At 37.9% G+C, this 230,686-nt stretch carries 195 protein-coding genes and 1 riboswitch (1 of these 196 cut by a window edge); of the genes, 114 read left to right on the top strand and 81 right to left on the bottom strand.

Translation table 11 applies throughout. From position 1 onward, the window contains the following. From LIV57_RS04030 to LIV57_RS03945, 18 genes are all read left to right on the top strand, one after another. Positions 1-1,397 carry the 3' portion of a glycoside hydrolase 43 family protein gene (locus LIV57_RS04030; RefSeq protein ID WP_227941523.1) on the top strand. The gene continues 211 nt to the left of window position 1, outside the view, so 1,397 of the gene's 1,608 nt are visible here — the last part of the coding sequence; its start codon lies beyond the left edge, outside the window; its stop codon occupies positions 1,395-1,397. A gap of 344 nt (positions 1,398-1,741) precedes the next feature. Then, complete coding sequence (locus tag LIV57_RS04025) at positions 1,742-3,667, top strand: alpha/beta hydrolase-fold protein (protein WP_227941522.1); 1,926 nt, start codon at positions 1,742-1,744, stop codon at positions 3,665-3,667. Positions 3,668-3,900: 233 nt separating this feature from the next. Further along, positions 3,901-6,348, top strand: a complete 2,448-nt coding sequence (locus LIV57_RS04020; protein WP_227941521.1) for a TIM-barrel domain-containing protein — start codon at positions 3,901-3,903, stop codon at positions 6,346-6,348. A 16-nt stretch (positions 6,349-6,364) separates the two neighbouring features. Then, the gene (locus LIV57_RS04015; RefSeq protein WP_227941520.1) at positions 6,365-7,738 is read left to right on the top strand and encodes a glycoside hydrolase family 43 protein; all 1,374 of its coding nucleotides are present in this window, start codon (positions 6,365-6,367) and stop codon (positions 7,736-7,738) included. A gap of 128 nt (positions 7,739-7,866) precedes the next feature. Beyond that, complete coding sequence (locus LIV57_RS04010) at positions 7,867-9,885, top strand: NPCBM/NEW2 domain-containing protein (protein ID WP_227941519.1); 2,019 nt, start codon at positions 7,867-7,869, stop codon at positions 9,883-9,885. 13 nt (positions 9,886-9,898) lie between these two features. Next, the gene (locus tag LIV57_RS04005; RefSeq protein ID WP_227941518.1) at positions 9,899-11,305 is read left to right on the top strand and encodes a glycoside hydrolase family 43 protein; all 1,407 of its coding nucleotides are present in this window, start codon (positions 9,899-9,901) and stop codon (positions 11,303-11,305) included. 168 nt (positions 11,306-11,473) lie between these two features. Beyond that, positions 11,474-12,850: a glycoside hydrolase family 43 protein gene (locus LIV57_RS04000; RefSeq protein WP_227941517.1), complete on the top strand. Its 1,377-nt coding sequence runs from the start codon at positions 11,474-11,476 to the stop codon at positions 12,848-12,850. A gap of 2 nt (positions 12,851-12,852) precedes the next feature. Then, positions 12,853-14,790, top strand: coding sequence for a glycoside hydrolase family 97 protein (locus LIV57_RS03995; RefSeq protein WP_227941516.1), 1,938 nt, complete (start codon positions 12,853-12,855; stop codon positions 14,788-14,790). 26 nt (positions 14,791-14,816) lie between these two features. Further along, a complete protein-coding gene (locus LIV57_RS03990; protein ID WP_227941515.1) occupies positions 14,817-16,037 on the top strand; it encodes an SGNH/GDSL hydrolase family protein in 1,221 nt (406 codons plus the stop codon). A gap of 16 nt (positions 16,038-16,053) precedes the next feature. After that, a complete protein-coding gene (locus LIV57_RS03985; RefSeq protein ID WP_227941514.1) occupies positions 16,054-18,576 on the top strand; it encodes a glycosyl hydrolase 115 family protein in 2,523 nt (840 codons plus the stop codon). A 269-nt stretch (positions 18,577-18,845) separates the two neighbouring features. After that, positions 18,846-21,584 carry a T9SS type A sorting domain-containing protein gene (locus LIV57_RS03980; RefSeq protein WP_227941513.1) on the top strand — a complete coding sequence of 913 codons (2,739 nt, stop codon included), beginning with the start codon at positions 18,846-18,848 and terminating at the stop codon, positions 21,582-21,584. 401 nt (positions 21,585-21,985) lie between these two features. Next, positions 21,986-24,619, top strand: coding sequence for a beta-glucosidase (locus LIV57_RS03975; protein WP_227941512.1), 2,634 nt, complete (start codon positions 21,986-21,988; stop codon positions 24,617-24,619). A 52-nt stretch (positions 24,620-24,671) separates the two neighbouring features. Next, positions 24,672-26,660 (top strand): alpha-L-arabinofuranosidase C-terminal domain-containing protein, encoded by a 1,989-nt coding sequence (locus LIV57_RS03970; protein WP_227941511.1) that lies wholly within the window; start codon positions 24,672-24,674, stop codon positions 26,658-26,660. Positions 26,661-26,788: 128 nt separating this feature from the next. Then, positions 26,789-28,489, top strand: coding sequence for a ribulokinase (locus tag LIV57_RS03965; RefSeq protein ID WP_227941510.1), 1,701 nt, complete (start codon positions 26,789-26,791; stop codon positions 28,487-28,489). Between the two features lie 33 nt (positions 28,490-28,522). Beyond that, on the top strand, positions 28,523-29,233 hold the full coding sequence (locus LIV57_RS03960) for an L-ribulose-5-phosphate 4-epimerase (RefSeq protein ID WP_227941509.1): 711 nt from the start codon (positions 28,523-28,525) through the stop codon (positions 29,231-29,233). A 39-nt stretch (positions 29,234-29,272) separates the two neighbouring features. Then, the gene (gene araA, locus LIV57_RS03955; RefSeq protein WP_227941508.1) at positions 29,273-30,769 is read left to right on the top strand and encodes an L-arabinose isomerase; all 1,497 of its coding nucleotides are present in this window, start codon (positions 29,273-29,275) and stop codon (positions 30,767-30,769) included. A 27-nt stretch (positions 30,770-30,796) separates the two neighbouring features. Beyond that, positions 30,797-31,954 carry an aldose epimerase family protein gene (locus LIV57_RS03950; RefSeq protein WP_227941507.1) on the top strand — a complete coding sequence of 386 codons (1,158 nt, stop codon included), beginning with the start codon at positions 30,797-30,799 and terminating at the stop codon, positions 31,952-31,954. Positions 31,955-31,957: 3 nt separating this feature from the next. Beyond that, the gene (locus tag LIV57_RS03945) at positions 31,958-33,685 is read left to right on the top strand and encodes a sodium:solute symporter family transporter (RefSeq protein WP_227941506.1); all 1,728 of its coding nucleotides are present in this window, start codon (positions 31,958-31,960) and stop codon (positions 33,683-33,685) included. A gap of 497 nt (positions 33,686-34,182) precedes the next feature. Here LIV57_RS03945 and LIV57_RS03940 read toward each other — a convergent pair whose 3' ends face one another. Next, positions 34,183-35,904, bottom strand: a complete 1,722-nt coding sequence (locus LIV57_RS03940; RefSeq protein ID WP_227941505.1) for an RICIN domain-containing protein — start codon at positions 35,902-35,904, stop codon at positions 34,183-34,185. 650 nt (positions 35,905-36,554) lie between these two features. Next, a complete protein-coding gene (locus LIV57_RS03935; RefSeq protein ID WP_047422617.1) occupies positions 36,555-37,241 on the bottom strand; it encodes an NUDIX hydrolase in 687 nt (228 codons plus the stop codon). A gap of 514 nt (positions 37,242-37,755) precedes the next feature. Here LIV57_RS03935 and LIV57_RS03930 point away from each other — a divergent pair. The 6 genes from LIV57_RS03930 to LIV57_RS03905 are packed head-to-tail and all read left to right on the top strand — an operon-like array spanning position 37,756 to position 47,720. Then, complete coding sequence (locus LIV57_RS03930; RefSeq protein ID WP_227941504.1) at positions 37,756-40,131, top strand: glycoside hydrolase family 127 protein; 2,376 nt, start codon at positions 37,756-37,758, stop codon at positions 40,129-40,131. Between the two features lie 32 nt (positions 40,132-40,163). Next, the gene (locus LIV57_RS03925; protein ID WP_227941503.1) at positions 40,164-42,068 is read left to right on the top strand and encodes a sialate O-acetylesterase; all 1,905 of its coding nucleotides are present in this window, start codon (positions 40,164-40,166) and stop codon (positions 42,066-42,068) included. 28 nt (positions 42,069-42,096) lie between these two features. Further along, the gene (locus LIV57_RS03920) at positions 42,097-43,542 is read left to right on the top strand and encodes an MFS transporter (protein WP_227941502.1); all 1,446 of its coding nucleotides are present in this window, start codon (positions 42,097-42,099) and stop codon (positions 43,540-43,542) included. Positions 43,543-43,552: 10 nt separating this feature from the next. Beyond that, the gene (locus tag LIV57_RS03915) at positions 43,553-44,662 is read left to right on the top strand and encodes an endo-1,4-beta-xylanase (RefSeq protein ID WP_227941501.1); all 1,110 of its coding nucleotides are present in this window, start codon (positions 43,553-43,555) and stop codon (positions 44,660-44,662) included. Positions 44,663-44,683: 21 nt separating this feature from the next. After that, positions 44,684-45,658 (top strand): glycoside hydrolase family 43 protein, encoded by a 975-nt coding sequence (locus LIV57_RS03910; RefSeq protein WP_227941500.1) that lies wholly within the window; start codon positions 44,684-44,686, stop codon positions 45,656-45,658. 28 nt (positions 45,659-45,686) lie between these two features. Next, positions 45,687-47,720: an alpha-glucuronidase gene (locus LIV57_RS03905; protein ID WP_227941499.1), complete on the top strand. Its 2,034-nt coding sequence runs from the start codon at positions 45,687-45,689 to the stop codon at positions 47,718-47,720. A 128-nt stretch (positions 47,721-47,848) separates the two neighbouring features. On the opposite strand, the gene LIV57_RS03900 is transcribed toward LIV57_RS03905, so the two are convergent. Further along, positions 47,849-48,445 carry a hypothetical protein gene (locus LIV57_RS03900; protein ID WP_115956348.1) on the bottom strand — a complete coding sequence of 199 codons (597 nt, stop codon included), beginning with the start codon at positions 48,443-48,445 and terminating at the stop codon, positions 47,849-47,851. A 156-nt stretch (positions 48,446-48,601) separates the two neighbouring features. Between LIV57_RS03900 and LIV57_RS03895 the strand changes: the two genes are divergently transcribed. From LIV57_RS03895 to LIV57_RS03815, 17 genes are all read left to right on the top strand, one after another. Beyond that, positions 48,602-49,474, top strand: a complete 873-nt coding sequence (locus tag LIV57_RS03895; RefSeq protein WP_227941498.1) for an AraC family transcriptional regulator — start codon at positions 48,602-48,604, stop codon at positions 49,472-49,474. A gap of 164 nt (positions 49,475-49,638) precedes the next feature. Next, on the top strand, positions 49,639-50,823 hold the full coding sequence (galK, locus tag LIV57_RS03890) for a galactokinase (RefSeq protein ID WP_227941497.1): 1,185 nt from the start codon (positions 49,639-49,641) through the stop codon (positions 50,821-50,823). Continuing rightward, positions 50,807-51,856, top strand: coding sequence for a UDP-glucose--hexose-1-phosphate uridylyltransferase (locus LIV57_RS03885; RefSeq protein WP_227941496.1), 1,050 nt, complete (start codon positions 50,807-50,809; stop codon positions 51,854-51,856). The genes galK and LIV57_RS03885 overlap by 17 nt, the downstream gene beginning before the upstream one ends. 75 nt (positions 51,857-51,931) lie before the next feature. After that, a complete protein-coding gene (locus LIV57_RS03880) occupies positions 51,932-52,732 on the top strand; it encodes a Cof-type HAD-IIB family hydrolase (RefSeq protein ID WP_227941495.1) in 801 nt (266 codons plus the stop codon). Positions 52,733-52,764: 32 nt separating this feature from the next. Beyond that, positions 52,765-52,971 carry an ArsR family transcriptional regulator gene (locus LIV57_RS03875; protein WP_227941494.1) on the top strand — a complete coding sequence of 69 codons (207 nt, stop codon included), beginning with the start codon at positions 52,765-52,767 and terminating at the stop codon, positions 52,969-52,971. Between the two features lie 308 nt (positions 52,972-53,279). Further along, entirely contained in the window at positions 53,280-54,101 is an 822-nt protein-coding gene (locus tag LIV57_RS03870) for an alpha/beta fold hydrolase (RefSeq protein WP_227941493.1), read from the top strand. 16 nt (positions 54,102-54,117) lie between these two features. Further along, on the top strand, positions 54,118-54,429 hold the full coding sequence (locus LIV57_RS03865) for a phosphoribosylpyrophosphate synthetase (RefSeq protein WP_227941492.1): 312 nt from the start codon (positions 54,118-54,120) through the stop codon (positions 54,427-54,429). A 32-nt stretch (positions 54,430-54,461) separates the two neighbouring features. Beyond that, a complete protein-coding gene (locus tag LIV57_RS03860) occupies positions 54,462-55,094 on the top strand; it encodes a hydrolase (protein ID WP_227941491.1) in 633 nt (210 codons plus the stop codon). Positions 55,095-55,158: 64 nt separating this feature from the next. Then, complete coding sequence (locus LIV57_RS03855; RefSeq protein ID WP_227941490.1) at positions 55,159-56,502, top strand: alginate export family protein; 1,344 nt, start codon at positions 55,159-55,161, stop codon at positions 56,500-56,502. 20 nt (positions 56,503-56,522) lie between these two features. Further along, a complete protein-coding gene (locus LIV57_RS03850; RefSeq protein ID WP_227941489.1) occupies positions 56,523-57,266 on the top strand; it encodes a M17 family peptidase N-terminal domain-containing protein in 744 nt (247 codons plus the stop codon). Positions 57,267-57,272: 6 nt separating this feature from the next. Further along, positions 57,273-59,162: an amidohydrolase gene (locus LIV57_RS03845; protein ID WP_227941488.1), complete on the top strand. Its 1,890-nt coding sequence runs from the start codon at positions 57,273-57,275 to the stop codon at positions 59,160-59,162. A 12-nt stretch (positions 59,163-59,174) separates the two neighbouring features. Then, entirely contained in the window at positions 59,175-59,600 is a 426-nt protein-coding gene (locus tag LIV57_RS03840; protein WP_227941487.1) for a DoxX family protein, read from the top strand. A gap of 1 nt (position 59,601) precedes the next feature. Next, the gene (locus LIV57_RS03835; RefSeq protein ID WP_110011826.1) at positions 59,602-60,075 is read left to right on the top strand and encodes a Dps family protein; all 474 of its coding nucleotides are present in this window, start codon (positions 59,602-59,604) and stop codon (positions 60,073-60,075) included. 4 nt (positions 60,076-60,079) lie between these two features. Beyond that, positions 60,080-60,745 (top strand): YoaK family protein, encoded by a 666-nt coding sequence (locus LIV57_RS03830; RefSeq protein ID WP_227941486.1) that lies wholly within the window; start codon positions 60,080-60,082, stop codon positions 60,743-60,745. Between the two features lie 45 nt (positions 60,746-60,790). Further along, entirely contained in the window at positions 60,791-63,058 is a 2,268-nt protein-coding gene (locus tag LIV57_RS03825) for a histidine kinase dimerization/phosphoacceptor domain -containing protein (protein ID WP_227941485.1), read from the top strand. A 12-nt stretch (positions 63,059-63,070) separates the two neighbouring features. Next, on the top strand, positions 63,071-64,423 hold the full coding sequence (locus tag LIV57_RS03820) for a sigma-54-dependent transcriptional regulator (RefSeq protein ID WP_227941484.1): 1,353 nt from the start codon (positions 63,071-63,073) through the stop codon (positions 64,421-64,423). A gap of 122 nt (positions 64,424-64,545) precedes the next feature. Then, complete coding sequence (locus LIV57_RS03815) at positions 64,546-65,187, top strand: TMEM175 family protein (RefSeq protein WP_227941483.1); 642 nt, start codon at positions 64,546-64,548, stop codon at positions 65,185-65,187. Here LIV57_RS03815 and LIV57_RS03810 read toward each other — a convergent pair. The 17 genes from LIV57_RS03810 to LIV57_RS03730 form a co-directional block, all read right to left on the bottom strand. Beyond that, positions 65,166-66,725, bottom strand: a complete 1,560-nt coding sequence (locus tag LIV57_RS03810) for a sigma-54 interaction domain-containing protein (protein WP_227941482.1) — start codon at positions 66,723-66,725, stop codon at positions 65,166-65,168. The genes LIV57_RS03815 and LIV57_RS03810 overlap by 22 nt on opposite strands. 134 nt (positions 66,726-66,859) lie before the next feature. Then, on the bottom strand, positions 66,860-67,681 hold the full coding sequence (locus LIV57_RS03805) for an alpha/beta fold hydrolase (RefSeq protein ID WP_227941481.1): 822 nt from the start codon (positions 67,679-67,681) through the stop codon (positions 66,860-66,862). 51 nt (positions 67,682-67,732) lie between these two features. Then, complete coding sequence (locus LIV57_RS03800; RefSeq protein ID WP_227941480.1) at positions 67,733-68,251, bottom strand: DsbA family protein; 519 nt, start codon at positions 68,249-68,251, stop codon at positions 67,733-67,735. Between the two features lie 2 nt (positions 68,252-68,253). Then, positions 68,254-68,715, bottom strand: a complete 462-nt coding sequence (locus LIV57_RS03795) for a redoxin domain-containing protein (protein ID WP_110011604.1) — start codon at positions 68,713-68,715, stop codon at positions 68,254-68,256. A 4-nt stretch (positions 68,716-68,719) separates the two neighbouring features. Continuing rightward, a complete protein-coding gene (locus tag LIV57_RS03790; protein WP_227941479.1) occupies positions 68,720-69,412 on the bottom strand; it encodes a YoaK family protein in 693 nt (230 codons plus the stop codon). A gap of 5 nt (positions 69,413-69,417) precedes the next feature. Next, entirely contained in the window at positions 69,418-70,464 is a 1,047-nt protein-coding gene (locus tag LIV57_RS03785) for a cupin domain-containing protein (protein ID WP_227941478.1), read from the bottom strand. A gap of 134 nt (positions 70,465-70,598) precedes the next feature. Next, complete coding sequence (locus LIV57_RS03780) at positions 70,599-71,156, bottom strand: hypothetical protein (protein ID WP_227941477.1); 558 nt, start codon at positions 71,154-71,156, stop codon at positions 70,599-70,601. 201 nt (positions 71,157-71,357) lie between these two features. Continuing rightward, complete coding sequence (locus LIV57_RS03775; protein ID WP_227941476.1) at positions 71,358-71,909, bottom strand: antibiotic biosynthesis monooxygenase; 552 nt, start codon at positions 71,907-71,909, stop codon at positions 71,358-71,360. Between the two features lie 22 nt (positions 71,910-71,931). Continuing rightward, positions 71,932-72,990 carry an NADH:flavin oxidoreductase/NADH oxidase gene (locus tag LIV57_RS03770; RefSeq protein WP_227941475.1) on the bottom strand — a complete coding sequence of 353 codons (1,059 nt, stop codon included), beginning with the start codon at positions 72,988-72,990 and terminating at the stop codon, positions 71,932-71,934. Between the two features lie 12 nt (positions 72,991-73,002). Further along, positions 73,003-75,210, bottom strand: coding sequence for a hybrid sensor histidine kinase/response regulator (locus tag LIV57_RS03765; RefSeq protein ID WP_227941474.1), 2,208 nt, complete (start codon positions 75,208-75,210; stop codon positions 73,003-73,005). A gap of 113 nt (positions 75,211-75,323) precedes the next feature. Continuing rightward, positions 75,324-76,019 carry a LytR/AlgR family response regulator transcription factor gene (locus tag LIV57_RS03760; RefSeq protein WP_002978774.1) on the bottom strand — a complete coding sequence of 232 codons (696 nt, stop codon included), beginning with the start codon at positions 76,017-76,019 and terminating at the stop codon, positions 75,324-75,326. 54 nt (positions 76,020-76,073) lie between these two features. Beyond that, positions 76,074-76,547: a Dps family protein gene (locus LIV57_RS03755; RefSeq protein ID WP_227941473.1), complete on the bottom strand. Its 474-nt coding sequence runs from the start codon at positions 76,545-76,547 to the stop codon at positions 76,074-76,076. 164 nt (positions 76,548-76,711) lie between these two features. Further along, the gene (locus LIV57_RS03750; RefSeq protein WP_227941472.1) at positions 76,712-77,554 is read right to left on the bottom strand and encodes a sugar phosphate isomerase/epimerase family protein; all 843 of its coding nucleotides are present in this window, start codon (positions 77,552-77,554) and stop codon (positions 76,712-76,714) included. 19 nt (positions 77,555-77,573) lie between these two features. Then, complete coding sequence (locus LIV57_RS03745; RefSeq protein WP_227941471.1) at positions 77,574-78,983, bottom strand: carbohydrate porin; 1,410 nt, start codon at positions 78,981-78,983, stop codon at positions 77,574-77,576. Positions 78,984-78,988: 5 nt separating this feature from the next. Next, positions 78,989-80,233: a sugar MFS transporter gene (locus LIV57_RS03740; RefSeq protein ID WP_227941470.1), complete on the bottom strand. Its 1,245-nt coding sequence runs from the start codon at positions 80,231-80,233 to the stop codon at positions 78,989-78,991. A gap of 11 nt (positions 80,234-80,244) precedes the next feature. Next, positions 80,245-81,159 carry a carbohydrate kinase family protein gene (locus tag LIV57_RS03735; protein ID WP_227941469.1) on the bottom strand — a complete coding sequence of 305 codons (915 nt, stop codon included), beginning with the start codon at positions 81,157-81,159 and terminating at the stop codon, positions 80,245-80,247. Between the two features lie 54 nt (positions 81,160-81,213). Further along, a complete protein-coding gene (locus LIV57_RS03730) occupies positions 81,214-82,221 on the bottom strand; it encodes a LacI family DNA-binding transcriptional regulator (protein ID WP_227941468.1) in 1,008 nt (335 codons plus the stop codon). A gap of 693 nt (positions 82,222-82,914) precedes the next feature. On the opposite strand from LIV57_RS03730, the gene LIV57_RS03725 reads away from it, so the two are divergent. The 4 genes from LIV57_RS03725 to gwsS all read left to right on the top strand — a co-directional run bounded on the left by LIV57_RS03725 (position 82,915) and on the right by gwsS (position 86,486). Then, complete coding sequence (locus LIV57_RS03725) at positions 82,915-83,154, top strand: hypothetical protein (RefSeq protein ID WP_227941467.1); 240 nt, start codon at positions 82,915-82,917, stop codon at positions 83,152-83,154. Between the two features lie 127 nt (positions 83,155-83,281). Further along, entirely contained in the window at positions 83,282-84,325 is a 1,044-nt protein-coding gene (locus tag LIV57_RS03720; protein WP_227941466.1) for a hypothetical protein, read from the top strand. After that, positions 84,309-85,235, top strand: coding sequence for a hypothetical protein (locus tag LIV57_RS03715; protein WP_227941465.1), 927 nt, complete (start codon positions 84,309-84,311; stop codon positions 85,233-85,235). The genes LIV57_RS03720 and LIV57_RS03715 overlap by 17 nt, the downstream gene beginning before the upstream one ends. 108 nt (positions 85,236-85,343) lie before the next feature. Beyond that, positions 85,344-86,486, top strand: a complete 1,143-nt coding sequence (gene gwsS / locus LIV57_RS03710) for a grasp-with-spasm system SPASM domain peptide maturase (RefSeq protein ID WP_227941464.1) — start codon at positions 85,344-85,346, stop codon at positions 86,484-86,486. 117 nt (positions 86,487-86,603) lie between these two features. On the opposite strand, the gene LIV57_RS03705 is transcribed toward gwsS, so the two are convergent. Then, positions 86,604-86,750 carry a bacteriocin-like protein gene (locus LIV57_RS03705; protein WP_227941463.1) on the bottom strand — a complete coding sequence of 49 codons (147 nt, stop codon included), beginning with the start codon at positions 86,748-86,750 and terminating at the stop codon, positions 86,604-86,606. Between the two features lie 27 nt (positions 86,751-86,777). Then, positions 86,778-86,921, bottom strand: a complete 144-nt coding sequence (locus LIV57_RS22960) for a bacteriocin-like protein (RefSeq protein WP_330746119.1) — start codon at positions 86,919-86,921, stop codon at positions 86,778-86,780. A 270-nt stretch (positions 86,922-87,191) separates the two neighbouring features. Between LIV57_RS22960 and LIV57_RS03700 the strand changes: the two genes are divergently transcribed. From LIV57_RS03700 to LIV57_RS03690, 3 genes are all read left to right on the top strand, one after another. Continuing rightward, the gene (locus LIV57_RS03700; RefSeq protein ID WP_227941462.1) at positions 87,192-88,052 is read left to right on the top strand and encodes an alpha/beta fold hydrolase; all 861 of its coding nucleotides are present in this window, start codon (positions 87,192-87,194) and stop codon (positions 88,050-88,052) included. Positions 88,053-88,104: 52 nt separating this feature from the next. Further along, positions 88,105-88,473 carry a VOC family protein gene (locus LIV57_RS03695; protein WP_227941461.1) on the top strand — a complete coding sequence of 123 codons (369 nt, stop codon included), beginning with the start codon at positions 88,105-88,107 and terminating at the stop codon, positions 88,471-88,473. 100 nt (positions 88,474-88,573) lie between these two features. Further along, on the top strand, positions 88,574-89,116 hold the full coding sequence (locus LIV57_RS03690) for a hypothetical protein (RefSeq protein ID WP_227941460.1): 543 nt from the start codon (positions 88,574-88,576) through the stop codon (positions 89,114-89,116). A gap of 85 nt (positions 89,117-89,201) precedes the next feature. Here LIV57_RS03690 and LIV57_RS03685 read toward each other — a convergent pair whose 3' ends face one another. Then, entirely contained in the window at positions 89,202-89,663 is a 462-nt protein-coding gene (locus LIV57_RS03685) for an Lrp/AsnC family transcriptional regulator (protein ID WP_227941459.1), read from the bottom strand. A gap of 195 nt (positions 89,664-89,858) precedes the next feature. After that, a riboswitch (cobalamin riboswitch) is annotated at positions 89,859-90,045 on the top strand. A 172-nt stretch (positions 90,046-90,217) separates the two neighbouring features. Here LIV57_RS03685 and metE point away from each other — a divergent pair. Then, the gene (metE, locus tag LIV57_RS03680; RefSeq protein ID WP_227941458.1) at positions 90,218-92,521 is read left to right on the top strand and encodes a 5-methyltetrahydropteroyltriglutamate--homocysteine S-methyltransferase; all 2,304 of its coding nucleotides are present in this window, start codon (positions 90,218-90,220) and stop codon (positions 92,519-92,521) included. A 146-nt stretch (positions 92,522-92,667) separates the two neighbouring features. On the opposite strand, the gene LIV57_RS03675 is transcribed toward metE, so the two are convergent. Both LIV57_RS03675 and LIV57_RS03670 read right to left on the bottom strand, forming a co-directional pair. After that, complete coding sequence (locus LIV57_RS03675; RefSeq protein ID WP_227941457.1) at positions 92,668-93,465, bottom strand: helix-turn-helix domain-containing protein; 798 nt, start codon at positions 93,463-93,465, stop codon at positions 92,668-92,670. Positions 93,466-93,580: 115 nt separating this feature from the next. Beyond that, complete coding sequence (locus LIV57_RS03670) at positions 93,581-94,996, bottom strand: aldehyde dehydrogenase family protein (protein ID WP_227941456.1); 1,416 nt, start codon at positions 94,994-94,996, stop codon at positions 93,581-93,583. A 496-nt stretch (positions 94,997-95,492) separates the two neighbouring features. On the opposite strand from LIV57_RS03670, the gene LIV57_RS03665 reads away from it, so the two are divergent. Beyond that, positions 95,493-96,128 carry a DUF1062 domain-containing protein gene (locus LIV57_RS03665; protein WP_227941455.1) on the top strand — a complete coding sequence of 212 codons (636 nt, stop codon included), beginning with the start codon at positions 95,493-95,495 and terminating at the stop codon, positions 96,126-96,128. A 79-nt stretch (positions 96,129-96,207) separates the two neighbouring features. Here the strand turns inward: LIV57_RS03665 and LIV57_RS03660 are convergent, their stop codons facing one another. From LIV57_RS03660 to LIV57_RS03635, 6 genes are all read right to left on the bottom strand, one after another. After that, a complete protein-coding gene (locus LIV57_RS03660; RefSeq protein WP_227941454.1) occupies positions 96,208-96,609 on the bottom strand; it encodes a DoxX family protein in 402 nt (133 codons plus the stop codon). Between the two features lie 14 nt (positions 96,610-96,623). Further along, the gene (locus tag LIV57_RS03655) at positions 96,624-97,244 is read right to left on the bottom strand and encodes a hypothetical protein (protein WP_227941453.1); all 621 of its coding nucleotides are present in this window, start codon (positions 97,242-97,244) and stop codon (positions 96,624-96,626) included. Positions 97,245-97,309: 65 nt separating this feature from the next. Then, positions 97,310-97,909 carry a Crp/Fnr family transcriptional regulator gene (locus LIV57_RS03650; protein ID WP_227941777.1) on the bottom strand — a complete coding sequence of 200 codons (600 nt, stop codon included), beginning with the start codon at positions 97,907-97,909 and terminating at the stop codon, positions 97,310-97,312. A gap of 131 nt (positions 97,910-98,040) precedes the next feature. After that, complete coding sequence (locus tag LIV57_RS03645; RefSeq protein WP_227941452.1) at positions 98,041-98,454, bottom strand: hypothetical protein; 414 nt, start codon at positions 98,452-98,454, stop codon at positions 98,041-98,043. A 198-nt stretch (positions 98,455-98,652) separates the two neighbouring features. Beyond that, complete coding sequence (locus LIV57_RS03640) at positions 98,653-99,855, bottom strand: MFS transporter (RefSeq protein ID WP_227941451.1); 1,203 nt, start codon at positions 99,853-99,855, stop codon at positions 98,653-98,655. Positions 99,856-99,969: 114 nt separating this feature from the next. After that, a complete protein-coding gene (locus LIV57_RS03635) occupies positions 99,970-100,926 on the bottom strand; it encodes a helix-turn-helix domain-containing protein (RefSeq protein ID WP_227941450.1) in 957 nt (318 codons plus the stop codon). A gap of 271 nt (positions 100,927-101,197) precedes the next feature. Between LIV57_RS03635 and LIV57_RS03630 the strand changes: the two genes are divergently transcribed. Next, on the top strand, positions 101,198-102,043 hold the full coding sequence (locus LIV57_RS03630) for a hypothetical protein (RefSeq protein ID WP_227941449.1): 846 nt from the start codon (positions 101,198-101,200) through the stop codon (positions 102,041-102,043). 132 nt (positions 102,044-102,175) lie between these two features. Here the strand turns inward: LIV57_RS03630 and LIV57_RS03625 are convergent, their stop codons facing one another. From LIV57_RS03625 to LIV57_RS03615, 3 genes are all read right to left on the bottom strand, one after another. Then, complete coding sequence (locus LIV57_RS03625; protein ID WP_227941448.1) at positions 102,176-102,787, bottom strand: response regulator; 612 nt, start codon at positions 102,785-102,787, stop codon at positions 102,176-102,178. A gap of 5 nt (positions 102,788-102,792) precedes the next feature. Beyond that, positions 102,793-105,783: an ATP-binding protein gene (locus tag LIV57_RS03620; RefSeq protein WP_227941447.1), complete on the bottom strand. Its 2,991-nt coding sequence runs from the start codon at positions 105,781-105,783 to the stop codon at positions 102,793-102,795. Between the two features lie 950 nt (positions 105,784-106,733). Continuing rightward, on the bottom strand, positions 106,734-107,381 hold the full coding sequence (locus tag LIV57_RS03615) for a DUF1349 domain-containing protein (protein ID WP_227941446.1): 648 nt from the start codon (positions 107,379-107,381) through the stop codon (positions 106,734-106,736). Between the two features lie 89 nt (positions 107,382-107,470). Here LIV57_RS03615 and LIV57_RS03610 point away from each other — a divergent pair, with 89 nt between their 5' ends. The 9 genes from LIV57_RS03610 (at position 107,471) to LIV57_RS03570 (ending at position 116,385) form a co-directional block, all read left to right on the top strand. Continuing rightward, a complete protein-coding gene (locus tag LIV57_RS03610) occupies positions 107,471-108,208 on the top strand; it encodes a response regulator transcription factor (RefSeq protein WP_227941445.1) in 738 nt (245 codons plus the stop codon). 91 nt (positions 108,209-108,299) lie between these two features. Continuing rightward, positions 108,300-108,656, top strand: coding sequence for a helix-turn-helix domain-containing protein (locus tag LIV57_RS03605; RefSeq protein WP_227941444.1), 357 nt, complete (start codon positions 108,300-108,302; stop codon positions 108,654-108,656). A gap of 434 nt (positions 108,657-109,090) precedes the next feature. Beyond that, positions 109,091-110,347 (top strand): aminotransferase class I/II-fold pyridoxal phosphate-dependent enzyme, encoded by a 1,257-nt coding sequence (locus tag LIV57_RS03600; protein ID WP_110011634.1) that lies wholly within the window; start codon positions 109,091-109,093, stop codon positions 110,345-110,347. 5 nt (positions 110,348-110,352) lie between these two features. Next, on the top strand, positions 110,353-110,985 hold the full coding sequence (locus LIV57_RS03595) for a TetR/AcrR family transcriptional regulator (RefSeq protein WP_047375406.1): 633 nt from the start codon (positions 110,353-110,355) through the stop codon (positions 110,983-110,985). Positions 110,986-111,082: 97 nt separating this feature from the next. Beyond that, positions 111,083-112,168, top strand: coding sequence for a DNA polymerase III subunit gamma/tau (gene dnaX, locus LIV57_RS03590; protein WP_202842770.1), 1,086 nt, complete (start codon positions 111,083-111,085; stop codon positions 112,166-112,168). 38 nt (positions 112,169-112,206) lie between these two features. Continuing rightward, the gene (locus LIV57_RS03585) at positions 112,207-112,782 is read left to right on the top strand and encodes a hypothetical protein (protein ID WP_227941443.1); all 576 of its coding nucleotides are present in this window, start codon (positions 112,207-112,209) and stop codon (positions 112,780-112,782) included. A gap of 400 nt (positions 112,783-113,182) precedes the next feature. Next, positions 113,183-114,262 carry a chorismate mutase gene (locus LIV57_RS03580; protein WP_047431451.1) on the top strand — a complete coding sequence of 360 codons (1,080 nt, stop codon included), beginning with the start codon at positions 113,183-113,185 and terminating at the stop codon, positions 114,260-114,262. A 161-nt stretch (positions 114,263-114,423) separates the two neighbouring features. Then, complete coding sequence (gene rsgA / locus LIV57_RS03575; protein WP_062670366.1) at positions 114,424-115,350, top strand: ribosome small subunit-dependent GTPase A; 927 nt, start codon at positions 114,424-114,426, stop codon at positions 115,348-115,350. 618 nt (positions 115,351-115,968) lie between these two features. Beyond that, the gene (locus LIV57_RS03570; protein WP_034722935.1) at positions 115,969-116,385 is read left to right on the top strand and encodes a nucleoside-diphosphate kinase; all 417 of its coding nucleotides are present in this window, start codon (positions 115,969-115,971) and stop codon (positions 116,383-116,385) included. A gap of 65 nt (positions 116,386-116,450) precedes the next feature. Here the strand turns inward: LIV57_RS03570 and LIV57_RS03565 are convergent, their stop codons facing one another. Continuing rightward, on the bottom strand, positions 116,451-118,298 hold the full coding sequence (locus tag LIV57_RS03565) for an alpha-L-fucosidase (protein WP_227941442.1): 1,848 nt from the start codon (positions 118,296-118,298) through the stop codon (positions 116,451-116,453). A gap of 153 nt (positions 118,299-118,451) precedes the next feature. Here LIV57_RS03565 and LIV57_RS03560 point away from each other — a divergent pair, with 153 nt between their 5' ends. Genes LIV57_RS03560 through LIV57_RS03550 form a run of 3 tightly spaced genes read left to right on the top strand, consistent with a single transcriptional unit; the run spans position 118,452 to position 120,298 of the window. After that, positions 118,452-118,673 carry a hypothetical protein gene (locus LIV57_RS03560; protein ID WP_110011638.1) on the top strand — a complete coding sequence of 74 codons (222 nt, stop codon included), beginning with the start codon at positions 118,452-118,454 and terminating at the stop codon, positions 118,671-118,673. A gap of 3 nt (positions 118,674-118,676) precedes the next feature. Continuing rightward, the gene (locus tag LIV57_RS03555; protein ID WP_227941441.1) at positions 118,677-119,774 is read left to right on the top strand and encodes a DUF692 family multinuclear iron-containing protein; all 1,098 of its coding nucleotides are present in this window, start codon (positions 118,677-118,679) and stop codon (positions 119,772-119,774) included. Positions 119,775-119,812: 38 nt separating this feature from the next. Next, positions 119,813-120,298, top strand: a complete 486-nt coding sequence (locus tag LIV57_RS03550) for a DUF1772 domain-containing protein (protein ID WP_227941440.1) — start codon at positions 119,813-119,815, stop codon at positions 120,296-120,298. 205 nt (positions 120,299-120,503) lie between these two features. On the opposite strand, the gene rpe is transcribed toward LIV57_RS03550, so the two are convergent. Further along, positions 120,504-121,154 carry a ribulose-phosphate 3-epimerase gene (rpe, locus tag LIV57_RS03545; protein WP_034698534.1) on the bottom strand — a complete coding sequence of 217 codons (651 nt, stop codon included), beginning with the start codon at positions 121,152-121,154 and terminating at the stop codon, positions 120,504-120,506. A gap of 331 nt (positions 121,155-121,485) precedes the next feature. Continuing rightward, on the bottom strand, positions 121,486-122,559 hold the full coding sequence (locus LIV57_RS03540; RefSeq protein WP_227941439.1) for a M42 family peptidase: 1,074 nt from the start codon (positions 122,557-122,559) through the stop codon (positions 121,486-121,488). A gap of 51 nt (positions 122,560-122,610) precedes the next feature. Between LIV57_RS03540 and LIV57_RS03535 the strand changes: the two genes are divergently transcribed. Next, positions 122,611-123,315, top strand: a complete 705-nt coding sequence (locus LIV57_RS03535; protein WP_227941438.1) for a DUF4294 domain-containing protein — start codon at positions 122,611-122,613, stop codon at positions 123,313-123,315. 21 nt (positions 123,316-123,336) lie between these two features. On the opposite strand, the gene LIV57_RS03530 is transcribed toward LIV57_RS03535, so the two are convergent. After that, complete coding sequence (locus LIV57_RS03530; RefSeq protein ID WP_110011642.1) at positions 123,337-123,753, bottom strand: NUDIX domain-containing protein; 417 nt, start codon at positions 123,751-123,753, stop codon at positions 123,337-123,339. Between the two features lie 201 nt (positions 123,754-123,954). After that, on the bottom strand, positions 123,955-124,629 hold the full coding sequence (gene mnmD, locus LIV57_RS03525; RefSeq protein ID WP_062670352.1) for a tRNA (5-methylaminomethyl-2-thiouridine)(34)-methyltransferase MnmD: 675 nt from the start codon (positions 124,627-124,629) through the stop codon (positions 123,955-123,957). An 85-nt stretch (positions 124,630-124,714) separates the two neighbouring features. Here mnmD and LIV57_RS03520 point away from each other — a divergent pair, with 85 nt between their 5' ends. The 4 genes from LIV57_RS03520 (at position 124,715) to LIV57_RS03505 (ending at position 128,334) form a co-directional block, all read left to right on the top strand. Beyond that, on the top strand, positions 124,715-125,785 hold the full coding sequence (locus LIV57_RS03520; RefSeq protein ID WP_202842759.1) for a branched-chain amino acid aminotransferase: 1,071 nt from the start codon (positions 124,715-124,717) through the stop codon (positions 125,783-125,785). Positions 125,786-125,957: 172 nt separating this feature from the next. Next, the gene (locus tag LIV57_RS03515; RefSeq protein WP_227941437.1) at positions 125,958-126,470 is read left to right on the top strand and encodes an FKBP-type peptidyl-prolyl cis-trans isomerase; all 513 of its coding nucleotides are present in this window, start codon (positions 125,958-125,960) and stop codon (positions 126,468-126,470) included. A gap of 82 nt (positions 126,471-126,552) precedes the next feature. Next, on the top strand, positions 126,553-127,590 hold the full coding sequence (locus LIV57_RS03510) for a peptidylprolyl isomerase (RefSeq protein WP_227941776.1): 1,038 nt from the start codon (positions 126,553-126,555) through the stop codon (positions 127,588-127,590). 168 nt (positions 127,591-127,758) lie between these two features. Further along, positions 127,759-128,334 (top strand): hypothetical protein, encoded by a 576-nt coding sequence (locus LIV57_RS03505; RefSeq protein ID WP_227941436.1) that lies wholly within the window; start codon positions 127,759-127,761, stop codon positions 128,332-128,334. Between the two features lie 273 nt (positions 128,335-128,607). Here LIV57_RS03505 and LIV57_RS03500 read toward each other — a convergent pair whose 3' ends face one another. Beyond that, entirely contained in the window at positions 128,608-130,356 is a 1,749-nt protein-coding gene (locus LIV57_RS03500; protein WP_227941435.1) for a beta strand repeat-containing protein, read from the bottom strand. Positions 130,357-130,762: 406 nt separating this feature from the next. Here LIV57_RS03500 and LIV57_RS03495 point away from each other — a divergent pair, with 406 nt between their 5' ends. Then, positions 130,763-130,981, top strand: a complete 219-nt coding sequence (locus LIV57_RS03495; RefSeq protein WP_227941434.1) for a hypothetical protein — start codon at positions 130,763-130,765, stop codon at positions 130,979-130,981. Positions 130,982-131,156: 175 nt separating this feature from the next. Here LIV57_RS03495 and LIV57_RS03490 read toward each other — a convergent pair whose 3' ends face one another. The 8 genes from LIV57_RS03490 to LIV57_RS03455 form a co-directional block, all read right to left on the bottom strand. Continuing rightward, a complete protein-coding gene (locus LIV57_RS03490; protein WP_202842742.1) occupies positions 131,157-131,387 on the bottom strand; it encodes a hypothetical protein in 231 nt (76 codons plus the stop codon). Positions 131,388-132,634: 1,247 nt separating this feature from the next. After that, a complete protein-coding gene (locus LIV57_RS03485; RefSeq protein WP_227941433.1) occupies positions 132,635-133,993 on the bottom strand; it encodes a M20/M25/M40 family metallo-hydrolase in 1,359 nt (452 codons plus the stop codon). A gap of 3 nt (positions 133,994-133,996) precedes the next feature. Then, positions 133,997-135,355: a M20/M25/M40 family metallo-hydrolase gene (locus LIV57_RS03480; RefSeq protein WP_227941432.1), complete on the bottom strand. Its 1,359-nt coding sequence runs from the start codon at positions 135,353-135,355 to the stop codon at positions 133,997-133,999. A 2-nt stretch (positions 135,356-135,357) separates the two neighbouring features. Further along, positions 135,358-136,761: a M28 family peptidase gene (locus LIV57_RS03475; protein ID WP_227941431.1), complete on the bottom strand. Its 1,404-nt coding sequence runs from the start codon at positions 136,759-136,761 to the stop codon at positions 135,358-135,360. 54 nt (positions 136,762-136,815) lie between these two features. After that, positions 136,816-138,060 carry a DUF1015 domain-containing protein gene (locus LIV57_RS03470; protein ID WP_137903953.1) on the bottom strand — a complete coding sequence of 415 codons (1,245 nt, stop codon included), beginning with the start codon at positions 138,058-138,060 and terminating at the stop codon, positions 136,816-136,818. A 2-nt stretch (positions 138,061-138,062) separates the two neighbouring features. Further along, complete coding sequence (locus LIV57_RS03465; RefSeq protein ID WP_227941430.1) at positions 138,063-139,028, bottom strand: D-2-hydroxyacid dehydrogenase; 966 nt, start codon at positions 139,026-139,028, stop codon at positions 138,063-138,065. Between the two features lie 123 nt (positions 139,029-139,151). Beyond that, positions 139,152-140,216, bottom strand: a complete 1,065-nt coding sequence (gene serC, locus LIV57_RS03460) for a 3-phosphoserine/phosphohydroxythreonine transaminase (RefSeq protein WP_110008633.1) — start codon at positions 140,214-140,216, stop codon at positions 139,152-139,154. A gap of 106 nt (positions 140,217-140,322) precedes the next feature. Then, positions 140,323-140,673 (bottom strand): 4Fe-4S binding protein, encoded by a 351-nt coding sequence (locus tag LIV57_RS03455; RefSeq protein ID WP_002980006.1) that lies wholly within the window; start codon positions 140,671-140,673, stop codon positions 140,323-140,325. Positions 140,674-140,732: 59 nt separating this feature from the next. Here LIV57_RS03455 and LIV57_RS03450 point away from each other — a divergent pair, with 59 nt between their 5' ends. Genes LIV57_RS03450 through LIV57_RS03440 form a run of 3 tightly spaced genes read left to right on the top strand, consistent with a single transcriptional unit; the run spans position 140,733 to position 142,976 of the window. Beyond that, positions 140,733-141,767 carry an acyl-CoA reductase gene (locus LIV57_RS03450; protein WP_227941429.1) on the top strand — a complete coding sequence of 345 codons (1,035 nt, stop codon included), beginning with the start codon at positions 140,733-140,735 and terminating at the stop codon, positions 141,765-141,767. Positions 141,768-141,814: 47 nt separating this feature from the next. Further along, positions 141,815-142,249 (top strand): peptidylprolyl isomerase, encoded by a 435-nt coding sequence (locus LIV57_RS03445; RefSeq protein ID WP_227941428.1) that lies wholly within the window; start codon positions 141,815-141,817, stop codon positions 142,247-142,249. A gap of 37 nt (positions 142,250-142,286) precedes the next feature. Then, a complete protein-coding gene (locus LIV57_RS03440) occupies positions 142,287-142,976 on the top strand; it encodes a Bax inhibitor-1 family protein (RefSeq protein ID WP_110008636.1) in 690 nt (229 codons plus the stop codon). Positions 142,977-143,750: 774 nt separating this feature from the next. Here the strand turns inward: LIV57_RS03440 and LIV57_RS03435 are convergent. The 5 genes from LIV57_RS03435 to LIV57_RS03415 all read right to left on the bottom strand — a co-directional run bounded on the left by LIV57_RS03435 (position 143,751) and on the right by LIV57_RS03415 (position 149,382). Continuing rightward, positions 143,751-143,999 carry a DUF6952 family protein gene (locus LIV57_RS03435; protein WP_002980002.1) on the bottom strand — a complete coding sequence of 83 codons (249 nt, stop codon included), beginning with the start codon at positions 143,997-143,999 and terminating at the stop codon, positions 143,751-143,753. Beyond that, the gene (locus LIV57_RS03430; RefSeq protein ID WP_227941427.1) at positions 143,999-144,307 is read right to left on the bottom strand and encodes a thioredoxin family protein; all 309 of its coding nucleotides are present in this window, start codon (positions 144,305-144,307) and stop codon (positions 143,999-144,001) included. Before LIV57_RS03430 ends, LIV57_RS03435 begins: the two co-directional genes overlap by 1 nt. A gap of 126 nt (positions 144,308-144,433) precedes the next feature. Next, the gene (locus LIV57_RS03425; protein WP_002980000.1) at positions 144,434-145,066 is read right to left on the bottom strand and encodes a peroxiredoxin; all 633 of its coding nucleotides are present in this window, start codon (positions 145,064-145,066) and stop codon (positions 144,434-144,436) included. A 149-nt stretch (positions 145,067-145,215) separates the two neighbouring features. Continuing rightward, positions 145,216-148,155, bottom strand: coding sequence for a M16 family metallopeptidase (locus tag LIV57_RS03420; protein WP_227941426.1), 2,940 nt, complete (start codon positions 148,153-148,155; stop codon positions 145,216-145,218). Between the two features lie 33 nt (positions 148,156-148,188). After that, a complete protein-coding gene (locus LIV57_RS03415) occupies positions 148,189-149,382 on the bottom strand; it encodes a pyridoxal phosphate-dependent aminotransferase (protein WP_227941425.1) in 1,194 nt (397 codons plus the stop codon). 246 nt (positions 149,383-149,628) lie between these two features. On the opposite strand from LIV57_RS03415, the gene LIV57_RS03410 reads away from it, so the two are divergent. From LIV57_RS03410 to LIV57_RS03385, 6 genes are all read left to right on the top strand, one after another. After that, positions 149,629-150,966, top strand: a complete 1,338-nt coding sequence (locus LIV57_RS03410) for a M20/M25/M40 family metallo-hydrolase (protein WP_227941424.1) — start codon at positions 149,629-149,631, stop codon at positions 150,964-150,966. Positions 150,967-151,064: 98 nt separating this feature from the next. Further along, a complete protein-coding gene (rsmG, locus tag LIV57_RS03405) occupies positions 151,065-151,700 on the top strand; it encodes a 16S rRNA (guanine(527)-N(7))-methyltransferase RsmG (protein WP_227941423.1) in 636 nt (211 codons plus the stop codon). A gap of 62 nt (positions 151,701-151,762) precedes the next feature. Next, on the top strand, positions 151,763-152,167 hold the full coding sequence (locus LIV57_RS03400; protein ID WP_227941422.1) for a hypothetical protein: 405 nt from the start codon (positions 151,763-151,765) through the stop codon (positions 152,165-152,167). Next, on the top strand, positions 152,167-152,703 hold the full coding sequence (locus LIV57_RS03395) for a DUF922 domain-containing protein (RefSeq protein WP_137903962.1): 537 nt from the start codon (positions 152,167-152,169) through the stop codon (positions 152,701-152,703). Before LIV57_RS03400 ends, LIV57_RS03395 begins: the two co-directional genes overlap by 1 nt. After that, entirely contained in the window at positions 152,700-155,387 is a 2,688-nt protein-coding gene (locus LIV57_RS03390) for a PD-(D/E)XK nuclease family protein (RefSeq protein WP_227941421.1), read from the top strand. Before LIV57_RS03395 ends, LIV57_RS03390 begins: the two co-directional genes overlap by 4 nt. A gap of 167 nt (positions 155,388-155,554) precedes the next feature. Continuing rightward, on the top strand, positions 155,555-157,918 hold the full coding sequence (locus tag LIV57_RS03385) for a patatin-like phospholipase family protein (protein ID WP_227941420.1): 2,364 nt from the start codon (positions 155,555-155,557) through the stop codon (positions 157,916-157,918). A gap of 106 nt (positions 157,919-158,024) precedes the next feature. On the opposite strand, the gene LIV57_RS03380 is transcribed toward LIV57_RS03385, so the two are convergent. The 4 genes from LIV57_RS03380 to LIV57_RS03365 form a co-directional block, all read right to left on the bottom strand. Beyond that, positions 158,025-159,980 carry a T9SS type A sorting domain-containing protein gene (locus tag LIV57_RS03380; RefSeq protein ID WP_227941419.1) on the bottom strand — a complete coding sequence of 652 codons (1,956 nt, stop codon included), beginning with the start codon at positions 159,978-159,980 and terminating at the stop codon, positions 158,025-158,027. 162 nt (positions 159,981-160,142) lie between these two features. Further along, positions 160,143-161,321, bottom strand: a complete 1,179-nt coding sequence (locus LIV57_RS03375; protein WP_227941418.1) for an acyl-CoA dehydrogenase family protein — start codon at positions 161,319-161,321, stop codon at positions 160,143-160,145. A 128-nt stretch (positions 161,322-161,449) separates the two neighbouring features. Beyond that, positions 161,450-162,238, bottom strand: coding sequence for an NUDIX hydrolase (locus LIV57_RS03370; RefSeq protein WP_110008647.1), 789 nt, complete (start codon positions 162,236-162,238; stop codon positions 161,450-161,452). 16 nt (positions 162,239-162,254) lie between these two features. After that, the gene (locus LIV57_RS03365; protein WP_227941417.1) at positions 162,255-163,439 is read right to left on the bottom strand and encodes an MFS transporter; all 1,185 of its coding nucleotides are present in this window, start codon (positions 163,437-163,439) and stop codon (positions 162,255-162,257) included. Positions 163,440-163,615: 176 nt separating this feature from the next. On the opposite strand from LIV57_RS03365, the gene LIV57_RS03360 reads away from it, so the two are divergent. From LIV57_RS03360 to LIV57_RS03335, 6 genes are all read left to right on the top strand, one after another. Next, entirely contained in the window at positions 163,616-166,537 is a 2,922-nt protein-coding gene (locus LIV57_RS03360; protein WP_227941416.1) for a SusC/RagA family TonB-linked outer membrane protein, read from the top strand. 11 nt (positions 166,538-166,548) lie between these two features. Next, positions 166,549-168,108, top strand: coding sequence for a RagB/SusD family nutrient uptake outer membrane protein (locus LIV57_RS03355; RefSeq protein WP_227941415.1), 1,560 nt, complete (start codon positions 166,549-166,551; stop codon positions 168,106-168,108). A 3-nt stretch (positions 168,109-168,111) separates the two neighbouring features. Then, on the top strand, positions 168,112-169,536 hold the full coding sequence (locus LIV57_RS03350) for a glycoside hydrolase family 30 protein (protein WP_227941414.1): 1,425 nt from the start codon (positions 168,112-168,114) through the stop codon (positions 169,534-169,536). Between the two features lie 9 nt (positions 169,537-169,545). Then, positions 169,546-171,768 carry a beta-glucosidase BglX gene (bglX, locus tag LIV57_RS03345; RefSeq protein ID WP_227941413.1) on the top strand — a complete coding sequence of 741 codons (2,223 nt, stop codon included), beginning with the start codon at positions 169,546-169,548 and terminating at the stop codon, positions 171,766-171,768. Positions 171,769-171,849: 81 nt separating this feature from the next. Beyond that, positions 171,850-172,659 (top strand): family 16 glycosylhydrolase, encoded by an 810-nt coding sequence (locus tag LIV57_RS03340; protein WP_227941412.1) that lies wholly within the window; start codon positions 171,850-171,852, stop codon positions 172,657-172,659. A gap of 40 nt (positions 172,660-172,699) precedes the next feature. After that, positions 172,700-174,139, top strand: coding sequence for a glycoside hydrolase family 30 protein (locus LIV57_RS03335; RefSeq protein WP_227941411.1), 1,440 nt, complete (start codon positions 172,700-172,702; stop codon positions 174,137-174,139). A gap of 144 nt (positions 174,140-174,283) precedes the next feature. On the opposite strand, the gene LIV57_RS03330 is transcribed toward LIV57_RS03335, so the two are convergent. Both LIV57_RS03330 and LIV57_RS03325 read right to left on the bottom strand, forming a co-directional pair. Continuing rightward, the gene (locus LIV57_RS03330) at positions 174,284-175,096 is read right to left on the bottom strand and encodes an enoyl-ACP reductase (RefSeq protein WP_227941410.1); all 813 of its coding nucleotides are present in this window, start codon (positions 175,094-175,096) and stop codon (positions 174,284-174,286) included. Positions 175,097-175,216: 120 nt separating this feature from the next. Then, positions 175,217-175,516: a hypothetical protein gene (locus LIV57_RS03325; RefSeq protein ID WP_114821904.1), complete on the bottom strand. Its 300-nt coding sequence runs from the start codon at positions 175,514-175,516 to the stop codon at positions 175,217-175,219. Between the two features lie 139 nt (positions 175,517-175,655). Here LIV57_RS03325 and LIV57_RS03320 point away from each other — a divergent pair, with 139 nt between their 5' ends. Both LIV57_RS03320 and LIV57_RS03315 read left to right on the top strand, forming a co-directional pair. Further along, the gene (locus tag LIV57_RS03320; RefSeq protein WP_227941409.1) at positions 175,656-176,213 is read left to right on the top strand and encodes a DNA-3-methyladenine glycosylase I; all 558 of its coding nucleotides are present in this window, start codon (positions 175,656-175,658) and stop codon (positions 176,211-176,213) included. Positions 176,214-176,265: 52 nt separating this feature from the next. Further along, entirely contained in the window at positions 176,266-177,027 is a 762-nt protein-coding gene (locus LIV57_RS03315) for an NAD-binding protein (protein ID WP_227941408.1), read from the top strand. Between the two features lie 314 nt (positions 177,028-177,341). Here LIV57_RS03315 and LIV57_RS03310 read toward each other — a convergent pair whose 3' ends face one another. Both LIV57_RS03310 and LIV57_RS03305 read right to left on the bottom strand, forming a co-directional pair. Further along, positions 177,342-178,196 (bottom strand): nucleoside phosphorylase, encoded by an 855-nt coding sequence (locus LIV57_RS03310; protein WP_034696753.1) that lies wholly within the window; start codon positions 178,194-178,196, stop codon positions 177,342-177,344. Between the two features lie 23 nt (positions 178,197-178,219). Next, complete coding sequence (locus tag LIV57_RS03305) at positions 178,220-178,705, bottom strand: hypothetical protein (protein ID WP_227941407.1); 486 nt, start codon at positions 178,703-178,705, stop codon at positions 178,220-178,222. Positions 178,706-178,935: 230 nt separating this feature from the next. Here LIV57_RS03305 and LIV57_RS03300 point away from each other — a divergent pair, with 230 nt between their 5' ends. Beyond that, positions 178,936-180,765: a cytochrome-c peroxidase gene (locus LIV57_RS03300; RefSeq protein WP_227941406.1), complete on the top strand. Its 1,830-nt coding sequence runs from the start codon at positions 178,936-178,938 to the stop codon at positions 180,763-180,765. Between the two features lie 215 nt (positions 180,766-180,980). On the opposite strand, the gene LIV57_RS03295 is transcribed toward LIV57_RS03300, so the two are convergent. After that, entirely contained in the window at positions 180,981-181,376 is a 396-nt protein-coding gene (locus tag LIV57_RS03295; RefSeq protein WP_410673186.1) for an XRE family transcriptional regulator, read from the bottom strand. A 452-nt stretch (positions 181,377-181,828) separates the two neighbouring features. Here LIV57_RS03295 and LIV57_RS03290 point away from each other — a divergent pair, with 452 nt between their 5' ends. Together LIV57_RS03290 and LIV57_RS03285 are read left to right on the top strand one after the other, a co-directional pair. Then, positions 181,829-183,982: an alkaline phosphatase PhoX gene (locus LIV57_RS03290; protein ID WP_227941404.1), complete on the top strand. Its 2,154-nt coding sequence runs from the start codon at positions 181,829-181,831 to the stop codon at positions 183,980-183,982. Positions 183,983-184,040: 58 nt separating this feature from the next. Further along, a complete protein-coding gene (locus LIV57_RS03285; protein WP_227941403.1) occupies positions 184,041-184,940 on the top strand; it encodes a leucine-rich repeat domain-containing protein in 900 nt (299 codons plus the stop codon). A gap of 2 nt (positions 184,941-184,942) precedes the next feature. Here LIV57_RS03285 and LIV57_RS03280 read toward each other — a convergent pair whose 3' ends face one another. Continuing rightward, positions 184,943-185,266, bottom strand: a complete 324-nt coding sequence (locus LIV57_RS03280) for a translation initiation factor (protein ID WP_227941402.1) — start codon at positions 185,264-185,266, stop codon at positions 184,943-184,945. 160 nt (positions 185,267-185,426) lie between these two features. Between LIV57_RS03280 and LIV57_RS03275 the strand changes: the two genes are divergently transcribed. The 6 genes from LIV57_RS03275 to LIV57_RS22860 all read left to right on the top strand — a co-directional run bounded on the left by LIV57_RS03275 (position 185,427) and on the right by LIV57_RS22860 (position 191,475). Further along, positions 185,427-186,356: a DUF2268 domain-containing putative Zn-dependent protease gene (locus LIV57_RS03275; protein ID WP_227941401.1), complete on the top strand. Its 930-nt coding sequence runs from the start codon at positions 185,427-185,429 to the stop codon at positions 186,354-186,356. A gap of 183 nt (positions 186,357-186,539) precedes the next feature. Next, the gene (gene gpmI / locus LIV57_RS03270; protein ID WP_227941400.1) at positions 186,540-188,081 is read left to right on the top strand and encodes a 2,3-bisphosphoglycerate-independent phosphoglycerate mutase; all 1,542 of its coding nucleotides are present in this window, start codon (positions 186,540-186,542) and stop codon (positions 188,079-188,081) included. A gap of 150 nt (positions 188,082-188,231) precedes the next feature. Beyond that, the gene (locus tag LIV57_RS03265; protein ID WP_110008663.1) at positions 188,232-189,209 is read left to right on the top strand and encodes an acyl-ACP desaturase; all 978 of its coding nucleotides are present in this window, start codon (positions 188,232-188,234) and stop codon (positions 189,207-189,209) included. Between the two features lie 97 nt (positions 189,210-189,306). Then, positions 189,307-189,738, top strand: coding sequence for a BT0820 family HAD-type phosphatase (locus LIV57_RS03260; RefSeq protein WP_062670258.1), 432 nt, complete (start codon positions 189,307-189,309; stop codon positions 189,736-189,738). Between the two features lie 160 nt (positions 189,739-189,898). After that, positions 189,899-190,708 carry a type I methionyl aminopeptidase gene (map, locus tag LIV57_RS03255; RefSeq protein WP_110366009.1) on the top strand — a complete coding sequence of 270 codons (810 nt, stop codon included), beginning with the start codon at positions 189,899-189,901 and terminating at the stop codon, positions 190,706-190,708. Then, on the top strand, positions 190,708-191,475 hold the full coding sequence (locus tag LIV57_RS22860; RefSeq protein WP_262908293.1) for a class I SAM-dependent methyltransferase: 768 nt from the start codon (positions 190,708-190,710) through the stop codon (positions 191,473-191,475). Before map ends, LIV57_RS22860 begins: the two co-directional genes overlap by 1 nt. Before the next feature lie 50 nt (positions 191,476-191,525). Here the strand turns inward: LIV57_RS22860 and LIV57_RS03240 are convergent, their stop codons facing one another. The 3 genes from LIV57_RS03240 to LIV57_RS03230 form a co-directional block, all read right to left on the bottom strand. Then, positions 191,526-192,239, bottom strand: a complete 714-nt coding sequence (locus tag LIV57_RS03240) for a T9SS type A sorting domain-containing protein (protein ID WP_227941399.1) — start codon at positions 192,237-192,239, stop codon at positions 191,526-191,528. Positions 192,240-192,390: 151 nt separating this feature from the next. After that, positions 192,391-192,723, bottom strand: a complete 333-nt coding sequence (locus tag LIV57_RS03235; RefSeq protein ID WP_089691156.1) for a DMT family transporter — start codon at positions 192,721-192,723, stop codon at positions 192,391-192,393. A 246-nt stretch (positions 192,724-192,969) separates the two neighbouring features. Next, positions 192,970-193,533: a Crp/Fnr family transcriptional regulator gene (locus tag LIV57_RS03230; RefSeq protein WP_227941398.1), complete on the bottom strand. Its 564-nt coding sequence runs from the start codon at positions 193,531-193,533 to the stop codon at positions 192,970-192,972. Positions 193,534-193,835: 302 nt separating this feature from the next. Between LIV57_RS03230 and era the strand changes: the two genes are divergently transcribed. From era to LIV57_RS03215, 3 genes are all read left to right on the top strand, one after another. Continuing rightward, positions 193,836-194,711: a GTPase Era gene (gene era / locus LIV57_RS03225; RefSeq protein ID WP_227941397.1), complete on the top strand. Its 876-nt coding sequence runs from the start codon at positions 193,836-193,838 to the stop codon at positions 194,709-194,711. A 66-nt stretch (positions 194,712-194,777) separates the two neighbouring features. Then, on the top strand, positions 194,778-195,206 hold the full coding sequence (locus LIV57_RS03220; RefSeq protein WP_110008670.1) for a DoxX family protein: 429 nt from the start codon (positions 194,778-194,780) through the stop codon (positions 195,204-195,206). A 135-nt stretch (positions 195,207-195,341) separates the two neighbouring features. Next, positions 195,342-197,744, top strand: a complete 2,403-nt coding sequence (locus tag LIV57_RS03215) for an alpha/beta hydrolase family protein (protein WP_227941396.1) — start codon at positions 195,342-195,344, stop codon at positions 197,742-197,744. Between the two features lie 124 nt (positions 197,745-197,868). Here the strand turns inward: LIV57_RS03215 and LIV57_RS03210 are convergent, their stop codons facing one another. Further along, positions 197,869-198,564: an HAD family hydrolase gene (locus LIV57_RS03210; protein ID WP_227941395.1), complete on the bottom strand. Its 696-nt coding sequence runs from the start codon at positions 198,562-198,564 to the stop codon at positions 197,869-197,871. Between the two features lie 76 nt (positions 198,565-198,640). Here LIV57_RS03210 and LIV57_RS03205 point away from each other — a divergent pair, with 76 nt between their 5' ends. Both LIV57_RS03205 and LIV57_RS03200 read left to right on the top strand, forming a co-directional pair. Beyond that, on the top strand, positions 198,641-199,204 hold the full coding sequence (locus LIV57_RS03205) for a Crp/Fnr family transcriptional regulator (RefSeq protein ID WP_227941394.1): 564 nt from the start codon (positions 198,641-198,643) through the stop codon (positions 199,202-199,204). A gap of 180 nt (positions 199,205-199,384) precedes the next feature. Further along, on the top strand, positions 199,385-199,888 hold the full coding sequence (locus LIV57_RS03200; RefSeq protein WP_227941393.1) for a GNAT family N-acetyltransferase: 504 nt from the start codon (positions 199,385-199,387) through the stop codon (positions 199,886-199,888). 154 nt (positions 199,889-200,042) lie between these two features. Here the strand turns inward: LIV57_RS03200 and LIV57_RS03195 are convergent, their stop codons facing one another. The 9 genes from LIV57_RS03195 to LIV57_RS03155 all read right to left on the bottom strand — a co-directional run bounded on the left by LIV57_RS03195 (position 200,043) and on the right by LIV57_RS03155 (position 209,878). Continuing rightward, on the bottom strand, positions 200,043-201,404 hold the full coding sequence (locus tag LIV57_RS03195) for an MATE family efflux transporter (protein ID WP_227941392.1): 1,362 nt from the start codon (positions 201,402-201,404) through the stop codon (positions 200,043-200,045). A 100-nt stretch (positions 201,405-201,504) separates the two neighbouring features. Further along, positions 201,505-202,689 carry a sigma-54-dependent transcriptional regulator gene (locus tag LIV57_RS03190; protein ID WP_110008675.1) on the bottom strand — a complete coding sequence of 395 codons (1,185 nt, stop codon included), beginning with the start codon at positions 202,687-202,689 and terminating at the stop codon, positions 201,505-201,507. Between the two features lie 56 nt (positions 202,690-202,745). Then, positions 202,746-203,405 carry a YggS family pyridoxal phosphate-dependent enzyme gene (locus LIV57_RS03185; RefSeq protein WP_227941391.1) on the bottom strand — a complete coding sequence of 220 codons (660 nt, stop codon included), beginning with the start codon at positions 203,403-203,405 and terminating at the stop codon, positions 202,746-202,748. Positions 203,406-203,469: 64 nt separating this feature from the next. Further along, on the bottom strand, positions 203,470-204,336 hold the full coding sequence (locus tag LIV57_RS03180) for a polysaccharide deacetylase family protein (RefSeq protein WP_227941390.1): 867 nt from the start codon (positions 204,334-204,336) through the stop codon (positions 203,470-203,472). Between the two features lie 295 nt (positions 204,337-204,631). Then, a complete protein-coding gene (locus LIV57_RS03175; RefSeq protein WP_227941389.1) occupies positions 204,632-205,360 on the bottom strand; it encodes a DUF72 domain-containing protein in 729 nt (242 codons plus the stop codon). A 4-nt stretch (positions 205,361-205,364) separates the two neighbouring features. Then, a complete protein-coding gene (locus LIV57_RS03170) occupies positions 205,365-208,232 on the bottom strand; it encodes a heavy metal translocating P-type ATPase (protein ID WP_227941388.1) in 2,868 nt (955 codons plus the stop codon). A gap of 182 nt (positions 208,233-208,414) precedes the next feature. Beyond that, on the bottom strand, positions 208,415-208,975 hold the full coding sequence (locus LIV57_RS03165) for a helix-turn-helix domain-containing protein (protein ID WP_227941387.1): 561 nt from the start codon (positions 208,973-208,975) through the stop codon (positions 208,415-208,417). Beyond that, on the bottom strand, positions 208,972-209,367 hold the full coding sequence (locus LIV57_RS03160; RefSeq protein WP_137903989.1) for an acyl-CoA thioesterase: 396 nt from the start codon (positions 209,365-209,367) through the stop codon (positions 208,972-208,974). The genes LIV57_RS03165 and LIV57_RS03160 overlap by 4 nt, the downstream gene beginning before the upstream one ends. Before the next feature lie 97 nt (positions 209,368-209,464). Continuing rightward, positions 209,465-209,878 (bottom strand): DUF6157 family protein, encoded by a 414-nt coding sequence (locus LIV57_RS03155; RefSeq protein ID WP_227941386.1) that lies wholly within the window; start codon positions 209,876-209,878, stop codon positions 209,465-209,467. A gap of 346 nt (positions 209,879-210,224) precedes the next feature. On the opposite strand from LIV57_RS03155, the gene LIV57_RS03150 reads away from it, so the two are divergent. Continuing rightward, the gene (locus LIV57_RS03150) at positions 210,225-210,575 is read left to right on the top strand and encodes an RNA recognition motif domain-containing protein (RefSeq protein ID WP_034696719.1); all 351 of its coding nucleotides are present in this window, start codon (positions 210,225-210,227) and stop codon (positions 210,573-210,575) included. Positions 210,576-210,715: 140 nt separating this feature from the next. Beyond that, entirely contained in the window at positions 210,716-211,474 is a 759-nt protein-coding gene (locus LIV57_RS03145; protein ID WP_227941385.1) for a hypothetical protein, read from the top strand. A gap of 64 nt (positions 211,475-211,538) precedes the next feature. Here the strand turns inward: LIV57_RS03145 and LIV57_RS03140 are convergent, their stop codons facing one another. Genes LIV57_RS03140 through LIV57_RS03130 form a run of 3 tightly spaced genes read right to left on the bottom strand, consistent with a single transcriptional unit; the run spans position 211,539 to position 214,437 of the window. Continuing rightward, positions 211,539-213,311: a DUF4153 domain-containing protein gene (locus tag LIV57_RS03140; protein WP_227941384.1), complete on the bottom strand. Its 1,773-nt coding sequence runs from the start codon at positions 213,309-213,311 to the stop codon at positions 211,539-211,541. A 23-nt stretch (positions 213,312-213,334) separates the two neighbouring features. After that, entirely contained in the window at positions 213,335-213,826 is a 492-nt protein-coding gene (locus LIV57_RS03135) for a BlaI/MecI/CopY family transcriptional regulator (RefSeq protein ID WP_227941383.1), read from the bottom strand. An 8-nt stretch (positions 213,827-213,834) separates the two neighbouring features. After that, a complete protein-coding gene (locus tag LIV57_RS03130; protein WP_110008686.1) occupies positions 213,835-214,437 on the bottom strand; it encodes a phosphatase PAP2 family protein in 603 nt (200 codons plus the stop codon). A 200-nt stretch (positions 214,438-214,637) separates the two neighbouring features. Here LIV57_RS03130 and LIV57_RS03125 point away from each other — a divergent pair, with 200 nt between their 5' ends. From LIV57_RS03125 to LIV57_RS03075, 11 genes are all read left to right on the top strand, one after another. Further along, a complete protein-coding gene (locus LIV57_RS03125) occupies positions 214,638-215,066 on the top strand; it encodes an NIPSNAP family protein (RefSeq protein WP_227941382.1) in 429 nt (142 codons plus the stop codon). A gap of 317 nt (positions 215,067-215,383) precedes the next feature. Further along, positions 215,384-216,385: a pyruvate dehydrogenase (acetyl-transferring) E1 component subunit alpha gene (gene pdhA / locus LIV57_RS03120; RefSeq protein ID WP_110008687.1), complete on the top strand. Its 1,002-nt coding sequence runs from the start codon at positions 215,384-215,386 to the stop codon at positions 216,383-216,385. Between the two features lie 84 nt (positions 216,386-216,469). Further along, positions 216,470-218,065, top strand: a complete 1,596-nt coding sequence (locus LIV57_RS03115) for a 2-oxo acid dehydrogenase subunit E2 (RefSeq protein ID WP_227941381.1) — start codon at positions 216,470-216,472, stop codon at positions 218,063-218,065. A 289-nt stretch (positions 218,066-218,354) separates the two neighbouring features. Further along, on the top strand, positions 218,355-219,023 hold the full coding sequence (locus tag LIV57_RS03110) for an ABC transporter ATP-binding protein (RefSeq protein WP_002979895.1): 669 nt from the start codon (positions 218,355-218,357) through the stop codon (positions 219,021-219,023). An 18-nt stretch (positions 219,024-219,041) separates the two neighbouring features. Continuing rightward, positions 219,042-219,617 (top strand): murein L,D-transpeptidase catalytic domain-containing protein, encoded by a 576-nt coding sequence (locus tag LIV57_RS03105; protein ID WP_227941380.1) that lies wholly within the window; start codon positions 219,042-219,044, stop codon positions 219,615-219,617. A gap of 17 nt (positions 219,618-219,634) precedes the next feature. Beyond that, entirely contained in the window at positions 219,635-220,312 is a 678-nt protein-coding gene (radC, locus tag LIV57_RS03100) for a RadC family protein (RefSeq protein ID WP_227941379.1), read from the top strand. Beyond that, positions 220,309-221,223: a hypothetical protein gene (locus tag LIV57_RS03095; RefSeq protein WP_227941378.1), complete on the top strand. Its 915-nt coding sequence runs from the start codon at positions 220,309-220,311 to the stop codon at positions 221,221-221,223. Before radC ends, LIV57_RS03095 begins: the two co-directional genes overlap by 4 nt. A gap of 73 nt (positions 221,224-221,296) precedes the next feature. Further along, positions 221,297-222,229: a phytanoyl-CoA dioxygenase family protein gene (locus LIV57_RS03090; RefSeq protein WP_227941377.1), complete on the top strand. Its 933-nt coding sequence runs from the start codon at positions 221,297-221,299 to the stop codon at positions 222,227-222,229. Positions 222,230-222,359: 130 nt separating this feature from the next. Further along, the gene (locus LIV57_RS03085; protein ID WP_227941376.1) at positions 222,360-223,481 is read left to right on the top strand and encodes a hypothetical protein; all 1,122 of its coding nucleotides are present in this window, start codon (positions 222,360-222,362) and stop codon (positions 223,479-223,481) included. A gap of 24 nt (positions 223,482-223,505) precedes the next feature. Further along, on the top strand, positions 223,506-224,018 hold the full coding sequence (locus tag LIV57_RS03080; RefSeq protein WP_137903997.1) for a hypothetical protein: 513 nt from the start codon (positions 223,506-223,508) through the stop codon (positions 224,016-224,018). 17 nt (positions 224,019-224,035) lie between these two features. Then, positions 224,036-224,647 (top strand): inorganic pyrophosphatase, encoded by a 612-nt coding sequence (locus LIV57_RS03075; RefSeq protein WP_047495607.1) that lies wholly within the window; start codon positions 224,036-224,038, stop codon positions 224,645-224,647. A gap of 82 nt (positions 224,648-224,729) precedes the next feature. Here LIV57_RS03075 and LIV57_RS03070 read toward each other — a convergent pair whose 3' ends face one another. Next, positions 224,730-226,451: an amidohydrolase gene (locus LIV57_RS03070; protein ID WP_227941375.1), complete on the bottom strand. Its 1,722-nt coding sequence runs from the start codon at positions 226,449-226,451 to the stop codon at positions 224,730-224,732. 135 nt (positions 226,452-226,586) lie between these two features. Here LIV57_RS03070 and LIV57_RS03065 point away from each other — a divergent pair, with 135 nt between their 5' ends. Next, a complete protein-coding gene (locus tag LIV57_RS03065) occupies positions 226,587-229,319 on the top strand; it encodes a sodium-translocating pyrophosphatase (protein ID WP_227941374.1) in 2,733 nt (910 codons plus the stop codon). Between the two features lie 133 nt (positions 229,320-229,452). Here LIV57_RS03065 and LIV57_RS03060 read toward each other — a convergent pair whose 3' ends face one another. Continuing rightward, the gene (locus tag LIV57_RS03060; protein WP_227941373.1) at positions 229,453-230,592 is read right to left on the bottom strand and encodes an aminotransferase class I/II-fold pyridoxal phosphate-dependent enzyme; all 1,140 of its coding nucleotides are present in this window, start codon (positions 230,590-230,592) and stop codon (positions 229,453-229,455) included. Positions 230,593-230,686: the final 94 nt, after the last annotated feature.

Below are 230,686 nucleotides of genomic sequence, written 5' to 3'. Positions count from 1 at the left end.
TGCATTCCAGGGATCTGGTACATTGGGAAATGTCCGGCTATGTTTTCGATACTTTGAATGACAACTCGAAATATGATTTATTGAACGGAACTGTTTACGGCAGAGGCCAATGGGCTTCTTCAATCCGCTATCATAAAGGGAAATATTACGTTTTATTCTCTCCGAATGATGAACCTTTCAAATCCTATTTCTATATGACTGATGATCCCGAAAAAGGAAAATGGAAACTCATCACCAGAACACGGCATTTTCATGATGCTTCACTGTTTTTTAATGATGATGAAAAAGTATATGTTTTCACTTCCAACAAAGTTTTTGAACTGAGTCCTGATTTTAAAGAAGTGATCGGAAATCCGGATGGAACTGAGGTATTTCAGAAAGATGCTTCGGAAACCGGACTTCTGGAAGGTAATCAGATCATCAAAAGAAACGGAAAATATTATATGATGATGATATCCTGGCCAAGAAACGGGAAACGCCGCCAGGTCGTCTACAGGGCAGATAAAGTGACAGGCCCTTACGAAAAAAAAGTAATCCTGGAAGATAATTTCTTAGGATTTTCCTATGCAGGACAAGGCGCTTTGATTGATGACAAAAACGGAAACTGGTATTCCCTTATTTTCCAGGACAGAAACGGGGTAGGACGTGTTCCGCTGCTGTTGCCTGTTCAATGGGAAAATGACTGGCCGGTACTGGGGGATAACGGAAAAGTTCCTTTGAAAGGAGAAGTTCCGCTTCCGCTATTCAAACCCAAAAATCATCTGGTGGAAAGCGATGAGTTCTCTGACAAAAAAATGAAAATTCAATGGCAATGGAATCATAATCCGGTGAATGAAGCCTGGTCTTTATCAGAAAGAAAAGGCTTTCTGAGACTGAAAACCAGCAGGGTAGTAGACAATCTGTACGCGGCACCCAATACCTTGACCCAGAGAATGGAAGGTCCAACCTCTTCAGCGGTTGTCGCAATAGACCTTAAAGGAATGAAAGAGGGTGATGTTGCTGGGTTCAGTGCCTTCAACGGAGACTCCGGAATCTTGTCAGTAGTGAAGGAAGGCAAAGAAAAATTCATTGTTTTTTCAACCAATGAAGTGAGCCTGGACAATAAGACAAAAGCCATTACAGCGGTAAAAAAAGAAGAGAAAAAACGGATTCCTCTCAATTCGGATAAGGTTTTTCTCCGTATTGATGCTGATTTTAACCTCGGGAAAGATCTTGCAGACTTTTATTACAGTACTGATCAAAAGAACTGGACGGAAATGGCAAAAGATTACAAAATGATCTTTGATTACCGTAGATTTTTTATGGGTTCGAAATTCGCAGTTTTTAATTATGCCACTAAAAATACCGGAGGATTTGTAGATGTGGACTTTTTCAGAGTCAGTGAAGCTGGAAAATAAAATCAGAACAGATAAAAGTCTGCTGTAAATAGATAGAATTAATGTTAGGTTGTTTAAACTTTATTTAACCACAAAAGTCACAAAGGGTTTCATTCTAAAACACTTGAGTTCACTTAAGTAAGTTTAAAGTGATATCGCAGAAAAGTTCACATAAGATGAAAATCAAAGATTTTCACAAAACTTAGGTGTACTTATTACACATGAAGTTTGGCTCTGAAAAGATTAAAGTGTTTAAAACTTTTGTGCCTTTTGCGGTTAAAAATAATCAATTATAAAACTTTAAAACAGCCTTGCTATTATTTTTTTATCTGGAATAATAAGTGTAAAAAATACAAATAAAAATCATGAATAAATCAGTTATATTGGCTTTAGGACTTGTTTTGTCGGGAATATTTGTTTCCGCACAAACTCTTGATCAGCAGGCGCCGCAGGGTTTCGATGTGGAAAATGCTGCTATTTCCCACGGGAAAATTGACACAATTCAATATTCGTCAAAAACTGTTGGAACAACAAGAAAAGCTTTGGTTTACACACCGCCGGGATTCAAAAAAGGTGAAAAATATCCCGTTCTTTATCTTCTTCACGGAATTGGCGGGGATGAAAAAGAGTGGTTCAACCAGGGAAAACCCAATATTATTCTGGATAATCTGTATGCACAGGGAAAACTGCAGCCGATGATTGTAGTACTTCCCAATGGCCGTGCGATGAAGGATGACAGAGCGACAGGAAATATAATGGCTCAGGATAAAGTGGAAGCTTTTGCAACTTTTGAAAAAGATCTGCTGAATGATCTGATTCCGTTTGTAGAGAAAAAATATCCGGTTAAAAAAGACCGTGAAAACCGTGCTTTGGCAGGTTTGTCAATGGGAGGCGGACAGACACAGAATTTTGCTTTCGGAAACATCGGTAAGTTTGCCTGGCTGGGCGCATTTTCTTCTGCACCCAATACAAAAGAACCCAATAAGCTTTTACCCAATCCACAGGATGCGTTAAAACTGAAGCTGATCTTTATTTCCTGCGGTGATGCAGACGGGCTGATGCCTTTCAGCAAGAGAACCAGCGATTATCTGAGAAAAAATAAAATCCCTCATATCTTTTATATAGAACCGGGCGGCCACGATTTTAAGGTTTGGAAAAATGATTTATACATCTTTTCACAGCTGCTGTTTAAGCCCGTTGACAAAACTAAGTTTGAAGGATTTACCGTTTTGGGAACTCCTGCAGCAACCAATATAAGAAATGCCCAGTATCCTCAAATCCTTCCGGACGGAAGAGTGATGTTCAAAGTGAAGGCACCGGAAGCACAAAAAGTTCAGATTGATTTAGGGAAAAAATATGACCTGAAAAAAGATGCTGACGGCTTTTGGACAGGTATAACTGATCCGCAAAGCGGAAGCTTTCATTATTATTCCCTGCTGATTGATGGGGTTGCGGTTGCTGACCCGTCCAGCAAAACATTCTACGGAATGGGAAGGTATGCCAGTGGAATAGATATTCCTTTCGAAGGAGATGATTTCTATGCATTAAAAGACGTCCCTCATGGAGATATCCGGATTAAAAATTTCTATTCCAAAGTCACCAATTCGTGGAGAAGAGTTTTTATTTACACGCCACCGGGTTACGACCAGAACCCTGCTGAATCTTATCCTGCACTGTATATTTTACATGGTGGAGGTGAAGATGAAAGCGGCTGGGCCAACCAGGGCAAAACCAATCTGATTCTGGATAATCTCATCGCAGAAGGAAAAGCAAAAAAAATGGTCATCATTATGCCGGACGCCAATATCGGACAGGGCGGAATCCGGAACTTTGGAGAGCGCAATCTTCAGATGTTTGAAAAAGAGCTGAAGGAATCCATCATTCCGTTTGCAGAATCCAATTACAGGATAAAAAAAGGTAAAGAAAACCGTGCATTGGCAGGACTTTCCATGGGTGGAATTTATACGCTGTATGCCGGAATTCAGAATTCAGATATGTTTTCTGGTTTGGGAGTTTTCAGCTCAGGATATATGTTGCCGATGCTTCAGGATGTTGCCGATAAACAGTACAAATTTTTAAATGAAAATAAATCTGCTTTTTCATCCAACATCAGAAATTTCTGGATTTCAATGGGTGGAAAAGATGATATTGCTTATGAAAACGGTCAGAAAATGTTGAAAGAACTGGATAAAATAGGAATTAAATATTCTTACACCGATTATCCGGGAGGTCACACATGGCCGGTTTGGAGAAATAGTCTGCATCAGTTTGCCCAGGTACTTTTTAAATAATAAAGTGGCTTAACTTTATAAAACCACAAAAGTCACAAAAGCTTTTATTTAAAGCCACTTGAGTGCGCTTAAGTAAGTTTAAAATGAAACTGCAGAAAAGTTCATATAAGAAGGAATCAAAAAACTTAAGTTTAAAACTTTTGTGTCTTTTGCGGTTAAAAATAATGAATATAAAAGTTGCAACAGCTTCAATGTTTTAAGGTAATGATATAATAATTCAAATTTAAAATAAAATGAGCTTTACAAAGATGAACATCAAAACTTCCATTATTACGATCATCATGTTTTCCGGAATGGTAAATGTCAGTGCACAGTCTTATCAGAAAACAGATTCAGGATTGAAGTTTTCTGCTGATCATATGAATGTTGAAGTGAAATTTTATGGAGAAAATACGATCAGGATTATTAAATATCCCGCAGGCAGATTATTTGTCAAAAATAGTTTGTCGGTCATTAAGCAGGAGCAGAAAATCAAATTCTCAGTTTCAGAAAAAAATAATGTTATTTCATTAAAAACAAATGACCTCCTGCTTTCTATTAATACTAAAAATGGAGTGATCACTTATACATTACCATCCGGAAAGGAGCTTTTGAAAGAAACCGCAAATGACTTCAAGCCATTCAATGATGCCGGAACGCAGACCTATTCCGTAAGACAGGATTTTCAGCTTGAAAAAGACGAACCTGTTTACGGTCTGGGAATTCTGCAAAATGAAAAAATGTCCCAGCGGAATACCGATGTAAAAATGATTCAGAATAACACCTGGGATTTTGTGCCTTTTTTCCAGTCTGTAAAAGGATATGGTGTTTTTTGGGATAACTATTCACCAACTCAATTTACCGATACACCTCAGAAAACCTCTTTCTCATCTGAAGTGGGAGATGGTATAGATTATTATTTTATCTATGGAAAAAATGCCGATGGAGTAGTGGCCGGAATGCGTGACCTTACAGGAAATGTACCCATGCTTCCTTTATGGACATATGGCTACTGGCAAAGCAAAGAACGTTATAAAAGCCAGAATGAACTGACAGAGGTGGTTAAAAAATACCGTGATCTGAAAGTTCCTTTAGACGGAATCATACAGGATTGGCAATACTGGGGAAATAATTACCAATGGAACGCGATGGATTTCATAAGCCCTGATTTTCCGGATGCTAAAAAAATGGTACAGGAGATCCATGATATGAATGCCCATCTTTCGGTTTCCATCTGGTCATCATTCGGGCCAATGACCAAACAGTACCGTGAAATGGATCCAAAGGGTATGCTTTTCAACATCAGTACCTGGCCGGAATCAGGCCGTGATGTCTGGCCTCCGGATATGAATTATCCTTCCGGTGTCCGTGTTTATGATGCGTACAACCCTGAAGCCAGAAATATATATTGGAAATACCTGAACAAAGGCGTTTTCAGCCTGGGAGTGGATTCCTGGTGGATGGACTCAACAGAACCCGATCATCTCAGCCAGAAAGCGGAAGATCTGGACACTAAAACCTATCTTGGCTCATTCAGAAAAGTAAGAAACGCCTATCCGCTGATGACGGTAGGCGGTGTTTATGACCATCAGCGTGAAGCTACTAGTGATAAAAGGGTTTTTATCTTAACAAGATCAGCGTTTGCAGGCCAGCAGCGATATGCAGCCAATACCTGGTCCGGCGATGTCAATTCTTCCTGGGAAACATTACGCAAACAGGTACCGGCAGGATTGAATTTCAGCCTTACCGGAAATCCGAATTTCAATTCCGATATCGGAGGTTTCTTTGCTGGTGTGTATAAAAGAAATGGAGGTCCAAAAAATCCAATGTTCCAGGAACTGTATGTCCGATGGCTGCAGTATGGAACCTTTACCCCGATGATGCGTTCGCATGGAACTGATGTTGCGAGAGAAATTTATCAGTTTGGGAATAAAGGAGACGTTGTTTATGATGCCATAGAAAAATTCATCAGACTGCGTTACAGTATGTTACCGTATATCTATTCTGTTTCCCATAATGTTTCAAAAAACGGGTCCAGCTTTATGAGAGCTCTTTCCATGGATTTTCCTTCAGACAAAAAAACATGGGATATGAATAATGAATATCTTTTTGGAAAATCATTGTTGGTGGCGCCGGTTCTCAATGCCCAATATACTCCTGAAAAGACAGTTAAAACCGATGAAAATGAAGGCTGGAATAAAACCGACGGCAATAAGGATAATTCAGTTACCAACATAGATTTTAGCCAAAATAAAACCGTTAAAGTTTATCTCCCGGAAGGAACGGATTGGTTCGACTTCTGGACCAATGAAAAACAGAGCGGAGGAAAGGAAATTCAGAAATCTGTTAATCTTCAGAGTATTCCTTTGTATGCAAAAGCAGGAACTATCATTCCGTTGGGGCCTGATGTACAATATGCCACTGAAAAAAAATGGGATCATCTTACCATAAAAGTTTATCCGGGAAGCGATACTGATTTTATTTTATACGAAGACGAATTCGATAACTATAATTATGAAAAAGGAGCCTATACGGAAATACCTTTTCACTGGAACGAAAAATCAAAAACACTGACAATAGATTCCCGAAAGGGGAAGTACCAAGGAATGATTGAGACAAGAAGTTTTACTCTGATTCTTCCTGATGGCCGACAGAAAACGGTAAATTATTCAGGGCAAAAAACAGATATTCATTTTAAATAAACTTAAAATATTGAATATGAAAAATTTAAGTTTAATAATAGCATTAGGGTTTTTCCAGGTTTATTTTGGCCAAAATCCGATTATCCAAACCAAATATACTGCCGACCCGGCACCGATGGTTTATAAGGATACGGTTTATCTTTATACGAGCCATGATGAGGACGATGCTTTCGGATTCAAAATGAAAGACTGGTTACTATACACTTCCACAGATATGGTCAATTGGACAGACCACGGTGTAGTGGCTTCGCTCAAAGATTTTAAATGGGTAAATACCGACAATGGTGCCTGGGCACCACAGGTTGTAGAAAGAAAAGGAAAATTCTATATGTATTGTCCAATGCCGAACAATATGGGGATCGGGGTTTTAGTGGCCGACAGTCCGTATGGTCCATTCAAAGATCCCATAGGAAAGCCTTTGGTGAAAAATTCAGGTGATGATATAGATCCAACCGTTCTGATTGACGACGACGGACAGGCGTATCTTTATTGGGGGAACCCTAATCTTTGGTACGTTAAGCTGAACGAAGATATGATTTCCGTAAATGGAGATATCATAAAAGATCCTTCAATAGCTAAAGTGAAAGGTTCTCCGGATCCGTTTCATTACCAGGAAGGACCTTGGGTCTGGAAGAAAAAGAACAATTATTATCTGGCTTATGCATCAACCTGCTGTCCTGAAGGAATCGGCTACGCAATGGGAAAATCTTCAACCGGACCCTGGGAATTCAAAGGAATGATTATGGACAGTGACAAACGTTCCAACGGAAACCATCCGGGAATTATTGATTATAAAGGGAAAACTTATGTTTTCGGATTCAATTATAATATCGGGAAACAGACGATGAGCAAACATTACGAACGCCGTTCGGTTTGTGTAAGCGAAATGAAATACAATGCTGACGGGACTATCCGGAAATTACCTTTCTGGGACCCTGAGGGCGTGCAAAGAATTGCTACCCTCAATCCCTACAATAAAGTAGAAGCAGAAACTATCGCATTTAGTGAAGGTTTGAAAACCGAGAAAATGACCGAGTGGGAAAGAAATAATCCTTATGATACGGGCAAAAAAATCACCGATAGAATGGTGGTTTCATCCATCAATAATGGAGATTATCTAAAGGTTCAGGGTGTGGATTTTTCTAAAGGAGCTCAATCGATAGAAGTTTCAGTAGCAGCATTGTATGGAGGAAATATAGAAATTCATGCTGATGCGGTCGACGGGCCGGTTTTAGGAATTGTAAAAGTAACAGAAAAAGCAGAAGGCGACATTTTCAAAACCATTAAAACACCTGTTAAAACTTTTACAGGTATTCATGATCTGTACTTCGTATTCAGAGGAGATAGAGATCTTTTCTATTTCGATTGGTGGAAGTTTAATGAAAATTAAAGCTGGATTCAGGAATATCAATAGGAATGGGCTTTAGCCCATTTTATAAAGAAAGAATACGATTGGCTTTAGCCAAAACTTAAGTCATTGTTATGAGTTATATTAATATATCAGTTACAATTTTAAAAATGTTCAGATTTAAAGTCTTTATTTTCAGTTTTTTAATTGCCGGATACTGTTTAAATGCACAGTCAACCGTTTGGCTGGATAAGTTAGATTTGAGTGTGGCCACTCAGGGGCACGGAAAGCCGGGAGTTAATACTTCTGTAGACGGAAAAAAACTGACCATTGCCGGAGAAACATTTGACAGAGGTTTTGGAACACACGCTGAAAGTTCCTTACTGATTAAATTAGATGGTAAAGTCAAAAAATTCTCAGCCTTGGTAGGAATAGATGATGAAATCAAAGGACAGAATCCTGCTGTGGAATTTGAAATTTACGGAGACCATAAAAAGCTCTGGTCCAGCGGCGTTATGCACCTGGGAGACAAGGCAAAGCCGGTTTCTGTTTCATTGGTGGGGATTAAGCAATTGGAACTCGTAGTTACCGATGGCGGAAACGGTCCTTATTATGATCATGCCGACTGGGTCAATGCCAAATTTGAACCAACGGGAGCTTCTACCTTACAGACATTTAATCCTGTTGCTTCGGAACCTTACATTTTAACACCTGCACCTGCAGCTTTTCCCCGTATCAATTCCCCTGGAGTTTATGGAGTCCGCCCCGGTTCGCCATTGCTGTTCAGGATTCCGGCAACAGGGGAAAGACCGATGACTTTCTCAGCAAAAAATCTTCCCGACGGTTTAAAAATCGATGCTCAAACCGGAATTATTACCGGAAAAATAGAAACAAAAGGCAATTATGAAGTTGTATTGACTGCCGAGAATGCAAAAGGTTCAGCTTCAAAAAAATTAAAAATAGAATGTGGAGACAGAATAGCCCTCACGCCTACAATGGGCTGGAATAGCTGGAACTGCTTCGGTCATGAAGTTTCTGCCGACAAAGTGAAGCGTGCTGCAGATGCCCTTATAAAGTCAGGACTGATCAATCACGGATGGAATTATATCAATATCGATGATTCCTGGCAGTATAACAGGGATGGAAAAGACCCTTCATTCCAGGGAAAAATGCGTGATGAAAATGGTTATATCCTGACCAATTCCAAATTTCCGGATATGAAAGGCCTTGCAGACTACATGCATAACAATGGCTTGAAAATGGGAATTTATTCTTCCCCCGGTCCATGGACCTGTGGCGGATGTGCCGGAAGCTACGGTTACGAAAAACAGGATGCTGAAAGCTATACCAAATGGGGCGTTGATTACCTGAAATACGACTGGTGTAGCTATGGCGGAGTAATTGACGGGCTGCCGGATAATGATCCCGATAAAATTCCTTCTCTTGCTTTTCAAGGAGGCGGAGATTTGGATAAAGGCGTGAAACCATTCAGACTGATGGGAAGCCTTTTGAAGCAGCAGCCGAGAGACATCGTGTACAACCTCTGCCAATATGGAATGGGTGATGTGTGGAAGTGGGGTGATGAGGTCAATGCACAATCCTGGCGTACCACCAACGATATTACAGATACCTGGTCAAGCGTAAAGAATATTGCCCTTGCTCAGGACAAGGCAGCTCCTTTTGCGAAACCCGGAAACCGGAACGATCCGGATATGCTGGTTGTTGGCGTTGTCGGTTGGGGAAATCCACATCAGAGCCGGTTGAAGCCTGATGAACAGTATCTTCATATGAGTCTGTGGAGCATTTTTTCAGCCCCGTTGCTGATTGGCTGTGACCTTGAGAAACTGGATGATTTTACCTTAAACCTTCTGACGAATGATGAGGTTATCGCGGTCAATCAGGATGCTTTGGGAAAACAGGGCGTTTGCTTGCAGACCATCGGCGAACTCAGAATTTATGTCAAAGAACTGGAAGACGGAAGCAAAGCGGTAGCTTTTGCCAATTTCGGAAGAGAAAAAGTAAAGCTGTCATATCAAGATTTCAAAAAATTAGGAATTTCCGGAGTTCAGACGGTGCGAGACCTTTGGAGACAGAAGAATATTGCAGAAATCAACACAGACAAAAAAAGTCTTCCATTGGATATTCCGGCGCATGGTGTTGCTTATTATAAATTCATTTCACTCAAATAATTAAGATTAAGATATGAATCAACGAAACTTAAAATATATCACACTTTCTTTTCTGTTGGCAGGGATTGGTATTTCTGCGCAGAATCCGGTTATTCAGACTCATTTTACACCAGATCCGGCTCCCATGGTCTATAAAGGGAAAATGTATGTTTATACAGGGGATGATCAGCCGGGATTTGATTTTTATACAATGACCAAATGGCGGGTGTATTCCACGGAAGATATGGTCAATTATACAGACCATGGTTCGCCTATTTCTTTAGAGTCTTTCAGCTGGGCGCGGGACAGAGCCTGGGCAGCACAGTGTATTGAAAGAAACGGTAAATTCTACTGGTATATCTGTGTACAGACCGTTGACAACAATATGGCTATTGGGGTTGCGGTGTCTGACAGTCCTACAGGGCCTTTCAGAGATGCTTTGGGAAAACCTCTGATTTCAACCGGAACCTGGGATAATATTGACCCGACGGTTTTTATAGATGATGACGGACAGGCTTATCTGTATTGGGGAAACAGTAAATTATTTTATGTGAAACTCAATAAAGATATGACTTCCTACCAGGGGAAAATCACAGAAATTCCACAATCAGTGGAAGCTTTCGGCGGGCTGAGACGTCCCGGGAAAAGTGATGAGGTTCTGCAAAAGCAGGAAAAATTTGATGATGTATATGTAGAAGGACCATGGCTTTACAAGCGAAACAATCAATATTATATGATGTACGCCGGAATGACCGGAAGAACAGAATGTTTATCCTATTCAACCAGCCCATCGCCAACCGGGCCGTGGAAATATCAGGGAAAAATAATGACCGACCAGCCGACCAACAGCTTTACCAACCATGGCGGAATTATTGATTTCAAAGGAAAGTCCTACCTGTTTTACCATACCGGATTATTGCCGGCCGGAGGAAGCTATGGACGTTCAACTGCTGTAGAAGAATTCAGATATAATGCTGACGGGACTATTCCGAAGATTATAATGACCAAAGAAGGTGTAGCTCCGGCTGGAACCTTAAATCCATATCAGAGAACCGAAGCCGAAACTATGGCATGGTCGGAAAAATGCAGCACTTCCGAAAACAAAAAAACCGGAGTGTATGTCTCTGATGCCAGAACCGGAGGCTATATCAAAGTACGTTCGGTGGATTTTGAAAAAGGGGCTTCTGCATTTTCAGCTTCCGTTGCAGCAGGAATCGATGGTGGTATTCTGGAAGTTCATCTGGATGATGTTAAAGGACCGAAAATAGCCCAGATTGAGATTCCGAGAACCGGTGGCTGGGAAGAGTTCAAAACCCTGACCTCAAAAATTTCAGAATCCGTTTCTGGTGTTCACAATGTATATTTTGTGTTCCAGGGGAAAAATATTACGGCAGGAAGAAAGTTATTTAATTTCGATTACTGGAGCTTCCAGAAAAAATAAGATAAAAATTCCCCTCCTTTGGAGGGGTGGCAAAAAATCAAAGATTTTTTGACGGGGTGGTTAAAATGGCTATAGCAATATGAGAAACCAAATTTCGAAAACCTTAATAATTCAACCATTTAGCTTCTACAGGCGATAGCAGCCTTAGTGCTCAAATAAAAGTTAAATATGAAAAAAACAATAAAGGCAATACTTAATCTCTGTTTAACAGGATATTCGGGAATATTATTTTCTCAGAACCCTATTATTCAGACCAATTATACTGCAGATCCGGCACCCATGGTGTACAATGACAGGCTGTATGTGTATACCACACACGATGAGGATGATTCCACCTGGTTTACCATGAACGACTGGAAAGTGTATTCCACCAACGATATGGTGAACTGGACAGATTACGGAACAATTCTCTCGTATAAAGATTTCGACTGGGCGAAACGCGATGCTTGGGCCGCACAATGTGTAGAAAGAAACGGAAAGTTTTTTTTATACGTTCCGATGTGGTCCAAAACCAATAACAAAGGCGCTATAGGGGTTGCTGTTGGCGACAGTCCGTTGGGGCCTTTTCATGATCCGCTGGGAAAACCTCTTGTTCAGAGCGAATGGGGAGATATTGATCCAACCGTTTTTGTGGATGATGACGGACAGGCCCATATGTACTGGGGAAATCCTAAGCTTAAATACGTAAAGCTGAATGAAGATATGATCTCCTATTCCGGGAATATTACAGAAGTTCCGATGACCGAAGAATCATTTGGAAAAAGGGATGGCAAACCTAACCCGGAAAGACCTACAAAATACGAAGAAGGCCCATGGCTGTACAAAAGAAAAAACCTGTATTATCTTTTCTGGCCGGGCGGTCCGCTTCCTGAATTCATAGGATATTCTACAGGTAAAACAGCACAGGGCCCCTGGAAATATGGAGGAATTGTGATGCCTACAGAAGGGAAGTCATTCACCAATCATCCCGGTGTTATTGATTTCCGCGGGAAAACGTATTTCTTTTATCACAATGGGGCATTGCCGGGCGGAAGCGGGTTTACAAGATCGGTAAGTCTGGAAGAGCTTACATTCAATAAAGACGGTTCTATTTCGCCATTTAAAATGACTAATGGAATTACAAAAGCTATCGCAGCAGTTAATCCTTATTCATTCAATCAGGCAGAAATGATTGCTTGGTCGGAAAATGTAAAATCATATCAGAATAAAGAGGCTGGTGTTTTCATCAAAGCAAAGAAAAATGGAGCGTATACCAGTGTAAAGAATGTGGATTTCCGGAAAAAAGGAGCTAGTGCTTTCTCTGCAAGAGTAGGAACTACCCATAACAGTGAAGTAACAATGACCATTCATCTGGATGCTGTGAACGGACCGGTTGCCGCAACGGTAAAGGTTCCGATGACTGGTGGAGATGACCGCTGGGAAACCGTAAAAGTTCAGATGGCTGAAAAAATTACCGGTATTCATGATCTGTACTTTGTATTCAATGGAAAAGCCTCAACAGATATTATGTATTTCGATTACTGGACCTTTCTTGAAAATAATTAATTATGAGAAAAAAAGTTTTATATATCGTATTCAGCCTGTTTCTGATCAGCAAAAGCTTTGCGCAGGTAGCAGAGATTTCAAGTCCGGATGGACACCTGAAGCTTCAGGTTTTTTCAGAAGAGGGAAAAGCCTTGTATAATGTTATCCTTCAGGGAAAAACAATGCTTGAAAAATCCCCGCTGGGTTTGGTAACCAATGAGTCCGATTTTTCAAAGAATCTGAAATTTACCGACAGCAAAAAAGATATCATTTCTAAGAAATATACGAACGAAAAAATCAAAAAATCTGAGATTGATTACAAAGCCAATACTTTATCGGTTAATTTCATCAATACAGATCAGCATGAAATAGGCATTGAATTTCAGGTGAGCAACAACAATATTGCTTTCCGCTATAATATTCCACCGATGAAAGAGCGGCTGAGTGTTGTGGTACAGTCAGAAACCACAGGGTACAGATTCCCGTCACAGACGACTACTTTTCTTTCACCTATGATGAAGCCGATGACGGGATTTGCCCGCACAGCGCCAAGTTATGAAAGTGGTTATAAAGCTGATGCTGAGCTGGGAATACCATCCGATTACGGATACGTTTTCCCTGGTCTTTTCCATATCGGAAATGAAGGCTGGGTATTACTTTCCGAGACTGGAGTGAACAGTTCGTATTGTGCTTCACACCTTGAAACCACAGCAGAAAAAAGCCTTTACAAAGTAGCATATCCGAATATTGCTGAAAATAACGGCTTCGGAAGTACCGGAGCAGCTGTTTCACTTCCCGGAAAAACACCGTGGAGAACGATTACAGTGGGGAATTCTTTGAAACCTATTGTGGAGACCACGATTCCTTTTGATGTCGTAGAGCCGTTGTATGAGCCATCACAGAAGTATCAGTTTGGAAAATCTACCTGGAGCTGGATTCTGTGGCAGGATAACAGTATGAATTATGATGATCAGGTGAAATTCATAGACCTTGCTGCTGCGCTGAAATATCAGTTTATTCTTATGGATGCGCTTTGGGATAAAAATATAGGTAAAGATCGCATGAAAGAGCTTATTCAATATGCAAAATCGAAAAATGTCGGCGTATTACTCTGGTATAATTCCAACGGTGCTGCGAATGATGCACCCATGGGACCTAGAAATAAAATGAGCTCATCCATTGAACGGAAAAAGGAAATGAAATGGCTGAAAGAAGCAGGCGTAAAAGGACTGAAAGTGGATTTCTTCGGAGGAGACAAACAGGAAACCATGCGTCTTTACGAAGATATTCTGTCAGATGCCAATAATTTTGGACTAACCATTATTTTCCATGGAGCTACTTTACCGAGAGGCTGGGAAGTAATGTACCCGAATTATGCAGGAAGCGAAGCCGTTCTTGCCTCAGAAATGCTCTATTTCTCAGAAGATGTACGCAGGCAGGAAGCTTTTTTTGCCACGCTTCATCCTTTCATCAGAAATACAGTGGGAAGCATGGAGTTTGGCGGAACTTTCCTCAACAAATATTTAACAAAATCCAACAGGGATAAAAATAAAAGGCATACTACTGACGGCTTTCAGCTGGCTACGGCAGTATTGTTTCAGAATCCCGTTCAGATGTTTGGCATCATGCCGAATAATCTGACCGATGCTCCGGAATTTCAGCTCAGCTTTATGAAAGAAGTTCCAACACTTTGGGATGAAACAGTTTTCATAGACGGCTATCCCGGGAAATATGCCGTGGTTGCGAGAAGACATGAGGATCAATGGTATGTTGCTGGTGTAAATGCTGAAAAACAATCCCAAAAACTGAAAATAAAGCTTCCGATGTTTGCAGGGAAAACAGTTAGATTCATTAATGATGATGCGCAGGGAAATTCGTCAGAAAAAGAACTAAAAATGAATGCAAAAGGTGATTTTACTATTGAAATTCAGCCGAACGGAGGATTTGTAGTAAGAAATTAGAGATTAATAAAATAAAAAAAGGAAAAATGCGCTTCAAAAACTTATACCTCTTCATCATTTCGGGATTTTTGATTTCCTGCTCTTCCTCACAGAGTCTGGAAAAGCAGTCTTCCAAAGACGGCTGGCTTACCACTTGGGTAACAGCTCCCCAATTGGTGGAACCCAAAAACCTTCCGCCGGAACCGGGACTTTCGGGGAACACCCTGCGTCAGATTGTGCGTGTATCTGTAGGTGGGAAAAAACTGCGGTTACGTTTCTCCAACAAATATTCTGTAGACAGCCTTGCAGTAAAAACAGTTTCTATTGCCGTGCCATCCGATAGCAGCAATGTGGATGCAGCCACTATCAGGACATTAACGTTTGAGAAGAAAAACAATTTTAAAATTGCTCCCGGATCTGATATTTATTCTGATGAAGTGAACTTTAATCTGAAGCCTAATTCGTTGCTGGCCATTACCATTTCCTATGGAAAAGTAACCCAATCTGTCACCGGACATCCGGGTTCAAGAACAACCTCTTTTATTGTAAAAGGTGAGCAGGCCAATGCTTCAGTATTTAAAAATCCTGTAAAAACAGATCATTGGTATTCACTTTTTAACATTGATGTAAAGACCGGTGAACCTTCGTATGCGGTGGCTATTATGGGAAATTCCATTACCGACGGAAGAGGATCGGGAACCAACAGACAGAATCGCTGGCCGGATATTTTTTCTCAGCAATTACTGGCAAATCCTTCTACCAGGAATGTAAGTGTCCTTAATTTCGGAATTGGTGGAAATTGCGTAGTGCGTGGCGGTTTGGGTCCTACAGCATTAGACCGTTTCGATTATAACATCCTCAATCAGCAGGGCGTAAAATGGCTGATCATTCTGGAAGGAGTGAATGATCTGGGAGGAACAAGAGATCCTGATGACGCTTCCAAAAGAACAGAAGAACTGATTGCCGCTTACCAGGTGATGATCGATAAGGCACATGCTAATGGGATCAAAGTGTACGGAGCAACGATTCTTCCTTTCGGAAAGTCATTCTACGACAAACCTTTCCGTATCGAGGCCTGGAAAAAAGTAAACGATTGGATCAGGAACAGCGGGAAGTTTGATGCCGTCATAGATTTTGCAAAACAAATGCAAAGTGAAAATCCGGAAGTCATCTTAAACGATATGCACGACCATGATTTTCTTCATCCCAATGAGGCTGGCTACAGAAGAATGGGAGAATTTGTGGATCTGAACTTATTTAAAAATTAAATCAAAAAGATATAGTATGAATTTTACAAAAAACATTTCGTTGTTTCTTACGTTGTTGTTTATATTTTTTGTAAAAGCAACCGAACCATTTATTTCTTTTGCTAAGACAGAAAATTCGATGGTATTGAAAGAGCGCAATTCAGGTTTGATGCTTTTTTCAGACAGTGATTCGGATAAAGGAATTTTGCGCGCTGTTGCGAATCTTCAATCTGATTTTCAAAAAGTAACCGGTGTCCAGCCTGAGCTTATTTCACAAAATTCCGGTATGAACGGAATGGTCATCATTATTGGTGAAGCAGGTAAAAGCAAAACCATTGATGTTTTGATCAGACAAAAAAAGCTGGATGGAAAAGCATTAACAGGGAAAAGAGAAAAATATATCATTCAGAATGTCAGTAATCCTTTTCCGGGTGTTTCTGAAGCCATTGTGATTGCAGGAAGTGATAAAAGGGGAACGATTTACGGAATTTATGAAATATCTCAGCAGATAGGTGTTTCACCATGGCATTATTGGGCAGATGTTCCGGTTGAGAAAAAAGAAAATGTATACTTTAAAAAAGGAATTTACACAGACGGAGAGCCTGCTGTAGAATATCGTGGTATTTTCCTTAACGATGAAGAGCCTTCGTTGGGAGGATGGGCCAGAGCAACATTTGGCGGAGTAAACAGTAAGTTTTATGAGAAAGTTTTTGAGTTGATCCTGCGTCTTAAAGGAAATTACATCTGGCCGGCAATGTGGGGAAAAGCATTTTATGACGATGATCCTCTGAGCGGGCCGTTAGCGAACGAAATGGGTATTGTCATGGGAACTTCCCACCATGAGCCTATGGCTTTGGCACAAACTGACTGGCACAGGTATATTAAAAAAAATAACCTCCCGAATGTCTGGGATTATGCTAAAAATGCAGAAGTTTTACAAAAATTCTGGAGATCCGGACTCGAAAGAAGCAAGAACTGGGAAAAGCTTGTTACAGTGGGAATGCGCGGTGATGGTGATGAAGCGATGGGAGAGGGAACCAATATTTCCCTGCTAGAGAAAATTGTAAAAGACCAGCGCAAAATCATCACTGAGGTTACCGGGAAAAAGGCTGAGAAAACGCCTCAGGTCTGGGCATTGTATAAAGAAGTTCAGGACTATTATGATAAAGGAATGAGGGTTCCGGATGACGTGATCCTGCTGTTCTGTGATGATAACTGGGGAAATGTAAGAAAGCTCCCTGATCTTTCAAAACCTTTGCATAAAGGCGGCTATGGAATTTATTATCACTTCGATTATGTAGGCGGCCCGAGAAATTCCAAATGGATCAACATAAGCCCCATCCAGAGAGTATGGGAACAGATGAATCTTTCTTATGAACATAAAGTAGATAAGCTTTGGGTAGTGAATGTGGGAGATTTAAAACCCATGGAGTTTCCAATCAGCTTTTTCCTGGAAATGGCCTGGAATCCAAAGCAGTTTAATGCCAAAAACCTTTTGGAATATACTGAGAAATGGGCTGCTCAGCAGTTTGGTGAAAAACACGCAAAAGAAATTGCCAGGATGATTAACCTGTATGCCAAATACAACAGAAGAGTAACCCCTGAAACGCTTGACAGCAGAACGTACAGCCTTCAGAATTACCATGAATTTGAAACGGTTTTAAATGATTACAGAGCATTGGCTGTAGAAGCTTTACGGTTAAAAGAACAGATTCCGACACAATATCAGGATACGTATTATCAGTTGGTTTTATACCCGATTGATGCGTGCAGCAATTTATACGAAATGTATTATGCGCTGGCAAAAAACAGGGAACTGGCAGCAAAAAAAGATCCTGAAGCCAATTTCTATGCAGATAAAGCGAAGGCATGTTTTGAAAGAAATGCTTATCTGGATAATCAATACAACAATGTGATAGCCGGCGGGAAATGGAAACATATGATGGATCAGATGAGGATAGGATATATAAGCTGGGCAGACGGAAAAGAAAATATAATGCCTGAAGTGACCTATATTTCTGACGCTGAGGTTCCCAAAGAAAAGGTATTTCAGGAGAAAAACGGCTATGTTTCCATTGAAGCAGAAAATTTTGCAAGAATGAGCAATTCTGACCGAATCCATTGGGAAGTGATTCCTGATTTTGGAAAAACAAAGTCGGGAGTGACAACCTTTCCGCAGAATGCATATCCTAAAAGCGATGAAAATATCTGGCTGGAATATGATATCAATTTTGAATCAAAAGGTGAGTTTGAAGTCCAGCTATTATTAGCCCCGACTTTAAATTTTAATCATAATAAAGGACTTCGCTATGAAATTTCTTTTGACAATGAAACTCCGCAAATTGTCAACTTCAATGGCCATTACAAAGGAGAATTGGGAAGATGGCAGTCAGAACATATTATTAAATCCGTTACAAAACATTCGGTTCAGCAGGCTGGAAAACATACATTACGTTTCAGAGTGCTGGAACCCGGCATTGTCCTTGAAAAGATACTGATCAACACCGGAGGCTTAAAATCCTCTTACCTGGGCGCTCCCGAAAGCGAAATGCTTGACTGATTGGCCCAATACTCATCACAAACAACACTTTAATTATGAAACACTAATCTTAATTCACATTCCAATCTGAAATACAGTTCCCTCACAGAGAATGAAGAGAAAGAACAGCGAATGATTTTGTAAGCAACTTTATTTAACAGATCGCTGCCTGATATCATTCAGGGTATTTTCCTGACGGTTTTTGAAAATGAACCGTCTTGATGGGGAATCTATTGCCCTTACTTTAATTGTTTACGATCAAAATCACAAATATCTAAAACTAAACCATTATGAAAAAACTTTTAAATCTTCTCAGCATTCATTCTATATGTTTGTTTTTCAGCTGTCTGGCGTATGGGCAGCTTACAACTGTAAAAATTGATAAGAACATATCTTATCAGAAAATAAAAGGGTTCGGAGGATTTGTCTGCAGTCCCCAGTTTGCCTATAATCATATGTCTACCTCAGAAATTCAGACGCTTTGGGGAGCTTCCAGTGAAGGCGGATATAACATTATGAGATTGTATATCCCTGAAAACAGCAGCAACTGGAGTTCTGTACTGGCTACAGCACAGCTCGCCAAATCAATGGGACTTACCATTTTTGCCTCACCATGGACAATGCCTGCAGCCTGGAAAACCAATAACCATGTGAATGCTGTGTATACTGATGCCAATGGTGTACAGCAGATAGGATATCTGAAAACCGAAAATTACCAGGATTATGCCCTTTATCTCAACAGTTTTGTAACCTATCTTCAGAACAACGGAGTAGAGCTTGATTATATCTCCATTCAAAATGAGCCGGATGAAATGGCTCAGTATCAGGGATGTATCTGGACTCCTGCACAAATTACCACTTTCATCAAGAACTATGGGCAGCTCATCAACTGTAAAGTGATTGCCCCGGAAAGTGTGGGATTTACGGATAACTTTGCCAGTGCTTTGCTGGATCCTGCGGCAATGGCTAATTTTGAAGTTTATGGAGGGCATCAATACGGGCTTATGCAGTCTACCTACAAACAATTCCAGAATTATAATAAAGAAATCTGGCAGACAGAATATCTGATCAACTGGAACTCTTCATCCACTCAGCCGGCAAGAGATTTCAGCTGGAACATAGATGCTTTTACTTTCGCCGGCAGCGTCAACAATGCATTATTAGGTAATGTCAATGCATGGATTCATTATTCTGCCAAACGGTATTACGGATTGATGGGGGACGGAACTTATGGAACTTCTGCAGGTGTAATGACCAAAAGGGGTTATATCCTTTCACATTATGCCAAGTACACAACAGGAAAGACGAGAATAGATGCAAAATGGGATGACAAAACCGGAGTATTACAAGGCTCTTCCTATATTTCCCAGGATGGTAATCAGGTCGTTCTTATGGTCATTAATCCTTCTCAGAATGCCTATAGCCTGAAGGTTGACCTGCCTTTTTATACTATTTCGGGAACAAAGATATTGACCAATACACAATCCAATATGGTGAGTACACCTATTTCTTTGAGTACGGCAACATTCCGACCCACTGCTGATATTGCCCCTTCCAGTGTCATGACTTTTGTTTTTAATAAAAGTGGGGACAGACCTGCTTCTCTCATGACAGGCGGTGATATTCATTATAATAAAATTGAAACCCAGACTACTACCAGTACAGCTTTTGGGACAGGATTCAATATCAGCAATACAACGGTGACGTTCTCCAATCCAAGCCCTCTTATCAGTAATAATATGACTGCTGCTAACGGATATCTTCAGCTTAATGACCGGTACAATAAACTGATCCTGCATGTAAACAGCTATACAACAGCGGGACAAAGCTATTCAGACAATACGACTTTATATTACATCAACAGCCAGGGCGTAACGAAATCATATAATTACGGCAAGATTAATTTTCCGCAGGGAGGAAACTTCGATATCACATTAGATATTTCAAGACAGGTGCTTACAGACGGATGCAAAGGAATTTTAGGACTGAGAAATTCCAATTACAGCTCCGTACTTACGCTTAATCTCGGAGATGTTTATTTCAATGTAGGTAATGAAATTGCTTCTAAATTCGGAGGAACCTACTCCGCAAGCGACAGCTATCTGATGGATGCACTGGAAAACGGCTATTATACTTCTGTAGACTTCAGAAATGCATCAGGAGTTACATCCTCCAACAACTGGCAGCCTATGAGTGCCAACACTAACAGCATTTATTATGTAAATTCAAACGTAAGTTCATCTGCCAATAATGTGATCTCCGGTACTACATGTTCAAATCTTGTCCTTTCCGGTCAGGGCAAGGATTTTCAGGTGCCGTTTAACTTCACAGCGAATACAGCTTCTTACAGCCGTGCCTTTAATGGTTATGACGTGCTGATCTTGCCATTCCAGGCTAATATACCTTCCGGAGTTACTGCTTATCTGATGTCTCCGAATGCCAATAATATCAGCTGTACTGCAATTTCAAACGGGATCATTCCTGCAAACACTCCGGTACTCATCAATGCGACAGGGAATATTACTTTCAATGGTTCAGGAAATGTTTCCACACCCAAAGCAATCACGGTCAATCAGATGAACGGAGTATATCAGAGTATCAAAGTTCCGGCGAATGCCTATGTGCTGAAAACAGAAAACGGAGTAACAGGCTTTTATAAAGTAACTGCCGGAAGCGAGCCTGCAATAGGATCTTTCAAAGCATATCTTACAGAAGAAAATGCCTATTCAGCTAATGTTCTTCCTTTAAATTTCGGATCGTTAAGTGCCAGAAACATTTTTGTTGAAGCTAAAAAAGAGGGGATAAAAATATATCCTAATCCGGTAAAAGCAGATCTTTTCATTGATTCTGATCTGTCAGAAGCAGCTGCCATCATTTTTGATGCTAGAGGAAGCGTTATCAGAACCGGGTTGAAAATAAATTCAGGGAAAAACCAAATTAATGTGGGGAATTTCCCGGCTGGTATTTACTTTATTGAGGTTACTCAAAAAAATAATACAGTCGTAAAACAAAAATTAATCAAAGAATAAATTGAATCCTAAGCCATCATGAGCATTGCTTATGGTGGCTTTATTTCCACAATTTGGTAGATGAAAACCAAAAGTAAGTAGGATTTACTATTAATTTAAGTGTATTATTTACATTTATTTAAAATAGAACGTTATATTTGTTTTTCATTGCATTGTTGCTGAATAATACTGGCAATTTGTATAAAATAAGAATGAAAACATAATTATCCGTAAAAATCTGTAAAATCAGTGGGTTGAAAATCATTAATCACAAAATCAACAGCCATTTTTCGGACTTTGCTAACCCCATTCTTATAAAGAATTATGCGCAGTCATCTGTGAAAATCCGTGAAATCTGTGGTTAGAAAATCATTAATTACAGAATCCACAAAGTCTTAGGACTTTATTGAAACCACATACCTATGAAAAGAATTGTAATAATCCTATGTGCAACCCTTGCAGCACCTTTATTTTTTGCCCAGAGCCATTATACATATCCATTCAGAAACCCGGATCTTCCGGTTAATGAAAGAATAGAGAACCTTCTTACTTTACTGACAACAGAAGAAAAGATAGGAATGATGATGGATAATTCCCAGGCAGTTCCACGTCTGGAAATTCCAGCCTACGGATGGTGGAATGAAGCACTTCACGGAGTGGCCAGAGCAGGAACAGTTACTGTCTTCCCTCAGGCGATCGGGATGGCGGCCACATGGGATGTTCCGGAGCATTTGAAAACTTTTGAAATGATCTCTGATGAAGCACGGGCAAAATACAACAGGTCTTTTGATGAAGCTCTAAAAACAGGACGCTATGAAGGACTTACCTTCTGGACACCCAATATCAATATTTTCCGTGACCCAAGATGGGGAAGAGGCCAGGAAACCTATGGTGAAGACCCTTATCTGACCTCTGCTCTGGGTGTTGCTGCAGTAAAAGGTCTGCAGGGAAACGACCCGAAATATTTTAAAACCCACGCCTGTGCCAAACATTTTGCAGTACACAGCGGACCGGAATGGAACCGCCATTCCTACAATGCAGAAATTTCAAAAAGAGATCTGTATGAGACCTATCTGCCGGCTTTTAAAGCATTGGTTCAGGAAGGGAATGTAAGAGAAGTAATGTGTGCTTACAATGCTTTTGACGGGCAGCCATGTTGTGCAAACAATACTTTACTTACAGAAATTCTCCGTGGAAAATGGAAGTATGATGGAATGGTAGTCTCAGACTGCTGGGCACTGGCCGATTTCTATCAGAAAAAATACCACGGCACCCATCCTGACGAAAAAACAACCGCAGCAGATGCTCTGAAACATTCCACGGATCTGGAATGCGGAGATACCTATAACAATCTAAACAAATCTCTGGCCAGCGGACTGATTACCGAAAAAGATATCGATGAGTCGATGCGCAGAATCCTGAAAGGCTGGTTGGAGCTGGGAATGCTTGATCCGAAATCTTCCGTTCACTGGAATACCATTCCATATTCTGTTGTCGATTCTGAAGAACATAAAAAGCAGGCACTGAAAATGGCACAAAAATCAATTGTGCTGATGAAAAACGAAAAGAATATCCTGCCTCTCAGAAGAAATATTAAAAAAATTGCCATTGTAGGACCAAACGCTGATGACGGATTGATGCAGTTAGGAAACTATAACGGAACCCCTTCTTCCATTGTAACGATTTTAGACGGAATCAAAACCAAATTCCCGAATGCTGAAATTATCTACGAAAAAGGAAGCGAAGTAACAGATCCTTCTTCCAGAACATCACTCTATCAAAATTTTATCAGTCAGAAAAACGGTGCGAAAGGAATGAAAGTAGCGTTTTTCAATAACAATGAATTCAAAGGGCAGCCGGCCAATGTTTCCGTAAATTCAACCGCCATCAGCTATAACAGTTTTGGAGGAACCCGACTTGCGCCCAATGTAGGAAGAGAAAATACATCAGCGATCATTTCAGGCATTTTCAAAAGTACCTATACAGGAGAGGTCGTGTTTTCTGCTTCCACTTCCGATATCTATACACTTTTCGTGGACGGAAAAGAAATCGCAACAAGAAAAGGGCCTGATGCAAGACATCCTTCAGAGTTTCCTGTAAAAATGGAAAAAGGAAAAGAATACAAGATAGAACTGCGTCATACACAAAAAGGAAAATATGTGAGCATCAGCTTTGAAGTCTACAGAAAAGACCCTGTTAATTTTGCTTCTGTAAGGGAAAAGGTGAAAAATGCAGACGTCATTGTCTTTGCAGGCGGGCTTTCCCCAAGTCTGGAAGGTGAAGAGATGATGGTGAATGCAGAAGGCTTCAAAGGCGGTGACAAAACTTCGATTGCCCTTCCTAAAGTCCAGAGGGACCTGTTGGCGGAGCTTAGAAAAACCGGCAAACCTGTTGTTTTTGTTCTTTGTACCGGAAGTGCTCTGGGATTGGAACAGGATGAAAAAAATTATGATGCCCTGTTAAACGCCTGGTATGGCGGACAATCAGGAGGAACTGCTGTGGCAGATGTTTTGGCAGGGGATTATAACCCTTCCGGAAAATTACCCATTACCTTTTACAAAAACCTTGAACAGCTGGACAACGCCCTTTCAAAAACAAGCAAGCACGAAGGATTTGAAAATTATGATATGCAGGGAAGAACCTACCGTTATATGACGGAAAAGCCACTTTATCCATTCGGGCACGGTCTGAGCTATTCAAAATTTGTTTATGGAGATTCAAAACTGAGCAAAAATACGATCAGTACCAACGAAAATGTGACGATCACAATTCCGGTAGCCAATGTTTCAGAAAGGGATGGTGAAGAAGTGGTTCAGGTCTATATCAAAAGAAATAACGATTCCCAGGCTCCTGTAAAAACGTTAAGGGCTTTTGAAAGAACTTTGATTAAATCTAAAGAAACAAAAAATATTCAGCTGATCCTTTCCAAAGAATCATTTGCATTCTACGATGAAAAAGCAGATGATCTGGTTTCAAAACCCGGCGACTATACCATTTTTTATGGCGGAACTTCTGATGATGCGGGGTTAAAAAGTATTCCGCTAAAAGTAAAATAAAAATTGATTCAGGACAAATTGAGATTTGCTTTAGCTTCAAAATATACGATCTATGACAACAAAAAACAAAATATTTTCCATCGCAATTTCCCTCAGTGCTGCTTTTTTTTCGGCTCAGAATAATACAGTCCGTACTTTTAATCTGGATCTGAAAGAAACCTCTGCACCTGTTAAAATACAACCCACCATGTACGGAATTTTCTTTGAAGACATCAATTTTGCAGCTGATGGCGGATTGTATGCGGAACTGATTAAAAACCGCAGCTTTGAATTTGATGAACCTTTTACAGGATGGAAACAGCCCAACACAAAAACACTTTCTCCTAATCTGGATTCCGGATTTCTGACCATTTATTCCGATCCTGCCAAAACCAATAAAAATTATGCACGAATTACTGTTCTGAATGATAAAAATTATCTTCTGGAGAATGAAGGATTCAGAGGAATAGGGCTTCATCAGGGAGAACAATATGATTTCAGTTTTGATCTGGAGAATGTTTCAGGAAATGTTGCTGCGGTAAATGCAAGTCTTGTTGATGAAAATGGGAAGGAAATTTCTTCAGTTTCCACACTTATAAAGAGAAACGGATGGCAGAGATATACAGCTGTTTTTAAATCACCACAAACTGTAGAAAAAGCAAAACTGCGGATTACATTTACCGGAAACGGTATTGTCAACATGGATATGATCTCACTCTTCCCGCAGGATACCTGGAAAGGCAGAAAAGGTGGATTACGAAAAGATCTAGTTCAGAAACTATACGATTTGCAGCCCGGATTTTTGAGGTTTCCGGGAGGCTGTATTGTAGAGGGAAGAACTTTGGCAGAACGCTATCAGTGGAAAAAAACAATAGGAAATATAGCAGACCGTGAATATCTTATCAATAAATGGAGTACAGGATTTCCACATCGTCTTACACCGGATTACGGACAGTCTTTCGGGCTGGGATTTTACGAATATTTCCAGCTTTCCGCAGATCTGGGCGCAGAACCTGTTCCTATTCTGAGCTGTGGTATGGCATGCCAGTTCAATACCGCAGAACTGGTGAAAATGGAAGACCTGGATCCTTATGTTCAGGATGCCCTTGACCTGATTGAATTTGCCAACGGGGATTCCGGAACAAAATGGGGAAGAATCCGTACTGAAATGGGACATCCAAAGCCTTTTAACCTAAAATTTATCGGAGTAGGAAATGAACAGTGGGGAGCAGATTATATTGAACGTTATAAAGTATTTGAAAAAGCCATTCACACAAAATATCCTGACATTAAGATCATTTCCGGAAGCGGACCATCACCCGACGGCGAATTCTTTGAATATGGCTGGAAAGAGCTGAAGCAGCTTAACGCACAGATTGTTGATGAACATTATTACAACTCACCCGACTGGTTTATGAAAAATGCTGGAAGATATGACCATTATGATCGTTCCGGGCCAAAAGTCTTTGCCGGAGAATATGCAGCCCAGTCTGTAGGTGTGGTAAAACCTGATAATAAGAACAACTGGCTGACGGCCCTTTCAGAAGCCGCTTTTATGACCGGTCTTGAAAGAAATGCAGATGTGGTGTATATGACTTCCTATGCACCGCTTTTTGCCCATGCTGACGGCTGGCAGTGGACGCCCGATCTCATCTGGTTCAATAATCTGAAATCTTACGCGACACCGAATTATTATGTTCAGAAATTATTCTCCAACAATAAAGGAACGGATGTACTGAAAATAGAAAGCAACGGAAAAGCAGTATCTGGCCAGGAAAAATTATACGCTACAGCAGTAAAAGACGCGAAAACTCACGAGATTATTATTAAAATCGTCAATACTGATACTCAGGCTAAAACAGTAAATATCAACCCCGGAACTCTGAAAATCGGTAAAAAAGTAACCAAAATTCTTCTGTCTGCCCCGCAGCTTTCTAGTGAAAATAATTTCGATGCTGAACCTGTGAAACCCAAAGAGGAGAATTCAGAAGCTAAAAAAGGTGAAATTTCAACAGAAATTCCGGCCAATTCTTTGGTTGTTTTAAAGGTTAAAATAATTTAATAGATTGTTTTGTAGTATGTTATAAAAAATAAGTGTGTTTTTTACATTTATTTAAAATAGAATCTTATATTTGTTTTTATCTCATCAGGAGAATTTAAAATCTCAATAATCAAAAACGTTTCACCACCATGAAAAAATATGTTATCGGGCTGGACTACGGTACAGATTCCGTACGGGCCGTCCTTATTGATACTGAAAACGGTTCCGAAATAACTTCTTCAGTCAGCTACTACCAGAGATGGAAGGAAGGCCGATTTTGTAATCCTTCAGCCAACAGTTTCAGACAGCATCCTTCAGATCATATTGAAGGTCTGGAAAAAACGATTTCAGAAATAGTAAAAGAAAGCGGGATACCGGCAGAGCAGATCGTCAGTATTTGTATTGATACTACAGGCTCTTCACCGTTACCAGTAACAAGTGATGGAACTGCTCTGGCGCTGGTTCCGGGATTTGAAGAGAATCCCAATGCCATGATGGTTTTATGGAAAGACCATACTGCCATTCGTGAAGCCGAAGAAATCAATACCCTTGCGAGAAACTGGGGTGGTGAAGATTATACAAAATATGAAGGCGGTATTTACTCTTCAGAATGGTTCTGGGCCAAAATACTGCACATCAGTAGAGAAGATGCAAAAGTAAAAAATGCTGCGTACACCTGGATGGAGCACTGTGATTATCTGACCTATCTTTTATCAGATCATAAAGACCTGGCCACGTTCAAAAGAAGCCGTTGTGCTGCCGGTCACAAAGCCATGTGGCATGAATCATGGGACGGTCTGCCTTCCGAAGAATTCCTCAACAGGCTTGATCCTTCTCTCGGAACCCTCAGAGGAAGATTATACAGGGAAACCTATACTTCAGATGAAGTTGCCGGCTATCTGAATGAAGAATGGGCCGCAAAAACAGGTCTTACCACCAAAACCATTATTACGGTAGGAACTTTTGATGCCCATTCAGGCGCAGTGGGAGCAAAGGTGGAAGAAAATACACTGATCAGGATCATGGGAACTTCCACCTGTGACATTATGGTGGCCTCACAAGAAGCTATTGGAGATACAACCGTAAAAGGAATCTGCGGTCAGGTTGATGGCTCCGTAATTCCCGGATTGATAGGACTTGAAGCAGGGCAGTCCGCGTTTGGAGATGTTCTGGCATGGTATAAAGATATTCTGATGTGGCCGGTTCACCAGGTGATGATACATTCCGAAAGTATTTCAGAGGAGCAGAAGACAAAGCTCGCTGAAGAAATGGAGGCCGGACTTATCAGAAAATTAACCCTTGAAGCAGAAAAAATTCCTCTTTCCGATGCCTTTCCGGTTGCCTTGGACTGGGTAAACGGAAGAAGAACACCGGATGCAGATCAGGAACTTAAGGCAGCGATCAGCCAGCTTTCTCTGGGAACAAAAGCACCCCATATTTTCAAAGCTTTAGTCAATGCTATTTGTTTCGGAGCTAAGAAGATCGTTGACCGTTTTGAGGAGGAAGGTGTGAAAATCAATAAAGTGATCGGAATTGGAGGAGTGGCAAGGAAATCACCATTTATTATGCAGACACTCGCTAATGTTCTGGATATGCCTATTGCAGTAGCTGCTTCAGACCAGACTCCTGCTTTGGGAGCCGCAGTTTATGCAGCTGTATCAGCAGGAATTTATCCGACTGTACAGGAAGCCAGTATGAAAATGGGCTCCGGATTTGAAGCGGAATACCAGCCGAAAGCCGAAGAAGTGCAGCACTACAGAGAACTAATGCAGCAATACCAGAAGCTTGCTGATTTTGTAGAATATAATACCAGACTGAAAAACAACAGGAAAGAACTTCAGAACTCCTGATTTTCCATTTTAACCTTTTGAATAATACTCAAAATGAATACCTATAAAGAACTCCAAAGAGAATGTTATGAAGCGAATATGCAGCTGGATGCCCTGAAGCTGGTGGTCTATACCTTCGGAAATGTAAGCGCTGTAGACCGCGATAAGGGGATTTTTGCCATTAAACCAAGCGGTGTACCTTATGATATTTTAAAGCCGGAAGATATGGTGATTTTAGATTTTGATGCCAATGTCATTGAAGGCAGGCTCAGACCTTCTTCCGATACCAAGACCCATGCTTACCTGTACAAAAACTGGGAAAATATCGGTGGAATTTCCCACACGCATGCCATCTATTCCGTGGCGTGGGCACAGGCACAAATGGATATCCCTGTTTTCGGAACCACCCATGCAGACCATCTTACGGCAGATATTCCCTGCGCTCCACCGATGCGGGATGAGCTGATCGAAGGAAACTACGAATACAACACAGGAATACAGATTCTGGAATGCTTTAAAGAAAAACAGCTCTCTCCGGAAGAAGTGGAAATGGTTCTTATTGGCAATCACGGTCCGTTTACCTGGGGAAAAAATGCAGAGAAGGCAGTTTACAACAGTAAAGTACTGGAGACCATTGCTGAAATGGCTTATATCACCAGACAGATCAATCCTGATGCGGAACGTCTGAAAGACTCACTTATCAAAAAACATTATGAACGTAAACACGGCAAGAATGCCTACTACGGACAGGAATTTAAACACTAAACACTTTAAGATAAACAACTATTAACGATCAACAAAACTATGTTAACACCTCTCAATACCAAAGAAGTCTGGTTCATCACAGGAAGTCAGCATTTATACGGACCAGAAACACTGGCGCAGGTAGCAGACCACTCAAAAAAAATTGGGGAAGAACTTGAAAAATCTTCTTTCATTCCGGTAAAAATTATTGTAAAGCCAACGGTAAAAACTACCGAAGAGATATTTGAAACCATTGCAGCAGCCAATCATGCAGAAAACTGTATAGGAGTAATTACGTGGATGCATACTTTTTCACCCGCTAAAATGTGGATCAGAGGATTAAAAATTTTACAGAAACCTCTTCTGCATCTGCATACCCAATTCAACAGAGATATTCCGTGGTCTACCATGGATATGGATTTTATGAATCTCAACCAGGCAGCTCATGGAGACCGTGAATTTGGTTTTATGGTAAGCAGACTCCGAAAGAACAGAAAAGTCGTGGTAGGACACTGGTCAGAAGAAAGAGTTCAGAAGCAGATCGGTGACTGGAGCCGCGTTGCTGGAGGCTGGGACGACTGGCAGGGAGCTAAATTTGCACGCTTTGGAGATAATATGAGATTTGTAGCCGTTACAGACGGTGACAAAGTGGAAGCTGAAACCCGGTTCGGTTTTTCAGTCAATACCTGGGGTATCGGTGATCTTGTAGGCGTTATCAATTCTGTAAGTGAGGGGGAAATAAAAAGCCTTATGGAAGAATATGAATCTTCTTATCACATGGCAGCCTCCCTTTTGGAAGGAGGAGCCAACAGAAGTTCGCTGCACACCGCTGCAAAAATTGAATTGGGCCTTGAGAAGTTTTTAAAAGACGGAGGATTTAAAGGATTTTCAGATACCTTTGAAGACCTTCACGGGCTGGAACAGCTGCCGGGAATTGCCGTACAGCGCCTGATGCAGAAAGGATACGGATTTGCAGGCGAAGGAGACTGGAAAACAGCGGCACTGGTACGTGCCATGAAAACAATGGGGCAGGGCCTTGAAGGAGGAAATGCTTTTATGGAAGATTATACCTATCATCTTGATCCTTCTAACCCTTCTATTTTAGGCTCCCACATGCTGGAAGTAGATCCTGTGTTGGCAGCCGGGAAACCATCATGTGAGATTCATCCGTTGGGAATCGGAGGGAAAGCAGATCCCGTTCGTCTTGTTTTTAACTCCAGAGGAAATATTGATTCCCTGAACGCTGCCCTGATGGACTTTGGAAACCATTTCAGACTGCTGATCAACAAAACCAGAGCATTGGAAATTACAGAAGAGCTGCCAAAACTTCCGGTAGCAAGAGTTTTATGGAAACCTCTTCCTGATTTATACACAGCCGCAGAAGCCTGGATACTGGCCGGAGGGGCACACCATACATGTTACAGTGAAAATATTTCGGCAGAACAGCTGGAAGATTTTGCTGAAATAGCAGGAATTGAATCATTAGTCATTGATGAAGATACCAGAATGCGTGATTTTAAAAATACACTTCGTTGGAATGAAATGTATTATCGTTAATTAATTGTAAAAAATATGTAAATAATTATGAAAAAAACAACATTTAACGGCATTTTTATTTTATTATTTTTAATTATTTTCGGCTGCAGAAAAGAAAATAACAAACAGGATATTTCAGGAAAAATGGAGAATGTTCAAACTTCAGACTATGGAGTGACGCCCAAAGGCGATTCTATTAAAAAATACACATTAAGCAATAAAAACGGGATGAAAGTTGAGGTCATCAACTTCGGCGGGATTATCACTTCTTTAACTGCTCCTGATAAGAACGGGAAATATGAAGACGTGGTTCTGGGTTTTACAAAACCTGAAGGATATTTCGATGGAAACCCTTATTATTTCGGGGCTTTGATCGGAAGATACGGCAACAGAATTGCCAATGCAAAATTTACACTCGATGGCAAAACCTATGAAATCAACAAAAATGATGGCCCCAACAGCCTTCACGGAGGAAAGGAGGGATTTCATAACAGATTCTGGAATATTGAGGTAGTAAAAGATGCAAAATTTCCGACATTGAAATTATCCTATACCAGTGCAGACGGTGAGGAAGGATATCCGGGGAAATTAACAACAACTGTTTTTTACACGCTTACAGACGACAATGCATTGGAAATTTCCTATGAAGCTGAAACTGATAAACCAACAGTGGTAAATCTTACCCAACATTCCTATTTTAACCTGTCAGGAAATTTTACAAAAACGATTACCGATCATGAACTGCAGATTAATTCGGATCATTTTCTTCCGGTGAATGAAACTTTAATTCCTACAGGTGAACAAAAAGCCGTAAAAGGAACTCCTTTTGATTTTACGGTTTCAAAGCCTATCGGAAAAGATATCAGTGCAGACGATGATCAGCTGAAAAAAGGAAAAGGATATGACCACAACTGGATTTTGAATGGAAAAGGTTTGAGAAGTATCGCCAAAGTGTATCACCAGGGAACAGGAAGATTAATGGAAGTCTTCACAGATGAACCCGGTGTGCAGTTTTATTCCGGAAATTTTCTTGACGGAAAGTTTGATACCAAAACCGGTGGTAAAAATGAATTCAGAACAGGGTTCTGCTTAGAGACGCAGCATTTCCCGGATTCACCGAATCAGCCTTCTTTTCCTTCCACAGAACTGAAGCCCGGACAGAAATACCACTCGAAAACCATCTATAAATTCTCCGTAAAAAAGTAAACTATGGGAAAATTAGCAACTATTGATATCATCATATTCCTGATCTATTTTGTAGTGGTAGCTTCTTACGGATTATGGATCTATAAAAAGAAAAAATCTGAATCTACAGGAAGTAAGGACTATTTCCTTGCGGAAGGATCTTTGACCTGGTGGGCGATCGGAGCCAGCTTAATTGCTTCCAATATCTCTGCTGAACAGTTTATCGGAATGAGCGGTGAAGGTTTCTTTGTCGGAATCGCTGTTGCCGCTTACGAATGGATTGCTGCCGTTGCACTGATCATTATCGCAGTCTGGTTTATTCCGATCTATCTTAAAAATAAGATTTATACCATGCCCCAGTTTCTGGAAAGAAGGTATAACAAATCTGTTTCGCTCATCATGGCCGTATTCTGGCTGTTTCTGTATGTTATCGTGAATCTTACTTCCATTCTTTACCTTGGTGCTCTTGCCATCGATACTTTGCTGGGAGGAGAGCATCTTCACGGTATTATGATCGCTCTTTTGCTTATGGCCCTTCTGATCGGTCTCGGAGGAATGAAAGTAATTGGATATACAGACGTTATACAGGTGGCTGTCCTTATTATCGGAGGTTTTGCAACGGTGTATATGGCGTTGCAGATCGTGGATCAGAGAATCAACGGAGCCGCTGTAGGAAATGCGCTGGCAGGATTCAATACCCTGATCAATGAGGCTCCGCAGCACTTTAAGCTGATTCTTCAAAAACCAACAACTACGACTACTACTTTGGCAATGCCTCAGAACCTTGAGGTACAGAAATATGTAGTGTTACCGGGTCTGGCCATGTATTTTGCCGGGCAGTGGATTGTTAACCTGAACTATTGGGGATGCAATCAGTATATTACACAGAGAGCTTTGGGAGCAGATCTGAAAACGGCAAGAACAGGAATTTTATTTGCAGGTTTTCTTAAATTATTCATGCCTGTAATTGTAATGCTTCCGGGAATCGCTGCTTATGTTTTATATTCCAAAGGACACCTTCCGGGATTCAACGGAGTGAAAGACGGTGCCTACTCTGCAATATTAGGATTTTTACCTGTTGGACTTAAAGGATTGGCGATTGCAGCATTGACAGCAGCAATTGTAGCCTCACTGGCAGGAAAAGTGAACAGTATCTCAACCATTTTTACCCTGGATATCTATAAGAAATACCTTAAAACAGATGCCACCGAAATTCAGATGGTGAGAACAGGCCGCTGGGTCATTATTATCGCCATGATGGCAGCACTGGCCTTTACCTGGACAGATGTTTTAGGAATTGGTGGTGAAGGCGGTTTCACATTTATCCAGAAATATACGGGCTTTATCAGTCCGGGAGTTTTTGCCATGTTCCTTCTGGGAATGTTCTGGAAAAGAACGACTGGCACAGCTGCTTTGGTAGGAGTGATTTTAGGATTTGTCCTGGCGATCTTCTTCAACAGCTTTGCCGTTGAAATTTTCGGGAAAGAGACGTGGATGTATACAGCATTCACTTATGAAAAGCTGGAAAATGGGGTGGTTCATACCATTACCGAAATTCCTTTCCTGATCAATATGGGATGGTCGTTTTTTATCACCATAATCGCCATGATCCTGATCAGTCTTGCAGGTCCGAAAATTAATCCTAAAGCCTTTGCCATTGATGTAGCAATGTTTAAAGTAGACAACAGGACATTAGTTTTGATTGTGATGACACTGCTTTTACTGACCGCCTTGTATGTAAGATTTTGGTAAACGTAGAAATATGTTATAAGTGAATAGTCAATAGTGAATTCGTTTCACTGTCAATTTTAAAAAATTCACCATTGACTGCGAAGCAAATTGACTTTTTAAAAGTGAATAGTCAATAGTGAATTCGTTTCACTGTCAATTTTAAAAATTCACCATTGACTTGCGAAGCAAAATTGACTTTTACAATGCTAAAAGTGAATAGTCAATAGTGAATTCGTTTTACTTGTTAATTTTAGAAACTCATCATTGACTGCGAAGCAAATTGATTATTTAAAAGTGAATGGTCAATAGTGAATTCGTTTTACTTGTTAATTTTAGAAACTCATTATTGACTGCGAAGCAAATTGATTATTTAAAAGTGAATAGTCAATAGTGAATTCGTTTCACTGTTAATTTTAGAAACTCATTATTGACTGCGAAGCAAAATTGACTTTTCACATCAATAAAAAAACCAGGATGCTTAAAAAGCATCCTGGTTTTTTTATTATATCTTCTGACAATTAATTCATTCCAATATATTTGAACTTGAACAATTGACATGACGTGCCGTAATAATCCCAAAGGTGTAAGTTTGAATTGCCATCCATGGTACAGTTGGGAATATCCCAGCCACGTGTAGGGTCCACCTTGGACAGGATTTTATAATAACCATTGGAGACAGCAACTACCTGCCAGGCTTGTGCATCATTACCATAGTTCTGCCAAAGCCTGATCGAGGTTCCCAGTGTATTGCTGTTACTGGCTAAGTCAATGCAGCGATTGGTTGCACTCGCTTTGGATACAAAACGCCAGTAACCATTGCCGGCGTCAATGGCAACCCAGCGTTGTGCGGCAGCACCATTCCTTGTCCATGGTCTTAACACTGCGCCATTGGCATCCTCTCCGGATTTTAGATCAACTACTTTATTGGCATCGGTCTGAAACTCGATCTCGTAAATACCATTATTAACCAGGCTGCTGGTTGTATTACAGTTTCCAACAGGATAATTGGAGGATGCATATTGCTGGAACCACTGTTTAACTGGTGCGGCGCAGGCTTCCCAATCATTGTTGTAGGCTGTTCCTGCATTAGGATCGCCTTTGTGGAGGAGGTTATCCGGGGCAAGAACATTCCAGCTTACATTGCCTGACTGATCCACGATATATTTTAAATTGGCGCCAAATCCGCTTCCGCCTGCCGTACCTGTTGTACCGATGCCGAAGGTACCATATCCCTGAGGTGCCCAGTCGGTCTCGGTAATTGCAATCGGTGCAATGTCTGCGATTGGTTTAACATTGATATTCCATGCATTCTGAAAGGCTTGATAGTTGTTGACACCACCCCAGTAACCCGGATAGATATGAACAGCATAACCAATATTACCACCTGTAATCTGGTTATTGACATAACCCTGATAATGCGATTGCCAGCCTGTACCCGGTATCCAGCAAACATTATTGGCTCCATTGTTGCGAATGATGTTGACTAATGGCTGGAAGAAGTTTTTAAGTGCTGCAAAGTGCTCGTTTCCTGTCGATCCCCATGTGCCATTTGTACCCAGAATCTCAACAGGTTCGTTGGCTAATTCGAACATCACGTTGTCAGCATTCTTCAATCCGGGATGTTGAGAAAGGAAAGTCCATACCGTCTTAAGATAGCTATGGTACGCATCATTCACTGCAATACGGCTCGGACATACACCTGGCGGACGTAGGATGACATACATTCCCAGGCTGCGGGCATGGTTGATCAGTGGGATTATTACCTGATCTGTATAAGTTACCAGGCGGTTATAATTGAATCTTGAGATATCGTTCTCAGGGATAGCCGGTCCGGGATCATTGGTCCAATACGGATCAATATGAAGGCGGATGTAATTGAGATACCAGCCATCAGCAGCGCTGCTGAGCTTGTTCATGACAGCTTTATTATAGTTCAGTGCGCCCTGTACATTGTAATTATCCCAGGTACAGTAGCCGGAATTGGCGCCATACTGACAGCCATTGAACCAGGGGCTTGGAGTTATGGCGACACCATGTAAGACAACATTATTGTTACAGGGGTCTTTAAGGTATTTGCCTCCGACATGCAGCATTGGTGTTGCGGCCAATGCTCTTGCACTACTGCTGGTACTTAAGTTGGTGTCAGGGTCTTCTAGTAAATTTTTTTCATCCATCGTAGAACAGCTGGAAAGAATAATTAACAGAAAGGCCAAAAAAAGCCACATTTTGTTTGTTCTCATAATTTGATATATTTAAAGTTTGGTCTTATTTTTTAGCCGTCAATATTTTGATTCTCCATCCCGCGCAGGAGTATTGCGCAGATAAGTAAAACTTCTTAATTTTTATTAACGGTGGATTTGAATAAGGATTGATTTTCAGATTACTAAACCGTTTAACCTGTTTGTCTCCATATCTCCTTACCTAAATACCGGTTTTAGGTAGAATACTGGAATCATTTCTATTCAGTTTGCAATTTGAAAATCTTTTTCTCTCTTTTTCTGGTTCCCACGAAGTTAAGTTCGGGGTTTGTGAAAATTTGAGTTGTTATTAAATATGGTTATTAGTTTTGTATAAAAATACACATAATATTAAATATAAATCAATATTTTATCAAAAATTAACAAAAAATTACATATCATAAATAAGATTATAAACCATATAATTATAATGCCTTGTGTGGTAGGAGAAAAGAAAAAACCTTATCATAAATTTTTATTACGATCATTCTGAAAAAAGACAAAATAACTGTTTGTCCTGCTGGAAATTTCCGCCAGGAACACAAAAAAAATCTCACAAATGTGAGATTTTTATAAGAGTATGCTGAATTTTGTATCATTCTAAATTGTTAATTTTCTGGAATACTTTTTCCAAAATTAAACAGGCTGGTCTATCAGATTTTAAACATAAATCCCCGCGAGATTTTTTTATTGTATTTTTTTTCATCAAAACGATAAAGAAAAGACCCTTTTCTGGATGACGTCATATCCTTTTTATTCGTATTCACAAGGATATCCATACTGTTGATCTTGCTGGTAAAATTCCGCTTGTCAAATTTTTCATCAAAAATAGCTTCATAAAGATTCTGAAGATCTTTCATTGTGAACTTTTCAGGAAGAAGCTCAAATCCTATAGGTCCTGTGGAAGCTCTTCTCCTCAGCCTGGCTACAGCATCCTTTACCATTTCGTTATGATCGAAAATAAGGTCAGGAGCTTTCTGAAGTTCCACCCATTTTGCACTGTACTGCTCATTGATCTGGATATCTTTCTCAATATTGATCAGTGCATAATAGGAGATAGACATGATTCTGGCCGTCGGCTCACGGTTAATTTCCGTATAACATTTCAGCTGTTCAAGATATATATTTTCAAGACCGGTCAATGTACACAGAACTCTGTTAGCCGCCTCATCAGAAGTTTCCTCACTGCCAACGAAGCCACCCATCAATGACCATTCGCCCATTTGAGGTTCAAAATTTCTTTTTACCAAAAGGATTTTAAGATTTTCGCCGTCAAAACCGAAAATGATACAGTCAACGGCAACAAGGTGTTTGGGATATTGGGAGTAATCCTCAGTCATCTTTTATATTTTACTACAAAGGTAAAGCTTTTATGAATATGATATTATATAAATGTGATTCATACACTTTTTAATCTGAATGATTTATTTCATTAAAATTATTCCTAACGGATATTTTGGGAGGTAAAACCTGTATCAAAACCGGAAAATATCACTGAAATCAGGTTAATCATACATGAATTGAATGTTAAAATTGTGTTAAAATTAAAAAGAAGATTGATAATAGTCAAGAAAAGGGACTTAACGTTAAAAATACGATAAGGTATTTGCTATATCTTTGAAATTTTTGCCAAAACATATCCTGAATTCATTTTCATAGGGAATTATATGGTTGTAAGGTTTTGTTTTACTGTAAATTAATTATCTTATTTTTTATGATAAGGTAGTGTGTTTTTTGTTGTTTTCAGGGCTTTATTGAAAGTTTTAAATGAAAAAATAAGTCAAACAGACTCAGGAAATGTTTCGTATATAGATTCTTTCTGTTATTTTAGAAATGTTGAATTAACATTTATCCATGACCCCAAAACTTTCGGTTATTTTATTGTGTTTTGCTTCATTTGCCTCAGCGCAGATGAATAAGAAAATTCATTATTTCCCTTTGGAAACTGTAAAGTTATCAGAGAGTGTTTTCAATAAAGCTATGATAGCAGACCGTCAATATCTCATGGCTATGGAACCTGACAGGCTGCTGGCTCCTTATCTTAAAGAAGCCGGGCTGAAACCCAAGGCAGATAATTATCCTAATTGGGAAAATACAGGATTGGATGGTCACATAGGAGGACATTATATTTCCGCATTATCCCTGATGTATGCTTCTACAGGAGATACCGCAATACAACAGAGAATTGATTATATGATCAGTGAGCTGGAACGTTGCCAGAAAGCCTCTCCGGACGGATACATTTCAGGGATTCCCGACGGGAAAAAGATATGGAAAGAAATAAAACAGGGAAATATTCGCGCTTCAGGCTTCGGTTTGAACGACAGGTGGGTACCTTTATATAATATTCACAAACTATACTCAGGACTGCGAGATGCGTATTGGTATGCCAGAAATGAAAAAGCAAAGGCAATGCTTATAAAGCTTACAGATTGGATGGCAAATGAAGTTTCAGACCTTTCTGATGAACAGATACAGGATATGCTGCGCAGTGAACATGGAGGGCTCAACGAAGTTTTTGCAGATGTTTACGAGATCACTCATGACCGGAAATATCTCAAACTGGCTCACCGTTTTTCCCATCAGGCTATTCTTACACCGCTTTTATCAGGAGAAGATAAACTTACAGGACTGCATGCCAATACACAGATTCCAAAAGTAATCGGCTATAAACGTATTGCCGATCTTGAGAATAATACGTCCTGGAGTAATGCCGCTGATTTTTTCTGGCATAACGTTACAGAGAAAAGATCTTCAGTTATTGGTGGTAACAGTGTCAGTGAGCATTTTAACCCTGTCAATGATTTCAGCAGCATGATAAAAAGTATTGAAGGTCCGGAAACCTGCAATACCTACAATATGCTCAAGCTTACTAAAGAGCTTTATGCAACGCAGCCCGAATCATATTATATAGATTATTACGAAAAAGCATTATACAATCATATTCTTTCCACAGAAAATCATGATCAGGGAGGCTTTGTTTACTTTACGCCAATGCGTCCCGGACATTACCGTGTGTATTCACAGCCTCAGACCAGCTTCTGGTGCTGTGTGGGATCCGGAATGGAAAATCATGCCAAATATGGGGAAATGATTTATGCCCGGTCGGATAAGGATTTATTTGTAAACCTGTTTATTCCTTCCACATTGACATGGAAACAGCAAAAAGTAGTGCTCCGCCAGGTTAATAACTTCCCGGAAGTTCCTGAAACAACATTGATCTTTGATGCCGCGGGAAAATCAGAATTTGATGTAAAACTGAGATGTCCGGAATGGACGACACCTTCAGAAGTAAAAATTCTGATCAACGGAAAACAGCAGAAAGCACAGCGTGGTTCTGACGGCTATTTTACACTGACCAAAAAATGGAAAAAAGGAGATGTCGTGAAAATGATTTTACCAATGCATCTTTCCGCAGAACAGCTGCCTGACCGCTCCAGTTATTATGCATTTAAATACGGACCTGTGGTGCTTGCCGCAAAATACGGGACCGAAAACCAACAGGGACTCCTTGCGGACGATAGCAGAGGAGGCCATATTGCTCATGGTCCGCAGATCCCTTTAAACGAAATTCCCGTTATCCTCGGAAATTCTTCAGAAGTTGTCAGTCATATCGCGCCTTCGAACAATAAACCGCTCAACTTTACCGTTACAGGTCTTTATCCGTCTGAAAAATTTGGGAAAGGTTTAGATCTTGTACCGTTTTACAGTATTCAGGCAGAAAGATATATTTTATACTGGCCTCAGGCTGACAAAAACGGAATAGAAAATATTTTGAAGCAAAGGGCAAAAGAAGAAGCAGAAACCAGAAAACTGGATATGATCACCACAGATAAGATCCAGCTGGGAGAACAGCAGCCGGAATCAGATCACTTTATAGAAAGCAAAGACTCTGGTACAGGATATATGGAAGACCGCCATTTCCGTGATGCCAAAGGCTGGTTCAGTTACCAGATGAAAAATACCAGAAAAAATGCTTCATATCTTTACCTGCTGTACTTTGATGCGAATACCAGCCGTACGCTGAATATTGAGATCAACGGTAAAAAAATCATTACCCAAAATCTGGAAGGAAAGTCCGGAAGTTTACCCCAATATCTGATTGTTCCGATTCCGGATTCAGAAAAAAATAAAGAAAATTTTACGGTGAAATTCCTTGCAGATGAAAAACTCATGACCGCTAAAGTCATTGAAGTCCGTTTACTGACAGAAAATTACGAAAAGAAATAAAGCTGAACCAACATTAAAAACAGATTTTTTCCATGAAGAACAGAACTCTATATTTATTATTTTTTCTTGCAGCTATTTGCAGTTTTCATGCAAAGGTAAGGCTTCCCGCATTGGTTTCAGACGGAATGATCCTTCAGAGAAATCAGGATCTTAAAATCTGGGGATATGCCGATGCAGGAGAAAAAATTACAATTAAGTTTATCAATAAAACGTATAATGCCACAGCAGACCAAAGGGGAAACTGGTCTCTTATGCTTCCAAAGCTTAATGCCGGAGGTCCATATACCATGATGATTAATGAGATCACCCTTAAAGATATTCTTATTGGTGACGTGTGGGTAGCCTCAGGACAATCCAATATGGAACTTCCGATGCGCAGGCTGACACCTTTATATGAAAATGAAATTAAGAACGCCAATAATCAGAATATTAGATTCTTTACAGTCCCGCAGAAATATAATTTTAAAGCTCCGCAAAATGATCTTGACGGCGGGAAGTGGGAAAGTACCAATCCTCAGACTATTCTTGATTTTTCAGGCGTTGCTTATTTCTTTGCCAAAGAATTGAATGAAAAAAATAAAGTTCCGGTAGGAATTATTCATACCAGCTTGGGAGGCTCTCCGGTTCAGGCCTGGATGGATGAAAAATCACTGAAAAAATACCCGGAATACCTGGCTGAAGCAGAAAAATGGAAAAACGATGACCTGATACAATCTACAGAATCCCAGGAAAGATCATTAAGCAAAGCCTGGTATGCAGAGCTGGATCAGAGTGATATTGGTTTCAACCAACACTGGGAAAAAGATAACGGGAATGATTCCGGGTGGAAAACCATGATGGTACCGGGATCATGGGAAGATCAGGAAGCTCCGTTTGACGGTTCGGTATGGTTCCGTAAAGAAATTATTCTGCCCAAAGGAGTGGATCAGAAAACAGCATTTCTCAATCTGGGAAGGATAAAAGATGCTGATATTACTTACATTAATGGGATTAAAGTAGGAAATGTAACCTATGAATATCCGCCGAGATGGTATGACATTCCGAAAGGTGTTTTAAAAGAAGGAAAGAATATCATTACCGTAAGAGTCATCAATGGCAGCGGAAAAGGACAGTTTATCGCTGATAAGCCGTATTATCTGGAAATTGACGGACAAAAAACAGACCTTAAAGGCGAGTGGAAATATAAAATAGGAGCAAAAATGGAAAAAATGGCTCCCGGACAAACATTTATCCGCTGGAAACCGGTAGGTCTTTACAATGCGATGATTAATCCGCTGATCAATTATAAAATCAAAGGATTTATCTGGTACCAGGGTGAAAGCAATACCGGGAAACCAAAAGAATATGGAGATTTATTGTCAACAATGATTTCAGACTGGCGTTCAAAATGGAATAAGAAAGACCTGCCGTTCTTCATTGTGCAGCTGGCCAATTTCATGGAAAAAAAAGATGAACCGATTGAAAGCAACTGGGCTGAGCTGAGAGAACAGCAGAGACAGGTTTCTCTTAATGTTCCTTATTCAGGACTTGCGGTAACGATTGATGTGGGAGAATGGAATGATATTCATCCGCTCAATAAAAAAGCAGTAGGTGACAGGCTGGCTTTACAGGCCCTGAAAATTGGGGAAGGCAAAAAGATCATAGCTGACGGCCCCGTTTATCAGTCGATGAAGACAGAAGGCAATACCATTATTTTATCCTTTAAAACCGGAACAGATGATCTGGTACAGGGAAGCCTTAAAGGTTTTGCCATACAGCAGAAAGACGGCAGCTACCAATGGGCAAAAGCAGAAGCAAAAGGTAATAAAGTTAGGGTATGGAATGATCAGGTCACCAGTCCTGTTAATGTACGTTACGACTGGGCAGACAACCCGGACGGCAATCTTAAAAACAAAAGCAGGCTTCCTGCTTCACCTTTTACAACAGAAAAAAATTAATTTAACATAGAAAATCTCATTAAAATCAATGGATCATCAGCCACAAAAAATATCGGTAATAGAAAAAGTAGGGTATAGCCTGGGAGATCTGGCAGCTAACCTTGTTTTTCAGACCTTAGTAACCTACCTGACCTATTTTTATACAGATATTTACGGACTCAAGGCAGAGGATGCTTCTGTTATCACCCTTACGGTAGGATTAATTGCCGGATTTGGTTTTAACCCGCTTATCGGAGCGCTGGCAGACCGTACAAGCTCACGATGGGGGAAATTCCGTCCATGGATTTTATTTACCGCTGTACCGCTTGGTATTGCAGCACTATTAGCTTTCAGTACGCCTCACTTTTCCTATCAAGGTAAAATGATCTATGCTGCGGTTACCTATTCATTATTATTGTTATTATATGCTTCCAATAATTTGCCATATGCTGCATTGAGCGGTGTTATTACAGGAGATATGGGAGAAAGAAACAGTATTTCTTCATACCGTTTTGTAGCAGTAATGTTTGCGCAGTTTTTTGTACAGGTATTTATGCTTCCTATCATTTTATATGTAGGACATGGAGACAAAGCACAGGGAATTGAGACCGTTATGACATGGCTGGCTGTGATCGGATCCATCATGCTTTTGATTACCTTCTTTACCACCAAAGAAAGAATCATTCCCAAACCGGAGCAGAAATCAAGTCTGAAAGAAGATTTAAAAGATTTATTCCAGAACAGACCCTGGATTATTATGCTTACCGTGACCGCATTTATATTTATCACACTGGCCATGAAAGGAGGATCGTATGTATACTATTTCAACAACTATGTGGATGAAAATGCACTCAAAAGTTTTATCTCACCCATTACAGCATTTTTTAATTCTGCAGGGATGAATTTCTTTGGAGAAGACCCGAAATCTGCAGGATTCGGATTGTTTAATGCAGGAGGAATTGTGATGATGATTGTCGGCATTACCTTCTCTAAAAAACTGGCAGACAGATTTGGAAAAAGAGATACTTTTATCGCTTCATTATTCATTTCTACACTGTTTATCCTGTTCTTTATATTTTATCCTCCAAAAGCAGTGGGGGTTATGTTCCTGTCACAGATTTTACACGGATTCTTTTATGGAATCAGCACACCGCTTTTGTGGGCGATGATTGCTGATGTGGCCGACTATTCGGAATGGAAGAACAACCGCAGGGCAACGGCTATTATCTTTTCTGCCATGATGGTAGGATTGAAAGTAGGTCTAAGCATTGGAAGCTCTCTGGTAGCTTTGATTATTGGAAAATACGGATACATTTCAGTACACGGGAGCGAGCAGGTGATTCAGCCTGAAACAGTGGCAGCAGGAGCGAAGATGCTCGTGAGTATATTCCCGTCCATTCCGTTTTTCATTGCCTGCGGACTGCTTTTATTTTACAAAATCAATAAAAAAATGGAAGTTCAGATTGAAAAAGATCTGGCTGAAAGAAGAAAATAAAAAAATTACTATGAAACGTATTTTAATTGGTTTGGCGGCTCTTACCGCTTCCGGGCTGTCGGCGCAGAAGTCTGACGGTACTTTAAAAAAAGCATTTCAGGATAAATTCTATATAGGAACTGCCATGAGCCTTCCCCAGATTGACGGGACAGATCAGAAGGCCGCAGCGATTATCAAAAAACAATTCAGCTCTGTTGTTGCGGAAAACTGTATGAAATCTATGTTCCTGCAGCCTCAGGAAGGAAAGTTCTTCTTTGATGACGCCGATAAATTTGTTGATTTCGGGATGAAAAATAAGATGTTCATCATCGGGCATACGTTAATCTGGCATTCCCAGCTTCCAAAATGGTTTTTTACAGATAAAAATGGAAAAGATGTTTCTCCGGAAGTATTGAAACAGCGCATGAAAAACCATGTTACAACGGTAGTTTCCCGTTACAAAGGGAAAGTAAAAGGATGGGATGTGGTGAATGAAGCCATTCTTGAAGACGGAACCTACAGGAAAAGTAAGTTTTACGAAATCCTGGGTGAAGATTTTATTCCTTTGGCATTTCAGTATGCACAGGAGGCCGATCCCAACGCAGAATTATATTACAACGATTATAATGAATGGTATCCTGAAAAGGTAAAAACAGTCATTGCAATGGTTGAAAAACTTAAATCAAGAGGAATCCGTATTGATGGAGTAGGAATGCAGGCCCATGTCGGAATGGATAACCCTTCTATCGATGAATATGGAAAAGCAATTCTGGCCTATTCAAATGCGGGAGTTAAAGTTAATATTACGGAACTGGAAATTAGCGCACTGCCTTCTCCATGGGGCAGTTCTGCCAATGTTTCAGATACCGTTGCCTATCAGAAAGAAGTGAATCCTTACACCAAAGGACTTCCCAGGGAAGTAGAAATGAAGTGGGAAAAGCGTTACCTTGATTTCTTTGGCTTGTTCTTGCAACATAAAGATAAAATAAGAAGGGTGACCTTATGGGGAGTTACCGATAAGCAGTCCTGGAAAAACGATTTTCCGGTAAAAGGAAGAACAGATTACCCGTTGCTGTTTGACAGGAAAGACCAGGAGAAACCTGTGGTACAAAAAATAATAAAATTGGCAGAGAAAAATTAAAATCAATAGAATTTTTACTTAATGAAAAAATCAAAATATTTATTCCCGGAAGATTATATGGCAGATCCTTCCGTTCACGTTTTTGAAGATAAAATCTATATTTATCCTTCTCACGACCGCGAAAGCGGAATTGAAGAAAACGATAACGGAGACCATTTTGACATGAATGATTACCATGTTTTCTCAATGGATAATGTGGACAGCGGAGAGATTAAAGATCATGGCGTAGTGCTTTCGGTAAAAGATATTCCATGGGCGGGAAGACAGCTTTGGGATTGCGATGTTGCTTTCAAAGACGGGAAGTATTATATGTACTTTCCCCTGAAAGACCAAAATGATATCTTCAGAATTGGTGTTGCAGTGAGTGATAAACCTTACGGACCTTTCATCCCTGAAAAACATCCGATGATGGGAAGTTACAGCATCGATCCCTGCATTTTTGAAGATAAAGGAAAATATTATATGTATTTCGGAGGGATCTGGGGCGGACAATTGCAGCGTTACAGAGATAATAAGGCACTTGAATCTGCTATAATTCCAGAAAATGATGAACCCGCAATCCATTCAAAAGTGGCTCTGCTGAGCGATGATATGCTTGAATTTGCGGAAGCTCCTAAAGACGTTGTCATCATTGATGAAAACGGAAAACCGCTGCTTCATGGGGATAAGCACCGTTTTTTTGAAGCATCATGGATGCATCAGTACAACGGTAAATATTATTTTTCTTATTCTACAGGAGACACCCACCTGATTTGCTATGCAACCGGGGATAATCCTTACGGACCGTTTACTTTTCAGGGTGAAATTCTTACTCCGGTGGTAGGATGGACAACCCATCACAGCATCGTGGAGTTCAAAGGGAAATGGTATCTGTTTTTCCATGATTCTGTTCCGAGTGGTGGTAAAACATGGCTGAGAAGTATGAAGGTTGTTGAACTGGAATATGATCACGAAGGTAAAATCAAAACGATTGAAGGTCTTGATGACCAGTCATAGCCATCTTTAATTAATTTAAAATTTTTCAATGCGATATCTGAGACTCAACATTCTATTTTTTCTGATATTTCCTTTACTGGTTTTCGCGGAGGACGGAAGTCAGCTCTGGCTTCGGTTTCCTGCAAAAAACGGAATATCGGAAGATAAAATTATTTCAAAAGGGAACAGTCCCACGCTGAACATTGCCAGAAAAGAGCTGAGCGGCTACTGGCAGGGGCAGGCGGTGGAACTTCGTACAGAAAACAAAGAGAAAAACCTGAAAGACGGTTACAGGATTGTTTCCACGCCTGAAAAAATTGTTATTTCTGCAGGTAAAGAAATAGGACTGTTGTATGGAGTCTATCATATCTTACGATTGCAGCAGACAAAAGTCGATCTGTCTCATTTAAATACGATAGAAAAACCCTCATACGATGTAAGGGTTCTGGATCATTGGGATAATCTGGATGGAAGTATTGAAAGAGGCTATGCCGGAAGATCACTTTGGAAATGGGAAGATCTGCCTGGAAAAATTTCTCCGCGCTATGAAGAATATGCAAGAGCGAACGCTTCAGTAGGAATCAATTCCGTTGTTTTGAATAATGTGAATGCATCGCCCAATATGCTTAGGGAAGATTATCTTAAAAAAGTAAGGGTTCTGGCTGATATTTTCAGACCTTACGGCATCAAGGTATATCTTTCCGTGAACTTTGCTTCGCCAAAAGTACTGGGCGGATTACAAAATTCAGATCCGTTGAATAAAGACGTACAAAAATGGTGGAAAGATAAAGCGGCTGAAATTTACAAGTTGATTCCCGATTTCGGCGGATTTTTGGTGAAAGCCAATTCCGAAGGGCAACCGGGACCTCAGGATTATGGGAGAACCCATGCGGACGGAGCCAATATGATGGCCGATGCCCTGAAACCTTACCATGGAATCGTGATGTGGAGGGCCTTTGTCTACAGCCCGAGCAAAGACGACAGAGCCAAACAGGCTTATCTGGAGTTTGTCCCTCTGGACGGTAAATTCAGAGATAATGTGATTATTCAGATCAAAAACGGTCCGGTTGATTTCCAGCCGCGCGAAGCGTTCAATCCACTCTTCGGAGCTTTGAGGAAAACCTCAGAAATGGTAGAGTTTCAGATCACCCAGGAATATCTGGGCTTTTCAAACCATCTCGTTTTCCTTGCTCCATTATTCAAGGAAACACTGGACAGCGATACTTATTCTGACGGACAGGGATCCACGATTGCTAAAATTACAGACGGCACCTTAAGACCTGCAAAATTGACAGCCATTTCAGCCGTTGCCAATATCGGGGAAGACACGAACTGGACCGGACATCATTTTGCACAGGCCAACTGGTATGCATTCGGCAGATTAGCATGGAATCACGAGCTGAGCTCAGAGCAGATTGCTGATGAATGGATTAAAATGACCTTTACAGACGATCAGAATTTTCTGAATCCGGTAAAGGAAATCATGCTTTCTTCCAGAGAAACTGCTGTGGATTATATGATGCCTTTAGGACTTCATCATATCTTTGCAGGAGGTCATCACTACGGCCCTGAACCGTGGGGAGATTATAAAGGCGGAAGACCGGACTGGTCCCCTGTCTATTACCATCAGGCTGATGCTAAAGGAGTAGGTTTTGACAGGACAAAAACAGGAAGTAATGCTGTTTCACAGTATTTTCCGCCACTGAATGAAAGGTATGGAAATATCTCAACCTGCCCGGAGAATCTTATTCTTTGGTTTCATCATGTTCCGTGGGATTATACAATGAAAGATGGAAAATCTTTGTGGGATGAGCTGTGCTATACGTATGATTCAGGAGTAAAAAAAGTAAGGGATTATCAGAAAATCTGGGATAGAATGGAACCGTATATTGATGAACAGAGATTTGCCGATGTTCAGTCAAAACTCAGAATTCAATCTAAAGATGCGGTATGGTGGAAAGATGCCTGCCTGCTGTATTTCCAAACTTTTTCCAAAAAGCCAATTCCTTATGACATTGAACGGCCTGTTCACGAACTGGAAGATCTGAAAAAGATTAAACTGAACATGGGTCATCACAATTAAAATTAAAAAATGAGGCAGCTCTTTTTCTGTTAGGAAATGGAGCTGCCTCAAAACAATAAACTGTAAGTAAAATTTTAATCCAAAATAATTGGAATGATCGATAGGTCAATCTATCTGTATATTCTGTTTTATCGGAGAGAAATTATCTTATTAAAAACATTTCCGTTTTCTTCAACCTGGATGATATACTGATCTGCTGTTTTAGGATCAAGATCAAAAGTGATATCCACCTTGCCGTCAGCATATTTTTTATTCGAAGTATAATATGTTGTATTGGAAAGGTCATACACTGAAATGCTTACAGGCCCTTTTACATCAGACATGTGAAGCTTGGCCATATGACCGGAAATCGTATATTCAGGCTTATGCACAGCGCTTACAGGTGTTTTTTCCACCTCCATTACATTTTCAGCATTAATTTTTATCTTGTATTTTTCAATCTTTGCTTCTGATTCTGCTACCAGATAATACGTTCCGGGTGTAAAACTCTGGAAGTCATAAGTCTTGATCACATGATCTCCATCTGCAAGATTTTCGGAAAATAGTTCGTCATGTGCAGTGTTATAAACAAATACAGAAACACTTTTAGCATTTGAAAGCTCAAAATTCAAGGTTTTGTCTTGTATGTTTCCAAAGGAAAGGGAAAAATCTCTGTCCTTACTCATTACATTTGCTGAAACCAATAAGGCTCCTGCAAAAAATACGGCTTTTAATAATGTGCTCATGGGTTAAGGCTTTTAGGATTAATACTGCAAAGCTATGGCAGCAATAGTTCTCAGGCTATAATTAAATTTTCATATTAATGTACTATATTAACCTTGTTTGATGATATTAGTGTATTATTTGTTAATTTTGCATATGAAATTATTTGTATTTGGCCTATGAAACATGTAAATCCTTCTTTTGAGGCGGTAAGACCTACTATAGGAAGCAGTTTTACCAGCCTTAAATTTCTGACTAATGAGAATATAAAATCACATGTCTGGCATTACCATCCTGAAATTGAGTTGATTTTTGTATGCAAAGGTTCCGGGAAGAGACAGATCGGAAGCAGTATCACTTATTTTTCAGAAGGAGATCTTGTACTGATAGGAAGCAATCTTCCGCATTGCGGACTGACCAATGAAAGTACGCATAATGAGTATGAAATGGTGATCCAGTTTAAGCCTGATTTTTTAGGAGAACCTATCTGGAATATTCCGGAGATGCAAAGGATTTCTGCGCTGCTGGAAAAATCAAAAGCAGGAATCGTATTCGGGGAAGAGGTGAAGAAAACAATCGGGAAAGAGATTACGGAGATGCATGATGCTTCCTCCCTCGACAAGCTGTGCAGATTTCTGAAAATTTTGGATGAACTGTCTTTTACCCAGGATTACAGGATCTTAAATGCAGGAAAATATTACCTTCAGACACAGGTTGAAGACAATGAAAGAATCAATCTTATATTCAATTACGTTAAAGACCATTTCAAAGAAGCCATAACCCTTGAAGAAATGGCTGATCTTGCCAATATGAAAGTGCCGTCTTTTTGCCGTTACTTTAAAAAAATTACCAATAAAACCTTTACACAGTTTGTCAACGAATACAGAATTACCCATGCTCTTAAGCTTCTGGCAGAACAGCCATTGAGTATCACAGAAGTTTGCTTTGAATCAGGGTTTAATAATTTCAGTTATTTTAACAGGACTTTTAAAGAATATATCCAAAAAAGCCCCTCACAATACCGTAAAGAATTTAATTATTTCATGGAGTAATTCATAGGCAGATATAAAAATTCAGTGTATAGCTATGTTTTTTTGAAATATAAATGTATATTTAACACTTATAAGTGAAATTCATAAAAGTATGATTCTGTGTTATAAACTCAGTAGTTTTATCCGTAAGACCACCAGGATCTGTTTTGTCAGATAAGATTAATATGCATGAACAATTAATTAAACCAACCCTACAAAAGTTTAAGGCCGAATTTAAAGCAGACCCTGAACATATTTTCCTTTCTCCCGGAAGAATTAATATTATTGGTGAGCATGTAGACTATAGCGACGGATTTGTATTGCCTGCTGCCATAGATAAATACATCTGTTTTGCTGTCCGAAAGTTGCCACAGACCAATTTGTGCAGAATCATAGCCAAAGATCTTGGAGAAGAATATACATTTGATGTTACAAAGGAGATAAAGCCGGTCCAGCAGATGTGGATGAATTATATTCTGGGCGTTTTCAGCCAGCTGCAGCAAAAGGAAAACCCGTTTTGCGGAATGGATATTGTTTTCAGCAGCACCATCCCGATGGGATCAGGGCTTTCTTCATCAGCTGCTCTTGAATGCGGTTTTGCGTATATCCTTAATGAACTTTTTGATCTCCGGCTGTCAAAAAAAGAGATTGCCGTGATCGGACAAAAATCCGAACATACTTTTGCAGGGGTTCAGTGCGGAATTATGGACCAGTTTTCATCCGTTTTCGGAAAAGAAGATAAAGTGATTATGCTCGACTGTCATTCCCTGGAACATCAGTATTTTGATGCAGACCTCAAGGGATACAGTCTTTTGCTTTTCGACAGCTGCGTGAAGCATACTCATTTGACATCCGGCTATAACGAAAGACGCAAAGATGTCGAACATGGTAAAAAAGTCTTATGGAAAAATTTTCCTGACATCAAAAAATTCAGGGATTTTACGCTGGAGATGCTTGATCATGCAAAAGAAGAAATGGGAAGTATTTCATATAAAAGATGTCTCTATATTCTGAAAGAAATCCAAAGAGTGGAAATGGCGGCAAAAGCTATTTCAGAAGGGAATATTGAATATCTGGGAACACTTCTTACGGACACCCACGCCGGGCTGTCCACTGAATTTGAGGTCAGCTGTGAAGAACTTGATTTTTTGGTTGAAAACACATTGCAGCAGGAAGGTGTGCTGGGAGCAAGAATGATGGGAGGAGGCTTTGGTGGCTGCAGCATCAACCTGATTCAGGAAGATAAAGCTGAAGAAGTGATTAAAAATATCAGTAAAAAATATCTGGAAAGTTTTAATATCCAAATGAAAGTTTACCAGGTTAAAATTTCAGACGGGATAAAAGAATACACCAATGAATACATTATTTGACCCTAAAAAACATCCTCACAGAAGATACAATCCTCTTTTGGACGAATGGATACTGGTTTCCCCACAGCGGGCAAACCGTCCATGGCAGGGACAGAGAGAAGAAACAACAGAAGAAAACCGTCCTGAATATGATCCAGACTGCTATCTCTGTTCAGGAAATATTCGTGCTAACGGAGACCGAAACCCTGAATATAAAGGAACTTATGTCTTTAACAATGACTTTGGAGCATTGCTGAATGAAGAAGTTGAATTTGCCAATGAAGATTCCGGATTTTTTACTCTTCTTCCCGAACGCGGTATCAACAGGGTGATTTGTTTTTCTGAAAATCACAGCCTTACCTTACCGGAAATGCCTGTGGAACACATCAAAAATGTAGTGGATGTATGGCAGGAACAGTACAATGAGCTGGCCGCTCTCGACCATATCAATTATGTTCAGATTTTTGAAAATAAAGGAAGCATTATGGGTTGCAGCAACCCTCATCCGCATGGTCAGATATGGGCGCAGTCGTCCATTCCGGCTATGGTTCAGAAAACCCAGGATCAGCTGAAATCGTATTTTGAAAAGAATAAAAGAACATTGCTGGAAGATTATCTTGAGCAGGAAATCGCAGCTGGCGAACGCATCGTCACAGAAAATGAACACTTTGCCGCATTGGTGCCGTTTTGGGCGTCTTGGCCTTACGAAACAATGATTGTCAGCAAACAGAAAAGAGAAAATATTGCGGCATTTTCTGAAGCGGAAAAAGAATCTTTTGCATCAGTACTCAAGGATCTGACCACAATATATGATAACCTTTTTGAAACGTCATTTCCTTATTCTGCAGGAATTCATCAATCTCCAACAGACGGAAAAGAACATCCGGAATGGCATTTTCATATGCACTTTTATCCGCCGTTGCTCAGAAGTGCGGAAGTTAAAAAATTTATGGTAGGATATGAAATGCTTGCAGAGCCTCAGCGGGACATTACCCCCGAACAAAGTGCCGCAATATTAAGAAACCTTTCCACCATTCATTACAAGAAAAAATAATAAATCAATATCTTTGAAAAGAATAAGCAAATTATGATTCTGCTACGTACAGAATTTCGCTTTTCCCAATAAATTATGGAACAGATTAAATTAATTGTGACGGACATGGATGGGACGTTTCTTAACTCCAGCCATGAAATGAGCCCTGAGTTTTCAGAAGTTTATAAAGAACTGAAAAAGAGAAACATTGTATTTGTCCCGGCAAGCGGAAGACAGATGCCGGGAATTACCCACTATTTCGGAGAAATAGAAAGTGAGATCGGTTTTATTGCTGAAAACGGAGGCTATGTCATCTATAAAGATCAGGAGCTTTTCGCTGATACGCTGGAATACAAATATATTGTTGACATCATTAAAGCGGTCCGTGAAATACCCGGTGCCAAAGCCGTATTATCAGCCAAAAAGATGGCATATTACGAAACCGAAGATCAGCAGTTTGTGGATTTTTTCTCAAAATATTACACCGAAAATATGAAAAAGGATGATCTTACCGAAAGAATTGATGATACCGCCTTCAAAATAGCGGTATACCATCCGGATGGCTCTGAAAAATATCTGTATCCGGCCCTTAAAAAGTTTGAGGAATTCGGTCTGGAAGTAGTGGTTTCAGGAGCGCATTGGCTGGATGTTATGAATAAGGACATCAATAAAGGAAATGCTCTGAAAATCCTTCAGAAATCGCTGGGCATTTCTCCTGAAAATACGATGGCTTTTGGGGATTATATGAACGATATAGAAATGCTGAAGAATGCCAAATATTCTTATGCTATGCAAAATGCCCATCCGAATGTAAAACAGGTAGCTAATTTTGAAGCATGCACCAATGACAGCTTCGGAGTTCTGAAAACCATTAAAGATTATCTGCATCTGAATTAATACATTAATATAACACCAATTAAACTAATAATATGAATACATCAACCGGCAGAAAGCCAGCCAAAACATGCTATGAGCATATCGGCGGAAAACTGGGACAGCTTCTTTTAGAACAATTCGTTGAGAAAGGCTGGATTGCCAAAGAAAATCCTGCAGACCGTAACTATTATATTACAGAGAAAGGACAGGAAGAATTTACAAAACTGGGGCTTGATCTGTCACAAATAAAGGCAGAATAACGGCTCATCATAACTTTCCGGTATTACAAATAGTATATATTTAAAAAATCAGACTCAGTCTGATTTTTTTGTTTTTAATCGTATGTAAGAATGAATTTTAGATTTGTACCGCATGTTTTTGGATGTTTTCTATGCTTACATTTTATATGTTTTTATATAAATACAGATAGCTGAATCATAAAACTACGGTATTTCGTAGTGTAATTTATTATCTGTTTTTATTAATGTGTTGAAAATCAATCTTTTTATTGTTTTGGGTTATTTTTTGGCATTATGCTCATAAGTTTAATTCAAAAAATACTACAACAATGAGCACATTAACATTAAAAGACGGAACAGAAATTTTTTACAAAGATCAGGGGCAAGGGCCTGTATTAATGTTTCACCACGGATGGCCTTTATCATCTGATGACTGGGATGCGCAGGTGATTTTCTTTTTACAGAAAGGCTACAGAGTGGTTACCCACGACAGAAGAGGCCACGGGCGTTCCAGCCAGAATATCTACAATCACACTATTGAACAGTATGCTTCTGATGCCGCAGAACTGGCTGAATTTTTAGATCTGAAAGATGTTGTACACATCGGACACTCAACAGGTGGTGGTGAAGTAATCCGTTATGTTAACAAATATGCAAACGGAAGAGCTAAAAAAGCGGTTCTGATCAGCGCCATTCCGCCGGTAATGGTTAAGAGTGAGAATAATCCTGATGGTGTTCCTATGGAAGTTTTCGACAATATCAGGGAACAGACGATGAACAACAGAAACCAGTTTTATTATGATCTTACTTTCCCTTTCTATGGCTACAACAGAGAAGGTGCTGATGTAAAAGACGGCGTACAGAGAAACTGGTGGAGACAGGGACTGATGGGAGGAATTGTTGCTCATTATGATGGGATCAAAGCCTTTTCTGAAACAGATTTAACTGAAGATTTAAAAGCAGTTGATATTCCGGTATTGGTTCTTCACGGTGAGGATGACCAGATTGTACCGATTGAAAATTCAGCGATAAAATCAGCCAAATTATTGAAGAACGGAAAACTGATCACATATCCTGGCTTCCCTCACGGTATGCCGACTACAGAGCATCAGACCATCAACAAAGATATTTTAGCTTTTATTACAGAATAATCAGCATTCTTTACCAATGAATACGATACAGCCAGCTTTTGATACGTTGACTGAGGCCGTTCAGTGGCTTAATCAAAACGGATATACAGAAGATTTTAACCTTAAAAATGATTGCATCAGGCTCAATAATTTTCTTGATGTTTCTCCGGACGACTTTAAAATACGATATACATTCCGCTTTGAAGGAGATACCGATCAGGGAGATGAAGAAGTAGTCTACGGCATCGCTTCCGACAAGTATTCTGTAAAAGGCATCCTGACGAGCGCTTATGGAATCTATGCCGATACTTTAAGTACAGAACTCATCAGAAAACTATCATCCAATTAACGTAACCCCAATTATTTAATAAAATAAACTTTATGAAACCATCATCAAAACTCCTTTCTCCTGAAAACCATGCATTGGTATTAATTGATTTTGAAGGACAAATGGCATTTGCCACCAAAAGTATCTCTATGAATGAGCTGCGCAATAACGTTGCAGTACTGTGTGGAGCATCCAAAATATTCAATGTTCCGACCATCGTTACCACGGTTGCAGAACAAAGCTTTTCAGGTCCTGTTTTCCCGGAAATTGAGGAAGCATATCCTATGGCAACCTCAGGCTATATCGACAGAACTACGATGAATACATGGGAAGATGAAGCTGCTTATAAAGCAATCGTAGGAACACAAAAACAAAAGTTGGTTTTCGCAGGATTATGGACAGGCGTTTGCATTGTGGGGCCGGCATTATCTGCACTTGAGGAAGGTTATGACGTGTATGTCATTACCGATGCCTGCGGAGATGTAAGCGATGAGGCACACGAAAGAGCCGTACAGAGAATGATCCATTCAGGAGTAAAGCCCATGACTTCCATTCAGTATATCCTGGAACTTCAGAGAGACTGGGCACGTCAGGAAACCTATGGTCCTGTAACTGACCTTATGAAAAAATATGGTGCTTCTTACGGATTGGGAATCCATTATGCTCACCACATGCTGAATCACTAAAATCTATATACCATTTTCAATGTTGAAATCTGCACCTTCAATACTGTTTTTAAAAGCTTTTATCATGACAGTTCTTTTATGTTCTGAAACGTTCTCGTCCCAGAGCTTTAAACTTCTGAGGTATGATGAAAATTATGAATACCTGAAAGACTCCACCAAAAGCTTTTATGATAACATTAAATATCTCCCTCTCAATGAAAAGAAAGATATCTATCTCTCATTGGGTGGTGAGGCAAGGTATGAATATGTGGATTTCAACAACGAAGATTGGGGAAGGCTTAACATAGGACACAACGACTTTTTTCTCCAACGCTATGATCTTCATGCAGACTGGCATTTCGGGAAAAATTTCAGAATATTTTCACAGATCAGAAGTGCTTTGCAAAACGGAAGAAAAAACGGTTCAAGAGCCATTGATGAAGACCAGCTGAGTATTCAGAATCTCTTTCTGGATGCAGGTTTGGTGAATAAGGAAGATCAGAAGCTGACAGTAAGACTGGGAAGACAGGAGCTGGACTACGGTTCCGGAAGATTAATTTCTGTAAGGGAAGGGCCGAATGCAAGGTTGTCTTTTACAGGAGCCAAAATCATGTATTCCTATAAAAATATTTCCGTAGATGCTTTTACGATGATGGCAGACTCTATCAAGACCGGCGTTTTTGATAATACCATTTCAAAGCAGCTTAACCTTTGGGGACTTTATTCCAAAATTATTATTCCTGAAGCCGGAAATCTGGATCTATATTACCTCGGAATCCGTAGAGATGAATCTGTTTTTGAAGCCGGAACAGCAAGAGAAAAACGTCACACAGTTGGTGGAAGACTCTGGAAATATGGCGGCGGATTTATCTATAACCTGGAAGCGGCCTATCAGTTCGGACGCTTTGGAAACGAAAAGATCAGTGCCTGGACAGGCTCTGTAGATATCGGTTATGTCTTTGAAAACTTCACATTAAAGCCAAGCATCAATCTGAGAAACGATTATATATCAGGAGATCATTCTAAAAACGATGGAAAGCTCAATACATTTAATCCTTTATATCCGAAAGGAGGGTATTTTGGTTTCAGTCCACAGGTGGGACCTGTCAATTTAATTGATATTCATCCGTATATGACCCTTGATCTGACTTCCAGACTCAAAATGCAGATGGATGTTGTCTTCAACTGGCGATATTCCCTGAACGACGGAGTTTACCGGCCAAGCGGAGCATTGAACCGTCCCGGAAGCAGCTCAGATAAAAGGTATATTGGAACGGCTTATTTAACCAGCTTTACCTATAATTTCAACAAACATTTTTCTTTGGTGAGCGGACTTCAGTATTTCCACAAAGGACCTTTTATTGAAGATATCATTCAGGATGCAAAAAGCGGTGTTTTCTGGAATATCAGGCTGGGATTCAAATTTTAATCATTACTAAATCATTTATTATGCAAAATTCAATTTCAAAATACATCAATTGGTCAAAAGCAATCTTTACAGCATTAGTGTTGGCAACTGCGGGAACCAACTTCGCTTCAGCACAGGCTGTTGCAGAAAAAACAGCTATTGGAACCTCAAAAACATGGGGAACTGTTGACGGAATTTCCGTTGTAGGACTGGTGCAGGGACCTTCAGCTGCCAAAGCAGATTTACAGATCGCCTGTGTTTTCGAGTATACGGAAGGAGATATTTTCAATCCGCCGGCGCTTCCCAAAGAGCTGAACGGCATGGTTCATCTGGATGAAGCATTAAAAGGAATTATTACAGAAGTGCGTAAAAAAGGACAGTTCAAAGGACACGCTTTGGAAACCTTATTAATTAATCCTCCAAAAGGAAGCCTTGCCTCCGGAAAACTGCTGTTGATCGGCCTGGGGAACAGAAACTCTTTCGATGCCGGACTCATGAAAGAAGTAGGAAGTGTTGCCATGAGAGAAGCTTTGAAACTGCAGGTACATACTGCATCATTTGCCAGCGATATCAAAGATGCAGGAATCGATTCTCCGACAGCTCTGGTGGCAGAAAATGTGGTCTTGGGTGCCTTTGACGCCTATCGTGCCCAGTCTTATTTAAATACTCAGCATTTATCCGATAAAATGAAATTAAAAAAACTGTTTCTATTGGCCGGGCCATCTTTTTTCACTGTTGCCGGAGGAGGAATTCAGGAGGCGATTTCAAAGTTGAACACCAAATAATTAAAGATGAAAGCAGACCTTATCGTATACAACGGAAAAATCCACACTTTCAATAAAGAAACTCCGGAAGTTTCTGCAGTGGCCATTAAAGACGGGAAAATTATTGCAGTTGGAAATGACGGACTGGCAGATCAGTTCGCAGATGAATCCACAGAACTGATTGATCTTAAAAAGAAAAGAGTGGTGCCGGGAATCAATGATTCTCATATTCACCTGATCCGTGGCGGATTGAATTACAACCTGGAATTAAGATGGGATGGCGTTCCCTCACTGGCCGATGCGCTCAGAATGTTAAAAGACCAGGTAGACCGTACGCCTTCTCCACAATGGGTTCGTGTCGTGGGAGGATGGTCCGAATTCCAGTTTGCAGAAAGAAGGATGCCTACTTTGGAGGAAATTAATGCTATTGCTCCGGAAACACCTGTTTTTATTCTGCATTTGTACGACAGGGCTTTAATGAACAGGGCAGCATTGAAGGCAGTAGGATTTACCAAAGACACCCCGGCTCCGGCAGGCGGACATATTGAAAGAGATGCTAATGGTGAACCCACAGGGCTGATTATTGCGACACCCAATGCCATGATCTTATATTCAACACTGGCAAAAGGCCCGAAGCTTTCCTACGACCACCAGCTGAATTCTACCAGACATTTTATGACAGAACTGAACCGTTTCGGAATTACCAGCGTCATTGATGCCGGCGGAGGATTCCAGAACTTCCCGGATGATTATCAGGTAGTGAACGAACTGAATGAGAAAAAACAGCTTACCGTAAGGATCGCCTATAATCTTTTTACCCAGAAACCAAAGCATGAATTTGAAGATTTCAGCGATTGGATTGATACTGTAAAATTATACCAGGGCGATGAAATGTACCGCCACAACGGGGCAGGAGAGATGCTGGTATTTTCGGCAGCCGATTTTGAAGATTTTCTTCAGCCAAGACCGGATCTGCCTGAAAACATGGAAGCAGATCTTGAAAAAGTAGTCCGTTTACTGGTAGAAAACCGCTGGCCTTTCAGACTTCACGCCACCTATAATGAAAGCATCACCCGTTTTTTAAATGTCTTTGAAAAAGTAAACCGCGATATTCCCTTTAATGGTCTTCCATGGATTTTTGATCATGCAGAAACCATTGATGAAAAGAATATTGAAAGGGTGAAAATGCTTGGCGGCGGAATCGCTATCCAGAGCAGAATGGCTTACCAGGGAGAATATTTTGCAGACCGTTATGGTTCTGGTGCCGCAGAAAGTACACCACCCGTAAAAAAAATGCTGGAAATGGGAGTTCCTGTAGGCGGAGGTTCGGATGCTACAAGAGTAAGCAGCTACAATCCGTGGGTTTCCATGTATTGGCTGACCGCAGGAAAAACTGTTGGCGGACTTCAATTATACCACGAAACAAAGCTGGATAGAGCAACTGCATTGGAGCTCTATACAAAAGGCAGCGCATGGTTTTCTCAGGAACAGCAGAAAAAAGGCGATATCAGAGTAGGAATGTTTGCTGATCTGGCAGTTCTTGATCAGGATTATTTCACGATTGATGATGAAGAGATCAAAAATATTGAAGCGGAAATGACCATTGTAGACGGGAAAATAGTATATGCCAAAGGAACATTCTCATCCTATGCACCACCATCTATTCCTGTGCTTCCGGACTGGTCTCCCACCAATCTTTATAACGGATATTACCCTGCAGGAGGACATTTTCAGAAAGAAATCGAAAAAAATGCGAAACAGGATTTAAAAGCTCCGTTAGCTTCGCAAATTCACAGCTGTGCAGGAAGCTGCGATATCCATCATCATAACCATAACCAGGCAAGAATGAGCAATGTGCCTGTTAATAATTACCACACATTCTGGGGAGCTTTAGGCTGTTCGTGCTTTGCTTTTTAACTATCAAAACATATGGAAATTTTAAAACAGATCCTTTCATCAGATTTAGGTTCACCATTCAATGATGCTTCATTTCTGGTTTTCCGGGTACTCCTTGCCATTCAGCTGTTCAGAGTCCATGGTTTAAAGAAATTCAGGTTGGAAAACGGACAGAGGGAAGTGATTCCAAATCCTCTGGGATTACCTGATAAACTCAATGCCATAGTCGCTTCATTTGCTGATCTGGTGGTTCCGTTTCTGATTATTTCAGGACTGGGAACCAGGCTTGCCGTTTTACCGACCATCGGCGTAACGGCTATCGGATATTTTGTGGTTCACAGAAAAGATTCACTGGAAGTACGGGATGTTCCTTTTATGTACACGCTGTCCCTGTTACTGATTCTTGCCTTGGGAGCAGGAAGATATTCACTTGATTATTACTTATTAAACATTTTATAAAATGAAAACTTCAATCGGAATTAAAAACGAAAATTTAGCAAAAGTTGCTGAAGTACTGGTTACCACTTTAGCAGATGAATTTGTATTGTATACCAAAACAAGAAAAGCACATTGGAATGTCGAAGGTCACGACTTTTATAATAAACATCTGTTTTTCGAGTCACAGTATGAAGAACTGGACGAAATCATTGACCGTTTAGCGGAGAGAATCAGAATGTTAGGACATTATGCTCCGGCCACTTTAAGGGAATATCTGGCATTAACGCATCTGTCCGAACATCATCTTGAATCGAATGACAGCCTGGCTTACATCAGAGAGCTTCTTTCCGACCACGAAAGTATCATCATTCATCTTCGTGAAAATATTGAAAACTTCGCTGTTGAATTCCGTGATTCAGGGACAAGCGACTATATCACAGGATTACTGGAAACCCATGAGAAAATGGCCTGGATGCTCCGTTCACATTTAAAATAGAAACATGGAAGTAAAACATAGTATCGGCTTTGTCACCTTATTGTTAACCATGATTGCCGGATATTGCGATACCGTGACTTTTGTATCGGCAGATGCCCTTTTTTCGGCGCATGTTACGGGAAACTTTATTGTCTTTGCCTATCAGTTTGTGAAGGGATCGGATATTCATGCCTGGGTAAAGCTGCTTACGTTCCCGGTCTTTATTCTTGCGGTTATGGCAGGAGGGAGGATTGCAGGGAAAGTCATCAATCATTATACACTGTTATTCTGGGAAGGAGCATTGCTTTTGTCGGCCGGAATTATTGTTGCCGTTTTCAGTTACTACGGAATGTTTTCAGAAGTCGTGATGTATACTGTGGCTATGATTACCGTTTTTGCAATGGGACTTCAGAATGCTTTCGGAAAACTTTATGCAAAAGAAACCCATGGCCCGACTACCATGATGACAGGAAATGTAACCCAGGCTTCCCTGGATTTCGGAACACTTCTGTCAAGCGGCTTTCACCACCCTGAAGCATGGGCAAGCCTGAAGAAACAGCTGATTACCATCCTTGGATTTCTGGTAGGCTGTTTTTTAGGAGCTTATGCAGGGAAACAGTTCGGACTGGTAACATTGATTTTACCCGGACTGGCAATGATCATCTGCTATTTTTACCACCGTAAAAACTAGCAGGGGACTATGGCAGATTACAGGATAATAGATTACCTTTAAAAAATGAATTTCAGCCTTTATTTTTTATCTAAAAATCTACTAAAGATAGTATGTTTTTCATTGGTTTTGATGTTTTCATGCAGTATAAAAGCGCAGACCCAGGAAAACCCTGCACTGTTGAGAAAACAGATTTCCTCTTCCACCAATACTGCTCAGAAAACTGCTTTATTATTGCGGCTGAGTAATTATTACATTACTAAAAAAGGAGAGTTGAAAGCTGATCTCGACAGTGCCGCTATTCTGAACAGACAGGCAAAAGCACTCAATATGAAATCCGGGGATCCGATGTCTGCCGGAAAACTCATATTTCTGGAGGCTAAAATAGATAAAGAAAGAGGCAGTAAAAATATTGCTTTTTCCAGAATGAAAGAGGCTCTTTCTTATTTTGAAAAACATCAATTTAAGGAGCAGGCCGGAGAAGCATACAACGAACTATCGTATATGTATGACAATAAACCTGAGTATTTTGATACTAAAATTAAACTTAAAGAAAAAGCGTTGGAACTTTTTAAAAATTCAGGATCAAAGCTGAATCAGGCAGGCATTTTAAAAGATCTTGGTGAGCTTTATTATATCAAAGAAAATTCTGATAAGGCACTGGGCTTGCTCAGGCAATCCCTTTCTGTCTATCAGTCTGTGAAATTCAGAGAATTACAGAGTGTTTATAACCTTATTTCCCAGGTTGAAATTCAGAAGGCAGATTATGAGGAAGCACTCCGATATGGTCTTCTGGCAGAAAAAACAGCCGAAAGTGTGAATGATTATTCTTTGCAGATGTGCTCTATTTACAGCAATATCGGAATGGTGTATTATTATCTCCGTAAAAATGATGATGCCATGAAGTATTGGGAAAAATCACTGGCCACAGCAAAGAAAAACAAAGATAACACCTACATCAGAACGGTGGCCAATAATATTTCTACAATGCTGATCAGGCAGAAAAAGTTTAAGCAGGCCATTACCATGATACAAGAGTACAGAGAACGTTACCCCATAGTAGACAAGGATTTTGAAATGTCAGAAAACTATATCCTGTTCAGCACCTATACTATTTTAAAGCAGTTTAATGAAGCTGAAGCCTACTACAAAAAACTGGTGGCCTATTATGGTGAAAATGCAGAAAAAAATAATCAGCAGGCCTCATTGCTGCGAAGCTTTGTTTTCTATCATTACCAGACCCGGAACTTTGATAAAATGTATCGTGAAGCCAGACTTTTTGATTCGATAGCCAAAAATAACGGAAATGATATGCTTCGTTCGGAAAACCATTTAATGTGGTTCAAAGCAGATTCCATACAGGGAAAATACCTTGATGCCATACAGCATTATCAGCTGTACAAGAAACTTTCCGATTCTGTTTTTAACGGTGAAAAAAGCAAGCAGATCAACAGCCTTAAAATTCAGTTTGAGACAGAACAGAAAGATAAAAATATTCAGCTGCTTACCCAGAAAGCAAAACTGCAGGATATTAAGATTGCCAATGATACCTTTATCAGATATGTCTTTATCGGAAGTATTCTGGCGCTGATCCTTTTTGCTGCTTTGCTGTATAACCGCTCAAGATTAAAAAGCAATGCCAATAAAAACCTGGAACTGAAACGTAAGCAGATTGATGAACAGAACGAACAGCTGAAGAAATTACTTTCCGAGAAAGAATGGCTCTTAAAGGAAATCCATCACAGGGTTAAAAATAACCTGCAGATTGTGATCAGCCTGCTGAATACGCAGTCGGCTTATCTGGATAATGAAGATGCCCTGATGGCCATCCAGAACAGCCAGCACAGAATGCATGCCATGTCTCTTATCCATCAGAAACTTTATCAGTCTGATAATCTTTCAATGATTGACATGTCCTGGTATATTTATGAGCTGATTACCTATATCAAAGAATGTTATTCATCTGACAGGAAAATTAATTTTACAGTGGATACCGATAAAGTATTTCTTGATGTTGCACAGGCGGTTCCTATGGGATTGATCGTTAACGAAGCAGTCAACAATACCGTAAAATATGCATTTCCGGATGACCGGAAAGGGGAAGTTTTCGTTTCATTTAAAAATATTGGTGATGACCTTTGTGAACTGATGATTTCAGATAATGGAGTAGGGCTTCCGGAAGATTTCAATATTGAAGAAACAGAATCTTTGGGAATGAATCTGATGCGCGGGCTTACCGATCAGCTGGACGGAACCTTCAATCTCGAAAACAAAGGGGGCTTAAAAGTGACGATTACCTTCAGAAAAAATACAGAAATAACACCTTCAAATTAAAGGCTGATTATTATGAAAGAAAAAATATTAATTGTAGAAGATGAATTTATTGTAGCCAATGATCTGAAACTGATGCTGATGAAAGCCGGTTATCAGGTTACAGGTATTGCATCTTCAGTGGTTCAGGCCAGGAAACTGATTGCAGATAATAAGCCGGATTGGGTGCTTCTTGATATCATCTTAAAAGGTGACCTCACAGGAATCGATCTTGCCTGGGAACTGCGTGAAATGAATCTTCCTTTTCTTTATATTTCAGCCAATACCAACCAGTCTACCCTGGAAGCCGTGAAGGAGACACAGCCCTACGGATTTATGGTAAAACCCTTCCGGGAGCGTGATATGATTGTTATGCTTGACATTGCCAGATACCGTTATGACATGGAAAGAGGCTGTGAATTGTGTACTGATACCGGAAATCATGAAGTCATTGAAGGAATTATCGGGAAAAGCAAGGTTCTTCAGGATGTCGTTGAAAAAATAAGGGTAGTAGCTCCTACAGATACGTCTGTTCTGGTAGTCGGGGAAAGCGGAACGGGTAAGGAAAAAGTGGCTCATTCCGTTCATCAGCTTTCAGACCGCAGCGCTCATCCTATTGTTGTAGTCAATTGTGCCGCACTGCCGCATGCGCTTATCGAATCCGAGCTTTTCGGGCATGAAAAAGGAAGCTTTACCGGAGCCAATACATTGAGGATCGGAAAATTTGAACAGGCCAACGGAGGAACAGTCTTCCTGGATGAAATAGGAGAGTTGCCACTGGATTCACAGGTTAAATTACTGAGAGTTTTACAGGAAAAAGAAATCGAACGGCTTGGAGGAAATAATACAGTTAAAGTGAACGTAAGAATTGTGGCAGCGACCAACCGTTCTCTGGAAAAAGAAGTGGCGGAAGGAAGGTTCAGGCTGGATTTGTATTACCGTTTGAATGTTTTCCCTATTGAACTGCCTCCGCTGAGAGAAAGAAAGGAAGATATCGTATTGCTGGCCCATTTTTTCCTGAATAAATATGCCGCTGCTTCGAGAAGAAACATCACTTCTATCAGTGAAAAAGCACTGGAACAGCTGCTGAATTATCACTGGCCCGGCAATATCCGTGAGCTGGAGCATTTGATCGAACGAAGTGTTCTTTTAACCAAAACCACAGAAATAGAAAGTTTTGATCTGCCTAAAATCGTTGAAAAACCTTTTGAAATGCAGGGTCAGCTAAAATCATTGGAAGATATGGAAAGAGATCATATTATGACTGCACTTCAGTCTTCAGGTGGAAAAGTTTCCGGGCCGGGCGGTGCTGCAGAGCTGTTGAAAATACAGCCACAGACTTTATATTCCAAAATGAAGAAGTTAGGAATTGACAAAGGGTATAAATAATCTGGAGCTGCTTTGAGAAAAAACGTAAGCTAATTTTTTATTTCAATTTTTTAATAATCACTCTTCAAATAGTTTGAGGATAAAATTATTATGCCTTACAATAATAAATCAATCAGGTAATTATGGAAAAAGAAACACTCAGAATAGAAGGATTCAGTGATGGTGTTTTTGCAATAGCCGTTACACTTTTGGTACTGGATCTTCACTTTCCTGAAGAAAATTCAATACAAAACGGGAATGATCTTCTGGTCTTTCTGAAGAATCAATGGCCGGCATTTCTGGCATTTATCCTTTCATTTTTCAGCATTTTCATCATGTGGGTAAACCATCATAAGATCTTCAAACAGATCTACAGCCGGAATTCGGCGATTATGTTTGCGAATGGGCTTATCCTTTTTCTGGTTTCAGCAGTTTCTTATCCTACCGCTTTGCTGGCAAGGTATTTTGACGGTGAAGCCTCTTCTGTTGTCGTGGCACTTTATACCGGTATTTTTGTCCTGATCAATCTTGCTTACAATTTATTATGGTTTCTGGCCACCCGTAACAAAAAGCTTTTGCGCCCGGGTATTACTGATGCGGCTATAAAAAAGATCCACAACAACTACGTGTATGGACTTCCTATTTATGTTATGGCATTAATCCTGTCGTTCTGGATCCCGGCCTTGTCGCTGCTGATCATTTTAGGACTTTGGATTTTCTGGGCATTGTCTTCTGGGAAAATAGAAATGGGGCTTGACAAACATTATTCAGATTCCCTGAAATAGTGCTTTTTCTCTATTCCAAGTTTCTGCATTTTGGATATCAGCGTGGTTGGAGGTAATCCCAGCAGTTTCGCCGCACCTGTTTCCCCGAAAATACGGCCGTTACATTTTTTGATTATTTTTAAAATATATTCCTTTTCAAATTCCTGTAACGTTTTAACCTGAAAATCCTGATCCGTGTTTTGAGCGTTCATAACTTTCGGAAAATCCATTTCCCTGATCATATCTCCTTTTGCTGTCAGCATGCTTCTTTCAACCATGTTTTCCAGCTCGCGGATATTACCCAGCCATGGATTGGTAATCATCATTTTTATGACGTTCTGAGAAAAACCATTAATCTTTTTGCCAGTTTTCGGGTATAATTTCTTTAGGAAATAGTCTGCCAGTAAAGGAATATCCTCTTTTCTTTCCCGCAAGGCAGGAAGTTGGATAGGAAAAACATTCAATCTGTAAAAAAGATCACTTCTGAACCGGCCTTCCGCCACTTCTTTTTCAAGATTTCTGTTGGTGGCCGTAATGATCCTTACATTCACCTTAATCCTTTTGTTTCCGCCGATTCTTTCAATTTCTTTTTCCTGAAGAACCCTCAGAAGCCTGGCTTGTAATTCCAGGGGAAGTTCACCAATTTCATCCAGAAAAATAGTGCTGTTATGGGCCTGTTCAAACTTCCCTTTCCGCTGCTCAGTCGCTCCCGTGAAGCTTCCTTTTTCATGCCCGAAAAGCTCAGATTCTATTAAGTTGGCAGGAATAGCCGCACAGTTTATCCTGATCATCTTCTTTCCCGAAAATTCCGAAAGTTCATGAACCGCCTGTGCTATAAGCTCTTTTCCCGTGCCCGTTTCTCCAAAGATAATCACATTGGATTGTGAAGGTGCTGCCTGTGAGATCTTTTCAAAAATGAGCTGCATGGCTTCACTTTGCCCCACAATTCCATGAAAGCCGTGTCTGCTTTCCTTTTCTTCTTCAGTTTCTTTCGGAAAATTCTGGATATTTCCCTGAAATGTTTTCAGTTGTTCCTGAGCATCCATATTATGGAGGGTAATGGAAAGCTGGGTAGAAATGCCATTTAAAATTCTTTCCGGAATTGTATTTCTTGAAATAAAGCTTTTGTAGAAAAGAAAGAGTACATTTTTACTTTCACTGACAGCCGGCAGTCCCAATCCGACAGCCATCCGCATTCCCGAATTTTTAGCTTCGGTAAAACAGGAAGGAAGGGGTGACAGTTCTTTAAGATCAAAAAGAAGAGGCTCCGCAGAATCAAGACAGTTTTTTACATACCTGTCAAGCTGTTGGTCTGTGGTATGGTTCTGATTTTCAATCTGGCCGCTGAATATTTCAATATTTCCTTTTACATCCCTGATCATCATACAATCATTGAATCCCAGTTCAGTTTTGAAAGATTTATGGATAACAAGCTGAAGCTGTTTCTTATCTAAAATGGTAGACAACTCTTTCGTTAAACGGGAAATCATAAGCTGTTCTTTCTGCATTTCCTGCAGGCGTTTCATCATTTCTGCATTGGGATCAGAAGGCTTACTCATAGAAAATTCTTACTTGAAAGTTTAAAGATAGGAAAAATTGAAAAAGATCTGCATGTGAATGGTTACAATACCTGAAATAAAAAAAGATGAACCATTAAAGTTCATCTTCAATATATTGAAAAAGAGATCGTTTTTTAAGATCTGATAAATTCCAAAAGGTCTTTGTTGATCGTCTCATGCTCTGTAGTCGGCATACCATGAGGGAATCCCGGATATGTGATCAGTTTTCCGTTCTTTAATAATTTAATTGATTTTAATGCAGCATTAGCAATAGGAACGATCTGGTCATCTTCACCATGCATCACCAAAACAGGAATGTCAACTGCTTTTAAATCTTCAGTTAAATCTGTTTCTGAAAAGGCTTTAATCCCATCATAATGAGCGACAATTCCTCCCATCAGCCCCTGTCTCCACCAGTTTCTCTGTACTCCGTCCTTTACATTCGCACCTTCTCTGTTGTAGCCGTAGAAAGGGAAAGTCAGATCATAATAAAACTGGTTTCTGTTGTTCATCGTCTGTTCCCTGATATTGTCGAAAACTTCCATAGGAACACCGTCAGGATTATTCTCACTCTTAACCATTACCGGTGGAATGGCGCTGATCAGAACCGCTTTCTTAGCTCTTCCATTGGAATATTTATTCACATAGCGGATTACTTCACCACCGCCTGTTGAGTGCCCGATGTGTACAACATCTTTCAGATCTAAAAATTCAACCAGTTCTGCAGCATCAGAAGCATATTGTTCAATAGTATGATTGTAGATATTCTGGCTGGAACGCCCGTGGCCTCTTCTGTCGTGGGTAACCACCCTGTAGCCTTTCTGTAAAAAGAAAATCACCTGTGCATCCCAGTCGTCTGATGATAAAGGCCATCCGTGGTGAAACATTAATACAGGTCCTTCTCCCTGGTCTTTATAAAAAATTTCTGTTCCGTCTTTTAATGTTAATGTGCTCATTGTTGTTTATTTTTAATGTTATAAATTGATTGTATTTAAATATTTTTCTGATTAATAGGCTGTGTTTTCACGTACCAACTGGAAAAGGTCTTCGGCACCGCCATTGAATTTATTTCCGTTAATGAAAAATGAAGGTGTTCCGTTCACTCCGCTGATGATGCCGCTTTCAAAGTCCGAGTCTACCTTTTCTGCTAATTCCTTCTTATGAATATCGGCTTTGAATTGGGGAATATTTAATCCCAGTTTTTCTGCAAGCTTTAACGGAAGATCAGCATTCAGGTATTCCTGGTTTTCATAAATGGCATCATGCATTTCCCAGAATTTTCCCTGCAAAGCTGCCGCTTCTACCGCCAGCGCTGCCGTTCTTGCATACTGATGCATTTCTGACAGAGGAAAATTTCTGAATACAAATCTGATCTGATCTCCGAATTCTTTCATTAATTCTTTAAGAATCGGATAGGCTGCTCCGCAGTAAGGACACTGATAATCCCCGTATTCTACAATGACTAAGCTGGCATCTGAGTTGCCCTGAGTGTGGTCAGCATTGCTGACTGATGGTTTAAGTGACATAATTATTTCGTGTTAAGGTTTTCTAATGCTTCTAAAATTCCGTCCGCGCCAGGATTGATGGCGGTGGGAGAGAGATAGCTCCATTCGATGAGGCCGTCTTTATTGATGACAAAAAGGGCTCTGTTGCATTCTCCTTCTTCGTCATTGTAAACACCATATTTCCTGGCTGTTTCTCCTTTGGCTTCAAAGTCTGCAAGCAGTGGAAAGTGCAGGTTTCTGGATTGTGAAAATGCCAGGTGGCACCATTTGCTGTCTACGGAAATTCCGAAAATCTCTGCATCATATTTTTTGAAATACTTCAGCATTTCGTTGTATAATGCCATCTGGTCACTGCACACAGGGCTCCAGTCTGCCGGGTAAAATGCAAGAATGACATTTCGTCCTCTGAATTCGGATAAGGTAATTTTCTGATCCGGGGTTGCAAATAATGTAAAATCAGGGGCAACCGTATTTTTTTCTAGCATAGGATTAGTTTTTAATCGTTGTAATTGGTATTGTGAATGCACAGATGAGCAGTAAGGCTGCCGGAAACATCAACGTCCAGTTTCCTGAATAAGAGAGCAGGAAAGGAGCTGCTGAAGCACCGGAGAGAAAGCCCATCCATAAGAATAACAAATGAAAGATATTTACTTTGTATTCCTTCCGCTCCTCTGCCTGATCACTCATGACAAAAAGAGCAGCTGTTCTTGCCAGGCTGTTTAAAGTTCCTGTCACAAAATCGGTGTTGATCTTTTGGTTACCCACCGATGTGACAATGGTATTCATAAGACCCATAGAGAAACCGATAACAGCTATAGACACTTCATTGGCAATATGCTCATAGTAATCAGTGATACTGTAAAGGATCATGATGCCGGAAACCGTGTAGAAGATCATCTTTGTGCTTCTGAGCTTCTTTGATAATGATAGACACGTTCCTGTATAAATCCCCGCCAGAAAAAAGCTGATTACAATGGCAGAACTGATGATAACACCATATTTTTCACTGAAAATTGCTGCACCTAACTGGGTCGTATTGCCACTCATAAAAGAAACATAGGTTTTCCATTGTATCAGCCCTGTAGCATCTGTATATCCTGCGATAAAAGCCAGGAATACTGCCAGCTTCTCCTGTATTCTGACGGTTCTGTCAGGGAGCAGGATTTTTGTTTCCGGTAGCACAGGCGCTATTTTCCAGGTTTGATGAATATTTTCTTTTCGGGAAATTCTTCTATTTCTCCTTCTTTCAGTCCGAAATTGGTGATGACCACATCTTTAGGGTTTCCTGCCAGCCATTCGCTGATATCAATGGATTCGTAGGTACCGTTATTAAATCCGATCAATACTTTACAGACGGTATCTCCTGTATTTTTGATATAATGTCCGGCTCCCATAGGCACATAGCCTACATCACCTGCATTGAACTGTTCTGTAACAGAAACTCCTTCTGCCAGGAATACCGACATTTCTGCCTGTCCGGATATAAAATACTGCCATTCGTCTGCATTCGGATGCCAGTGCATTTCTCTTAAAGCACCGGGCTGCAGCTCCAGTACAGAACCGGCCATTGTGGTGCTGATCGGAAATTCCTTACTCGTAACCAATCTCTGAAGACCACCACCGGGAATGATTCTTGGCTGTTGGGAATGCAGAGGATAGCGGTGAAGGCTTGTCAGCTCAATATCTGATTCCTCAGGACGGGCTGCGGCATTCACCGAGAGTTCGTCCGGAACAACTCCTGCCGCAAAGTAAACTTCTTTCTGAGGGAGTTCTGCTACCTCTTCAAGGCTCAGCCCTAAATTTTGTGCAACGATTTCAGGAGGCATACTTGAAACAAAGTCTGTAACGCTGAAGGTATGGTCTTCCGAAAAATTGCCGTTGTCAAAAATCAGGATAAAATGACATTCCTCTGTTCCGGTAGCCTGGATGGAATGTCCGTAGCCTTTCGGGAAATACCATACGTCACCGGGTTCAAAATTATCGGTATAACTCCGTCCGTCCGGATGGATAATCGTTGTACGTACCGTTCCTGAAATCACATACGCCCATTCTGCGGCATTGGCATGCCAGTGCAGTTCTCTCATGCTTCCGGGCTCTAATCTCATGGAAACTCCGGCAATACCTACAGAAGCAGGGAATTCTTTTACGGAAGCACCTCTTGTTGTACCACCGTCACTGGTACGCGGTTCTTTTTTTTCTAATTCGTATCTGAAACTTAATGATGATGGATTCATAGTATTATTTTTTTTGTGATTAATTCTCTTTGTTTTTGTTATTGTAAAGCTACTTCTGAATTTTACTTTTTCTTGATGTCATTCGGTGAAAAGGCAAAATGAGTCGTTGAGGATATAGAGGGGTTGCTACTTTTTTAAAAAGGCTGGTTGTATTGCCCTGTCAGTGCTTTATTTTCAATGCTTTTTGCAAAATTCGGGGTTTCCTCATGATTGTGGGCATCAGAAGCGGCCTGTCTGGATGCAGCGGCATCTGCAAGGTTGATTCCGTGTTCTTTCAGATATTTAAACATTTCGGGAGTGGCTGTCGCATGAATTTCATTGGTATAAAGACAGGTCTTTTCATCAATCTTTGTTACTTTCAGCTCCCATAAGACCTGAACTTTTGTGCGCCCGTTTTTGGTAATTGAATCCGAGATGGAAAGCATGCGGCAGTAATCGGGACGGTGAACATCTGCAACATAATGCTGAACCATCAGTGCATCTCCGATCGTTTCTACATTTAAAGACACTGGTTTGCCGTCAAAAGTAACTGAAATAGCAGCTCCGATATGCTGGGTAGAGCAGCGTTGGTATTCCGCATCCGGCAGATTAAGCAGCCAGTCTGCGATATTCACTTTTTCAATGGGTGCATTAATGATGACACTTACGCTTGAGTGAGATAGTGCGTTTTCGGGAGTTTGTAAGATTTCCATAGTTGTTGATTTTGATTGTGATGTTATTGATGATGTAAAGCTACAAACCGGTCATTTTAATTTTGCCTGCCGTTCGCTCAACAGGCGGAAAGTATCGTTGAATAAGCTGGTGGTGTTCAAATGGTAAAAGGACGAGGTTCCTGAAAACAAAAAAATCACTGTGGTTTACAGTGATTGATGAAGGATAATTTTTAAATAGGGTTATTTATACAGCCATTTTTTGATCAGCCTGGTATAATTGGGCATCACGGCAAACACCATCAGAAAAACAATGATTCCGGAATTGATAAATCCATCAGAATAATGATTGGGTGGAATATGTAAAAACCGTAAAAAAGGAATGATCAAAGCAGGAATAAGAACCGACAGCGGATAAATGGCAGACCAGGTTGCCAGAAACTGTTTCCAGCGTACCGGAACTTTATTCCCTTCATTTTCTGTCGTAAAAAGAAAATCAAGCCCGGATCTGATCTGGTAATGATCGTTTTTCCTGAACAGTGGATTCGCTTTCTCAATAAGCTTTTTCCGGTTATCCGACTCCATCCAGCTTTTAAGGTTGTTAATCGTATCAAAACGGATAATGACAGTGTACACAAAAGTCAGATCAGGAATCGGACGAATAATCTGCAGATCAATAAAGCCTTCGGAATGTTTAGTAACAGGAACAATTTCGTCCAGCCATTTTTCATACTGTGATTGTTTTCCATCCAGAATATGATGGGTAATCACTACGGAGGCACCCTGATTTTCCATAACTGATTTTTTATTGGTTAATTTAATATGCCCTTTTATATTGCCACGGAATTTCTGTTTCAACACCTAATGCTCTGGCTGAATGAATGGCAAAATAAGGATCTCTAAGATGCTCCCGGGCGATAATCACCAGATCTGCATCTCCATTGGCAATGATATCATTGGCCTGTTCTGCTTCCGTAATCATTCCCACAGCTCCTGTTAAAATCCCGGTCTGTTCTTTAATCGCTTTTGCAAAAGGAACCTGATATCCTGGAAATACTTTATCCTTGCTTACATTGGTAAATCCTCCGCCGGATGCTGTAATGAAATCTACACCGTTTTCTTTTAGGATTTCCGAAAGTCTGATACTGTCTTCCAGAGTCCAGGCTTCATCCGATTCTATATAATCAACTGCAGAAATTCTTACGAACAGAGGCATTTCAGCAGGAATAACTTTCCTGATTTCCTGAACGGTTTCTACAAGAAAACGGATTCTGTTCTCAAAGCTTCCGCCATATTCATCCTGTCTTTTATTGATGACTGCGGAATAAAACTGATGGAATAAATAACCATGGCCTGCGTGAAGTTCAATGGTATCAAAACCTGCTTCAACGGCACGAAGGGCTGCTTTAACAAATTTAGTCTTCAGTTCCTGGATCTCATCAATGGTGAGTTCTTCTGCAAAAACTCCGTTGAACTCGTGAGCTGAGGAGGATTTTACCGTCCAGGCACCTTCTTCCGGAGTTAGGGGTTTCATTCTTTCATTGGGATGTTTCAGGCTTCCTTTTCCTCCGGCGTGCCAGAGTTGAATTCCTATTTTGGCATTCTGCTCATGTACAAAATTCACGATGTTTTCCCAGGCGTTTTTCTGCTCATCATTCCAGATTCCTACATCAGATAATGTAGCCAGACCTTCTTCTGAAACAGCTGTACATTCGGTAAGAATTAATCCTGCACCGCCAACAGCACGACTTCCGAGATGGACAAGGTGCCAGTTGCCGGGAATTCCGTTTTCAGCACTGTATTGCTGCATTGGAGATAATACAATTCTGTTCTTTAGGGTAAGATTGCGAATGTGTATGGGTGAAAATAAATTCATTTTTTCTTTTTTTTAAATTGTTTTTGAAAATGCTTCAGCTTCTGAAACTGCTTCTGTCAAAACTTTCTGTACTTCTGCCAGTATTTTTTGCAGATCAGGGTTTCCTTCTGATGCTGTTTCAAGAATATCAAGTTTTTCTTTTAAAAGAGGATGTAAACCCATAATGGCAATGCTTGATTTCAGATCGTGAGCCCAAAGTTTCACCTCCTGAAAATCTTTGTTTTCGTAAGCCTCTATCAGTTTCTGTAGATGATTGGGAATGTTCTCAATAAACTGTTGCGAGACCATTTTTTCGAAACTTTTGTCGCCGCCGCTCACCGTCTGCATATAAGAGAGATCAATATACTGATAGTCAGATGATGGATTTTCGGTTTTCTTTTCGTTTTTATTATTTTCTTTAAACCCGAGTTTCGAAATTAGCATAAACAACTCTTCTTCATTGACAGGCTTAGGAATATATTCGTTCATCCCACGGCTCAGGCATCTTTCTCTTTCCCCTGCCAGCGCATGGGCGGTCATTGCGATGATCGGAATATCCAGTTTGAGTTCTTCCCGTATTTTTTGGGTGGCAGCATATCCATCCATCTGCGGCATCTGTATATCCATTAAAACCAGATCGCATGCATTGCTTTTGAGATAGCTTACTCCTTCAAGACCATTCGATGCAATATGAAAATCAATATTCCACTGGGAGAGCAAATGTTTCATCAGGCTTTGATTGATCACATTATCATCAACCACCAGTACTTTCAGGGGCGTATTGGACTTATCTTTAAAATAGTGGGGATCAACAGTTGGAATGACAGTAAGCTGTTCCTCAGCAATTCCGTAAGGAATATAGAAATGAAAGGTAGTTCCTTTGCCCTGTTCACTGCTTACTTCGATGTTTCCGTTTTGCAGTACAATCAGGCTTTTCACGATGGATAAGCCTAATCCTGTTCCGCCGTAATTTCTTGTCGTTGAATCTTCTCCCTGGTTGAATCTTTCGAAGATTTCTGTAAGCTTTTCTTTGTCAATTCCAATTCCCGTATCTGAAATTTTAAATCCCAGAATAGCTTCCTTCTCTGTTTGCTGTTTACTGTAGATTTCAACAGAAATATTTCCCTGATGGGTAAATTTTATGGCATTTCCGATGAGGTTCACTAGAATCTGGGTCAGTCTTGTGGCATCTCCCACCAATGTGTCAGGAATGGAAGGATCAATCGTACTGGAAATGGTAAGTCCTTTTTCTTTGGCCCTTTCTGTAAAAAATGTTTCCACGGAATTAACCAGACCGTTGATGCTGAAAATTCCCGGGGTAATGCGCATCATTCCTGCTTCTATTTTGGATAAATCAAGAATGTCATTAATGATGGCCATCAGGTTTTCTCCGGAACGCTGTATTGAAGAAACAAATTCTGCTGAGGTTTCGTCCAGTGGACGTTTTTGTAGCAGATTGGTAAACCCGAGAATTCCGCTTAAAGGAGTTCTGATTTCATGGCTCATATTGGCAAGGAAATTTTCTTTGGTCTGTGCTGCTACCAACGCTTTTTTCTCGGCAATATCAAGTTCGCTTATAAGTAATCTCTGGCGTTTGAACTGACGAAGAATGTGATATCCAACAACAGACCCGCCCAAAATCAGTAAGATCAGTATTGAGATGTCGTAGAATCTTGCTTTCTGCCCCATTTCCTCACTTTTCTGGCTGAGTTCAACCATATTCAGCTTTCTGCTTTCATATATTTTAGCCGTGATGCTGGTGATTTCATTAGAAATTTTTCTTGCACGCGGATTGGCAATGGAGGTATTATCGTCCATGTTTCCAACAGAAAGATAACGGTGCAGGAGTTTATCTTTGGTTGTTTTCTTTTCCATGGCAAGAACGCTTAACCTGTGGATCAGCTTTTCTTCTTCGGCGTTTACATTGTCTTTGGAAAGAGAATCCAGGAAATTTTCAATCTGACTGATTTTTTGGTCGATGCCTTCAAGATGGGTGGTATCATTCGTTGCAATGGAAGCTCTGATTCTGCTTTCCACCCCCAGAATATCACGGTCAATCTCCCGTAAATGATTGCTTGAACGCAATTCGCTCAGCAAGGTATTGTTATTCTGAATCAGCGCCTTGGTATTTCCTGCAGAATTGAGCTGAACAGCTATCAATAGAAGTGAGCCCGCAATAAAAGTCAGGATAATAAAATAGCTGAATCGTTTGTTATCCATTACTGAAGATATATTTTTCATAAATAACGGTCTGATTTTAAGATAAAAAATTCCGGTGAAGAGTCGGAGGTACTCCGGATCCATTCACAAATAGAGATCAAAAGATGGACAAACATGCCAGATGTCTGTCAATGCTAAAAGACATTCATTCTTGTATTGAGAGCCTTACGGTACGCATCCGCTACGGGAATGAATTTACCATTGATCATAATACCGCCGTCCTGAAGGGTGTCAATTTTGCCTACAGAAACAATATAGGAACGGTGGACTCTTATAAAATGATCCTTGGGAAGACGTTCTTCGGCAGTTTTCATTTTACCGTGAATGGCAAACATCTTTTCCTTGGTGTAAAACTTTACATAATCACCCATGGCTTCTGCGTAGAAAATATCATCCAGCTTTAAGCGTCTTGTAATATTGGAATCCCTTACAAAAAGAAACTCATCTCTTGTGATTTCCACATTTTCTTTTCTGCTTTCAAGAATCGTCTGTGCCTTGCTTACAGCCTGCAGAAATCTTACCGGCATAATGGGCTTCAGAAGGTAATCTGCAATATTAAGCTCAAAGGCTTCCAGCGCATATTCTTTTTTTGAGGTCGTGAAAATGATGATGGTCTCTTTACCAGAAAGGGTTTTCGTGAGTTCAATCCCTGTCATTTCCGGCATTTCTATATCAAGGAATATCAGATCGACGGAATTGGACTGAAGGTAATGATAAGCTTCTATGGCATTGGAAAACTCGCTGACAATGGAAAGATCCGGAACCTGTTTGGCGAGATGGGCTAATGTTGTTCTTGCAATATCATTATCATCCACGATTAAGGCTTTCATAGGTATAGTTGTTTATGATTCACACAAAGATAATTATAACTTTTTTATTTTATGTTATCTGAAATAGGAGCGGATCATCCAGGCCATTTCTTCATGGGTCTCCATCAAACCTGTAATGAAATCACTGGTACCATAATCTTTGTACTTTTCTGCAAATGGAGTGATGTTTCCGCGGAGAAATTCAATGATGCTTTCATGGTCACTTAATAAATCTTTCATGTATCCGAAGCCATCGTTTGTTCTTTCACTGTATTCCGTTAAATGAGTCAGTTCCAGATAGGTTTTCATAGTCGCCGGTGCATAATGTCCGATTTTACGCATCCGTTCTGCAACGCTGTCAATCAGTTCATCCAGTTGTTTGTACTGTTCTTCAAAGAAAATGTGATTGGCATGGAAGTTATCTCCGGTTACGTTCCAGTGGGCATTTCTTGTTTTGATGTAAAGCAGTGTTTCATCTGCTAATAGTTTTGCTAATTGTTCTGCAACAGCTTCTGTGTTTTTTTCTGTAATTCCGATTTTTGTTTTCATAATAATAAGATTTTAGTTGAGCATTATTGCCTTTTTCTGATGTAAAGGTCAGTCATAATCCTGGAAAACAATCTGTATTTTCGGCGAACGGGCAGAATCAGTCGGTGAAAAGCGGACAATTTCCACTTTCCATAAGTTTCAAAATAATATAGCACATAATTTTATCAACTGCAGAGATGCTTCCTTAAAAAATCAAGACTGCCTTCAGCCAGCTCCCGGGCATCATGAGGTGATTTCTGCCACAAAGAAACCTGTTCCTGCATTCCGGCAATTGAAGAAGAGAAATTTTCAAGAACGAGATTCCCTTCAAAATTGATCTTTTTCAATGCCGAGAAAAACTCTTCCCAATTGATGGTCCCTTCTCCCAGCATGCCCCGGTGAGATTCTGTAACATGAATATGCTTCAGCATTTTTCCGGAATTGATAATCGGATCATAAAAATTATTTTCCTCAATATTCATATGAAAAGTATCAAGGTGGAGGAAAAGATTATTTTTGCCTGTTTTCTTTATAAGTTCCAGGACATTTTCTGCCGTATTGCAGACATAGGATTCATAGCGGTTAATAGGCTCTATGGCAATATCGATACTTTTGGTTTGGGCGTAATCCGCCACATTAGACCATACATCAGCAATGATTTCTTTTTCGTTTTCTGTGAGTGGTTTTCCGGTAAAAACACCGATTCCGCCATGCAGGACACCAGCCAGAAGATGGGTTTCCAACTCATATACTTTATCGATGGCTTTTTTGATAAGCTTTTCCGCTGCTTTGGGATAAAACGCAATGTGAGCATCTTTGGGTAGGTTCAGTGAGCATACTGCTTCCAGATGGTTGTCTTTCAGTTGTTTTTTTACGGTTTTGGCATCAAAATCCATTGATCCGGGCAGCAGAATTTCGATCAGATCAAAGCCAGCCTGAGCCGTTTTTTCTATCGCATATTTCCCTGATTCCGCATTCCATAACGGAGTGATCCAGGAGAGTAGGGAAGCCCCTAATTTTATATTCATTATTTTTTTTTTATTTAATTTAAAAAATCCACCATTCTGTTCGTATTCCGAAATAAGTCCCATATCTTTTGGCTCCTGACTGCTGTAAAAACGGTGAGTAAAGACTTTTCATGGCCTCATCATTATATCTTGATACTTCTGCAATAAAACGGATGTGGGGTCTTGCCCAGACGCTTCTTTCAGCGGTAGGTACGATGGTAGGAGCTAAAACCAGCTTCATCATTGATGCTGCATCCTGGGTTCCGTTTTTACGGGTTGCATAGTGAAACTCGGAGAGAATATGAAACCAGTTGTTGTAATAATAAGTGGCTCTGATTCCCGTATTAAACTCTGTTTTTTTGTTGAAAATTTCACGGTTATAATAGTCCATCGCTTTATCAGTACTGGTTGATCCTCCTTTGCTTTTGGTGAAAACCGCATAGGGATTAAGTGACCAGCGGTTTGAGATATTCCAGAGGAAATGTTCAACAACCGTAAAAGAGTAAGCCCCTTTATATGTTTTTGTGGTCTCATCAGGAGCTCCGTAGGTTCGCCAGGTCTGTGTATTACCATTATCACCTCCATTGGCAATTCCTGTCCCGTACCTTACAGAAAGCTGATTGAATGAACCCGGAATTGTTGTTGGAATATCTGAATTTAATTTAGCTCCAAAAACCCAGCCCTGATCCGATGGATATTGCTCTACAGAATTTTCCCCTGATTTTTCTACATGATGAAATTCTGCCAGTAATTTCAGCTTGTGCTTTGTATTTTTAAATGGAAGGGTCTGCTCAAGGACAAAAACCTCCCTTTGCCTGTAGATCAGGTTTTTTGATCCGCTGATCACATTGGTGTAAGAATAAGGAGTGGAGTTGCTGGCTGCAGTATCAATAGCTGCCGGGAAAAACATTGAAAACCTTGTATTTTTATGTCTTAGTCCCCAACCGGTTGCGGAATGGTCATCAAAATAAAAGTAATCTGCAATGTGAATGTCATCATATCTCAGCCATCTTGATCCCGCCCAGACATCCCAGTCACTTCCCATAATGTTTCTTGCTTCAACAAAGGCTTCCGGCAAGGCAACAATCATTCCCTGATTAGATTTTGAGTCTACATTTCCCAGAAAAGTCCCTCCTGAATAAAAGCTCAGTCTTGCCTGCATATCGATCTTTGTACTTTTTGTACTGTCACCGTTCACCACCGGGCTAAAATGGAAGGCTGGTAAGAAATCTACATAATCTCCCTGATCCATTCTGCCTCCTAAAGATCCCTGGTTGTTCAGATTCAGCTGTCTTCCTGTTTTTCCATCGGCATTCGGAGAATAACCGGCTCCGATTCTTCCGGTTGTTCCGAAGGAAAATTTTTTATTGGTTATCGTGATCTGGGCATTAATTTCCCTGCCAGCACATGTAAGTAACATGAGCCAGGCTAATAAAAGCTTTGTTTTCATAGGGATTATTTAAGTGTTTTAGGCTTGTAGTACTTTAATGCAAATAATAAAATAACAACATAGCAAAGAATAGGAAGCAGATATGCATGAGCAATATCTTTTTCAGCAATTCTTCCCATGATCGGTGGAAAAACAGCTCCTCCAAACATTGCCATAACCAGGAATGAGGAAGCCTGCTGAACTTTAGATCCTAATCTTTTAAGCCCAAGACTGAATATGGTAGGATACATCACACTGAGGAAAAGGTTGAGCAAAATAAGGCTTACAAATGATATCCATCCGAAACTTTGGGAAATAATCAGGCACAGAACGATATTACATGCGGTAAAAATAGCCAGCAGTTTGTTGGGAGCGATAAATCTCATCAGGAAAGTTCCGATAAATCTTCCGATCATCATCATGGCCATACTTAAAGAAAAGTAATAGGAAGCCTGTATTTCCGGAAGGTGCATTTTTTCGACACCGTAATTGATAAAATAAGCCCAGGTTCCGCCCTGTGCGGCAATATTAAAAAACTGGGCAATAACTGCAAATATAAAATGTCTCTGTTTGTAAAGTGGCGCATGTGGATCTGATACGGAAACATCTTCTCCTTTTTCATTGTCTGAAATGATGATATCTTCCGCATGAGGGTCTTTCAGATCAGGAACTCTGATAAAGCTGAAAATAATGGTAATCGCGAGAATGACAATCCCAATCCAGGTATAAAGATTTTTTACCGAATCCAGCGAGCCTGATCCTGAATCAGGAGTTCCGAAAATAAAATATCCGCCTAAAAGAGGACCGATAATAGCTCCCAGACCATTAAAAGACTGGGCAAAATTAACCCTCTGATCACTCGTCCTTTCATCCCCCAAAGCGGCTACAAAAGGATGGGCTACCGTTTCAAGGGTTGCCATTCCCATCGCAAGAACAAAAAGAGCCAGTCTGAAAAAGTTAAAAGAAGATGTATTGGCTGCCGGAATAAACAAAAAAGATCCCAGTGCAAACAATGAAAGTCCCAGGATGACCCCTAATTTATAACCGAACTTTTTCATAAACAGGCCTGCCGGAACGCCCATCAATGCATATGCCCCAAAAATGGAAAGCTGTACCAGCCCTGATTTGGACTTCGAAATGTGAAGAACGTTTTGGAAATGCTTATTCAGAACATCACCCATGGTAAGGGCAATAGCCCAGAAAAAGAATAAGGAGGTAACAAAGGACAGGATGATATAGTATTTCTTATCTGTAAATTTTGGAGTATTCATATCGTATGTTTTTAAGAGGTTTTACAGCTGTTTTTTTCTCTGAATGCCTTGAATTCTTCATAGGTATAATCCGGACATGCTCCTGATTTCGAAGTGATAAAGGCTCCCAGTGAAGTTGCCTGTTTTATGATCTCTTCCGGCGATTTTCCCTGAATTCTTTTAGACAGGAAGCCGGCCAGAAAAGAATCGCCACTACCTACCGTATCTGCAATTTCAATATGGACAGCAGGAAAATTATAGGCAGTATCCCCCACAAAATATCTTGCGCCTTTACTTCCTTTGGTAAGGACAATTTCATTCAGGTTGAAATAAGCCTGAAGATGTTTAATACTGGTATCTTCATCAATATAGTCTTCACCGAGATATTCAAGAATGGTTCTGAGCTCTGCCTTATTCATTTTAACAAGATCAGATTTGTGCAATAATTTTTTAATGAATTCAAAATCGATGAAAGGAGGGCGGAAATTAACATCAAAAACCCTGAACTTTGAATATTCCAAAAGTTGCAATAGTGTATTTTGGGAAGCTTCACTTCTTGTGATCAGACTTCCAAAAACAAATGCTTCTGAATTTTGAATCAGTTCTTTGTGTTCCGGCAGAGGTTGGATATAGTCCCAGGCAACCTCCTGTACAATATCATATACAGCTTCACCATGCTCATCAAAATCAGCAATTACAGTTCCTGTAGCCTTTTCCTGGTCTACCTGAATGAAATCTGTTGTTATTCCCCAATTCTGAATTTGGTTAAGAAGGCGGTGCCCTAATTCATCATTTCCTATACGGCTTAGCATTTTGGTGTCGATTCCCATTTTAAAAAGATTGTAGGCAACATTAAATGGCGCACCACCAGCTCTGGATCCGGAAGGGAAGATGTCCCACAGAACCTCTCCGAAACATACCACGTGATTTAATTTATTTTTTATCATAATAGGTTAAACGTTTAAGTTGTTATTTAAAAAAAATGATTGATATAGATTTGATTATTTTAAAGATGCTTTGGCAACCAGTTTGGCGGATAATGTTATTCTTTTTCCTGTTGCTGCATAATGGTTAATTTGCCCGTCCAGAAGCTTGATAGCCTCTTCAGCCATTTCTTCAATCGGCTGCTGGATGTAAGTAATCTCCGTAGGGAAGAGGTCATAGGCATCCGTTTCATCAAATGCCAATACTGAGACCTGTTCCGGGACTTTTATATTGTTTTTAACGAGATAGGAAAGCCCTGCTACCGCAAGTTTATTACTGGAAAAATATAACGCAGTATTTTCAGGAGTTTTCCCCAACGTATTTTCAAGCTTAGAATGTACTTCCTGCACTATATTTTCCAATCCTACAAGAAGGTATTGAATTTCAACTGTTTTGCTGGAAGAGCTTACCGCTTTCTCAAAGCCATGCTGGCGGTCCAGAAGGTGTGGAAGATCAGTTTCATAGCCAACGTAGATCATTTTGTCAAAGTTCTTATTAAGAAGCAGGCTGGCTGTACTTTCTGCAATCTCCTGGTTATCAATGGTAATTCCGGGAACAGAAACCCCTTTAAGATATCTGTCAATCGTTACAACAGGATATTTAATATGAATAAGGTTTTCAAGTGTCTTTTCTGATCCTGCTACGGGAGCAACGATCATTCCGTCTACCTGCTGCTGTGAAAAGAGTTCGGTAAGTTTTTTAAATTTTTCTGCATTTTCATCAGAACTGCCGATGATCAGGGTATAACCCAACTTTAAAGCTTTATCTTCAAGGTTTCTTGCCATATGGGAATAGAAGTCATTGGAGATATCCGCCACAATTAATCCAAGAAGCTTTGTTTTATTGGTTTTCAAACTTTTTGCAATCTTATTGGGAGTATAGTTAATCGTTTCAGCAATTTCGAAAATTTTTTCCCGGGTCTCCTCACTGATACGCTGCCCTTCCTTTCTGTTAAGAACATAAGATACGGTGGCTACGGAAACTCCTGCCAGTTTAGCAATATCTTTTATGGAAGACCTTTTCATTTTGTTTTTTTAATGCACAAAAATATTTCAGAAAATAGTAAAAAAACAATAGCAGTTTTTTTTGGTGGTTTCCGAAAAATATGTAATTTCGCACTTTTTTTAAAAATAATCAACATCTTCATTATCAGCGTCTTACTTTATTGTTGTCTTTTTTTTAATATGAATAAATTGTTAACTTATTGAATGCAGAGATTAAATTTAGGTTAAACGTTTATCCAATAAATTTAATTTTTAAATTTAAACAGCTGGAAACTAAGTTTTATATCCTAGTAGTTAATAAGAAATTTTGCGGGGCTAATGGCAGTTGTTACTTTAATAGATGAAAATGGATGGAATTAGGGTATGGTAATTATCAATATTACTTATTAACAAACGAAAAAGTCTCAACATTCTTTTGAAATCTCAAAAAACTATTGTTTTTAAATCTTAAAAATTTCAATAAAAACAAGTTTGGAAGTTTATAAACAATTAACAACACTCATCGTATTATGAAATTTTAGTGAATTTAATTGTTTTTTTATTAATACTTGTGTTGTTTTGTAATGTTAGAGTTGTTGTTAAAAACCAAATTTATTTGGTTTTATTATATTAAATTTGTTTATTTGCTATTAAATTCACTTTGAAGCATTTAATATATAGAAAATATAATAAAATAATATTAACCGTTTTATTAACCATTTTAAAATTTATTTGATGAAAACAAAATCATTACAAAAATTAGGAAGTTTTAAACTTCAAAATGAAAAATTATCAACAGTTTTAGGAGGACAAGGAGGTCCTGCTTTGCCTTCTTATGACTTGGGTTTTCAGGCAACTGGTGCGGGAGAAATGTGTTATAATGGACAGTGTCTGTCTTATTCAAGTGATGCTTTTTATCCTGATGGAAGCTATAAGTATGTCAATGTTAATGATGTCCCTGACAAATCGTGTTAAAAACATTTCTAAGAGGCTGTCCAAAATGGTCAGCCTTTTTAGTTTTAGCAATTTAATATGTACTGAGAGTCTCGATTAGTAGATTCCAACAACATTATAAAGGCTTTTTCAAATTCTTTTTTTAATTATGAAACAATCAATATCGTACATCTTTCTATTCATATCTATTTTATGTAATTCTCAAGCTTTAGAGTTAAAAGATAAAAACCTTGTTAGATATTATGAGTTAATAAATGAAGCAGAAAATAAAATTGTTAATAATGAATTGCTTAAAGCAAATAGTTTATACAAGGAGGCATTTCGTGAATTTAAATATCCACATGCTAAAGATTTGCATAATAGTATGAGAGCTGCTTTAAAGACAAATGATTTAGAAGCTGCCTATGCACATTACCAAACTTTAAAATGTCTAGGAAAGAAATTTGATGATGATTTTTTAATAAATAATTTTAAAAACATTGAAAACTATAAAACAATACTTTGTCAAGATAAGATAGACTTGAATTATAAGAAAAGTTTAGATTCTTTAGTTAATATAGACCAGCATTATAGGAAGTTATCAAGAGGAAATTATCAAGCATACAAGGATGATCTTACTAAAATTGATAGTATAGCTTCTGTTAACCTATTGAAACTTATCCGAAAAAAAGGGTTCCCTAATGAATATAATATAGGATTAGAAATGAAAAGTTGGGTATATTTTCATGACTTCTACCTTATCATTTGGCATCAGCTAGCGAGCAATTTATATAGCCCTCAAAGAGTAAATTTTTCCGATGAAATAATGAAGGCTTTAAATAAAGGTAAAATCAGACCTGATATTGCAGGCTTTCTACTTGACTTAAATAATAACACTAAAAATTATTCTTACTTTAAAATTTCTCAATTTGTTGCAAACGATGGGAAAATTGATTGCTGTTATGTTAGTAAAGATTTTTTACCAGAAAATAGGACAGAAGTATCTCTAAAGAAAATAAGAGAGGTTAATGAGAAAAGGAAGCAAATAGGCTTGTCATCAACGGAAGATGAAGTTCGTAAAAGTATTTTCTATTTGAATAATAAAGATTATGTTTTCTCAAACAATGTTATTGAAGGATGGAATTTTAACAATAGTAATGATATTGAAGTGTTTAAAAAGAACTTAATTAAGTTGGATGATACTACTCATTAGTTTAGATAATGATACTATGACCGATGAAATTTGTACTTGGTTATCGTATCAAAATAAAGAGTTTGTTCGTTTAAGTGAGAACCAGCATATTAATAAAGTTTTTTTTGATTTTGATAGTAATGTTTTCAGAATTTCTATTGGAGAAATTGAGTATAAATTAGAAGACTTCAAATCAGTATTTTATCGAAATGGGGGAATTTATTATGATACAATAACAGGTGAAATAGATAATAATTTAGTTGATTTTTATAATTCTGAACTCAAATCTATATCGGAGTTTATTTACAATTATTTTAAAGTAAGTAGGGTTCGTGTCTTTGGAAACCTCTTTACCAAGGAAGTTAATAAGTTAGAAGTTTTATTTTTGGCAAAATCTCTTGGTTTAAAAATCCCCGATACTTATATTTTATCAAGATTAAATGACTTGGTACTGATTGATAGGTCTCACGTTTATATTACAAAGGCAGTTTCTGAAATGAAACCTATTATCGTTGAAAATGACTTGTATCTGAATTATACACATGAAGTAGACCTAAATAATATTCATGATAAAAAAGAAAATATTATACCTTCATTGATCCAAAGAAAGATTGATTGTGTTTATGAAATAAGGGTATTTTTTTTTGAAAAGCAGATTTGGGCAATTGCTACATTTGATTTTTCAAATAATGTCGATATTAGAAACATAAGAGAGAAGGACAAAAGATATCTTCCTCTTGAGCTTCCATCAGAATTGAAAAGGAAAATTTTAAAATTAGCAAAGAAACTGAACTTAAAATGTGGAACGGTGGATTTGCTGAAGTCTCATGATGACTATTATTTTTTGGAAGTTAATCCATTAGGACAATTTCACCAAGTCAGTTACTATGGAAACTATCAAATAGAAAAGCATATTGCAGATTTATTATGAAGGGAAAAAAAGAATTACAACTAAAAGGAATCGAATTTTCTCTACAAAAATGGAAGAGAAGTAACAGTGTATCTAAGGTTAAATATTCTGAAAATAAAGATAAAAAAAGTGGAAAAACAAAGATTTTCCGTTCACAAAAACATTATTCCCTTTTGTATTAGTATGTTTTTAAAGTTATTTGACTCGGTTAAAATTGTCAGAGGAGCTAAAAATGCTATTATTTTTGATGCAAGTACCGGGTTTTTGCAATTCATCCCTATTGCATTTTTTGATTTACTATCAAATGAACATCAAAACTACTTTATATTAAAAAAACAATTGGATAACGACAGCTTGGAAGTTTTAGAGGAGTATATTAATTTTATTATAGACAATAAGTTAGGAGTTATTCTGAATACTAAGAAAGAATTATCAACTTTTCAGAATACATCAGAATTTAAAGAAACTCCTACTTTTGTTGATTATTTAATTTTGGATATCAACAGTTCAGATGTCCTAGATGATGTGCTGTTACAACAAATTTGTGATTTGAGAATTAAATATCTACAAATCAGATTTTCAGAACTGGAATTAAACGATATAATAAAAGTAATTAGAAAATTAAGCTTGCTTAATGATTCAAGTATTAATGAACTTTCACTTGTTGCAAATTATGACTTACAATTGGTTACATTTATCAAAGAGAATCAGTATAGCATTTCTAATAAATTCCTCCATTTTATATTGCATTCATCCAATGAACAGGGTTCTCAAACTTTAGAACATGTTCAACTAAGTATCATTAAAAATAGAATTAATATCCCTCTAAGTTGTGGATTGGTTGATTTAAAAAATATTAATTTTAATCGTAACTTTTATCTTGAAGCCAAACAGTACAACAGCTGTCTTAACAAAAAAATATCAATTGATGTAAATGGGAACATTAAAAATTGCCCCTCCATGCCTCAAAGTTTTGGAAACATTAAGGATACAACATTAGAAAATTCTTTAAATCATCCTGAATTTAAAAAATATTGGAACTTAACCAAAGATAACATTGAAGTCTGCAAAGATTGTGAATTTCGGTACATTTGCACTGATTGCAGAGCTTACACCGAACAAACAAGTTTTAACAAAGAAGGACTTGATACTTCCAAACCCTTAAAATGTGGCTACAATCCTTATACTGGTGAATGGGAAGAATGGAGTACAAACCCTCTGAAACAAAAAGCAATTGAGTCTTACGGAATGCAGGTTTTTCTCAAAAAATAAAAATTACCATTATTGTTCTGCAAATTAAACATTCAACAATATTAAATGCTATTGCTGATAAATAAAAACCCTGCAACTCATATGAATTACAGGGCTTATTTTTGAGAATACAGTCTTTTAACTTAAAATATCACATGGCGCAACACAGATCACCCATGGACATCTTTTGATTCCCGGAGGTGGGCAGCATGCTTCAGAGCAGCTTGTCGCTCCGCCATTAATATTCCTCAACTGGTCTCTTGAAATTTTTTTTAAATTTTTCATAGTCAAGTAATTGCATTAAACCTAAAACTAAGGCTGGTTTCCACCACCACATCCGTCGTAAGGCATGCACTGCCACTTACCATCGATTAAGCATAGCTGACCGCCTCTGCAGTCAATTCCTCCCTTAATTGTTTTCAATTCTTTTCTTTCGATTTTCTTTAAATTTTTCATAATAAATTGTACGTTTAGTTCAATTCGAAATTAATAAAATTTTATCAACTATGGTAGAATTATTGTAAAGTTTTTATTTTTTAGTTGCTTAATCGTAGAATGATTGAAGTTTATTTTATGTAATGAAGTAAAATGTTTTTTGGGGATAAGTTTAAACCAATCCTTAAACTATTCCTCCCATTTCCATAAAATCTTGTCCTGTGACAAGTCCGTTTTCCGATCGGGTTGGTACCTTTGACTTAAAATTAATCCACCAAATCTGATAATATTATGAAAAGTTTATTCAAATTCTCTGCAGTATTGCTCTTTATTATTATCCTTGCCACCTCTCCGGTATATGGACAAAAAATAAAACCTTCTGAAAGCGGTTATGCGCCTGCCAACGGAATCAAAGTGTACTATGAAGTTTATGGTAAAGGAAAGCCTGTTGTGCTGTTACATGGCGCTTTCATGACGATTGATTTGAACTGGGGTGAATTGATCCCGGAATTGTCCAAAAACAGAAAAGTAATAGCCATCGAATTACAGGGACACGGACACACGCCTTTTTCAGAAAGGAAATTATCACATGCTATTTTAGCCAGTGATGTTACAAAGGTAATGGACTATCTGAAAATTGACAAAGCAGATGTGGCAGGCTACAGCTTTGGAGGTGAAGTGGCCTATAAGCTGGCTATTCAAAGTCCGGAAAGACTGAACAAACTGGTTATCATTTCATCAACCTATAAAACTAACGGGTGGCTGCCCGAAGTAAATAAAGCTCTTGAAGGAATGAAACCTGAACTCTTTACAAACAGCCCTATGCATACTGCCTATAATGCTGTAGCACCTGATAAAACAAAATGGAAACCATTTCTGGAGCAGATGATGGCTTCTGCCGGGCAGCCTTTTGACCTGGGTGATGATAATATCTCTAAAATTCCTGTGCCTGTCTTAATCATAGCTGGTGATAATGACGGATTGGATAAAACAGAACTTTCAAAAACCTATAAATTATTGGGAGGTGATGTTTTTGCAGATATGGGCGAATTACCAAAATCCCAGCTGGCTATCGCTCCGGGACAAACTCATGTGAGCCTGATGATGCAGACGGCAATGATTCTGAATTATCTTAATGGTTTTTTGAAATAATAGAATGCCATCAAAGAATTGAAATCTGTTTATAAAGTTCAAAATCTATACTATGAATACAAAATTTGAGGCAGGAATTAATATCGCTATCAAAATTCCCAAAAATAAATATGAAAAAACAGTTGCCTTCTACAGAGAAATTCTAAAATTAGAAGTGGAGGAAAGGTCCATTAATAATCCTACTGTTTCCAGGACTCACGAAGTAAAATTCGGGAATAATATTATTTGGCTGGATTGTGTTGATAACTATACCCATTCTGAAACATGGCTGCAGCTTACCGTTCCCGATGTAGAAGCTGCTACACAATATCTGCTGTCAAACGGTGTGGAAACCTGTGACGAAATAGAAGAGCTTCCTGAAAATATGCACTGGATTACCGATCCTGCCGGTATCGTGTTCAATTTACAGGAAAGAAAATAGCCAAAAACAGAAATACAATGTAAAAAATTGCTTAAAAGGGGGCTTTAACCAAAATTTTAATACCTTTAGCCATCAAATCATTACAATTTAAAATATTTTTATGCAGACGAGACCATTTCATTTCATTGTCACCATCTTTTTTCTGGTATTAAGTGCAACTGCATTTTCACAGAAAACAGCCGCGTTAGGTTCTTTACTGGACAAAAACTCAGAATTCATATTCCCACAGACTCCGGATAAAATTTCAAAAGCATTGAACGTAAAAACTGGTTTTTATGAAGATGCCAACGAAGAAAAATATGCAAAATGGCCCATGAAAACAGGATTGGAGCTTTATTGCAGCCTGGGAAAAGACAATAGTATCAATGAGATGTTTTTTGTGACTTCAGACAATAAACCTGTCATCGTGGAAGGACTTCCTTTTGGTCTTGTTCTGAATAAAAGTACATTACAGGACAGTAAAACGAAGTTCGGTAAGTACAATGCCAAAATACAAAAATCGGGAGCAGACAGTGAATTTCCTGGAGGTTCAAAACTGGTTTTTAAAAAAGGGAAACATTATACAACATTGCTTTTCGACAGTAAGAACCTGTTAAAATCAATAGGTTTAACAACAGAACTAATGGATCCCGCAGCCAATTGAGTACTGAAAAAATTATATAATTATAGTATCCGTCATTATTGACGGATTTTTTTATCCTCAGACGGCGTTAACTTTAAAAGAAAATCTATATCGTCAGTCCATGGTTATTTTTTACCTCAGCCATCACAAACGTACTGTGCGTGCTGCCGATAGAATCTACGGATCCCAGCTTGTTAAATACAAAATCCTGATAATGCTTCATATCCCGAACCTGAACTTTCAGAAGGAAATCAAAATCTCCGGAAATATTATAGCATTCGGCAACTTCTTCAATTTCTAAAATTTCTTTTACAAAATCATACCCCACGGACCGGTCGTGAATTTTAAGTTTGATCTGGCAGAACACCGTAAATCCGCGGTTCAGTTTTTCAGCATCAAGAACTGCTGCATATCTTTTAACAAAACCTTCCTGTTCAAGCCTTTTTACCCTTTCAAAAACCGGTGAAGTAGAAAGGTTCACTTCTTTAGCAAGTTCTTTAACGGTGAGTTTGGCGTTGTTCTGAAGCAGCCTGAGCAGCTGTACATCCTTATCATCGAGTTGTTCCACAGAATATTATTCTTTTAAATGATTAAAACAGTCAAATATAAAGAATTATATGCTTTTATTTTTACTTTATGAAGTTTAATTTGCTTAATTATTTGTTTTCAATTGTGGTTTTATTCTGTATTACTAATTTTACACAAAATTAAAAACTTTTACTGACAACCTTTGTTAAAGGTAAAAGTACAGTTCTTTACAGATACTTCATCAAACAGGAAAGGTTTTACTTAACGTAGATTAATAGGGAATCGTGTGCAAATCACGAGCTGTCGCGCAACTGTAAGTAACCCACCAAAAGTTTCTGTCCTTGCAGATCCACTGCCAAAAGCGGGAAGGATGACAGAAACTGTTACAAGTCAGGAGACCTGCCTTTACTGAATTGACAATGCTTTCGCGGGCTGAAGCTTTGGGTCATACAGATGGTATATCAAATTTTGTATTTTCTTCTGAAGGGAAATACACTGTCTGCTATGTCACTATTTTCCTGAAACTTTTTCCGCAAAACATAACGAAGCATTTTAAAGGACTTCCCAATAAGTTTAATTAAAAAGTTTAAAAAAATGCAAACTCACATTCTTGGCTATCCGCGTATTGGTAGCAAAAGAGAACTCAAAAAAGCCTGCGAGCAGTACTGGTCAGGTAAAATCCTTTTGGAAGAACTTCTGAACACCGGAAGAACTCTCTGCAGTCAAAACTGGAATATCCAGAAAGAAGCAGGAATAGATCTTATCCCATGTAATGATTTTTCATATTATGATCAGGTATTGGATATGAGTCTTGTCGTAGGTGCCATTCCAACACGGTACCATGAAGTGGTGCTTAAAAAAAACAATACTGAATTGGACCTTTATTTTGCCATGGCAAGAGGCTATCAGAAAGACGGATTGGATATCACTGCCATGGAAATGACCAAGTGGTTCGATACCAACTATCACTACATCGTTCCGGAATTTTATAAAAATCAACAGTTTAAGCTCAGTTCAGATAAGATTTTCAATGAATTTGCAGGAGCAAAACAAGCTGGAATCAATGCGAAACCGGTGATTATCGGGCTGGTTTCTTATCTGTTATTAGGAAAAGAAAAAGAAGAAGGATTTGATAAACTGGATCTGGCCGGAAGTCTTCTTCCTGTTTATATAGAGATTTTAGCCAAACTTCAGGAACAGGGTGCAGAATGGATTCAGTTTGATGAACCTTTCCTGGCATTGGATTTAACAGAGAAAGCCAAAGAAACTTACCGTTATGTGTATGCCGAAATCAGAAAACGTTTCCCGAAACTGAAATTTATTGTGGCTTCCTATTTTGACGGGTTAAAAGACAATACTTCACTTGCCGTTTCACTTCCTGTCAATACATTGCATGTTGATCTGGTTAGAAATCCTGAACAGCTGGATGGTATTCTGAATAGCATTCCTGAAGGTGTAAGCCTTTCGTTAGGACTGGTTGACGGTAGAAATATCTGGAAAAATGATTACGAAAAGTCGCTGTCTTTTATTAGTAAAGCTGTTGAAAAATTAGGATCTGAAAGGATTTTCATTGCACCATCATGTTCATTGCTTCATTCACCTTGTGACCTGGATTTTGAAACCAGTCTTAACCCGGAAATTAAAAACTGGCTGGCTTTTGCCAAACAAAAAGTGGCAGAAGTTGTAACGCTTAAAGAACTGGCTTCCGGAACGGAAAATGAACAGATTTTTGAAGCATTTGAAGAAAATAAAAAAGCAATTGAGAGTAGAAGAACTTCTTCTCTTATCCATAATGATCAGGTAAAACAAAGAGCCAGTGCTGTTACTGAAAAAGATGCTCAGAGAATAAACACCTTCAAAATCCGTAAAAAAGAGCAACAGGAAGTATTGCAGCTTCCTTTGTTCCCAACCACTACGATCGGATCATTCCCGCAAACCGCAGAAGTGAGAAGCTGGAGAGCAAAATTTAAAAAAGGAGAACTGACAGCAGAACAATATGATACCTTACTGAAAGAGGAAACGCAAAGAACAATCCGCTGGCAGGAAGACATCGGAATTGATGTATTGGTTCACGGAGAATTTGAGCGAAATGACATGGTGGAATATTTCGGAGAACAGCTGGAAGGATTTGTATTCACTAAAAACGGTTGGGTACAAAGCTACGGAAGCCGTTGTGTGAAACCTCCTGTGATCTTCGGTGATGTTTCCCGTCCAACACCGATGACGGTGTACTGGTCTCAATATGCCCAATCTCAGACTGAAAAATGGGTAAAAGGAATGTTAACAGGTCCGGTTACCATTTTACAGTGGTCTTTTGTACGTGATGATCAGCCTCGTTCAGAAACGTGTAAGCAGATTGCCTTAGCTATTCGTGACGAGGTTGTGGACCTGGAAAAAGCAGGAATCAGAATTATTCAGATTGATGAGCCTGCCATCAGAGAAGGTCTTCCATTAAGAAAAGCAGATTGGCAGAACTATTTGAAATGGGCCGTAGAAGCTTTCAGAATTTCAGCAAGCGGAGTAGAAGATGCTACCCAGATCCATACACATATGTGCTATTCCGAATTCAATGATATTATTGAAAATATTGCCGATATGGATGCCGATGTGATTACGATAGAATGTTCCCGTTCTCAGATGGAGCTGCTGAATGCTTTTGCAGATTTCAAATATCCAAATGAAATTGGTCCGGGAGTATATGATATCCATTCTCCAAGAGTACCATCGAAAGAAGAAATGACTGAACTGCTGAGAAAGGCTCAGAATGTCATTCCTGCTAATCAGCTTTGGGTAAATCCTGATTGCGGACTGAAGACAAGACACTGGGAAGAAACCGAAAAAGCTTTAATTGCAATGGTGGCTGCTGCCAAAGAAGCTTCAGTAGAATATGCACTTTAGAAAACTTTTACAATAATTAGATTCAATAATTCAGATCGTGTTATGATTTTCATGGCACGATCTGTTATTTTTAAACTATTAAAATTTTTGAAGAATAAAGTAGTTGAAAATCGTTCTGATAGGATCTTAATGGTTCAAAATCTAAGTTATTTTGCCTGTAAAGCACTTGGCGGATAGCCGAATTGTTTTTTAAAGGCAAATGAGAAATGGGATAAATTTTCAAATCCAAGATCTAAATAAATATCAGAAACGGACTTTCCTTTTTGGCTTAGCAGAAAATGGGCTTCCTTTAATCTTCGAAGCTGAAGCCATTGTCTTGGCGGAATTCCGAATATCTTTTGAAAATCCCTTTTAAATGCAGACAGACTTCTCCCCGTTAAATAAGCAAAACGTTCTACATTGACATTGAAGTGAAAGTTTTTATTCATAAAAGCTTCAATATCTATTTTATAAGGCTCGGAAAAATCAAACAAAATATCCTTAAGACCGGGATCGTAATTCAACAGTAAGAGGAGAGCTTCTTTTTGTTTAAGTCTCAGTATTTCTTCAGAAGCAGGAAGATCTTCATACGCTAATAATGAGTACATAAAAGAATGTAATGCCTTTTGCTCCGGTTTTATATAGGCCTGGACATTGTCCTTTTTTTCTGCCTGATATCCATATTCTCGGCTGAAATCATGAAGCATGGCATCGTCAAAATAGATGGATATGGTTCTGATTTCCCCGTTTTTGGGTGGATATTTTGCAAATTTTAATAAATGGTTTTTTCTGGCAGAATAGAGTTCTCCTTCTTTAAATATCGTTTTTGTGATGCCGTCATTAAGTTCCATTTCCCCGGAAAGTACCAGGCCGAGGCTGTGAATTCGTGCAAATTGTTCTCCTTCCCTGAATTCTGAAAAATGACAGGAATAATTGATGGGAAAAGGAATATTATTTTCGCTCATAGCTCAGAAAGTTGTTTCTTGATCAATTCTTATTCAAACTTACAAAACTTTTCAGGATCATAGAATCTCCACAGCAAAGTAATCCTGAGAATATTTTGCTGTGAAGAAGATCCTACTAGGCCAGAATCGTTTTGGGTTCCAGGTAAGCTTCCAGTCCGAATACACCATATTCACGCCCGATACCGCTTTGTTTGAAACCTCCGAAAGGTGCATAAGGATCGTGGGCAAACCCATTAATGCAGATTCTTCCGGCATCAATCTGTGCAGCTACACGTTCCGCATGTTCATGATTATCAGAACTGATATAAGCAGCAAGACCATAAGTGGTGTCATTGGCAATGGCAATTGCTTCTTCCTCATCAGCATAAGGAATAATAGACAATACAGGTCCGAAAATTTCCTCTTGCGCAATACGCATATCATTACGGACATTGGTAAAGATGGTCGCTTTTACAAAATTACCGCTTTCAAGACCTTCCGGTTTTCCTTCACCACCTGCAAGCAGAACGGCTCCTTCTTCCTGTCCCAGACGGATATAACTTTGTACTCTTTCAAATTGTTTTGTACTCACCATAGGCCCTACAAGAGTATCTTCTTCAGCAGGATTTCCTACTTTTACCTGACCGGCTGCTTTTTTAGCAAGTTCATTTACCTCCTCCAGTCTGTTTTGCGGAACCAATAATCGGGTAGGGGCGATGCAGGCCTGACCATTATTCATATAAGCCCCGAAAACAGCCATAGGAATTGCTTTTTCAAAATCGGCATCTTCAAGAATAATATTAGGAGACTTTCCTCCAAGTTCCAGGGTTACCCTTTTCATGGTGTCTACAGCTCCTTTGGCAATTGCTTTTCCTGTAAGTGTAGATCCGGTGAAAGAGATTTTTGCGATATCTGGATGATGTGTAATTTCATTTCCAACTACATTTCCTAATCCGTTAACAATATTGAAAATTCCTTCCGGAAGGCCGGCTTCGTGGAAACATTCAGTAAGCAGTTGGGTTTGTACTGCACTCATTTCACTGGGTTTGATGACGGCTGTACATCCGGCAGCAATGGCTGTAGCAAGTTTATTACAGATAAAGCTGTTGCTGGCATTCCATGGGGTGATGATTCCAACTACACCTAAAGATTCAAAACGTACTTTGGAATGTCCCACCGTTCTTTCGAAATCATAAGATTCTAAAGTATTGATCGTAGCTGTAAAGGCAGAGATTGCATTTTGGACACTCATTTTGCTGAACTGTAAAGTTCCTCCATATTCATTCACCATAACAGCAACCAACTCATCTTCTCTTTTGCTTACAGCTTCATGCAGTTTTCTGAGAAAATGGATTCTTTCTTCTTTTGTTGTTTTTGAAAAAGTTGTAAAAGCTTTCTTTGCTGCTGCAATGGCCATTCTGGTATCTTCTTCATTTCCCAAAACCACTTCTCCGGTTTTTTGGTTGGTAACGGGATTGATAAGATCAAAAGTTTCTGTTCCTCTTGGCGTAACAAATTCGCCGTTGATGTAAATTTTATTAATCTGATTCATTTTTGATGATTTTAATACCACTAAGTTCGGCAGAAAGGAAAAAGAGAGGTTTGTTGTAAAGTTCAATTTTTCTTTGTTGTATGGTCCATTCTAAAGCTTGTTCATTTTATTTTTGAATTTATCCGTAAAAAGTTCCGTTCTCCAATAAAATTGACTACTTTTATCATAACCAAGTAAATAAAAACGTTTTGAGAACAACTCTTAAACTTATTTTCGCTTAGTATCAGTCTCAGTAACCACAGGCTGATCGTTCTTTCGTTTGGGTAATTCTGCCCGAACAGGTTTTTATTTCATCATATTATTTATCGTATTCACTGTTAAAGGTGACTTTATCTCTGCTATTCCGGCTTTGACCAATGCTATTGATCAAAACTTTACTACATAGAGAAACTATAGCTTACCTGATCTTTGAATTATACTACAGAGGTATACCTTTCTGTAATGCGTGAATAATATGGAAAAAATCCAAAAAGAATATTAAGCACGATTATAAGTAATGAATACCCAATATATCTGGGAGGTAAAAGCGAAAAATACTCCCTTACTCAAAAAGAAATGCAATCAATGTAACAGCGACAGATTTCAATGCAGTGATAAATTCAGACTGAATGCCCAGAAAAAGAATATTGATATATGGCTGATTTACCGGTGTGTAAAATGCAGCAATACCTATAATATGACCGTATTTTCAAGAATCAGAACAGAATCAATCAGTAAAGAAATATTCCGTAAATTCTCAGAAAACCATGCCGAAACTGCCTGGCAATACGCTTTCTCACAGGAAATAAGAAGAAAAAATAATGTGGAAGCCGACTGGGAAAGTGTGGAATATGAAATTCTATACTCAAATCTTCCTGTAGAAGATCTTATGAATAGGGAAGATGAGCTCATTTCTTTTCAAATACAGTCTTCTTTTGATTTTAATATGAGAGTCTCAACAGTAATCCGGACATGTTTAGGGCTTTCATCATCTAAACTGAACCTCTTGCTTGCTTCAGGTAAGGTTTACTTTAATGAGAAGCCTCTTCAAAAGAAATATAAGTTCAAGAATGGAGATATTGTTGATATCAACAGGCAGGAGCTGATCAATATTTATCTTATCGGAAAAGAGAATTTTTTCTCAACACAGTAAATGATCAATCATTATAAAAGCCTTCCGGTTGTTGATCGGGAGGCTTTTTATTGAGTTCACTTTATGTATTTCATTTGGATTAATCCCATTTATTTTGGGTTGAAACTGCATATTTTCCTGCGCCGGTAAAGAAAAAGCTTAAGCTTACAAGCATATAGATGACAAGCAGTTCCAAAGCCCAGCCTCCGAATTCATTAAGTTTGAAAATATTGGCTGTTTGTGCAAGAATCGTAGCCGTGAAGCAATTGGCAGCAAAGATCAGGCCTGCCAGACGAGCCCGAAATCCTATAATCAGCATGAGAGGTGCAATAATTTCTCCTGCAAACACGCCATACGCAAAGAATGACGGTAAGCTATGCATGCTCATCATATCTTCAATAAAACCAACTCCATGGATCACTTTACTGATTCCATAAACCGACATTGGAAATGCAATTGCTATTCTGGTGATAAGTAATCCTGAATCAATGTTCTTTTTCATTTCTTATAATTATTTTAAAAGTTATATTTTACAAATGCCCCGATATTTTCCAGGGTCTTTTTTCCGTTATTAAACTGGTCGAAATTGGAAGCCAGCCCGTACATCATTTTATTCTGTTTTACTCCTAATCTGACAAACTGTAACCCTCTGGGGTATCCGCTGTCATCGAGGTTTCCAATAGCGAGCACACTGAAATATCCCTTTACATTTTCTGTCAGATAAGGGGTGTATTCAAATGATACAGACTGTTCCAGAGAAAACCCTTTCTGATACGTAGTTCCTATAGAGTAGGAAAGTGAATAGGAGGACTGAATGATTTTATATTGCAGATAAATACTGAAAAATGCACCGGGATTTTTCATTCCAAATGCCGCATTGGCACTCAATCTTTTGGTAAGATTATACGAGAGGGTATTTCTGATGAAGAATATGTTTTCTTTATCTTTGGTGTATTCTGTATCAAATAGGGTAAGATTGTTCAGTTTCAGCCGTTCATTCAGCTGATAATTGATATTGTGCATATAAGTATAGGAGCGATGCCCTAAAACAAGATCCGGGATATAGGAAAGTTTCTGTGCATTCAGATTTAGAAAAGCTGATGCAAGAACTGTTACAGCGATAATTTTTGCCTTCATATTTCACTCATTAAATTTCTGTGAGCAAAATTATTCGGGCTGGAGGGGAATAAACTTAAGAAATCTTAAGAAACGTCAGACAGGTGTTTTTTTCTCAGATAGCTCAGATATTCTACGGTGATTCCAAGGTAGGAAGCGATCATGTATTGAGGAAAACGCTGTTCGATATTACGGTAAGTAGTGATAAATGTGCGGTATTTGGTATAAGCATCAACACGGGAATGTTCAAAGGTTCTTTCCTGTAACATAACATAGGCACTCTGCATCTTCAGACGCCAGAACTCTGAGACAGCCGGAACTTCTTTGTACAATGATTCCAGATTATTTTTACTGATCTGTATGATGGTGGTATCTTCATTAGCCTGAATAAACATTCTTGACGGCAGTTCGCTAAGATAGCTGTAAAGATCATTTACCCACCAGTTTTCAATGCCTAGCTGGGTAGTATTTTCTTTTCCTTTTTCATCAATATGGTACGCATAGAGGCTGCCCTGTGCAATGAAACGCATATGTCTGGAAACCTGTCCTTCGCGAAGCAGATAATTTTTCTTTTTAAGTTGTATAATCTCTAATTTGGAAGTAATGCAGTCAATATCTTTATCTTCTAAAAAAACGATTTCTCGAAAGTGTTCTATAAGTTGTAAAACTATTGTATCTGTATCCATCATTAGATTTTGTACTATAGACACAAATTTACGTAAATATTAAATTACGGGATTAAGATGAAACAATTATACATAAGAAGACCACAATTTATTGTGTAAATTGTGGTCTTCTACAACTAAGAACTATTTAACTACGATTCTGTTTTCAAATAACCATAATGCAAAGCTGTTTCTTTTCCGAATAGACTTGAGAAAATATTCTGAAACTCATGGATATACTTACATTTTATAGCATTCCCATATATTTTAAGTCCTTCCATTATTTTTCTGGAACTCAGGTCTATATCATATTTTATAAAAGGTTCCGGTCTTTCATACCGTATACTCTGATCTGAACTGTCCGTTCGTGAAAAGCCGAGCTTTTCAAGCCATTCCTCCGTTATTTTAATCGGTTTAATGGATGCTGCCGGGACCGAAATACTTTGAATATCATTTTCAATTTTAACAAAATAAGCCTGTTCGACATTTTGAAAGATCTCTGTAATGGTATAAATCTGATTTTTATACTCAACCAAGTTCTTGATTTTTAGATCTGCTACGTTCATAATATTTTGATTTTAAATGGTGATATGGTAACAAGTAAAATAGCAAATAGTATGCCCGACATCGCATTGTTAAGCCCCGTTTTACAAAAAGGGTAGGTTAAATTTTTGCTATAAAAAATTAATAATACGTTAAAATAGTACACTTATGCGCAAATTATCACATAATCATGAAATAAAGCATGTGGTATCTATGTGGTATTAGTTTTTTATTCCCGCTTTTGGATTGGTATTAAAAGTGGTAAGAAGAAGAGCGGTTATAACACTTATCATAAGAACTGCTATGAAAACATTCCAGGAATAAGCATGAAGCAGATAGCCGGTACCACTTCCCAGAATACTTGAACCAAAATAATAAAAAAGCCAGTAAATAGAAGTGGCTGAAGATTTTCCCCGCCTTGCATACAATGCAGTCATCTGGCTGGCCATAGTATGAGCAGCGAAGAATGAAAGGGTGAAAAGCCCGAGCCCGAAAATAAGGATATAAATATTTTCAGATAACAGAAGGGCAGCTCCGGTAAGCATGCACAAGATAGAAGCTTTCAGAATGCTATTCATTGGAAACCTTCTGGAAAGACGGCCTACGATCATCGTTCCGAAGACTCCAAAAATATACATCAGAAAGATAAAGGCTATAATAAAATGGCTTAACGAAAAAGGTTTTGCTTCCAGTCTGAATGTTAGGTAATTATAAACACTCACGAAAACTCCCATCAGCAGTGCGGCAGTACAATATAACCGAAGCATATAAGGGTTGGTAAGGAAAAATTTCATCTGTTTTACCTTAAGATGATAATCTGTTTTCTGTGGATTGAAGAACTTTGATTCCGGAAACAGTTTCCAGAATACGGCGCCGAGGATGAAACTTTCTATGCCAATCAGAAGAACGGCATTACGCCATCCGAATTCCCCCGCAAACAAAGTAGCCATTATTCTTCCGCTCATTCCTCCAATGGTATTACCGCTGAGATACATACTGATGGCTGCTGGTACTGCCAGAGCATCCACTTCTTCTGTAAGATAGGCCAGGGCAACTGCAGAAACCCCGGAAACAACAAAACCTTTCAATACTCCAACGGCAATCAGGAGTGTTAAATTCGGGATCCAGGTAGAAATAACAGTAAGGCTTGCAGATGAAATCAAAGAAAAAACCATGAGGCTTTTTCTGGAATAACTGTCAGCTTTAAAGGCAAAAAATAATAAACCCAATGCCATACCTATCGTGGAGGAAGATACCAGCAGGGAAGTATCACCTACGGAAACCCCAAACTGTTCCGCAGCCATAGGCAGCATCGGCTGGAAAAGATAAAGCTGTGCAAAAACCGAAAGTCCTGAAAAAAAAATACAAAGTTTTATATATCGGAAACGTAAGCTTCCCTGAATGGCTTTTTCAGATGAATTCATGATTTTTTTGCAATTACAATGCAGTGGTTCTACAGAAAATTTGTCTTGTAAATTTCCTGATTATTTTCCGAACTTAAAAATGATTATCTCAATAATATGGATTGGTGATACAAATCAATGAAACTGAAGGCTGCTGATATACTCGGAAGGAGTAATATTTTCCATCTGCTTGAAAACCCTGTTGAAGGTAGACTGGTTAGAGAATCCGGCCTCAGTATAGATATACATGAGAGTTACCTTTTCAAGGTCATTTTCATTAAGCAGTTTTTTTACACATTCAATCCTGTGAATATTCAGGTAATTATTGAAGTTGGGATATCCTTTTGCACGAATTGATTTTGAGATATAACTACTGTTGATTTCCATTTCTGTGGAAAGCTTTGAAATATTGAAGTTAACATCTTTATACAGCTGTTTTTCTCTCATCACAGATTCAATTTTGTCAAACAGTTCATCCGCAAAAGGAGCTTTGTCTGCTGTAGGAGCCGGCTGTATTGCTGTACTCTGGGCTTTCTCCTCAATTTCATGGTAAATTTCAACCCGTTTTATTTTATCCTTAAAATAGAGCAGGAGTGCAATGACTGCTACATTGGAAATCATAAGGATGGTATCGGTAATTCTCACATCTTCTGGTTGGTGTATCGGGAATTTAAAGCTGAAAGACTTAGAAATAAGGTATCCCGCTATAATATTCAGCAAAACATATATGCTGTAAATAAAAACATACTTTCTTTGAAAGAAAACATAGGCTGCCAGCGGAATCGGAATAAGCCAGACAAAACTCGCTATAGAATTGTTCCAGAAGGCAAGCATGATGTAAAAATTATACAGAGTGGCAATGATAATATAAGAATGCACCATGACATTCACCGAGTAAGTTTTGCGCACAATCAGGTACGTATACACCATTAAAAAAAGTCCTCCGAAAAGATACCAGGCCATTATTTGATCGGGAATAATAAAAGTAAATATTAAACCAAATAGGGCAAGAATAACAGACATCAGAATATTATAATAATACACCAGTTGTCTTTTGTACTGTTCAATTTTTATGTCTTTTTCGGTGGTCATTTGTGGCAGAAGGTAATTTTAAATCATTCCAATATTTTCTCTTAACAGTCAGATTTCAGAAAATGACTGGTTTAACTTTCTGGTTATTAGTGATTTGTGTTTTGTGAGCTGTTTCCTGTTTTTCATTGATTATTGATGGATTTGATTTATCAGCGCGGATAACTTTGCATCAGCTAGCTCAACAAAGGCTGATTGATGATCTTTCAATTAACCCTAAACGATTTATTCAATTTTTAAATAAATCAAATAATTTTTAAACAAATATACTAAAATGAAAAAAATAAAATTACCTCTTGCCAGCATTATGATGTGTTTTTCAATAGCGACATTTTCCCAGGTTGGGATCAATACAGATTCCCCAAAAGTAACATTGCATGTAGAAGGAAAGCCCGATGTGGCTACTGCGGCTGATGGAGTGATGGCTCCCCGAATGACAGGAGACCAGTTAAGAGCCAAAGATAATGTTTATCTGGCAGCTCAGACCGGAGCTTTGGTCTATGTAACCCAGGCGGTAACTGTTCCTTCTGTAAAAACTGCAAAAGTAGATAAAGCCGGCTATTATATGTTCAACGGAACTACCTGGAAATTTGCTTTTGGAGGACAGGATAATGATATTCCCATTGGAGATTTAATCTATTATCACGGGAGCATTCCTGCAGGTACTTCAGGAGCCAGTACATTGGCCAGTACTTATCTTACCGATCTTCCGGTTTTGGGAGGTTTCCTGAGACTTGATGCCCAGTTTAACAGCAGTTCAGCAGGTACGGGAGCGGCTACTACTTTTAATCCAAGACTTTACAATGTAGGAACTTCAGATGTGAAAATCTGGGTTTCGGAAATGTCTACCCATACCGGTGATTCTGATAATGGAAATATTAAATTATCACCGGGAGCTTACAGACAATTTGATGATGGTGTTTATCTTACCCAGACCCATAATGAGACGGTAACATTTGATATTACAGTACAGGAACCAGAGCCTAGATGGTACAGAGTGTATTATGCATTCCGTGTAGATAATAAATCTACAACAGGAAGCAGCGATGCTACAACCACAGATTCCAATACTTCTGATAATACAAGGGAGTTATTTCTCTCTGTACAGAGACTGTATTAATACGCCGACAGATGATTCTAAAAATACAATGATAAAAAAATAACGCATACAATATCAGTGGGTTAGCTATTAAAATCTCATGAGATTTGTGTTTTTTCGGGGCAGGAATACTTTAAATTCCGGCCCCGTTTCTTAATGCATCATTTCATAGACTTTAATCAGCTCTGCAATATTTCCGACATTAAGCTTTTGAAAGATTCTTTTTTTATAAGTACTTACCGTAGACATCTGAATATTGAGCCTGTTGGCAATTTCCAGATTACCGTTGCCGTCCGCCAGAAGTTTAAAAATTTCGTATTCCCTTGATGATAACTTTTCGACAGGATTGTTCCTTTTGTTCTGAATAATCAGGCCAATCAGCTCCGCAGGGTAGAAATATCCCTTTTCAATGACCGTTTTTACGGCATTCTTAATTTCCTCTTCACTGCTTTGTTTATTCAGATAGCCTTCAGCTCCTTCTCTGATATACTGGATCGCAACATCCTTGTCATATCCTGAGAAAATGAGAATCTTTAGGTCATTCTGAATATCTTTAAGCTCCGGAATCATCTTTTTATACTGGGTTCCCGGCATATCAATATCTAAAATAAGAAGATCATACCGTTGATCTCCCAGCTTTTCTTTCACCTGGTCATAATTTTCAGCAAAATCTATATTCAGACCCGGATAAGCAGTTTCAAGAACCAGACAGGTTCCTGCCCTTACTACATAATGATCATCAGCAATTAAAATTTTTTCATTCATAAAGATTAGTTTTTTTTGAGTGTTACTTCCACAACAGTTCCCTGAGGATGGTTTTGCCTGAAATTCATTTCTGCGTTGATCTTTTTTACCAGATGGATAACCATATGCAGGCCAAGCCCTTTTCCTTTAAAACTGGGAGTTTCCAGTTTAGGATTTCTGAACAGGTTCATATAAACAGCAATCTGTTCTTCAGACATTCCTGTTCCTGTGTCACTAATTATTATTGTGGATTTTTGTGGATTTTCGGTAATCATAAGGGTGATATTTCCCTGGGAGGTATTCTTCACAGCATTATCAAGGAGGTTATGAATGATGGCTGTTAAAATACTTTCATTTACCCTGGAATAGATGACACCCTCAGTAAGATTGGTAATCGTAGTTCCTTTTTCTTTAGCAATTTCACAGAACAGCTTGTTCTTGGTCTCCAGGATTCTGTTGATGGGATATTCCTTTTCTTCAAAAATATTTTCTGCCTTATAAAGTTCGGTATACTCTTTCAGATTCAGCGTAAACTGGTAAAGCTGCTCTGATGATTTATAGATACTGTCAAAGTACTTTTTCTGAAGTTCCACATCATCAGACTCATGAAGTTTCTGGGAAAGCATGGCTATAAATCTGATAGGAGTGGTAATGTCGTGGCTGATAGTTTCCACCAGTTTTTTCTGGTATTCCGTTTCTTTCTGAAGGTTATTTTTTACGACTTCCAGGTGAAGAGAGGTTTCCTTCAGTTCAGAGTTTTTATTATGGACAATCTGTTTTAAAGCTTTATTTTTTATCCTAAGAAAATTCGTGGTTAACTGAACGATAACGATGATGATAATAAGGATAATGATGGAGGCGGACACTCTGAACAGTAATGTCTGATAAAAAAGAGGCTGGATTTTGAAACGTACTGTTTTTTCTTCATATTTCCCGTCAGCAGATATCAATACCCTTACCCTCAGGGTGTAATCTCCCGGAGAAAGATTGCTGATAGTGTATTTTAATTCTTTCCCTGTTGCAATCTTTTCCCATCCGGTATTTTCTTTTCCGGATATTTTAGCTTCAATATAAAGATTTTCAGGATTGGAAAAATAAGGAATATCAATAAAGACATCCGCTGTTTTGTAATCATTTTTCAAATCAAGGATCTGATGGAAATACTGAGGCTCAGAATTACCGATTTTTACCCTTTCTATATAAATGTTATTTCTTCCCGGATAATACGTCTGAATATTTTCCGGATTGAAAAACACAAAACCATCCATTGAAGGGAATACAAAATCCCCATTCTCAAGAGCATAGGCGTTAGGTTCTGAACTTCCATTAAATTCATTGGTCAGAAAACCATCTTTTTTGGTGAAACGATAATAGAAAACCGGAGTGTTTTTATGGTCTGCATAGCGCAGCAATTGTTTTTTGGAAACTTTAAAAATCCCGTTGTTTGAAGAAATCCAGTAATATCCCTTTTTATCTTCAAGAATATAATGAGCTGACTGAAGATAATCGTTGATGTCATTCGGCATCTTGATAAGCTTATGATTCCTGAAAAGATAAAAGCCGCTTTTCTCCGTCGTAATCCATATCAGATTATCTTTTGTCCTGATAATGCTTTTGACATGGATATTTTTGATCAAAGGTGTTATGGTATTGCTTCGCAGTGCTATGGAATAAAGACCGTCGCTGTTTCCGGTCAGAATTTCATTCTCATTGTATTGATGAAAAATATTGACAAAACTCTTAAAAGTATAGGTGTAATCCGGCTGGCTGAATATATCCTTTTTGTATAAATGAAACTGAGTGCCTGAAAGATCTGTGAAAGTAGTGCCGTAAAGAGTTCCGCTTTTCATAAATGTTTCAAGCCCCTTTTTAACAAAAGTGGAATCCTTCCTTTTATAGCCTGAATTTTTATAAAACCTTACGATATGATTTCTCTTTTTGATCAGAATATTTCCGGAATTGTCATACATCATCAGATAATTGTCATTGTTTCCGAAAAGGTGGCTGTTTACAATTCCGTTTCTTCCGAATTCTGTTCCGTCCTCAGCAATGATTGTACTTTGGCTGAAAGGAAGAGATGCGAAATATACATTGCTGGAAAAGTCAGCTTCTTTTCTCGATACATAGAAATTGGAAAGCTGAAGAACATTCAGTCCGTTATTAAGCGTTCCCAGGTACAATTTGTTGAACGCTTTATCATAGAACATCGAACAGTAGGAATGATTTCCGATTTCTTCAAAATTGACAAGAAATTTTAAACGGAGATCCTTTTCGTTGCCTTCTAAAAGGTAAATATTGTCGTGGTTGATAATAAAAGTCTGATTGGTAATCTGCTGCCAGTATATTTTCGTATCAGGGTGGTTGAAAAGTGTTGGTTGATCAGAAACAGAAAGATGTCCCTTGTAGATAGAGTAGGTTTTTCTTTTTTTCAGATCATTGATGAAAAGATGGTTATTCAGTACAAAAATGTAATTCAGGTCTTTATTGGTAAAAGGCAGTGTAATTTTTATTTCCTTTTTTCCTTCCTTATAAATGATGGCATTCTTTTCGGTAAAATGATAAACAGAATTTTTAAGCTGAATAAAATACTGAACATCATTATAGAAATCTGATGTAATAATATTATTGGCAATACGGTACAGGATATCGGTACCATTGCAATAGGTCATTTTATCACGGGCAGTGAGTCTTGCAATTTTTGGGAACCTGTTTTTAATAATGATTTTATTTTCCTGCAAATTATTAAGAACCGTTATACTGTCAAGACAGGGATCTCCTATAAATTCACCAAAATGCAGATTATTTACCCTGAAATTACTGAAGGTAATAAAAGAACTGCCGTCATATCTTACCAGCCCGTTTTCGGTAGAAATCCAGATAAAGCCATATTTGTCTTTGACAATGGCCTTTGCACTGCTTTGTGGAAGCCCATTGTCTATGTTGTACCACATAGAGGTATAGTGCTGCCCGGAAATGTTTAGATAGATGCAAGCAAAAATAAATGCCCAAACTCTCATATATGTGCAAAACTTATCTATATCTGCTGCTAATGCAATAGATGGTTAATAATGGTATTTGTACAAGTCAAAGTTTTTTTAAAGGGCAGGAACGATTGAGAATAAATTTTTATCATTGAAGTTTTCTGGTCTTTTGTGTTTTATATTTTTTGATCGTGTAAAAATAGTGAAATTATGGCGATAAATTAGTATTACATATTTTGTTTTCTCTAAGTTTTATCATGTTTTGCAGACAATACGTCATTCCGGTTTTTTATAAACATTATCGTATTTCAATAATAAGTGATAAATTAATGTAAGATTTATTTTAAATTCTCGCCCATAGATCTCAGTATTATGCTGGATTTGTGTTTATTTTTAGAATTTTATAAATGGTAAATAATCTTGCTTTTGGAAATTTTTAATATTTTTTTAATTAATGGCTGAATATTTTGTTTTTTGTTTTTTTTGTAGTAATAGTTTGACAAAAAATACAGGTTTATTCTACATGATAACTTTGCCGTTGCCTATGGATATTCATATTTTTGCAAAATATTCTCATAACTATTAAAGAAGATTTATTGCCAAAATAATGATTCTAAGAACACAAACGGTTTTTATCTCAAGAAAACAAAAGAGGCTGTACTTAAAGTAAACAGTCTCTTTTTATTACCAGCAATCAGAATACACAGAGTTAAATAAATGATAGATGTAGTCTTCTGTTATTTAAGTTTCGGCTGAAGCCAAATGAAAAACGTCTTATTTTAGACCGGGCTTCCTTCGTCTACGCTCTGGATTATAGCCCGGACCTATTGAATTTCCAATATTGAAGATAAAACATAGAAAGTATCGGCTTTTTTATGGTAATTATTTTGTTATTTTTTCGCAGATAACCTTTTCTAAACAAAAAACCTCCCGGAAATGATGGGAGGTAAATAAAATTGACTGTATATTGAAGTGTAATTCAATCGTTATTGATGAGTTTCAAGCCACTTCAGCCTGCGCTGGTCTGGCAGATGTTTTACTTTAAAGTTTTCAAAAACAGCATTGAATCCTTCTCCGTCAGGACAGGCTGCCATTAAGCCAACCATTACAGGAGTGTTGTCCTGAAGAGGAGCATTCCGCATCATGATATAATTTTTATCATCAAAAGAATAAAATATCTCCACAGCATCCAGCCTTCTCACTGCTTTTATCCATAGGGCAGGAGGTGTTTTTTCCAATGTAATGACACTCCAGTCACTTTTGTTGTGGGTTACCACAGTGCTGAGATTGTATTTGCCGTCTACAAATTCTACTCCGGCTTTGATATAATGTTCCTGATCTGTTCTCAGCATAAGGCCCATCTGATCAAATCTTGCTTTATAACTGCCTGTTATTTTTACTTTTGCTTCAAATTCACCACCATAGGTAGCATAATAGAAAGGAGCATCATCCACCGTGAATCCATAATGTGAAACCCTCCAGTAATCACTTTGTGGGGTTACGAACATGGAAAGACTGTTGTTTTTGATTTCCCATTTTTCAGGTTCGTTAAACCAGGTCATTTTTTCCAGGCTCTGGGCGGAAAACTTTTGAATCAGGAATAAGGCGCAAAAGCCGAAAATCATTTTCTTCATTCTCTTTGGGATAAGTTATAAGCGTAAATTATTATTTTAGCAAAAGTATTATTAAACCTTATTTGCGTCAATACTGATAAATAACCATTATGGAAATCCGTAAACAGCTTAGTGATCAATTACTGGACAACACCCCGAAAAAATGCAGGCTTGACATCGGGGTCTATAAACAGCAGGCGTTGGCATATTCTCAGATGGAAGGTGCAATATGTGTACTGAGTGATATGCAGGAGAATAAAAGCTTTATTTATAAATCTGCGGCCGCATATGAACTTGGACTTAAGATGGAGGAAAATCCTACAGAAATAAACTCCATCTGGGAAGAAGAGATGTTGAAAAAAATACATCCCGACGACCGCCTGAAAAAGTACATTCATGAACTCCGTTTCTTTAAATTACTGGATGCTATGCAGATGGAACAGCGCGCAGCATACAGTGTTGTATCAAAAATAAGAATGAAGGATAAAAATGAGAACTACAGATGGGTAAAACACCGCATGTTTTATGTTTATTCTCCTGATAACGGACGGTTGAGGCTGGCTCTTTGCCTTTATAATATGGCTCTGACTCCATCTAATGCTTCCGGTTTTATGATTGTGAATACCGAAAAAGGGGAGGTGGTTGTAAAAGATAAGCTTGATTATAGAAATATTTTAAGCCCAAGGGAACTGGAAGTTTTAAAATTTATAGGGGAAGGGTATGCAAGCAAAGAAATTGCAGATCTTCTTTCTATAAGCATCAATACCGTAAACAGACACCGTCAGAATATACTGGAAAAGTTAAAAGTAAAAAATTCTACACAAGCCTTTAAGGATAGTTTTTATTAAACATTCATCCTGGAATATCCGAAAAGTTCACCATGTTATTTTGTATCTTATGATTAATTTTATAACTTGAATACAGATTAGCAAGACCCATATGATGAAAAGAAGTGAAGAAATTACCCGTCAGTATTTTACCTTTTTAGATGAGCATATCCAGAAGGTGATTTCCGGAACTGTACCTGAATTTATGGAACTGAATGAAATTGCCAGAGAACTTGCTGTCTCTCATAAACATCTTACTGATACCATTAAAAAGGAAACCGGACAGCATCCCTGTTTTTATTATGATGAAAAAATTATTGAACAGGCCAAAAAGATGCTCATTGTTACGGATAAATCTGTAGCAGAAATTGCCCGTATTTTTACTTACGACCCTTCCAATTTTTCAAAATTTTTTAAAAAAATGACCGGTTTTACTCCCGGAAAATTCAGAGATTCCCATTCCGTTTAAAACTGACTGTTTTTATTCTTTAAAATTCCTGTTACAGGAGTTTCAGGGCATTTTTCGTCTCCGGGTAGGGATTTAATCCTAATGAATTCCTGCTGTAAAAGACAATTTAGTGAATTATAATGTTAAAATTTATAGAAAATAATCTTTTATAAATGAGATGGTTGTAAAAAATAACGGTCATTTTTTATTATTTATCTATTAATATTTCTTTATTATTTAGTTTTTTTATTAAATTTAGGTAAGAAAAAACTAATTAATTCAATACACATAAATGTTAAAAAGAAACCGGTATATGGTATTAAGTTTGGTTTCCAGGGGATAAGAATAAATTATTGTGTCTTTAATAATATTTAATCTTAATATGGGAGCTTAAGCCCTTCAAATAGTTATATATTTGTTTTTTTTTAAACCACACACAACAAACAAGATTAAGGATGAGCATCAATTTCACAACAGCAACCATTAAAGACTTTGAGAATATACCAGACAATGATATGGCTCAAAGGGCTGAAATTTTTTATGAATATTTAGACTTTGTAAAGTCTAATGGCCACATGAACTACAGACTGAAGAATACTTCAGGAACCAATGCAGTACTGAATGTTAATATTGCAGATCACAACAGAGAATTTGTTAGTTTTGTATCAAGTGATTATTTAGGATTTACGCAGCACCCAAAAGTAAAACAGGCTGCCATTGAAGGAATCGAAAAATATGGTACAGGAACAGGAGCTACTCCTCTTATCGGAGGATATTTTGATTACCACAATGCATTAGAAAAAAAAATCTCAGGTTTTTTTAAAAGAACAGAAGATGAAGCTGTCGTATTTACTACGGGTTATACAGCTAATAGTGCTTCTTTACAATGCCTGATGCAGAAAGAAGACCTGGCTATTTTAGATATGGCTGTACATGCCAGTGTGCACGAAGGATGTGCTTTTACCAATAAAAAAACATTTCCGCACAATAATTTGGAATCTTTGGAACACATTTTGAAGGTATCTGAAAATCTGTACCGTACGAAACTCGTTATTGTGGATGGAGTGTATTCCCAGGATGGTGATACCTCCCGTATTAATGAGATCTATGACCTTGTGAAGAAGTATAATGCCTTTCTGATGGTAGACGACGTACATGGTGTCGGTATCCTTGGAGAATCCGGAAGAGGTACTTTGGAACAGGCCGGGTTATTGGATAAAGTAGACCTTATTACAGGTACATTCAGCAAAACATTTGGAAATCTGGGAGGATATGTCATTGCAGATAAAAAAATAGCGGCATTCATCAGATTCCATTCCCGTCAGCAGATTTTCTCAGCGACAGCTCCACCATCATCAGCAGGAATAGTTAAAGCCATTGATTTAATTGACGAAGAACCTATCTGGAGACAAAAACTCTGGGATAACATCAATTATTTTAAAAAAGGGCTTGACGACTTAGGGTTGGATACAGGTGTTACCTGCTCTGCAATTATCCCTGTAAAAATCGGAGACCCCTATGTAACAGGAGAAGCCGGAAAACTACTAATAGAAAAAGGAATCTATACCAATCCGATTCTGTACCCGGCTGTACCCCGAAAAGATGCGCGTATCAGGATGAGTGTGACGGCAAGACACGAAAAAGAACATCTCGATAAAACGCTTAATGCGTTTGATGATATTAATAAAAAATTGCATATTGCGAAAAAATAATAATTATGCCTAGAAAAGTAGTGCAGGGCCCCATTAGGGACAAAGAAAAAACAAAGCAGAAACTGCTTGCTGCAGTTGGTAAAATTTTAAGAGTAAAAGGATATTCCGGATTAAAAGTAAGCAAAATAGCTGCCGTAGCCGGATTTGATAAAAAATTGATCTATGAGTACTTTGGAAGTACTGATAAGCTGATCGATGAGTATATCAAGTCTCAGGATTACTGGAGCCAGGTCAACCAGGATGTTGATATGGATTTCTCGGACGGTGGACACGAGCTTACCAAAATGGTTGTCTTGAACCAGTTCGAAAACCTGAAGAAAAATAAAGAACTTCAGAAGATTATCCTTTGGGAGCTTTCAGAAAGCAAGCCTATTCTTAAGAAATTAGTTGAACAACGTGAAGAAGTTGGAGAAGTTTTATTTGGAAACATCTCAGATCCTTACTTTGGTGAAGGAGTAGCAACAAGACACAGAGCAATTATGGCTCTGATTGTTTCCGGAGCTTACTATCTTAACCTTTATACGGGGTACAACGCCAATAAGTTTTGCGGTATTGACCTGAAAACTGAAGAAGGGCGAAAAGAGATTGAAGGCGCTATTGTTGAGTTGATTGACTTTGCATACAGCAAAAAGAAATAGAGGGTAAAAGTTTTCCGATTTGAACAGAAATATGTTTTTGTTGATATTTGAAAACTTTTAATTTTCAAATTAAAACTATATTTCTTATTTTTGACCAATGGAAAATTTTATAGTATCTGCAAGAAAATATCGTCCTCAGGAGTTTGATACGGTTGTAGGACAATCCCATATTACGGATACTTTAGAACATGCAATTGAAGAAAGTCAATTAGCTCAGGCATTACTTTTTTGCGGTCCTCGTGGTGTGGGTAAAACTACTTGTGCCAGAATTCTGGCAAGAAAGATCAATGAGAAAGATGGCTCGGTTTCAGAAGATGGCTTTGCTTACAATATCTATGAATTGGATGCTGCATCCAATAACTCTGTTGATGATATCAGAGAACTTATAGATCAGGTACGCTTTGCACCTCAGGTGGGTAAATACAAAGTATATATCATTGATGAGGTTCATATGCTGTCTTCTGCCGCTTTCAATGCATTCCTTAAAACGCTGGAAGAGCCGCCTGCGCATGCTATTTTTATTTTGGCTACCACGGAGAAACATAAAATTATTCCAACAATTTTATCCCGTTGTCAGATCTATGACTTCAAAAGAATCGTCATCGAAGACATACAGAGCCATCTGAGAAACATTGCCCAGAAAGAAAATATCCAGTATGAAGATGATGCCCTGTACCTGATTGCTCAGAAGGCAGACGGTGCATTAAGAGATGCACTTTCTATCTTCGACAGACTTTCTACTTTCTCCCAGAAAAATATTACACTGGCAAAAGCCGCCGAAGTACTCAATATTCTGGATTACGATCAATATCTGAATATCGTGGATCTTGCCAGGGAAAACAAAATTCCTGAAGTGCTTTTCGCATTTAATGAGATTGTAAAGAAAGGTTTTGATCCTCATATTTTCATTGCCGGATTAGGAAATCATTTCAGAGACCTGATGATGGCACAGAATGCTTCCACTATGGAACTCATTGAAGTAGGAGAGAAGACCAAGGCCAGATTTGTAGAGCAGGGACAGAAATGGGCCGCCCAGCAGCTTATTGATGGTATTGAAATCTGCAACCATGCAGATATTAATTATAAGAATTCCAAAAACCCTAGACTTACGGTTGAAATTGCATTAATGCAGCTGGCTTCACTGACAGCTAATTTAGGCGATACTAAAAAAAAAAATTCCTGATACTGGCTCCGTTTCTCAGTGAGAAACAGGAAGTGAAAATGCCGGAAAAAACTCCGGAGAAAAAAGAAATTAAAACAGAACAGCTGTCTGTTGCTACTCAGATGGTTCAGGAAGTTTCTGTGACCAAAACTACCAAGCCTTTGTCAAGACCGGGAATATCCTCAGGTTTCAGCATCAATTCCTTTTTGAATAAAGAAGATAAAGTGGAAACAGCAGAAGATGTTGTGGTGAGAACTGAAAATCTTCCTCAAAACCATTTTACAGATACGGATCTGCAGACGGAATGGAAAATTATGCTTAAACAGCTTCAGGTAAAAAATAACTTTGTATTTAATGCGGTAAAAACCTTTAAACTGGTAAAAGCTGAAGAGCATAAAATCAAAGTTTTGTTCCCGTCAGACTCTGCAAAAGTGGAATTTGATAAAATAAGTGGAGAATTTTTTAATCATTTTAAAAGAAAAATTCAGAATCATATTATTGAGGTAGAATACGTCAGAGACGTTGAAAATCTAAAGATTGAGGTGGTGACGAAGAGAAAATTATTTGAAAAGTTTATAGAAAAAAATCCACTTTTGAAAGATCTTGATGATTTAATGAAGTTTGATTTGACATAATTTTTATATATTTGTCAAATATTTCTGTCAGGAATAAGTTTCTGACAAAAACAAATTACAAACAGAAACGCTAAAACAAGACATTTCCAGAATACAATGGAAAAATTGATTAACACATATCAGTCTTTTTTTGCACCCGCTAATTACTTTTTTAGCGGTTATTTTAGTTTTTCTGCTTCTTATTTTAGAAATTTCAGAACGTATTACCGATTTTATTGGTACTGTTAACTGAATTTCTTTCCAAAAAATACAGGAGAAGTAGAGCCCTATTATTTTCCTGATTCCTTTAAACAATTTTGAACGGCATTTTTTGAAAAGAATTATAAATTAAATTTTATAATCCAAAGGGCTATTGCTGTCAATGAATAAATAATATAAAAAAACAATAAAATTTAGAATAATGAATTTAAATGATTTAAAAAATGAGTGGATCGATGGGCTTACACAGCCACTAATGATTGCAGGACCATGTAGTGCGGAAAGTGAAGCTCAAATGCTTGAAACGGCCAGGAGAATTAAGGAATCCAATGCCAATGTATCCGTTTTCCGTGCCGGAATCTGGAAACCCCGTACCAAACCCAACGGGTTTGAAGGAGTAGGAGTGATCGGTTTGAACTGGCTGAAAAAAGTAAAAGAAGAATACGGTTTTAAAACAGCAACTGAGGTAGCCAATGCACACCACGTATTTGCAGCTTTAGAAGCAGACGTAGATGTTCTTTGGATCGGAGCGCGTTCTACAGTGAATCCATTTACAGTACAGGAAATTGCAATGGCTTTAAGAGGAACTGATAAACCGGTATTTGTGAAAAATCCTGTAAATCCGGATCTTGCTTTATGGATCGGAGCTTTGGAAAGACTTTTAGGACAGGACATTAAAAACCTGGGAGTTATTCACAGAGGATTTTCAACCTACCAGAAAACAAAATACAGAAACAATCCAAACTGGCAGATTGCCCTTGATTTCAAGAGCCAGTTTCCAAATATTCCAATGTTAATCGACCCTTCTCACATCTGCGGAAACAGAACAGGTCTTGCAGATATTACACAGGAGGCACTTAACGTAGGATACCAGGGAGCAATCATTGAATCTCACTGTAATCCTGATGAAGCATGGAGCGATGCTTCCCAGCAGATCACTCCTGAAGTCCTTGCAGATCTTATCGGAAATCTGAAAGTGAGAAGCTCTAATCTTGCCGGTTTTGAAGGAGAAATGGGAAGACACAGAACTTTAATCTCCGATCTTGACTTCCAGTTAATTGAACTTCTTTCTCAAAGAATGAAAATTTCTGAAAAGATCGGTAAGCTTAAAAAAGAAAATGACATCGCGATCTTCCAGCCTGAACGTTGGAAAGTAATTACAGAATACGCTACCCAAAAGGCAAAAGAAACAGGAATGTCTCAGGAGTTTATTGAAAAAGTATTCAAAGCGATTCACGAAGAATCTATTGAAGTTCAGAATAATATTATGATCGAGAGATAAATTGCGGATAATAGTAAGAGTAGTATAATTTTTACTATATATTCAATAAAAAAATAAATCAGGGCTTGGCCATCAGTATTTAGGAGAATTGAAACATGTGTTTTTAACCCTATTTTCTGAATGCTAAGCCCTAATTGCGTATATTTGCATCAGCATTATCTATGAAAGGAAAAATCATTAAATCTACAGGCAGTTGGTACCAGGTTTTGGAATTGGAAACAAATAAAATTTTCGAGGCCAGAATCAGGGGGAAATTCAAATTAATAAAAACCAGACTTACCAATCCACTTGCTGTAGGAGATTTTGTTGAGTTCCAACTGGAACAGGATGACATTGCCTGGATCACGAAAATTGAACCCCGCTCTAATTATCTGATCAGAAAATCCGTAAATCTTTCCAAAGAAGCTCATATTATAGCTTCCAATATTGATTTGGCATGCTTTATCTTTACCCTGAAACATCCTGAAACGTCATTAGGATTTCTGGACAGGTTCCTGGCATGCTGCGAAGCTTATAATATTACCCCGCTGATTCTTTTTAATAAGATCGATGTTTTACACGAAGAGGAAATTGAAATTGTAAAAGATATTGAATTCCTATATCAGGAGATAGGATATGATACCCTGGAAATTTCTTCCTATTCAAAATTAAATCTTGACCAGCTTCAGGAAATTCTTAAAGATAAAACTTCCGTCTTCTTTGGCCACTCAGGTTGTGGAAAATCTACCTTAGTGAATGCTTTGCAGCCAGGATTGAATTTAAAAACTTCTGAAATTTCAGATACCCACCTGAAAGGTAAGCATACAACAACTTTTGCCCAGATGCATTTCTGGGATTTTGGAGGAAACGTTATCGATACTCCCGGGGTTCGTGAATTTGCAATGATTGATATTGAAAAAGAAGAAGTACAGCATTACTTTCCTGAAATTTTCAAAAAGAGAGAAGAATGTAAATTTCACAACTGCCTTCACATCAATGAACCTAAATGTGCTGTTATCGATGCTCTTGAAACAGGAGAAATTCAGCATTCGCGCTATGCTACTTACATTAAACTGATGGACGAGGCAGAAGAGGCTTCTCAGAAATAATCAATACAATCTTTATGTAACAGGACAAATTTTGTTAGAAATAATATAGAGACTATCATTGGATGGTCTCTTTTTTCTGTTTTAAACTATTTGTCGAAAGTGTTAAAGAATATTATTTACTGTTATTATTTTTTTTAAGATCAATTTAATGTATTCTGGACATTTTGTTTTTTGTAATTTATTTTTTTTGATTTTTACATGAAAAAATATTCATTTTTAAATAACTCTACTTTTCAACTTTACAATTTTGGCAGATAACTCCACTTTTGTCATATTTCTGACCACCATGAGATTGGATTTCCAAAAAATAAAATTATTTCACAAATTGCAATTAAAAGAACAAAATCGTTAAATATGATTAAATATTAATTAAAAAATTACATAATTAATAAAAAATGCCTTTGTTTTTTGCAAATAAAAAACCCAGCCGAAGCTGGGTAAAAACTAATAACCATGAAAACTCAAATTAAACATGAGAATCGCAATAGATTAAACAATTACTGTGCCAAAGTTTGTGTTACAATTTCTTAATAAAAGTTATTTTTATGTTAAAAAAAAATTAAAATAAAAATCAAAGATATTTTTTGTAATTTTGCGCCATTAAAAAAATATACATTTATGTCTAACATTACATTCACTATGATTAAGCCTGATGCAGTTGCTGACGGACATATCGGTGCTATATTGGGTAAGATTGCTGAAGGAGGTTTTAAGATCAAAGCTTTAAAATTAACTCAGCTTACAGTTGCTGATGCAAAAAAATTCTATGAAGTACATGCTGAGAGACCATTTTATGGAGAATTAGTAGAATTCATGAGCTCTGGTCCTATCGTTGCAGCAGTTTTAGAAAAAGACAATGCAGTTGAAGACTTCAGAACATTAATCGGTTCTACTAACCCTGCAGAAGCTGCAGAAGGTACAATCAGAAAAATGTTTGCAAGAAGCATCGGAGAAAATGCTGTTCACGGTTCAGATTCTGACGAGAATGCATTAATCGAAGCTCAATTCCATTTTTCAGGAAGAGAGATTTTCTAAGAAAATCATCTTACAAAATAAAAAATCCGGAGAATTTTCTCCGGATTTTGTTTTTTATAGGATTTTTAAAGATTATTTTCAATGGCTCCCACTTTTTCTCTGTACAGCTCAACAGGTTTATTAAGCAAAACTGCTATCACCGTCAGTTGTTTATCCAGTCTTTCTTTAGGGACATCAATATAAATAATTCCCGGACGGTCACTCCAGTAAAGCTTATTATAGATCGTATGATTGAGCATACTGCCTTCTCCTACGATTCTTATTCTGGCAATGTCATTTTTTATTCCTTTCAGAGCAATAGGTCCCGTAGGAACTCCTTCCACAAAAAGATATAGAGTCTGTTTGTCTTTTGATAAAGCGCTCATTCCTGGGTAGTGACCAGCCGGAAGTCCTTTTCCGGTCTCAAAAAACGCTTCTGCATGCTTACTTATCCATTGCAGTGTTTCCGGGTTTGTTGAAGGTGTTTTTTGTATTTTCATATCAAGGCCATCGGAGGTTAAGCCTTCATTGTTAAGTAGATTATTTCCGTTATACAATACATTGCTCATATCATAGACTGCTTCCTGAGTATTTTTGTTGTTCAGTATTTTGGAAAGAGAAAGTTCACTTTTCTTAAAATCTTTTAAAAATACCGGAGGAGTGTCAAAAGTAAGTTCTGCCACCGTGACATCTTTGTCAAATTTTACTTTGGAGAAATTCAAATTCAGTGTTTTCTCGGCATTATAATCCATCGTAACAACAGCAGATGGATCTCCAATGATTTTTACAGAAAGGGGTTTTGTAGCCAGTCCATAGATTTTTGTAAGTTTTTTAGCTTCTTCAAGATAAAGAAACAAAGATTTTTTCGAGGTTGAAAACGCTGATTTTCCTTTATAGTTGTCAAAAGAAATTCCACGTGTTGTTTCATAGATGGCATGTTCATTTTTGGATGTCCATCTCCCCAGGTTTTTCAGGATCTCAACTTGCTCTTCAGGAATGGTACCGTCGGATTTCGGGCCCATATCAAGAAGGAGATTTCCTCCCATGCTGATCACATCTGCCAAAGTCCTTACAATCATATTGGGTGTCTTATAACTTTTGTCAAAAGGCTGATACCCCCAGGAATCATTCATGGTATAACAAAGTTCCCAATATTGATTTTGGGGCGGAACTACCGGAATACCCTGCTCGGGTGTATCGTAATCACCATGATTATTGAGTCTTGAGTTAATAATGATATTGGATTTGTATTTCCTGAGTAAATCCAGGGTTTGAGAAGCTTTCCATTCTTCGGAAGTATGTTCCCAGTCTCCATCAAACCAGAGAAGGTCAGGTGAATATTGGGTAGAAAGTTCATTAAGCTGACCCTGATAATAGCTGATAAAATTCTGCCAGCGTGCCGGATCACTTTTGATTTCGTAACGCTTTTTTGTACGGGTATTGATATCATAATACGGATGGCTCCAATCCGGTAGAGAGAAATAAAGTCCTGTTTTTAATCCTGACTTTTTCAGCGCGGAAACAAAAGGAGTTAACACATCTTTTCCGGCCAGAGAATTTTTAGGGATGGTAGTTGCTTTTTCTGCCTTTGAATTCCACAATGAAACTCCGTCATGATGTTTTGTTGTAATGACAGCATACTTTGCTCCGGATTCTTTTATCAGATCTACCCATTGTTCCGGCTGGTATTTTGAAGCTGAAAAACCATTCAGCTGTTTCATATAGTTTTCGTGATTGATATAATTATTGAAGAATGACCATGATTCCGAGATTCCATTAACTGAATAGATTCCCCAATGAATAAAAATTCCCAGTTTGGCATTTTTAAACCATTCCATTTTTTTGCTGTTGTCAACTGTCTGAACCTGTGCGTCGATACTATGTGCAGATAATATCAATCCAAGGAAAACAGCTTTAATCAGACTGTTTTTCATATATGTTTTATTTTAACATTAAATATAGATAAAGAAAACATTATAGTGTAGAATAGTTTGTGATATTTAATGATAATTGTTGTCAAAACGTTTCTTATTATTGTATTTTTATAAATGGAACGTTTATTGTAAAATTTACCCGAAAAAGCAATTATGAAAATTCCAGCAATATTAATGGCGAGTTTATTAGCGGTAAGTGTTTCTGCACAGACCACTAAACCAGAAACTAAAACAAAAAAGCCTGTCAAAAAAATAAAGAAAGCCACTTCCGCGGATACCGTTGAAAAGAAAAAACCGGGAACCCCTAAGCCGGTAGTTAAAAAAGATACCCTTGTACTCCGCGAATATGGTTGTCCGGCCTGTGGAATGGGATAGAAGATGAGAAAGCCGATGTTAGGAGTATCAATGATGGCAGAAGCGGATTTTGTTTCTGCTGTTTTGCCATTGTTGCAGAATAATTCCATCGAAGTGATGGAATGGTCTTTTGATACCCTTTATCACACCAATGAGCCGGATTGGCTTCGGGATCTATTGAATTTTTATGCAGAAAATAACCGTTTAATAGGGCATGGAGTATATTATTCTTTATTTGATGCAAGATGGACAGCAAGGCAGGAAGAATGGCTGAAAAAATTGAAAGAAGAAGTCAGCCTGCGGAAATACAATCATATCACGGAACATTTTGGTTTCATGAATACTGAGAATTTTCATCAGGGAGTACCATTACCGGTATCTTTACATTCCAAAATTTTACAAATAGGAAAAGACAGATTATACAGACTTCAGGATGCTGTAAATATTCCTGTAGGGATAGAAAATCTGGCATTTTCATTTTCTATTGAAGATGTTAAAGAACAAGGCGTTTTTCTTGACAAACTCACGGAAGATACCAATGGTTTTCTGATCCTCGATCTGCATAATATTTACTGCCAGTCCTGTAATTTCGAAGTAGGTCTTCAGGAAATAATAAACTTATATCCACTCCATAAAATAAAAGAAATTCATCTTTCAGGCGGAAGCTGGCAGGAGAGTGCGTATGGAAAGAAGCAGGTGAGGAGAGATACTCATGATGATGTTATTCCTGAAGAAATTCTCTCTGTTTTACCCTCGGTTCTTACACAATGTCCAAATCTGGAATACATTATTATTGAAAGATTGGGGCATACCTTGAAAACCGAAGAAGAAAGAAATGATTTTCTGGCTGATTTTAATAAAGTCAGAACAATAATTGAAACTTCAGACCTGAAATTCAAAGAAAAAAACCGTTGGTGTAAAAAGGAAGTGAAACTTTCCGAAAAACCTTTGGAAGACCCGCTTTTGTATGAAGAACAGTCGAAACTCACAAGGCTTCTTTATGATAACTCAGATGTGAAGGCTATTCAAGATCTGGACTTTCATTATTTTAAAACACAACACTGGGACGCTGAAATGATTCTTACAGCACAGAATATCATTAAAAAATGGAATCCTTATTAACTATTCTATCCTGATAACCAAAATCAAATTATATGAAAATGACAACATTAGTATTGATCATTACCGCTGTCCTCACTGCTTTGATAGGAGGACTTTTCTATGCGTATTCATGCTCAGTTGTTCTCGGCCTAGGAAAACTTTCTGATACAGAATACCTGAAAGCTATGCAGAATATCAACAGGGAAATCCTGAACCCTGTATTCTTTATGAGTTTTATGGGAACAGTGATTCTTCTTCCCTTATCTACATTTTTGCTCCGCGGACAGCAGCCTGTTTTTATTTTTCTTCTTCTTGCTACACTGGCTTATCTGATTGGAGTTTTTGGGGTAACGGTCGCCGGAAATGTTCCGATGAATGATACTTTGGATAAATTTGATATCTCCGGTTCTACAGCAGAAGCGATCAGACAGATGCGGGAAAATTTTGAAAACAGATGGAATTTTCTCAATAATATAAGAACTGTTTTTTCCGTCATTACCATCCTTTTTGTAGTCTGTGCCTGTGTCTGGAATAAAGAATTATAAAGGATTAAGTGAAAATACCTACTATTAAATTACGTATTTCTACCGATGTGTACGTCTTGTTTTATTCGGATCTTTGTGTTGTTAGCAAGATAGTTTTAAACATTTTCAAATAAGTTGAAAAAAAGATTATAACCAAGACGACTTAAATTTCCAAACAAGAGAAAAGGCAGCCAATGGCTGCCTTTTGTTTATTATTTTGATCCTTTTATATCTTTAAAAGTTCAATGGTTCTTTCCGGACTTTCCGCTGAGAAAACAGCATTTCCTGCCACAAGAACATCAGCTCCGGCTTCAAATAATTTAGAAGCGTTGTCAAGATTTACTCCTCCGTCTACCTCGATAAGTGCTGTAGAGTTGTTGCTTAAGATCAGATCCTTGGTTTCAGCAATCTTTTTGTAAGTATTTTCGATGAACTTCTGTCCTCCAAATCCTGGATTTACACTCATCAGCAATACAAGATCTACATCTGCAATAATATCTTCAAGCATTAATACCGGAGTAGAAGGATTTAAAACAACACCTGCTTTTGCTCCTTTGCTTTGAATATGGTGAATGGTTCTGTGAAGGTGGGTACATGCTTCATAATGAACAGAAACAAGATCAGCACCATGATTGATGAATTCATCAACATATTTTTCAGGTTCCACGATCATCAGGTGAACATCCACAAATTTTTTAGCATGCTGCTGAACGGTTTTCATTACCGGAAAACCAAAAGAAATGTTAGGAACAAATCTTCCGTCCATGACATCAATGTGGAACCAGTCGGCCTGAGAATTATTCAGCATTTCAATGTCTCTTTGCAGATTCCCAAAGTCTGCTGATAAAAGGGATGGAGCAATAAGCTTCGTTTTCATTTTTACTTTTTATACTTTTACTTTTATTATCCTATTGAAAATGAATGGTCATGGGTGAAGTAATAATTGGCTAGATATCCTGTTATTAAAATCACTTCTATGACAGATAACTTTTTATTGTTAATATTTATGAGTAGAAATCTGTCGATTACAAGCAGTCCAAACAGTAATAAAAAGAAAATTATTTCTATTGTAATTCCTAGGCTTCCACTGGGATCGGGTGTAAATAATTGATAGACAATTAAAGGAATTCCTAGCCCTACAAGTGTAATAAATACAATAGAGATAAAGGTTGGTCTTTTTATTAAATCAGAAATAACCTTCATTTTAATTAATGATACTTCAGTTTCATTTCCGGCTTGATCTTAAGAACTGTTTCATAGATAAGTTTGATGACATTACCTACATCTTCCTTAGATACCATTTCTACCGTAGTATGCATATAACGCAAAGGTAAGGAAATTAAAGCACTTGGTACGCCGCCGTTAGAGTGGGCGAAGGCATCTGTGTCAGTTCCGGTTGCTCTGCTGGCTGCAGCTCTCTGGAATGGTATTTTCTTGGTCTTTGCGGTGTCAATAATTAATTCTCTGATGGTGTGGTGAACACTTGGTGCGAAGAATACTACCGGCCCGGCACCACATTTCTGATCTCCTTCTTTTTTCTTTTCAATCATTGGAGTGGTAGTATCATGGGTAACGTCAGTAACGATAGCAATATTAGGTTTGATGGTGTCAGCAATCATGTCTGCTCCGTATAAACCTACTTCTTCCTGTACAGAATTGGTAATATAAAGCCCGAACGGTATAGATTTTTTATTTTCTTTTAGCAGCCTGGCCACTTCAGCAATCATGAAACCGCCGATTCTGTTGTCCAGAGCTCTGCAGACAAAATATCTGTCGTTCATTTCAAAGAATTCATCCGGGTAGGTGATCATACAACCTACAAAAATTCCCATTTCTTCCACTTCTTTTTTAGAAGTCGCACCACAGTCGATGAAGATATTTTCAATTTTAGGCGTAGGCTCGTTCTGATTGGTTCTTGTATGAATAGCCGGCCATCCGAATACTCCTTTTACAATACCGTTTTCACCATGGATATGCACAACTTTTGAAGGAGCAACCGTCTGATCAGAACCTCCGTTTCGGATAACGTAAATCAGTCCATCATCTGTAATATAATTGACATACCATGAAATTTCATCAGCATGAGCTTCAATTACTACTTTAAATTCAGCTTCCGGATTGATGATTCCGTAGCAGGTTCCATAATGATCTACTTCAATTTTATCTACGTAAGGTCTGATGTAGTCCATCCAGACTTCCTGTCCTTTATGTTCGTAACCGGTTGGTGATGAAGTGTTTAAATATTTTTCTAAAAATTTCAAAGATTTCTTTTCAAATTTCATAAAAAGGAATGATTTTTGCGTTCAATTTTTGTTCTTATAAGTGTAAAAATAATGAATTTTAGTAAGATTATCTGCCTTTTTATTCTCTTTTTTGGAGTAAGTGTTTTCGGTCAGAAGGATGGGATAGTGGCAAAACCACTCAATCAGTACCCGCCTGAATCTCTGAAAGTGGATGAATTTGGTAATAAATATTATTATGACGAACAGCAGAAGATTAAGGTGTATGAAATCAATGGAGAGCCTGTAGTTGTATTGGATGAGTTGGTTTTAGTGAATAAACCGAGATTTAATAATCAGCTGGATAAGAATTACTATTATTTTCTGAATAAAAAGCTGTACAGGGTGTATCCGTTATTTGTGACCGCATTGCAGCAGTACAGGGATATCCAGAAAGATATGACTGATCTGGACAGCAAAGCCAAAAGGAAGTTTGTAAGAGAAAGACAGAATATACTAGCTGACCAATATGAAAAGCAATTGAGAGATCTTACGACTACCGAAGGACAGGTTTTTGCAAAGCTGATGAACAGGGCAACCGGAAAAAATGTATTTGAGATTATCAAAGAATTAAGAGGCGGATGGAGTGCCTTCTGGTGGAATGTAAAAGGCAAAATGGCTGATATTGATTTGAAAGAACGCTATGATCCGCACACCAACAGAAGTGATGAATTCATAGAGTCATTACTGCAGTCCAACTGGAACTCAGGTTACCTGCAGCCTTATCCCGGAGCTAATGATTTTAAAGTAAAGAAATAATATAAATTCCTGTAAGCATTCTTACAGGAATTTTTCTTTTAATTTATCAAATACAATTTTATCTATGGGAAGAGGAAAAGGATTGTCCGGTCTGTCGATATCAATCCATTCTGTTTTTTCGATACAGGGATCCAGAATAATAAAGTCTTCCTCGTTAACGATATCTACTATATAATATATGGTAAGAAGCTGTTCGTTTTCTCTGAAACGGGAGACCAGAAAATTTTCCTGAGTATAGAAATGTTCCAGCACATTGATTTTTACATTCAGTTCTTCATCAAACTCACGGTGCAGACATTCAAGAACTCCTTCACCGTATTCCAATCCGCCGCCCGGAAATTTCATTAAAGGTTCGCCGGCATATTCTTCAAATAAGGTTAAAACTTGTTTATCTTTTACCGCACAGGCATACACTCTAATGTTGATCTTGTCTATCATATATATAATGTATAATATTTTGTATAGCTAATGTAAGGAATTTTGTTGGAAAAAGCCGGAAGTTGGAAGCGTGAAGCTGGAAGTTTAATACTATCTGTTTCTAATAATATTGAATCAACGTATCTTATATATTGATTATTATTTTTAAAATAAAAAAATCAAAATTAATTAAGCACCCGGCTGTAAACATCCAGCTTCCTTCTACAACTTAATTGCATTTATCATCTCTCTTTTTCCCGGAGGTCCTTGTTTTTTCTCCACCTTGAAATTCAGTTCCTGAAGAATTCTTCTTACGCTGCCTTTAGAAGAGTAGGTGGTTAATAATCCGTTAATGGCCATTTTGTCAGCTACGAGTTCAAACAATGGCTTTTCCCAAAGGTCTGGCTGTACTCTGGCTCCAAAACAGTCAAAGTAAACAAGATTAATTTTAGGCAGATCAATGTCTTTCAGGTCGAAAAAATCACATTCTATCTTTTTTAAATTGAATCCACTAATAATTTCTACTGACTTTTCCCAATCTGCCAGATGAATTTTCTGATAAATATTTTTAAACTCTGGGTTATCAAAAAGTTCAAAGTAAGCCAAATCCTTAACTTCGGATTCATTTATGGGGTATTTTTCGAGCGAAAAATAATTGATGACATGATTTTTGTCAGTTTTTAAATATTCATTAATTGTTACCAAAACATTCAAACCTGTTCCAAAACCGAGTTCTAAAATATTAATTTCGCAATCATTTATTAAATTTAGTCCATTTTTGATAAACACGTGTTCGGCTTCCTGTAAGGCTCCGTGATGAGAATGGTAGTTTTCATTTAAATCATTGATAAACAATGTTTTACTTCCGTCGTTCGTGGTCTTAATTTCTCTTTTCAAGCTAATTTTTTGTCAAATTTACTCTAAAATTTTTATATTTAGAAAATTATGTTAAATTTGTAGAACATCGTAAAAATTTTAAAAAATGATAATTCAAAAAACTGAAAACTCCAGAATTTCTACATTTGACCCTAACAATTTTTCATTTGGTAGTACTTTCATCGATCATATGATCATTTGTGAGTATGAAAACGGAAAATGGGGTGATGTAAAATTAGTTCCTTACGGTCCGATTCCATTTACGCCTGCCATGATGGGAGTAAACTACGGACAAGCTTGTTTTGAAGGTATGAAAGCCTATAAAGACAAAGACGGGCAGGTTTTCCTTTTCAGGCCTGAAAAGAATTTTGAACGTATCAACAAGTCAGCGAAACGTCTTGCTATGCCGGAAGTGACTGAAGAAATGTTTTTAGACGGATTGAAAGCTTTGGTAGATATTGACAGAGAGTGGATTCCACAGGGGGAAGGAATGTCGCTTTATATCAGACCTTTGATTTTTGCTACAGAGGAAGCTTTGAAAGCAAGAGTTGCTAATAAATATATGTTTGCCATCGTTGCAACACCGGCACAGAGTTATTATTCAGAACCGGTATCTGTAAAGATCTCTGATCACTATTCAAGAGCGGCAAACGGAGGGGTAGGTTCTGCAAAGGCTGCAGGTAACTATGCGGCTTCTTTCTATCCGACACAATTGGCCATTGAAGAAGGGTATGAGCAAATCATCTGGACGGATGATGCTACACACGAATATTTCGAAGAGAGTGGTACAATGAACGTATTTGTCAGAATCAACGATACGATCTATACGCCGCCAACATCTGAGAAAATCCTTGACGGAGTAACGAGAGACAGCTTCATTCAGTTAGCGAAGAAAAGAGGTATCGAAGTGAAAATTGAACCGATTGCGGTAAAAACTGTAATTGAAGCTTTAAAGAACGGTGAACTTAAAGAAGTATGGGGAGTAGGTACAGCAGTAGTAACCACTCAATTCCAGGCTTTAGGATATCAGGGAGAAAAACTTGCGCTTCCGAGATTATCTGATGAAGAAAGCTATGCGGCTATCCTTAAGAAAGATCTGGTAGACTTACAAACCAATTTGTCTGAAGATCCGTTCGGATGGAGAGTGATGGTAGGTCACGTATTGGAAACAGTATAATACTATTGATATAACGATATGAAAGCCGGGTTTTTCCCGGCTTTTTCGTACCTGTGTATTCAAGTAAAATGCACGAAGACTTTTTGGCTGGGATCAATGCGTTACAACATTCACATATTTCTGTGTCAAGTTTTGTAATTGATTCGCGAAATGTGTATTTTCGCAAAAGTTTATGAAAAAAATACTCTTCATATCAGCCATAAGCCTGTTGAGCTGCAACAGAAATACACAGACGGTGCATCCCCCTGTAGGCGGGGTTTTGAGCCAGAAAGATCTGGATGTTTCTAAAAACAGGATGAAAAATTTAAATGGTATAGAACGTGGCCAGATTCAGGACTGGATCAGTGGCCAGTCTGTAAAATACTATCCTACGCAGCTTAATTATTGGGTAACCGTGGAAGGCTATGATCAGAGAGAAAGAAGGAAAGATGAAACAACCATTTCCTATTCTTATGATCTGTATGATTTTGACCAGACTAAAATCTATGATCAACCTTTTGAAAGAAGAGATGCCAGATTCGGACACTTTGATGAACTGAGAGCAGTGGAGAACGCTTTGCGTTTTATACATGATGGAGAGGAAGTAACACTTTTGGTACCGTCTTCTTTGGCCTACGGAACTTACGGAGACGAAAAGAAAATAGACAACGACATTCCATTAATCATAAAATTAAAAGCTTTATAAATACATGAAATTGTTTAACAAGAATATAATTCTGGCAGCGGCAAGTATTTCGCTGATGAGTTGTACCCCAATTTATAAAAAAATGAACGTAGACAAAGAAACTTACGAAGGTCTTAATGACGGACTTTATGCCAATCTTCAAACTACAAAAGGTAACATGATTGTGAAGTTTGAGGACAAGAAAGCACCAGTAACTGTAGCCAACTTTATCGGTCTTGCAGAAGGGAAAATCGATAACAAAGCTAAGGCTAAAGGAGTTCCTTACTATGACGGAACTATTTTCCACAGAGTAATCAAAGATTTCATGATCCAGGGAGGTGATCCTCAGGGAACAGGAATGGGAGATCCCGGATATAAATTCGAGGATGAAAAGAACGATCTTAAACATACAGGAAAAGGGATTCTTTCTATGGCTAACTCTGGGCCTAACACCAACGGTTCTCAGTTCTTCATCACTGAAGTTGCTACACCTTGGTTAGACGGAAGACACACGATCTTCGGAAAAGTGGTAAAAGGAAATGAGGTAATTGATGCGATTGCTAACGTTGAAAAAGGAGCTCAGGACAAACCTAAAACGGATATCGTTTTAGAAAAAGTTTCTGTTTTCAGCAAAGGTGACGAATACAAGCACTACGATGCGGCTAAAACTTTCAATGAAGGAAAGGCTAAAATCGCAGAAAACAATAAAGCTTTCATCGCTAAAGAAGAAGCTGAAAAGAAAAAAAGAGAAGAAGAATTCAAAGCTAACCAGGAGAAATTGGTTGAAAACCTAAAAGCTGGTATGCAAAAAACTGAATCAGGTCTTTACTATAAAATTACAAAAACAGCTGACGGAAAAGCTCCAAAGGCTGGTGACAACGTATCTGTTCACTATGCAGGTAAACTGGTAGACGGAACTGAATTCGATTCTTCATTCAAGAGAAACGAACCTATCGAAATTCCAATCGGAATGGGAAGAGTAATCAAAGGATGGGATGAAGGTATCCTGTTATTGAAAGAAGGTGAAACTGCTACATTATTGATCCCGCCTGCAATGGCTTACGGAGAAAGAGGAGCAGGAGGAGTGATCCCGCCAAACTCATGGTTGGTTTTCGATGTTGAGCTTGTAAAAGTAAAATAATTGAATTTCACAATAGTATCAAAGCCGTCCGTAAGGATGGCTTTTTTTATTCTGCTCTCAGAAATATTCTGTAACGATCTGTGTAAATGGTACGACCCATTTTATATCCGGAAAGGCTCACTGTTTTTCTGATACGAATTATTTTAAACTGTAACAATAATAAAGAAAATGAAAACCAAATCACTTCTGTTTCTGTTCATTATGCTGTCGTTGATGGCTTTTTCCCAGACTAAAGCAAATCCTGACGATGCAGCGATAAAGAAATCACTTACCTATTTTGTCAACAGTATTCAAGCTAAACAAATGAATCAGGCAGTAAACGGTATATACCCAAAATTCTTTACCATAGTTTCAAAAGAGCAGATGACACAGATTTTGAATATGACTTACAATAATCCATTCATGAAAATTGAAGTACAGGATCTGAAGTTCGGAAATATTGAAAAACCTGAGCTCATAACCGGTGAGTATTTTTCTGTTACCCCTTATTTTCTGAAGCTGAAATGCAATGTCAGTTCATTAAACGATGATATGAAAAAGAGAATGAGCGGTGCTTTGACAGCCAAATACGGTGCAAATAATGTGAAATATGTCGCCAGCGAAGGCTCATATCTCATCAACGCCGTTATGAAAGCCTGTGCGGTTTCAAAAGATAAAAAGACATGGAAATTTGTTATTCTTGAAAAAGAATATAAAAAAGAACTGGTGAAGATCTTGCCGAAGAAAATTCTGGATAGGTTTTAAAGTGGTAAGCATTAACTTTTATATTAAAAAACATAGAAACAAAGATTTCAGTAAGGCTTTATCACTTCTGTCTTATAATTAATAAAAGAGCAAAATAAAAGAATATATTTAACCTGGCTTACGACCAGATAAAGTGCATAAAAAATCCGAAGAAACTCGATACTTCTCCGGATTTTTTATTGTCTGGCTATTTATGTCGGCTTATTTTAAAACGACTCATGTGTTATAATAAAGTGTACAACTAATTTATTATAATTTGTTTGATCACAGGCTCTATAGCGATGTATAAATAATGTGTAAAAAAGAAACACCCTGAGTATAGCTGGTTGGTCCTCCTGAACTTGTTACACAGCTTATTACTTCTCCCGCATTCAGTAATTTTACAAAGGTTCCCCCAAAAGACCTTTTATTTCCTGTTAGTTTGGTGCCGGAAAATGCCCAGTTATCTTGGCCTGCGTTAATATATAAACTGACCGCAGCATTTGGATCTACATTTTCAAGCTTTACACCTGCTACAATCTGGTATACACCTGTTTTTGCCACAGTATATGTGTTGTTTGATGCATTCCAGGTACCGGTTCCTGAAGCGTTAATGTTGATCAATCCAAATTTTACATTATTCATTGCCCCATTTCCTGCCAGGTAAGTGGAGATGGATGATCTCTGTTCTGCATTAAAAATATTATTGGGAATCTTTAGTGAATTGATAAAATTCGTGGAATTGATTTGTGTGATAGCACCTCCGCCATCAGAAAGTACAATTCCTGAATTAAGAGCCGTATTGACAAAATCTATTTTGCGGATTCTTACATTCCCATTCACGTCCAATGTGCGATCAGGGTTACTGTGATTAAGACCTACATTTCCGTTTGAAGTTATTGTTACTTTAGGCGTGTTGTTGGTTGTCAGATTAAGATTATTGGCGGTTGTCGTTCCTACATAGGCAGCTCCTCCTCCAATGTAGGTTTTCAGATTGATGGTTCCATTACTGTGGTTGATCCCGAAACTATTATCTGGTGTTTGTACGGTCAGTTTGGTATCCGGTATGTTTGTTGCTATACCTACATTTCCGTTTGAAGTTACTGTTACTTTTGACGTATTGTTAGTGGTCAGGTTAAGGTCATTGGCAGTTGTGGTTCCTACATAGGCAGCACCTCCTCCAATGTAGGTTTTTAGATTAATGCTTCCATTACTGTGGTTGATCCCGAAACTATTATCTGGTGTTTGTACAGTCAGTTTTGTGTCCGGTTTATTTGTTGCTATACCTACATTTCCGTTTGAAGTTACTGTTACTTTTGATGTGTTGTTAGTGGTCAGGTTAAGGTCATTGGCAGTTGTTGTTCCTACAAAAGCAGCACCTCCTCCAATGTAGGTTTTCAGATTGATAGCCCCATTACTGTGGTTGATCCCAAAACTATTATCTGGTGTTTGTACGGTTAATCTGGTGTCAGGATTGGTTGTTCCTACACCAAGAAGGTGATTGGCTGCGTCTACAGAAACAGTATTTCCATCTATAGAAAAAGCATTGACCCTGTTACCTGTGAATGCTAGAGTATTTGAACCCTGTGTTACAGTTCTGTTTCCTGTAAGACTACCGTCTGTTGTATAAATATTAGATGGAGAAGTTGTGTTTTCGCTACCTGCTGTAGCTCTCCATGATGAATTAGTGAAAACAAATTCTTTTATTTTATTATTACTAACAGTCGTTCCATTCAATATAGCATCAAATCCACCTGTTGTATTATTATATACAATCAGACGCTGACCCGGATTAGGTGCTGCCGGCGCTGTAATAGTTATTGTTGCAGTAGCTGATCCCGTAAGTTGTACCTGGCTCACATTGCTTGGGATGGTGGCTGTATTACCACTCACGGGTAAGGTTGTTTCACGGGTGGTAATAGCTCCATTAATATCCAGTGTTGTTCCTGGGTTGGGTGTATTAATACCTACATTGCCTTTCTGAGCATAGAGTGACAGGTTCACAAATAGTAAACCGACTAATAGTTTTTTAGAAATCATCATTTGTGTTTTAAGTTTATTATTTACCCGGTATGGGTGTTCTTTTTTTTAGTCGGCAAATTTGCTTAAATTTTCTTGTTTTTATAGAAAACACGCATACATCAAATGTACACCATTCATTTGTGTACTATTTAAGAAGGGGTTATGTTGGTTAATTTGCTGTTTTTTACTCGATGTTAATGTTGAAATGCATTTTAGTGCATGAGTTGAAGGTGTTATTTTTTTTCGAAAATTGAAAGTGATTTCATGTTCTGTGAATAAAATCCAAATTTCATTTCAGGTATTAAAATAATACCGTCCCGAAAAAGACGGTTTTTTGTTTCCTGAAAATACCGTAGAAATACGGATTTCGGTATGAATTTATTACTTCTATCTTTATCAAGCACTTAAAAGAACAAAATAAAAAAATATGTTTGACCTGAATTACGACCAGATAAAGAAAATAGAATCTGAAGTATGCAAAGAACACAGTAGGCATCCGGAATTTGTAAAAACAGATGAAGGTTTTGGAATAAAAGCCTGCTGTGAACCTTTCAAAGAAGAACTGGTTGAAAAGTCAGGGAAAATGATTGAAGAAGAAACAAAGAAGATCCTTGAAGAAATGACGAAGGATCTGTTTAAAGAATAAGTTTTTACGATGTTAAGATAACTTTGTTATCGGAAGCTGCTCCGGATGGGGTGGCTTTTTTTGTGGCTACTACTGAATAAAATTATTAATATTAATAGAGTAGGATTATAAACAAAAACCGCCCCCAAACAGGGCGGTTTTCTCAGTAAAATAAATTGAAAAGTTATATGTTCTATTATCTTTTCTTCATACGCGTTCCGGCCAGGGAACTGATGAATACAAGGCCAAACCCGATATAAGCGGCAAATGCCGTCAGGTATATAATTAAGCTGTTAAAGCTAGGTTTTAAGGCGTATACCAACACTGAAAATGCAGCAAAACTTAACACCATCAATAGGCTCCATATATGCAATTTTGCAGCATCTTCATTTCTCTTAAAAATCATTTCAAAAAAGGCTCTCATCATTACTAACATTTTAAGGGTTATACATTAATTTATAGCATAAAGGCGCACTCATCACGGTAAAAAGAAGATATTCCTTTACTGGGCTAAGGTTCACGATGACTTTGCCATTTATTTATATCCCAATACCGGGCTGAAAGTCCGGGATATTTTTGTTTTTTTTGAATCAATCAATGATTCCTGGTTATTGTGATACCAGTCAGATACGGGTGCAAAACTGCTGTGAAAAACTAACGGGGGTTAATTAATCACGAGCCCGTATCTTTTACGGCATCGTAGAAAAAAAAGGATTCATATACTAGATATGAACTTGAATCAGTGGAAAAACTGAAAATCCACAGAAAACCTTTTTTCTCATCCTTAGTGTTTTTTTAATTTTTTCTCAAGAATTTATATGCCAATATCATGCCAAAATTCTGTTTGTTCGATTAACACTTTGTTTCACGGGATTGATGAAAGCAGTGGTGAAGCGTTTTTTCTTCTGTTATTTCCTTAAACATAGAAAAATTTTCTGTTTTTTAAAGCTAATGATAATGAGCAAAGAAAATATTACGGACGAGAAGTATTTTTATGTATTTAAAATAAACCACTAATAACTCAAATGTTCCTGCACAAATTTCACAAATACAACAGACAGTTAAAAAAAATTTGGCTAAGATCATTCGCATCCCATAATATCAACTATTCAATTCGTGTTATTCGTGAAAACATTTGTGACATTTGTGTTTAATTTTAAAAACCACAAGTAACACAAATATTCTTTCACAAATAACACAGATAAATATAGGTAAGATCCGTGTCAATCTGTGGAATCAGTGGGATCTAAAGCCGTTTTAAAGATATCCATAAAATATAAAACAGGCTTCCTTCGTCCACGCTCTGGATTGCTGCCCATTCCTATTGATATTAGTGAATTCGTGTTATTCGTGAAATCATTCGTGTCATTTGTGTTTAATTGTAAGAACCACAAGTAACACAAATATTCCTTCACAAATAACACAAATAAATTACACGCAATCATCCGTGTCAATCTGTGAAATCAGTGGTTATAAAAATCTTAAGTTTAGGTTAAGCCCCATTCCTTTTGAATTTGTGTTATTTGTGAAATCATTCGTGTCATTTGTGTTTAATTGTAAGAATCACAAACACCACCAATATTTTTCACAAATTTCACTAATGGAATACTGTGAAATTTATTATGCATTACTATTAAAATAAAAAAACCGCCTTTAGAAAGACGGTTTCATATTTTACCAGTTTTTATCAATCATATAAATAATCTGAGTCAAAGCGGTGGCTCCTAATAAAAGCTCTCTTCGGTTCACCTTTTCAAAAGTATCTTCTTCTGTGTGGTGAATATCGAAATATCGCTGTGAATCCGGCATCAGCTCAGCAGCTGGAATTCCCATGTCGTGAAGCGGATAAAGGTCTGTTCCTGAAAACCGCTCTTCAAAATTATAAACTCCGTAAGGAAGGAATAAATTCGACCAGCTTTTAATCTGATTTCTTTTCGCATCATCCATATCCAGAGCAATGCCTCTTGGGGCAAAGCCTCCGGCATCTGTTTCAATAGCAAAAAGATGCTTTTCGTTTTTCTCTTTTACCGTTTTACCATACTGTATTCCGCCTTTTACTCCGTTTTCTTCATTGGCGAAACAAACAACCCTGATGGTGTGGTTATTCTGAATACCCAGCTTTTTAAAGGTTCTTAAAACCTCAATGCTTTGTACAATTCCGGCTCCGTCATCGTGGGCTCCTTCACCTACATCCCAGGAATCAAGGTGTCCGCCGACAACAATAACACTCTGGTCTTTTTTACCTGTGATTTCCCCAATAACAGAGTGGGAGAGCTTTTCTCCTTTCATTCCGCAGTTGGAGTTAAGTTTTGCATTAACTTTCTGTTTTTTCAGTAAAGCTTCCAGTTCATCTGCTGTCGTGCTTCCAATGGCTACCGCAGGGATTTTGGAAACTTTGTCTTCATAACGCATTGCTCCGGTGTGAGGCACATCATCAAAAGCAGAGGACAGAGATCTTACGATGGCAAATTTGCCTCCTTTTTTAGCGGTTAAAGAAGCTGCAGTTGTTCTGTATTTTGCAGCATCACCATAGGCTTTGAAAGTCTCTACAAATGACTGGCTGAAAGGGTAGTTGAAGAACACGATTTTATCTTTCACTTTTTCAGCAGGAAGTCTGTCATATTCTTCCATCGATTTTACCATGATGATTTCTCCCGAAACATCTTTTCCTCCTGTTCCTTCAGAATTCCCAAGGGAAAGCATTTTAAGGGTTTTCCATTTTCCGTTGGGAGTCTGGATGTGCAGAGATTCTTTTCCTCTTTCCCAGACAGGAATCATCACTTCCTGAAGCCATACTTTATCAGCTCCGGCATCACGAAGTTTCTGTTCTGCCCATTTTACAGACTTTTCATAGGCTTCGGATCCGCTTAAGCGGTGGCCTATATTTTTTGTAAGCTCTCTAAGCTCTGTATATCCTTTTCCGTTGTTCAAGATTTCTGTAGAGATTTTTCTGAACTGGACTGAATCTTCTTTAGACTGGCCAAATGCAGCCATTCCAAAAAGTAATAATGAAGTTCCTACTATCTTTTTCATTGTTTACCAATTTTTGTCAATCATATAAATAAGTTGTGTCATCACCGTAGAACCTAATAATAATTCTCTCCGGTTGATTTTTTCAAAAGTGTCTTCTTCGGTATGGTGAATATCAAAATAACGTTGCGGATCAGGAACGAGTTCAGCTGTAGGAACTCCCATTTCATGAAGCGGGGCAATATCCGACCCTGAATATTTTCCTTCAAAGTTGTAAACGCCATAAGGCAAAAACAGATTCACCCAGCTTTTGATCTGGTTTCTTTGAGGTTCATCCATTTCGAGGGAAATTCCGCGTGGTGAAAAACCTCCTGCATCAGATTCAATGGCGAAAATATGTTTCTCGTTATTTTCCTTGACCATCTTACCATATTGTTTTCCGCCTTTTGTTCCATTTTCTTCGTTGGCAAAACAAACGGCGCGGATCGTATGATTATTCTGAATCCCTAATTTTTTAAAGGTTCTTAATACTTCAATGCTCTGCACAATTCCTGCTCCGTCATCATGGGCTCCTTCGCCGACATCCCAGGAATCAAGATGTCCGCCCACAACAATAACACTTTGATCTTTTTTACCTGTAATTTCACCAATAACAGAGTGGGAAAGCTTTTCTCCTTTCATTCCGCAATTGGAATTAAGCTTTGCGGTGACTTTTTGATTTTTTAATACTGCTTCAAGTTCATCAGCTGATGTATTTCCGATTGTTATGGCTGGTATTTTGGAAATATTTTCGTCATAACGCATGTTTCCTGTGTGCGGAACATCATCGAAAGCAGAGGAAAGAGACCTGACGATGGCAAATTTTCCTCCTTTTTTAGCCGTTAATGAAGCGGCAGTTCTTCTGTAGGGGTTTGCATCACGATAAGAAATGAATGTCTGTACATTTTCCTGACTAAAAGAATAGTTGAAAAACACAATTTTATCTTTCACTTTTTCAGCAGGAAGCTGATCATATTCTTCCAGTGATTTTACCATGATGATTTCTCCGGAAACATCTTTTCCTCCGGTTCCTTCAGAATTTCCAAGGGAAAGCATTTTTACACTGTTCCATTTTCCATTAGAAGTTTTAATCTGTAATGATTCTTTTCCTCTTACCCAAACCGGAATCATCACTTCCTGTAGCCATACTTTGTCAGCTCCGGCATCACGAAGTTTCTGTGCTGCCCACTGAACTGATTTTTCATACGCTTCTGACCCGCTGAGGCGGTTTCCTATAGCTTTGGTAAGTTCTCTCAGTTCATTGTATCCTTTTCCGTTGTTCAGAATTTCTGTAGAGATTTTTCTGAACTGGACAGAATCTTCTTTAGACTGACCAAATGCTGCCATTCCAAAAAGAAGTAATAAAGTTCCTGTTATCTTTTTCATTGTTACCAGTTTTTATCAACCATAAAAATCATCTGTGTGAGGGCGACAGCTCCAAGAAGAAGCTCTCTTTTATTTACTTTGTCAAAAGTATCCTGTTCGGAGTGGTGATAATCAAAATATCTCTGGGTGTCTACGACAAGTTCTGCCAAGGGAATATCCAGTTTTTTCAAAGGTGAAATATCCTGAATGGCTTCTGTCTGGTCAAAATCATAAACGCCATAAGGCAGAAAATATTCTTTCCAGGGATAAACCAGTCTTCTTCTCTGCGGGGACATATCTAATGAAAATCCACGGGGAGAATAACCTCCGGCATCGGTTCCTAAGGCAAATACATGTTTTTCGTCTTTCTTTTTTACATAAGCAGCATACATCTCACGGCCTTGCCCGCCATTTTCACTGTTGGCATACAAAACAACGCGGATCGTATGGTTGTTTTCATATCCAAGCGCTTTCAGCGTTCTTAGCACTTCAATACACTGCACAACGCCTGTTCCGTCATCCACGGCACCTTCGCCAATATCCCATGAATCAAGCTGAGCGCCTAAAACAATTACTTTAGAGTCTTTTTTACCCTGAATTTCAGCAATGATATTAGGATTCGTAGTATCACCTTTTGATTCTGCGGTCATATTGATTTTCGCAGTCACTTTCTGTTTTTTCAATGTTTTTTCCAGCTCATCTGCAGATCTTACGCCAATTGATAAAGCCGGAATTTTAATTTTATCATCTGGTTCGTAGTAGATCATTTTGGCATGAGGAGTATCATCATTGGCGGTGGTCAGTGACCTTATAATTAAGGCTTTTGCACCTGTCTTGGCAATTACCGAAGCGGAAATTAATTTTGATTTTGCTGCCTGTAAATAAGAATCGCTTGTATTGATAACCCTCGGGTCCATAGGCACATTTACAAAAACTATTTTGTCTTTTAACTGTCCCAGCGACATGGCATTAAGTTCTGATGTGGAATTGATTAAAACAACTTCACCTGTCAGATCTTTTCCTCCAGTTCCTTCAGAGTTTCCGAAAGAAAGCATTCTGATGTTTTTCCAATCTCCATTTCCGGATTTGATCTGTAAAGATTCTTTTCCTCTGATCCAGACCGGCGCTTTAGCTTCCTGCCTCCAGATCATATTAATACCAATTTCCTTAAACTTTTTTTCAGCCCATTCTACAGCTTTTGCATAACCGGGAGTGGCGCTGAAGCGGGGACCGATTCTTTTGGTAAGTTCCCCGAGATTATCATAAGCGGTGCCGTTGGTCATAATTTCATCTGAAATTTTTCTGAACTCATCGTGATAATTAAATCTGGCAACAGTACCTTTTTTTGCCGGGCCTTTTTGTGGTTTTTTTTGAGAAAATAAAAATCCACTCAAAAAGAGTGGAAGTATAATGAATATTTTTTTCATTTATTATTTACTTATCTTTTCCATTGATAAAAGTAGGAAAAAAATAGTAATTTATTAAGGTTTCATGTCGTACATTAACAAGGCTGTAATTAATTTTGGCTCAATAAATGTACATTTTGGAGGCATGCTTAATTTCAGGTCTGAAATTTTAATCATATCATTAAAACTTACAGGATAAATTCCAAAGCCAACTTTACCTTCACCATTGTCTACTTTTTCTTTCAAAAGATTGATTCCGTTGATGTTGGAAGTTCCTTTTACATAAGAAATAAGTTCAGAGCTGTCCGGATCTTCAATTTTCAGGATATTTTTGAAAATATATTTGTCTAAAAGGTGGTGATCCAGGTTATCCAGAGACATTTCTTTCGAACGGAGATCGTGCTTTACGTGAAGAGAGTAGAACTTCCCATCCATATACATGGAGATATGGAATTTCTGAGAAGGGTAGTACGATGTTTCTCCTTTTTCGTGAATCAGGAAATATTTTTCAAGTTCTTTCAGGAAATCTTCCGGAGAAATACCATTCAGATCGTGTAAGATTCTGTTGTAGTCATGAATCTTTATTGACTGGTTGGAAACAATGAAACTATACACAAAGTTGTAAAGCTCTGTACCGTTATGTTTTTTGTTTTTCTCCTTATGGTATTTGGCATTCATTGCTGTGGAACCAATTCTGTGATGCCCGTCAGCAATATAAAATGAATCTATCTGATCAATCACTTCTTTAAACTGCTGAAGCTTCAGACGATTGTCTATTCTCCAGATTTTATGTCTGATACCCATAGAATCCACATGGTTGAAGATAGGAACATTTTTTTCTTCATGGTTCATCAGCAATTCAATTTTTGAATTGGCAGGGTAGGTAAGAAGTACAGGTTCTGCCTGCAGATTTACTTTTTCAAGGTAGTGAGCCAGTTTCTCCTTTTTCTGCGGGATGGTACTTTCATGTCTCTTGATTTTTCCATTCCAGAAATCTTCAATACTTGCCAATCCCAGAAGTCCTCTGAACATCTGTTTGTTGGGATAGATCTGCTCATAAAGATAGTAAGACGAATTGTCCTGGACCAATTTCTTTTCTTCCAGAAGTTCTTCAAAGGTAGAACGGATCTTTCGCAGGTTCCGGTCAATATCTTTAGATTTACTTACAACATAGGGTTTAATCATATTGATGTAAGTATTTTCAACTTGAGCTTTCTCCGCAATCTCTTCCTGGGTGAAATTATCCAGTGGATGGGTAGGGAAAGTACTCTCAAAGTCTCTATGAGGTCTTATTCCACGGAAAGGTTTAAAAACAGGCATATTTATCTTATAGTTTCTTTTTGTAGCTTAATAATTTGTTCTGCAAGTTCGACACCGATTTTCTCTTGCGCATCCACTGTATTGCCTCCTACATGAGGGGAAAGTGATAATGCGGGATTCATCAGTAAAGGCAGTTCCGGATTGGGTTCGTTTTCAAAAACGTCCAGTGCTGCTCCGGCTACTTTTCCCGACTCAATAAAATCGATAAGTGCCACTTCATTGATGACACCGCCTCTTGCAGTATTTACAATATAAACTCCATCTTTCATTTTTTCAAACTGAGGGGTGTCTATAATATACTCATTCGTTTTCGGCGTATTGATACTGATGAAGTCTGCATCTTTAAGGAATGCAGCCATATCATTGGTGGAAGTGATTTCAAAGTTCACAGACTGTCCGTTGAAGAAGTTCAGCGTAAGAACTTCTGTTTTCGGGCTTCTGGTCAGAACAGTTACTTTCATTCCTAAAGCGATTCCTATTTTTACAACTTCCTGGCCAATACTTCCAAAGCCGATTACTCCTAATGTTTTTCCTGAAAGTTCATACGCATTACTGAATGACTTTTTCATGGCGTTGAAATGAGTTTCTCCTTCCAGAGGCATCAGTCTGTTGGATTCGTGAAGGAATCTTGCCAGTGAAATAAAGTGGCCAAAAACCAGTTCTGCCACTGATTTTGAGGATGCTGTGGGAGTATTGATTACTTTAATACCTTTACTTCTGGCATATTCCACATCAATATTATCCATTCCGATGCCGCCTCTTCCAATGATTTTAAGGCCGGGGCACGCATCAATCAGATCCTGTCTCACTTTCGTTGCACTTCTTACCAGAAGAACATCCACATTATTATCGTTGATAAAATTAATAACGTGATCCTGAGCCACTCTATTGTCCAGAATATCAATTCCGGCTTCTTTTAAAGTGTTTTCTCCTGCTTTTGAAATTCCGTCGTTTGCTAAAACTTTCATGAATTATTTGATTTAAAGATTGAAAGAATTACCATTTCAACATTTTAAAACTGGGGCGCAAATTAATAAATTTTAATGAACTGCCCTTAATTCTTTCAATCTTTGAATTTTTTACTATTTAATTTATTTGAAAGACTTCATTACATCTACCAAAACCTGTACGCTTTCAATAGGCAGAGCGTTGTATAAACTTGCTCTGTAACCGCCAAGACTTCTGTGTCCGTTTAAGCCGCTGATCCCTGCTGCTTTCCATGCATTGTCAAATTCTTCTTTCTTGCTTTCGTCTGTAATTTTGAAAGAAACATTCATTAACGAACGGTCTTCTTTTACGCAGAAAGTTTCAAATAACGGGTTGCTGTCGATTTCATCATATAAAAGCTTAGCTTTAGCTTCATTTCTTTGTTCTGCAGCAGCAATTCCTCCGTTTCTTTCAAGATACTGAAGGGTAAGTAAAGAAGCATATACAGGAAATACCGGAGGCGTATTGTACATGGATTCTTTAGCAATGTGCTGGGAATAATCCAGAATAGAAAACATATTTTCTCTTCCTGTTTTACCAAGAATTTCTTTTTTAATAACCACTAAAGTAACTCCTGCAGGTCCCATATTCTTTTGAGCACCGGCATAGATCAGATCAAATTTTGAAAAATCCAGCTGTCTTGAGAAAATATCAGAACTCATATCACATACCATCAGCGTATCCACTTCAGGGAAAGATTTCATTTGAGTTCCGTAGATGGTATTGTTGGAAGTACAGTGAAAATAATCGTATTCTGAACCAACAGTATAGTCTTTAGGAATAAAAGAATAATTTTCTTCTTTTGAAGAACCTACCACATCTACCGTTCCTACTTTTTTAGCTTCTTTGATGGCTCCTGCTGCCCATGTTCCTGTATCCAGGTAAGCGGCTTTTCCACCTACTTTCATCAGGTTGTAAGGAACCATTGCAAACTGCAGGCTGGCTCCGCCTCCTAAATAAAGTACCTCATAATCATCACCAAGATTCATCAATCTTTTTACAATGGCACGCGCTTCGTCCATTACCGCAACGAAATCCTTGCTTCTGTGAGAAATTTCAAGAAGAGACAATCCGATGCCGTTAAAGTCAAGGATAGCCTGTGCTGATTTTTCAAATACTTCCTGTGGTAAAATACATGGTCCTGCGCTGAAGTTGTGCTTTTTGTTCATATTTTTATTTTTTGGGTGCTTTGGGATTTCAATATCCTTCAGCTTTATTTTGATTTATTGGATTTTGGGTCAAAAAAACCGCCTCACGGAAATGAGACGGAATTTTTTATTCGCCGTGTAAGAATGCTTTTTTATTAAGAAGAGCTTCTTCAGATTCTACATGATCTTCGTCTGGCACACAGCAGTCTACCGGACATACAGCTGCACACTGAGGTTCTTCGTGGAATCCTTTACATTCTGTACATTTATCTGTTACAATGAAATAGACATCATCACTTACAGGTTCCTGTGGTGCATTGGCATCTACAGTAAGTCCCGACGGCAGAGTAATTGTACCTTGAAGAGCCGTACCGTCAGAAGCTTTCCAATCTACAGCTCCTTCATATATTGCATTGTTTGGGCATTCAGGTTCACAAGCCCCACAGTTAATGCATTCATCAGTTATTTTAATAGCCATCGCTAATTTTTTTTAAATTTGCACAAAATTACAAAATTTTACCCAATTTTACAGTAATTATGAATACCGAAAATCAAGTTTTAGGACTTATTAAATTAAGTGATTATATAAAAGCGTTTTTAGCGAAGAAACCGGAAGATCACAATGAAGATGATTCTGATATTGAATTATTGTTGAAAAGGTCAGAAATAGAGAATCCGTGGTTTACTATTGATAATCAGAAATTTGCTTTACAGCAATGGACAGATCTTCTGACTGAAGAAAACATCAAAAACTGGCTTGGAAATTATTCAATCTCTAAAATTTCAAAGAGAGTTGGACTTATTTTAGCAGGAAATATCCCTTTAGTAGGGTTTCATGATGTGATTTCTGTTGTTTTAAGCAATCATGTTCCTGTCATTAAGCTGTCTTCAAAAGATAAGTATATGATTCCGTTTTTATTGAAGAAATGGAATGAGTTTTCCAATGGGAATGTAGTTTTTGAATTTGTTGAAAAATTAGAAAATTTTGATGCCGTTATTGCAACAGGAAGTAATAATACGGCAAGATATCTGGAATATTATTTTAAAAATCACTTAAATATTATCCGTAAGAACAGAACTTCTGTGGCGGTGTTGAAGGGAGACGAAACGGATGAAGAACTGCAGCTTTTAGCAAAAGATATTTTCCAGTATTTCGGATTGGGATGCAGAAATGTAACGAGAATTTTTATTCCGCAGGATTTTGTGATTGACAGGCTGTTTGAGAACTTCTTAGGATTCCAGGATATTATCAATCATAACAAATATGCCAACAATTATGATTATAACAGAGCAGTTTATCTTTTAAATCAGGATAAATTCTGGGATAATAATTTTGTGATGCTGAAAGAGGATGATAAGCTGTTCAGTCCGCTTTCTGTAATCAACTTCAGCAGATATGAATCCTTGGATGATGTGAAAAGCTTTATTGCAGAAAATGAAGAAAATATTCAGTGCGTTGTGGCAAAAGAAGAATTGGAAATGAATGCGATTCCGTTTGGAGAAGCACAAAATCCGGGACTTGATACCTATGCAGATAATGTAGATACAATGAAATTTTTAGAACTGGTCTGATTTTCGTATCTTCCATCACTTATTTCACCAGAACAAAAATGAATACTATGAAAAAATTATTGCTGGGACTGGCTCTTGTGGGCGCACAGTTGATTTTTGCACAGAAAGTAACCGGTGCAAAGGTTGAAAACAGTCCCAAAAAAGAACAGCAGGCCAGTATAAGCAAGGAGAAGGTTAATTTGTATAATGATAACTTTCTTAAGTTTGTTGAGGCCTTACAGGCTTCTGACCGTAAGACTATTGATGGTTTGCTTTCTGAGAAAGTAAAGGAAATTGTGACGGATGATGTACTTAAGAAAGTCAAAGATGGCATTGATCCCAATAAAAAGCTTGAAATTTTAAAGGCAGGATATTATAAAACAATGGATGGCATCAATCATCCAAGTATTAAATATAAATACGCAGGAGAATCTTCCAAAGAAGCGATTACAGCGGTATTTGAAGATGACGGTAAGATTTTGGGGGTTTTACCTGCGAAATAGAAGGAATTTATTTTCGATTAACAAAAAAATATTAACTATGATGACAGATGTTTTAGTCGCCCATTCTTCAGATGTGGAGAAGGCGAATTTTTACAAGAAGACGTATTTGCATGTTGCTTTATCGATTCTTGCATTTATTGGAGTGGAAACGATATTATTAAAAACGGTTCCGGTAGAATTGATTGCGATGATGTTTGGTCAGAGATATATCTGGCTATTGATTATCGGGGTTTTCTGGCTGGCTTCTGTTTTGGCTTCTAAATGGTCGCTTTCACAAAGCAAATCTACCCAATATTTAGGATTAGGATTTTACATTCTGCTGGAAGCCATTATCTTTATGCCTCTGCTATTTATTGCAACAAATATTGAAGGTGGAGCAAATGTGATCTTCCAGGCTGCGACGTTAACTGTTGCTATGTTTGCAGGTATTTCTGCAGTAGCATTCACTTCTAAAAGAGATTTTTCTTTCTTAAGAAATATCATTGTAATCGGTGGATTTATTTCCATTGGACTGATTGTAGGAGGGATGATCTTTGGCTTTAACCTTGGACTGTGGTTTTCGGTAGGAATGGTAATTTTAGCTTCAGCTACTATTCTATATCAGACAAGCAAATTAAAAGATTCATTTGGAACTAACCAATACGTAGGAGCAGCATTACAGCTTTTTGCTTCGATTATGCTTTTATTCTGGTATATTCTGAGTATTCTGATGAGCAGAAGAAACTAATTGATAAGTTGTCTTAGCTTTAAAAATATAGTCCCGGTGATTTTTCATCGGGATTTCTTTTTTATTTAAACACAAAGTTCACAAATGTTTTCACGAATAAACACAATTTAATAAGATCAATAGGAAAGGGCTATAATCCAGAGCGTAGACGAAGGAAGCCCGCTTACTTAAAAATCCATTATCCATTGGCTTAGCCGAAAACTTATAATAATATTTAAATATATTTTTGCCCACAGATCCCACAGATTAACACGGATGCTTGCGTGTATTTATTTGTGTTATTTGAGGTTTTTAAAAATTAAACACAAATGTCTCAAATATTTTCACAAATAAACACAAATTAATAAGATCAATAGGAACGGGCTATAATCCAGAGCGTAGACGAAGGAAGCCCGCTTACTTAAAAATCCATTATCCATTGGCTTTAGCCGAAATTTATAAGTATCCACAGATTCTACATTGACACCGGTGCTTGCATATAAATGAATTATAATATTGGTGAAATTTGTGAAAAATATTTGTGCTATTTGTGTTGTAAACCAAAAACCCAAAAAATCCTGATGAAAAATATCACCGGGATTTTAATTGGTTATTCTTTACAATTTTTCATACAACTTCCAGCTTCATGTGACCGGTTAAAGTCCTTTGAAGTACATTTTACAGTTGAAAATAAAGATTCTAAAGAATAGAAAAAAGTATAGTAATGAGGAAAACCTCAGGTATTGTATATTGTGTTTTTTTTATCATCTTTTGATTGGAAATAATCGCAAGATGTTATTTGTCGATTGATCCTAAAACCTTCTGAGCAAAAGAGTTTAATGCATCTTTCTCGCTCATTCCGTTTTGTACGTTGGCGTGAACTTCCAGAGCTCCGCAGATGTTGGTAATCAATTCTCCTGCAACATTCAGATCTTCTTCACTTGTTCCTCTGAACTCGCAGAAACTTTCCAGTACTTCTAATGTTTTTTCAAGGTTTTCAGGAGTCTGATTCTGATAAAACTGTCTGATTACGGGTAATTTCATTATGCTAATTCATTAAAAAGGTTAATTAAACTTTCTGCCTGGTTAGACTGAACCTGGTTAACCAGTTTTCCGTTTTTAAAAATCGCGAAGGTAGGTAAGTTGTCTACTTTTGCTAATTTTCTGCTTTCAGGCAGTTTTTCTGCATCTACATATAAAAATGGAATAGAATCATTTTCAGAGGCTAATTTTTTGAATTTCGGCTTCATGATTCTGCAGTTTCCGCACCATGTCGCGCCATACTGAACAACTACCTTTTCATTGTCGTTCACTATATTTTGTAATGTATCTTCGGTTAATTCTGTGTACATGATCGTAATTTGAAAATTTGTTAATTTGAAAATGTGTCAATGTTTTGTAAAGAAGAAAATGAGATAACTTTTAATAATCATGAGATTAACTTTCAAATTATCTCATTTTCAAATTAACACATTATATTAGTTCTTAGCTAAGTATTCTGCAGTAGAAGTTCTGTCAGCTTTCATTGCTTCTTTTCCTTCTTCCCAGTTTGCAGGGCATACTTCACCGTGTTTCTGTACGTGAGTGTAAGCGTCGATTAATCTTAAGAATTCTTTTACGTTTCTTCCCAAAGGCATATCGTTTACCGCTTCGTGGAAAATTTTTCCGGTTTCGTCGATAAGGTAAGTTGCTCTGTAAGTTACGTTAGAACCTGTGAAAACTTCGTTTCCATCTTCATCATATTCAAAATCCTGATCAACAATTCCTAATGTGTTAGCCAATTGTCTGTGAGTATCAGCTAAAAGCGGGTAAGTTACTCCTTCAATTCCTCCGTTATCTTTTGGAGTGTTCAACCAAGCGAAGTGTACTTCGTTAGTATCACAAGATGCACCGATTACTTTAGTGTTTCTTTTTTCGAACTCACCTAAAGCCTCCTGGAAAGCGTGAAGCTCAGTAGGGCATACGAAAGTGAAATCTTTAGGGTACCAGAATAAAAGAACTTTTTGCTGGTTGTTTACTGCTTCATCAAGGATGTTGATTCTTAAATCGTCACCCATCTCAGACATTGCGTCAATTGTTAAGTTTGGGAATTTTTTTCCTACTAAAGACATAATTTTTCTGTTTTTATATTTAAATTTCTTATGCAAATATATAAAAGATTCATCTATCGAACAAACTTAAATCGATAAATAAAATCTATAATTGTTTTTAGCATGTTGTTAAATAAAAAAGCCCTGTTTAACAGGACTTTTTGTTTATTTTAATAACCAAATATTTCAGTTAAATTAAGTTTTTTTACTTCGCCTAATTTCTGCATATCGGCCTCATTCACTTTGTCCTGAGAAGCGACAAGGCAGTAGGTGTAGTTTTTATTCTTCATCTCTTTATCGTGGAAAGAATTGATATCTGTGAAAGACAGTTTTGGAGCCTGTTCATACACATTCTTTCTCATATCAAAGTTGTTTCCAAGCTTTTGAGATTTCAGATAAGAGAAGATGATTCCGTCCTGTGTGATTCTTTCAGAGGCAATAGATTTTTTCAATCCGCTTTTCGCTGTTTCGAATAACTGCTCAGATTTCGGAAGGGTAGTCAGAAGCTCATTCATGGCTGTTGTAGACTCATTGAATTTGTCTGCCTGTGTTCCTACGTACGCCATGATCATATCCTTATCTGTTTTCTTGCTTGGAAGGGCAAAGTAAGAATACGTGGAGTAGGCAAGCGCCTTAGATTCTCTGATGGTCTGGAAAACAATGGATCCCATTCCTCCCCCGAAATAGTTGTTGAATAAACTTACCGTTGGAGTAGTGGATGCATTGTACGGATCAGAATTTCTTACCCAGAATACCTCTGCCTGCACCATGTCATAATGAGCAAATAATACTTTGTTCTTGTCTGTCGGGATCTGCGCAAAAGTTTTAGACTTAGGCAGATCTTTCAGGGCTGCAGGAAGTTTGTGGACAGGTTTCAAAGCTGCAACTACTTCATTTCCTGATTTGGGTCCATAGTACAATACTTTGTGTTTGAAATTGAACAGATCATGAAGAACATTAATTAAGTCTTCTGCTTTCAATGCGTCAAGCTCAGCATCGCTCAGTACATTGTTGAAAGGGTTTTGAGGACCGTATTGGGCATAACTTCTCAATCCGGCCATAATTACTCCTTTATTCTGTTTTGCATTGGCTCTGGCTTTCTTCAGTCTTGTTTTGTAAGCATCAAGAGCAGCCTGATCTGCCTGACAGTTTTTAATCAAATCCTCAAATAAGGAAATGGTTTTATCAAAGTTTTCATTCAGACCTTCCAGTGATACGTAAGTTTCCTCGTTTCCTGCACTCACATTGAAGCTTGAGGCAAGTTTGTAGAACTCCTTACTGATGATCTCCGAAGATTTGTCTTTCGTTCCCAGATACTGAAGATATTCTGCTGCCAATGGAAGAATTTTATTGTTCCATTTTCCTGAATCAAAGTGGTAATACATTCTGAACAGCGCGTTGTCAGTGTTTTTTACAGAAAGTACATCCACATCAGCTAATTTGTTTTTAGCGATGTCTTTGTCATAATTCAACCATACCGGAGCGATAGGGTTTTCAGGCATCCCGTCGATTTTTTTAAGGAAAGGAGACTGATCTTCTCTGTTAACGGAAACCGGAGTAATCGTTGGTTTGTCAACTTTTACAATGCTCTTATCTTCGCCTTTTCTTTTGTAAACTGCAACGTAGTTATTGTTCTGAAGATACTTGGATACGAAATCCATGATATCTTTTTTCGTCAGTTTTGAAATTTCGTCCACATATTCCAGCGATGTTTTGTGGTCAACGTCCGAAGTGAATTCATCCATCAGAATACTTGCTCTGGTTGAGTATTTTTCATCTTTTTGAATGATCCCTTTCTTTTCGTTGTTAACGATAGACTGAATCAGGTCGTCAGAAAATTCGCCCTTTCTCAGTTTGTCAATTTCCTGAAGAAGAAGATTCTTTACTTCATCCAGAGATTGCCCTTCAGTGGGTTTACCCTGTAAAAGTAAAACGGAATAATCTTTCAATGCATAAGAACCAGCGTATGCACCCAGTAATTTCTGTTTTTTTACCAGATCAAGATCGATCAGCCCTGCCTGTCCGTTGGTAAGCATATTTCCAACAAGATTCAGCATTCTGGCGTCTTTTGTAGAAGCTCCCGGAAATCTGAAACCAAGCATTACGTTTTCAGGATTAGGTCCTACCACTTCTTTTACAACCGGAGCAGTGATCGGTTTTTCCTGTCCAACTTTATATTCAGGGATTGCTTTAGGCTTCATATAAGAGAAAGCCCTGTCAATTTTTGCAATCACTTCATCCGGATTAAAATCTCCGGACATGATGATTCCCATGTTATTAGGAACATAATAATTGTTATAATATTCTCTGATGGCATGCAGAGAAGGGTTTTTCAGGTGCTCAATGGTTCCGATGGTGGTTTGTTTTCCGTAATTGTTGTTAGGGAAAAGGTTGGCAAACATCGTATCAAAAACCTTATCACCATCATCATCAAGAGATCTGTTTTTTTCTTCGTATACAGCCTCAAGCTCTGTGTGGAAAAGCCTCAGAACCGGTTCCCTGAATCGTTCAGCCTGTACTGCAAGGAATTTGTCAAGAACATTCGCAGGTACATCTTCCGTGTACACCGTTTGTTCAAAAGAAGTGAAGGCATTGGTGCCATCAGCTCCCATACCGGCCATCATTTTATCATATTCATTGGCGATTGCAAATTTTGCAGCCTCTCCTGAAACTCTGTCAATTTCTTTGTAGATTTCTTTTCTTTTGGCTTCGTCCTTAGTCTGGTTATACTTTTCGTAAAGAGCATCAATCTGATCTAAAAGAGGCTTTTCTTTTGCCCAGTCTTTAGATCCGAACTGATTTGTTCCTTTGAAAAGCATATGCTCCAGATAATGGGCAAGGCCGGTGTGGTCAGCAGGATCTGTTTTACTTCCTGCTTTTGTGGCGATATACGTCTGGATTCTCGGATCCTTGTTGGTCGGACTTAAAATAACTGTTAATCCGTTATTCAAAGTGTAATACCTTGCAGAAGTAGGGTCATTGGTTACGTACCTGTACTTGTAGCCGTTCGAAGTAGCTTCTTTCCACTGGAAATCCTGGCCAAAAGCATATCCGGCAAAACTTGCAGCGGCAATACTTGTAGCGATGGTTAGTTTTTTTAACAGATTCATTGCTGTCGTTTTATTTGGGTTATTAGTTTTTTGTTAATTGAATTTCTCCAACAAGTCTTTAATCCGTTTCATAGCCTCTCTTAAATCTTCTTCAGAAGCAGCATAAGAGAATCTGATACATTCCGGACTTCCGAAAGAGAATCCGCCTACACATCCAACATGAGCATTTTCCAGAAGGAACATGGCAAAGTCGTCAGAATTTTTAATTTCTGTTCCATCTAGGGTTTTTCCGATATAGTACGAAATATCAGGGAAGAAATAGAAGGCTGCCTTTGGAAGCACCACTTTGAATCCCGGGATTTCTTTGATCAGTTCATAGACAAGATCTCTTCTTTTTTTGAAGGCATCAATCATGTATCTGTATTCGGAAGGGTCTGCTTTCAGAGCAACGATAGACGCTCTCTGTGCTACCGTATTGGCCCCGCTGGTCATCTGTCCCTGTACTTTTTCACAAGCTTTTGCCAGCCATTCAGGACATGCGGAATACCCGATTCTCCATCCTGTCATAGCGAAAGCCTTTGACATTCCGTTGATTACGGCTGTCTGTTCATAGACTTCAGGAAACTGGGCAATCGAAGTGGTATTCGTTTCGTAATTGATGTATTCATAAATCTCATCAGAAATGATCGTTATCTGAGGGTATTTGGCAATTACTTTGGCGATCGATTTCAATTCATCATAAGTGTAGTATCCTCCTGACGGATTACATGGCGAGCTGAAAAGTACCGCTTTGGTTTTCTCTGTAATAGCTTCTTCAAGCTGTTCGGCAGTCACTTTGAAATCGGTAACATACGAGGTAGGAAGTATTACGGAAGTTCCGCCCATCATTTTTACCATCTCATCATAACTTACCCAGTAAGGTGCTGGAAGAAGAACTTCATCGCCATCATTGATAATAGCTGCCAGAACATTGATAATAGCCTGTTTGGCTCCGTTGGAAACACAGATCTGGGAAGGTTTGTATTCCAGATTATTATCCCTTTTTAATTTATAAGCAATAGCCTCACGCAATTCCAGAAATCCCGGAACCGGAGAATAGTGGCTGTAATTTTGATTGATGGCATCGAATGCTGCCTGTTTGATATTGTCCGGAACATCGAAATCCGGCTCGCCAAGAGTTAAACTGATCACATCTATTCCGTTGGCTTTCATTTCTCTGGCTTTGTTTGACATAACAAATGTCTGTGAGTATCCTAATCTTTTTACTCTATCTGAAAGTTTATCCATTGTATTTTTTTGAATTTTAACAAATATATAATAAAAACGTGGTGTGGAGGTAATAAAAATAGGGGTGTTTTAAAGATTTTTATCAGGTTTTTGTCAAATTGTCTTTGGATGATAAAAATATTTTATTTTGAAGTAGGAGTTTGAATTAATCTTATTTAGTTAAAAATTGAATTCAAAATAAATTATTGTAAGAAATCATTTTGCGGCTTAGTGTTTTGTATCTTTAAACAATCTAAGACCGCTTCTATGAAATATTCTGTTTTTTTATTGCTCGTTTCATGTTCTTTGTTCTCTCAAAAACATTCAAAAGATGATGAAGTGAAAAAATATGTCTCGCAGGTGAATGAAGATTCATTAAAATCATATATCGGGAAGTTGGTAAGCTTTGAAACCCGGCATACCTTAAGTTCAACAGATGACCCAAAGCGTGGAATAGGTGCGGCAAGGAACTGGGTGATCAGAAAATTCAATGATTATGCTAAAAATTCGGGTGGAAGAATGGAAGTGTATCTGCAGCAGGAAGATATTCAGCCGGATGGAAAACGAATTGACAAAGCAGTAAACCTTGGGAATGCTGTTGCTTTTCTGAAAGGAACAGATCCAAATGACAAAAGAATTTTCCTGATCGGAGGACATCTTGACTCAAGAGTAACTGATGTGATGAACAGAACTTCCGCAGCACCGGGAGCTAATGATGACGGCAGCGGAGTAAGTGCTGTCATAGAATCGGCCAGAATATTGAGCAGATCTTCATTTCCTGCTTCAATTATTTTTGTAGCATTTTCCGGTGAAGAACAGTCATTGTTGGGATCTAAACAGTTGGCTGAAAAAATGAAAAGAGAAAATCTGCAGCTGGAAGCGGTTCTTAATAATGATATGATCGGTAATCCCAAAGCAGGAGAAACAGGAGAGATCAACACCCGTATACTTCGTGTATTCAGCGAAGGCCTGCCTTACAAAGATCTGGATAAAAAAGCGATGATGATTAGGAATCTTGGTTTTGAAAACGATAGTGAATCCAGACAGCTGGCCCGTTATATCAAAGAAGTTACGGAAGAATATGTGAAAGGGCTGGAGATCAAACTGATCTACAGAAATGACAGATTTCTGCGCGGAGGAGATCACACCAGCTTTGTGAATAACGGATTTCCTTCTGTAAGACTGACCGAGTATTATGAAAATTACGACCATCAGCATCAGGATATAAGAACAGAAAACAATAAGCAGTACGGCGATCTTCCTGAATTTATCGATTTTAAATATCTGAAAAAGAATGTTGCGGCCAATGTTGCTGTCCTTGCCAATCTTGCAAAATCTCCTTCAAAACCGGAGAAAGTTGAAATGGATGTAAAGGAGCTGACAAATTCCACTACTTTACATTGGGAAAAATCAAAATCCGGAATCCCTGCAGGATATTATGTGCTGGCAAGAGAAACAGACAGTGCGGTGTGGCAGAAAAAGATCTTCACGACAGGATTTTCTATGAAAGTTCCACTTTCTAAAGACAATTATATTTTCGCTGTACAGAGCGTGAGCCCGTCAGGAAATCTGAGCGTGCCTGTTATACCAGGAATTGCAAAGTGACGGATTGTGCTGAAAACCAGAATTTACATCAGGATCAGGAAAAGTTGATTTGAATACAAGAGAAATAAAACTTATTTTTGCGGTTTATAATAATTCACATGTCTGCATCGTTACTATTAAAATATTTCCCGGATCTTACTGAAAAACAGATAGAACAGTTCTCCAAATTGGAAAATCTGTACAATGAATGGAATGAAAAGATCAATGTAATTTCCAGAAAAGATATGGAATCACTGTATGAAAAGCACATTCTGCACTCTTTGGGAATTGCAAAAGTGATGGAATTTGCACCGGGAACCAAAGTTTTGGATATCGGAACCGGAGGTGGTTTTCCGGGGATTCCTCTGGCGATTCTTTTTCCTGAAGTAGAATTTACCCTGATTGATTCTATTGGGAAGAAAATCAGTGTGGTACAGGCTGTGGCAGACGGAGTTGGATTAACCAATGTTACCGCTATTCATGGAAGAGCAGAGAAGCTGAAAGAAAAATTCCATTTTGTAGTCAGCAGAGCAGTAACCCAGATGCCGGAATTTTTAAGATGGCTGAAAGGGAAATTTGAAAAAGAACAGTTTAATCCTAAACACAACGGAATTTTATATTTAAAAGGCGGTGATCTTGCTGAAGAACTTGCCGGAATTAAATGTGAAATATTCAATCTTAAACACTATTTTGATGAAGAATTTTTTGATACCAAGAAAGTAGTTTATGTATCAAAAGGTAATTTTAATTCCTGATTTTTATGTAAATAAGGAATAATTTTTGCTAATATTTGTTAATAATCAGAAAAGTAAAGGTTATGAAAAAACTTTTAAATATTGGATCTTCAGTATTCCTGTTGGGCGTGCTTCTGGTTTCGTGTAATGATGATGATTACCATACCATCGAATCTATTGATAAAATCAAGATAGACAGCGTAAAAATTGTTAATGATACCATGGACGTTTACGCGATACAGAGCATAAAAACGTATTCCACCTATCCGTCTCACTGTGAAGGCTTTTACGGATATGATTATGTTTACAATAATAACCTGGAAAGAACAGTTACTTCCTATAAATATATTACCAACGGCCCTTGTACACAAGGGAAATATGTGGGAGCAAATCAGATTAACTTCAGCCCGCAAAGCAAAGGAACCTATACTTTTAAATTCTGGAATGGAGGAAACAGCTGGATTACAAAAACCATTGTAGTAGAATAATGAGATTGACTTTTGTATTGTGTTTACTGGCAGCGCAGGTGGTGTACGGGCAGAAAATTTTCTGGGAGGAAGGCAAAAAGCTAACCTGGGATAACTTTAAAAGTCCGGTTAACAAAAAAAAGAATCCTGATGTGGCAGCATACACCCATTGTGGATGGGAATTTTATGCTGAAAAATCTTCCGATCCCAAAGCACCGGTTGCCATTACTATTAAAACACTGTTTCATGAAGATAAATCATGGAAAGATGCCAAAAGAATGAATGATTATATTCTCCTTCATGAGCAGAAGCATTTTGATATTGCAGAATTGTTTGTAAGAAAATTCAGAAAAGCAGTTGCTGAAAAAATCAAAAATTCAGGAGACTACAACAAATATTTTAGAGCAATTTACGACGGAATATCCGTTGATTATAAGAATTTCCAGATGGCCTACGACAGAGAAACCCGTCATGGACTTGATAAAGAAAAACAAACCGAATATAATCAGTCGATTTCTGAACAACTCGACAACTTAAAAAGCTACCAAGCCCTTTGAAATTCCTCAATAAGATCATCCACGAACTGTTAGCACAAAACCCGGATCTTTCTGCGTTTAATATCATTCTGCCCGGAAAACGTCCCATTGTGTTTATCAGACAGATTCTGGAAGAAAATAATTACTCAGGATTTCTTCCGAACTTTTTTACAATAGAGGAACTCATCAATAAAATTGCCGATCAACAGACGATTCAGGGAATTCCGCTGTGGCTTTTCTCTTTTGATGTGTACCGAAGCCTGAATCTTATCCCAAGAGATGATTTTTCCGATTTTCTGAAATGGTTTCCCACCTTACAGAAAGACTGGGATGATATCCTGAAATTCTCAGATAGCGACCAGGCAGTTCTGCAGTATATGTTTGATGAAGAAAGAATCAAAGAATGGGCTCAGGACCTTGGTGAGGATGACGATGTTCCAAGAAAGAAGTTTCTTAATTTCTGGCAGAATATGAATGTTTTTCTCCCGGTTTTAAAGGAGAGACTGCAGGAGAGAAACTGGGCTACTTCCGGAATGATTCATGAGGCGGCTAAAGCCAGAATTGCTGATTTTGCGAAAAATACCAAAGAAGAATTTGTTTTTTGTGGGTTCAATGCCTTTACTCCGGTAGAAGAAAAGCTGGTAAGAAGCCTTTTACACTGGAATAAAGCGCAGTGTTTCTTTCAGGCAGACCGTTATTATTTTAATGATGAAAGACAGGAAGCCGGAAAATTCCTTAGAAATCATAAAACATGGAAAGAATTTGATGATAACAGAGCTTTTCAATGGATAGAAGACGATTTTAATCAACCTAAAAAAATTAAGGTATACGAAGTGTCCGGGAATGTAACCCAGACCAAAGTACTGCCTGAGATCTTTAAAGAGATCAATAATAAAACCTACTCCAATACGGCAGTTGTACTCCTGGATGAAAACCTTCTTCCAGCCAGTCTTGATGTGATGCATGGTGTTGATAATTTGAATATTACAATGGGATTTCCGTTGAAAAATTTGTCTTTCTCCAATGCAGTGAAACGTCTTTTCTACCTGCAGAAGCAATTGGAAAAAAACAAACTGTCTTATTATTACAGAGATGTCTTTCCTATTTTGGAAGAACTGCCGAAATCTCTAGAAGATGAACAGATTATCAATGAGTTTAAAGCTAAAGTAGAAGAGCGGAATATCGTTTATATTTCCAGAAAACTTTTACATGAACTGCTGGGCGGCCTGTCTTATTATGGCCTTCTTCAGAAAGCAACAGGAACCAACGGTTATCTGGATATGCTTATTGAGTTCTGCCAGCAGGTAAAATGGCTTGAAATAGATGATATTCAGTATGAGAATGTCTCTCACTTTGAAAACGCCTTCAGAATCATTAAAAACCAGCTGACTCCTTACAATATTGAGATCAAAATGGAAACGCTGGAAATCCTGATCAATCAGCATATCAATTCTGAAAGTATCGATTTTCAGGGAGAACCATTACGAGGACTTCAGATTATGGGATTACTGGAAACGCGTCTCCTGAACTTTGAAAACGTTATTCTGCTTTCTGTCAACGAAGGAAAACTCCCGCTTGGAAACTCACAGAATACCTATATTCCTTTTGATATCCGAAGGTTCTTTGACCTGCATACCTTCCTTGAAAATGACAGTATTTACGCTTATCACTTTTACAGGCTGATTCAGGATGCGAAGAATGTCCATTTGCTGTATAACGCTTTAAGCTCCGGAGTGAATACCGGAGAGAAGAGCCGCTTTATTACGCAGCTCGAAATGGAGAGTACTCATGATATTGAACATGTCATTATTGAAAATTCTTCAGAACCTATTGCCACCAAACCGATAGAAATTTCCAAGACACAAATCGTACAGGAACGTCTTCAGAAATGGAAGGAAAAAGTCTCTGCTTCCCACCTGACGAGTTATCTTTACAATCCGATTGATTTCTACCTTTCCAAGATTTTAAACACTTCGGAAACAGATGAAATTGAAGAAGAACTGTCGATAAAAAATTACGGAAATCTGGTTCATTATTCACTTCAAGAAGTGTATGAGGTATTGAAAGGTAAGGTTTTAAAAGAAAGCGATTTAAAAAATTCAGTTAAAGCAGTAGATGAATATATAAATATCGCTATTGAAAAGCTGAAACACCAGCCGGAATTCTACGAAAAAGGAATGAATTATATCCATAAAGCCATTGCTAAAAAGGTCATTGAAAATGTGTTGAATCATGATCTTGAACTCATAAAGCAAGGCAATAAACTGGAGATTATTGATATTGAAAGAAGGTTCGAAAATATAGATTTTCCTCTTGAGGGAAATGATAAAATTTCTTTCTTCGGATTCATTGACAGGATTGATAAACTGAATGGTACTCTGAGAATTATTGATTATAAAACCGCCAGGACTAAAAATCTTACTGTAAAGATCGATCAGGATAACGTAGATGAATATTTCCATAACAGCGACAGGAAGCAGGCTCTTCAGCTTTGTATTTATCATTACGTAGTACAGCACCTTCCTGAGTTTTGGGGTTTCCCGATTGAAACCGGAATCTGGAGTTTTGCAGATGCCAGAAAGGGAATGGTTGCCCTGCAGTTTGATAAAGGAAATATTGATGATGCCATGAAATCTGTGAAAAGCCTTATCCTTGAAATCCTGAATCCGGATATCAATTTCGTGGAAACGATAAAAACATATTAAAAATTTTAGTCTTAGTATATTTTTTCTCTCTGTTTATTCTTAATAAATAAGCTGGCTTAGAATCGTTTACTTCACGAAATGTTGTGATAAAGCAGGTAACTTTTTGTGTATCTTTACTACTTATTAAAAACTTATAAAGTTTAAATCAGATACATTAAGCACCATCAATGAAAAAGATCCTGATATTTTTAGCTATAGCTTTTTCTCTTATTATCAAATCTCAGCAAAAAAATGATTCCCTGAATATTGCGCTTCAAAATGTAACCAAAGATACTAAGTTTGGTCTTGCACTCAGTGGCGGCGGGGCAAAGGGATTTGCACACATCGGGATTTTAAAAATGATCGATTCATTGGGAATCAAAGTCGATTATATCACAGGAACCAGTATGGGAGGGATTCTGGGAGGCTTATATGCAATGGGATATAATGCTGACCAGATGAAGCATACCATTTATAAAATGGACTGGAACAGAATTCTGAGTAATAAAATTCCTTATAACAAAGTCAATATCAGTGAAAAAGATGAATACGACAAATATATCCTTGAATTTCCGGTAGTCAAAGGGTTTCCAACTCTTCCAAGCTCTTATATTGAAGGGCAGTACATGGGAGAAGTTCTTAATACGCTTACTTTCAACGCAAAGCATATCAACGATTTCAGTAAACTGAGGATTCCTGTGCAGCTTACATCTTCCGATATTGAAAACGGCGGTCTGGTGATGCAGAAAGAAGGATCATTACCGTTGGCTATTCGCTCTACGCTAGCTATTCCTGCCGCTTTTGCTCCTGTTTATATTGATGGAAAGCTTTTGGTTGATGGCGGTCTGGACCGTAATTATCCGGCCAATGAAGTTCGTGAGATGGGCGCCGATTTTGTGATCGGAGGCTATACCGGATTCAGACTTTTTACTAAAAAAGAGATTGAAAATCCGATGAAGATGATCTATCAGACTCATGCTATCCGCTCTGTAGAAGATTTTAAACATCAGAAAGAATTATCAAATATTCTGGTCGACTTTGTAGATCCACTGGGAGAAATTACAACGAAAGATTTTGCCAGATTCAGAAGGATCATAAAAATAGGAGAGATGGAGGCGAGAAAGCATCTTCCTGAGTTTGTAGCCCTGGCAGAAGCTCAGCGAAAAGCCGGAATTACGTATGAGCATACGATGATTGAAGAAGTGAAGCTGCCTACCACTAAATTTACTTTTAACGAAGAAGACGGAACACCCATTACAGATGCTGCAGAAATTGAAGTGCTGAAAAAGCAGATGGGGCTTAAGGAAGGGAAGTATTACGATGTAAAAACCGTTAATGAAGCCATAGACAGGGTCTTCGGAATGCGGCAGTATGTAAAGGTGTATTATACCTACACAAATGTAAACGACAGTCTTGTGATGAATGTTTTTGTGAAAAGAGCGAAAAAAGGAGCGTTTAAACTGGCGTTGCACTATGATACGGAACAGTCCGTAGGAATTATTGTCAATTATACGTACAGAAACATTCTCCTGAACAGATCCAGGTTTCTGGCAACAGTAGATATTTCCGAACGTTTTAAAGCTAAAGTTGCTTACCAGCAGTTCTTAGACAGTGGTGAACGTTTATGGCTGGATCTGGAAGCTAAAATGGTTCATCTTAAAAGTAATGACCTGAACTTCAGGCTGTATGATATAAGTGAAGATGGCGGCGACCGTTTTCCGAACCATATGTACCGTAACATAACCGGAAAAATTGCACTGAATTATAATATCAATCCCAATTCTTACCTGTCTCTTGGAACGGAATTCAGTACGGAAAGAATGTACAGTTTACTGGATAAAGTAGATCAGTCAAAAGTAGATAATTACAGCAAAAAGCTGTATAACCACAGTAATTTCAATACTTTTCTGAAATTTGAACAGAATAATCTTAATAAAAGGTATTTTACAACCAAGGGGAATCATCTTCAGGTGAGCACAAGATTTTACTATGGAGATCAGTATGAGCTTTATGACCTGAACGTGGTACAGCCTCTTCTTTATCAGATTCTTAATCCGAAAGACTCTTACTATTATGAGCCTAAAAATCTCGTTTCATTTACACTGAATGAGAACTTTTTCTACCCGATTACAAGAAGACTGACCGTAAAAGCAAATGTGTTTCTCGGTACGAGCTTTGGTGCCAAGAAAGAAGATCAGGTTCCGTATCTGTTCCTGAACCAAAAGTATAATCTTGGAGGCAGTGAGTATAATTACGACCTGCTAAGCCCGGAATTCAATGGACTTCGTCAGAAAGAGCTTCCGATGACTTCAGTTGCTAAGGCGGCCATCTCATTTCAGTACAGAATTATGAAAAAGCTCTATCTTACCCCATCATTCAGTTATGGAAAGGTAAGTGAAGAGTTTTCTCCTTTCAATGACAGTTTTGATATGTTCGGCTACGGAGTAAATCTTGGCTATGAATCGCTTATAGGGCCTATTGGTTTGAATATTTCCAGAAACAGCCAGCTTGATTTTTCAAGAATATATTTTAGTGTCGGATTTAAGTTTTAAGGATATGCTCCATTTATAATGCTTTTAAATTATCGACGCAAAAAGGCACTTCATTGCTGAAGTGCCAAAAATTAACTTGAAATAAAGATATAGAGGAGTGATTGATTTATAGTTTTACTTTTTTATTGATAATTTTTCCATTAGAAAGAGTGATCTGCACCAGATATATTCCCGGTTCCAGGTTTCTTGACTCAAACACAGGTTTATTAACGTCCTGTTGAACGATCAGAGAGCCAGATATACTGTAGATGCTGATGTTCTTAATATCATTCACGGATTTAGCCACAATCTGTTGTCTCTGGGTGTAAATATCAGTACTGTTTTCTGATGATAATATGCCGCCAGCCGATTTACTGAACTGAAGGTTATAGTATGGAGTAACAACTTCAAACGTATAGTTTTTGTTTTCAAGATTCTGAATATTGATTCCTCCGGCCTCCCGATATTGTTTTGAGGAAATACTTTTGATCAGCGTTTTATTTTCATCAAAAATATTCACAGCAGTAAGTTCATCCTGATCTACTTTCAATTGCAATATTGATGCATTGGCAGATTGTATAATTTCATTTTCGGTAACTTCCTTAGGCGTGTTTTTGACGTATGGAATGATTTTATCTTCATTGTTTTCCGATACTTTCAATAAATAAACACCGTCTTTTAAATCAGATAAATTTTGGTTACCGGCTGTTCTGCTCTGTGCTTTTTCTTTATTGAAATCTGTAATTTCAACCAGCTGCATACTGCCCAGGTCCGGTTTTATCTGTGAAGAAAGAAGGGAAGGTTTTTCAGAAGTTTTCTCCGGTTGCTTACCGAAAATTGAACCTGCAATCGCCCATTCATTAAGAAGGCCGCCGCTTCTCAGGGTATTGAATTTCGCATTGGAAGCTAAAGTGAAGGGCAGAATTCCCCCTACATGTCCTAATGGACCCCAATAAAAGGAATCCAGTTTATACTTGTTCAGATCCCACCATGGATAATAGCCACGCTGAACATCGATGGTTTTAGAAGTATTTTCAGGCGGGATAGCTAAATCTATGGTAGAATGTCCCAATGTCATAGGCGTTTTATTATACCAGTCGTATACATCCTTAGGTTTCATGCATAGCCTTAGCTTGTTATTGGGATTGTTGGTAACATCATTGACGAAACTGGTGGTAAAGAGCTTTCTCCATATAACAGGCCCCCACAAAAGTCCGCCGTTATCCTGAACGACATGATAGTTGTATTTGTCCAGATATTCTGCAGAAATAACTTCTGAAATGTCATTATTATAGGTTTTATATCCCGTATTGTTGCAGGTATGAAGGACATTCGCCAGGAATGAGGTGAAAGGATAAATATCTTTTTCAAGGACTCCTTTATTTAAAGTTACTCCTGAAAAATCATAAGGGCCGTCGCCCATGTAAGCATATTTGAATTTGATATTATCAGGATTTGAAATGCTTAATCTTTTTAAGGTAGACATTGCAGCATGTGCGCCCTGAGAATATCCGGCCAGGAAATATTCATCATAACGTTTGATGTTCAGTTGTGCCAGTACTTTATTGGCAGCGGTAATGAAATCTATGGTAGCTCCGGCTTCTGTGGCATAATCTACATATGGGTGAGTTCCGTCCCCGGTTCCCATCCCTACGTAATCAGGGGCCATCAGAATATACCCGTTGAGTACATAGGATAATTCGACCACAAATCCAGCGGTTAAAGCCCCTTTGAAATTAGACGGAACATTGTGCCTGTTGTCTGTAGTTCCATGGTCAGATACCACTGTTGAGAGTTTAAAAGGTACATTAGGATACATGAGTAATCCGGTAGCTTTTACAAGAACATTGTTCTCATTTTTGGTGTAATAAGTGATTTTGTATCCTTTCAGCCCGATATTGAAACTGTTTAGGTAGTTGGCAAACTCAGGAGCATTCTGATCACCAAGATTATTGGCTATAAAATTGATGACTCCCTGTGGTGTTAAATCCAGTTTCTGTTCGGCACTTACAACATCACCCGCCTGCTGTGCAAAGTAAAATGGAGCTGTAAGACTTAGTAAAAAAGTTGTGATTTTTTTCATATTGTTTGTTTTTGTGTGGTATTAAAGTAATAAATTTAATAAAACAATAAAAACTTTAGAAGATCAATAATTATTCATTGAATATAAAATCCCTGCAAAGTGAGTAAACAAAAGAGTCCGACCATTGGCCAGACTCTTTATCATTTATAATTGGTATATTTTTTAGAAAGCGTTAATTCCTGTGATGTCCAATCCGGTAATCAGTAAATGAACGTCATGTGTTCCTTCATAAGTAATTACAGATTCCAGGTTTGCGGCATGTCTCATCATCGGGAATTCACCCATAATTCCCATACCTCCTAGGATTTGTCTTGATTCTCTTGCAATGTCAATCGCCATTTTCACGTTGTTACGTTTAGCCATTGAAATCTGGGCCGGAGTTGCCTTATGGGCATTTTTAAGGTTTCCTAGCTGAAGACACAGTAACTGAGCTTTTGTAATCTCTGTTAAGAATTCAGCTAATTTTTTCTGCTGAAGCTGGTAAGAACCGATTGGTTTTCCAAACTGTTTTCTTTCTTTGGAATACTGAACGGCAGTACAGTAACAGTCAATAGCAGCACCTATTACTCCCCAGGAAATTCCATATCTTGCAGAATTCAGACAAGATAAAGGTCCTTTCAGTCCTGTTACTCCCGGAAGCAGGTTTTCTTTCGGAACTTTTACGTTGTTAAATACCAGTTCTCCGGTTTTGGAAGCTCTTAAGCTCCATTTATTGTGAGTTTCAGGAGTGGTGAAACCTTCCATACCTCTTTCAACAATCAATCCCTGTACTTTTCCTTCCTCATTTTTTGCCCATACTACAGCGATGTCGCATAAAGGAGAGTTGGTGATCCACATTTTTGCCCCATTTAAAAGATAATGATCTCCCATATCTTTAAAATAAGTTTCCATAGAACCAGGATCAGAACCGTGGTTAGGTTCAGTCAATCCAAAAGATCCGATCATTTCTCCGGCAGCAAGCTTAGGAAGATATTTCTTTTTCTGCTCCTCAGAACCGAATTCGTTAATAGGGAACATCACCAATGAACTTTGTACCGAAGCAGCAGAACGTACCGCAGAATCTCCTCTTTCCAGCTCCTGCATAATCAGACCATAAGAAATCTGATCTAATCCTGAACCGCCATACTCAACCGGGATATAAGGCCCCAATGCTCCGATTTTCCCCAATTCTCTCATAAGATTAGGAAGATCTGTATGATTTTGAGCGGCCTGATCTATCTGCGGCATTACAAAACTTTCAACCCAGTCTCTCACAGATTGGCGGATTAGTTTATGTTCTTCAGTAAGTAAAGCATCAATTCCATAATAATCAGGGATGCTTGTAAGAGGATAATATGACATGATTTTTTGATTTGGTTAAAAGTAACATTTTTCGTGATGTTCTGAAAATTTTTTTAAAAACTTGTTTTACTATTGATTTTCAGAGGGCTACTGCTACTTTGTTGATGATTTGAGTTAAATTTATATTTTTATGACTCCTCATCATTAGAGATGGGATACTGATTGGTAGAATTATGAACTTTAGTTTTAAATTTATAAAGATAAGGGGCTTTATTAGCTGAGCCGTCATACAGTTTTTCCATTCTGTCCAGAATATTTAAACTTAAAATTTTTCGCTGAAAATTATTTCTTCTGAATTTTTGTCCTAAAATAGTTTCATACAGAGCCTGAAGATCTTTCATGGTAAATTTTTCAGGAAGCAGGTTACTTGCTGCAACCTCTGTATTGATATTCATTCTCAGGTATTCAAGGCCTGTCTCTATAATTCTGTCGTGGTCGAATGCCATTTTAGGCAGGTTGTTGACTTCAAACCATTCACAGCTTTCATTGAAAGCATCAGGGAAAGTATCAGCCAGCGAAAAATCAATGAGGCTGCAGTAACCTACGGTAACAAAACGCTGGAATATCCAGTGATCTTCAGGAACGGTTATTCCTTTATTTTTAAGAAGGATCTGATGTACATTGTTCTCCGTACGGTCTATTCTTCCAAAGGTGTGAAACTGTTTCAAAAATAATCCTTTAAGATGGGTTCTTTCAAACAAAACCCTTTCAGCAGCTTCTCTCAGGTCTTCATCATTGAAAACAAAACCACCCGGAAGTGACCATAGATCCAGATCGTGATATTTTAAAAGCAAAACTTTCAGAATATTATTATGAAAGCCGAATATGGTGCAGTCAACGGAAATATGCGCTACGAAATCTTTCGTGTCAATGAGTTCCTGTAGCGTTTCTTTACTTTTTGTGTCTTTAATTTTCATGGCAGTAAAAATAAAACTATTTTCTATTTGTGACAGTAAAATATATAAAACTAATCACAAAAAGCAGAATTACAGAAGATAAGATGTATAATGGATAATAATTCAACAGCTGTTTTTCAAATAAAACAGCCATAATGATAGAGCTTACAGAGCTGCCCAGAGAAGAAAAAATAACAATAAGCGAGGTGAAAAGATTAATCTTGTCTTTATCCACCTGTGCAATCATTTTTGAGTTGATCACAGGGTAGAGGGGGGAAAGAAACAAACCAATAACCGGAAATAAAAAAAGTAAATAGCCGGAATCCTCCGAGTCAAAATACTGTATCCCCAGTATAATAATCAGTAAGGTGATGATAAGAACCATACATGTAATATAATATCTGGGCAGTGAAAACCTTTTGATAATATTGGCAGTAACCGTTCGTCCGGCATAAGAAAAGACGGATAGAAAAGAAGTGGCCTGAAGCGCAAAAAAAGAATTGACCTTCAAATGGTTTTTGTAAAAAGAAGGAAGCCATGAATTGAATCCCTGCTCTACAAAGACGATAAAAAAGATCACTCCTAAAAATAAAGCTACTGCAGGTGTGGTAAACCCGGAAAGTTCTGAGAGAATGCTTTTGTTTTCCATAGGCCTGGAATCTGCTACTTCTATCTTCGAGAGCAGAAAAATGGTAAATGCTGATAATAAAGCAATCATCAGGAAACCAAACTTCCAGAATTCCGAGTACTGGCTGGAAATTATCCACCCAAAACCGGTATTAACCACGAAAATTCCGATCATAAAAGAGGCTTCTACATTATTCATGGTCTTTGCCAGGGATTTTTCATCCGAAATATTATTCCTGATAATTCCAAAAACACAGATTTTACCAATAGCGAAACAGGCTCCTATAATCGCAAACCACAATTTATAAAACCAGAAGACCTTTACAAAAGGAAGAAGACAGGAGCAGACTCCTACAATAGCCAGGGCCAGAATCAATGCTTTCTTTGGACCGGTTTTGTTGATGAAGCTCACTGCAAAAAGCGAGATAAAAGCAATGGGCAGATCTTTAAAAGATTCTAAAAGCCCCAGTTCTCCGTAGGTAATTTTCTCTTCAGACAGCTGCAAAATCACCAATCCCATACAGTTTAAAACCATTGAAAAAATGAGAAAGGTAAGTTTTAAGGGAAGAGAAATTTTGGATGGCTTGGTGATCATTTTGGGAGATGAATTTATTAATTTTTTATGATATTTTATGAAATATTGATGCGAAGATAGGGCTTCTAACCCTGAAAAATAAAAGAAAAATTAAAATTTTTATGAATAGAATGTTAATTAATTGAAAAAAAATATATTTTTATTGTCTCAATTTGAGAATTAAACAATAACTGTATATGAATGTAAGAATATCAAGAAGCGTAGGAGTGGTTGCCGTCCTCTATTTTACGGCCAACTTCAGTGCCCAGACCACCAAGGCGAAGGACACAATTGCGAAAGAAAACAAAATAGACGAAGTGGTAGTCATCGGTTACGGTACTCAGAAAAAGAGTAATGTAACGGGAGCTATTGCGAGTATTAAAGCCAGCGACATTGAAAACATACCGGCAGGTAAGCCTGAACAGGTATTACAGGGTAGAGCTGCCGGTGTTTCTGTGGTTACCAATTCCGGACAGCCTGGTGCTGCTGCTACTGTACGTGTAAGAGGGATTACCAGTTTTGGAGCTGGAAGCAACAGCCCTTTGTGGGTAGTAGATGGTATTGTGGTAGACAATATCGGATGGCTTAACCAATCGGATATAGAAAGTATAGAAGTGCTAAAGGACGGAGCATCATCTGCAATCTATGGAGTCTCTGCAGCAAAAGGAGTAATCCTGGTGACAACCAAAAAAGGGAAGAGAGGAAAACTTAGTCTTTCTTATAACGGGTTTTATGGTTTCTCAAATGCATCCAAAAAACTGGATCTCCTAGATGCTACACAATATGCTAAAGTTATTAATGAAGGTTTTGTTAATGACGGAAAGGCACCCAGATTTTCTAATCCTGAATCATTTGGGAAAGGTACCAACTGGCAGGATGCTATTTTCGGAACCGGTGAAAAATCTTCTCACGAAGTAAGCATTACAGGTGGTAATGAAAAATCCACCTACTATACCTCGTTTGGATATTTTGATCAGACTGGTATTGTAATGAGTGATATTTCTTATTACAAAAGAATCAATGCAAGATTCAATTCAACCCATAAAGTGACAGATTATCTGACCATAGGGCAAACCTTTGCGTACACACACGTGAAATCTCAGGGAGTAAGTGCAAACGAAGAATTTGGCGGACCATTGGCATCAGCAGTAAACCTGGATCCTACGACTCCGGTTGTGGTGACAGATTGGTCAATGGTTGACCCAAGCGGTTATACCAATCCTTATATCATACGTGATTCTGAGGGACATCCTTACGGAATTTCCCCATATGTAAATAATGAAATGACCAATCCACAGGCTTTCCGTCACATACAGCAAGGCAATTATAACTGGTCTGATGATTTTGTGGGGAATGTTTTTGCAGAGCTTAAGTTTCTTGATCACTTTACATTTAAAACAAGTTTAAATGGTAAGAAATCTTATTGGGGAAGCCGCTCTTTTACACCGAAATATTATTTAAGTCCAAATTTTAATAATACCGGTTTTAACAGTCTGAATAAAGTGGACGAAAATAAGTTCGAATGGAGCATGGAAAATACATTGACCTATCAGAACAAGTTTGGTGATCACAACATCAATATCATGGTTGGGCAGGGTGTTTACCGATACAACATTGCGGGCGGTGCCAGTTTGACTTACAGTAACCTTCCTATTGATAACTGGCAGGATGCTTCCTTCAATTTTGATATTCCCAGGGAAAATATCACAGCAAAAGGATGGGACGGAATCGAGACCCGTAAAGCATCTTATTTTGGTAGAATCATTTATGATTATGCAGATAAATACTTATTTACAGGAACAATCCGTAGAGATGGTTCTTCAAAATTTGCTACCAACCAGCACTGGGGAACTTTCCCATCTATGTCACTGGGATGGAACGTTCATAAAGAAAACTTCTGGCCGGAGAACAAAGTTGTTAATAATTTAAAATTAAGAGGAGGTTACGGAGTGTTAGGGAATGACGAAATGGATAACTTCAGATTTGCAAGTTTCATGGTTTCCGGTAGTAATTATACCAACTCCAGTAATAATATTATCATTGGTTATGCGAAAAGTACTTTGGAAAACCCTAATTTGAAGTGGGAACAGACCAGCCAGCTGAATATTGCTGCAGATCTGAAATTATTCAACAACTTTACCTTAACAGCAGATTGGTACAAAAAGAAGACTACTGATATTCTCAGACAAATCAATATCCCAGGTTATGTAGGAGTTCCTGTTTCACCTTGGGCAAATGTAGGAGATATGGAAAACTCAGGTGTTGAACTTGAATTAGGCTACAAGAAAAATTGGGAAGATTTCAGCATTTCGGTTAATGGTAACTTCGCAACCATAAAAAATAAAGTTCTTAGACTAGAGGATGATATTGAATACTTCAACCTGGCTTCTTTCCAGACCATGGGAGCGGTATCCAGAGTAGCAGTAGGGCAGCCCTACGGATCATTTTACGGACAAACATATAGTGGGGTTTTCCAGAATCAGGCACAAATTGACAATTATGTAAATGCCAATGGTGTAAAATTATTACCCGATGCAAAACCTGGGGACTTTATCTGGCAGGATAATAATGGAGATGGTAAAATTGATGACAATGATAAAGTAAACTTAGGAAGCTCTATCCCAAAATATACTTTCGGACTTACCGTGAATATGAGCTATAAGAATTTTGATCTGATGATGTTTGCGCAAGGACAGGCTGGTAACAAGATTTTCCAGGGGTTAAGAAGATTGGATTTGCCTGATGCCAACTACCAGACAAGAATCTTAGACAGATGGACAGGTGAGGGATCTACCAATGATAATCCGAGACTTACCCGCACTGATTCTAACCACAACTATTCATGGATGTCTAACTATTACCTTCAGAAAGGAGATTATGTGCGTCTGAAAATTGTTCAGCTAGGATATACTATTCCTCAGGATGTTACCCAACGTTTTGGAATGAGCAAGGTAAGACTGTATATCACAGGAGAGAACCTGGTTACTTTTACAAAATATACAGGATATGACCCTGAAATTGCGGGAAGAAATAATTCTGAGCAGGATATTATCGGTGTAGACAGAGCTTACTATCCACAAGCCAGAACATTCCTTATAGGAGCTAATATTCAATTTTAATGACCAACAAAATGAAAAATAAGAATTTAATATATAAAGGACTTGCCGTAGCGTTTCTGACAGGTCTGAGTTTTACCAATATCGGTTGTAGTGATTCCTATCTGGATGATGTAAAGAATTCAGGATCTTTTAATACAGATTTATATTTTCAGAATGAGCAGCAGTCTTTCAGTGCATTGATCTCCGTATATGATCCTTTAAGAAAGTATTCGGCTGGATTTGAAAATACCGTAACATTCTTTAATGCAGGATCTGATGATTTTTATTCCGGTGGGGGAAATTCCAATGACGGAGCGGGTATTCAGGGAATGAATAACTATATGATCAACGCCAATACAATGCCAGCCAGCTATTGGAGAGATTACTATCAGGGAGTTGCCCGTGCTAATCTTTTAATAGAAAGAGTTCCGGGGGCAAATATGAATGAGGATCTTAAAAAAAGATATATTGCAGAAGCTAAAGTCCTTCGTTCTTTATATTATTTTGAATTACTAAGAATGTTTGGAAATATTCCTTTGATTCTTAATACCATAAAGTTCGATGATAATTATTGGAACGTTCCACAGGCCAAGCCAAGTGATGTTTATGCACAGATAGAAAGCGATATTGTTGCTGCTATTCCAGACCTTATGATGACGCCGATTATCAGTGATAAGGGGAGAATCACGCAGGGAACGGCCAGAGCTATTTTAGGTAAAATTTATCTTTATGATAAAAAAATGCCTCAGGCAGCCGCTCAATTTGCTGAAGTAAATGGTACGCCTGGAGGAACCAGTCAGTATGGCTACAAACTTGTGGCAAATTATGCAGATTTATTTAAAGTTGCATTGGAAACTGACCAGGATCCAAACAAATACAAATTCCCATCAGAATCAATTCTTGAAGTAATGCATACCAATAAAGGAAGCTCTGACTGGGGATTCTGGGGACAGGGAAAAGACGAAGGAAACTCTATCAATGTGATGGTAGGTCCCCGCTCTTATTCATTAAAAGATATCCCGAATAACAATGCTCCGGATATCTATTCCGGTTGGGCATTTAATACCGTAACAGAGAACTTTGTCACTTTTATGCAGGGAGATCCAAGACTGGACGTTACCGTTTTCAATGCAAAAAAACTGGTGACAGAGGGTAAGGTTACTTATGCGCCTGCTTTTGCAGATACCGGATACTTTCTCAACAAGTATTTACCTACAAACGCTTTAAAAACATCACTTCCAGGGCCTCCTGAGCTTAATTTCAGACAAAATTATATTGCCATCAGATTGGCGGATACTTATTTAATGGAGGCTGAAGCATTAGGTGCAACCGGAGCAAGAGCACAGGCATTATTAGATGCAGTAAGAGCAAGGGTCGGTTTAGCATCGGTTCCGGTTTCTTTACAGGCTATTAAAGATGAAAGAAGAAGAGAGCTTGCCGGAGAAGGGCACAGATGGTTTGACCTTGTAAGATGGGGAGATGCTCCATCAGTACTTGCATTCAAAGGATTTAAAGCCAATAAAAATGAAATTCTTCCCATTCCTTTCAATGAATTGCCGAATACAGCTTTAAAACAAAATCCTGGTTACTAAAATATGAAGTTTCACAACTTATATAGTTTCTTTAGAGGTGCCGCACTGCTTAGTGGTGTGGCCCTTTTTTCTTTATCTTGTACCTCAGTGGCTTCCAATAAAGAAAATGAAGTGCAGTACTGGCTTACAAAAGGGGATGAAAGTGTAAAATTACAACAGCAGACTTCCGTTAAATTTGCAAATATTACCAACAGCTTTCAGAATATTGAAATTGATGATACTCAAAAGTTTCAATATATTGATGGCTTTGGCTATACATTAACAGGAGGAAGTGTTGAGGTAATCAACCGGTTGTCGCCTTCCAAAAGAAAAGCACTGCTTAACGAACTTTTTGGAAATGATAAAAATTCAATATCCATCAGCTATTTAAGACTGAGTATTGGCGCTTCCGATCTTGATGGAGAAGTATTCTCGTACGATGATCTGCCTGAAGGACAGACTGATCCTTCTCTTTCAAAATTCAATCTGGCAAAAGACAAGGCTTTGATTGGGATGTTGAAGGAAATTTTAGCAATTAATCCTTCCATTAAAATCATTGCTGCCCCGTGGTCTCCTCCGGTTTGGATGAAAGACAACGGTAAATCAAAAGGAGGAAGTTTAAAACCTGAATTCTATGGAACGTATGCTCAATATTTTGTAAAATACATCCAGGGAATGAAAAAAGAAGGGATCACCATTGATGCTGTAACTCCTCAGAATGAACCTCTACATCCCGGAAATAATCCAAGTTTGTATATGCCGTCTGAGCAGCAGGGAGATTTTATTAAGAACCATCTTGGTCCGGTTTTTAAAGCCAACGGAATCACTACTAAAATTGTTGTGTATGATCACAATTGCAACAAACCTGAATATGCTCTTGATATTTTAAAAGATTCTGAAGCCGGCAAATATATAGACGGATCTGCTTTTCATCTGTACGAAGGCGATATTTCTGCATTAAGTACGGTACATAATGCTTTTCCGGGTAAGAATTTATACTTTACTGAACAATGGACAGGTTCAAAAGGCACTTTTACCGAAGACCTGAACTGGCATACGAAAAATGTAATCATAGGCTCTATGAGAAACTGGAGCAAAACAGCTTTGGAATGGAATCTTGCCAACGATCCAAAATTTGCCCCTCATACAGATGGTGGATGTACGGAGTGTAAAGGAGCCATAACGGTTTCCGACAGTGAGAATTTCACCAGAAATGTGTCCTATTATATCATTGCACACGCTTCAAAATTTATTCCGGCAGGATCTCAGCGTATCGCTTCCACTCAGACTGATAAGCTTTCAACGGCTGCCTTTAAGACTCAATTTGGGAAAATAGTTTTAATTGTGCAGAACGATAATCAGGCAGATGAAAATTTTAATATTAAATTTGCCGGGAAAACCGCTGCTGTAACAATTTCGGGACGTTCTACAGCAACCTATATTTTTTAATTTGATACTATGAAAAGAGTTTATTTCTTACTGGCATTTTCTGCATTGGGATTGAATGCTTACGGACAGAAGACCATTGATCAGAAAGTAGCAGAGCTGCTGTCTAAAATGACCCTGGAAGAAAAGGTAGGGCAAATGGTGCAATATAGTGGTTTTGAATATGCTACAGGACCCCAGCAATCCAATTCCGCGGCTGTTTTGGAAGAAATCAGGAAGGGAAAAGTAGGTTCTATGCTGAATGTTGCAGGATCAGAGGAAACCAGAGCTTTTCAGAAACTGGCGATGCAGTCAAGGCTGAAAATTCCTTTACTGTTCGGGCAGGACGTTATTCATGGTTATCGTACCACATTCCCTGTCAATCTCGGACAGGCGGCAAGTTGGGATCTGGCCATGATTGAAAAGTCAGAAAGAATTGCTGCTACAGAAGCTGCCGCTTACGGTATTCACTGGACGTTTGCTCCGATGGTGGATATTGCCAGAGATCCGAGATGGGGAAGAGTAATGGAAGGTTCAGGAGAAGACACCTACCTGGGAACAAAAATAGGACTGGCAAGGATTAAAGGATTTCAGGGTAGAGGTCTGGGAAGTCTTGATGCAGTGATGGCCTGTGCCAAACACTTTGCAGCCTACGGAGCCGCTGTAGGCGGAAGAGATTACAATTCTGTAGATATGAGTCTCAGACAATTGAATGAAACTTATCTTCCTCCTTTCAAAGCCGCTGCGGAGGCAGGAGTAGCCACTTTTATGAACTCCTTCAATGATATTAACGGAATTCCCGCAACGGCCAACCAATATATACAGAGAAACCTCTTAAAAGGAAAATGGAATTATAAAGGTTTTGTGGTGTCAGACTGGGGAAGCATCGGAGAAATGGTTCCTCATGGTTATGCTAAAGATGGTGCTGAGGCTGCTGAAAGAGCAATACAGGGTGGAAGTGATATGGATATGGAAAGCCGTGTGTATATGGCAGAGCTTCCAAAACTGGTGAAAGAAGGAAAAGTAGATGCAAAACTGGTAGATGATGCAGCGGGTAGAATTTTAACCAAGAAATTCGAAATGGGACTTTTCGATGATCCTTACAGATTCAGCAATGAAAAAAGACAAAAAGAACAGACCGATAATCAGGAAAACAGAAAATTCGGAAGAGAATTCGGATCTAAAAGTATTGTTCTTCTTAAAAACCAGGGAAATATTCTTCCGCTTTCGAAAAGTGTAAAAACAGTTGCGCTGATTGGCCCTTTCGGGAAAGAAACGGTAGCGAATCACGGTTTCTGGTCTGTTGCTTTCAAAGATGATAATCAAAGAATCGTTTCTCAATTTGACGGAATTAAAAACCAGCTGGATAAAAACGCTACTTTATTATATGCAAAAGGCTGCAATGTTGACGATCAGGATAAAAGCCAGTTTGCCGAAGCAGTAGAAACAGCGAAAAAAGCAGATGTTGTCATCATGACGCTGGGAGAAGGCCATGCGATGAGTGGAGAAGCAAAAAGCAGAAGTAATATTGGTTTTACAGGTGTTCAGGAAGATTTATTGAAAGAAATTGCCAAAACAGGTAAGCCCATCATTCTGATGATCAATGCCGGAAGGCCTCTGATTTTCAACTGGGCATCAGACAATATTCCTGCCATTATGTATACATGGTGGCTGGGAACAGAAGCAGGAAACTCTATTGCAGATGTTTTGTTCGGGACAGTGAATCCCGGTGGAAAGCTTCCAATGACTTTCCCAAGAACAGAAGGGCAGATTCCTGTGTACTACAATCATTACAATACAGGAAGACCTGCAAAAAATAATACAGACAGAAACTATGTTTCAGCGTATATAGATCTTGATAATGATCCCAAATACCCATTTGGATATGGTTTAAGCTATACGGATTTCAAATATTCTGATATGGTTTTAAATTCCACAAACCTGACAGGAAATCAGACTCTGAATATCAGCGTTACGGTTTCCAACACAGGAAAATATGACGGAGAAGAAGTGGTACAGCTTTATATCAGGGATCTTTTCGGAAAAGTAGTCAGACCGGTAAAAGAATTGAAAGGCTTCCAGAAAGTATTCATCAAAAAAGGAGAAAGCAAAAAGATCGATTTTAAACTGACTCCCGAAGATCTGAAATTCTTTGATGATAACTTGAATTTTGATTGGGAAGGCGGGGAATTTGACATTATGGTCGGGACGGATTCTCAACATGTTCAGACCAAAAGAATCACCTGGACCAAATAAATTCAACAGGAGTGGGCTTTAGCCCGCTTAATCAAAAGTCAGAAAAAAATGGCTTTAGCCAAAACTTAAATCTACTTATGCATGAATCTCAAAGCTAAAAATATCATCAAAATATGCGCAGCAGGAATTTTTTTCCTTACTGTTTTGAATTGCGCTTCGCAAAAACCTGATGCCCGCAGAACGCTGATCTGGAGTGATGAGTTTAACGGTAAAGGGCTTCCGGATTCATTAAAATGGAATTATGATACCGGGGGAAGCGGTTTTGGAAATGAAGAAGCTCAGTTTTATACCAAAAACCGACCTGAGAATGCCAGAATGGAAAAAGGAAATCTGATCATTGAGGCCAGAAATGAAAATTGGGAAAATAATAAATACACTTCTGCCAGGCTTTTAACCAAAGGAAAATTCGCCTTTCAGTATGGAACAGTAGAAGTAAGAGCAAAGCTTCCCAAAGGACGTGGAACCTGGCCTGCCATCTGGATGATGAGTGAAAATATGAAGAAATGGCCGGATGACGGTGAACTGGATATTATGGAACATGTAGGATACAATCAGGGATTTATACATGCTTCTGTCCACACCAAAAAATACAACCATATTCAGGGAACACAGAAAACGGATACCTTGTTTGTAAAAGATGCCAGCGAAAAATTTCATGTCTATAAGGCAGACTGGACTCCTGAAAAGATTGATGTTTATGTAGATGATAAAAAATTTTTCACGTATGTGAACAGAGAGAAAAACGATGAAGCATGGCCTTTTGACAGACCTTACTTTATCATTTTAAATCTGGCAGTAGGTGGATTTTGGGGTGGGAAAGAAGGCATTGATGATGCTGTATTTCCACAGAAGTATTATATAGACTACGTAAGAGTCTATCAAAATAAATAATGAAAATGAGGACCAGAAGGGTCCGGAAACAGAAAAAATCATGAGAAAATTAATTGTAAGTTGTTTTGTAGTAGGCGTTGTCATCAATGTCAATGCTCAGAATTACTGGAAGAAGAATGCAGGAAAAACAGCTAAAGTAATCCTTACCAACTCGAAAGTGAATGAGAAGATGGCGGATAAAGGAACCGTTACATTTGAACAGTTTGGACAGCCTAAAGAAACTGAGGCCTGTATTTTTGTGGCTCCCAACTTTAAATATCAGAAACTGAAAGGAATTGGAGGAGCTATTACAGACGCCTCAGCAGAGACTTTTTATAAAATGCCAAAGAATAAGCAGAAAGAAATTCTGGATGCTTATTTCGGAAAAAACGGATTGGGATACACTGTCGTTCGTACCAATATGAATTCCTGTGATTTCTCCAGCGATTCCTATACTTATGTAGAAGACAATGATATTTCCCTGAAAACGTTCAACATTGCACATGATGAGAAGTATAAGATTCCAATGATCAAAGAAGCTCAGAAAGCCATTGGTAATAACTTCACATTCTATTTCTCTCCATGGAGCCCGCCAGCCTGGATGAAATCCAACAAAAGTTTGTACAAAGGAGGAAGATTGGAAAATCAATACTACCAGACATGGGCAGATTATTATATCAAATTCATCAAAGAATACGAAAAGAGAGGAATCAACATCTGGGGGTTGACCGTTCAGAATGAACCAATGGCTACCCAAAGCTGGGAATCATGCATCTATACTGCCGAAGAAGAAGGAGAATTCCTGAAAAAGAACCTGGGACCAACACTTTGGAAAAACGGTTACAAAGATAAAAAAGTTATGATCTGGGATCACAACAGAGACCTTATTTATCAAAGAGCAACCACTACATTAAGTGATCCTGAAACCTCAAAATATGCCAGCGGTATTGGGTACCACTGGTACGAAACATGGAACAATAAAACGCAGCTTTTTGATAATTTAGCAGAAACACACAGAGCATTTCCTGATAAGTTCCTGGCCTTTACTGAAGGATGTAAAGAACAGTTCAGTATGGATAAAATTTATGATGTAAGTCTGGGAGAATTGTACAGCAAAAATATGCTGAACGATTTCAACAAAGGAAATGCATTATGGACCGACTGGAATATTCTATTGGATGAAACCGGAGGGCCCAATCACAAAGGAAATTTCTGCTTTGCCCCGATTATTGCAGATACCAAAACCGGTGAGGTTTTCTATACCTATGAATACTATTATATTGGCCACGTTTCAAAATATATCAAACCCAATGCACAGAGAATCGGAAGCTCTTCCAACAGAGCGGCGCTTACATCTTCTGCTTTTATGAACGAAAACGGCCAGCTGGTAACCGTTATCATGAACGATTCAGACAATGACATTGAAACGAATCTATGGATAGAAGGTATGGCTGCCAAACTGAATGCTCCTGCGCACTCTATACAGACCGTAATTTTGTAATATCATATTAATATTATTTTTGACAGATCCGGCGGCCTCTTTGAGGCCGCCGGATTTTTATTTGTCTTTAGATGATAAAAACATAAAAAACCCATGAAAAACTTCATGGGCCTTATATATTGTAAATGAAACTTTATCAGTTCATTATTTTTCAGTATCATATTTACTGATCACTTTCTGAGTAACTCCTGAGCTGCTGAAACCTCCATCATGGAAAAGATTCTGCATGGTTACTTTTTTAGTAAGATCAGAGAATAACGTTACACAGTAGTCTGCACATTCAAGAGCAGTAGCATTTCCTAGTGGAGACATATCTTCTGCATATCCAAGGAATCCTCCGAAACCTTTAACACCGCTACCTGCAGTAGTCATTGTTGGAGACTGGGAAACTGTGTTTACACGTACTTTTCTTTCTCCCCAGTAGTTTCCGAAAGTTCTAGCAATACTTTCAAGGTACGCTTTGTTATCAGACATATCGTTGTAATCCGGGAATGTTCTCTGAGCTGCAATATAAGTAAGTGCTAAAATGCTTCCCCATTCGTTCATACAGTCTTTTTCCCATGCTACACGCATTACTTTATGGAAAGAAACAGCGGAAATATCCCAGCCTTTTTCCAACCAGTCGTAATTCATTTCTGTATAGTGTTTTCCTTTTCTTACGTTGATAGACATACCGATAGAGTGAAGGATAAAGTCGATTTTTCCAAATTTTGCAACAGCGGCATCAAAAAGTTTTTCAAGATCTTCTATAGAAGTAGCATCAGCACCTATTACTTCAGAACCTGTTTTTTCTGCTAAACCATTAAGTTCTCCCATTCTTAATGCTATAGGAGCATTAGATAAGATAAATTCAGCACCTTCCTCATGGCATCTTTCAGCAACTTTCCATGCGATAGATTGTTCATTAAGGGCTCCAAAAATAATTCCCTTTTTGCCTTTAAGTAAACCGTATGACATAATTTTTTAATGTTTATTATAATACAAATGTAACAATAATTGTGCTTATGGCATAATAAAAAATGGAGCCTTATCAATTTAAGACTCCATTTTATTGAAAATATTTATATGACTGAAATACTAATTGGTTTTCTTATTCCATTCTGCCTTTACATCTTCCGCCGCATCTTTGGTTTTTTCCCATGCCTCATCTGCTTTATCCTTAATATCTTCCCACGCATCGGATACATTAGCTTTTACCCTGTCTAGCCAGTCTTCCTGGCTGGCTTCCTGATCATTATTCCTTTTCTCATTAATATAATCTTTAGCCTTGTCTGCCAATTCATCGATTTTCCATTTGGCTTTGTCCGTTGCATTCTGTAAAGAGTTTTCTACATTGTTTACTGCATTTTCCGCTTTGTTGTACTCTGAATTGTTCATAATAGTATAAATTTTAATTTGGTAGTACGAATTAAACAATAACCATTCCTAAAACTTAACTGCTCTGTTAAACTTTTCATAATCTTTTGTTATACTTTTCAAAATCAATAGTAACTTTAACCTGTAAAATATGATAATTATGGAAAAAATCCGCTGTGGCTGGTGCGAAAAAGATGATCTCTACAGAAAGTATCATGATGAAGAGTGGGGAAGACCTGTTTATGATGATGAAACAATATTTGAGTTCCTGATTCTGGAGAGCTTTCAGGCCGGCTTGAGCTGGTACACTATTTTATCTAAAAGGGAAAATTTCAGAAAAGCCTTTGATCATTTTGATTATAAAAAAGTGGCAGCATACTCTGACAAAAAGATTGAAGAACTCATGAACGACCCCGGAATTATAAGAAACAGGCTTAAAATTCTTGCAGCGGTTACCAATGCTCAGAGATTTATGGATGTTCAGAAAGAGTTTGGAAGCTTTTCCAACTATATCTGGGGTTTTGTAGATGGAAAGCCAATTGATAACAAACCTGAAAAATTATCTGATGTTCCTGCCACAACAAAGATTTCCGATCTTATCTCTAAGGACCTTAAAAAAAGAGGATTCAAATTTGTTGGTTCTACAGTAATGTATGCTCATATGCAGGCCACCGGAATGATTAATGATCATTTAAAAAGCTGCTTTATAAGAAAATGATAACTTATTGATATTTTTGTATCATCAAAAAAGTGAAAACCTCAGTTGAAATATGAAGAAAATAGGAATAATAGGCTATGGCTGGCTGGGAGAGAGACTTGCATCTTCCTTATCCGGTAAATATAATCTGTCCGCAACAACCACAACGGAAAATAAAGCAGAAGATCTCAATAATAGAGGAATCAATGCTGTAATAGCTTCTTTCCCAGATTATCAGTTGACAGAACGTTTTTCCCAATGGGAGGAAATTAAAAATATGGATGTTCTGATTATTACAATTCCTGTTTCGGAAAAAAGCTGCTGTGTGAGTTCTTTGTATAACAGAATTCAAAATTTGTCAGCTTTTATCGGTGATTTTAAAGGACAGATGTTTCTGATGAGCTCTACAGGCGTTTATCCGGATGTATCCAAGGATTTTACAGAAGAAGACATTCCGTTAGTGAGCGTATCAGGGGAAAGAATGCTTAGAAATAAATATCGTCAGCTGAATATTCTGAGACTTGGAGGGCTGATGGGGGATAACAGGCTTTTGAAAAATTATAATGTGAGCAATCTGGACCATGCGGTTAATCATATTCATTATGCTGATATCAGCGGGATTATCTCAGAAATGATTGAACAGAAAACTGAATCAAAACTTTATAATGTTACGGCTCCGATTCATCCGGCAAAAAGCCAGGTGATTAACGCACAGAAAAATCTACTTGATGAAGAAGAGTTTGAGGTGAAAGGGAAGAAAGTAATGTCTTCAAAACTCATTTCAGAACTGGAGTATACATTTCAATATCCGGATCCGAGAACTTTTCATTTGTAATCATTGTATTTTTATCATTGTTTATTTGCTTTTAGCCTATTTTACTTACAACATTTCTTTTGACGACAATGTCATTCAGAAGGAATCTAAATACAGTTTTTTTTAAATAACATAGAGATTCCTACGGAATGACAAACCGGGTGGGTAGTTTTATTCATCGTGAAAGAATCAATATTTTCAGCAAGATACAATTCAATAGCAACGGGCTTTAGCCCGTTTTCAAAAAAGATAAAATTCCATCGGCTTTAGCCAAAATCTAATAAAAAACCTCCGGAAACAGTTTCCGGAGGTTTTAGTTTTTATCAATAAAGTAATTATTTAATAATTCTTTCCAATACCCATTCAATAAGGTTTTTCTCAGATGCATGGTGATCTGCAGAGAACTCACCGCGTCTTCTGTTGGCAATAACGTTATTCACGGTTATGGCTTTGTGCCCTAATAATTTTGAAAGAGCATAGATCGCAGAAGTTTCCATCTCGAAATTGGTAATTCCAAGATCATTCAATGTTTCAAGGAATTGATCATCAACCGCTTTCAAACGAAGCTGTCTTCCCTGTGGAGCATAGAATCCCGGGAATGTTGCTGTATTTCCGTGGTATTTGGCATCTTTATAATATTCACCCATTTCTTCCGCCCAATCTGAGAAATAAAGCATCGGCTTGATTCTTTCGTAAGGGAATTTTTCAAGGAAACTCTTAGAAAACTCATTTTCGAAGTTGTAGTCCTGGTAGAAATGCATCAGTCCGTCTAATCCAACTACATTTTGAGTTACCAGCATATTGTCCACCTGTACGTCAGGGTTTACACTTCCACAGGTTCCCATACGGAAAAGTTCAAGAGCTTTGTGCTCAGTTTTGAATTCTTTGTTCTGAAGATCGATGTTCACCAAAGCATCCAGTTCGTTCATTACGATATCGATGTTTTCAGTTCCGATACCTGTAGACATTACGGTAATTCTTTCTCCACGAAGCGTTCCTGTATGCGTATAGAATTCTCTTTTATTTTTCTTGATTTCTACGGTATCAAAGTATTTTGAAACCTTTGCCACTCTGTCCGGATCACCCACAAGGATGATTTTGTCAGCGATATCTTCAGGTAAAAGATTCAGGTGGTATACACTTCCGTCTTCATTCAGAACAAGTTCCGAGGCAGCAAGTTTGTTTAGCATAATATGTATATTTTTTTGATTTTTTAGTTAATCATAATGGCTTCTTTATAGGGAGATGCCATAACCTCGTAGATATCATTGTATTCTTCTACAATTCTTTTCTGGCCGTTCATTACTTCATATACGGTAACAACGGTTTTTTCAATATTTTTAGGATCTTTCCTCTGTGACGTGATTTCATAGAAGTGATCGTCTTTTTTAAGAACAGAAATCAGTTCTTCTTTGGTTGAATAATTGGAAGTCATCATTCCCGGGAATTCTGTAACAATTTCCTGCAGGTCAGAATAATATTTATAAGGTTTGGTTACCCCATTGGAATATACGTATACATTCGGGATTTCTTTGTCTTTTTCCAGGCGGACCAAATAATAATCAGAACCTCTTTTCTCAGCATAAACAGCCATTTCCTGTTTCTTTTCAGCTTGTTTTTCCTGCTGCTTTTTCTTTTGGGAAAATGCTGCCACAGAAAGGAAACTTACTGCCACAGCAAACCATAGTTTTGTTTTCATACTCCTATTTAGTTTTTTTTGATGTGTTGAATTTAATTTAAAAAATCCTCTCCCAATAATCTTCCGCCATTATTTTTTCCGGTATTTCGAAAAACCGTTTCTTTAGAATAATGAATTTGATTTCGGGGTTTAAAATTAGTGAAAAATATAATATCAGAAATATAAACATTATTTAATCTCTTATTAAAACTCAGATAACATCAGATGAATAGTTTTGCCGCTAAAAATTCATGAGATCTTATCCACTGCTTGTAATCATCCTTCTGACAGGATTTGCAGTAATGTCCTTTAATCCTGTTTATAAAGGAAAAGAAAGCGAAAACACATTTGTCAATAAAGGGTTGTCCGACTTTAGAATAAAGCTTGAACAATTGAAATCCGATGTTGATAAGTTCTCTGAAGACCGTATTTCTCTGGAAGAACTGCAGAAATCGCTGTGCAGTACAAGAAACTCATTCAAGGAAATAGAATTTTATATTGCTTACCATTATCCTGAATTTACCAAAACCCACCTTAATGCAGCGCCATTGTTTCATATTGAAGCTGCAGGAACATCCGCCTATACACTTCCCCCTGAAGGATTGCAGGTGCTTGATGAACTTATATTTTCAGAGGAAGCAGCAAATGAAAAAGAAAAGATCAAAACTATAACTACCTTTTTGTATAACAGTTATTCCGGGTTTTATTTAAGTGCTTTAAAAAATGGATTGAGCAAAGGGAACAACAAAACATTGCCTTTACGAATAGAGTTGATCAGGATCTACTCACTGGGTGTTTCAGGTTTTGATACGCCGGGATCTTTGAATATTTCTGAAGAAACCAGCCATGCTTTTGCAGGAATACAGCAGTACATCAAAGATGATCCTTATTTTAAAAACTATAATACTCAGAAAGCTAATCTGATATTAACAGAAGCTATCGGCTATCTTTCAAAAAATACCGACTTTGAAACTTTTGATCGTATTGAATTTTATAAAAAATACGTTCAGCCTTTGTATGAAGAGCTGGGAAAATGGGACGGAAGACCTGATGATCTTAAAGAGTTTTCCGGATGGAATGTGGGAAACAAAAACTTTTTCAGCAGTGATTTTTTGGATCCTTATTTTTATACTTTATTAAAATCTTCAGAAGATAGTCCGGAACTCCGTAACCTTGGAAAATTCATTTTCTACGATCAGAATTTAAGTGGTAACGGAAAAATGAGCTGTGCGACTTGCCATCTTCAGGAAAATGCTTTTACAGATCTGAAGGCAAAATCACAAAGTAATGTGGAAGGGAAAACAGTTTTGAGGAATTCCCCATCTTTATATAATGCTGTTTTTGCCAGGAGATTTTTCTATGACCTTCGTGCTTTTTACCTTGAACAGCAGGCAGAACATGTGATTTATAACGAACAGGAATTCAATACAAGCTATGAAAGCATTATCCAGAAATTAAAAACAAAACCTGAGTATAAAAAAGCGTTCCGAAATGCCTTCAAGGACGGGAAAATCAGTAAAGAAAATTTTTCAAAAGCATTAAGTTCTTATGTGGCTTCATTGTACTCATTTGACAGCGATTTTGACCGTTTTATGAGGAATGAAAAAGAGGTTTCCAATGATGTGAAAAAAGGATTCAACCTCTTTATGGGAAAAGCCAATTGTGCAACCTGTCATTTTACACCCACCTTTTCAGGATTGGTACCTCCATTTTTTAATGAAAATGAATCTGAAGTCTTGGGAATAACAACCAGACCGATCAAACAGCTTCCGGTAGAGATTGATAAGGATTTGGGACGAGGAAACAGCCCTGTGAAAAAGGAAAAATCATGGATTTATGATTATTCATTCAAAACAGTAACGGTGAGAAATATTGCCCTTACCAAACCTTATTTCCATAACGGAGCTTTCAATACCTTGGAAGAAGTCCTGGATTTTTATAACGAAGGTGGAGGAGAAGGTTTAGGATTAAAAATGAAAAACCAGACGCTGGCATCCGATAAACTGAACCTCACCGAAACAGAAATAAAGCAGATCATCGCCTTTCTGAATGCTCTTACGGATGTGAGTAAAGCGAAATAGGCGGGATTCGGGGTTTTTGGGTTGGAGCGTGGGAGAGTTTGAGAGTGAGAGTGTAGAGATTCGGGGTTCGCGATTTCGGGTTTGTGAGAGCCGAGATTTGTAGGAATGATATGGTTTTAATAAAAATAGGCTAAATTTTGAAACTTGTGTAAATGTGATCTACGAAGGTTTCAGAATTTAGCCTAAAGTTTTACAGATCGGATCAACCTGTCAGTCTATTTGTTTTGGATCAGCTTTTCCAGCTTATCAATCATTTCCTGTTGTTGTCTTAGCATACGCTCATAAAGTTCAATCATTTTGTCAAGGGGATTGAAAGTGGGTTGGTTATTAAAAAAGGCTGGTTGCTGACAATGATCAAAAGTGGCTGTATTAGAAATAATGTTTATCGCTTGTTCTTCATTAAAATTCTCAATTGCTTCTGCCGGAACCTTCAGAATCTGAGCTACCTGTGCCAAAACATCAGACTCTACAATTTCTTTTTGTTCCAAAAGAGAGACTTTGTTCTGATTCCAGTCGTTACCTAATTCAAAAGCTAATGCTTCCTGCTTGATACCAAGCATTTCACGGAAACGTTTAATATTTCTGCCCTGATGTATTTTTTTGTTTTGCATAGCTGTGTCAATCATAATAACAAATATAAAGTTTTAAGAGATAAGAATAAAGCTCGTTTTTAAAATAAATTATCTTCTAAAATACTCATGTTTTTGAATAAAATTTCCTTTCTCTTGCAGATTTGTTATGTCGAATATATCGTGCTTGCCATCAATCTATAAATAAAATAATTACACTTCATTCCAAATTATGTACGCATCAAACCCAAAACCCTGCACCTCGTATTCCAAACTTCACATCTCACAATTTGTTTCCCGCAACTTCAACACTCTCACTCTAAAACCCTCCCACACTCCAACCCTCGAACTCCTCATCACTTAACACAAAATTAATCCCCTTAACATTAGGTTTTTGATAAGTTAATATTGGGTGATTTAGATTTAAAATCCTATTAACAGAGGAAAAGCTCTAAAAAAATAGTTTTGCAAGGTCTAATAAATCAAATAAAAAAATGAAGAAAAAACTACTAGCAGTAGGAGCTTTGGCGATACTGGCCAGTTCTGGTCTTCAGGCGCAGACCTTGATATTCAATAAGAATGCGTCATGGAGCTATAAAGATAACAACCAGGCGCAGCCAGCCGGTTGGAATGCCCAAACCTATGATATTTCAACATGGGCAGTAGGAAACGGCCCGTTAGGATATGGAGATCCTGTAACTACCACAATCAATTCAGGGCTTACTACAGCCTATTTTGCTAAAGATTTTACGGTAGATCTTTCAACGCTTTCCGATACTATGGAACTTGGAGTGATGAGAGACGACGGTATTATTGTATACCTTAACGGAGAAGAAGTTGTAAGAGATAATATGCCGGCAGGGGCTGTAACTTTCAATACTTTCTCCAGTACTACTATTGATGGTGCGGCAGAGAGTGTTTATAATATTTTCTCCATTCCAAAATCAAAATTTGTAAATGGTGTCAACAGATTTTCTATTGAGCTTCATAACAGAAGTACAACCAGTTCAGATTTAAGAATTGATGCTTATCTGAAAACAACTACCAACACCACTACCCCTGTAACTTGTAACGGAACACATATCAGCTGTTTTACTTCCATTGTTCCTACAGCACAAACCAATAAGTTGATTATCCCGGCTGAACACAAATACCAGCTGATTTTAAAAGAAGGAGACAGCTATACTGAAGGCGGAGGATTGGTAGGTGGTCAGAATGACTTTACCGCTTATGTTCCAAAAACTGGAAGCAGTACCAACGGATATCTATCTGTCAACCATGAAACGAATCCAGGTGGAGTTACCATGGCGGAAATTAATTATAATGCAGCTTCAAAGCTTTGGCAGCTGACAAAATCAAGAGCCGTAAGTTTCTCAGATCCAAGTTTGGTTCAAACCATCAGAAACTGTTCAGGAGGAATTACGCCTTGGGGAACTGTGGTGACCGCTGAAGAATCTGTTACTTCTAATGATGTGAACAATGATGGGTACAAAGATTACGGTTGGTTGGTAGAAATTGACCCTGCTACTGCTCAGGTTATATCTAAAAACCCTAACGGGACAAAAGGTAAGCTTTGGCAGATGGGAATCATGAACCACGAGAACGTGGTGATCAATAATGCGGGAACTATAGCCTATTATGGAGAAGACGGTGGAACTCACTTGGTGTACAAATATGTAATGGATACTCCTAATGATCTCTCTTCAGGAAACCTTTATGTATTAAAACTGGATCAGGGGTTAACGGCTGCAGGAGATCCGGTAGGAACTACAGCGACATGGATTCAGGTTCCGAATAAAGAAAAAGCAGATCAGAATAATACCAATACCAATGCTCTGACTTTGGGAGGAACAAAATTTAATGGAGTAGAGGATGTTGATATCAGCCCGCTGGATGGTAAAATCTATTTTACAGCCAAAGGATTAGACAGGGTATATCGTCTGCAGGATAACGGAACAACGGCTTCTCAGGTAGAAACATTTGTAGGAGGAGGTTCTTCTGTATATTCTTTCAATACCGCTCAGGGAATGAAGTCTGAAGCCTGGGGAGATGGAAATGACAACCTTACTTTCGATGAACTTGGAAACCTTTGGGTGCTTCAGGATGGAGGTAAAAACTATATCTGGGTCATTGCTCCTGATCATACACAAGCGAATCCTAAAGTAAGGCTATTTGCTTCTATGCCGGCTGGTGCAGAACCTACAGGTCTTACATTTACACCTGACCATAAATTCGGTTTCTTCTCTATTCAGCACCCGGATTCAACAATCTCTACAGACGTAGATGCAACAGGAAATACGATTGATTACAGAGGAAAATCAGCAACAATTGTTATTGCCCTTAAAAATAATCTTGGAACTGAAGGAACTTTAGGGACTATTGATAATAAAATTGAAGAAAATACAGTAACAGTAGCACCGAACCCAACATCAGGAGTGGTAAAAATCAATTCAGCAAAAGGATTGAAAGATATTTCTGTAACAGCTTACAGCTTGGACGGGAAAATCGTTTATACGAAGAAATTCAACGGAACCAATAAAGCATTGGATCTTGATTTCACACAACAGTTAGAAGGATCACGAATTTTAGTTTTAAATATTGAAGCGGAAGGAGGATTCCAGAAAACAGTTAAACTTGTAAAGAAATAAATTATTTATAATTCTTGTCTGTCGGCAGCCTTGGTTGCTGGCAGACCTTTTTATGTGTATGAAAAAGCTTTTCTTATTGATTTCCATCATCTCACTTTCTCAGGCCAAGGCTCAGATTGATCCGGTGAAATATCCTACATTTACCAATATTGATGATGCTTTAAAAAGTAAAAAAGCGGTTTACAGTATAAGTTTCAGAGAAAAGGGACTTTTTAATATTCCTCCTCGGATTGTAAAACTGGATTCATTATTCTTTTTGAATATCATGGCGAATAAGCTTGAGAAAATGGATCAGGAACTTTTTGCTTTAAAAGAACTGGAAATTTTAAATGTGAATGAAAACAACATTAAATTTATTCCTGATGAGGTAAGTAATCTGAAAAAACTGACTACTTTTTCAATGAATCTGAACAGTTTGACAAGCATTAATCCCAATATTGCAAAACTCCAGAAATTAAGAGCAGTACATTTTGATGCCAATAATCTGAATACATTTCCCGAAGCCCTTATGGAAATTCCCGCACTGGAAGAAATCAACCTTCAGGGAAACCAGATCAGCTTTATTGCAGACAAGCTGGATCAGATCAAAAACCTGAAATTTCTCAACCTTTCAGATAACCAGATCAATGATCTTGGGAATCTTTCTTTTCCGGAAAATTTAAAATATCTTGAACTGCAGCAGAATGCTATCATAAAACTACCGGAAAACCTTTTTAAAGCAAAGAAACTTGAATTTCTGAATGTAAGCGGAAATCATATCACAGAAATTTCACCCAAAGTAAAAGGGCTGAAAAATATGGTCAGCATGAATCTGGCCCATAATAATCTGAAAGACATTCCTGTAGAAATCAAACAGCTTAAAAATCTGAAAACATTGATTCTTACAGGAAATCCTATAGAAAAATCTAAAATTGAAAACTTAAAAACCTTACTGCCGGAAACCCAGATCTATTTCTAGAACTATCCGCCAACACGTTTGGTTTTATATCCCATTTCTTTAAGGATATTCATTATTTTATCACGGTTATCTCCTTGAATGATAATCGTTCCATCCTTCTCAGAGCCGCCTATACCAAGGGTGGTTTTTATTTTTTTTGAGATTTTTTTCAGGTCTTCCTCGCTGCCTTCCCAGCCTTCAACAATCGTTACAGGCTTACCGTTTCTTCCTTTTTTCTCAAATTTGCATACCAAAGGCTCTTTCTGCTTGAATTCTTCTTCAGGCATCTCAAACTCCTGCTCTTCATGATCAGGAAAAAGATTCTTCAATTGATCTCGTAAATCCATACCGCAAAATTAAAAAGAATTACCGATTAATGAACTGAAATAATCAACGAAATTTTAATTTTTCAACCCTGTCAGGTTTAAACCTTGACAGCGTTTATTTCCATTCTTGTATAAGTTTTTATATTTTTAACCGTTTGATAAGATATCTTTAAAAACTAATATGAAAACCAGATATATTTTTACATGTCTTCTTTTAGCCTCCGGAATTGCAAAAGCACAGACAGGTTTCTCCACTGATCCATTGAACGCTGTATTTGAAACCAGAGATGCAGACCGGTTCTGGAAAGCATTCGATAAAATGAATGCTTCAAAAGAAAATCCTTTTAGAGATTATATCAGCAACGGATCTCCGGGCGTAAAAGGTTTTATGGAATACCGGATAATCAATGCTGATTCGTTATATACAATGGTAAAAAAGAGAAAAGACGATTATCTTAAAAGCCGGAATGTTCTGCTCGGAATCAACCAAAAAGAAAAAAGAATCAGGGCTGTTTACAGTGCATTGAAGTACTGGTATCCACAGGCAAAATTTCCCCCTATATATTTTGTATACGGAAGGTTTAATACAGGAGGAACATTTTCTAAAGACGGCATTATGATCGGTACCGAAACTCTTCAGAGTCTGGATGGCATTGCAGGACTTGTCTCACATGAGACGATTCACTTTCAACAGGATATCAAAGGAACTGATAATCTGTTAAAATACACTTTAAGTGAAGGGAGTGCCGATTTTATCAGTGAATTGGTGTCTGGAGAAACCAACAACAGCCCGTTTTATCAATATGGAGAAGCCCATTCTGATCAATTGTATAAAGAATTTGTAACGGTACTTAAGAAGAATGATCCTACAGACTGGCTTTACGGAACCAGTAAAAAAGATAACAGGCCTAACGATCTGGGCTACTGGATGGGGTATAAGATTTCTGAGGCGTATTTTAATAAACAGTCAGATAAGCATAAAGCTATTGACGACATCTTACATATTCAGAGTCCTCTTCTGTTTCTTAAGGATAGTGGCCTTTTGGATCAGTATATCAGAGAATATGCGAAGCAAAATAATAGCAGTTTTGAAGATTTTTTTAAAGAATAATATTTGAATACTGCTGGCAATTTAAAAGTTCATCATTACACGAACCGTGTCAGGTTTTAAACCTTGACACGGTTAAAATTTCAAAATTAATTGACTAATCATCAGCAGTCCATAAAATTCAAGACTTCAAATTCTTCTATTCATAGGAAATTAGGTAAATTTGTCTAACAAAAGTTTTACAAAATGTCGAAAAAAGCAATACTGGCCATTCTTGACGGATGGGGATTGGGAACAAACCCAAACGTTTCTGCAATAGATAAAGCAAATACACCATTCATAGACAGCTGTTACCAGAAATTTCCACATACCACCCTTGAAGCAAGCGGGCTGGCGGTAGGTTTACCAGCCGGACAGATGGGAAATTCTGAAGTAGGGCACATGAACCTGGGAGCCGGAAGAGTAGTATACCAAAACCTGGTAAAACTAAATATGGCCGTCGAAAACGGAACATTGGGTCAGGAAAAAGTGATTCAGGACGCCTTTGAATACGCAAAAAAAGAAAATAAAAAAGTACATTTCATCGGACTGGTTTCCAATGGAGGTGTACACTCACATATCAATCACTTAAAAGGATTACTGACCGCTGCTAAAGAATTCGGTTTAAATGAGAATGTTTTTGTTCACGCATTTACCGACGGTAGAGACTGCGATCCGCATTCCGGATTAGGATTTATCGATGAACTACAGAAGCATATGGAAGCTACTACCGGAAAGCTGGCAACAGTGGTAGGAAGATACTATGCCATGGACAGAGATAAAAGATGGGAGCGTGTAAAATTAGCTTACGGTGCCCTTGTGGAAGGAATAGGAGAACAGACAACGGATGCTTTGGCAACAATCAAGATGTATTATGATAATAATGTAACCGATGAGTTCCTGAAGCCTATTATTTTAATGAATACTACCGCTACAGGAAATGTAGTACCGGTAGCAAGAATCATTGAAGATGATGTGGTGATCTGCTTCAATTTCCGTACAGACAGAGGAAGAGAAATTACAGAAGTTCTTTCCCAGAAAGATTTCCCGGAATTTGGAATGAAGAAACTGAACCTGTATTACATCACATTGACCAACTATGATAAAACATTCCAGAATGTGCAGGTTGTTTTTGATGAAAACGTACTGACGGAAACCATGGGTGAAATTCTCGAGAAAAATGGAAAAACCCAGATCAGAATTGCAGAAACAGAAAAATATCCTCACGTTACTTTCTTCTTCTCAGGAGGAAGGGAAGAGGAATTTGCAGGAGAAAGAAGACTGCTTTGCCCAAGCCCGAAAGATGTTCCTACTTATGACCTGAAACCGGAAATGTCAGCATATGATATCACCAATGCTATCGTACCTGAACTGGAGCAGGGAACTGCTGATTTTGTCTGCTTAAATTTTGCTAATACAGATATGGTAGGCCATACAGGTGTTTTTGAAGCAGCAGTGAAAGCGGCTGAGGTGGTAGATCAGTGTATTGAAAAAGTAGCTACAGCAGCCTATGAAAACGGATATGCTGTTTTCATCCTTGCCGATCACGGAAACTCAGATGTAATGATCAATCCGGACGGAACTCCAAATACCCAGCACTCCACAAACCTGGTTCCTTTTATCGTGATGGATAAAGACCATACATGGAATTTAAAACCAGGAAAACTGGGCGATGTAGCCCCTACAATCCTTAAAGTAATGGGCGTTGAAATACCAGATGCAATGACTGGAGAAGTTTTGGTTAATTAATATTCAATAATATTGTTAAAAAAATGCCGTTATGCTTTTGTAGCGGCATTTTTTTTATGATTTATATCAGATAAAGTATGCAAGTCATACTTTATTATGCGTTAAATAATAAATAAATCATATCTTTGTAAATTAAAACTGAATAGTAAAATGTATCAAAAGCTTGTTAGGAAAGAAGTAATGGGATTATTGGAAAAGGAAGTAGGTTCTTTTCTTGATAAATTTTTAACGCCAATTGAAAAAATATGGCAGCCTTCCGATTATTTACCAGATCCTTCAAGTGAAGAATTTAAACACGACTTAGAAGAAATTCAGACTTTTGCCCGCGAAATGCCTTATGATCTTTTTGTAACATTGATTGGTGACTGTATCACGGAAGAGGCACTTCCATCTTATGAGTCTTGGTTAATGGGCGTTGACGGAATCAATCAGGAAGAAAAAGTAGGCTGGGCCAACTGGGTAAGAGCGTGGACCGCTGAGGAAAACAGACACGGAGATTTACTAAACAAATATCTTTATCTGTGCGGAAGAGTAAACATGAGAGAAGTGGAAATCACTACCCAATACCTTATTAATGACGGATTCGATCTGGGAACAAGTATGGACCCCTACAGAAACTTCATTTATACGAGTTTCCAGGAAACGGCTACCAATATCTCTCACAGAAGAGTAGGAACATTGGCTAAACAATCCGGAAACGGAAAATTGGCAAAAATGTGTGGTGTGATTGCTGCAGATGAAGCAAGACACGCTAAAGCATACAAACATTTCGTAGCAAAAATCCTTGAAGTAGACCCTTCGGAAATGATTCTTGCGTTTGAAGATATGATGCGTAAAAAAATTGTAATGCCTGCTCACTTAATGAGACAGTCAGGACAAAAAGCAGGTGAACTTTGGGGGCATTTCTCAGATGCTGCACAAAGATGTATGGTGTACACAGGCCAGGATTATATCAACATTATGAAAGACCTTTTAGATGAATGGAAGATTGAGCACGTAAAAGGACTTACAGAAAAAGCTGAAAAAGCTCAGGAATACCTGATGAAGCTTCCTGCAAGGCTGCAGAAGATCACAGACAGAGTTTCTACTCCCGATCTTCAGTTCCAGTTTAGCTGGGTAAAAAGCTAATAAGATCTTTATTATTATTAAAATATAAAAGTATTGAGTGCCTTTCTTTTTGGCACTCTTTTTATTTCTTATCTTTGCAAAGCTAAAAAAAGACAAAATGTTAAATAATAAAAAGATTGCTGTTGACTTTGACGGGACTATTGTTGATGACGCTTACCCGGCCATTGGAAAACCGAAAACTTTTGCATTCGAAACTTTAAAAAGACTTCAGTCTGAAGGATTCAGATTGATACTTTGGACATACAGACACGGAAAAACATTAGATGAAGCGGTAGAATTCTGCAAAAAAAACGGAATAGAATTTTATGCTGTGAACTCAAGCTTTGAAGGGGAAGTTTTTGATCCTGAAAATCAGTCCAGAAAATTAGATGCAGACTGGTTTATTGACGACAGAAATTTAGGAGGATTCCCGGGATGGGGTGAAATCTACAACATCATTCAGGAAAGAATAGAATTCCGTGTGGAAGGAAAAGAAGTTCTTGCCTATTCAAAACTTAAAAAAGAAAAGAAAAAAGGACTTTTCTGGTAGAATACAGAAATGAGAAGCCAGAAATTAGAAGTTAGTTTTTAACGGCTAATTAAAGCTTCTGTTTTTTTATCAAAAAAAGTTTATAGATTGTTATAATATAGAAATACACATCATTCTGTAATCTAGCTTCTAACATCTAATATCTAACATCTATACAACAATGATTCAATTAAAAACGATAGACGAATTACGTCTGATGAAGGAGAGCGCCCGATTGGTTTCTAAAACATTGGGAATGTTGGCAAAAGAAATTAAACCGGGGATTACTACCTTATATTTAGATAAACTGGCTCATGATTTTATTAAAGATCATGGTGCTGAACCTGCATTTTTAGGATACGGAGGATTTCCGAATTCTCTTTGTATATCTCCCAATGAGCAGGTTGTTCATGGTTTCCCAAACAATGATGTGGTAAAAGAAGGAGATGTTCTTTCTGTAGACTGTGGAGTTATTCTGAACGGTTTTGTAGGAGATCATGCCTATACTTTTGAAATCGGGGAAGTAAAGCCTGAGATTAAAAAATTACTACAGGTTACCAAAGAATCTCTGTACAAAGGGATTGAGCAGTGTGTCAGAGGAAAGAGGATCGGAGATATATCCCATGCCATCCAGGCACATTGTGAAAAAGAAGGATATGGAGTGGTAAGAGAGCTTGTAGGCCATGGATTAGGCAGAAAAATGCACGAAGATCCGCAGGTTCCGAACTATGGAAGACAGGGAAGCGGAAAAGTTATTAAAGACGGTTTAGCAATTGCTATTGAACCAATGGTGAACATGGGAACTGAAAAAGTGAAGTTCCATAACGACGGCTGGACGGTAACAACGTTAGATAACATGCCATCTGCCCACTTCGAACATGATGTAGCAGTGATCAATGGCAAGCCGGTATTGCTTTCAACATTTGATTATGTATATGAAGCTTTAGGGATTGTAAGTGATGAAGAAAAGCAGTTCCAACTGGATTTTTAATGAAAAAGATAACTAAGCTTTTACTGAATAAAATTCCACGTCCAATGCTCATTAAAATGAGCATCTGGGCAAGACCGCTTATTTATCAGTTTTTCAAAGGAGATCAGTTTTTAGATCCCATTGACGGAAGATCTTACAGAAAATTCCTTCCGTACGGATATGGAAAACAAAGAGAAAATGCACTCTCTCCGGGAACGTTAAGTTTGGAAAGACACCGCCAGATGTGGCTGTACCTTCAGAACGAAACCGATTTTTTTATTAAAAATTATAAAGTTCTGCATATCGCTCCTGAACAGGAATTTTTAAGAAAATTCAAGAGAATGAGCAACCTGAATTATATATCGGCAGACTTATATTCTCCGATTGTAGATGTGAAGGCTGATATTCTGGATTTACCTTTTGAAAATGACAGCTTTGACATTGTTTTCTGTAACCATGTTCTGGAACATATTGAAGACGATGCAAAAGCAATGAGTGAGCTATACAGGGTAATGAAGCCCGGCGGATGGGGAATTCTTCAGGTTCCGATGAAAAACTCACTGGAGAAAACCTATGAAGATTTTACCATTAAAGACCCAAAAGAACGTCAGAAGCATTTCGGGCAGTATGATCACGTTCGCTGGTACGGTATGGATTATTTCGACCGTTTAAGAAAAGCAGGCTTTGAAATAGAACCCAACTTCTATTCACAGAAATTCTCTGAAGAAGAAATAAAAAAATACGGGTTAAGACATAACGAAATCTTACCGGTAGTTTATAAAAAATAAAATAAAACCCGTTTCAAAAGTTGAAACGGGTTTTGTATAAAAGTCAGTTGTTATTCTTTGACAAAAGGGTATGACTTATAATTTTCTATCTTGATCATATATTGTCCTTTCTGTAAACCGCTTGTATCAATTGATGTTTTGCTGCCGTTAGTTGTCGTTTCAGATACCAGTTTTCCTGACATATCGTAGATCTTAAGGGAAAGGTTTCTCTCAATATTTTCAATATGAAGGACCTCTTTTACAGGATTTGGATATGCTTTAAACGTTTTTGCAGTGGCCTCAGTTTCTTTAGTACTCATTTGTGCAGTATTATTGTTGTAATAGACCTTATTTCCTGAAGGATCCGTTATTATCAGCGTTTTGAGGCTGCCATTTGTGATAATCTGATAACTGTATATAGATGCATAGGCTCCTGAAACGTAAGTGTCACAGTTTTTCTGATCGTAGGCCCGAACAGCTGGAGCATTTCCGCCATTATAAAACAAAAGAGTACACGAGCTGGCTGTTTTGATAAGATTGTTACTTCCAGGCATAACTCCGAAACTCATCATGGACGTATTATAATATCTGGAATTAATTACATAGCTTGTTCCTCCTGCCGAATTAAATGTAGTAGCAGGCACTCCATTATCTATCAAAGGTGTATTGGTGGTCTGGCCGCTACTGGTCACCATCTTGGAAATATACCAATTATTGGAAAGTAGTTCAGAAGTTTGCTGGGCAGTCAGTAAACCACCTGCTAAAAGGAATAGAATTTTTTTCATAGGTTAAAAGTTTCCGGTAAAGATATAAAAAGAATTACTTACTGTTTGTTCTTTTTATAAGGATCATCAAGATGAAAATTAAGACAGACAAAAGCCGCCTTCATGACGAAGACGGCCCATTTTTAAATATTGATAGAAGTTTATGCGCTTTCTAGTGTGATGAAGATACAGCCTTTAATCCTACCACAGAACCGATAAGTGTTACAATAAAAAATACCCTCCAAAAACTTACAGGATCCTTAAAAAAGATAATTCCCATTAAGGCAGTTCCCACTGCTCCGATGCCCGTCCATACTGCATAAGCAGTCCCGATAGGCAGCGTTTGAGTCGCTTTAATCAGCAAAAGCATACTGATCGTCATGGTGATCAGAAATCCCGCGTACCACAGGTACATTTCAGTTCCTGACGTTTCCTTTGCCTTTCCCAGACATGATGCGAAGGCAACTTCAAATAATCCTGCGATAACTAATATTAACCAATTCATTTTTTAAATTTTTCTACTGCAAAGTTCAGAATTTGACAGGAGAAAAAATTTTACAATTGTTAAAAAATGAAGGCAAGCTAGAAGTTGGAAGAATGAAGCTGGAAGTTATTGTCTCATAAGATAATTAGCAAACATTTTTTAGATAAAGTTCTTAGAAGCATTAATTAATAAAAATGAGCAGGATTCTTTAATGGACTATCATAACTTCCTTCTTCCATCTTCCAGCTTCCATCCTCAAAATCAAAATTATTTTATCTCCGCCCTTATTCTGCTCAGACTTACCTGCGTAATCCCCAGATAAGACGCAATATAACCCAGCTGTACTCTTTTAAGAAGCTCAGGCTGGTAGGTCATAATATCTTTATAGCGTTCCAAAGAAGTTTTAAACTGTCTTGAAATAATCAGTTCTTCGGATTTTATCATTTCTGCTTCAGCAAGCTTTCGCCCCCAGTTGGCAATATGAATATCTTCATTGAACAGTTTTCTGAGGCTTTCCGTTTCCATTCGATAGAGGTCGCAGTCTTCCAGAAGCTCGATGCTCTCGTAACCGGGTTGATCTTTCACATAGCTTTTCATCGAGAGAATGCATTGGCCTTCACTTCCGAACCAGAAGGTAATATCATTGTCAGCTGTTGAAGAATAGGCTCTCGCAATACCTTTTCGTATAAAATAAAGATAAGGAATCACTTTGTCGGCTTCCATCAGACAAAATCCTTTAGGATGGGAAACTTCAGTAATATGTTCTTTTAAGCTGTTTTTTGATGCTTCAGGAAGAAGGTAAACCTTATCAAGAATCTGGTCTATATTCATAAAGATGAATTCTAATATTCAAAAATATCAGTTTTAAGTAATGCAATACAAAATTATCCCTTAATTTTTGTCAGAAATCTTGTAATGATTACGATCAAAATTCTTCCGGATTCAGTTTTTTTACTGTCAAAAATTCAAAGAATTTTTTGATGGGGTGGTTATCTCAGCAATCGAATCCCTTTAGATTTCCTCTTCAACATCCCTTATTTCAAACTATAACTCTCTTTTTTCCTTTAAAAATTAAGATTAACCGTAAAGACCAATTTTGTTTTACTAACTTTGCAGTTCGTAATATTATTTTTATGCACAAAGCAGGATTTGTAAATATAGTTGGAAAGCCCAATGCAGGAAAATCGACCTTGCTCAACCAATTAATGGGGGAGAAGCTGGCGATTGTAACGCAGAAAGCTCAGACAACCCGCCACAGAATTTTTGGTATTTATAATGAAGATGATCTTCAGATTGTATTTTCTGATACTCCGGGAGTATTGGATCCAAAATACGGACTGCAGGAAGAAATGATGGATTTTGTAAAGGATTCTTTGCAGGATGCTGACGTTTTCCTGTTTATTGTAGACGTTACCGATAAAGCGGAACCATCAGAATTCTTAATTGATAAACTGAATAAAATCCCTGTACCTGTACTTCTTCTCTTAAATAAAGTAGACCAGACCGATCAGGCAGGCCTTGAAAAATTGGTGGAAGAATGGCACAACAGAATTCCAAAAGCTGAAATTCTGCCTATTTCTGCCCTGAATGCCTTCAACACTGAAGTTATTTTACCTAAAATAAAATCTCTGCTTCCCGAAAACCCTCCTTACTACGATAAAGATCAGTACACCGATAAACCGGAAAGATTTTTCGTAAATGAGGCAATTCGTGAGAAAATCCTTTTGAATTATGATAAGGAAATTCCCTATTCTGTAGAAGTGGTAACAGAACAGTTCAAGGAGAAAGAAGGAATTATCTTTATCGATTCAATTATCTATGTTGAAAGAGATACTCAGAAGGGAATTATTATCGGGCACAAAGGAGAAGCGATCAAGAAAGTAGGAACTGAAGCAAGAATAGATCTGGAGAAGTTTTTCACCAAAAAAATTCATTTGAACTTATTTGTGAAAGTGAAAAAAGACTGGAGAAAGAACGACAGAGATCTTAAAAATTTCGGTTACAGATAAACTAAAATAGCCTGAATCCCGTTGTATTAAAAGATTTTTATTACCTTAGTATAAATTTTTTAGTAGATGAACTATAATAATTCAAATTGGAGCTCAATACCTAAAGATATTATATTATTAGCAGTGAGAGTGTTTGTTGGTTTTGCCATGCTGTCCCATGGTTTTCCAAAACTTCAGATGCTGTTGGCAGGCGGTAAAATTGAGTTTTTCGATTTTATGGGACTTGGCCCTCAGATTTCACTGATTCTTACGGTTTTTGCTGAATTTGTATGTTCGATACTACTTATTTTAGGGCTTTTTACAAGAGTTTCTTTAGGCTTCCTGATCTTTACCATGATTATTGCTGCTTTTGCAGTACACGGAGCAGATCCTTTTGAGAAAAGAGAAATGGCACTTGTCTATCTTTCTGTTTATCTTCTACTCATGGTAACCGGAGCAGGGAAAGTTTCAGTAGATCATATGATAGAAAGAAGAAAAAGAGCTTCAGACTGGTAATTTTACAGCACAATAAATAAAAGGCACTTCAGGAAATGAAGTGCCTTTCTGTTTTTAATAATTGCAATGCGGTAAGAGACTTTTTAATGTTAAAATTCTTTTAAAATTCACTACATTCGTAGAAAATGAATTTATATGAAGATAAAACTGACTATTTGCCTTCTGGCATTTCTCAATTTTTATGATGCACAGGAAAATATTACGTATCAAAAGCCTTCTGCTGAGATTTTAAAACTGGCAGATTATGACAGACCTCCAGGTGTTCTGATGAACAGCAAAAAAGACTGGGTAGTTTTTACCTATCGTCCAACATATAAAACATTAGAAGATCTCAGCCAGAGTGAAATGAAACTTGGTGGACTTAGAATCAACCCGGTTACAAATATTTCAAGCAGCATGACCTACTCAAATAATCTGAAGATCAGAAAGATCAATGATAAAAATGAGATTCAGGTAAAAAATCTGCCTTCCAATCCAAAAATTGCCTACGTTTCGTTTTCACCGGATGAAAAAAAACTGGCTTTTACCAATACAACCGCTAAAGGAGTGGAGCTTTGGGTAGTGGATATGGAAACTGCATCTGCTATAAAAATTACAGCAGATAATCTGAATGCCAATCTGGGAATGCCTTATGTATGGTATAATGACTCTCAAAGCTTCCTGATCAGAACACTTCCGCAAAACAGAGCTGCTCTTATTGATGCCGCTAAAGATCTTCCTACAGGCCCGATTGTTTCAACAGCAGACGGTAAAGTATCCCAGAACAGAACGTATCAGGATCTTTTGAAAAATCCTCAGGACGAAAAAAACTTTGAAACCCTTACGGCTTCCGAACTTTACAACGTAGATCTTACAGGAAATCTTAAGAAACTGAAAGATCAGGATATGTATGCGGGCTTAAGTTTTTCTCCGGACGGAAACTATCTGATGGCTACCATGATCAAGAAACCTTTTTCCTATATCGTTCCGCTTAATAGGTTCCCATCCACAACGGTTGTCTACGATATGAAAGGAAATATTGTGAAAACAGTAAATGATGTTCCGCTGAATGAAATCATGCCGAAAGGATTTTCTTCAGTAAGAACCGGAAAAAGAGATATGGCATGGAGAAGTGATGCTCCTGCTACGCTTACCTATGCTGAAGCTTTGGATGGAGGAGACCAGTCTAAAAAAGCAGATTACAGGGATGAAATATTTACCTGGGAAGCTCCGTTTACAGCCGCTCCAAAATCCTTCTTTAAAACCAGACAGAGATATGAAGATGTAGTATGGACCAATGATCATTATGCGATTGTTTCTGAAGGCTGGTATGATACCCGAAATACAAAATCTTACCTGATAGATATTAACAACGGAGAATCCAAAGTTTTTGATGACAGAAATTATCAGGATGTATACAGCGATCCGGGAAGATTTAACACAACGAAAAACCAATACGGGAGATATGTAATCGATATGAAAGGTGGAAAAGCCTATCTGATCGGGGACGGATTTACCAAAGACGGCCAGCACCCATTTATTGACGAAATGGATGTTAAATCACTGAAAAAGAAAAGACTCTACACGTCTAATATAAAAAACGGTAAAGAAGAAATCATTGATATCCTTAATGCCTCAAAGGGTGAAGTCCTTACAACTCAGCAATCACCAAGTCTTTATCCGAATTACTTCAGAAAGAATATTAAATCTAATAAAGCAGAAGCTGTAACCAATTTTGCGAATCCTTTTGAAAGTATCAAAGACGTTTACAAAGAAGTGATTACCTACAAGAGAAATGATGGTGTTACCTTAACAGGAACTCTTTATCTTCCTGCCAATTACGACAGAAAAGCAAAAAAAGAGAAGCTTCCGTTGCTAATCTGGGCTTATCCAACTGAATATAAAGATAAAAATACAGCAGGACAGAACACCCAAAACCCGAATGACTTTACATTCCCGTATTACGGATCTTTTGTGTATTGGACTACGAAAGGATATGCTGTTCTGGATGATGCCGCTTTCCCGATTATCGGTGAAGGAAAAACAGAGCCTAATGATACCTTCATTACGCAATTGGTAGCCAATGCTGCGGCTGCTATCGATGCAGTGGATCATCTGGGATATATCGACAAAAAGAAAGTAGCTGTAGGAGGACATTCTTACGGTGCCTTCATGACCGCAAATCTTTTGACCCATTCTAATCTTTTTGCATGTGGAATTGCAAGAAGTGGTGCTTATAACAGAACATTAACACCATTCGGATTCCAGAGTGAACAAAGAAACTATTGGGATGTGCCGGAAATCTATAATACGATGTCTCCGTTCATGCATGCAGACAAAATGAAGACACCGCTTCTTCTGATTCACGGTGATGCAGATAATAACCCGGGAACATTTACATTGCAGACGGAAAGATACTTCCAGGCATTGAAAAATCTGGGGGCTCCTGTAAAAATGGTTCTTCTTCCAAAAGAAGCCCACGGATACCAGGCTAAAGAAAATATCTTACACCTTTTATGGGAACAGGATCAGTTCCTTGAAAAGTGTTTGAAGAAATAAATGACAAAAGAGACTGTTTTACTGTAAACAGTCTCTTTTTTTACTTAAAATATAATGGGGAAGTAAAATTTCTTACAGCGAAGCTCACCTTAATAATCTTATCTGCTTAATCAATCTTAACGGTTTAAATGGTAAGATGCTTCAGGATCTCATCAATACTTTTAAGCTCCATAAAATTCGGATGCTCCAGAGTAACATCATGCTGTTCATGGCTCCATGTGACATGGTAAGGAATATGTGCCGCAAAACCTCCGATTTCCAGTACCGGTAAAATATCCGATTTGATGGAATTTCCAAGCATCAGAAAGTTTTCAGGGTGACAATCCAGATGTTTCAGCAGTTTTTTATAGCCATTTTCTTTCTTGTCACTCATGATTTCAATGTGGTGGAAGTACTCCTGTAAACCGGAGTTTTTCAATTTACGTTCCTGATCCAGCAGATCTCCTTTCGTAGCAACAACCAGCCTGTATTTTCCTTTTAAACTTTCAAGAGTTTCTGTAACGCCATCCAGCAATTCAATAGGTTTCTGCAGAAGCTCCCGGCCTAGTTGAATAGCTTTATTAACCAATTCTAATGAGGCTGTATTGTTGGATATTCTGGATATGGTTTCAACCATACAAAGCATAAATCCTTTTACTCCATAACCGTACAGATGGAGATTCTGCATTTCTGTTTTAAACAATTCCTGTGATACCGAATGTTGTGGAAGATAATCTTCAAGAAGTACACAGAATTCTTTTTCTGCTTCCTGAAAATAAGGTTCGTTGATCCAAAGTGTATCATCCGCATCAAAAGCAATGGTCGTAATATGATTATTCATTTTTGTTTTGTAATTTTCTGTCCGCAAAATTCAGTATAAAAACTCAATAAGAAAAGGACATTTGTCCCGGGAGAATATGTTAAGGACGAATCAGACATTTTTAAATTATCTTGATGAACTGCACAAAAAGCAGAACAGGAGTGACGATATTATAGTAAAACCTTTTTCTGCGGGGGATAAAATACTGATACAGGATCATCCGCTTTCTCATGTCATGATGATTAAAGAAGGGATTGTCAAATGCTTTCTAGCCGAAGAAAACGGAAAAGAATACATCGTTGAGTTTCTGGGAAGCGGTGAAATCATCGGGGAAGTGGAATTAATCAAAAATATAAACTGTCTGTGCAGTATTGAAGCTCTCAATGAAGTGAAAGTATATGCAGTAAAGATTCCGGTTTTTAAAGCTTTGATCAAAAATGATCTTGCCCTGAACCACCTTCTTTTAGAGTCTTTTGCAGAGAGAATTATCAATACTTCCAGCAGGGCATCCTATCAACAGTTGTATACGGTAGAACATACTTTAAAACAATTGTTACAAATGCAGGCTAAGCAGAATATTCGTATTTCAAAAGAAGATATGGCGGCTTATTTAGGAATTACAGTAAGAAGTTTAAATAGAATTTTAAAAGATTTGAAATAATTTTCCTTGCTCCTTAAAAATATTAAATTTATTGAGTTTTTGCTTATCCAAAAAAAAACGCTTGTATTTTTAGGGGTGTGTTTGCTTTAATTATTAAAAATAAAATAAATTAATTGTGTTTTTACAGGGTGTTTTTAAAATGTAGTATTTTTGCATTACAATAATTTGACTTCAATATTCATGGAAACATTAAAGTTCAGAAATGCTGAATTAGCAGATTTAAATAAAATCGTAGCCATCTACAACTCAACCATTGCTTCAAGAATGGTCACTGCAGACATGGAAGAAGTTTCTGTGGAAAGCAAGCTAAAATGGTTTGAAGAGCATAATCCCCAGACAAGACCGCTTTGGGTAGTTGAAGATGATCAGAAGCAAACCGTTGGTTGGGTAAGTTTCAGTTCATTCCATGAAAGGGCAGCGTATAACGGTACGGTAGAAGTAAGTATTTACCTGGATGAATCCTGCAGAGGAAAAGGATACGGAAAAACTATTCTTCAGTACTGTATTGATAACGCCGGAAAATTTGGAGTAAAAAACCTTGTAGCCCTTATTTTCCTTCATAATGAGCCAAGTTTAAAACTATTCAGGCATTTTGGATTTGAAGATTGGGGAAGTCTTCCTAATGTAGCCATTCTGGATGGTGTGGAAAGAAGTCTGAAGATCTTAGGAAAGAGGATAGATTAAATAGAACATGAAAATAAATACCTTGTGTCTGTTTGTGAATTAATTTGTGCTATTGGTGTTTAGAAAATACACATAATGTGAAGAAAGGGCATCAATCATGTTCTGCTGTAAAAAGAATAAAAAAAGCTGTCTCAAATATTGAAACAGCTTTTTTTTATGAATTCTGCTTAATTCTTTTCGCAGACATATTCAGGAATCGTTTTACCAGGAAAACAGCGGAGACCGTTAATCCCAGTCCAAGTGCGATCCACATTCCGAATGCGCCCATGTCCAAAGTAACACAGAAGAAATATCCCAAAGGAATGGTAATCACCCAGTATGCAATAAAGGTGTAAATAGAAGGAATTTTCACATCCTGCAAACCTCTGAGCATTCCCAAAGCTGTCACCTGAATTCCATCAGAAAGCTGGAATAAAGCGGCGATGATCATTAATTTCGCAGCCAGTGTAATCACTTCCACTTCTTCTTTTTTAGTAAAGAAAGTCGGAAGTATGTTTCTGCCTAAAATAAATACCAGTCCACAGATACACATGAAAATAAAAGCAATTTTCAGGTTGTTGATTCCTACTTTTCTCAATTCAACAAAGTTTTGTTCACCCAGTTTTCTGCCAATCATTACGGTAGATGCAACACTGAAACCGACACACAGGTTGAAGGTAAATGAAGCCATACTTAAAGCGATTTGGTGGGAAGCAATATCGTGTGCTGAGATCAATCCACAGATAAACGCAGCTCCGGCAAAAGCGGTTACTTCAAAGAACATCTGTAAGGCTGTAGGCAATCCCAGTTTTACCATTTTATCAAACATCTGCTTTGAAAAATTCTGAATTTTTAAAGAAAAATCTTTGATATAACGTCTTGTTCTTTTTTCTTTAAGCAATACAAAATAAAGGAAAACCACCATGAAAATTCTGGAAATCAAAGTTGCCAAAGCAGATCCTTTAACTCCCATTGGAGGAATTCCCCAAAGTCCTTTAATAAATACGTAGTTTAAGGCAATATTGATGATATTGGCAATAATAGTTGCTTTGGTAACTCCAATCGTATAAGAAAGTCCTTCAGAAACTTCCCGAAGAGTCTGAAATGCCATGAACGGAATCATACTCACTACCATTATGCTTAGAAAGCTTACCGTATCAGGAATGATCTTGGCAGGCTGTCCGGAATGATAGAGTAGCGGCATTCCCAACAATAAGATGACCATAAGGATAATCCCTACAGACATATTGATAATAAAACCGTGGCTGAACACAGAGTTGATCGTAGCATGATCCTCTCTGGAATGTGCTTCCGAAACCAATGGAGGAATCGCAAATGAAAAGCCCAGGGCTAGTACAAATATGGAGAAAAATACAGCATTTCCCAATGAAACAGATGCCAGCGCATCGGCACCCAACAATTTTCCGACAATAATATTATCGAATAAGTTTACTGAAACCTGCCCCACCTGGGTAAGCATCACAGGCAGAGCCAAAGTCAGGCATTCTTTCGTATAATTTTTGTTTAAAAAGTTCATAATATTTTAAGATTCATATAGTTTATCATTCAAATAGGGTCAAAAAAAAATTTGCAGTGGTAACACTGCAAATTTTTATAATATGGTCAATAATAGCTTATTATTTCCTTACAAAACTTGCAACGTCACCTTCGGAAACAGTGTTTCCACCAAGAATAATCAATCTCTCGACAACATTCCTTAATTCTCTGATATTTCCAGTCCACGAAAGCGCTTTTAAAGCATCAATAGCTTTATCGTCAAACTTTTTCGCAGCAGTACCATGCTCATCAGCAATCATTCCTGAAAAGTGCTCAACCAACAATTTGATATCTTCTTTTCTTTCATCCAATGGCGGAACATAGATTTCAATAACAGAAAGTCTATGATAAAGGTCTTCTCTGAATTTCCCTTCCTCAATCTCTTTCTGCATATTTTTATTGGTTGCCGCAATTACTCTTACGTCAACTTTAATTTCTTTATCACTTCCCACAGGAGAAACTTTGCTTTCCTGAAGCGCTCTTAATACCTTAGCCTGAGCAATAAGGCTCATATCTCCAATCTCATCAAGGAAAATGGTTCCACCATTAGCCTGTTCAAATTTTCCCTGCTTATCTTTAATAGCACCTGTAAAAGATCCTTTTACGTGTCCGAAAAGTTCAGACTCAATAAGTTCAGACGGAATCGCAGCACAGTTGACCTCTACCATAGGACCTCTTGCACGCTCACTTTGATTGTGGATCGCATGAGCCACCAATTCCTTTCCTGCACCGTTAGGCCCGGTGATCAGAACTCTGGCATCAGAAGCGGCTACCTTTTCAATCATATCCTGAATCTTTTGAAGAGCAGGAGAGGTACCGATCATCTGGTATTTTTTACTTACTTTTTTCTTTAAGGTTTTATTTTCTGTCTGAAGGTTTTTGTTTTCTTTCTTCAGGGTCTCCTTTACCAATGCATTTTTCACACTTGTAATAAGTCTGTTGATGTCAATGGGCTTGGAAATAAAATCATATGCACCCTCTTTCAGGCAGGAAACAGCAGAATCGATGTCTGCGTGGCCTGAGATCATGATAAAAGTAGTTTCCGGTTTTAAGGCAAGACTTTGTTTCAAAAGCTCGGTTCCTGAAAGCTTAGGCATCTTGATATCAGAAATCACCAATGCGAAATCTTCTTTTTCTACCTGTTTGTAACCTTCAAGGCCATCTTCGGCAATAACAAATTCATAATCGGTGAGTTCATCCGAAAGAATACTGTGAAGTACTCCCGAGATTGCTTTTTCGTCTTCTACTATAAGGATTTTTTGCATAGTTGCAAATTTAAATTTTTTGTTTCAATTATTAGCAAAAACTGTACCTAAATATTCTATTTGGAGTAGTCTCTTCTCCCGAAAATAGCAGATCCGACCCTCACAGAGTTGGCTCCGCACTCGATCGCTATCGGGAAATCATCACTCATTCCCATTGATAAGGTATTTAATGCTTTTGATTGATTTAATTCATCAAAAAGCTTCTTTAGGGTTAAAAACTCATTTCTAACCTGCTGCTCATCATCGGTGAATGTGGCCATTCCCATGAGGCCGGTAATTTCAACATGCGGAAATTTATCCTCAATGTATTGTTGGAAAAGATCTTTTGCTTCAGAAACTTCAAGCCCGAACTTGCTATCCTCAGCTGCAATTTTTACCTGCAGAAGGACTTTGATGGTTCTGTTATTTTTTCCTGCTTCTTTATTGATTTCTGTCAATAATTTTTCAGAATCCACACTTTGTATGGTATCTATGAAAGAAGCAATATACTTCACTTTATTGGTCTGTAAGTGGCCGATCAGGTGCCATTGGATATCCTGAGGAAGGAGAGGAGCTTTTTCCATCAGTTCCTGGACTTTATTTTCTCCAAAAACCTTTTGTCCGAGATCATAGACTTCCTGTACTGCAGAAACCGGATGGGTTTTAGAAACAGCAACCAGCTGCACAGTGGGTGGCAGCTGGTTTTTTATCGCTTTATAGTTCTCTTTAATACTCATAATACAAATGTCCGAAAATTCTCTGAATGTTCAAAGCTTAGTGATATCAGGTCTGCAGCGGTTATTAATTCAAAACCTCATTGATTTTAGGATATTGAGATATTTTTCTGAACACAAATTTGTTGCTCTTCTGCAGTTTCTCAATAAACATATCCAGTTCATTGATAGAGTCTGCATCTCTAAGATACTGGTCGTGGGTAAGGAATACAAGGTGCCTCGATGTCTTCTCAAGATCGTTTAAGAAGATACTGTCTACTTTCTTGATCATGGCTTCATGACTTCCTTTTAAAGTCATTTTTTGTGAAGGTCTCCATTCAAGATCCCAACCGATTACTTTGTAGCCGGCTTTTTTAAGGCCGTCTGCAGCTGCTGTTGAGCTTTTGATATCAGTTACATTGATATTGTTGAGTCTCCAGATATTTCTTCCGGGAGTTCTTGCTATTTTATCAGTAAGCTTCAGGCTGTCTTTGGCGATATCAAAATCATGAACTACAGCGTCAGCATTTTTATAAAAATCAGTGTATTTGTTATGAGCATGCGTGAAACTATGATTGGCCAGTTCTATAAGAGGATTTTGTTTCAAAAGCTGAAAATCATCTTTTTGTCTTTTACTTCCATAAGCATGTTTACCAACCAGAAAGGCAGTTGCGCAAACGTTTCTTTTGTCAAGGATTTTTAAAAGGTTTTCGGTTCCCTGATTGGGGCCGTCATCAAAGGTAAGGTAGATGACTCTTTTATCAGGGTTTGCTTCTTCTTCATTATTATCGGGGACTATTTCTGCGGAAGGATGTTCCTGTGAACTGACGACGGGGTCATTATTCACTTCGTTTTTGAAATTACAGCTGTTCAGTAATGCTGAAGTTGCACTCATCAATGCAACCATCCCAAGAAAAGTCATATTTTTTGACTTTCCCGCAAAAATTTTTCTCATAAAAATAATGGAATTTTAAATTGTTAAAAATCGTTAAAAATAACAGTTGAAAATTAACAAATTATATGCCAAGCTGTGCAGTGTTTTTTCTTTTTAAGTTTATTTTAAGAACTTTATTTTAAGGGAAATTTCCACTACCTGACAAGTTGTAAATTTATGATTTTCTTTTCTTTAAAATTTAACATTTATAAATGTGAAAACGATAGTGTTTTTCTATGTTTGTTAAGATTTCAATATTCTTCAATTGACGGGGAATTATTTTATTTTAACAAAATCAAATCAATCTGCCGGGGTGTTATTCCAAAATATTTTTTAGATACAACGAATTTTTAATAGCTGCCGTTCCCCAGGTATTATTAAAGAAAATAAAAGAGGTTTGAGAGGCATTTTTAATCTTTTCAGCTAATGCATCCATGAAATCTTTACTATATTCTGATTTGTAAAGGACGGGTTTTCCATGAAGCCTGTAATAGAGTATTTCCGGATGATTAATAATAAGGTCTTCAGGAAGATGGTCTGGAAAACTTACACCTGAGAAGACAATATCATGTTGTTTTAAAAGATCGGATATCTCTTTTTGCCACCATGAGCTGTGCCGGAATTCAATGACGTTCAGAAATCTGGGATCAATATTGTTGATAATCCGTTCTGTATTCTCTGCCGTATTTTTAAAGGAAGGAGGAAGCTGATACAGAAATCCGGAAAGTTTATCTTTCAGACTGTCCTGAATGTGGTCACAGAATACAGCAACCTCGTCTTTTGAATTTTCAAGCCGGTTTTGATGCGTAATGGCCTTTGGAATTTTAATGAAAAATCTGAATCCCCCGGGTGTTTCATCATGCCACTTCAACAGTGTTTTTGAGGTTGGCTTCCTGTAAAAAGTAGAATTGATTTCTACGGCATTGAACGTTTTTGAGTATAGAGAAAGAAAATCTTTACTTGGAGCATTTTCAGGATATAAAGACCCTTTCCAGTCATTATTATAAAATCCCGAACACCCTATGTAAAGATTTTCTTTTGTCATGTTATTATTTTATATCCAGATCCACGGAGTTTAACCTTAATGAATTCAGTATCACAGACAGGGAGCTGAAGCTCATCGCAGCAGCTGCAATCATTGGTGATAAGAGAATTCCAAAGAATGGATACAATAATCCTGCCGCAACCGGAACGCCCAGTACATTATAGATGAATGCGAAGAACAGATTTTCCTTAATGTTTCTGAGAAGCTTTTCACTCAGTAATTTAGCTTTTGCAACACCTAGGATATCGCCTTTTAATAAAGTAATTTCAGCACTTTCAATGGCAACATCTGTTCCTGTGCCCATGGCAATTCCCACATCAGACTGTGCAAGGGCAGGAGAGTCGTTGATTCCGTCTCCCGTCATCGCTACAATTTTGCCTTGCTGCTGTAGTTTTTTTACTTCATTCAGCTTGTCTTCAGGAAAACAGTTGGCTTTGAAATGTTTGATTCCTAATTCATCAGCTACGGCTTTGGCGGTATGTTCATTGTCTCCGGTCATCATGATGACGTCTATTCCTTCGCTCATCAGCTGTTTTACGGCTTTCTTAGAGCTTTCTTTGATTTTATCCGTAAAGCTTACGAATCCCAGCACCTGCTGTTCCTGTGCGATATAAGAAATAGTATGAGCTTTTGACTGAACTTCTACTGCTTTCTGTTTTAAGCTCTCCGGAATTATAATCTGATGCGTGGTCAATAGACTTTCATTTCCAAGATAAGCGGTCTTACCGTTGATATTTCCTTTGACTCCTTTTCCGGATATGTTTTCAAACTGATCTACTTTTTCAGCAGTTATATTCTCTTCTTTTGCTCTTTTGATGACGGCATTGGAAAGCGGGTGTTCAGAATTTTGGTTCAAAGAAAAAGCCAGTTTTAAAATGTGATTCTCATCTCCGTTTACCGTTTCAATATGTTCTACTGAAGGTTTTCCCTCTGTTAAAGTTCCTGTTTTATCGGTAATCAGAACATTTACTTTATTCATCTGTTCAAGAGCTTCTGCATTTTTGATCAGAATTCCATTTTTAGCCCCTTTCCCGATTCCTACCATTAAAGACATGGGAGTTGCCAGACCAAGTGCACAGGGACAAGCCACAATAAGAACTGCAACAGCATTTACAAAAGCAAATAAGGTTTTTTTCCCTTCCGGACCGAAAAACTGCCACAGAATAAAAGTAAGCACAGCAATAAGAATGACTACAGGGACAAATACTTTAGAAACTTTATCGGTAAGCTTCTGGATAGGAGCTTTGCTGCGGCTGGCTTCATTCACCATTTTAATGATCTGGGAAAGCAGTGTTTCATCACCTACCTTTTCGGCCTTCATAATGAATACCTGATTACCGTTGATGGTTCCGGAAGATACTTTATCGTCTACACTTTTTTCAACGGGAACAGGTTCTCCTGTAATCATACTTTCGTCTACGATAGAATTTCCTTCAATGATTTTTCCGTCTACCGGGATTTTTTCTCCAGGTTTTACTTTTAATAAATCTCCTATTTTTACCTGGGAGAGCAGAACTTTCTTTTCTTCACCGTTTATTATAAGGTTGGCTTCATCCGGTGAAAGGTTCATTAATTCTTTGATGGCATTTCCTGTTTTTTTATGAGCTGCTGCTTCCATCAGCTGGCCTAAAATAACAAGGGTTAAAATCACACAGACTGCCTCAAAATACAGTGGGATTTCATGATTGTGTCCACGAATTTCATGTGGAATAATGTCTGGAAATATCAGAGCAACAATACTGAAAATAAATGCTGCAGCAACTCCTAGAGCAATAAGACTGAACATATTGAGGTTCCATGTTTTGAAGGAAACCCAGCCTCTTTTCAACAGAAACCATCCTGAATAAAACATTACAGGAAGAGTCAAAGCAAGCTCAATAAATCCCTGGATCTGATGAGAGAAAGGGAAGTTGATCACCATTCCTCCCATTGAAAGAATGAAAACCGGAATGGTAAATGCCAGTGAAATAAAAAATTTTCTTTTAAGTATATTATAAGTTTCATCCTCTTCGTCATCACTGCTGTCCGGCATTCTTACGAGATCCATTCCACAGATCGGGCAGTCTCCCGGTTCGTCACGGATGATTTCCGGGTGCATAGGACATGTGTATTTTGCGGTTTTCTTTTCAGGATATTTTACAAGATCCATTCCGCAGACAGGACATCCTACATTGGAATCGTAGGTTTTATCGCCTTCACAGTACATCGGACAGTAATATCTGCCGGCCATTTCATCGGTCACTTTTGGTGCTTCGTGATGATGGCTGTGATGGTGATCGTGATGGTTGTGAGCATGGGAATGAGCGTGATGCTGATGAGAGCTTACATTTTGTACAAGTTCTTCAGTAATGGGCTCCAAATCCATATGACAAACAGGGCAGCTGCCTTTTTCATCATATACTTTATCCCCTTCGCAAAACATTGGGCAATAGTATTTTCCTATACTGTCTTTAAAGTTTTCAGGAAGGTTGGTTGATGAATAGGTTGGTTTATGATTAGGATCTTTAGCCAGCTTTTCTTCAATAGGAACCAGATACATTTTGCAGACAGGGCATCTTTCTCCCTGCTTGAAATAAACTTTATCGCCTTCGCATTCCATCGGACAATAGTATACCGAAGACGGCGATACACGGTCCTGAGGTTTTATAAAAGTTTTCTCAGGATGATCAGGATCTTCAAGTCTGTATTTTCCTATCTCTGCCAAAGCATCATTCAAAACTGAAAGTTTCACTCCATGATCAGAAGTGATGGTGGCGGTATGGGTTTCCAGATTTACATCGGCAGTGACGCCCTCAACACTGTTCAGTTGGTTGGATATCTTTTTCTGGCAGCCGGAACAGGTCATTCCGAGTATTTTATACTGTTGTTCCATGATTCTTAAATTTATACTACAAATTTCCAAAATGGAAACCTAAGGTTGTTATAAATTTAAGGATAATAGTTATAAAATTAGGTGGAGTGGGAGAGTTGTAGGGTTTGAGCGTTTGAGAGTTTGTAAGTGTGATAGGGATATTTAATTCCTTCACTCATTAAACGCCCAAACACTCAAATGTATTAGAGATTGTCAAGCGCTTTGCGATGGTGCTCTTTAAGTTTTTTAAACTCTGTAGGAGTAAATCCGGTTATATTGCGGAATTGGGAAGAAAGATGCTGAACGCTTTTGTAGCCAAGCTTTCCTGCGATTTCGGTAAGATTGAATTCATTGTACAAAAGAAGTTCCTTTACCTTTTCAATTTTCTGAAGAATGAAGAACTGCTCTAATGTGATATTTTCGTTTTGTGAAAATGTTTTTGAAAGAGCGCTGTAATCCTTGTGAAGTTTCGAACTTAAAAATTCTGAAAGCAGAAAATCTTCTGAGATATCAAGATCGCTTATTTTTACAATAATCAGGTTTTTGATTTTTTCTACGGTCTGATGTGCAGAATCCATGATCCTTTCAAAACCTGTATCGAGCAATTCCTTTTCTATCATCTGCATTTTTTCAGGTGAAATTTCATTCTCTGTTTCTACTTCACCTAATAAGATATTGCTTATCCTTACATCTGCATTACGGAAAATATTTTCTACTGCCGCAATACATCTGTTGCAGACCATATTCTTTATGAATATTTTCATAAGCTTTTGTTTAACCTGTCTTTTACGAATTCAATCTGGGTTTTACCGTGAGGAGCGGGATTGCCTTCCGCATCAAGGTTAACCATAACAATTCTTTCTACAGTAATAATCGTCTGATGAGTCATTTTGTTTCTTACATCACATCTTAAAGTAATGGAAGAAGAACCGAAATGAGTAGCTTCAATTCCTATTTCTATAATATCTCCCTGTTTGGCGGAGCTCACGAAGTTGATTTCAGAGATAAATTTGGTTACTACTTTTGTGTTTTCCAATTGGATGATAGCATACAATGCCGCCTCTTCGTCAATCCATTGAAGAAGTCTTCCTCCGAAAAGTGAATGGTTGGGATTTAAATCTTCGGGCTTCACCCATTTTCTGGTATGGTAGTTCATATCTTTTAATAATTTGAAGTACAAATTTAGTGTTAAAAGATGATCTTTTCAAAAGAATAGTATTTATTGAACTGAAAAGAATTATTCATGTTCTCAATCATTTTCTTTTGGAGCGCATGGCTTTTGTTTTTGCTATGGAAGGGTCATTAAGCAATGTTTGATATTCTTCACTCTCCACAGGAATCAGGGCAACTTTTCCTTCGGAATTGTGATGAAACCCGAATCCGTATTTTTTTGCAAGAGGAGAGCAGCGAAGGCAGGGCTGGCCTTTGGAAAAGAATTTTTCTCTTTCACTTTGTTTTTCGCTTTCTGATAGATCATTTTTAATTGCATAACATTCAAAAATAAGATCATCGGACGAGTATTGATAAGGATGTTTTATAAGCTTCTCATATTGAAGGTTGGCGAGTGTCTTTGTTTTCTTTTCCGGAGGAATCTGTGCCTGGGAAACCGGACAGTCTTCAGCAATTTCAATAAGAGTATCTGTGTAATTGGTGGTATGCTGTTTCATATGTTGATGATTTGATGTTTTTTCGAATTTAAAATGAAAATAAGTGCGTCAATACAAATGCAGGATTAAGTTGGATAAAGGTTGTTTTTTACGTCAAATGTTAAATAAATTAACTAAATGATAATACAGTATTTAATTATTTGATTTTCAATTATTTAAATTGTTTTTATGTCCGTTTTAACAGTTTGTACTCAACATAATGTGAGAAATATGTAAAAAAAGCTTTGATTTGAAATTTTTAATTGTATCTTGCATACGTTTATATTTGGAATCAATATTTGTTCATTAATTTATGTTGTTTTTCTTTTATATACCAAATTTTTATTAATTTTTTAATTTATTTAAAATGAACATTTTTGTTTCAAACATCAATTACGCAACTAAAGAGTATGAGTTGCACGATCTATTCGCAGAATTTGGAGATGTATCATCAGCTAAAATCGTTACAGACAGAGAAACTGGTCGTTCCAGAGGTTTCGGTTTCGTAGAGATGGGTGATGAAGAAGGAAAGCAAGCTATTGAAGCTCTTAACCAAAAAGAATTCAACGGAAAAACTCTAAACGTATCTGAAGCTAAACCAAGAGAAGAAAAACCAAGAAGAAGCTTCGATAACAACAGAGGTGGAGGTTATGGTAACAACAACAATAGAGGCGGAGGCTATGGTAACAACCGTGGCGGAGGCGGAAATCGTTGGTAAAAATATGAAGCGGCTTTTAAGCCGCTTTTTTTATGGAAATTTAATTTCCAGTAAATCATTTAATTATAATTTTGGGGTGAAATGTTGTGGTATTTTGGCATACTTTTAGAGAATAATCAACGAAACAAAAAAAAATTATAATGAAAAAAAATTTATTAGCATTAATGATGGTGTTTGGCGGGTTATTGATCAACGCGCAAAGCATTTATGCAGGTCAGACCATAAGACAGGACAGAAAGTACTGGGCTGATAACAATGAATATTACCTGATCTTTCAAAATGATGGAAACCTGGTTTTTTATAACAAATCCGGTGTTCCTGCATGGGAAGCAAAGACAACCAACAGAGGAGTAAGAGCAATTTTCCAGGAAGATGGTAATCTGGTAGTGTATACACGTGGAAATGGTGTTGCCTTCAGTTCAAATACAGATGGCAAAGGAGCTAACAAGTTATCTGTTCAGGATGACGGTAATCTTGTGATCTATAACGGATCCAATCCTCTATGGGCATCTAAAGGTGGTATCAGAAACAATAATGGCTGGGGAAATCGTGACCGTTACGGAAGCAACGATTATGTTTCACCAGGCTACAGATTCCGCAAGGATGTAAAACTGTATTCTTCAGACGGTCGTTATTATCTTGTATTTCAGGATGATGGTAACCTTGTTCTAGCCAATAGAAATGGAAGTGCTATCTGGGCTACAGCAACTGATAACAGAGGAAGCAAAGCTGAATTCCAGGGTGACGGAAACCTGGTAGTATATGATTCTTACAACAGAGCAGTGTGGAGTTCAAACACAGAAAACAGAGGCGCTGTAAAACTTACAGTACAAAATGACGGAAATCTTGTGATCTACGGAAGGAACTCTCCGCTTTGGAGTTCCGGAACGAACAGATAAATAATACAAAATCAGATAAATAAAAGAGACTATCCAGAAGGTAGTCTCTTTTCTATTGTAATGCTTATTTTAATTTTATAAGAATGTAAACGTTTTCGTAATAAATATCGGCAGTGTCATCTTCAGAGTATTTTTCCTTTGTAATCTCATTGAAAATAAGTTTAACGTGATACTTGCTTAAGTCAGATTCCATCGCAATTTCAGGAAGTTTTACGTTTCCTGTTTTGTTTTTATTTTCCTCAAATAGTTTAATGATCTGTGGTCCGAAATCTATTTCTTCCTGATCATTTAAACTGAGTTTCAATGAGGATTTTTCTGTCAGTTGGTCCGTAAGCTCAAACTGGTCATTATTCAGTTGTTGTGGATCTCTGCTATAACGGTGGAAAGAAATTAAATATTGATAATTCCCGATTTCTACAGCCTGTTCTTTACGAATAAGAACGAGTTTGTTCATTTCATACGCCCTGTTTTTTACAGTGACATTCACATCTGAAAATTTATTCTGAATGCTGTAAAAGGAACCTTTTTTAATATTCTCCGATAATTCAGCCTGATCTTTTTCATTCAGTAAACCCGATAGGAATGCCCCTTGTTTTCTTTCAGCCAGAAATTCAAATTTATTGGCAATTTCAGTACGGATCGTATCTGTAACTTTTTTCTGGAAATTAATCTTGCCGGCACTGATCAGCTGATGCTGGTTTAAGATATTCATTAATTCCGTTTTCTGACTTCTTTTAGCCACGCTAAAAGCATTAAGGTAAGGGAAAATCAATGCAAAAACGCCAAATAAAAATAAGCTGACAGGAATGAATTTTATGGTGGCTTTTTTGTTGAAAATAAAGTAGACAACTATGCTTGACAGCCATAAAGCAAGCAGGAGAACAAAGTACCTTGGTTCTGTATAGCCATATTCTAAAATTCTGGTGAAAATTGCAGTGAAAAGCAGAGCAATCAAAGGTAGTATTGTATAATAGAATACTTTTGAGAATATCCTGACCCAGGATTTTGCGTTTTCTTGTTTCAGAGGATGTACAAGAAGTAATGCAAGGATACCCACAATGCTGTACGCTAAAACAAGATAAGAAACCCAGCCTCTCGGAAGCTGCCAGTTGATGACTATTTTAACAGAATAGAAATAAAGGATCGTTACATAGATCAGGAGTAAAGGAATTAAAATAAACTGAGTGAAAAACTTCAGAACAACGGGATAGGTACCATCTTTTTCAAGGTTGTTTAAGCCTTTATCATTAAATAAAAGGAAAATAAAACTGCTCCCGAAAATAGCGAGAACAAAGAAAGTATCTCTGTAAATTCTGTCATGAAAGTTAAAATCAAAAAGTTTATCAATGGCCAGAATTGCCAATTCAACGCCACCAGTCAAAACTCCTGTAAATACGGCAGTAAGAAAGATATTGATAAAAAGATTTTTGTTGTACTGCCAGAACCTGAGCTCTCTGTCTCTCTCCAGAAACGGAATAAATGATACGAGTAAATGGGAAAGAAGAGCGGTAACAGCAATAAGATAAGCATGCACTTCTGTAAAACTTTCCTTTCTGTCAGGGAGAATACAATAAAAACCGATGAGAAAGATAACGCCGGATACGTGCAGTAATAATTCTTTTCCGATTCTTTGTGACAGCATTTTTAATGCAAACATCAGGGAAATTCCCAAACAGGCACAAATGGTAAATTTGATATAAGAAGTGATTTCAAAGCGATCTGTTTCCGCAATACATATGGCACCGGCAGAAGCTAATAAAGCCATTACCAAAACCATCGGATATCGGAAAATGGCTTCATTGGCCCGGCTTAAAGTTTCCTGGAATTTTGTTTTCATGATTTGGTGTTTTTTAATTTAAATTAATCTTTTTTCTTTTTCTTCTTTTTGTCCTTGTCCTTGTCTTTTTCCTTTCCTTTGGTTTTCTTTTCTTTTTTGGGATTCAGGATTTCTTCAGCTACTTCGAACTTAGGTTCTTCAATTTTTGCCGGCTTTATTTCGATTTTAAGATCAAAATAACCTTTCATGTCTTCCTGGGAAATTAATTTTTCACTTAATAAAAGCTCCAGAATTTCCTTTCCTGAATGATTAAAAAAGTTATATGAAAGCTCTTTTAACAGGAATTTTTTATACTCTTCTAAAGGAACAAGCACGCTGTATTTGAAGATTCTTCCTTCTTTTACAGTAGACAGATAGCCTTTTTCAACTAATATTTTCAAATAAGTGGAAACCGTATTCTGGTGTGGTTTCGGTTCCGGATGCTGCTCCATAACGTCCTTCAGATAGAAAGATTCCATTTTCCAAAACAGCTTCATAAAGTTTTCTTCTGCGGCAGTAAGATGATTTATTTTCATAGAGTATTCTAATGTTGAAATTGAATATTGCAATAAAGATAGATAAAAGATACCAGAAAAGCTATTCCAGCCCCCATAAATACTTCTTTTACGGTATGTCTTTTTAAAATGATACGGGTAATTCCGACCAAAACAGCAATTCCCAGCCATACCAGACCCATTTTCCAGTCAAGTGAGAAAAATAATGCTGCTACAAATACATTGAATGCTGTATGCATCGAGCTTTTTATAAAAAGATTGCTGATCTGCAGGGCGAAAAGCAGTACCAGAATAAACAGCATGACAAGATCAATATATCCGTTTCTGATATAATTAAAAAGAAGATAAACAATGACACAAACTGCAATAAATATATACAGGCTTTTCCTTTGAACACGGTTGGAGACATCCATATTGGTGTATCTTCCCGTTTTTACATTCCATACCAGCCATACAACAACCGGAATAATGATCATTAATAATACAGGCAGAAAATACAGCATAGAATCCTTAAGAGAATATTCCCTGATGCTCATGTAGGTAAAGAAAATGATCAGAGAGACCAAAGGATTAAAAAAATCAGAAATGACTTTTGAAATTTTGTGTAATAATGAAGACTGCTTTTCTTCCATAATCAAGTTTAAAAACCAAATATACTATTATAACCTCAAAAAACAAGGGGAAGAAGCCGTCTGAAGTTGATGGATAAATTGAGAAAATAATTCATTATTAATAGGTTTTGATGCGATAACCTTTTTTTACTTTTTTAGATTAATATTAAATTTTGCAGGAAATGTTTTATTTTTAATTGATCAGTTTAATCATCACTATCATGAAGCACCTATTCACATTCGTATTGGTTATCTTAGGATTTTTTACTTTCGGACAAAAGGTTTCCACGGAAAATATTTCTTCGCCGCCGCCTGTACATCAATTAAGAATTTATGAAATTCCCAAAGAGAACAAGCAGGTTTTTCTGGACCGCTTCAGAGATCATGCTCTGAGAATAATGAAAAAATATGGATTTACCATTGTGTCGATCTGGGAATCGGAATTTAAAGATAAAACAGAATTTGTTTATCTGCTTGAATGGAAAGATGAAGCCACTATGAAAACGGCCTGGGAAGGATTTATGGCAGATCAGGAATGGAAGGAAATTAAAGCAAGAACAGCCAGCCAATATGGCAATTTTGTTAATGAAATTGAAGACAGAACGCTCAAACTTACCGGTTTTTCTCCGGAAAAAAAGCTGTTGAAATAACCAAAAGGTATATTAACAATAATTAAAGGGGAAGGAAATGGAGAGTGAAGCATAATCATTTTTTTGTATTTCTATCTTGACTGTAATCTCGGAAAAGCCACATTAACAGGCTGATTGCTTATCTGTCATGATGAGAAAATGATTAATAAAAGGTTGCTTTATGAGTGCTTCAAGGGCTCGAAAATTAAGAATAATCCGTTCGGCCTGCAAATAGATTTTACAGAAAAATCGAAAAGTTATCTATGTATAGAATAAAAACAAAGTTTTTTTCATAATTTTGCTCAACTATTTCATCATAAAAAAGCAAGAGCTAACACATGAAAGAATTTTCTAAAGAGGTATACCTGAAGTGGTATGAAGATATGACAATGTGGAGAAGGTTTGAAGACAAATGCCGTTCTCTTTACCTAAAACAAAAGATCAGAGGATTTTTACATTTGTATAACGGTCAGGAAGCTATCCCTGCCGGGTTTACACATGCAATGGATCTGACAAAGGACAGTATGATTACTGCTTACAGATGTCACATTCATCCAATGGCGATGGGCGTGGATCCTAAAAGAATCATGGCAGAACTTTGTGGTAAAGCTACAGGGACATCCGGAGGTATGGGTGGATCTATGCACATTTTCAGTAAAGAACACCGTTTTTACGGAGGACATGGTATCGTTGGAGGACAAATTCCTTTAGGTGCAGGTATTGCTTTTGCTGATAAATATTTCGACAGAAAAGCTGTAAACATCTGTTTCTTTGGAGATGGTGCTGCAAGACAAGGTTCTTTACACGAAACTTTCAATATGGCAATGAACTGGAAACTTCCGGTAGTATTTGTTGTGGAAAACAACCAATATGCAATGGGAACTTCTGTAAAAAGAACAGCCAACCACGAAGATATCTATAAATTAGGATTAGGTTACGAAATGCCTTGCCTTGCTGTAGATGCAATGGATCCTGAGAAAGTAGCAGAAGCTGCTTACGAAGCTATTGAAAGAGCAAGAAGAGGAGACGGACCTACATTTATTGAAGCAAGAACTTACCGTTACAGAGGACACTCAATGTCTGATGCTGAGCCATACAGATCTAAAGAAGAAGTAGCTCTTCATAAAAATGATGACCCGATCGAATTGATAAAACATAGAATTTTAGAAAACGGATGGGCTACAGAAACAGAATTGGAAGCTATCGATAACAAATCCAGAGACTTTGTTGAAGAGTGTATCGAATTTATGGAAAACTCTCCGTACCCTGATGCAGAAAAAATCTATGAGTATGTATATGCTCAGGAAGACTATCCATTCCTAGACAAATTAGAAAACTAAAAAATAAAAATTTATTTGAAATTTGAAGTTTGAAATTTCTGAAATCTCAAATCTCAAATCTCGAATCTCAAATCAATATAGATTATGGCAGAAGTAATTACGATGCCCCGCCTGTCCGACACAATGACGGAAGGTAAGGTGGCCAAATGGCATAAAAAAGTAGGAGATAAAGTAAAAGAAGGAGATATTTTAGCTGAAATTGAAACTGATAAAGCAGTTCAGGATTTCGAATCTGAAATAGAAGGGACTCTTTTATACGTAGGTGTAGAAGAAGGATCTGCTGCTGCTGTAGACTCTGTTTTAGCTATTATCGGGAATGAAGGAGAAGATATTTCAGGATTGACAGGTGGGGCTGCTGCTCCCGCTGCTGCAACTGAAGAAAAAAAATTAGAAGAACAGCCTAAAGCAGAAACTACTGCGCCTGCTGCTGCAGAAGTTCCGGCAGGAGTTGAAATTATTACAATGCCAAGACTTTCTGATACAATGACAGAAGGTAAGGTGGCTAAATGGCACAAAAATGTAGGTGATACAGTAAAAGAAGGAGATCTTCTTGCTGAGATAGAAACAGATAAAGCGGTACAGGATTTCGAATCTGAATTCAATGGAGTACTATTGAAGCAAGGTGTAGAAGAAGGAGGTGCTGCTCCGGTTGATTCCGTATTGGCAATCATTGGTCCTGCAGGAACAGATGTTTCCGCTGTAGGTGCTCCAAAAGCTGCGGGTCAGTCAGCTGAAAAACCAGCTGAACAAAAAGCAGAAACTAAAACAGAAGAAAAAGCTGCTCCGGCTGCTAATACTTCATCTTCTGACAGAGTGGCAATCTCTCCATTGGCTAAGAAAATGGCTCAGGATAAAGGAGTTGATATCAACAGTGTTCAGGGATCTGGTGAAAACGGAAGAATCGTTAAAAAAGATATTGAAAACTATCAGCCAGCTGCAAAACCAGCCGCTTCAGCTCCTGGAGCAAGCGCTGCTCCTGTTGCAGTAAGCTTTGTACAGGGTGAAGATACAGAAACTCCAAACTCTCAGGTAAGAAATATTATTGCAAAACGTCTTTCTGAAAGTAAATTCACTGCCCCTCACTACTATCTGATGGTGGAGATCAATATGGATAAGGCAATTGAAGCAAGAAAAGAAATCAATTCTTTACCGGATACCAAGATCTCTTTCAATGATATGATCATTAAAGCCACTGCAATTGCTTTAAGAAAACACCCTCAGGTAAATTCAAGCTGGGCTGGTGATAAGATCATCCACAGAGGAAATATCAATATTGGAGTAGCAGTGGCTATTCCGGACGGATTGGTAGTTCCTGTATTGAAAAATACAGATCAGATGACGTATACCCAGATTTCCGCAGCTGTAAAAGATATGGCGTCAAGAGCTAAGAGCAAAGGTCTTAAGGCTAACGAAATGGAAGGATCTACATTCTCTATTTCCAACTTAGGAATGTTCGGAATTGAAACATTTACAAGTATCATCAACCAGCCAAACTCTGCTATCCTTTCAGTAGGAGCAATTATCGAGAAGCCTATCGTTAAAGATGGTCAGATCGTAGTTGGAAACACCATGAAACTTTCATTGGCTTGTGACCACAGAGTGGTAGACGGTGCTACGGGTGCTCAGTTCTTACAAACTTTAAGAACCTATTTAGAAAGTCCATTAACATTGTTACTGTAATTTTCTGAATTGAAAATATTGAAACCTCCCAAATCGGGAGGTTTTTTTGTTTTTTTGGGTTAATGGAAATGATGATGAAACCTATAAGGTTTCAAAAACCTTATAGGTATAGAAAAAGCTTCTGGTACAAATATTTTTATAAAAAATAAGACTGTAATAATTTAAAAAATTAATAGAAAAGAACTGTATAAGTAGATTGCCGGAATCTAAACATTCAAAAAGTAAAATAAAATACAAACCGCTTTAAAAAGCGGTTTTTTATTTGCAGGCAATTCACTATTTTTGAATCATGATTAAAGCAAGAAATATCCATAAATCTTATGGGAATTTAGAGGTACTGAAAGGAGTTGATATTCATATCAAAACAGGAGAAGTGGTTTCTATTGTAGGAGAATCAGGAGCAGGTAAATCTACACTGCTGCAGATTTTAGGAACACTGGATCATCCCACCCAGTCCGGTAAATATGATACTGAAATTGAAATAGCAGGAGAATCATTCATCAATATGAATGATAAGCAGCTTTCAAAATTCAGAAATCAGAATATCGGTTTCGTATTTCAGTTTCATCAGCTTCTTCCGGAATTTACCGCGCTGGAAAACGTCTTACTTCCGACAAAAATAGCAGGAGCCAACGAAAGAGAAGCTATCGAAAAGGCTTATGCTTTATTTGAAGATCTGAAGATAGAGCAAAGACTGAATCATAAACCCAACCAGCTTTCTGGTGGAGAAGCGCAAAGGGTAGCGGTGGCAAGGGCTTTAATCAATTCACCGAAAATCATTTTTGCGGATGAGCCTACAGGTAACCTGGATTCCAAGAATGCGGATGATCTTCACAGATTGTTTTTCGATCTGAGAGACAAATACAACCAGACTTTTGTTATTGTAACCCATAACCCTAATCTTGCAGAAATTACAGACCGTAAGCTTGTTATGAAAGACGGAATGATCATAGAGTAGCAGTATAAAAACCGGATGATGAAACACTTTATTTTTCTTTTTTTAATAGTAATTTCCTGTTCAAAAGCTGAATCCCAGCAGTTGAACCCGTTGGGTATTCCTCAGGCAAGGATTTCGGAGATTAAAAATTATATTAAAGGAAAAGAGTACAATCAGGAACTGGCTGTTTTTATCAACTTTAAAATCCCTTCAGGAAAGTATCGCTATTTTATTTACAACCTGAAAAACAATACAATCGTACAGCAGGCTGTTGTCTCTCATGGCTCAGGTTCGGTTATTCCAAAGTCAGATGCTTTGAAATTCAGTAATATTGAAGGATCTTATCAGTCATCCCTTGGAAAATATGCTATTGGAGAAAGCTATGTAGGAAAATTTGGTAAAGCGTATCGGCTCGCAGGTCTGGATTCTACCAACAGTAATGCTATGCAGAGAGCAATTGTTCTTCATTCTTACGGATGCATTCCGGATAGAGAATCCCGGAATCCTGCATGTTTAAGTTTAGGCTGTCCTATGCTTTCGGTAAATGCTTTCAAAGAAACGGCAAAATACATTGATCAGTCGAAGAAGCCGATCATTTTATATGCATTCTATTAACTTATAATTCCTTTTCCATGGCTATAAAATTTCTTGCAGAAGATGACAGACCCAGAGAAAAGTTTTTGCAGAAAGGCAAGAGCTCACTTTCTGATTCTGAGCTGTTGGCGATTATTATGGGAAGTGGAAACAGGGATGAGAATGCTGTAGAGCTTGCAAGAAAAATTCTAAATTCTGTTAATAACAACTGGCATCAGCTAAGTTTACTATCCGTTAAAGACCTGATGAAATTCAAGGGAATTGGTGCTACAAAGGCTATTTCAATCATTACGGCCTTAGAGATCGGAAAGAGGAGAGCTGTTCAGGAAATTCCTGAAAAAACAATGATTGGAAATAGTCACGATGCCTATGTCATTCTCAGAAACCAGCTCTCTGACCTGAGAACAGAAGAATTCTGGGCGATTTTCCTTAACAACAGCAATAAAGTGATTCATGTATCTCAACTCACACAAGGTGGGATCAGCCAGTCTATTGTAGATGTAAGAACTCTTTATAAGGCAGCACTGGATTATTTTTCAACAGGCATTATCATTGCCCACAATCACCCTTCCGGAAGCTTAAAACCAAGCCGGGAAGATATCAACATCACACAAAAAATAAAAGAAGCAGGAAATACATTAAGTATTCAGCTTTTAGACCATATTATTGTCACGCAGGATGCTTATTTTAGTTTCTCGGACGCAGGATTATTATGATTAGAAGATTAAAATACCGTGAAATTGACTTTGTAAAATATGCTCAATGTTTAGAAAATTCTGAACAGAAAAAATATTCTGCTACAAAGCATTTTTTAGATACTACTTCTACAATGCCCTGGGAAATTCTTGTTTATAAAGATTACGAAGCAGTAATGCCTGTTCCTTTCGTAAGAAAATACGGGATGAAAATCGTGCACAACCCTAAGCTTTGTCAGCAGCTGGGTGTTTTTTCCGTTAAAGATGATGTGGATCTTAATGAGGCTTTTCTGGAATATCTGGAAAAAAACTATATGATCAGGGCATATCCTTTCAATGATGTTAATCAGCTTCGTACAAAGATCAGAATCAAGAAGAATTTTTTACTGTATCCTGATGCTTATGAGAAAGTATATTCGAGATATTCACCCAAAAGAAAAAGAAAACTTCGGTTAGATGAAGCGGTTTTAAAAGAATCAGAAATTAAAACAATCCCTTACGATAAAGCTAAAGCTTTTATTGAAGCGAATACCATAGGGTTGAGCAAAGAAAATGATCTCGGAGAATTCATGAGGATCTTTGAAAGTTTTCATCATCTTGGTTACCTCAAATTTACGGCATTTTACTATCAGCATAAGATTATCAATATAATTGCTACCTATACGGACTGTGATATGGTAGCGCTTTTAGGAAATTTTAATGATAAAGACTATGTCAGATTATCAGGAGCATCCGTATTGATTGATCATGTCATTAAAGAGAACATTGCAACTCATATATTTGATTTTGAAGGAGGAGAACTCCCCAATATTGAGGAATTTTTCCGTGGATTCCGGCCGGAATTAAGGCCTTACGGAATTATTGAGAATTCAAAAAAAAACCTTTTCAAAAAGTTAGGATATCTTATATTGAGAGGAAAGTCTTTTTTATGATGAAAAGCATTGTTTAGATTGGTTCTAATTAAGTAATATTCCGTAACTTTATAAAATCCTTAGTAAAACAGTTATGTTACAACAGATTCGTCAGTACAAATTATCATACATGCTTTATAACTTGTTTAAAAAGAATAAATTAAAGCATAATATTCCATTATATAAAAAATACGGAATCAATAAGAACTATTTTTCAAGTATTTCTAGCAAGGATTTTGCCCACCTTCCAGCCAGCGAAAGGACACTGGATTATACAAAATTGAAGGAAACCCCTTTTTTTAAGAAGCTTTCTGAAGAAAATAAAGAAAGTGCTCTTCAGTATGATGAGAATGGGTATATGATTCTGAGAAATTTCCTTAGTCCGGAAACAGCAGATCAAATCAATACTGAAATTGATAAATTGATGAAGGATGGGACTTTGAAATTTATTTACGGAGGAAAGCTGATGTTTGCAATCCATCACTCAGAAATCATTAAAAATATTGGAAGTGATAAAGAACTGTTAGAATTTTTATCTGTTTTACTGGATGGAAAATCCAAACTTTTCCAAAGTATCAACTTCATCAACGGCAGCCAGCAGAAAACCCATTCTGACAGTATTCACATGACCACTTACCCGTTGGGAGGACTGCTTGGAGTATGGATTGCCCTGGAAGATGTAGACGAAAGTAACGGAGCGCTTCATTATATTCCTGAAAGTCATAAGCTTCCTTATTTCCTGAATTCCGATTATGATAATGAAGGCACAGCCCTGAAAATAGGAAAGAAAAGCTACAGGGCCTATGAAACCTTTCTGGAAGATAAAGTAAAAGAATTAGGCTTACAGAAAGAAATTTTTAAAGCCAAAAAAGGAGATCTACTGATCTGGCATGCCAATATTCTTCATGGCGGAGAACCTCACACAGATAAGAACAGAACGAGGAAAAGTCTTGTTTACCATTTCTTTGATGAAAACAGTGTCTGCTATCATGAAGTAACACAAAGACCCGCCCTGTTTGAACTTTAGGGCACTTCTTCATAAAAACTTTCTTTAGGCATTTTAAATGATAGTTTTTTTACATTTGTATTCTTAATATCAGTGTATGGGAAAAAAGAAGAATATTCTTGTTTTTATATTTTCATTATATGTATGCGTTATGTCATACTATCTGTATACCCACCATTACTACAATACTGATATGGAAGCCTATATGGGACTCATCTATAAAACGCAATATCCTGAAATGAAAATTGAAGAAATTCATCAGAAGGTATATGACGAACTGAGAGAAAAAAGTCCTGATTTCGCGGGACTTGGTCCTGTTAATCCAATGGCTGAGGAAGTAGCCAAAGGGGAGAGTACTTACTATAAAATCATCTCGCAAAATCCCAAAGCCTACGAAGAAGAGCTGCAGCTTTTTGTGGTGAAACCTTTTTATAATTTTATAAGCTGGTCATTATTTAATTTAGGTTTCAGTGCTTCTGCTTCCATCTCCCTGATTTCAGTTATCTCTTATGCATTAATTCTGGTTCTGATTTTTAGCTTTTTGATAAAAATTCTGAGAAATTATCCTCTTGCCTTCATCCTTACTGTCTTGATTTCATTGTTCAAGCCTTTGCCGGAATCTGCCCGGCATGTTTCAGCAGATTCCTTATCATGCTTGCTGCTTCTTTTGAGCTTTTATGTGTTTTTAGTGAGAAAAAATTTCTTTTTCGCAAGCATATTGGCTATGCTGTGTGTGCTTACGAGGCCGGAATATTTTATATTCTATTCATTCCTGTACGCCCTTATTTATTTTTATAGAAATAGCTTTCAGATTAAAACAGGTTTATTACTGGTATCATACGGATATATATTTCTTTCCTTCTTTTTAATACAGGCTTTTAATCAGGTTTCGTGGTCTGTACTCTTTATGAATCAGTTTACCAAAGTTCAGATTTATCCTGTGTCACAGCCTGATCCGTTTTCCTTTGAAGATTATATTCACTTTTTTAAAAGTAATGTAATGTTGGAGTTCAATTCTTCCTACTTTCCAATCTTATTGATTTTTATTGTAATCATTTTAGCCAATTGCTTCTCGTTTTACAATAAAAAGAACCAGGCTCAGCTCTTGTTTTTTGCTGCTATTTACACAACTGTCATGCTGAGATTTTTGGTTTTTCCGTCTCTGGTAAACAGGATGATGCTTGGCTTTTATCTTATAATTATACTTGCTTTGGTCTATATACAAATTTCTAAAGTGGATATCTTTAAAAACTCTTTAGAAGACGGAAAATAATTAGTAATTTTGCAGTCTAAAATTATGACGAGTCTATCAGGATATTTACCCTATGCATTTGCATTGATTATTGCAATTCCTTTTCTGGTTTTGCTCAGACAATTTGTACACTCATATATTACTCTTAAGAACCAGGAAATCAAATTACTTAGTGTGAAATCCAATTCAGAGAACAAAGCACATTCTTATGAAAGAATGACCTTGTTTCTGGACAGAATGAAGCCTTCCAACCTTATACAGAGGTTCGATAGGGGACTGGCCGTTCATGAGTTTATTTTCCTGACTGAGAAGGCGATCAATGAAGAATTTGAATACAACTCTTCACAGCAGTTATACATTACAAAAAACTCCTGGAAGAATATCGTAGACTCAAAAAATGCAATTATAGAACTGCTTCATAAAACTTATGACGGGTTGAAAGGAGAGGTTCAGCTGGATGAATTCAAAACGATTTTCATCATGAACTATATGGAAGGCAATGACTATATTGCTGAAACCATTGAAGATTTAAGAAAAGAAATTTTAATAATAACTTAAAAATTAACAGATAAATAATGATTCCAAATTTTAAAGCACATCCATGGCACGGAATTTCTGCAGGAGAAGATGCGCCAAATGTTGTAAACGTATTTGTGGAAATTGTTCCTTCAGATACTATTAAATATGAAGTAGATAAAGAAACAGGATATTTAAAGGTAGACAGGCCGCAGAAATTCTCTAACATTATTCCTGCTTTATATGGTTTTGTTCCTAGAACTTACTGCCACAATGAAGTAATGAAACTTGCTATAGAGGCTGGAGCTGATGATGTAACGATGGGAGATCATGACCCGCTTGATATCTGTGTTTTAAGTTCTCACAATATCCATGCAGGAGGTTTATTGATGGAAGCTATTCCAATCGGTGGTTTCAAAATGATCGACGGTGGTGAAGCAGATGATAAAATTGTTGCTGTAATGATCAATGACCACGCTTTCGGACACTTCAGAGATATTTCTGAATTACCGGAAGCAGAAGTAAAAAGGTTAATGCACTACTTCCTTACCTATAAAAACTTACCGGATGAGCCTGCAAAATGCAGAATCCAGGAAGTTTACGGAGCTGAGCACGCAAGAAAAGTGATCAAAGCTTCTCAGGCTGATTACGCAGAAAAATTCGGAGGATAAGATTTTCTTCCCGACGCATACAAAAAAGCAGATGAAAATTCATCTGCTTTTTCTTTGTGAATATTTTATGATATCAATAAATTCAGTTTCTTTTGTATACGGAATTTCCTTCTTTTATCGTTTCAAGCACCTTAATGTTTCTGAGATTTTCAGGACTTATCGTTAAAGGATTCTGATCGAGAATAACAAAGTCAGCCATTTTACCTGCTTTAATAGAGCCTTTTTTATTTTCTTCCTGTAACTGATAGGCTCCGTTAATGGTAATCGCTTTTAAAGCTTCCATGGGAGTGATTCTTTCATTAGGTCCTAAGATCATTCCCGAACGCGTCTTTCTATTCACTGCTGCATAAACTGCGGTAATCAGATCGGGTGGTGTAACCGGAGCGTCATGATGAATGGTAAACGTAACTCCTGCTTTTAATGCTGAGTTGGCCGGACTTATAAAAGCAGCTCTTTCAGGACCGAAAACACTTGAATAATGCCAGTCTCCCCATAAATACGCATGAGTAGAAAAGTAAGAAGGAATTACCCCTAATTCTTTTATTTTTTGAATGTGATCCGGGCGGCTGTTTTGTACGTGAATTAAGGTTGCCCGCAATTCCGGATGGTAAATGTTTTCATCTTTTAACCTTTTAATAACACGTATAGCCTGATCAATGGCGGCATCCCCATTCACATGAAGTTGTGCGGTTATATGATTCTGGAAAAGTGTTTTAAGGTCGTTATATAACGTTTCATCCGTAAAGATGGGAAATCCTTTGTAATCTGTAGACTGGCCTTCAGGCGGAATTAAATAAGGCAGTGTCAGCCAGGCCGTTTTTCCCTGTGGAGAACCATCATCAGAAAATTTGAACCCGGCCAGTTTCAGGCGATTTTCATATTTCATATACTTTGGCTTGAAACGGCTGAAATCTTTTTTGAAATACTCATAATCAGGAAAGTAAACGACATCGGCTTTAAAAAGATGTTGAGACGCTGCACTTTCTAACAGCGCAACACTTTCTCCCATAGTTCTCCCGTCACAAATAGTAGTCTGTCCATAGCTGAGCCATTCATCCTGGGCTTTCATCAGATTTTCCATGGCGTGTGCCTGAGTATCTTTGCCCTTATTCATTTTTTCCGTTAAGGTCAATAAAGCTGTGAAACTCGCATTCTCTTCTAATTTTCCATTCAGTTTTCCTGTTTTTTTATCCATGCCAATGTGTCCTCCTTCAGGATCTTTTGATGCTTCTGTTATTCCCAGCAATTGCAGCATGGCGCTGTTTGCCACGCTGGCATGGCCCGAAGCATGAATAACAATAATAGGATTGGTTTTGCTGATGGCATCAAGTTCTGTTTTTGTAGGATGACGGTGTTCTGCCATAATCGCATCATCATACCCATTTCCGATAATGGGCTGCTGACCGTTAATTTTATTGTTTTTGATATAGTTTTTAATTGTATTCTGCAAATCTTTGATTGAATTCACCGTGCCATAGGGTTCGGGAGAAAGATCTACAGCATCCATAATTCCTGCTCTTGAAGTAAGATGCCCATGAACATCTATAAAACCGGGAAGAAGGGTTTTTCCATTTAAATTAATCATTTTGGTGGCCGGTTCTGAAAAACGTTCTGCCTCTGATTTTGTTCCGGCAAAAAGTATTTTCCCGTCTTTAACTGCTACTGCTTCAACTTGCAGAAGAGAATCCTCCATGGTTATAATAGGACCTCCGAAATAGAGAATTTCAGCTTTTTCTTTAGGTATCTTATTGTGGCAACTGCTTATGCTTACAGATAAAAAAAGAGTATATAAAATCCTTTTCATAAATAATTAATTCAAATTGTGGTGAGAAACAAATTTACAAAATAATAGATTATTATTAGTGAATTTTATTGCGTGTTTATAATTTCATTATATTTATAAGACTAATCTCAATTTTTTAATATAAAATAATAAACTATGGATCTATTTGTGTTAGTGCCAATTTTTGGTGTCATAGCTTTGCTTTATACATTTCTTCAGAGCAGCTGGGTCAATAAACAGAATGCCGGAAATGAAAAAATGAAAACAATCAGCGGCCACATTGCAGATGGTGCAATGGCTTTTCTAAAGGCTGAATACAAAATCTTAACGTACTTTGTTGTAGTCGTTGCCATTTTACTGGCAGTGATGGGATCAAGTAATGCCAATTCACACTGGAGTATAGGAATTGCCTTTGTAGTAGGTGCTATTTTTTCAGCATGTGCAGGTTTTATCGGGATGAAAATCGCTACCAAAGCTAATGTCAGAACAGCAGAAGCGGCAAGAACTTCACTGTCAAAAGCCCTTAAAGTATCTTTTACCGGAGGTTCTGTGATGGGAATGGGAGTCGCTGGCCTTGCTGTTTTAGGATTAGGTGCCTTATTTCTGATCATTAAGCAGATTTTTGCCCCTGAAGCTACCGTAGATTCCCACGAAATGGAAAGAACCATTGAAATTCTCACCGGATTTTCTTTGGGTGCTGAATCTATTGCCCTTTTTGCAAGAGTAGGAGGTGGTATTTATACAAAAGCCGCAGACGTAGGTGCTGACCTTGTAGGAAAAGTAGAAGCAGGAATTCCCGAAGACGATCCCCGAAACCCGGCTACCATTGCAGATAACGTTGGAGACAATGTAGGAGATGTTGCAGGAATGGGTGCAGACCTCTTTGGATCTTATGTTGCAACGGTTCTGGCTACTATGGTATTGGGGAGAGAAACCATTTCTGATGACGCCTTCGGAGGCTTTGCCCCGATTCTTTTACCGATGCTGATTGCAGGAACAGGAATTATATTTTCAATGATCGGAACTTTATTTGTGAAAATTAATGATAATGAAGGCTCATCCACTTCCAGTGTGCAGAATGCATTAAATCTTGGAAACTGGGGAAGTATTGTGATTACGGCTATTGCTTCCTATTTCCTGGTAACGTATATCCTTCCTGAAAAAATGGTATTAAGAGGCCATGAGTTTACTAAAATGGGCGTTTTCGGAGCGATAATGGTTGGATTGGTTGTAGGAACCTTAATGAGTATTATTACAGAATATTATACGGCTATGGGGAAAAGACCGGTTTCCAGTATTGTGAGACAGTCTTCTACAGGGCACGCAACCAATATTATAGGCGGACTTTCCGTTGGGATGGAATCTACCTTACTTCCTATTATTGTACTGGCAGGAGGAATCTATGGCTCTTATCTGTGTGCAGGCCTTTATGGTGTAGCTATTGCAGCTGCCGGAATGATGGCCACTACAGCTATGCAGCTTGCTATTGATGCTTTCGGGCCTATTGCAGATAATGCCGGAGGTATTGCAGAAATGAGCGAACTTCCCAAAGAAGTACGTGAAAAAACAGATATTCTGGATGCTGTAGGAAATACAACTGCTGCTACCGGAAAAGGATTTGCCATTGCTTCAGCTGCTTTGACTGCTTTAGCCTTATTTGCAGCATTTGTAGGAATCGCAGGAATTGATGGTATCGATATTTACAGGGCAGACGTTCTTGCCGGACTTTTTGTAGGTGGGATGATTCCGTTTATCTTCTCATCCTTGGCGATTACCGCAGTAGGACAGGCTGCCATGGCGATGGTAGAAGAAGTAAGAAGACAGTTCCGTGAAATTCCGGGAATCCTGGAAGGAAAAGCACAACCCGAATATGAAAAATGTGTTGCCATTTCTACCGATGCGTCCATCAGAAAAATGATGCTTCCTGGTGCTATAGCCATCGTTTCTCCTTTATTAATAGGATTTATTTTTGGTCCCGAAGTATTGGGAGGATTCCTGGCTGGTGCTACAGTATGTGGTGTTTTGATGGGAATGTTCCAGAACAATGCAGGCGGGGCCTGGGATAATGCCAAAAAATCATTTGAAAAAGGAGTTGACATCAATGGTCAGACCTATTATAAAGGTTCAGAACCTCATAAAGCATCTGTGACAGGTGATACGGTGGGAGATCCGTTTAAAGATACATCAGGACCATCGATGAATATTCTGATCAAATTAATGTCAATTGTTTCTCTGGTAATTGCACCTACTTTGGCTGTTTTGCATAAAGATAAAATTGAAGCCAACAGAAAAGCAAAAATTGAAAGTCTTACAGGAGTTTCCGGTATGACAACAGCTGCAAGTGGCGATACTCCGATCATTACTGCTGTTCCCGGAGAAATTAAGGGATATCTTAACGAAAACGGGGATTTTGTGTATGAAACAGGAAATATTCAGAAAATAAAACTGAATGGAGGAAAAACAATTGCCATAGGTGATGGAAGCCAGCTTTATCAACTTTATAATGTGGTGAAACAAAAAGATAAATCGGCTTTAGATCCCAATAAATGGTACACCATTGAAAACCTTTATTTTGAAACAGGTTCCAGCGATCTGAAAGTGGAATCCGCACTTCAGCTCAATACGCTGGCGGAAATTTTAAATGCTTATCCCGATCTGAAAATAAAATTGGGTGGATATACAGACAACAGTGGCAACGAGGACAGTAACCTTAAATTATCCAATCTGAGAGCGCAGACAGCCAAACTCAAACTGCTTGAGCTAGGTATTGCAGCAGACAGAATAGAAGCAGAGGGATACGGATCACAATATCCTGTATGTAAAGCCAATGATACCGATGAATGTAAAGCAAAAAACAGGAGAATTGATGTAAGAGTACTCGCTCTTTAAAATCAAAACAAAAATAGTACAAAAGCATCGCCCTGGCGGTGCTTTTTCGTGTCTATCCAAGTCATAAAAAATCCAGGGATAAAATATCCGCTATCATCTGTGAAAATCTTTGGGAAAAGCAAATGCAGAATAATCAAAGACTTCTTTTCAAATGCTCCAAAGCCTGAATAATTAATTCATCTTTTTTAGCAAAACTAAACCTGATATAATCTGAATTGTCTCTGGAATTATAAAAAGCAGAAAGTGGGAGACAGGAAACTTTTTTCTCTATCGTAAGCCATTTTGAAAACTCTACATCTGTCATGCTTTTAGAAATATTCCTGAAATTAACAACCTGAAAAACGCTTCCTTCTGCTTGTTGTTCGATCTGAAAAGGGGTTTCCTTCATCATTTCATTAAAAATATCTCTTTTCTGCTGCATGAGTTTTTTATTGATAAGCGGATCAAATACATCAAGATATTTGGCGATGGCATATTGCGCCGGAGCATTGGCACTGTAAGAAATATACTGCTGATGGCATTGAAATCTTGCTGTTAAAGCTTCTGAAGCAAGCATATAGCTCACTTTCCAGCCGGAAGTATGAAACATTTTGCCAAAAGAAAAAATACAGAAAGTCTTTTCCCTAAGTTCAGGATGAATAAAAGAACTGTAATGTTCTGTCTCATCATAACAGTATGTATCATATATTTCTTCGGAAATCAAATAAATATCACGGTCTTTGATTAGTTCATAGAGCTGATTCCAGTCTTCTTTTTTCCATATTTTTCCGGTTGGATTCTGGGGAGAGTTGACAATGACTGCTTTTGTTTTTTCCGTAATACATTTTCTGAACAGCTCCCAGTTAATCGTAAAATCATTATCAAGATCATAATAAACAGGAATTCCGCCATTCATTACAACAGCAGGTCCGTACGTATAGTAGGAAGGTTGAATAATAATAACTTCATCACCCTGGTTCAGAATTGATTTAAGAGAAGTATATAAAGCAAAGGTTGCACAGGGGATAATAGTGACTTCCTTAGCAGAAACTGAAATTGTATGGGTTCTTTGGGCATTGAAACGGATAATACTTTCAATCAGAAGAGGATTTCCGGCAAGAGGTTCATAATGATGGGTATTTTCTCCAGCAGCTTCTTTTAAAAATACCTTCAGACGTTCATCAATATCAAAATCGGGAAGTCCCAGAGAAAGATCAAAGCTTCCATGGCGGGCTGCCAGTTTTGACATTTCTGTGAAAAAGGAGTAATGAGTAAATCCGTAAATTTTATCCACCTATTTTGTATTTTAATCAAATATAATAAAATTTCAATATCAAATTATATTTAAAATCTATGTCTTGTTAGATTTGTAATGAACTGTATATTAT

The sequence above is a fragment of the Chryseobacterium sp. X308 genome (genome assembly GCF_020733145.1).
Classification (GTDB): domain Bacteria; phylum Bacteroidota; class Bacteroidia; order Flavobacteriales; family Weeksellaceae; genus Chryseobacterium; species Chryseobacterium cupriresistens.
Note: the sequence above shows the minus strand (reverse complement) of the source record. Positions and strands in the feature narration are given on the sequence as shown.

Excerpts from the sequence above, each read along its gene's own strand:
- LIV57_RS03410 (WP_227941424.1), top strand. The coding sequence starts at position 149,629 with ATGAAATATTCTGTTTTTTTATTGCTCGTTTCATGTTCTTTGTTCTCT.
- LIV57_RS03995 (WP_227941516.1), top strand. The coding sequence starts at position 12,853 with ATGAGAAAAAAAGTTTTATATATCGTATTCAGCCTGTTTCTGATCAGC.
- LIV57_RS03110 (WP_002979895.1), top strand. The coding sequence starts at position 218,355 with ATGATTAAAGCAAGAAATATCCATAAATCTTATGGGAATTTAGAGGTA.
- LIV57_RS03195 (WP_227941392.1), bottom strand. The coding sequence starts at position 201,404 with ATGAACTTTTTAAACAAAAATTATACGAAAGAATGCCTGACTTTGGCT.
- LIV57_RS03535 (WP_227941438.1), top strand. The coding sequence starts at position 122,611 with ATGAATTTTAGTAAGATTATCTGCCTTTTTATTCTCTTTTTTGGAGTA.
- LIV57_RS03230 (WP_227941398.1), bottom strand. The coding sequence starts at position 193,533 with ATGAATATAGACCAGATTCTTGATAAGGTTTACCTTCTTCCTGAAGCA.
- LIV57_RS03375 (WP_227941418.1), bottom strand. The coding sequence starts at position 161,321 with ATGTCATATTATCCTCTTACAAGCATCCCTGATTATTATGGAATTGAT.
- LIV57_RS03300 (WP_227941406.1), top strand. The coding sequence starts at position 178,936 with ATGAGATCTTATCCACTGCTTGTAATCATCCTTCTGACAGGATTTGCA.
- LIV57_RS03985 (WP_227941514.1), top strand. The coding sequence starts at position 16,054 with ATGAATTTTACAAAAAACATTTCGTTGTTTCTTACGTTGTTGTTTATA.
- LIV57_RS03305 (WP_227941407.1), bottom strand. The coding sequence starts at position 178,705 with ATGAAAACAAAACTATGGTTTGCTGTGGCAGTAAGTTTCCTTTCTGTG.
- LIV57_RS03105 (WP_227941380.1), top strand. The coding sequence starts at position 219,042 with ATGAAACACTTTATTTTTCTTTTTTTAATAGTAATTTCCTGTTCAAAA.
- LIV57_RS03295 (WP_410673186.1), bottom strand. The coding sequence starts at position 181,376 with ATGCAAAACAAAAAAATACATCAGGGCAGAAATATTAAACGTTTCCGT.
- rsgA (WP_062670366.1), top strand. The coding sequence starts at position 114,424 with ATGAAAGGAAAAATCATTAAATCTACAGGCAGTTGGTACCAGGTTTTG.
- galK (WP_227941497.1), top strand. The coding sequence starts at position 49,639 with ATGCATGAACAATTAATTAAACCAACCCTACAAAAGTTTAAGGCCGAA.
- LIV57_RS03655 (WP_227941453.1), bottom strand. The coding sequence starts at position 97,244 with ATGAAGGCAAAAATTATCGCTGTAACAGTTCTTGCATCAGCTTTTCTA.
- LIV57_RS03850 (WP_227941489.1), top strand. The coding sequence starts at position 56,523 with ATGCAAAATTCAATTTCAAAATACATCAATTGGTCAAAAGCAATCTTT.
- LIV57_RS03880 (WP_227941495.1), top strand. The coding sequence starts at position 51,932 with ATGGAACAGATTAAATTAATTGTGACGGACATGGATGGGACGTTTCTT.
- LIV57_RS03975 (WP_227941512.1), top strand. The coding sequence starts at position 21,986 with ATGAAAAGAATTGTAATAATCCTATGTGCAACCCTTGCAGCACCTTTA.
- LIV57_RS03935 (WP_047422617.1), bottom strand. The coding sequence starts at position 37,241 with ATGACTGAGGATTACTCCCAATATCCCAAACACCTTGTTGCCGTTGAC.
- LIV57_RS03210 (WP_227941395.1), bottom strand. The coding sequence starts at position 198,564 with ATGAATAATCATATTACGACCATTGCTTTTGATGCGGATGATACACTT.
- LIV57_RS03920 (WP_227941502.1), top strand. The coding sequence starts at position 42,097 with ATGGATCATCAGCCACAAAAAATATCGGTAATAGAAAAAGTAGGGTAT.
- LIV57_RS03130 (WP_110008686.1), bottom strand. The coding sequence starts at position 214,437 with ATGGAAGAAAAGCAGTCTTCATTATTACACAAAATTTCAAAAGTCATT.
- LIV57_RS03190 (WP_110008675.1), bottom strand. The coding sequence starts at position 202,689 with ATGCAAAAAATCCTTATAGTAGAAGACGAAAAAGCAATCTCGGGAGTA.
- LIV57_RS03360 (WP_227941416.1), top strand. The coding sequence starts at position 163,616 with ATGAATGTAAGAATATCAAGAAGCGTAGGAGTGGTTGCCGTCCTCTAT.
- LIV57_RS03605 (WP_227941444.1), top strand. The coding sequence starts at position 108,300 with ATGATGAAAAGAAGTGAAGAAATTACCCGTCAGTATTTTACCTTTTTA.
- LIV57_RS03825 (WP_227941485.1), top strand. The coding sequence starts at position 60,791 with ATGAATTTCAGCCTTTATTTTTTATCTAAAAATCTACTAAAGATAGTA.
- LIV57_RS03415 (WP_227941425.1), bottom strand. The coding sequence starts at position 149,382 with ATGGATAAACTTTCAGATAGAGTAAAAAGATTAGGATACTCACAGACA.
- LIV57_RS03785 (WP_227941478.1), bottom strand. The coding sequence starts at position 70,464 with ATGAATCCATCATCATTAAGTTTCAGATACGAATTAGAAAAAAAAGAA.
- LIV57_RS03695 (WP_227941461.1), top strand. The coding sequence starts at position 88,105 with ATGAATACAAAATTTGAGGCAGGAATTAATATCGCTATCAAAATTCCC.
- LIV57_RS22960 (WP_330746119.1), bottom strand. The coding sequence starts at position 86,921 with ATGAAAAATTTAAAGAAAATCGAAAGAAAAGAATTGAAAACAATTAAG.
- LIV57_RS03310 (WP_034696753.1), bottom strand. The coding sequence starts at position 178,196 with ATGCTAAACAAACTTGCTGCCTCGGAACTTGTTCTGAATGAAGACGGA.
- LIV57_RS03165 (WP_227941387.1), bottom strand. The coding sequence starts at position 208,975 with ATGAAAATATTCATAAAGAATATGGTCTGCAACAGATGTATTGCGGCA.
- LIV57_RS03670 (WP_227941456.1), bottom strand. The coding sequence starts at position 94,996 with ATGAATCAGATTAATAAAATTTACATCAACGGCGAATTTGTTACGCCA.
- LIV57_RS03145 (WP_227941385.1), top strand. The coding sequence starts at position 210,716 with ATGAAAAAAAATTTATTAGCATTAATGATGGTGTTTGGCGGGTTATTG.
- LIV57_RS03455 (WP_002980006.1), bottom strand. The coding sequence starts at position 140,673 with ATGGCTATTAAAATAACTGATGAATGCATTAACTGTGGGGCTTGTGAA.
- LIV57_RS03725 (WP_227941467.1), top strand. The coding sequence starts at position 82,915 with ATGAAAACAAAATCATTACAAAAATTAGGAAGTTTTAAACTTCAAAAT.
- LIV57_RS03860 (WP_227941491.1), top strand. The coding sequence starts at position 54,462 with ATGAAACCATCATCAAAACTCCTTTCTCCTGAAAACCATGCATTGGTA.
- LIV57_RS03325 (WP_114821904.1), bottom strand. The coding sequence starts at position 175,516 with ATGAACAATTCAGAGTACAACAAAGCGGAAAATGCAGTAAACAATGTA.
- LIV57_RS03115 (WP_227941381.1), top strand. The coding sequence starts at position 216,470 with ATGGCAGAAGTAATTACGATGCCCCGCCTGTCCGACACAATGACGGAA.
- LIV57_RS03215 (WP_227941396.1), top strand. The coding sequence starts at position 195,342 with ATGAAGATAAAACTGACTATTTGCCTTCTGGCATTTCTCAATTTTTAT.
- LIV57_RS03500 (WP_227941435.1), bottom strand. The coding sequence starts at position 130,356 with ATGATGATTTCTAAAAAACTATTAGTCGGTTTACTATTTGTGAACCTG.
- radC (WP_227941379.1), top strand. The coding sequence starts at position 219,635 with ATGGCTATAAAATTTCTTGCAGAAGATGACAGACCCAGAGAAAAGTTT.
- bglX (WP_227941413.1), top strand. The coding sequence starts at position 169,546 with ATGAAAAGAGTTTATTTCTTACTGGCATTTTCTGCATTGGGATTGAAT.
- LIV57_RS03765 (WP_227941474.1), bottom strand. The coding sequence starts at position 75,210 with ATGAAAAATATATCTTCAGTAATGGATAACAAACGATTCAGCTATTTT.
- LIV57_RS03350 (WP_227941414.1), top strand. The coding sequence starts at position 168,112 with ATGAAGTTTCACAACTTATATAGTTTCTTTAGAGGTGCCGCACTGCTT.
- LIV57_RS03320 (WP_227941409.1), top strand. The coding sequence starts at position 175,656 with ATGGAAAAAATCCGCTGTGGCTGGTGCGAAAAAGATGATCTCTACAGA.
- LIV57_RS03610 (WP_227941445.1), top strand. The coding sequence starts at position 107,471 with ATGGAAATCCGTAAACAGCTTAGTGATCAATTACTGGACAACACCCCG.
- LIV57_RS03420 (WP_227941426.1), bottom strand. The coding sequence starts at position 148,155 with ATGAATCTGTTAAAAAAACTAACCATCGCTACAAGTATTGCCGCTGCA.
- LIV57_RS03830 (WP_227941486.1), top strand. The coding sequence starts at position 60,080 with ATGGAAGTAAAACATAGTATCGGCTTTGTCACCTTATTGTTAACCATG.
- LIV57_RS03075 (WP_047495607.1), top strand. The coding sequence starts at position 224,036 with ATGATTCCAAATTTTAAAGCACATCCATGGCACGGAATTTCTGCAGGA.
- LIV57_RS03495 (WP_227941434.1), top strand. The coding sequence starts at position 130,763 with ATGTTTGACCTGAATTACGACCAGATAAAGAAAATAGAATCTGAAGTA.
- LIV57_RS03205 (WP_227941394.1), top strand. The coding sequence starts at position 198,641 with ATGTTAAGGACGAATCAGACATTTTTAAATTATCTTGATGAACTGCAC.
- LIV57_RS03175 (WP_227941389.1), bottom strand. The coding sequence starts at position 205,360 with ATGACAAAAGAAAATCTTTACATAGGGTGTTCGGGATTTTATAATAAT.
- LIV57_RS03095 (WP_227941378.1), top strand. The coding sequence starts at position 220,309 with ATGATTAGAAGATTAAAATACCGTGAAATTGACTTTGTAAAATATGCT.
- LIV57_RS03200 (WP_227941393.1), top strand. The coding sequence starts at position 199,385 with ATGGAAACATTAAAGTTCAGAAATGCTGAATTAGCAGATTTAAATAAA.
- LIV57_RS03065 (WP_227941374.1), top strand. The coding sequence starts at position 226,587 with ATGGATCTATTTGTGTTAGTGCCAATTTTTGGTGTCATAGCTTTGCTT.
- LIV57_RS03625 (WP_227941448.1), bottom strand. The coding sequence starts at position 102,787 with ATGAATGAAAAAATTTTAATTGCTGATGATCATTATGTAGTAAGGGCA.
- LIV57_RS03185 (WP_227941391.1), bottom strand. The coding sequence starts at position 203,405 with ATGAGTATTAAAGAGAACTATAAAGCGATAAAAAACCAGCTGCCACCC.
- dnaX (WP_202842770.1), top strand. The coding sequence starts at position 111,083 with ATGGAAAATTTTATAGTATCTGCAAGAAAATATCGTCCTCAGGAGTTT.
- LIV57_RS03845 (WP_227941488.1), top strand. The coding sequence starts at position 57,273 with ATGAAAGCAGACCTTATCGTATACAACGGAAAAATCCACACTTTCAAT.
- LIV57_RS03475 (WP_227941431.1), bottom strand. The coding sequence starts at position 136,761 with ATGAAAAAAATATTCATTATACTTCCACTCTTTTTGAGTGGATTTTTA.
- LIV57_RS03585 (WP_227941443.1), top strand. The coding sequence starts at position 112,207 with ATGCCGGAAAAAACTCCGGAGAAAAAAGAAATTAAAACAGAACAGCTG.
- gpmI (WP_227941400.1), top strand. The coding sequence starts at position 186,540 with ATGTCGAAAAAAGCAATACTGGCCATTCTTGACGGATGGGGATTGGGA.
- LIV57_RS03705 (WP_227941463.1), bottom strand. The coding sequence starts at position 86,750 with ATGAAAAATTTAAAAAAAATTTCAAGAGACCAGTTGAGGAATATTAAT.
- LIV57_RS03470 (WP_137903953.1), bottom strand. The coding sequence starts at position 138,060 with ATGCCTGTTTTTAAACCTTTCCGTGGAATAAGACCTCATAGAGACTTT.
- LIV57_RS04025 (WP_227941522.1), top strand. The coding sequence starts at position 1,742 with ATGAATAAATCAGTTATATTGGCTTTAGGACTTGTTTTGTCGGGAATA.
- LIV57_RS03750 (WP_227941472.1), bottom strand. The coding sequence starts at position 77,554 with ATGAATATAAAATTAGGGGCTTCCCTACTCTCCTGGATCACTCCGTTA.
- LIV57_RS03555 (WP_227941441.1), top strand. The coding sequence starts at position 118,677 with ATGAGAAAGCCGATGTTAGGAGTATCAATGATGGCAGAAGCGGATTTT.
- LIV57_RS03280 (WP_227941402.1), bottom strand. The coding sequence starts at position 185,266 with ATGGATTTACGAGATCAATTGAAGAATCTTTTTCCTGATCATGAAGAG.
- LIV57_RS03070 (WP_227941375.1), bottom strand. The coding sequence starts at position 226,451 with ATGAAAAGGATTTTATATACTCTTTTTTTATCTGTAAGCATAAGCAGT.
- LIV57_RS03895 (WP_227941498.1), top strand. The coding sequence starts at position 48,602 with ATGAAACATGTAAATCCTTCTTTTGAGGCGGTAAGACCTACTATAGGA.
- LIV57_RS03490 (WP_202842742.1), bottom strand. The coding sequence starts at position 131,387 with ATGATGAGAGCCTTTTTTGAAATGATTTTTAAGAGAAATGAAGATGCT.
- LIV57_RS03715 (WP_227941465.1), top strand. The coding sequence starts at position 84,309 with ATGATACTACTCATTAGTTTAGATAATGATACTATGACCGATGAAATT.
- LIV57_RS03875 (WP_227941494.1), top strand. The coding sequence starts at position 52,765 with ATGAATACATCAACCGGCAGAAAGCCAGCCAAAACATGCTATGAGCAT.
- LIV57_RS03795 (WP_110011604.1), bottom strand. The coding sequence starts at position 68,715 with ATGCTAGAAAAAAATACGGTTGCCCCTGATTTTACATTATTTGCAACC.
- LIV57_RS03090 (WP_227941377.1), top strand. The coding sequence starts at position 221,297 with ATGTTACAACAGATTCGTCAGTACAAATTATCATACATGCTTTATAAC.
- LIV57_RS03515 (WP_227941437.1), top strand. The coding sequence starts at position 125,958 with ATGAAAAAAATACTCTTCATATCAGCCATAAGCCTGTTGAGCTGCAAC.
- LIV57_RS03820 (WP_227941484.1), top strand. The coding sequence starts at position 63,071 with ATGAAAGAAAAAATATTAATTGTAGAAGATGAATTTATTGTAGCCAAT.
- LIV57_RS03355 (WP_227941415.1), top strand. The coding sequence starts at position 166,549 with ATGAAAAATAAGAATTTAATATATAAAGGACTTGCCGTAGCGTTTCTG.
- LIV57_RS03385 (WP_227941420.1), top strand. The coding sequence starts at position 155,555 with ATGAAAAAGATCCTGATATTTTTAGCTATAGCTTTTTCTCTTATTATC.
- LIV57_RS03520 (WP_202842759.1), top strand. The coding sequence starts at position 124,715 with ATGATAATTCAAAAAACTGAAAACTCCAGAATTTCTACATTTGACCCT.
- LIV57_RS03140 (WP_227941384.1), bottom strand. The coding sequence starts at position 213,311 with ATGAAAACAAAATTCCAGGAAACTTTAAGCCGGGCCAATGAAGCCATT.
- LIV57_RS03810 (WP_227941482.1), bottom strand. The coding sequence starts at position 66,725 with ATGAGTAAGCCTTCTGATCCCAATGCAGAAATGATGAAACGCCTGCAG.
- metE (WP_227941458.1), top strand. The coding sequence starts at position 90,218 with ATGCAAACTCACATTCTTGGCTATCCGCGTATTGGTAGCAAAAGAGAA.
- LIV57_RS03815 (WP_227941483.1), top strand. The coding sequence starts at position 64,546 with ATGGAAAAAGAAACACTCAGAATAGAAGGATTCAGTGATGGTGTTTTT.
- LIV57_RS03085 (WP_227941376.1), top strand. The coding sequence starts at position 222,360 with ATGTCATACTATCTGTATACCCACCATTACTACAATACTGATATGGAA.
- LIV57_RS03235 (WP_089691156.1), bottom strand. The coding sequence starts at position 192,723 with ATGAATTGGTTAATATTAGTTATCGCAGGATTATTTGAAGTTGCCTTC.
- LIV57_RS03275 (WP_227941401.1), top strand. The coding sequence starts at position 185,427 with ATGAAAACCAGATATATTTTTACATGTCTTCTTTTAGCCTCCGGAATT.
- LIV57_RS03915 (WP_227941501.1), top strand. The coding sequence starts at position 43,553 with ATGAAACGTATTTTAATTGGTTTGGCGGCTCTTACCGCTTCCGGGCTG.
- LIV57_RS03735 (WP_227941469.1), bottom strand. The coding sequence starts at position 81,159 with ATGATAAAAAATAAATTAAATCACGTGGTATGTTTCGGAGAGGTTCTG.
- LIV57_RS03835 (WP_110011826.1), top strand. The coding sequence starts at position 59,602 with ATGAAAACTTCAATCGGAATTAAAAACGAAAATTTAGCAAAAGTTGCT.
- LIV57_RS03745 (WP_227941471.1), bottom strand. The coding sequence starts at position 78,983 with ATGAAAACAAAGCTTTTATTAGCCTGGCTCATGTTACTTACATGTGCT.
- LIV57_RS03400 (WP_227941422.1), top strand. The coding sequence starts at position 151,763 with ATGAAAAAACTTTTAAATATTGGATCTTCAGTATTCCTGTTGGGCGTG.
- LIV57_RS03425 (WP_002980000.1), bottom strand. The coding sequence starts at position 145,066 with ATGTCTTTAGTAGGAAAAAAATTCCCAAACTTAACAATTGACGCAATG.
- LIV57_RS03805 (WP_227941481.1), bottom strand. The coding sequence starts at position 67,681 with ATGAGCACATTAACATTAAAAGACGGAACAGAAATTTTTTATAAAGAC.
- LIV57_RS03080 (WP_137903997.1), top strand. The coding sequence starts at position 223,506 with ATGACGAGTCTATCAGGATATTTACCCTATGCATTTGCATTGATTATT.
- LIV57_RS03170 (WP_227941388.1), bottom strand. The coding sequence starts at position 208,232 with ATGGAACAACAGTATAAAATACTCGGAATGACCTGTTCCGGCTGCCAG.
- rpe (WP_034698534.1), bottom strand. The coding sequence starts at position 121,154 with ATGAAAACGAAGCTTATTGCTCCATCCCTTTTATCAGCAGACTTTGGG.
- LIV57_RS03755 (WP_227941473.1), bottom strand. The coding sequence starts at position 76,547 with ATGAAAACAAAAATCGGAATTACAGAAAAAAACACAGAAGCTGTTGCA.
- LIV57_RS03330 (WP_227941410.1), bottom strand. The coding sequence starts at position 175,096 with ATGTCATACGGTTTACTTAAAGGCAAAAAGGGAATTATTTTTGGAGCC.
- LIV57_RS03770 (WP_227941475.1), bottom strand. The coding sequence starts at position 72,990 with ATGAATTTATTTTCACCCATACACATTCGCAATCTTACCCTAAAGAAC.
- LIV57_RS03675 (WP_227941457.1), bottom strand. The coding sequence starts at position 93,465 with ATGAGCGAAAATAATATTCCTTTTCCCATCAATTATTCCTGTCATTTT.
- LIV57_RS03700 (WP_227941462.1), top strand. The coding sequence starts at position 87,192 with ATGAAAAGTTTATTCAAATTCTCTGCAGTATTGCTCTTTATTATTATC.
- LIV57_RS03650 (WP_227941777.1), bottom strand. The coding sequence starts at position 97,909 with ATGGATACAGATACAATAGTTTTACAACTTATAGAACACTTTCGAGAA.
- LIV57_RS03480 (WP_227941432.1), bottom strand. The coding sequence starts at position 135,355 with ATGAAAAAGATAACAGGAACTTTATTACTTCTTTTTGGAATGGCAGCA.
- LIV57_RS03960 (WP_227941509.1), top strand. The coding sequence starts at position 28,523 with ATGAATACCTATAAAGAACTCCAAAGAGAATGTTATGAAGCGAATATG.
- LIV57_RS03395 (WP_137903962.1), top strand. The coding sequence starts at position 152,167 with ATGAGATTGACTTTTGTATTGTGTTTACTGGCAGCGCAGGTGGTGTAC.
- LIV57_RS03645 (WP_227941452.1), bottom strand. The coding sequence starts at position 98,454 with ATGAACGTAGCAGATCTAAAAATCAAGAACTTGGTTGAGTATAAAAAT.
- LIV57_RS03340 (WP_227941412.1), top strand. The coding sequence starts at position 171,850 with ATGAATCTCAAAGCTAAAAATATCATCAAAATATGCGCAGCAGGAATT.
- LIV57_RS03505 (WP_227941436.1), top strand. The coding sequence starts at position 127,759 with ATGAAAACCAAATCACTTCTGTTTCTGTTCATTATGCTGTCGTTGATG.
- LIV57_RS03510 (WP_227941776.1), top strand. The coding sequence starts at position 126,553 with ATGAACGTAGACAAAGAAACTTACGAAGGTCTTAATGACGGACTTTAT.
- LIV57_RS03580 (WP_047431451.1), top strand. The coding sequence starts at position 113,183 with ATGAATTTAAATGATTTAAAAAATGAGTGGATCGATGGGCTTACACAG.
- LIV57_RS03445 (WP_227941428.1), top strand. The coding sequence starts at position 141,815 with ATGAAAAAATTATTGCTGGGACTGGCTCTTGTGGGCGCACAGTTGATT.
- LIV57_RS04015 (WP_227941520.1), top strand. The coding sequence starts at position 6,365 with ATGAAAAATTTAAGTTTAATAATAGCATTAGGGTTTTTCCAGGTTTAT.
- LIV57_RS03950 (WP_227941507.1), top strand. The coding sequence starts at position 30,797 with ATGAAAAAAACAACATTTAACGGCATTTTTATTTTATTATTTTTAATT.
- LIV57_RS03265 (WP_110008663.1), top strand. The coding sequence starts at position 188,232 with ATGTATCAAAAGCTTGTTAGGAAAGAAGTAATGGGATTATTGGAAAAG.
- LIV57_RS03870 (WP_227941493.1), top strand. The coding sequence starts at position 53,280 with ATGAGCACATTAACATTAAAAGACGGAACAGAAATTTTTTACAAAGAT.
- LIV57_RS03720 (WP_227941466.1), top strand. The coding sequence starts at position 83,282 with ATGAAACAATCAATATCGTACATCTTTCTATTCATATCTATTTTATGT.
- LIV57_RS04010 (WP_227941519.1), top strand. The coding sequence starts at position 7,867 with ATGTTCAGATTTAAAGTCTTTATTTTCAGTTTTTTAATTGCCGGATAC.
- LIV57_RS03440 (WP_110008636.1), top strand. The coding sequence starts at position 142,287 with ATGATGACAGATGTTTTAGTCGCCCATTCTTCAGATGTGGAGAAGGCG.
- LIV57_RS03780 (WP_227941477.1), bottom strand. The coding sequence starts at position 71,156 with ATGGAAATCTTACAAACTCCCGAAAACGCACTATCTCACTCAAGCGTA.
- LIV57_RS03315 (WP_227941408.1), top strand. The coding sequence starts at position 176,266 with ATGAAGAAAATAGGAATAATAGGCTATGGCTGGCTGGGAGAGAGACTT.
- LIV57_RS04020 (WP_227941521.1), top strand. The coding sequence starts at position 3,901 with ATGAGCTTTACAAAGATGAACATCAAAACTTCCATTATTACGATCATC.
- LIV57_RS03570 (WP_034722935.1), top strand. The coding sequence starts at position 115,969 with ATGTCTAACATTACATTCACTATGATTAAGCCTGATGCAGTTGCTGAC.
- LIV57_RS03180 (WP_227941390.1), bottom strand. The coding sequence starts at position 204,336 with ATGAGAAAAATTTTTGCGGGAAAGTCAAAAAATATGACTTTTCTTGGG.
- LIV57_RS03435 (WP_002980002.1), bottom strand. The coding sequence starts at position 143,999 with ATGAAATTACCCGTAATCAGACAGTTTTATCAGAATCAGACTCCTGAA.
- LIV57_RS03430 (WP_227941427.1), bottom strand. The coding sequence starts at position 144,307 with ATGTACACAGAATTAACCGAAGATACATTACAAAATATAGTGAACGAC.
- LIV57_RS03855 (WP_227941490.1), top strand. The coding sequence starts at position 55,159 with ATGACAGTTCTTTTATGTTCTGAAACGTTCTCGTCCCAGAGCTTTAAA.
- map (WP_110366009.1), top strand. The coding sequence starts at position 189,899 with ATGATTCAATTAAAAACGATAGACGAATTACGTCTGATGAAGGAGAGC.
- pdhA (WP_110008687.1), top strand. The coding sequence starts at position 215,384 with ATGAAAGAATTTTCTAAAGAGGTATACCTGAAGTGGTATGAAGATATG.
- LIV57_RS03600 (WP_110011634.1), top strand. The coding sequence starts at position 109,091 with ATGAGCATCAATTTCACAACAGCAACCATTAAAGACTTTGAGAATATA.
- LIV57_RS03965 (WP_227941510.1), top strand. The coding sequence starts at position 26,789 with ATGAAAAAATATGTTATCGGGCTGGACTACGGTACAGATTCCGTACGG.
- LIV57_RS03220 (WP_110008670.1), top strand. The coding sequence starts at position 194,778 with ATGAACTATAATAATTCAAATTGGAGCTCAATACCTAAAGATATTATA.
- LIV57_RS03690 (WP_227941460.1), top strand. The coding sequence starts at position 88,574 with ATGCAGACGAGACCATTTCATTTCATTGTCACCATCTTTTTTCTGGTA.
- LIV57_RS03125 (WP_227941382.1), top strand. The coding sequence starts at position 214,638 with ATGAAGCACCTATTCACATTCGTATTGGTTATCTTAGGATTTTTTACT.
- LIV57_RS03135 (WP_227941383.1), bottom strand. The coding sequence starts at position 213,826 with ATGAAAATAAATCATCTTACTGCCGCAGAAGAAAACTTTATGAAGCTG.
- LIV57_RS03450 (WP_227941429.1), top strand. The coding sequence starts at position 140,733 with ATGAATACCGAAAATCAAGTTTTAGGACTTATTAAATTAAGTGATTAT.
- LIV57_RS03595 (WP_047375406.1), top strand. The coding sequence starts at position 110,353 with ATGCCTAGAAAAGTAGTGCAGGGCCCCATTAGGGACAAAGAAAAAACA.
- LIV57_RS03900 (WP_115956348.1), bottom strand. The coding sequence starts at position 48,445 with ATGAGCACATTATTAAAAGCCGTATTTTTTGCAGGAGCCTTATTGGTT.
- LIV57_RS03285 (WP_227941403.1), top strand. The coding sequence starts at position 184,041 with ATGAAAAAGCTTTTCTTATTGATTTCCATCATCTCACTTTCTCAGGCC.
- LIV57_RS03905 (WP_227941499.1), top strand. The coding sequence starts at position 45,687 with ATGCGATATCTGAGACTCAACATTCTATTTTTTCTGATATTTCCTTTA.
- LIV57_RS03380 (WP_227941419.1), bottom strand. The coding sequence starts at position 159,980 with ATGAAAAAAATCACAACTTTTTTACTAAGTCTTACAGCTCCATTTTAC.
- rsmG (WP_227941423.1), top strand. The coding sequence starts at position 151,065 with ATGTCTGCATCGTTACTATTAAAATATTTCCCGGATCTTACTGAAAAA.
- LIV57_RS03620 (WP_227941447.1), bottom strand. The coding sequence starts at position 105,783 with ATGAGAGTTTGGGCATTTATTTTTGCTTGCATCTATCTAAACATTTCC.
- era (WP_227941397.1), top strand. The coding sequence starts at position 193,836 with ATGCACAAAGCAGGATTTGTAAATATAGTTGGAAAGCCCAATGCAGGA.
- LIV57_RS03365 (WP_227941417.1), bottom strand. The coding sequence starts at position 163,439 with ATGATCACCAAGCCATCCAAAATTTCTCTTCCCTTAAAACTTACCTTT.
- LIV57_RS03155 (WP_227941386.1), bottom strand. The coding sequence starts at position 209,878 with ATGAAACAGCATACCACCAATTACACAGATACTCTTATTGAAATTGCT.
- LIV57_RS03530 (WP_110011642.1), bottom strand. The coding sequence starts at position 123,753 with ATGATAGACAAGATCAACATTAGAGTGTATGCCTGTGCGGTAAAAGAT.
- LIV57_RS03150 (WP_034696719.1), top strand. The coding sequence starts at position 210,225 with ATGAACATTTTTGTTTCAAACATCAATTACGCAACTAAAGAGTATGAG.
- LIV57_RS03465 (WP_227941430.1), bottom strand. The coding sequence starts at position 139,028 with ATGAAAGTTTTAGCAAACGACGGAATTTCAAAAGCAGGAGAAAACACT.
- LIV57_RS03925 (WP_227941503.1), top strand. The coding sequence starts at position 40,164 with ATGAAGAACAGAACTCTATATTTATTATTTTTTCTTGCAGCTATTTGC.
- LIV57_RS03485 (WP_227941433.1), bottom strand. The coding sequence starts at position 133,993 with ATGAAAAAGATAGTAGGAACTTCATTATTACTTTTTGGAATGGCTGCA.
- araA (WP_227941508.1), top strand. The coding sequence starts at position 29,273 with ATGTTAACACCTCTCAATACCAAAGAAGTCTGGTTCATCACAGGAAGT.
- LIV57_RS03660 (WP_227941454.1), bottom strand. The coding sequence starts at position 96,609 with ATGAAAAAGAACATTGATTCAGGATTACTTATCACCAGAATAGCAATT.
- LIV57_RS03240 (WP_227941399.1), bottom strand. The coding sequence starts at position 192,239 with ATGAAAAAAATTCTATTCCTTTTAGCAGGTGGTTTACTGACTGCCCAG.
- LIV57_RS03730 (WP_227941468.1), bottom strand. The coding sequence starts at position 82,221 with ATGAAAAGGTCTTCCATAAAAGATATTGCTAAACTGGCAGGAGTTTCC.
- serC (WP_110008633.1), bottom strand. The coding sequence starts at position 140,216 with ATGAACAAAAAGCACAACTTCAGCGCAGGACCATGTATTTTACCACAG.
- LIV57_RS04000 (WP_227941517.1), top strand. The coding sequence starts at position 11,474 with ATGAAAAAAACAATAAAGGCAATACTTAATCTCTGTTTAACAGGATAT.
- LIV57_RS03615 (WP_227941446.1), bottom strand. The coding sequence starts at position 107,381 with ATGAAGAAAATGATTTTCGGCTTTTGCGCCTTATTCCTGATTCAAAAG.
- LIV57_RS03760 (WP_002978774.1), bottom strand. The coding sequence starts at position 76,019 with ATGAAAGCCTTAATCGTGGATGATAATGATATTGCAAGAACAACATTA.
- LIV57_RS03550 (WP_227941440.1), top strand. The coding sequence starts at position 119,813 with ATGACAACATTAGTATTGATCATTACCGCTGTCCTCACTGCTTTGATA.
- LIV57_RS03290 (WP_227941404.1), top strand. The coding sequence starts at position 181,829 with ATGAAGAAAAAACTACTAGCAGTAGGAGCTTTGGCGATACTGGCCAGT.
- LIV57_RS03800 (WP_227941480.1), bottom strand. The coding sequence starts at position 68,251 with ATGTCACTTAAACCATCAGTCAGCAATGCTGACCACACTCAGGGCAAC.
- LIV57_RS03945 (WP_227941506.1), top strand. The coding sequence starts at position 31,958 with ATGGGAAAATTAGCAACTATTGATATCATCATATTCCTGATCTATTTT.
- LIV57_RS03940 (WP_227941505.1), bottom strand. The coding sequence starts at position 35,904 with ATGAGAACAAACAAAATGTGGCTTTTTTTGGCCTTTCTGTTAATTATT.
- LIV57_RS03335 (WP_227941411.1), top strand. The coding sequence starts at position 172,700 with ATGAGAAAATTAATTGTAAGTTGTTTTGTAGTAGGCGTTGTCATCAAT.
- LIV57_RS03980 (WP_227941513.1), top strand. The coding sequence starts at position 18,846 with ATGAAAAAACTTTTAAATCTTCTCAGCATTCATTCTATATGTTTGTTT.
- LIV57_RS04005 (WP_227941518.1), top strand. The coding sequence starts at position 9,899 with ATGAATCAACGAAACTTAAAATATATCACACTTTCTTTTCTGTTGGCA.
- LIV57_RS03740 (WP_227941470.1), bottom strand. The coding sequence starts at position 80,233 with ATGAATACTCCAAAATTTACAGATAAGAAATACTATATCATCCTGTCC.
- LIV57_RS03865 (WP_227941492.1), top strand. The coding sequence starts at position 54,118 with ATGAATACGATACAGCCAGCTTTTGATACGTTGACTGAGGCCGTTCAG.
- LIV57_RS03665 (WP_227941455.1), top strand. The coding sequence starts at position 95,493 with ATGAATACCCAATATATCTGGGAGGTAAAAGCGAAAAATACTCCCTTA.
- LIV57_RS03775 (WP_227941476.1), bottom strand. The coding sequence starts at position 71,909 with ATGGAAAATCAGGGTGCCTCCGTAGTGATTACCCATCATATTCTGGAT.
- LIV57_RS03930 (WP_227941504.1), top strand. The coding sequence starts at position 37,756 with ATGACCCCAAAACTTTCGGTTATTTTATTGTGTTTTGCTTCATTTGCC.
- LIV57_RS03990 (WP_227941515.1), top strand. The coding sequence starts at position 14,817 with ATGCGCTTCAAAAACTTATACCTCTTCATCATTTCGGGATTTTTGATT.
- LIV57_RS03565 (WP_227941442.1), bottom strand. The coding sequence starts at position 118,298 with ATGAAAAACAGTCTGATTAAAGCTGTTTTCCTTGGATTGATATTATCT.
- LIV57_RS03260 (WP_062670258.1), top strand. The coding sequence starts at position 189,307 with ATGTTAAATAATAAAAAGATTGCTGTTGACTTTGACGGGACTATTGTT.
- LIV57_RS03540 (WP_227941439.1), bottom strand. The coding sequence starts at position 122,559 with ATGAAATTTGAAAAGAAATCTTTGAAATTTTTAGAAAAATATTTAAAC.
- LIV57_RS03640 (WP_227941451.1), bottom strand. The coding sequence starts at position 99,855 with ATGAATTCATCTGAAAAAGCCATTCAGGGAAGCTTACGTTTCCGATAT.
- LIV57_RS22860 (WP_262908293.1), top strand. The coding sequence starts at position 190,708 with ATGAAAAAGATAACTAAGCTTTTACTGAATAAAATTCCACGTCCAATG.
- LIV57_RS03560 (WP_110011638.1), top strand. The coding sequence starts at position 118,452 with ATGAAAATTCCAGCAATATTAATGGCGAGTTTATTAGCGGTAAGTGTT.
- LIV57_RS03160 (WP_137903989.1), bottom strand. The coding sequence starts at position 209,367 with ATGAACTACCATACCAGAAAATGGGTGAAGCCCGAAGATTTAAATCCC.
- LIV57_RS03885 (WP_227941496.1), top strand. The coding sequence starts at position 50,807 with ATGAATACATTATTTGACCCTAAAAAACATCCTCACAGAAGATACAAT.
- LIV57_RS03630 (WP_227941449.1), top strand. The coding sequence starts at position 101,198 with ATGAAAAAAATAAAATTACCTCTTGCCAGCATTATGATGTGTTTTTCA.
- LIV57_RS03840 (WP_227941487.1), top strand. The coding sequence starts at position 59,175 with ATGGAAATTTTAAAACAGATCCTTTCATCAGATTTAGGTTCACCATTC.
- LIV57_RS03970 (WP_227941511.1), top strand. The coding sequence starts at position 24,672 with ATGACAACAAAAAACAAAATATTTTCCATCGCAATTTCCCTCAGTGCT.
- LIV57_RS03910 (WP_227941500.1), top strand. The coding sequence starts at position 44,684 with ATGAAAAAATCAAAATATTTATTCCCGGAAGATTATATGGCAGATCCT.
- LIV57_RS03635 (WP_227941450.1), bottom strand. The coding sequence starts at position 100,926 with ATGACCACCGAAAAAGACATAAAAATTGAACAGTACAAAAGACAACTG.
- LIV57_RS03370 (WP_110008647.1), bottom strand. The coding sequence starts at position 162,238 with ATGAAAATTAAAGACACAAAAAGTAAAGAAACGCTACAGGAACTCATT.